The sequence below is a fragment of the Pedobacter sp. CFBP9032 genome, from assembly GCF_034045265.1.
Classification (GTDB): Bacteria; Bacteroidota; Bacteroidia; order Sphingobacteriales; family Sphingobacteriaceae; genus Pedobacter.
Genome location: NZ_JAXCWE010000013.1, coordinates 1 through 164,742, shown reverse-complemented (window position 1 = coordinate 164,742; position 164,742 = coordinate 1). Strand labels below are relative to the sequence as shown.

The following is a 164,742-nucleotide window of genomic DNA, read 5'->3' as shown; positions in this document are numbered from 1 at the left end:
ATTACATAAATTTATAAGCCCACACGAGCTTTCCCTATTATAATTACTAGCGGCTTTTTAGCACTATTGCATTGAATAGCAGACTAGAAATTTGCAGTTATATAGATCGGGATAGAAAACCCGACCAACTTAGGTATACGAGATAGTTAGTTGGGATTTATAATCCCGACTGATCTAATTACGGATTTTCAATCCGTATTACATAAATTTATAAGCCCACACGAGCTTTCCCTGTGATAATTACTAATGGCTTTTTTAGCACTATTGGATTGAACAGCAGACTAGAAATCTGCAGTTATATAGATCGGGATAGAAAACCGACCAACTTAGGGTAGAGATAGTTAGTTGGGATTTATAATCCCGACTAATCTAATTACGGATTTTTAATCCGTGTTAGATAACTTTATAAACCTCAGACGAGCTTTCCTATTATAATTACTAATGGCTTTTTTAGCACTATTGGATTGATAGCAGATTAGAAATCTGCAGTTATGTAGATCGGGATAAAAAATCCCGACCAACTTAAGGATAGTTAGTTGGGATTTATAATCCCGACTGATCTAATTACGGATTTTCAATCCGTGTTATATACATTTATACGCCCCACACGATCTTTCCCTATTATAATTACTAGCGGCTTTTTTAGTACTATTGGATTGAATAGCAGATTAGAAAACTGCAGTATGTAGATCGGGATAAAAAATCCCGACCAACTTAGGAGATAAAAACAGCAGCAATCAATTAATAGTTTATTGCTGTACAATGTTTAAATAGAGCAAAAAAAAGGGCGACACGTCAATACATACCGCCCTTTATACTTTTTATCAGCTTTTTTAGCTCACTCCGTGAAGTTTCACCTTCAAGCCATCCATGTTATTATTTAATTGTAACTGACAAGCCAATCTCGAATTTGGCAATAAATCTGGTAACGTATCCAGCATTGCATATTCATCGTCGGTCATTTCATTAAGCTTTTCTTCACCTTCCAAAACATCTACGCAGCAGGTAGCACACAAAGCCATTCCGCCACAAGTTGCCAGAATATCATATTCTGAAGCTTTTAAAAATTCCATCAAACTTAAGCCCATATCAGTTGGCGCTTCATGTTCAGTTACGGAGCCATCCGGCTCTTGCATATATAATGTAATGTTGTTTTCCATTTTGCTCGCTTATCAACGCAAACTTAATTAAAACTGGAGAGCATTTAAGAACACAAATAAAAAAATCTGTAAAAATTTTTAAAACGTGCTCTGCTAAACGTGATCAACAAAAAATTAGAATTCTGATACGCCGTTTACAGTGGTATATTTCATTGTGTATTTCACACCTGGGTTCATGTAAGAATAAGCACTATGGCTCATTAATGCAGCCTCATGGAAACCACTCAAAATTAACTTTAATTTATTGGTATAAGTGTTGATGTCGCCAATGGCATAAATACCTGGAATGTTAGTTGAGTAATCATCAACATTTACTTCAATTGCGCTTTTGCTGATGTTTAAATTCCATCCTTCTATCGGACCTAATTTAGGGCTTAAACCAAACAATGGAATCAGGTGATCAGCTTCAACAACTGTTTTTTCCATCGTACGGTTCTGCACAATTTCAACTTGTTCCAATTTGTCAGATCCCTGAACGGCTTGTAAGTTGCTATTTAGGATCAAGTTAATCTTTCCACTTTCAGCTAACGACATTACCTTAGCCACCGAATCTGGTGCTCCACGGAAACTTTCACTTCTGTGAACCAAAGTCAATTCAGAACAAACTTCAGCCAGGTAAATGGTCCAATCTAAGGCAGAGTCGCCACCACCAGCTATCACCATTTTCTGATCGCGGTATTTCTCCGGATCAAGAATCATATAATTCACACCTTTACCATTCTCGAAGTTTGAAAGATTTTCAACAGCAGGTTTACGCGGTTCGAAACAACCTAAGCCGCCAGCAATCACCACTACTTTAGCTTCGATAATGGTGCCCATATTCGTGGTTAAAACGAAATCAGCTTCTCCACGTTTTTCTAAACCCTCAATCCGTTCGCCCAATGTAAACGTGGGATGAAAAGGTTTAGCCTGCTCCATTAAATTATCAACCAACTCCTGTGCTAAAACGGATGGATAACCCGGAATATCGTAAATTGGTTTTTTAGGGTAAATTTCAGAAAGTTGACCACCAACTTGCGGTAAGTAATCAATTAAGTGGCAACGCATTTTTAATAAACCGGCTTCAAAAATGGCAAATAAACCAACCGGACCAGCGCCTATTATGGCTATATCAGTAGTGATCATTCAAAAAAAATTTAAGCAAAGTTACAAAATAAACTTTTATGTATCTCTCTATTTAGAAATATTCTAGATAATTCTGTAATGCTATTGTATTCAGTATTTTATATGCTTTATGTTAACTTAAAACAAAAGTTAAAGGTTTTTGATTGTTTAAAGCAAATTATAATTGGTCTATGGATATAGTAGGAAATCGTTATAAAAGCCTACTCGTGTTAATTTAGATGATCTCGGTGCTATTGCCAAATTTAAGATTTGCGCTAAATATTTTATACAATAAGCAAGTTCTATAGCAATTTAAATTATTGAAATAAATGATAACTTTCCTGAAATTCTAATTGACGATGTTGGACTATTTTTTTGTCATTTTGCCATTAGGAGCGATTTGGTTTCTTCTTTTTATTTTTTACTGTCGAAGCTGGCAATTGCCTGCAACTTTTGCTCCTTTATGTATCTATGGTCTTTATTCTGGAAATAGTCCCTGGAGATGGCTCTTGCTGATACCATTATTGTCTCTTTTAGTGGTAGATCTGCATATTATAGTAAAAGAATCTAATTTCAGTAAGAGAATCAATATCCTGACTTACCTATTAACCATCCCAATTTTAATTATCTATTTCTATTACGACCTGGGATTTCCTGAGCAGCGAAATTTAGCAGTTACGATCTGGGCTTATTTCTGCCAGATTATTATTTTAACTATTGTATTAAAATTCTGGTTCTTTGATGTCTTATTGCTAGTTGTAAATCGCTTATGGATAAGAGAAAAGTACTATCTAGAAACACATATTGTAGAAAAGTCAAGAAAAATTGTAGGAAGATCGATCAGCTATTTAGTAATATTTGATAACCTGGGTAAAAAGGAAGTCTCTGGCTTTTTTTATTTGTACCTTAAGTTTAAACGTGTCACACCCAAAGATAAGATAAGTATAATCATTAAAAAAGGGTTTTTGGGAGTTGAATATATAACAGGCTTCCCAAAGGTATTGTCTTAATAATCATATTGCCACAGCAGCAAACTTACGGCAGAATTTGAATGCGCTTTGTGCTGCTGTGGCAATTAAGCTACCAACTCATTCCCAAATTCTGGAAAACAAAGCTCCAGATGTCTGCTGCTTCTTCAATCATTTTAGTAGTGGGTTTGCCTGCTCCATGACCAGCCTTGGTTTCAATCCGGATTAACATTGGGTTTTCTCCTTTGTATTTCTCCTGCAGGGTGGCTGCGAATTTAAATGAATGTGCAGGTACAACACGATCATCATGATCAGCAGTGGTAATCAAGGTAGCCGGATAATTCACTTCAGCTTTAACATTGTGGAGAGGCGAATATTTAATCAGGTAATTGAAATCTTCTTTTTTATCACTGGTGCCATATTCAACCGCCCAGCCCCAGCCAACTGTAAATTTATGATAGCGAAGCATATCTAAAACGCCAACAGCTGGTAAAGCAACCTTAAAAAGTTCTGGTCTTTGTGTCATGCAGGCCCCAACCAACAATCCGCCATTAGAACCGCCTGAAATTGCTATTTTAGATGGATTGGTGTATTTCTCTTTAACCAGGTATTCTGCAGCAGCAATAAAATCATCAAAAACATTTTGCTTGTTAGCCAACATCCCACCTTTGTGCCAGGCTTCACCATATTCACTTCCGCCACGTAAACTCGGCTGCACGTAAATGCCTCCTCTTTCTAAAAATAACATCCTTGACAGGCTAAAGGCTGGTGTCAAACTAATCTGAAACCCGCCATAAGCATACAGGTAAACCGGATTGTTTCCGTCTAGTTTAATACCCTTCTTATGTACAATAAACATTGGTACTTTCGTGCCATCTTTCGAAGGATAAAAAACCTGTTTGGTTTCATAATTCTCTGTGTTAAACTTTAGTCCGGATTTTTTATAGAGTTCAGATTTTGCCTGGCTAATGTCATATCTGTAAATGGCGCCCGGCGTGGTGAAATTAGTGAAAGTATAAAAAAATTCTTTATCATTTTTATAGCCTCCGAAACCGCTGGCGGTGCCAATTGCCGGAAGTTTAACCTCGCCGATCTGCTTTCCTGTTAATTCGAATTGAACAATATTGGTGCTGGCATCCTTCAGGTAAGAAGCCCATAAAAAGCCACCACCACTGCCAACCCCTTCCAATGGAAGTTTAGATTCAGGAATAATTTTTTGCCAGTTTTTAGCATCAGGATTTTTGGGGTCTACTAAAACAACCTGCTTGTTTTCAGCACCTAAATCAGTGTTTAATAGAAGCTTGCCGTCAATATTATCAATAACATTATGGTTATGATCGTAACCTTTTACCAATGATGATATTTTACTATTGGTTTCATTAAGGTCCTGATAGTAAAGTGCATTTCCGGATGTCCCTGCACTGGCATAAATAATGAGAAAGCGATCATCTTCCGTAACGCTTGCGCCGAAATAAAGGTTTGGATTGGTTTTATCTTCAAAAATCAGTTGATCATTCTGCTGAGGATCACCCAGTTTGTGGTAGTAGATTTTTTGAAATTTGTTTGCTGCAGATAGATCCATTCCTTTTGCAGGTGCATCAAATTTGCTGTAATAGAAACCGTCATTTTTCCAGGCGGCACCAGAAAATTTAGTCCATTTTAATTCATCTGGTAGTTTAGTTTTAGTGGCAATATCCATGACATAAATACTGCTCCAGTCTGAGCCCGCCTGTGCAACTGAATAAGCTACATATTTTTTATCGTGAGAAAATCCAAGTAATGAAATAGCTGCGGTTCCATCGGCGGTAAGTTTATTCGGATCAAGAAAAGTTTCTTCTTTCCCATCTAGGCCTTTTTTGATAAACCAAACACCTTGGTTTTGTAAACCATCATTTTTGGTGAAGAAATAATATTCCCCCACTTTAAATGGCGCACTTTCTTTAGGATAATTCCAGATTTCGGTCAGTCGCTTTTTAATGTCTTCCCGGTATGGAATCTGACTTAAATAGTTTTGGGTAACTTTGTTTTGAGCAACCACCCAGGCTTTGGTTTCGGCTGAGGTATCATTTTCTAACCATCGATACGGATCAGCAATCGCTTTGCCAAAATAATTATCTGTTGTGCTGTCTTTCTTAGTTTCAGGATATTTCATTAACGTAATTTTTTCTGCAGATTTTTTGCCCTGGTTACAGGCAAAAAGACTTAGTGCAAATAAGCCTAATAAAAGTTTCTTATTCATAGTTGAAGCAATTTATTTACTAAGATATGTTTTTACCTGCGGATTGATTGCACCGATTGCCTTCGGGTTGATTACACAGATTGATGGATTACACAGATTTCCTTCGGGTTGATTACACAGATTGCCTTCGGGTTGATTTCACAGATTAATGGATTACACAGATTGCTTGTCTTTTGAAGCCAAGGTCCCCAAATAACTTTTTCTGATTTAGTCTCTAAGTTTTTTTCAACACTTCAACTTTTAAATTTTGCTCTTTGCTCTTTCCTCCTTGCTCTTTAATCTTTGCTCCTTACTCTTTGCTCTTTCATCCTTACTCTTTCCTCCTCCATCCTTGCTCTTTCCTCCTATAACTTTCAACTCTTTTCCCTTACCTTTGGATAACACATGGATAAAAATATTTATTTTGCTTCTGATTTTCATTTAGGTACGCCAAATTATGCTGAAAGCCGAAAGCGCGAGGATTTGATTGTTCGGTGGCTGGATTTTATCGAGCCAAATTGCAGTGAACTGTTTTTAATGGGCGATATCTTTGATTTCTGGTTTGAATATGCCAAGGTGATTCCGAAAGGGTTTATTCGTTTGCAGGGTAAATTGGCTACAATGGCCGATGCTGGCATCAAAATCTATTTCTTTAAGGGAAATCATGATATGTGGGTACGTGATTATTTTACCCGGGAAATTGGGATGCAAATCATTAGTGATGAAATGATTATGGAACGAAATGGTAAAAAATTCTACCTGCATCACGGCGATGGATTAGGCCCGGGAGATGCGAAATATAAATTCCTGAGGAAAATTTTTAGAAGCAAATTGTGTCAATGGCTATTTGCTCGTTTGCATCCAAATTTTGGAATTGGTATTGCCAATGGATGGAGCAGGGGAAGCAGAGCTGCGCAAACAGAAAAGGAGATTTTCTTAGGCGAGGACAAAGAATGGTTAGCCATTTATGCCAGGGAGCAGTTGCAAAAAGCGCATTTCGACTATTTTATTTTTGGTCACAGACATTTGCCTTTAGATTTAAATTTAGGCAACGGGAGTCGTTACGTTAATATTGGTGAGTGGCTTGAATCTAATTCGTATGGCGTTTTCGATGGGGTAGACCTGAAACTGGAATATTTTATCTAAAATAGCATTAATCGTCCGGGCTTTAATAAACTGTAGCATTTTCAGTTTCAAACTAATTCAGCTTTTTTCCTTATTTTTGTTTTTCCGAAATTTTGGCCTCGGCCGATTGTTGGAGAATTCAATACGAATAATCATATGTTAGATAAATTAGAAGCTATAAAGCTGCGTTGGGAAGATGTAGAAGAATCGTTAAGTAATCCGGATGTAATTCAGGATATGAAACGTTTTGCGGCTTTAAATAAAGAATATAAAGACTTGGGCAAAATTGTAGATGAGTATAAAATCTACAAAAATGTGATGAGCAACATTGATGCAAACAAGGAAATCTTATCGGTTGAAAAGGATGCTGAAATGCGTGAAATGGCAAAAGAAGAGTTGGATATGTTGTTAAAGCAGCAGGAAGAAATGGAAAGCAATATCCGTTTGATGCTGATTCCTAAAGATCCTGAAGATGCCAAAAATGCTGTTTTCGAGATTCGTGGTGGTACTGGCGGTGATGAAGCTGCACTTTTTGCAGGTGATTTATATCGCATGTATACCCGTTACTTTGAAACTAAAGGCTGGAAAGTAGAAACCGTTGATGTAACGGAAGGTACAGCTGGTGGTTATAAAGAGGTGATCTTGAAAGTGAATGGAGATGATGTATATGGCCAGTTAAAATATGAAAGTGGTGTACACCGTGTTCAAAGGGTTCCTGATACAGAAACTCAGGGGCGTGTACATACCTCTGCCGCATCTGTTGCCGTTTTACCAGAAGCAGAAGAAATCGATTTATACATTAACCCGGCAGACATCGAGTTGCAAACCTCTCGTTCTGGTGGTGCTGGTGGGCAAAATGTAAATAAGGTGGAAACGAAGGTTCAGCTCACGCACAAGCCATCAGGCCTTGTTGTGGTTTGTCAGCAGGAACGTTCTCAATTGGGTAATCGTGTAATTGCAATGGAAATGTTGCGGAGTAAGTTATATGATATCGAGTTGCAGAAAAAGAATGGTGATATTGCTGCAAAACGTAAAACAATGGTTTCTACTGGTGACCGTTCTGCCAAGATTAGAACCTACAATTATCCTCAAGGACGTGTTACCGAACATCGCATTGGTTTAACGATGTATAACCTGCCTTCCATTATGGATGGAGATATTCAGGAAATTATTGATGCCCTTCAGTTTGCAGAGAATGCAGAGAAGATGCAGGAAGGTGCTGTAGGCTAGTTGGTTATAATTATTTTGAAAAAAAATTTGCAATTAGAGATTTTGTCCCTATATTTGCAACCTCGAAAGGGGAAAGAGGTTTAAACTTTTAAAAAGTAAACAAAAGGAGTGGTAGTTCAGCTGGTTAGAATGCCTGCCTGTCACGCAGGAGGTCGCGGGTTCGAGTCCCGTCCATTCCGCAACAAAAGCCTTAACTTGAAAAAGTTGAGGCTTTTTTGTTTTAACCCACTGGTTGTTGTCCTCACCAACCAGCCGACGTTTTTCTAAATACTCACCATCACTTCCTTAAATGGTTTTTTAATTAACGCAATTTCTGAAGCATATTGTGTATTTTTTCTGGTGCCGAAATAAAGGATGTTTTTCAACTTTTCTCTTCCTTCCCAAATCACTTTAATTTTCCCTTCCTCCACCTCTTTTTTACAAAGAAAATCCGGAATAATAGCCAGACCTTTTCCACCAGATAAACACCGCACAATGGAATTTAAGTTCGGAACGATATAATTGGGTCTGAAGTCTGCATGTTTTCCAAAGTTTAATTGCCAGAAGCGCAATAAATGTTCCATGTCGCCGGCAGTACCATACCATTTTTGTTTTTTTAGCCAGGTTTCCATTTCAGCTAAATCCTTCTTTTTTACCAGCGATTTAAATTGATTATCGTCGGTGTCAATACCGCCAACCAATACAATTGTCTCCGAAGAGAATGCTTCGTGTTCAATATTAGGCGAACTTCCTTTTTGTGGTGTGATGATGAGATCAAGGATACCCTTATCTAACTGGTCGAGCATTTCAGGGTAATCGCCAAAGCGGATAATTACATTAAAAGGTAGTGTAGCAATATATTGTTCCAAAGTAATTTGAAAGGTTTCAAAACACATTCCAACGCTTATAGTTGGCGTATGTTTTTCTGTGCTTTTTTGAAAGTGCTTTTCGGCATCTTCTAATTTGACCAAAGGTTCAACAATAAAATTGTACAAAACTTTTCCTTTTTCTGTTGGAACCATTTTTCTCCCTGTTCGTTCAAACAACTTATAGCCAACATAACTTTCCAGCGAACCGAGGTGCAGACTTACCCCTGGCTGAGAAATAAATAAACTTTCTGCAGCGCCAGTTAATGTTCCGGTTTTATAAATTGCCTTAAAGCTTCTATACCATTCAAGATTAACCATAGTATTATAATTCTGATACAAAGCTATGAATTAACTTGTTTTAATAATAGCATAGCGAATGGTAATTTTGAAACATAAAATAAAGAAAATTGGAAATGACAAAAATATTCATCATCAATGGTGGTCAGAAATTTGGCCATTCAGGAGGTAGATTCAATGAAACCATCGCGACGACTACGGCTAATTTCTTTTCAGCATTATCTGAATTTGAAGTTAAAACCACTAATATTAATGATAATTACGATCCAAAGGAAGAAGTAGCTAAGTACGTTTGGGCTGATGTTGTAATTTATCACACCCCTATCTGGTGGTTTCAATTGCCTCACGGTTTTAAAAAATATATCGATGTCGTTTTTACAGCAGGGCATAAAAATGGAATTTACATCAACGACGGACGTAAAGCCGATAACCCGGCCAGAAACTATGGTACGGGAGGGATGTTGCAGGGAAGAAAATATATGGTAACTTCATCATGGAATGCACCAAAAGAAGCTTTTACTTTGCCAAATGAGTTTTTTATGGAAACCAGTGTAGATAACGGACCGTTATTCGGTTTTCATCGAATGAATGCCTTTATAGGAATGGAGCGTATGAAAGGAATGCATTTTCATGATATTGAAAAAAATGCAAACGTGGTGAGAGATTTGGAACTTTACCAATCACATTTACAAAATACATTTTTAAAAGAAAACATATATGAGCATTTATCTAACAGCAATCATTAAAATTAAACCTGAAACCAAGGCAGAACTGCAAACACTTCTACTTAACATGGTTGTGCAGTCGAGAAAGGAAGATGCCTGCATCCAATACGATTTACATGAGTGTAAAGAGGAAGATCTTTTTATTTTTTGGGAAGAATGGAAAGATCAAGCAGGATTAGATCTTCACAATAAGCGGGAATATATATTAGATTTCGTTAGCAAATCAAGTCAGTTAACAAATGGAATTGTGATCCATAAAACGGATAAAATTGCATAAGCGATTTATAAAGGATTTCCAAAGACTGCTACCCAATAGTTTCGATTGAAGCCAACACCAGCTTCTTTTGAATTGGGATCCATCATCACTTTGCAATGACTTGTGCTGTTTTTCCAGGCGCTGATTACCTGGTCTGAATTTACATATCCTTTACCTAAATTCTCTGCTTTTACATTGCCTGTATAGCCGGCCAGCTTTGCCCTTTCTTCTGGCGTATTGCCGTCAGGAGAAACATGGTCGAAATAACTTCGTTGCACCATATCTATCGCATGTGCTGTTGCTGCATTATCCAATAATGTATTTGAAGATAGCGGTGCCACAGGAGGCATAAATTCTGTGCCGCAGTTGCATCCAGACTGCCTTAATGAATTGATTTTCTGAAGCAGAAGATTCAGATCATTTTGCGGCGGCGTAATTTCAGACTTTTTGCAGCCTGTAAATAGTAAACAAACTAGTATATACGGGTATATTGATCTCATTTAAAAGTTTTATTGATATTGGAGATAGCAAGCGCTACCTCCAATATTTTTTACACTACTGTATTAATAAGCCCTTTCTCTACCCATATAAACATTTTTAATATTATATGTTGTATTGCCAGATGGACCTGGCGAGCCACTATCGCCCTCCATTTGCATATTAACGATGAGCCACATTGGTTTGCCAACCGAATTACTCATCACATGTCTCGCTACCCAATTATTGTCAATATAGTAATGACATTCTACATCAGTAGCATTTATCTTATTGTACCAGCATTTGTAATTATGGTAAGAACCAGCATTAGAAACATTTGTTAATTTATTTTCCCAGCCACCATCGTAAGTGTTTTGCCAATTGGTAGAACTTCCCTTAAATTCCATGATGTCGCTTTCGGGTGGCCACGAATTTACCCCGGTAATCCAAAAAGCTGGCCAGGTACCTCTATTAGTCGGTACTGCAAAATCTCCAGAAATGGTATAACTCGGAAACTGATCATTAATCAGTACCTGCTGTTTAGCATAACACGCGCCAGAATTATACCAAATGGCAACGTTTGTAAAGCCATTAGCCGTACTATTGCCTGGTGAACTGGATAATCTGGTTGCAGTGATGGTCATTTCTCCGCCACTTAGTGAAATCTGATTGTGATTCGTGGAGCTTCCTACCATACGAGCAGACCCATTATGGTCCGTGCCCCATGGATAATTATAATTCCACTTGGCCTCAAAGTTTCCATAGCTGGCGAAAGATTCACCATCTATTAGCGTTTCCCAGGCTTTTACACTGCCGGCTTCCGCCTCAGTTTCCTTGTCTTTTTTGCATGATAAGAATGCTATCGATAAGCAAGCCAATAGCGCAATCGATTTGAATGTTTTGTGATTCCTCATTTCTTTTGTTTTAGGTTTATATTTGGTTAATTATTAAGATACTGCTGTTTTGTGTATTCCTCTTTCACTAAGCTTAAATGTTAATTGATAATGAATAATCATTTAGTGATTGACAGGAAGCAAGGACAATCATATAATAAAAATGCTATGCAATGTACAGTTGAGGTTGCCTTGATAAATCGTTGTTGCGATGCTCATAATAAATTGGTTAGATCATAACATTCAATAGATTATTACAAGTAATGAATTTGTAATGAGTCTATATTGTAACCAAATATACTTACAAAATCATCTATGAAATAGGGGGGTAAATAGTAAAAAAGGAGGGGTAAAATAATTTATTTTTAGAAAACACACTCGTTTTCATTAAGACTGGCCATGATGATACGTATCGAAAATTTAAGATAGGTATCATTTTTAAAATGGAAGCAAAGGTTAAACAATAAAATGATCTGAAACCAAAAAACCGATCGATACTTATCGTTTCAGATGAATTTAACCACCAGGCCAATTTCTCTTCGATAAATAATGATCGGTATAATGTTTTAAGTGTGGAAGCTTAATCTAAAAGTGTCCAGGTTTTTCTGGCCTGCACTTGTTGTACAACTTGTTGCTCGGCAACAACTATATTTTCTTTACGTTGACCAATGTATTCTAATCCGCTCAACTTATTCCAAAGCGCAACCAATACACTTAAGAAATCATTCACGGTAACCATAGATAGATTAATTTGTTTATGATCGTAAACCAATTCTATCGTTTTCGCTAAAAGCTCCTCAAAGTTTCCTGGCGTTACATCTTTCCATTCGTAAAAATATTTAAGCAACTCTTCTCGCTCCTTAGGATCAATCAGTTTAACCGCAGTAAAAAAGATGTGGGCTAAACTAGAGAAATATCCTACTAATACCGTCGGCGATTCCCTATATGCAACGTTTCTGTATTCATAAAAAATCCCTGCAACGAAATCAACAATTTTTTCAGAAATTAACCTGATGTTTTTACCTAATGGGGTAATGTTATCTCTGCCGCTGGTTTTATCAATGATTTTGAATGAAGCCAGTTGCAAATCGTTCAATAAGGAATTAAATGTTTCATAATACCTGATTAATGCCGGGTGACTGGTAATCGTCGAGCTTGGCGGAATGTAGTTTTTATTAATCGTTAGTCTTCCATTCTCATGGTAAACCTGGCCTATAGTTAAGAAATAATTATCAGGCATCTGGCTGACAATTTCATTTTCGGGGAGCACTATGATGCTATATGCTTTGGCCAGTTCCGGGTAACGCAACGGGCTTTCTTCAGGATCAGGGATGCCGGCTGGGATCCTGTTGAAAGGATTTACAACCAAAAGAATAAAGTAATTACGAGGTTCTGATTGACCAAAATAATGGCTATGCGTTAAATTATCCATCGCATCACTCTGCAAAATATCTATATGAACACCTTCTGGCGTAAGTGCATTACAATATTTCACTCTTATTTCAATGTGATTGGTAGCCTTCTCTACAATTTCAATATCGTGAGAACTATTATAGCCAACAATTGGTGGCAAAAATCCATAATTGCTGTTATGAATATTTAGTGATATAGCATCCCTTACAAAATCCTGTAAATAAAGGTCGTTCGCAGTAAAGTGACTACTGGATAATTTCATTCCATTAATCCAGTTGATCGACTTATGTTTTAGCGGCTTAATCATAATAAAATTTTTTAGAGGTTAAATAAAGATAGCACTTTCTCCTACTTCGTTGGGTTTGTTAACGTTTTCAGTTACACGTTTCGCATAAATGGTCATTTTTTCTGAAATGCCGTTTTCAGTGATATCTAAATCCGGATCTATAAAAATATTTCTTTTAAAGAATGATGTTTTAATAAAGAATATCCACCTGTAGCCATCCTGATCTTCATCTCTGAATTCAACAGGATTTTTACCAAATTTAAGGTTGTAGTCGTCAATAAATTTATGAAACCAGATCCCAAAATTCATATTTTCTGGCGCTTTAACCTTAACTTTTAAAGGCTCAGGATCACTACTTCTTTTATAAAGCTCTAACTCCAAAACCAGTAACTTGTTAAAATCTACATGGTCCATATTAATATCCAAAGGTGTTGAAGGATATTTCCAGATTTTATAAATTTCTGAAGGAATACTGAGCAATGAAACATAAGCCCACCAGAACATTAGTGGTACAAAGAACCAGGCAATACTACCAGCGCCCCACCAACCGAAACGAACATTGCTGAGCCAATTAAAGGCCAGTTGATATAAGTACACGGACAATATAGCTGAAACCAAAGTGGCAAAAAAGATAAATACCTTACGCTCCAGTACATCTTTTGGATAATATTTTGTTAATAGATATACAAAGATAGTGCCTGTAAGAATATAGAAAATACAGCAAATGATATAACCCCAGGGCATAAAACTAAAGTTTAAAAAGCCAAGAAAACCAGGGATTGCTAAAATAATACCGATAACGAGAACACTTACTATGAGTCTTTTGTTATTGAGGAATTGGTTTTTCTTGTTAATAATAGAGAGTACAGCCGTTGAAACTATAAAAATCAGCGGAAATAGTAGAAAGCGAATAAAAAAAGATTGAACGTCCATTAATGTTTTTAGATGTGATGTGTTACAAATATAGTATCTTTAGTATTTGATTGTAATGCTAATTTGTTCTATAATATTAATTTAACCCTTAACAAACAAGCGGGCTGAAAGTTTAGATGAAAAAAGAAACTTTAATTCATAATGAACTCTTTACAGATTATAAAGCGGTAGCGCATGCCGCCGACTTAATTGAGCGTGAAGTAATAGATGCCGATCGAATAGAAATTATCCCTATTGGTGCAGATAAACGGGCATTTACTAAAGATATAGAAGATAGTACTGCTTATTATTCTGAAAAAAGGCGGCAAGATCGTATCCGCATTAGTACCAACCGGGAAAGTTTATACGACATGTTGCCTGAAGGCCTTTTCCACAGACCGCCAACGGGCAGTGCCGGGATGGACGAAGAATCGATGATTAAGGATATCAGAGACAGAAGAGAGGAAGAGAAACACGCCAGATTATTTTTTACCCCGTTTGATGCAGAGATTAATCATGTAAGGATCATGACCGAGCTTTACGAAAATAAGCTCGATAAAAAAACCACCTATTCTGATTTAAGCCGGATTTTTGAATTTGGCTGGGATGAATTTCAACTGCTAAATAAAGAACAAAGCATCATCTGGATGCACTTATTGCCCGAAATTCAACAAAAAAGAAACGATATCAGTTTTGTGTCTAAGGTACTAACGGCTTTATTTAACCTCCCAATTCTTTTAGTTGATGCAACTTCAAATGTATCCCCGGTAAAAATTGCAGATGATCTCCAGATGCAACTTGGAGGGAGCGCCCTTGGTATTGATACCATTATAGGAGACAGTTTTATACCAGATAATGAAGCCTATCATATTAATATCGGGCCAACTACACCCCAAGAACTTGTTAAATTTATTCCAGGCCAGCAGAACAGGGCTATTTTGGATATGGCCATCAGTTACCTCATGCCTATTGATGCAGAAGTAACTGTAGAACTGCTCACTGCAATCGAATTGCAGGAAACCATGCTCACCACCGATGGGGAAAGTGCTTACCTGGGTTACACGGTTTATATCTAAAATGTTTTATAAACAGACGGTTTTAACAACATGCGGTAATGTATATTCATTGTACTTCTAAGTTTTAATTTAGACAGGGTTAAACTCAATAATTCTTCCCAGTCCTGAGTAGTAAGTTTTTGATTTTCTGCAGGCTCAATAATGATGTCTGTTGTTTTTATGAAACCAGCATTTGGTTTATTATCCATCATAATTCCTTTAGCCAAGGTAATTCCGTTAAGTTTTTGCCCTAGCTCGTAACGGCAAAAATTAATCACATCGGCTTTGGTAATAATTCTGTCGGCTGTTGTTAAACCATATTTGTAAGCTTGTACCCTGTTGCTCGCATTCAATTTTGTACGTCCGCCTTTCGTTTGGCTTAAAAAAAAGATACTCTCCGCATTCACTTTATTATTTTCGTAAACAACCAATCGGCTGCCGGCGTTGATATGGTTGGCCTCTTCTGCCTGAGTTACCCAAATGTCTACAAATAAAATGTCGGCGTCGTCAATAGGTTTCAGGAGGATATAGCTTGGCAATTCTTTAATGTCTTTAAGGGCAGAACGGCTTTTCTGTTCAATCAGTGCAATGTTCTGTTCTAAGTTTTTAAGAATGGTGCTCAAGAAATCGGGCCCATAAGCAGAGAAAGCCGCTTTTTCATCTCTTAAAAGCTCAAAAAGATAATCAACCAATTCCTTTGCATTTCTGGTATCAAAGCGCTCTGTTCCACCATACCTGATCGAAAATGAGCCATCGCCTTTTTCATTTTCATTGGTATATGGAATTTCGTTGTAGCTGTTGCCATGATTATCCTTCAGGTTCTCTATTGCCAGCATTTGATCTGTTTCTACAGTCTTTATCGGGATAATGTTATTCATGATTTTTAGCCGGTGTTTAATCTGGCTTAATCTTTTATTCACTACAGGAAAAGCGTTGATATAAATATGAAGTTCATTCAGCATTTCCTGGTTAATAGCTGCAGGAAAAACTACTTTTAGCCACCTTACTTTCTTATCAATCTGATTGATGCCGGCAGGCTGAAAAATATTAGCCAAAGCAACTGGGAACTCTGGTTCATTATCAATGTTAAAGTCGTTCAGATCACCCAGGGTGATGAAACGGTTGCTGTAAAACTGTAAAATATCGGCCTTAATTAAATTCAGCAATTGTTTATGATGGAAAGGAGCCTCAATTTTGCCTGTTAAAGGCTCGTCCATAAAACGTTCGGTATACGCACCGAGCTCATTATCTTTATAAAACCATTTTCCTAAAGATAAAAGATCGTAAGTATTTTCTGGTACCGAGTAATTTTTCCAGTCGAAGAAGAAGTTGAGCTTATTGAAATCCATCCAATTTTTTATGCCACTTAAACCAATGTAAATGGTGTTTTTTTCAACAGAAAAACCGGGAAGTGTATTTAATAACGGTTGTTTGTTTGATTGTTCTAAGTTGAAAAGCGTATTTCCGGTGGCTAGGTATTTTATGGAAGCATTATGAACTTTAACGGTATGTAGGGGTCCAAAGAAAATATCTGCTTTTTTAGCTTTATCATTTTCCTGCGGGATGTTTTTCTTAAATGCAAACTGGGTATATGGTGAAAGATAATCTTCCTCCTCAATAGGTCTGGCATGTATAATGGCATGCGCTGGTAATGAAGAGGTGAGGTGATCAGGTGCTAAGATTCTGCTAATTTTATCAAAGATTCGATTCTCTAAGTTTTTAACGTCATTGGCAACATTAAAAAGCTCATTGCTCAATGCCTCAATAATTAATTTTACCAGCGGATCGAAATCATTTGTATCCTTAATATTCCAGAAATCTTCTGCATTTTTTAAAATTCTATTTCGGATTTCATCTTTTGATGAATAAAAAACTGGTTTCATGTGTAGAATAATTGATGCGTTTTTAACTTAAGTTGATAGTGGGCTAAGGAATAAAGCTGTATTAAAAAAATATTTTTCTCCTGTGGTTTTTATTAGTGCTCTTACAGTAATATCAACTTTCTTTTTTATCTCTGTTATCTTACGTAACGGATATACATTTTCTACCTCTGTGATCCTGACTTCCACCGCAATGTTGTCGATTCTGAATTCATAGTCTGAGATGGATTTGAGCAGAGATTTGCGGAATTTTTCCTCCCAGAGGCTTTCGCTGACAATTAACTCAAAATCCAGTTCCCAAATTTCACAGCCGAAATCATATCTATAGCGATGTTCACCATAGCGGGTAAAAATGATTAATTCTATATGGTTAGAAATCGATTTTCCGAGGTCAGTTGGCTGAAGCCCAGTGCCTGAAAATACGGAGTTAAATCTGAACGGTTTATTGAAAAAATTTTCAGACATAGAAATTTGGCTTAAAGTTTGTTAAAAGTAAAATAAATTAATTCTCTTTTATAACCAAACACAAAATATAAAAAATTGTTATTGCAAAGTTAATTTGAATGTTTTTGTGTGATATTGAAGGGTGTTGATTGTCAGATTAATTATTGTACCATTGCTATGTGAAACATTAAAAGTCTATGAAACCCATTAACGCCGTCGAAATCAAGAGCTCCTATACCAAGTTTATTCTTAACTTTTTATTCCTTACTCTTTTTTCCATCTTTTGTATTTATCTCTTTTTTGCCGCTTCTGATTATGAATATGCCTTACTTGATAAAAAAGTAAAGGAAGCAGAAAAATTATCTTATCTAAGAAAAGACATTAATACCAATTTCGATTTAATCCTGGTTCGATTTAAAGAACTTACTCAGTATAGAGATTACAACGCAAATGAAATGAGCAAGCAAGGCATTTTGCTTGGCGATATTCAAACTGCAAACAACCGTATTAAAGATCTCATCTCCAGAAAAACTGAGGACAGTCCAAGTTTTGAATTGTATGGAAAACTAAACAACAATGTTGGTGCAATGGCCGATTTGCAGGATTCGTTAATCAAATCAAGAGGTGACATACAACGCTACAAAGAACAAATAAACGATTGTCAGCGGGCTAATCAGTCTGCAGCAAATAGAATCAGAAACGGTAGATACGGCAGATAATATTTATTATGATTAAATTAAGCATAAAAGAAAGACGTGAACAATTCTTGTTTTTCACGGCGCTGTTTATTTTCACTGTCGGGCTGTTAAGCTTCGGTATATTTTACAGCAATAAATCGAGATATGAAATCTCGAAGGAAGAGCTTGAAGTAAAAATTAATGAAAATGAAGTATTCGAAAACATGGTAAAAGAAACCATGCCTACGGTAGATACTACTTTCAAACAAATTACCCGTTATAATCCCAATGTCCAGGCTGTATTTTTAAAAAACGACATCCAGCTGTCGTTGGGGTCGATTAAAGCCGCATTTGATCGCAAAGCATCAGATTCCCGGTACAAGATTTTTGTTCAGACATCTCAACTGTATGACAGGCTTTTCTACGACAGGCAAGAACAAAATAGAAATATCAGCGACATTGAATTACACAAAAGACAATTAGACGACTGCATTACCAACAGGCGACAATTGCAACAAACCATCTCTTCCCGATAAACCTCTAAACAAAATATAAAAAACGCTACCTATGTCCGACTCAAACACCAAGCAAGTTAATTCCAATTCGCAGGGCTATGTTATTTTATACATCCTATTAGCTGTACTTCTATTAACAGGCCTCATCTTTTTATTTAAAAGTTCCTTATTCGAAAAAAGAGCAATTGAAGCAAGAATTTTAAAAGACGAAATCTATTTAAACGAAGATTTGGTCTTTACAGATAATACCCCAAAGGCTACTAAATGGCTCTGGGAATTTGGTAATGGTGAAAGAGCCACCACCAAAACCGGATCTTACCACTATACCAAACCAGATACTTACATTGTACGCCTCACAGTTGATGGTGAGTTACGGCAGGAGTTTCCAATAACCGTAAGAGACACGGTAAGGGCTGTAGCGGTAGACAGTGTACTCACCATTAGCGGGCCAACAGCTGGTTTAGTTAATGAAGAGATACGGTTAGAAGGAGATGGAGAAGGCAAGGATTTCGAATGGTCTTTCGGTGAAACCGGACGGGTAGATGTTAAAGGAAAGACAGCCTTATACACTTACCGCGCGCCAGGAAAATATGTAGTCCGCCTTCGCTCAGATAAAGCGCGTAAACCTGCGTACTTAACTATACTCATTACCGATCCTAATGCAGAAATTGTAGAAGATTTTGTAGCACCAGGAGATGGTGAGCGTAAAACAATCGATGATATCAGGGCCAGATTACAGGCAATTGCTAATGGTGCAGACTTCAACTCCAATTACTATTACCTCGTTAACAAATACATGTGTAATAACGAAAAGGTAACTGTAAATGTAGAAATGAACGGGAAAAAAAAGCAGACAGATATTTATTCGTATTGCATGGGGCTAACCTTTGGTGGCGAAATTGCAGTAGATGAAGCCCAGTTAACCATCAAGCCAAATTCTACCTGCGCCAGTTTATTGAATATTAAACAACACTCGGGAACTGCACAGCCGGCAACAACAGCAACAACTGACGCACCAGCACCAGCTAAAACAAAATAGATTAACCTCATTCTAAAGCTCATCTACAACCATTATGAAAAAATATTATGCCTTAACCATCCTGTTTCTGGGAATATCCTTTGCCTATGCACAATCACCGGCATCGTTTGGCAAAAAAGTAAAATATATGCCTAAAGCCTATGAAAGGCCAGCAGAAACCATCAATGTAAATGACAATACCAGCAATAGTAGTTTGCCCTGGATTGTTTTTTCTGATCGTGAAGACAATTATACCACCACTGCTCCGGGCGGTAGTCTCATCATGAAAAAAATTGGTTTCATGGAACCCTTTTACGTATCCAAAGAAGAAAATGGCTATCTGAAACTGATCAAATACAAAGCAGGAATGATCAGAGGGAGAAAGATTACCGATAAAAAAAGTGCCATCAGTTATGGATGGATTGCAAAGTCAAAATTACTTTTATGGCAGCGCGGATTCTCTAACCAGAAAACAGGATATGCAGAAAAATCTATAGGTATTATCAACGGAAAAAATGCATTAACGGAACCAAAATTTTATTTCGATACTACAGATTCTATCCTGGTATATAATACTCCCGAACTTAAAGACAGACGCACGAAAGTAAGGTTGCATGAAATTTCTTACATCTATAAAAAATCAGAAGATGGAAAAAAATACTTAATTGGTTCTGATGATCAGTTGGTTGCGGATACTGCTTTAAAAAGTATTTATGGTTGGGTATCATCAGAAGTGGTGCACAACTGGGGAGATCGTTTGTACATCACATCAGCTAAACCAAGCAGCGATAATAGTGATGATTCTACCGCGGCCGCCATTAAAAGTGGTATTGATAAAGGAACAGCATTCGTAGTGGATCCTTTATTGCCAGCAGAAAACTTGATATTAAAAAGTGTTCCAATAGTTTCTGAAGATGCAGGTTCATATGGAATTGGGATTGCAGCAGACGTTTATAATAAAAAGGATAATAAAATCTTAACCATCAATGGGTCGTCACTTTCTTATCAGGATTATTTAAAACTTCGTAAGAATAAAAATAAAATTAACGTACTTTTTGTGGTAGATGGCGGAAGTTCAATGACCAAATATCTATCTGGAATGACCAACACCATATCCTCATTTGAAAATATAATGGGCGATTTTGGAAAAGGAACAACCGTAAATTATGGTGGCGTGGTATACCGTGGTGAAGCCGGATGTGCTTTGCAGGGAATTTTTGTGAGTCCAATCCAGAATGACTACAGGAAGCTGATGTCATTTTTATCTAACCAGGCAAAAAACACGCTAAGGTGTAACGGTGAAATTGCTGAAGGCCCTGTTTTCGAAGCTTTAAAAGCTGGCTTAAATCTCTTTAAAGCTAAGAAAAATGAAACTAATTTAATTGTATTGGTGGGAAGTACAGGAAACATAGGCGGAACAAATAACTACCTGATTAACGAACTGGGCGAACAGGTTGCCCAGGCAGATGCCAGAATTTTGGCACTTCAGGTATATAGCGATTTTAACCAATCATTTAATGATTTTGTTATTCAGTCGCGCAAACTAGTTTCAGAATCAGCTATTCGTGCAGCAGAATATAGAAAAAATACTATGGTTAAAGGTGAAGGCTTAAAGAGTTTTCAGCCTTATAACACCAGTTTACAAGATTCGATTTCATACTATTTAGATTACCCTAAAAACAGCTTGATTCAAGGTGGCGTGGTTTTCCCAACCAAAGGATCGGTAAATTCAAACCAAAGTATGACCATCGCCCTGCGCCGTTTTGTAAAAGAAACCAATATGGATATTTACAATCAAATCAGTTCTTTAGATAGCGCATTTCGCTTAACGGGGATTTCGCGTAAAAATCTTTCTTCGGAAGTAGAAGGTTTGTTACCCACGCCAGTTGGCGCAGAAGTAGCAGATCGCATGCCGCATAATGCCTTCAAATATTATAGCACTGCCAATTTATCTGCAGAGGTGGTGAAAAATCATCCATCAACCTTGCAATATGCCATTGTACTTAACAATATGGAGTACAAACAAATTGTAGATGTTTTCTCGATTATGTTAGGCCAAAATCTTCAGGCAGATCAATCTTCTTTCAGAAGCAAACTGGTAAAAAATTATGTTAAAATGCCGAAACAGTTGCTAGGAATTAAAACCTCTTCTGGCGATATAAAATCCATGACTTTGGCTAACTACATCAAACTGGTAACAGGGTTACCTTTAAACAACGAATTTTTAGCCAGGTATAAGGTTGGTGATTTAAAAAGCACGTCAAAAATGCCGCTTGATCAATTTGAAAACTACATTAAATTGTTAAACCAATCTGTTGAGCAAATTAAAAGAGCTACCCAGATTGAGCAGCAATTTCTATCAAATGGCAAAATATATTATTACATCACTGAAAATAATTTTAACCCGGCAGTATTGCCAAAAACCAACTAAGGGATATGGCAATTACAAATCTAAGTGAATCAGTAAAAACAGCATTGCACATTGCGCAATCATTGGCTAAAGAATATAGAAATGAAGTTTTTACTGCTGCGCATCTGCTGAAGGGCCTGATGCATAAAGACGTTGGTTTAAGGTCTTTTATTACTTCCATCGGAAAAGATGAGGAGTATATCAGTGAGTGGGCAGAAGTTCGGATTGAAGAACAGGCAAAATCTGCAAGCTTAAGCGATACTGTTAGTGGTGCACCGGAAATTGCAGTAATTTTCGAAGAAGCAGACAATGTACGCATTAAGTTGGGCCTCGATTTAATCACACCTATTTGTGTGCTTACCGCATTGGCAAAGCCTGGAATAGGTTTTCAGCCAGATCAGTTAAAGTCTTTCCCTATTAAAGAGCGCGAAATTTTAGACCTTTATGTAAAGGATGAAGAAATTTCGAGAGTCGTATCGCCGGATAAAACAGCGACCGGTACCCAAAACAAAAGTACAGGGAATGCATTACACAAGTACTGCATAGATCGTTTGCAGATGGTTCGCGATGAGAAGACGGATCCGATTATTGGCCGTGATAAAGAAACCCGGATGATGATGGAAATCCTTTGCCGCAGAACCAAACCAAATGTAATCCTCACAGGCGATGCCGGGGTGGGTAAAACAGCTTTGGTAGATGGCTTCGCCATTGATATTGTAAACCAGAATGTGCCAGATAGTTTAAAGGCTGTTCAGCTTTTTGAGCTTGATCTGGGATCGCTCATTGCTGGCGCATCTTACAAAGGTGAAATTGAAGACCGTTTAAAAAACATCATCAAAGAAGTGAAGCAGTTTGAGAAAGCAGTGCTTTTTATTGATGAAATTCATACGTTGTTAGATAGTAAGGGCCCACTTGGCGCAGGTATCGGCAATTTGCTAAAACCAGAATTAGCCCGGGGAGAAATAACGGTAATCGGTGCGACCACAATTGATGAGTACCGCAAAATTATTGAGCCAGAACAGGCCTTCAGCAGGCGTTTTGAAGTACTTCAGGTAAATGAACCCAATGAAGAAAGTACCATAAAAATGTTGCAAAAACTGGCAGTGAAGTATGAAGAACACCATACTTTGAGCATTGAGCCGGATGCTTTAGGCGAATGTGTTCGCCTGGCTAAACGCTACATGAAAGACAGAAGGCTCCCTGATTCTGCATTTGATTTGTTAGACAGGACGATGGCGGCCATGAAAATGATGAACGATACCTCTAACCAGGTAATAGATAGTTTAGAAGCAGATCTGGAAGCATTAAATACCGGTGAAGGGCAATCAGAAGCAGATCAGTTTGCAGATTATAAATGGTTGTTTTCCCTACTACAAGCCAAATTAAGTCCGGTTTTATTGGGCCGTTTAACTGATGAAACACAAACAGATGCATTTGAAACGGCCGATGAATACAAAGGATATATTAACAGTAGCCTCCAGGAATTGAAGAAATATGCTGCGGAAAAAAGTGACAAAATTACCAAGCAGGATATTGCCTCAATCGTTGCTTATAAAACAGGTATTCCGATGGGTAAGTTACAGGCAGGAGAGAAGGAAAAGTTGCTTAACATGGAGCAATACCTCAAAAAACGTGTTGTTGGGCAAGATCAGGCGCTTAAAGCTGTTTCAGATGCAATCTTAGAATCGCGGAGCGGATTAAATAAAAAAGGCCAACCTATCGGATCATTCTTTTTATTAGGACCAACGGGAACGGGTAAAACCGAATTGGCCAAATCTATAGCCGAATTCTTGTTTAATGATGAAAAGGCAATGATTAGGTTCGATATGTCTGAATTTAAAGAAGAACATAGCGCCGCTTTACTTTATGGAGCGCCTCCGGGATATGTTGGTTATGAAGAAGGAGGTTTGTTGGTGAACAAAATCAGGCAGCAACCTTATTCTGTGCTGTTATTCGATGAAATTGAAAAAGCACATCCGTCGGTTTTTGATACGTTTCTACAAATTTTAGACGAAGGTCACATGCACGATCGCTTAGGGAAGGAAGGAGATTTCAGTAACTCCCTTATTCTTTTCACATCTAATATTGGCAGCGAATGGATTGCAGAACAAATAGGAAAAGGTGTTATCCCGGCTTCAAACCAGTTAATGGAAGTAATGGCAGGCCATTTCCGCCCGGAGTTTTTAGCCAGAATTTCTGAAATAGTTCCTTTTGCACCAATAAATGAGAGCAATGTGGTACGCATTTTTGAAATCCAGTTAAGCAGTTTGGTTCAGTCACTAAACAAAATGGGCATCGAATTTGAAATTGCAGAAGATGCCAAGAAAATGATCGCTTTGGATGGTTTCACACCTAAATATGGTGCAAGACAATTATCTGCAGTGATTAGAAATCTTTTACGCCGCCCGATCTCGAAATACATAATTTCTGGCGAGCTAAAAAAAGGATCGAAAATTCATGTAAGCAAACATCCTGAAGAGGATAAATTAGAATGGAATATTATTCATCCGGAAGCGGCAACATTGGAACAAAAATTGAGTTAAAACGTTAACTATTATATTATTAGAAAAATTTAACCTTAAACCTAAAACTACATACTATGTTTAATTATGAAATTGGTGGAAACGAGCGAAAAATAGATACCTCGGAAGCTTTTGCAGAAATTGCCCACAACAAAACGCTTTTTGTACAAAAGTTAACAGATAACGAACCCATTAAACCAGAAAAGGTTGAAGGGTTGAAAACAGTTAAGGAAGTTTTTGAACACTATAAACCAAATGTAAAGGTAGCTTTCGAAAAACAAGATGGTTCTGCCGTTGGCGAAACAATCAACTTTAACGATTTAAGTGATTTCGGTGTGAAAAATATTATCAGCCAAAGCAATTACTTAACCAATGTGAACATTGAAAGGGAAATGTCTCTTAATGTAATCAAACAATTAAAATCGAATAAAACACTAAAAGCTACGCTTGATGATGAAGAAACTAAAAGTGCTTTTATTAGCGCTTTGAAGAACTTTGTGGATGAATTGGAGCAAAATAAATAATCTAAACGCTAAGAAAACATGTCAAATCCTCAAGAATTAAACGCAGACCAAAATATATCTCAGGCAGGTTTCAAATCTGCTGAAGGAAAAACCGTAGAAAAAACATCACTTAAAGATAATTTAGAAAAATTAGCAAGAGTTGGTGGTTTCGATTTATTAGAAACTACCGTTGATGGACTTCAAAATCTAAACCCTGAAAGAAAAGCCAGAAAGCAAATCTTTTTAACAGGTGATGAAAAAAGAAAAGAACGCGAAGAACTGAAGAAGAAAATTCAGCTCTGGATCGATGTACTGGAATCTTCATCATCCGTAGCGGATATGGTAGAAAAAAGCACTGAAAAGCTTAATGCTGCCGAAGAGAACCTGAATAAAAACATCGGAACAGCACTTGAGAGTTCAAGAGAACTGGAACAAGCTTACAGATCTGTTCATTTATTCTATAAAAATACTGAATCTGATAAGCTAAAAAATGTAGTGCTTTTAAATGCATCGATGGATCAGATCAAAGATTTGGATAACCCACGTTTTATTGATTACGTTGATGATGAGCTTAAGCAAAATTATGATCGTTTAGATTTGCGTAAAAACTATTCATTAATGGTTGTTCCCGGTTACATGGGATCGAACAAAGTTTTGGAGCGTTGGGGTAAAATTGCACATAGCAATAAAGCCATGCTGGTAACCGATTTTGCCGATTTGGATCAGCCAGATGATGTTCTGGACTTATTTACTGCAGCCAACTTTACAGGTGCAGATGCATTTCGTTCTAATGTAATTATGACTTGTAACTGGCTGGTTGGCAGAGGTAAAGTTGCCGAAGTAGGAGAGGAAGACGATTTAACTGTTCCTGGATCGGCGGCATTAGCTGGAAAAATGTATTATACCTTAATGTCTCAGGTTACTGCGGGTAAAAAACATGGTGCTATAAATGAAGTGGATGGTGTTAAATTTGACTTAAAGAAAAGTGAAATTTCACACCTGGAAAGAGTTGGTTTAGTACCCATGGTAAATGAATATGGAAAAGTAATGGCTTTCTCTGCGAAAACATTATTCAACGGCGATAACATCGGCTTGCAGACTTATTCGGTTGTACGGGTATTTGATTATATCACCAAAGTATTATTCGATTTCTTAAACAGAAGAGCTTTTGAAAACTGGACTTCTAAAACAGAACAGGATTTAAGAGGTCAGATTGTGAAGTTTTTAGATGGAATTCAGGGGGCAGATCGTTTAATAGAAAGGTTTAAAATTATGCGTTTTGAACGTGATGAACAGCAAAAGGATAGAATCCATTTAGATATTCACATTACACCATACTTCCCTGCAAAAAGTTTCGTAGTGAAATTAGATGGGCACAAAGGTGAAGACGAAAATACAACCTGGGCATCCGAATACAATCAACAATAACCAGAAAATTGACTGGTATTTGCTTCGAATTTAATGGCTTTTAAAGCGATTAAAAGACTATTCTGCAAGCATAATTTGAATTTGGTAACTGAAATACGTTGAGAGTTGCCTGTATATGAAAAATGAAAACCTGATCCTTGCGATCAGGTTTTTTTATTTTTGATGCATTAGGTTAACAAAAACTTTATAGTTTTGTAACATCTACCGCCTCACAAGCTAAATACCAATTATAAATGAAGCAAGTACTTATCCTGAATGGGGATATAGAAAAGACGGTATCCACAGATTTTTTGATCAATGCCTATAAAAATGGTGCAGAAAGCGCTGGCGCTACGATTAGGGAAATTGCCATTATCGACCTTATTTTTAATTCTAACAAGCTCTTTAATAACAGGCAGATCGCCGAACTTGAACCTGATTTGCAGAAAGCTTTAAGTGCCATCAGGCAGAGCAATCATGTTGTTTTATTTTGTCCGGTTTATGTAGATCATATCCCTGCAAAAATCAAAGGATTTTTTGATCGACTTTTTATGCCGGATCAAATCTTCACGACTCAAAATCAAAACATCAATAATAACTTCAGTGGCCGTTCTGCAAGAATTGTTTCCATTTTAGATGAAGCAACTTTCAAAGAATGGAAAGCGAATAAAAAAACCACTTACCTGGCTATAAAAAAAGCTGTATTTGAGAAGTGTAAAATGAATCCAGTATTGACCAATACCATTGGCGAATTACATTCCTTAGAAAATCACTATAGTCAAAAATGGGTAGCCAAAATGGAGAAATTTGGTGTTCAACTCATTTAAAATTCAAATTCTGGTTATTTGTGATGCCCTAAAGTGCTACATATTGTGGACAATTACTACAGTTATATGCGGTTATCTTTTTTCGAGTGTCTGTCTACGTAGAAAATATTTATAGAATTTTTCCACATATTTCTTTCATAATAATTCGTGCTTGAAGCTATATCAAAGGGATATTTTTGAATATATCAACTAAATTAAGATATTTTTGCTTTGCATATCAGTTATTTAATTAACTGCTGGCTTGATATTTGGGTGAGGTTTATTACGGTAGCTTGGCTACATAACCAAATTTTTCACCTTTAAATTTAGACACTATGGCTTTCAAAGCTAGATTGAATTTTTCGGGCAAGGAGTACGATGTGCTTCATTGCGCCTACGCATTAAATCGCGATGTAGATGCTAAAGGAAGACCTTCTTCCGGAGTTTACGGCGGTACCATTGATATTGAGATCGAATCAACTGAAGACACCTCAATTATCGAAGCGATGGTAAATAATCAATACAAACCTATTACAGGAACACTTCTGATTAAGAAAACTGAAGAAGATGCTAAAATGAAAGAAGTAGATTTCGAAGACGGCTACATTGTAAAATATTCCGAAGGAATTAACATTGTAGGTGATCATCCGATGACACTGAAATTCCAGATCTCGGCCAGAAAGCTGAAACTTGGTAATGCAGAGCATCTAAACGACTGGCCTAAAGCATAAAAGAGGTAGAGGGTAAAAGGTTGAAGGTATAAGGTAATTAAACACCGAATGCCTATTGCCATGCTCTTCGCTCCACGCCAGCCGCTAACCACAATTCATTTTTTCAAAAACATTTAAAAAACTTACAACAATGGCATTTAAAACCAGATTAACATTAGGTTCAAAGGAATTTGACGTATTACAGTGCAGCTTTTCATTAAATAGAGATGTAGACGCTAAAGGTCGTCCTTCATCAGGTGTATATGGTGGAACCATTAATATTGAAATTGAATCTACAGAAGATACTTCAGTAATTGAATCAATGGTAAATAACCAATATAAACCACAATCAGGAACAATCACTTTCAAAAAGGGTGAGGAAGATTCTAAAATGAAAGAACTTACTTTCGAAGATGGTTACATTGTTCAATATAGCGAAGGTATTGCCGTAAATGACAATACACCAATGACGCTTACTTTTGTAGTGTCAGCTAGAAAACTCAAATTGGGTAATGCAGAACATGAGAACGACTGGCCTAAAGCCTAGTCAGATTTAACAATATAAAATCTATTAAAGCGATTGGTTCTGCCAGTCGCTTTTTTCTATCAGATTTTATTTCAAATAAACCGCTCATCTGAATTATTCGTTTACTATATTGATGTTTCAATTGATTATATCCTAAAGCGCTATCTGCATTTAGCTTTCTGATATACGCAGCAAAAGTTATTAATTTTAAACGGTTACAGGTTGGGTAACACTGGCATAAACCAACATTATTTAAACCAAGCACGGTACCTGAATTGATTTGTTCTTAAATGAACGCCGTTTGCCATTCTGAATAAAGTTTTCAAGTAATTGTTGAGCCACTGATTTTTATCATCAATATGGAAAAGAAACTCATTACAGAAATCAACATAGAAGATAAGGAAATTACTCATTTCGCTTCCTTTACGCTTAAACAAGCTTTTAATGAACATCATTATTTTGAGCTTCGTTTTAATCATGACCAAATGGGAGCGCCAGGACTGATCAGTTTAGATGATAGTCGTGATTTTGTAGGTAAAACCCTGACCGCTTCCTTCGGTCATTCACAAGAAGGGATGCAAAATTTCATTGGCCTGGTTTCTAAAGTAGAACTTTCGCAAAGCCACGGTTACCATGGAATTATCATTGTAAGTGGTTATAGCCCCACTATTTTAATCGATCGCGGACCAGATTTAGGCTCATATTTAGATAAAGATCTAAATGAGATCGTAAAGTTAGCTACCAAAGATACGCCAGCGAATGATTTAAGTGTAGCCGTTAATGCAGCCAGAAGATCATCAATAGATTACATCATTCAATATAAGGAAAGTGATTTTGCATTTTTAAACCGCCTTTCGGCAGAATATCATGAATGGTTTTTCTACGATGGCAGGCGGCTCAATTTCGGTAAGCCTGATGTTAAGAATGAAATCTCGTTGTTTTACGGCAGAGATGTGCAGGAGATGCAGTATGCCATGGAAATTGCCCCCATTAAAAATAAGCGTTTCGCCTATAGTCCAAAACAAGATGAAATGCTTCAGAGTGAAAGCAGTGGAAAAGTGAATGGTACGCCAGATTTATCGCACGCCATTAAAGCATCAAATCTTACTTATAGCAAAACCTTTAATCAGCCTTCCCTAATTCGGGTAGATAATGGGAACGATATCAAAAACCTGGTCGATAACGAAGAAAAAGCCAATACCAGTGAACTTTTAAAAGTTACTGCCAAAGGTGATAATGCCGAACTCAGTATTGGAAGCATTGCAGAGATTACCATGAGTCTGCGTAAAGACCTGGCCTTCACTTCTGAGAGTTTAGGCAAATTTCTAATCATCGGTATAAATCATCACATTAACGAAAACGGGAAGTATAGCAATACTTTCGAAGGTAAAATAGCCACTACAGAACGCATCCTGGTTAAAAATTTTGAAAGACCACAACCAGATATGCAACTGGCAGATGTGATTGATAATAACGATCCGCAAGGTCAGGGGCGTATTAAGGTGAAGTTTAAATGGGAATGTTTAACTAATGATGTTACTGAATGGTTGCGTGTGGTTACCCCAAGCGCAGGTGTTGGCGAACGTGGAAATAACCGCGGTTACTTTGCTATTCCTGAAATTGATGATCAGGTAATGATTGCCTTTGAAGAAGGAAATATTGCACGTCCGGTGGTTATGGGGAGCGTTTATCATAGCGCTAGTGTAGACAGCAGTCCGCTGATTAAAAATCACTTAAAGAGTATTATCACCAGAAGCGGGCATTTACTGGAATTTGATGATAGCGAGGGTACACAAGGGATCAAACTGACCGATATGCACCAGAATATCATCTACATTGATACCAAGGGCAATAACATTACAATAACCGCCCTGGAAAACATGACGCTGAATTGCAAGAATATGCAGATTAATGTAGGGGAGAATATGGATGTGCAGGTGGGGCAAAACCAATCTACCAATGCGGGCAAGGATATTGCCACTACAGCGGGTAATAATTATTCGTTAAGTGCCGTTGGCGATGTTTCAGAAACATCCAATAACCGTACAGAACTGGCAACAAAAGATTTTAAAAGAACGGCTGATACTTCAAACGAAATTGCTTCAGAAATAAGCATGTTCAGTGCAAAAGAGAACATGACGATGCAGAGTGGCAAAATTGTGGAGCTTAATAGCGCCGAAAAATCTAACCTTTTCTAAAGATGGCGATTATAAAACAAGCTAAAAATATCAGTATCGAGGTAATCCAAAAATACGAGCTCCGTGTTGGCGTTAAATTGGAAAAAGTTGCCCAGGTAATGAATGTTGAAGCTACTTCACAGAACCTATCATTGGCCAGTAGCAAAAAAATTGTATCAAGCGGTAACAAATCATGAGTTTTAGAAAAAACAGGTATGTATTGCTGGCGTTCATTTTACTGGCGATAACAAGTTGCAAAGGACAAAAAATGGAAGAAAAATTTGAGTGGACAGGTACGGTTTCGGCTCCCGAAGAATATCCGATGGAAGTATACAAGGGTGCATTAATTGCTAACGATTTTACCTACAGTTTTGATGCCATCTGGGGAACGCAGAATACTGGATGGGGAAACGACGGCGGCGTGATGAGCGTTACAACCAAACAGGTGGAAGCACCGGATTCGTTAAGTTTTACCTGGCTCTCGTTAATGGAAAAGAAATTTTATACCGGAAAATGGAAATTAGATAAGGCCCGCATTGCCCAGTTATTCCATGACGGATTTAAGGATAACCTGACCAATAAAAAAGATAACTACACGTTGATCAAAATCGGTCTTGCGCCAAAAGGTAAGGTAGTGGTCTGGCTTAGCGGCCCAGGTTTCCAGACGGAAGTGGGTGCTTTTGATGCCAATGAAACAACTATTTCAAAGGAAAAGGCTTATCCCAATGCAAAGTACATGCTGGAGCCGAATTTTATCACACTTACACTGGAAGATAAAATGATTATGAAGCCGGAAATTTTGGAACGCATTAAAGTTGAAGGCATGTCAGATCCAGCTGTTTATGAACTTTACCGCAAAAAATATCCTTGGCATCCAGAAGTTCGTTTACCCGTTGGAGATCAGTTGATATTATGCTATTACAACTTCCTTAACGGTGAAGAAGAAAATCGATTTGGAGAAGATCTTATAGCTAATCCATACGTTTCCAGGGCCGTACCGAAATACATCACTTTGGTTTGGAAAAAGGAAAACGGAACTAAATATGGGCTTGAAATAAAACCTTTTGATGAAAAGGAAACAATGGCTGCTTTTGAGAAGCTGGGGAACTCTAGTGAGATAGACCTGGTTGTATCGCTGAATGCAGACGGAAAAGGAGCAAAAATATCGCTAAAAAATAGTACAGAAGAAATTCAGCTCAACAGGGTGAAAATCGATATCAGTAAAGTGGATTAGTATGACGAGCGTTAAATTGGGCAGTTATGTACCGCCAAACGATAAAGTAGAGTATTTAGATCTTTTTGTAGGAGTGTTTTTTGATGGAACAAAAAACAATATGAATAACTCTGAAGAGCGTAGAGCCAGTACACCTACCTACCAGCGTAACGGAACAGATAGCGATAGCAGTTACCAGAATGATTGGTCGAACGTTGCCAGACTTTGGGATATTTACGATAAGAGTAAAAGTATTTATTTAGAGGGTATTGGTACTGAAGATGGGCAAAAAGATAGTCAAATGGGTTATGCCTTCGGTACTGGAAGCACAGGAATAAGAGGAAAAGTGAGAAAGGCATGTGAAAAAATTTTTACAGATAAACTGAAAAGTGCGATAAAAAGCAGCGGAAAAAAGAAATTAAGAAGCATTACTTTCGACGTATTTGGTTTTAGCCGGGGGGCTGCGGCAGCAAGAAATTTTGTTTATGAGATCGGTAAAAATGAATACCGGTCTAGGATGACTGCAGACCCACATACTGGAATCGTATCGAGATATGATTCGGATGGGGAAGCAACAAGTTTAGAAGTAATGCCAGCCTGCGGCCGTTTAGGCGAAATGTTTAGTGCTGCCGGACTTAAAATAACACCTAACCAAATTAAGGTAAGGTTTTTGGGCATTTTTGATACCGTATCGTCGTACTCAAAATATTTTAGTGCATCTCCTAATTTCAACGATGTTGAAGAATTACACCTCAACCAGATTGGTCGTGCGCAAAATGTTGTCCATTTTGTAGCTGAAAATGAGCACCGTAAGAATTTTTCTTTAACACATACAAATGTTGGGAGGGAACGGGTTTTTCCGGGTGTGCACAGTGATATTGGAGGAAGTTACGAAACAGTTACGGAAATAGTATCCGAATTGGCTACCTCGTGGACGCTTAAAGGCAATCTGGACGCCTTTAAAGCTAAACTTATAAAAGAGGCCTGGTATGAGGAAAATCAATTGAAAGTTACCGGCGGTAATATGTACTGGGCTCTTGAGGGCACGAGGTTTATTTACAAAGAGTACAGTTATATTCCCTTACAGTATATGGCAGAGCATAGTCAGAACCATAATTTGCCACTCGTTAAAAGTAAAACCGAAACAAAATATACCATTAATGGCAATCCCCTGTTGCTTAGAGTCAAAGCTACGCTTAGAGATTATGTAATGGCTAACGGAACACCATATATTTTTTCATCAGAATTACCCAAGGATCCTGTACGGAGGCAACAGCAGGAAGACCTTCACAAATTGCGAAACCAGTATTTGCACTGGTCGGCAGATAGAAAAAGTGCTTACGGTGTCGTACAGCCTATGGCCCCCAATGCCGATGGTAATAGGGTTACTTATTAATACGCTCGGTTATGGAAAAAGTAAATAGCCTTTCAAATTCTGCAGCTCAGGGCAAAATTAAGCTCAATATCGATCATGCTATTGATTTTGCCCCCAAACCACGTTCTACCAGAAGTTATGGCATAACTATTAAATATTATGGCGAAGGCAATCTAGAGGCGACAAAAAGGTTAGATTATCAGATCCATCTGAAGGTGAACCAATTTAGAGATGAAAATAAAGTTTGGCAGTTATGCTTTGATAAAACGGACCTTTTTATAGACAGACATGAGCCTGATTTCGTTGGGGAACAACTTGCCAATATGAGCATGGGTGCAATATATCCCCTAAAGGTTGATGTAAATTCCAGAAACGAAATATTTAGAGGGATTGTTAATCATGGAGAAATTCTAAACCGCTGGAAACAGGTAGCCGAAAAAATCTCTGATAAATATGAAGGCAGATATGCGGAGCTATATTTAGAAAAGATGGAGAAAAAGATATCGGATAGGTTTGAGCTTGAATATGCATTGAGAGCAGATATGTTCTGGAATGTGTTTTTTCATCCCCTTTACTTAAACTACGATGGTAGCTTATCTCATCCAGGTACATTGTTTTTTCCCGTTATCGCTTATAAAAATGTTTCTTTTGAAGGAATTCAGTCTGTTGAGCCTAACTATACCAATTATGGTACATTCAAAGTGAATTTTGCCTCAGAAAGTGAGCTTACTGAAGAGCAAAAAATACAGATGGGACAAAAAGGGTCTTTAAAAATGAAATTAAATGCCGACTTTGATTTAGATCAGGATGGAGGTTTGCTTAAACATGCGCGTGTAGATTGGAATTTATCTAAAAAGGAAAAGGGAGAGGAAATAAGCATTAAACGCATTGTATTCTCTGCTTATGAAATTGAAAGTAGCATTCCGCCAACAGATCAGCATTTGTTAATTCAAGAGGGAAATAACGGTTTTCCTGTTGAAAAGAAAAAGGGATTTTGGGCAAGGGTATTGGGTTAAATAAAGGAGAAGAGAAATGTCACAGAAAGAAATCATTGTACAAGGTGCCACCTGCCAATGCAAGTTTGGTACCACAACCGATAAATTGAAGGTACTTACCCAGCAAAAGCATTATGTGAACGATAAAGATGGCATGCAAAAATTAATTGCCTCGCACGTAGATATCGGGATGACTTTTGAAAAAAATACCTTCGGACAATGTAAGCTACAACCCACGCCAGGCGGTTTTAAGCCCTGTATGCCCGCCCTAACCGAATGGAAAGGCATGTACAAGGATATGGTTTTGATCAACAACGGGCAGGTTTTAGTAGAAGATAGCAAAGGTGTTTGCACCATTAGCGGTTCGCCCTGTATATTTTTCGCCAAAACAGGGCAAAAAGGACAGCCTTCACAGCAGAATATTGATAATGCTGATGAGGAACAACAATCGCAGATTAATCCATTGGTGAATATGAAGGAATTGAATGTTACATCGCCTTATGATAACCTAAATGCAAAATAATATGAGTGAAAAGGTTAAACTACCAAGTGGTATAGTATCGTGTCAATATTCTGTAGATGGAATAGATAAGGGAACGATTAAAAACGGGGAGAATATTCTGTTAAAAACAGGACAGACACACCGCTTTTATCTGGATCCTGAAAAAGGAAATTTGGGTGACGGTACCAAAGATAAAACTGCTACTTCAAATCAAGGTAAGTGGGCATATATTCTATCATATCTGTGGTCAAAAGCTAAAGATATGAAGGGTAAAGAAGTTTTCCCATCATGGGGTAGGATAGGAAATGTGGAAAATACTAGCTTTGTTGAATATTGTGGTATCGGTCAACAATATAAATTAGGGTCATATATTGAATTCACTCCTGGCGGAAATGATTTTTGGTTAGGAAACTCATACCGGATGGAGGTTTTTAATAATATTCCAAACAAGGGTTTCAATTTTAATTTCTTCCCTGTAAACAAGCCTGATATTCGTTTTGCTTATTTCGATGAACAAAAAATTGAAACTGATGTAACTGCTCTCGGAATTAATGATGGATTGTATCATTACGGTCAAACTATTGATATTCATGTATTTACTCACTTATTGCCAGCAAAACTAGAAGATAAATATAATGTTGCAACAGAAAGAAATTTCGAAGATCTTGTTTTGGAAATTATCTTAACTGACATGGATGGTAGTCCTTTGCTGCCAGATCCTATAATAAAAGGCAGTTTATCAAAATATTATGTGCAGGAAAATGGAACTTCAGCCAACGCCGAATTTAAAGTCCCCTTTTTTATCGATCCAAACTGGAAAGGAAAAATACACTTTAAGGGAGATTTAAAGAAGGATTATTCAGTAATTATAAAGATTAATAACGCCAAAACAAAGGCTGAATACAAGCATCAGTTAAATGCTGAAAAAGTACTCAATATAAATCCGACAACTAAGGACGTTGAGGAGACAAAGGTGTCTCGATATATCTTAGTTAAGTATGAAACTGCAGCTACTATTTTAAAAAACTTTGAGATCAGTAAAAACAACCAAATTCAGTTTATTGGCGATGTTCAGTATCAAAGAAAAGAATTTGATCCCTGTGGATATTCAAAAATAAGTGTTACTGAAGACGATGGAAAGCGAAAGCCATTTGATTTATTTGATGAAGATGCAGCAGTAATTGATCGCACTACCCTTTATTATGATGTAATTAGGGGAGACAAAAGGAAAGGCCTGAAAATAGATTTGGTAAATCTAAAAAACAAAGGGGTTATGTGTACAGGCGTGCTTTTGGAAAAAGGACAACATCACAGCGACATACACAATGTTTTTCAAATGAAGAACGTGGTATTGCCTTTTAAAAACGAACAGAACAAATATATAGTAGAAGAAGACAATACTCATAAAAAGCAATTAAAAGCTGCAGGAATACCAATAACAGAGGAGAATAAAAAAGATTATGATTATAAGGCCGATCCCTCTCAGAGATCCAAAAATGTTTCTGTTGTCCAGAATTTAAAAGAAAATATAGATTATCAATATGCTGGAGATAGTTTGAAATTTCTCCCTCATTATATTTACAATAAAACAGTAGGTGAAGATATCATGGGTTATGACATCAGTAATTCAGCTTTGGATAAGTTATGGCCGCTGCGGTACCTTTTTTTAGGGGAAAGTAATGCGCAAACATATTTTATACCTGTTGGAAGCTGCCGTTATCCAAACCAGTTAGCAAGAATCCGTGTATTTCCAGATGTAAAGTGGAAGGTTTCATTTCTTTTTAGCGATAAAAAAACTCCTCAGAGTTTTGCCTCTACAGGAATGCCATCAGATGGACAAAGAACTACCGGTGATGATACGCCCTATCATCCTGAGGAGAAGAGGAAAAGTATCTATGAAGAAAATGTACAAAAGGCAAAGGATGCAACTGCTAAAAGAAAGGCAGGAGGAAAAACCTATGATTTCGATTTAACAGTATCCTGTAATATAAATGGAGAATCGCACGAATTTGCTAAAAATATCGCTGAAAAGATAGACAGATTTGCATCTATCTTTGCTAAAGTAAAACAAACGGTTGATACGTTGTGCCATAATGATGAAAAGCATGCCCTGAACACAATGAAAAAAATTCCTAAACCGAAGGGAATGCCGCTTTATATAAAATTCGATTACCCCAGTATTAAGATAGATGGCTCATGGGAATATGCCGTACAGCCAGATCCAACGCCAAATACTGTAGAATCCAGTGGTAAAATAACCATGGGCTTTGAGCCCTTGATCAAGGGTGAAGGAGGGATAGATTTAATAGCGCTTGCGCTTTTGCTGGCTAAAGGGGTACCGGTTGTAAGCCAAGTTTTATGGGCATTGGAATTATTGGAAGATGGAGTTGAATTAATTGCTAATTGGAGGGGATATGAGGTTAGTAAAAAACTAGAGTTTAATGTATATGCTTTTTCACAGATTGATGCCCGTGTAGAAATTCCATTTAATACTAAAGATTATGTTAGCTTACAAGTTGATGGCCGGCTTGGCATTGGTGCTCAACTCAAGATGGAAGCGGGAGTTGTGAAAAAGGGAGTGAATTTAGAGGCCGATAAAGTAAAATCAGGCTTTGGTATAGCAGTAGATGCAAAAGGCGAAAGTTTTATTGAACTGCTTGGGTCAGCAGGTATTGAAAAAGGAAATAATAAGGGATTATTTCTTGAACCCAAAATAAATTTTGGAGGAGTAAAGCTTACTATAATTGTTAAAAGCCTTGGTAAATCTGATGGTAGCTCTAAAACAAAAGAACGGATTAATAAACCTATCTGGATTGTAGAGAAAAAGTCGGATATTATTGAGTTGAAGAGATTCCATCCGTTTGCAGACTAGAATTATGAAAATAAAAATACTAATTAGCGTAATAAGTTTATTTGTTCTAAATAGTTGCGCACAAAACAAATCGAAAATAAACATGAATACAATGATTAACGAGGCATATGAAACCACCCCAAAACATAATAAGCAGCCTATGTATGGGCTACAGGTAGATAAAATGGGCTGCCGTGTATCAATTTCGATAAATGATGAAACGTTGGGTAACTATTTTGATATAGGAGGGTTCTCTACCACAGAAACGATTAATGGTCATATTGTAAGATCTGGAAATCAGACATTAAAAGTAATGGTATATCCCCGGAATGGAGCTCAGTTTATTGATGACTTGGCCCACATTAAATTGGAACTATTTTTTGTTGCGCAGAAGGGAGATCCAATGGATAGCTATAAAAATTTGAAAACAATTGAATTACCTAAAGGACTTAAAGATAAAAAGTTACCTTATTTTGAAATCAATGTTCCATTTGAAGCAAATGTACCTTGGGATTATTCTTCATTTTATGACAACTTGGTTGATCTCAGAAAAGTTCCGGATATAGAAAAAAAGGTGGTTAGTGAGTATGAAAAAATAAAGAATATGATCGTGGCTAACGACCAAAATAGTTACGTTAATTTGAGGGTTAAAAATAAGAAAATGGAATACGAAACATTTTATATGACTAAGGATGAAATTAAGGAATATATAGAGTCGATAGCAAAGGATGCAACTCCTTTGGAAAATAAGGAGGTTTTACCAATCAAAAATTATGAATTGGTCTTTGAAAAGGGAGGAAAGAAAGTTTTATTAAGAGACAAAAACACGAGAGACGGGATAATCAGAGTGGAATATGGAAGTATTAATACCGAAGGCGATTATAAAGGGCAGAAAAGCAAAGAAATGTACCTCAGTCCAAATTTGATACTAGCGAAGGGCAAAACAGAATTTGAATCTTTGTAAGGTATTAATTAAAAATAACATTGGAAAGAACAGACCATGGATATTTAGAGAATGAGTTGAAGATCAAAATCTCTCCAAATTTTCCGAGAATAAATCCGAGTGATCAATTGGAGATTTTTGAAGCACATAACGACTTTAAATATCTAAGCATTCTTTCCCTTTTACTTACAGCGCTTTTATATTTTGTAGACCCGGCCTTATTGCTTGTATTTTTTTCTAACATTATTTTTATTGGCATACGCTACCTGTGGAATTTTAAGTACACATTTAAGAAGAAACCTTTAATAGTTATAAATAGTATAGGCATTACAGAAAAAGATCATTTATATATTTGGCCAGAAATATCTGATCTTTCTTGTTCAGAAGAATTTAATAACGAGCGGGGTATGTTTACTAGTACGCATTTTAGGTTTATCTATCATGGTGATGTGAAAAAAATTTATATTGGTGGGTATAATAAATCCATTGAAGAAATTATTCATTATGCAGCAGTGTTTAGGAATAGATAAACTTATATATAACCGAAAAGAATTACTTTAAAGTAGTTCTTTTTTCAGTGCTATGAGTATAAGCATTTGAAAAGTGAAGGTGATAACCGAATTTTGGCAGGAAGGAAGCAATTAACCTTACAAAGTCGATTTCAAAAGCTAAGTCTGAATAATTTCTTTCCTATCGAAAATTATCAAATAATATTTTTAGGTGGAGGAAAGTTAGTTGCAATTAGAATTCCAAATGAACCAATTGGATTAAAATTTATTTCTGATGATGAAACGGAAAGTGTAGTCTACGAACAGGCAATCTTTCATAGAAAAAATAAAGGGGAAGCACTTTCTTTAATAAGATAAGTTTACATTAATAATAGGAAAGCGTATCGATGGAGCAGTTGTATATCAATGGTATTTAAATGATATCGTTGTACAGTTAGATAGAGATCTGAAACAAGAAAAAGAAAGCTCAAATATTGGAGGTAAATGGGTAGAAAAAAAAACCTGCCATGTAAAATTAGCCATTTATAATAAAGCATTATTAGATGATAAAATAAAAAAAGCATTAAGTAGAAATATTCCTTTTTTATTATACCAAAAAGAACATTTTGTAAAGGAAATCAAATAAATTCGAGTAAAATTAAAAGAAAAGAAGATTAGTTCTATATAATGAATTCTAGGAAGAACCGATTACGGTCATCTGATTAAAAAAAATATATGTTGGCTAAATATCTTAATCATGGCAAGTAAACACCTAAACTAATAGAAGACAATTCAAGAGTAGGAATTTAAATCATCTTCTGAAAATTCTGTAGCCAAAAGTAACAACTTGTCCAAAAATGCTACAATTTTTTGATCTATACACTGTAGTAAAAATCAGACTTCAGTTATTTTCAAAAAAAACACATTGATCACCACATAGAAAATCTTCGTTCTAGAAGCTCCCAATTAATTATTATTAACTAAACACATTTGTTAGCCATTCTGTATGAGTCAGATACATTGAATTTGGCCTGATATTTGGGCAAACGAATTTGAGCAGCGGAGGCTGCAATAACCTATTTATTTAACCTTTAAATTTAGAAACTATGGCTTTCAAAGCTAGATTGAATTTTTCAGGCAAGGAGTACGATGTACTTCATTGTGCCTATGCATTAAACCGCGATGTAGATGCTAAAGGAAGACCTTCTTCCGGAGTTTACGGCGGCACCATTGATATTGAGATCGAGTCAACCGAAGACACATCAATAATCGAAGCAATGGTAAATAACCAGTACAAACCCATTACCGGAACCCTTTTGATTAAGAAATCTGAAGAAGATGCCAAAATGAAGGAAGTTGATTTTGAAGATGGCTACATTGTAAAGTATTCCGAAGGAATTAACATTGTGGGCGATCACCCGATGACACTTAAATTCCAGATCTCGGCCAGAAAGCTGAAACTCGGAAATGCGGAGCATTTAAACGATTGGCCTAAAGCGTAGAAGGGAAAAGGTTAGGATTGGTTAGGGTTGAGGATTGTTTAGATAAATACTTCTAATACGCTAATCACTTAAAAGTTTAGTATTAGTTAGGGTTTAGGATAGGTTAGAAATTCATCTAAACTGCTAACCCATCCAACCTGCTAACCACTTGATGGTATTGAATAAGGTTTAGGATTTTTAGATAAATCCTTTTAACCTACTAATCCATCTAACCAAAATTCATTTTTCAAAAACATTTAAAACTTACCACAATGGCATTTAAAACCAGATTAACATTAGGTTCAAAGGAATTTGATGTATTACAGTGCAGCTTTTCATTAAACAGAGATGTAGATGCTAAAGGGCGTCCATCTTCAGGTGTATATGGTGGAACCATCAACATCGAAATCGAATCTACAGAAGATACTTCGGTAATCGAATCGATGGTAAATAACCAGTATAAGCCCCAATCAGGAACGATTATTTTCAAAAAGGGAGAAGAAGACGCTAAAATGAAAGAGTTAACTTTTGAAGATGGTTACATTATTCAATATAGTGAAGGTATTGCGGTAAACGACAATACACCAATGACACTTACTTTTGTGGTATCTGCCCGTAAACTCAAACTGGGTAATGCAGAACACGAAAACGATTGGCCAAAGGCTTAAATTGATTTACTTTAGACAGTGGGGCCACCTGCTGTCTAAAGTATAATATTGCTTAAATGCATTGCAATTATTGTAAATGGTTTAGCTATGAAAAAAACGAAGACAATAAAAATAGTAAAGCCATCTCAGCCAACAGATCTCGAATACATTAAAATGTTTGATGACTGTGTAATCGACCCTACAAAAATAGGAACAATTGATAAGGTAATAGATGATCACATCAGCTCTAGTAGAAATCGATATACAGATATCTCCGATCAGGTAGCTGGAAATTCATCAGTAAAACCGATATCATCAGCTTTTGGATCTAGTCCAATGTTTCAGCCTGCAGTTTTTTCTGATCAGCTTAATCCAGTGAATACATTTTTCACCAGTGTTCAAGCTAACGCTTTTGAAAACTCATTTAATAATGTTTTAGCTGGATCGTCCAAAATTCCATGGTATTTCATCGCATGTGCACATTATTTGGAATGTAGTTTCGATTTTAAAAAACATCTACATAATGGAGATCCACTGTCAGGCTACACCATAAGGGTACCGGCGAACAGGCCAAAGGTTGGTCATGGGCCACCATTTACTTTTGAAGAAAGTGCAGTTGATGCCCTAAAGCTGATGAAATTAAATGAAATATCGAACTGGAATTTACCAACTGTACTACGTAAACTGGAAGCCTATAATGGATTTGGCTATTTTAAATACCACAGTGTAAATTCGCCTTACCTTTGGAGTTACTCTAATCAATATCAAAAGGGGAAATATGTTGCCGATGGAAAGTTCGATGCTGAAGCCGTATCAAAACAAATGGGCGCTGCGGTAATTTTGAAAAGGATGGAGCAGCGTACATTAATCTACATACCAAGGCACTAACGATATGAAAGTGATTAAAAACCTAACCATATTAATTGTTTTGCCTTTTCTAATCTGTTGTACAACGGAAAATGGGCAGGTACAAGGTAAGGAACAGATAGAGCAGGATCAGGCATTAAATGATACAGCAACAAAACAATTTTCTAAACACCTTACTGATGAACAAGAATTTAGAACGCTTTTTGAAAACTTAAAAAATAGCCTCAAAAAGAAGAAATTAAATAATGTGGTTTCACTATTGAATTTTCCTTTTTACACTAGTCACAAAGAAGTATCTAATGGTGTGGGTATCCCCGTTGATCCCATTAGCTTAGCAGAATTTAATACTTATAAGTCTTCAATTTTTAATGCAGACGTTTTAAGAGTTTTACCTTTGTGTAAGGAAGATAATCTATCAGAAATTGATGAGAAAACGGATGAGGTCTATTATCAGTCCCTTAAAAAATTAACAGACTCGGGCAGTAAAATGTACGAGGTTTATATGCAGTATCCAGAAACGAGTACACAAGCCGAAAGTTATTTTAGCTTTATTTTTGGTAGAGTAAATGGCAAATTTAAAATACTTTCTACCTACGCTAAATGGCCTGTTAAATAATCATTTCAGATCAAAAGAAGTGATGTTCAAGCCAGTGGCAAAATTTAAATTTTATTCCTTTTTGCGGTAAAGGATGAACCTGCTGATGCAACGACTACGCAACCCACAGCAATACATTCAGTAACCGAAAGGTATTCTTGTAAAAAGGCAAAAGCTGCCAATGATGCCATTGCAGGCTCCAAACTCATTAATATACTAAACGTTCTTGCAGGTAATTGTTTTAAAGCACCAATTTCCAAAGTGAAGGGGATTGCACTGGAAAGTAATGCAAGCGCTGCACCAAGACCTAATAATTTAGGACTTAAATGGGATAAGCCACCACTCAAAAAACCAAATGGTAAAATAATAATAGTGGCCACTAACATTCCTAGTGATACAGCTTCACCACCTTTCATAATTTTTGATATTCTACCCCCAAGGATAATGTATGTAGCCCAGAATACACCGGCAAGTAATGCCAATAAAACTCCAGAAATAGCTAAGCCATTGCTGGTCCAGGGTGCTATCAAAGCAATGCCAATGATAGATAATGCTACCCAGATAAAATCTATAATACGCCTGGAACCAAAAATTGCCAGGATCAATGGCCCTACAAATTCAAGAGTTACACCTAAGCCAACAGGAATACGCGCTATCGCGAGATAAAAAACCATGTTCATCATGCCCAGGGAAGCTCCGTAAAGAATTACGTATTTCCATTGTTTAGGATTAAGCTTAAAAAGGTTAGGACGGAAAGCAATCAGAAGAATTGCTGCTGATAGCCCAATTCTGAGTGATGCTGTAGCTGCTGCACCTATTTCCGGAAAAAGCCCTTTAGCAATCGCTGCTCCGCATTGTACGCTTATAATAGCAATTACAACTGCCGTAATGGGTGGAATATTAAATTTGAGTTTCATTAAACTGGAAAACGAGCGACGAAATTACATATTTCCAGTAGTAGAAACACTTTCTATTTTTTTTATTGCCTTTCTGTTATAAACCAAAAAGGCACGGAATAAATCCGTGCCCTTTGAAATAAATCGTGTTTTTATTAGCAGAAAAGCTCCTGCTCATCCCGGTTCTCAGTTGGGATTTTTTTTAGGAAATCATCAAATCCAGAACCAATATTGTCCGAATAGATACCATAAGCATCTAACATATATCCGATATTCTTATCTGAATCTTCAACCAGATACAAAACTGAATTATCTGCAGGATCTGAATCTCCCTCAAAACGGTAAGTTTTAACAATTGTTAAATCTTCCGGCTTATAGATTTTATCCAGAGATTTACTCTGCATCTTCCCGTGATCGGTCATTTTTAATTCATTATCTCTTCCTTTCAGCCTCAATTTCTCTAAAATTTGACTCAAAGTATTCATTGCAATTGGCTGTTCCATAGTTTATATGATTTTACGTATCTATTAAACACCTGGCGTTTAAAATGGTTTTGTGTCTTTTATTTAATATCAAACCAAATGATTATCAATCTGTTTCATACTTAACTAAATTTAAATTGTATGAAAAAATATTTTCTTGGCCTGGCCATAGCCAGCATTGCGTTCATAAGCGCATGCTCACAAAAAGAAACAGAACTTGCATCGGCAAACCTTTCTGAAACTGCAGATCCGTCAAAAAGTATTGGAACGGTTAAGTTTTATGGATTAAGCGATGGCAAAATCAAAATGGATTTAAAATTAAAATTCGCAGCCAGAGCAGATAGCAATGTAGCCGTTCATTTTCATGAACATGGCGATTGCGGGGATATGGGCGAAAATACCCACGGACACTGGAATCCGACAAAAGAAGACCATGGAAAGTGGGATTCCGGCGCTTATCACAGTGGTGATATCGGTAACATTAAGCTAGATTCGAAAGGCGAGGGTGAAGTTTCAATCACTACAGATAGGTGGAGTGTGCAGGATGGTGATGTAAAAAATATAATAGGAAGAGGAATTATTGTGCATGGTGGAACTGATGATTATAAAACACAGCCAACAGGGAATTCTGGTCCTAGAGTAGGTTGCGGCGTGATAGAATCCGCAAAATAAAATTTTAAAAATCATTTTAAGGCGGTTAAAATTTAATCGCCTTTTTTTATGCAATTTGATTAAAGTTGTCATCCTGTTTTAAAACCTAAAAACATGGCAACACTAAACGAAACTTCAAGCGGCAAGGTCGTAAAAGGTAGAACAAGAAGAACAGCACCAAGAGTATATCTTACTGCTATGGTTGATCTGATGTTCTTACTCACAACATTCTTCATGCTCACTACATCACTCAGCAACCTAAATGCTGCAGATATAGCCAAGCCAGATCCATGTGAAAATTGTAACATGGAGTATCCTGCATCCAGAACAATGACCGTTCTGCTTGGGAAAGATCATCAGGTAGTTGGGTATTTGGGAACAGCAGAAGAGGCAAAAATGAAAATCACTCCTCTCAAAAGTATTCAAAAAGCGATTGGTGACAATGAAGCCCGAGTGGCCAAAGCCAATCACAACGATGTTTCTAAGTATATGTTGGTGATCATCAAACCCACAGCTACTGCTAAATTTCAGGATTTCGTAGATCTGATCGATGAAATGAAAATAGCTGGAATTAAATCATACACAATTGATGATGGCAATATTTTGCCAGAGGAGATCAGTTTTTTGAAGACTAATAAATTGTAATGATTTGGAAATAGAAAAGGCTTTGCAGTTTGCAAAGCCTTTTCTATAAATTCCAAAAGCTATTAGATTTGAAAAGCAGACTTTACTTGATCTACGAAATCCAATTTCTCCCAGGTAAACAACTCTACAGTAACGGTTTTTTCTTCACCGTTTGGTGTTCTGAAGGTTTTAGTAACGGTTTCTGGCGTTCTGCCCATATGGCCATAGGCAGCCGTTTCACTATAAATTGGGTTTCTTAATTTCAAACGTTGTTCGATAAAATAAGGACGCATGTCGAAAATTGATTCCACAATCTTCGCAATCTCCCCATCAGTTTTACCAACTTTACCAGTGCCATACGTGTTAATGTAAATTCCCATTGGTTTTGCAACACCAATAGCATAAGATACTTGTACTAAAATCTCATCAGCAATACCAGCAGCGACTAAATTTTTTGCAATATGGCGTGTAGCGTAAGCAGCACTTCTATCTACCTTACTCGGATCTTTACCAGAAAAAGCACCACCACCATGGGCACCTTTTCCACCATAAGTATCAACAATAATCTTTCTGCCAGTTAAACCAGTGTCGCCATGTGGTCCACCGATAACGAATTTACCAGTTGGATTAATGTGGTATTCAATTTTATCATTAAACAAATGAGCGTATTGAGGATTACTTTTAATGATTCTTGGAATTAAAATCTCTACTAAATCTGTTTTGATTTTGGCAAGCATTGTTGCTTCTTCATCAAAATCATCATGTTGAGTTGAAATTACAATCGCATCAATGCGTACAGGTTTATTGTGATCATCATATTCTAAAGTAACCTGACTTTTCGCGTCTGGACGTAAATATTTTATTTCATCGTTTTCGCGTCTTAAAACAGCTAGTTCCTGTAATAATTTATGAGAAAGATTTAAGGCCAATGGCATATAATCTTCTGTTTCGTTGGTAGCATAACCAAACATCATCCCTTGGTCGCCAGCACCTTGTTCCTCTTTATTGCTTCTGTCTACACCCTGATTAATGTCTTGAGACTGCTCATGTATGGCGGATAAAATACCACAAGAATTAGCTTCAAACATATATTCACTTTTGGTGTAACCAATTTTCTTAATTACATCACGTGCAATTTGCTGTACGTCTAAATAAGTTTTAGATTTTACTTCACCAGCTAAAATTACCTGCCCGGTAGTAACTAAAGTTTCGCAGGCTACTTTTGATTCAGGATCAAAAGCTAAAAAATTATCAATTAACGCATCCGAAATTTGATCGGCAATTTTGTCTGGGTGGCCTTCAGATACAGATTCTGATGTAAATAAATACGACATCTATTAAATTTTAATGATAAATAAACATTTATAAAAGCGCCAACGACCCCTGGAAACAGGTTGTAAATGATTGGAGGAGGTATTAGCACTTTTTTTTAAGTGGTTGCAATCCGTTCCGAACGTGTTCGGAATAGCAAATCGGTCCACTATATAATGCGACAAAATTAGCATATTTTCTTTATTTCAAAAATTATAGATTATTTTGTACCCTCATTCTTTACGTTTTGCACACAAAGCACAATATACTTTTTATCATCAACCCTATTTCCGGTGGGAAAGGGAAATTACGTATTCCGGATTTTATCGATAAATACCTCGATAAGGAGAAGTTTAATGCAAATTTTGTATTTACGGAATATGTTGGTCATGCCTCAGAGTTGGCCGATGAAGCCGCAACTAAAAATTTCGATATTATTATTGCAGCCGGTGGCGATGGAACCATCAATGAGGTAGCCACAAAAGTGCTCCAGCATAATAAAATTTTGGGAATCTTACCTTTAGGGTCAGGGAATGGCCTTGCCAGGTTTCTTCAGATTCCCCGAAATCTTCGCTATGCAATTTTAGCCATCAACCGTTTAAAAACGGAGAAAATAGATACGGCTACCTTTAATAATAAGCATTTTTTTAACTTAGCAGGAATGGGTTTCGACGCTCATTTAAGCGCGGTTTTTTCCAGCGACAAGAAAAGAGGATTGTCAGGATATGTAAAGTTGGGGCTAAAGGAAGTATTTGGTTACCGAGCCCAAAAATACAGCATCAATATTGATGGAAAAGAAATTTCCAGAGCAGCATTTGCCGTTACCGTAGCCAATTCTTCGCAATACGGCAATGATGTATTTATTGCGCCAGGGGCATCTGTTAAGGATGGTTTGCTGGATGTTTGTATCATCAAACCGTTTAGTTTATTGAAACTGCCCATGCTTGGTTACGTGATGTTGAAAGGAACGGCAGAAACATCAGAAATGATCGAAATTATTAAAGGAAGAAATATTCAAATTACGCGTGAAAAAGCAGGTGCTGTTCATGTAGACGGAGAGCCTTTGCAAATGGGTACAACAATAGAAGCTTCCATTAATCCGCTATCATTATCTGTTATTGTACCATAGCTTATTTTCACATTCATAATTTCCTTTACCTTTGCAATATGAAACCTAAAAAGAATAGCTTGAGTGATCTGGGCGGAATAATGTTTTCAACCAATCCTGATTTTGAATACCAGGAAGAGGTAGATGATACGGTCACCTCACCAAATAATCACCAGGATTTGAGGGTTATGCTGGATAAGAAGAACAGGGGAGGGAAAGCTGTCACATTAATTACGGGCTTTAAAGGGCGTTCAGAAGACCTAGATATACTGGGAAAGATGCTCAAAACTAAATGTGGTGTTGGTGGTTCAGTAAAGGATGGAGAAATTATGATTCAGGGAGATGTTCGGGATAAGGTAATGTCTATCCTTCAAAAAGACGGTTATAAGGTTAAAAAAGCTGGGGGTTAATCGTTTCGCTTCAAATTCTTGATATGGCATAGCAGAAGAGTTTAAAAGAAACTTAAAATTATCATTCTCTTTCCTGCAGTAAAGCACGCTTGCAAGTTTCTCTTCTTTAGGGATTAAATTATACTTAATTCTTCTTATTGGTTTTGCTAATCTTATTTATAACTACTGCCAGGTAATTATTTTTTAGTAAAATATTTCCTCATTTTATCAACTAGCTTAGTGTATTTTTTTTGATTTTTATTAAGCCTAAATAAGTACGTAAGCTACTGATTTTCAATTTATTAATTAATAGTGTATTTGCTACAATATGTAAATATTTATGTTTAAATGCTGGTTTTTGTGGTGGATAACTCATTAACTTTGCGTTACTAACCAAATATTATTTATGAGCAAAAAGAAATTACAGTCTCCAGATTTAGGCTATTTAAATCTGGCAACAAACGTTACTGTAAAGTATCAATTATCTCCAATGGAATTAATTGATGAAGCACTATTAAACAGGGAAGGCGTACTGTCTTTATCAGGTGCTTTAGCAGTTGATACCGGAAATTTTACTGGTCGGTCGCCAAAAGACAGGTTCATTGTTTGCGATAGGGTTACCGAAGATACCGTTTGGTGGAGTGATGTTAATATTAAAATCAGCCCTGATAAGTTCGATCATTTGTTTCGTAAATTAACTACTTACCTTGCAGATAAAAAAATCTATGTACGGGATTCATCAGCTTGCGCTAATCCTGCCGATACCATTTCGATTAGGGTAATTACTGAAACTGCTTATCAGAATCTTTTTGCAAATAATCTTTTTCTTCGTCCTGATCGCGATAGCTTAGGCCAGCAGCCAGAATGGACGGTTATCGCAGCACCAGGTTTTCTTGCAGATCCAAATACAGATGGCACACGACAAGAAAATTTTTCTGTAATTAATTTTTCAAAAAAAATGATCCTGATAGGGGGAACGGGCTATACCGGTGAAATTAAAAAAGGAATTTTCTCCGTATTAAATTTTATTCTTCCACTATACAAAAATATCTTACCCATGCATTGTTCGGCTAACGTTGGCCGAAATGGAGATACGGCTATCTTTTTTGGTTTATCAGGTACTGGTAAAACAACTTTATCTGCAGATTCTGAGCGGAATTTAGTAGGAGATGATGAACATGGCTGGGGAGATACATCAGTTTTTAATTTTGAAGGAGGATGTTATGCGAAGTGTGCAGACTTAACAGAAGAAAAAGAACCCCAGATTTTCAAAGCAATCAAATTTGGTGCGTTACTAGAAAACATTAATTTTCTGCCAGGAACACAACAGGTAGATTATTCCAATGTTGATAAAACTGAAAATACAAGAGTAGCTTACCCGATTGATTTTGTAGATCATGCAGTTCTACCTTCAATTGCAGCAATTCCGAAAAACATTTTCTTCTTAACTGCTGATGCCTTTGGTGTACTGCCACCCATTTCAAAACTAGATGTGGAACAGGCAATGTTTCATTTTCTAAGTGGTTACACCGCCAAAGTTGCGGGTACTGAAGCTGGAATTACGGAGCCTCAACTTACTTTCTCTGCATGCTTTGGTAAAGCGTTCTTACCATTGCATCCATCAATCTACGCAGAAATGTTAGGAGAAAAAATGAAAAAGCACGAGGTAAATGTATGGCTGGTAAATACAGGCTGGAGTGGCGGGCCTTATGGAGTAGGTAAACGAATGAAGTTGAGCTTTACCAGGGCAATGATTAGCGCAGCTTTAGCCGGAGGGCTGGATCATCAGCATTACAAAAAGCACCATGTTTTTAAATTGATGATTCCTTTACATTGCCCTAACGTGCCGGATGAAATATTAGACCCTTCAAAAATGTGGAGTAACCGCGAGGAGTATTTTATAAAAGCTTATGAACTCGCAAAAGCGTTTGAACAAAATTTTAAACAATATGAGCAACCCAAAGTGTCAAAAGTACACCAGCAACCGTTAAAATTGTGTTAAATGAGGCTTAAAATGCTTTTTTTGGCCAAAAAATTTGCAATTAGATTTTATTTTAGTTTTCATTGTGAAAGAATTGCCTCCGGCTGAGGCAATTTTTTGTTATACACACAGTATATTTACCGGAAACTAAATCTTAAGTAACGATTTAATTGTTTATTGATTTATTAATTTGTAATTTAAAATCAATTTATAAATTTGTTTTTCGCAACAAAATCAGGTCACATTCGTTGTGTGTAGTACAAAAGTTAAAAAGCTAAAAATTAAAAACAAGAACTAAAACTAAAAATTAAAAAAAAATGGCAAACGCACCAAAACCAACAACTGTTAAAAAAGAGAGCTCTTCAAGTGCATCAAATGTTTTCGCAACTTTGGTTATTCCTATTTGTATCGTAATTGGCTTTATTATCTGGAGATTCGTATTAGGTGATCCTTCAAACTTTATTGACAATAACAACGAAAATTTACCATTACCAAACAACTATCCAGGTACAGCGTACAAAGGTGGTCCAATTGTGGCAATCTTAATTGGATTATTATTAACCGTAATCGTCTTCTCTATCGAACGTTTAATCGTAATTGGTAAAGCAAGCGGAAAATCTAGCTTAGATACTTTCATTATCAAAGTAAAAGGTTTATTAAATTCAGGAAATATCGAAGCTGCTAAAGCGGAATGCGACAAACAACAAGGATCTGTTGCTAACGTAATTAAATCAGGTTTGAAAAAATACAGCGAAGTTGAAGCTGATACTAATTTAGATGTTGAGCAATCAATCGTTGCCATTCAAAAAGAAGTAGAAGAAGCTACTGCATTAGAAATGCCAATGCTAGAACAAAACTTAACCATTATTGCTACATTGGTATCTATCGGTACATTGATTGGTTTATTAGGTACAGTATCAGGTATGATCCGTGCATTCGCCGGTTTAGCAAACTCCGGTGCTCCAGATCAATCAGCATTAGCAGTAGGTATCTCTGAGGCGTTAATTAACACAATGACTGGTATTGCGGTTTCTACATTAGCGATTATTATGTATAACGTGTTAACTTCGAAAATTGATAAGTTAACTTACGCAATTGATGAGGCTGGATTTAGCATCGTTCAAACTTACGCTAGCTCGCATAAATAATATTTTGAAAAAATTTTTACCGGCTTTATGGAAAACCGGGAAAAAGATCATCATTATTAAAAGTAAAAAATATTATGCCTAGAATTAAAGTTAAAAGAACCAGTACCGTAACAGATATGACAGCCATGTGCGATGTTGCAGCTCTGTTACTTACGTTCTTCATATTAACTGCTACGGCGAAACAACCAGAACCACTAGCGGTATCCACGCCTTCATCTACGTATGAATTTAAGGTGCCGGCAGAGAACAATGCAATATTAACCATTGGGCAGGGTAAGGTTTTCTTCGAGGTGGCAGGTCCAAAAGTTAGGGCTAGAACATTAGAGCTTATTGGAGACCAATATAAGATCAAATTTACCCCAGAAGAGATTAAAAAATTCTCTTTGGTTTCAAGTTTTGGTGTTCCTGTTGCTAGCCTTAAGTCTTTCCTAGCTATGGATGGTGGAGATCGTATGAAACCAGGTGTTCAAACCGGTATTCCTACTGATTCAACAGATAATCAGTTGAATCAATGGGTTCTACAAGCTCGTACAGCAACCGCTGAAGTTAATCAACAGCCAATGCGTGTGAGTATCAAAGGAGATTCAAAAGAAGAATATCCGGTAGTTAAAAAAATCATTGATGTATTGCAGAAGCAAAAAGTAAACAAATTTTTATTGGTTACTAATTCTGAAGCTAGAAAAAAATAAGAAATGGCAGAATTAAACACAGGCGGGAAGAAAGCCACGCCAAGAGTCGATATGACGCCGATGGTAGATTTGATGTTCCTTTTGGTAACGTTCTTTATCTTAACAACATCAATTTCTACGCCACAGGCAATGGATATTGTGAAACCTGATAAAGATGATAACAATCAGGAAAACAGATTGGAACTGAAAGCTTCTAAAACCATGACTATTTTATTAGGTAAAAACGATAAGGTAGCCTGGTATATGGGAGAAGCTGGTGCAACAGCTCCAACGTTTGAGAATTTATCTCAGGTTGAAAAAGCGATTATCGATAACAGAAAAGTTGCTGACGCGTCAGGAGTGAAAGGTGATTTCGTTGTGTTGGTTAAGCCAACTACCGGATCTAATTTCAAAAACTTTGTAGATATTATGGATGAATTGGAAATATTAAAGGTTAAAGTTCGTCAGATTGATGATGATAATATCCTTGATAATGAAAAAGAAGCCATGAAAGCTCAGGGTATTTTATAATTTGTTAAATCAGTAATCATGTCAAAATTAGATATTTTAAGAAAGGAGTGGATTGAAGTAGTTTTTGCTGAAAAGAACAAAAGCTACGGAGCCTACCAATTGCGTAAAACCAATGGGGCCAATACCACACGGGCATTAATTATTGGTTCGATATTATTTTTAGCGTTTTTCTTTGCTCCAAAAATTTACGGCCTTATTAAAGGCTCAATGGATGAAACAGAAGTAGTAGAAAAAGCAAAGGAAGTAATTATTGCACCACCGCCACCAGTAAACCCAGAAACACCACCACCACCACCAGTAGAGCCACCACCACCAAAAGTGGATCAGGTGAAAATGCCACCTCCAATCGTAAAGCCAGATGAGCAGGTACGTGATGAGGAACCACCAACAGTTGAAAAACTGAAGGAAGCAGATCCTGGTCAAAGGGATATTAAAGGTGATCCTACTGCTGATATTGTAATCGCTGAACCAGTTGGTGAAGGTCCGAAAAGAGAAGCTGCAGTTGCTGTAGATGATAATAAAGTTTATGACTTTGTTAGTATCGAAAAGCAACCAGAATACCCGGGAGGTATCGCTAAGTTCTACAAGTATTTAGGTGGAGCGATTAAATACCCGCCAATGGCACAAGAAAACAACGTACAGGGTAAAGTATTTTTATCTTTCGTTGTGGAGAAAGATGGTAAACTAACAGATATCCAGGTTACCCGTGGTTTGGGTAGTGGAACTGATGAAGAAGCTATCCGTGTATTGAAAGCTAGTCCGCGTTGGAACCCAGGTATCCAAAATGGTAAGCCAGTAAGGGTAAAATATAACATCAACGTTAACTTTACATTGAACTAATAGTGAATGTTAAATTTTGATATTTTTAAGCAAAAATCGCCTAAACAGCGGTTTTTGCTCATTTTAGGCCTAGTCACCTTTGTTTTGTATTTAGTAATGGGACTAGCCTTTATATTTTGGTCACCCCTGGCAATACGATTCAATTTTATACCAGCATGGGGCCGTATTGCTATAGGCGTATTTTTAATTTTTTACGCTTTTATCAGGCTGCTGAGTCTGGGCAGAAGGGATTAACATTTAAAATGAAAAACATACTATTTATATTTATCGTTTTGGCTTTCGTTTCTTGCAAAAGAAAAGAGAAGACGGCGCAGGTTGAAGAAACCCGAACTAGTGGTGTGTTGAAAATGCTTGTTGATGAAAGTGTAAGCCCAATCGTTCAAGAGCAGATGGATATTTTTAGCTTGGATTATCCTGAAGCGAAATTTCAACTCACTATTAAGCCTGAAGAGAAAATCATTCCTGCTTTTTTAAACGATAGTGTAAGAGTGATTGTAATGCCGAGATTACTTACTAAAGCGGAAGAAAAGTATTATACCCAACGGGGAATCAGGATTAACTCCACTAGGTTTGCAGTTGATGGTATTGCATTAATAACAAATAAAGACAATATTGATAGCACAATCACCGTTAAAGAAGTTATTGATATTTTACAGGGAAAAGGATCAGGTAGAAAATTAATTTTTGATAACGCTTACTCAAGTACCTTTCAATACTTTAAGCAATTGGCCAATATTACCCAGTTTCCTGCCCAAGGTGTTTATTCAAAAAATTCAAGCGCAGAAGTTATTAAACTAATTGCAGAAGATAAAAACTTTATAGGTATTTTAGGCGTGGATTGGGTTTCAGATAGAAATACAAAATATGCTAATTACCTCACAAAGATCAAAACACTTGGAGTTAAAAACCTGAAAGGAAAACCAGGTGATGATCAATTTTACAAACCAACACAAGATAATTTGATTAATGGAATCTATCCTTTTTTAAGAAACGTAAATATAATAGATTGCGAAGGGAGAGATGGTTTAGGCACAGGATTTGCAACATGGTTAAGAAGTCAGAGAGGCCAGCTTATTGTACTTAAATCTGGACTTGGTCCACATAAGCTAATGCCGAGAGAAATCAACCTGACAAAAGGGAAATAAATAACAAATTATAATTGAACCACGAAGTTATCTCAACAGACACTTCATTTTTATTAAAAAAACAGAATATCCGATGAAAATTTCAAAGAAAGCAATAACCTTAAATGTAGGTTTGGTGTTGATGGGTTCTGCAGTTTTTGCTCAAAATTTAAATGACGCGAAAAAAGCCATTGACGCTGAACAGTATCAGAAAGCAACATCAATGCTAAAATCATTGGTAAGCTCACAAGCATCAAACGGTGATAATTATTATAATCTTGGTTTAGTTTATTTAAAAACCGGTTATATTGATTCAGCCCGTGCTGTTTTCACAAAAGGTGTAACAGCTGATGCTAAAAATAACTTAAACCTAATTGGTTTAGGTGAAGCAGATATGTTATCCAACAATCCAACTTCTGCTAAAACCAATTTCGATAAAGCAATCGAATTGGATAAGAAAAATTACAAAACATATTTAGAGATTGGTAAAGCTTATTTAGCTCAGGATAAATTAAGTGATGACGTATCTAAACCAGATTTCACTAATGCCTTAGCGAATATCACTAAAGCTGATGAGTTAGATTCGAAAGATAAAGATGCTGAGGTTTTCTTAGCATTAGGTGATGCTTATGCATTACAAAAGAAAAATTCAGAAGCGTTAGGCCCATACATGCGTGTTGGTGATGTAGATCCAAACAATCGCAGAGCTAAAACGCAGATTGGTAAAATGTATAAGGAATCAAGAGCTTTCCCTGAAGGAGAAAAAGAATTACAAGAGGTAATTGCTGCTGATCCTAATTATGGTCCTGCTTACCGTGAACTAGGCGAGCTTTACTTACAGTGGAGTAGCTTTGGTACTGATCAGGAAAAAGCTAAAAAAGGAATTGAGAACTATAAAAAATATATGGATTTAACTGATAAATCCTTAGAGTCTCAATTACGTTATGCACAGTTCTTGTTTTATGCAAAAGACTTCCAAACGTTAGAACAGGTTGCTTCTGCAATTCAAGTGCCTGCTAATGATTCTAAATCTTCAGTTGTATCCAGGATGAAAGGTTGGGCGGCTTACGAGAATAAAAACTATCCTCAAGCCTTAACGAGTATGAACGATTTCTTTGCTAAAGAAAAAGATCCAAATAAAATTTTGGGTTTTGATTATTTGTATTTAGGTAAAGCACAATTAAAATCAGGTCAAGATAGTTTAGCATTAATTAATATTACTAAAGCAGTTGAAAAAGATACAACTAACGTTGACGCTTTAGCTGAGGTTGCGAAAACTTTCTTCGATGCCAAAAAATATGCTAAGTCAGCACAGATTTATGACAAAGTTATTGCTGCAAGTCCAAATGGCAAAGGTGTTTTATATAGCTATTTTTATGATGGTTTAGCTTATTATTTCGATTATGCAACTCAGTATTCAGCTAAGAAAAATCCATCGAAGGATCTATTAGTTAAAGCAGATTCTTCTATTGCAAAAGTAGCTCAACTTGCTCCAGAAACTACTGATGCATATTTATATCGTGCAAGGGTTAATAGCTTATTAGATGATGAAAAAGCGCCAAAGGGATTAATGGTACCTCATTTCGAAATGTTTATTAAAAAAGTAAATGAGAAACCAGAATTAGTTACGCCTAACGCTAAAAAATTATCAGAAGCATATGATAACCTTGGTGGATATTATTTCAATACAGATAAAGCAAAAGCAAAGGAGTATTTTGAAAAAAGTGTAGCCGTTTACCCTACAGGTACTTTCGCTACCGCGAAGTTGAAAGAACTATCTGCTCCAGCAGCTAAAGGAAAAGGTAAATAAATTTCAAGTTAAAATAAATTAGAAAAGGCAGAGTTTGGTTACTCTGCCTTTTTCTTTTACTTTTGCATCAGAAGATATTAATTATGCAAGCACAAAGTACCTCAATCGATTTTTTACCAATTATATTTCAAGTAGTTGTTGCTTTAGGTTTCGTTGTAACTACTCTAGTGGCTACACACTTTTTAGGCCCAAAACGTAAAACAAGTGATAAGCTTGAAATTTTCGAGGCAGGTGTTAAAAGCGTAGGTAATGCCCGTCAGCCTTTCTCCATTAAATATTTTGTAGTAGCCATCCTTTTTGTATTGTTCGATATTGAAGTGATTTTTATGTACCCTTGGGCCGTAAATTTCAGGGCTTTGAAAATGGATGGAATGATAGAAATGTTCATTTTTATGGGAACATTGCTACTAGGCTTCATCTATGTGATTAAGAAAAAAGTACTGGATTGGAATTAATTCTTATCATTGCTTAAATTTCTCAGTAATGATTGTAACAGGCGTGCACTCCCGAATTGCTGCTGATTAGCTTTAGGAAAGCAAGGTGTAACAATCACACAAACAAGCCAAGAAATCATTTATTTAGAAAGGTTCTAAATCAAGGCAAGCTAGTTCAATTGCCTTTAAAATATTGTAAATTTGTTGCTCATTCTGCAAAGGGATGAGCATTTTTTGTTTATAAACATGAGTGAAATTAATATAGTTGATGCGCCTCCAGGAACCGAAGGACCTGGATATTTTGCTACTTCATTAGATAAAGTGATTGGCTTAGCACGCTCAAATTCATTATGGCCATTGCCTTTCGCAACTTCATGTTGTGGAATCGAATTCATGGCTACCATGGGTTCTCATTATGATTTAGGTCGTTTTGGCGCAGAGCGCTTGAGTTTTTCTCCACGCCAGGCTGATGTTTTAATGGTAATGGGAACTATTGCAAAAAAAATGGCTCCGGTACTTAAACAGGTTTATATCCAGATGGCCGAGCCACGTTGGGTAATGGCAGTAGGTGCTTGTGCCAGTAGCGGTGGTATTTTTGATACCTATTCGGTATTGCAAGGGATTGATGAAGTGATTCCGGTAGACGTTTATGTGCCAGGTTGCCCGCCAAGACCAGAAGCAATTTTAGATGGTTTTCAACGCATTCAGGATTTGGTGAGAAATGAATCAGGAAGAAGAAGGAATTCTGATTATTATAAAGAACTTTTAGGTCAATACGGCATTAAATAATGGAAGAAACGACCCTAAATAATACGATTCATGTTAGGCTAACTGAAAAGTTTGGCGAAAAAGTAACAGCGGTTTCTGAACCTTATGGATTATTAACTTTTGTAACTTACAAGGATGTAATCATAAATGTCTTATCTTATTTAAAAGACGAATTAAAATTTAACTTCCTTACTGATATCACGGCAGTTCACTATCCTGGCAAAGACCATGGTATTGCGGTTGTATACCATTTAAACAATATGGTAGAGCGGGTAAGAATCAGAATAAAAGTTTTTATTTCTGAGCAAAATCCAACCATCCCAACCGCAACAACGGTTTGGAAAGGAGCAAACTGGATGGAACGTGAAACTTACGACTTGTTTGGCGTTAAGTTTGAAGGCCACCCTGATTTACGCCGTATTTTAAATATGGATGATCTTGGCGTACACCCAATGTTGAAACAATATCCATTGGAAGATCCAAACAGAGTAGATAAAAAAGACGAATTTTTTGGAAGGTAATTTATATGAATCATAACCATCCGGTATTTACAGATAACGATCCGCAAAGTGAGCTGGTAACCTTAAATTTAGGCCCAACCCACCCAGCAACACACGGAGTTTTTCAAAACGTTTTGCAATTAGATGGCGAACGGATTGTAAGCGGCGTTTCTACAATTGGCTACATTCACCGAGCATTCGAAAAGATTGCCGAACATCGCCCGTTCTATCAAATTACACCATTAACAGACCGTTTAAACTATTGCTCTTCGCCTATTAACAATATGGGATGGCACATGACGGTTGAAAAATTGTTAAATATCCAGATGCCAAAACGTGTAGATTATCTTCGCGTGATCATCATGGAACTTTCCCGCATTGCTGATCATATTATCTGTAATACAATTATTGGTCAGGATACCGGAGCAACAACAACTTTCCTTTACCTCTTCCAATTTCGTGAGCATATATATGAAATCTTCGAGGAGGTTTGTGGTGCCCGTTTAACCACAAATATTGGTCGTATTGGAGGGTTTGAGAGAGATTTCAATGAAATTGCCTTTACTAAAATCAATAAATTCTTAAAAGAGTTCCCAGTTGCCTTAAAGGAATTTGAGAACCTTTTAACCCGTAACCGTATTTTCATTGATAGAACAGCTGGCGTTGCGGAAGTGACAAAAGAGGCTGCTTTAGAATATAGCTGGACTGGCCCTTTGCTTCGTGCAGCTGGTGTGGATTACGATGTTCGTGTGGCAGACCCATATTCATCTTATCAGGATTTCGATTTTGAAGTTCCTGTAGGTACAAGCGGTGATATATACGATAGATATTTAGTGCGCAATGAAGAAATGTGGCAAAGTTTGCGCATTATCGAACAAGCAATAGTGAAATTGAAAACAGAACCTAAAGGTCTTTTTCATGCCGATGTTCCTGATTTTTACCTTCCTCCAAAACAAGAAGTATATAATAATATGGAGGCATTAATCTATCACTTCAAAATTGTGATGGGAGAAATTGATGCACCAAAGGCCGAAGTTTATCACGCTGTTGAAGGTGGGAATGGAGAGTTAGGTTTTTATCTGATTAATGATGGCGGACGTACACCTTATCGTTTACACTTCCGCAGACCTAGTTTTGTAAATTACCAGATGTTTGCACCAATGAGCGAAGGCATGTTATTGTCTGATGCCATTATCAACATGAGTAGTATGAATATTATTGCAGGAGAATTAGATGCTTAAAGTAGAAGAACAAACACCTGTAGTGTTTTCATCAGAGTTGCTTGCCAAGTTTGATGATGTTAAAAGCCGTTACCCGGAGGGTAAAGAAAAGTCAGCTTTGTTGCCATTATTACATTTGGTACAGGCAGAATATCTTTGGGTTAGTACTCCGGCGATGGATAAGGTTGCTGAATATTTGAACATTCAGCCAATTGAAGTTTATGAGGTAGCAACTTTTTATACCATGTACTTCTTAAAACCACAAGGTAAATATGCTTTGGAGGTTTGCCGTACAGGACCTTGTTGCCTGGTTGGTGCAGAAAATATATTAACACATTTAGAAGATAAGTTAGGCGTAAAAGAAGGTGAAGTTACTGCAGATGGATTATTTAGCTTTAGAGGAGTTGAATGTTTAGCTGCCTGTGGTTTTGGTCCGGTATTGCAAATAAGCCCGGAATATACTTTTTATGAGAACCTGACTACCCAGAGTGTAGATAAATTGATTGAAGATTTGAAAAATAAGTCCTAAGTCAGGAATCTTAAGTCATGAGTCGTTTGATTCAAGACTTTAGACTAAAGACTGGAGACTATAGACTAATTATAAATGTCTCGAAAACTGTTACTTGAGCATATAAACGTACCAGGCATCAATACACTTGAGGTCTATCGCCAGAAAGGTGGGTACCGTGCTGTGGAAAAAGCCCTTAAAACTTTAACACCTGAAGAGATTGTTGAAGAAGTTAAGAAATCGGGTTTACGCGGTCGTGGTGGTGCGGGTTTCCCAACAGGGATGAAATGGAGCTTTTTGGCAAAACCAGAAGGTGTTGCGCGTTATTTAGTTTGCAATGCTGATGAATCAGAGCCAGGGACTTTCAAAGACCGTTACCTGATGACATACATTCCTCATGCTTTAATTGAAGGAATGATTGTTGCCAGTTTTGCATTGGGTGCAAAAGTTTCATACATCTACGTTCGTGGAGAGATGATGCCTCAAATCCGTATTCTAGAGAAAGCCATTGCAGAAGCGAAAGCCGCAGGATGGTTGGGTAAAAATATTTTAGGTACGGGTTACGATTTAGAACTTTATGTTCAGCCAGGTGGTGGCGCTTACATTTGTGGGGAAGAAACTGCGTTGTTAGAGTCGCTTGAAGGTAAAAGAGGGAATCCGAGAATAAAGCCGCCATTCCCTGCTATTGCAGGATTATATGGTTGCCCAACAGTAGTGAACAACGTAGAGTCTATTGCTGCTGTGGTGCCAATTATCAATGATGGTGGTGATGAATATGCAAAAATTGGTATCGGTAGAAGTACAGGTACAAAATTAATATCGGCATCTGGCAATTTAGTTAAGCCAGGTGTATATGAAATTGAATTGGGTTTACCAGTTGAAGAATTTATCTATTCTGATGAATATTGTGGCGGTATTGCCAATGGTAAACGCTTAAAGGCAACCGTTGCAGGTGGGTCATCTGTGCCAATTTTGCCAGCTAACTTAACTTTAAAGTATGCAAATGGCGAACCTCGTTTAATGAGTTACGAATCTTTATCAGAAGGTGGATTTGCAACAGGAACCATGATGGGTTCTGGTGGCTTTATTGCTTTTGATGAAGACCAATGTATTGTTCGCAATACCTGGAATTTCTCCCGTTTTTATCATCACGAAAGTTGTGGACAATGTTCGCCTTGCCGTGAAGGTACCGGATGGATGGAAAAAGTATTACACAAAATTGAGCATGGCCATGGTACAATGGATGATGTGGATTTGCTTTGGGATATTCAACGTAAAATTGAAGGAAATACCATTTGCCCGTTAGGTGATGCAGCCGCCTGGCCAGTGGCAAGTGCGATTCGTCATTTCAGGGATGAGTTTGAATGGCACATTAAAGAGCCTGTAAAGAGTCAGCAACAAAATTACGGCATTGCTAATTACGCAACTCCGATAGAAAAAGCTCCGGTAACGGAAGAGAAATAAATTCTAAGACCCATTTTGCAACCCAAGAAAGTTAAACTTAACAATGAAGTATATGTAAATGAAAGAAGAAATATCACCAGCAATTATCCCCAACGAAGTAATAATTAAAAAATATATCTTTTTAGAGGAGTTAAGGTGATGTTGGATGCTGATTTAGCAGAACTTTTTGGCGTTGATACTAAAAGATTAAAATAGCAGGTCAGAAGAAATATAGAGCGGTTCCCCGAACACTTTATGTTTGAATTGACAAAAGAAGAGAATGATGTCTTAAGGTCGCAATTTGCGACCTTAAGACATGGCCGACACTCAAAATACCTTCCGTTCGCATTTAGTGAACATGGCATTTTGAAAGTGGATAACCAGGATAAAAATATTGAAGTCATTTTCAGGTATTGCACTACTGGAACAGAAGGCACAACCAAGAAAAGAAATTGGTTACAAAATCTCGAAAGAGAAATAATATAAAATAGAATTGGTTTGTGGGTATACAAACCATGGCGAGATAAAGAAATAAAAGAATATCATTAACCATGAGTGAAAAAGTTAAGGTTACGATAGATGGAATAACAGTAGAGGTTGATAACGGAACCACTATCCTGAATGCTGCAAGGCAAATTGGAGGTGAAATTGTTCCGCCAGCCATGTGCTATTATTCTAAATTAGAAGGCAGTGGTGGTAAATGCCGTACCTGTATTGTTAAGGTAACAAAAGGTTCGGAAAAAGATCCACGCCCAATGCCAAAATTGGTTGCATCTTGCCGTACAACTGTAATGGATGGCATGGAAGTGTTAAACATTACTTCTCCAGAGGTTTTAGAAGCACGCGCTGGTGTAGTAGAGATTTTGTTGATTAATCACCCGCTAGATTGCCCGGTTTGTGACCAGGCTGGAGAATGCGATTTACAAAATTTAGGTTACGAACACGGTTTGCAGAAAACACGATATGAGTTTGAGCGCCGCACTTTCGACCGTATTGATATTGGTGATAAAATTCAGTTGCACATGAATCGTTGCATTCTGTGTTATCGTTGTGTTTTTACTGCTGATCAAATCACTAACAAACGCGTTCATGGGATTTTAAACCGTGGTGACCATTCGGAGATCTCTACTTATATTCAACAAGCTGTTGATAACGATTTCTCTGGCAACGTGATTGATGTTTGTCCCGTTGGTGCCTTAACTGATAGAACTTTCCGTTTCAAAAACCGTGTATGGTTTACTAAACCTGTTGATGCACATCGTAATTGCGATCATGAAAAGTGCAATGGTAAAGTAACGCTATGGTATAAAGGAGAAGACGTTTTACGTGTTACGGCTCGCAAAGATCAGTTTGGTGAAGTAGAAGAATTTATCTGCAATACTTGTCGTTTCGATAAAAAAGCAACTTCAGACTGGACAATCGAACACCCAACACATATTGATGATACTTCAGTAATTGCATCTAATCATTACGAAACATTAAGGCCACTTCCGGTAATTAAGCCAAATGCGGCATTACAGGCGGCGAATGAAATTGAATTACATAAAACAGTAAAATACTAATGGATACAGGTTTTATAATTGAAAAGTTTATTCTGGTTGCCGTTATCTTCGGGATTAGTTTAGTCGTAGCCATGTATTCTACTTATGCAGAACGTAAGGTTGCCGCTTATCTTCAAGATCGTTTAGGTCCGGATAGAGCAGGCCCCTTTGGGATCTTGCAGCCTTTAGCCGATGGCGTTAAAATGTTTATGAAAGAGGAAATTATTCCTGCCTCATCAAGCAAATGGTTATTCATCGTTGGGCCAGGTTTGGCCTTGCTTTGTGCCTGTATTGGTACTGCGGTTATTCCTTGGGGAAGCCCAATGCTAATTGGCGACAAAATGGTTCCATTACAGGTTGCAGATATTAATGTAGGTGTTTTATACATTTTTGGCGTAGTTTCTTTAGGTGTTTATGGTGTAATGATTGGGGGTTGGGCATCAAATAATAAATACTCATTATTAAGTGCTATACGTGCAGCATCACAAAATATCAGTTATGAAATTGCAATGGGTTTATCAATTATCGCATTGCTTTTAATGACCAATACCTTAAGTTTAAAAACCATTGTAGAACAGCAACATGGCTTAAACTGGAATGTATGGTATCAACCATTAGGATTTCTAATCTTTATGGTGTGCTCATTTGCAGAAACGAACCGTGCGCCTTTCGATTTACCTGAATGTGAAACGGAATTAATTGGTGGTTACCATACCGAGTATTCGTCAATGAAACTGGGCTTCTACCTGTTTGCGGAATACATTAACATGTTTGTTTCATCAGCAGTGATGGCAACATTATACTTTGGTGGCTATAACTATCCGGGTATGGATTCGATGGCTGTTTGGTTAGGTCCAACTTGGGCACCACTTTTCGGTACAGCCGTTTTCTTTGGTAAAATAGTATTCTTTATCTTTTTCTTCATGTGGGTACGTTGGACAATCCCTCGTTTCCGTTATGATCAATTGATGAATTTGGGTTGGAAAGGTTTAATACCTTTGGCCATTGCCAACATTATAATAACTGGAGTTGTGATTGCGATTATAGAGAAGTTTTAATTATGGAATCATTAAGTAACAAGAAAAAAGTACTGGAACAAAAGCCCCTAAGCTTTATGGAGCGTATGTACCTCCCTGCTATTGCAAAAGGTATGGGCATTACGATTAGTCACTTATTTAAAAAAGAGGCTACAGTAAGATATCCAGAAGTAGAACGCGAGTTTTCTGCAAACTTCAGAGGCATGCACTCGCTTAAGCGTGATGAAAACGGAAAAGAACGTTGTACCGCTTGCGGGCTTTGTGCATTATCCTGCCCAGCTGAAGCAATTACTATGATTGCTGCAGAACGCAAAAACGACGAAAAGCATTTATATCGCGAGGAAAAATATGCAGCAACTTATGAAATAAACATGTTGCGTTGCATTTTCTGTGGATTATGCGAAGAAGCTTGTCCGAAAGAGGCAATTTACTTAGATGGACCAATCGTACCTGCTGATTATTTACGTAAAGATTTCATTTACGGGAAAGATAAATTAGTAGAGGCTCCTTTGGAGATGAAAAAATAAACAAAATCGTCATGCTGAACTTATTTCAGCATCTATTAATCAAGACTCTGAAATAAATTCAGGGTGACACCATTAAAAATTGCTTCGTGGCTCGCAATGACGAACGAAGAAACAGATAAAACAAATAACAAATTAATGAGTACACAAGTATTCTATTTCGTAGCCACATTAAGTATCATCTTTTCACTGATGGTGATTTTTGCAAAAAATCCGATCCACAGTGTATTATACTTAATCCTCACTTTTTTCACGTTCACGGTACATTACGTATTGCTGAATGCCCAGTTCCTGGCCGTTGTAAACTTCATTGTTTATATGGGTGCCATCATGGTATTATTTCTCTTCGTACTGATGCTCCTCAACCTGAACAATGAAACTGAACCCGTAAAATCTCCATTGATTAAAATTGTGGGTGTAATTGCAGGATGTTGTTTAGTGGTAACTTTGGTCGGTTCATTTAAAGCGGCAAGCATTAACAGTCCGCTGATTTTGAAAAACCAAGGATTGGGTTTGGTAGAAAACTTAGGTAAAGAGCTTTTCGGACCATTCTTATTGCCATTTGAATTATCATCTCTGTTACTATTGGCCGCAATGGTTGGAGCTGTTTTATTATCTAAAAAAGATGAGGTAGAGGCATAATGGAAAATTTAACAACTCAAATGGCAGGCGTTCCACTAAATCACTACATCTATTTATGTGCAATAATTTTCACAATAGGTGTAATAGGCGTATTAACGCGCAGAAATGCAATCGTAATCTTTATGTCGGTAGAGCTGATGTTAAACGCAGTAAACTTGCTTTTAACTGCTTTTTCGGTTCATAGTAACGACCCATCCGGACAGGTTTTCGTATTCTTCATTATGGCGCTTGCTGCTGCAGAGGTTGCAGTTGGTTTGGCGATTATTGTAATGGTTTACAGAAATACGAAATCAATAGATATTAATGTTTTAAATCGCCTTAAGTGGTAAATATATATTAAGAATGACAATAGAACAATTGATTTGGTTGGTTCCTTTACTTCCTTTTTTAGGGTTTGTAATTAATGGACTGGGCAGAAACACGTTATCTAAAGGACTAGTTGGAATCATTGGAAGCGGCGTAATCTTAGCTTCATTCATCATCAGCGTAGTTATTTTCTTTAGTTTACAAGGCGACACACAAAAATCTCACGAGGTATTTTTATTCGATTGGATTAGCGCAGGAACATTGCATATTCCGCTATCATTCCTTGTTGATCCATTGAGTTCGATTATGCTTTTGATTATTACTGGAATTGGTTTCTTGATTCACTTATATTCTACCAGCTACATGCACGATGATGAAGGGTTCGGCAAGTTCTTTTCTTACCTGAATCTGTTTGTATTCTTTATGCTCTTATTAGTATTGGGTTCGAATTATATTGTCATGTTCATCGGCTGGGAAGGCGTTGGTTTATGTTCGTATCTGTTAATCGGTTTCTGGTACACCAATAGTGCTTATGCATCGGCAGCTAAAAAAGCCTTTGTAATGAACAGAATCGGAGATTTAGGTTTTTTGCTGGGTGTATTTTTAATGTTCAATTTCTTCGGAAGTGTGGAGTTTTCTAAAATATTTCCTCAGGCCGCTAATATGTTGCCTGGCAATAATACACTGATCTTAATTACCATTCTTTTATTTATTGGTGCATGTGGTAAATCTGCACAATTGCCACTATTTACATGGTTACCAGATGCAATGGCCGGACCAACGCCAGTTTCTGCATTAATCCACGCTGCAACCATGGTAACGGCAGGAATTTATATGATCGCCCGTTCAAGCGTTTTATTTGATCTTGCACCTTTCACGCAACATATCATTGCAATTGTTGGCGCCGCAACTGCATTAGTAGCCGCAATTATTGCATTAACCCAAACTGATATTAAAAAAGTATTGGCTTATTCAACAGTGTCTCAATTGGGATATATGTTTTTGGGCTTAGGCGTTGGTGCATACACAGGTTCATTCTTCCATGTATTAACTCATGCATTCTTTAAAGCATTATTGTTTCTGGGCGCAGGTTCGGTAATTCATGCCATGCACCACGAACAAGATATGCGGCACATGGGTGGCTTAAGAAAGAAACTTCCGGTTACCTTCTTAACCATGATGATCGGTACCATCGCTATTGCAGGTCTACCTCCATTTTCGGGCTTCTTCTCGAAAGATGAAATTTTAGCCCATGCATTTCAATATAGCCCGGTGCTTTGGGGTGTTGGTGTAGTCACCGCATTCTTAACCGCATTTTACATGTTTAGAATGATGTTCCTTACCTTTTCCGGGAAATACAGAGGAACACACCATGAAGAAAGTCATGTTCATGAATCACCAGCGGCAATGACAACGCCACTAATTATTTTAGCTGTTTTAGCAGCCATTGGAGGAGCAATCAATATTCCTCATGTTTTTGGTGGAAATGAATGGTTAGCACATTGGTTAGCTGGCGCAGGTGTTGCACAACATGAATTAGATTTAAGTCATTCTACTGAATACGCATTAATGGGTACATCGGTAGTTGCGGCCATTATTGCTTTACTGTATGCTTACGCCAGATATGTAAAAGGTGCACGCGTTCCTGTGGCCGATGAGGCACCACGTTCTGCACTCGCTAAACTATCTTACAATAAATTTTACCTGGATGAAATTTACGATTTCATTATCACTAAGCCATTGGATGCGTTTTCAAGATTTTTTTATCGAGTGGTCGATACCAAATTTATTGATGGTATTGTAAATGGATTAGGCTGGAGTACAAACGAAGCCAGCAAAGGCATTCGTTTACTGCAAAGTGGAAACGTAGGTTTCTATATTTTTATGATGGTATTTGGTATCGTCGCATTATTGTTATATACATTTTTATACATATAAAAAGGGTTCAAAATTAAATAATGGAACAACTTTTACTACTTATATTTCTTCCGCTTGCAGGCGCGATCATAACAGCCTTTGCTGGCAAGTCGGCTAAAATAGTTTCAACCGTAATTTCGGTTGCCTCTTTGTTATTAGCTTTGTTCATCGCCGCTAACTTTATTCCGGATGCAAGCACGCAGTTTGAAGCAAATTTACCGTGGATTGCTGATTTAGGCATTCGCTTTCACGCAGGTATCGATGGAATTAGCATGCTCGTGGTATTACTAACTAACTTGCTGATACCAATTATCATTTTATCAAGCTATAAACACGATTATAAAAACCCTGGTGCCTTCTATGCATTAATTCTATTTATGCAAACCGGATTGCTTTTGGTATTTACCGCCATGGATGCTTTCTTGTTCTATATCGGATGGGAAGCCGCTTTGATTCCGATTTATTTTATCTGTGCATTCTGGGGAGGGCAAGACAGGATTCGCATTAACATGAAGTTCTTTGTGTATACCATTGCTGGTTCCCTGTTCATGTTGATGGGTATTATCTACCTGTACTTACAAAACCCGGCCGATAATTTCGATATTCAAGCTTTTTATGCTTTGAACTTAGATAGTGCACAGCAAGGATGGATTTTCTGGGCTTTCTTTATTGCTTTTGCCATTAAAATGCCGATTTTTCCATTCCATACCTGGCAACCAGATACCTATACGGCCGCTCCAACTCAAGGAACAATGTTATTATCTGGTATCATGTTGAAGATGGGGATTTACGGTGTAATCAGATGGCTGTTGCCAATCGTTCCAACTGGTGTACAGGACTGGTCTACCCTGGCTATGGTACTTTCAATTATTGGAATTGTTTATGCCTCGCTAATTGCTTTTACGCAGAAAGATGCAAAGCGTTTAGTTGCTTATTCTTCTATTGCCCACGTTGGATTAATTTCTGCAGGAATCTTCGCACTAAACCAACAAGGGATGCAAGGCGCTATGGTGCAAATGTTAAGTCACGGGATTAATGTAGTTGGATTATTCTTCGTTTTAGATATTATTTTCTCCAGAACAAAAACCAATAAGATAGAAGAGCTTGGCGGTATTGCAAAAGCAGCCCCTCAACTGGCAATTGTTTTCTTAATTATTGTTTTAGGAACGGTAGCACTACCAGGAACAAATGGCTTTATCGGAGAATTCTTATTGTTAATGGGCGTTTACAATTATGGCATTTGGGCGGCCGCCATTGCGGGTTTGACTATTATTTTCGGAGCTGTTTACATGTTACGCATGTATCAGAATGTTATGTTAGGAAAAACCAATACCTTAACCGTTACCTTCGCTGATATTCAGGGAACTGAAAAATTGGTACTTTATATTATTTGTGCTTTGATTATTATTTTAGGAGTATATCCTAAGCCGTTATTGCACATCACAGAGGCATCTGTACAACATTTATTAGAACAGGTAAATCAAAAATTAACATCAGTAAAATAAGCAATGAACATTATCATAACTATTAGTATAACCGCTTTTATTGTACTTTACGCAGGTTTGTTTAAAGCGAAAAAAGCATTATTGCCGATTACCGTTGTTGGGCTACTTACTGCGCTGGGCTTTACCATTGCAGCATGGAATGGTAATGCTGTACACTTTGGCATGATGCAGACAGATAACTTTGCATTGGCATTTTCTGGTATTTGCATTGTTGGAACGCTATTAATATTCTTATTAACGCAAAATTATTTTCATGCTAAAAGCGATAATGTAGCTGAATATTTTACCCTAATCCTGTTTGCCCTGGCGGGGATGATTATGATGGTATCTTATAAAAACATGGCGATGTTATTTGTGGGATTGGAAATCATGTCAGTAAGTTTATATATCCTTGCGGGAATACGTAAAAAAGATTTTGCATCAAACGAAGCTTCATTGAAATATTTTCTGATGGGTGCTTTTTCTACTGGTTTCTTATTATTTGGGATTACGTTAATTTATGGGGCTACAGGATCATTTGATTTAGATAAAATCCAAGCTTACCTGGTAGATAACAGCAAAGCCATTTCACCAATCTTTTATCCGGGAGTAATCCTGATGATGATTGGTTTATGCTTTAAAGTTGGTGCTGCACCATTTCACTTCTGGACTCCGGATGTATATGAAGGTTCTCCAACACTAATCACTACCTTCATGAGTACAGTAGTTAAAACTGCTGGCTTTGCAGCCTTCTTAAGGTTGTTTGCGGGTTCACTTGCACCGCTTCATGATTTTTGGGTCGCTCCGCTAATCGTTATCGTATGTTTAACTTTATTTATCGGTAATGTTACCGCATTGTTTCAAAAGAACTTCAAGCGGATGTTAGCCTATTCAAGTATATCTCACGCAGGTTATCTTTTATTTTCACTTATCGTTTTAAGTGCGAAGTCTGAAAATAATGTTTTGGTTTATGCAGCTGCTTATACTTTCGCGTCAATCATCGCTTTTGCCGTACTAATTTTAGTAAAACAAAAAACAGGTAGCGATAGCTTCGATAGCTTTAACGGCCTGGGTAAGAAAAATCCTTTAGTTGCGCTGTCTCTTACCATTGCGATGTTATCGTTGGCCGGTATCCCCTTAACGGCTGGCTTTATAGGGAAATACTTAATGTTCCTGAATGTAATGGGAGAATACCAAACACTTTTGGTGGCTTTCGCAATCCTGAATGCTTTAGTAGGTTTCTATTACTATTTCAAAGTTATTGTAGCCATGTGGTTTAAAGATGGTGCAGAAATAGAACTTAGCACACCAGGCCAATACAAGGTTGTTTTATTAGTTTCAGTAGCGATTACTCTTATTTTGGGTATTTATCCTGGAATTATTTTAAACCTCATATAGGTATACAGTTGTTAGATAATTATTTGTAGTTTTACGAATAATTCAATATGCACGATTTTTGGAATAACCTGCATCACCTGATTGATCCCGAGAAATTATTGAGGGAAGGCGGTTTCTATCTCGTTGTATTTGTAATTTATGCAGAAACCGGTCTCTTCTTTGGTTTCTTTCTCCCGGGTGATTATTTATTGTTTCTGGCGGGCATGTTTGTAGCCACAGGAAAGTTAGATGTAAATATTGCATTGTTATTGGCTGGTCTCTGCGTTGCAGCCGTTTCCGGGAACTTCACTGGTTATTGGTTTGGACGAAAAACTGGTCCGGTGCTGTACACCAGAAAAGACAGTTTCTTTTTTAAGAAGAAATATCTTAAGGCTGCAGAGCGATATTATAACAAACAAGGGGCTTTTGCATTAATTATGGGCAGGTTTGTGCCAATCGTTCGAACTTTTGCACCGATTTTTGCAGGGGTGGTGAGATTAGACTTTAAAAGGTTTGCACTTTACAACGTGGTTGGTGGTGTATTGTGGATTTGCTCTCTTACATTATTAGGGTATTTCCTAGGGAAAAGGTTTGAAAAAGAAATTAACGATTACTTATTATATATTATTATTGGCTTCATCTTTATTACAACTATCCCTTTATTGATTACATTTGTAAAAAGTAAAGTAACAAGTTCTGACGAGGAAAAGACAGATTCAAATTAAAATGGCAAAAGAAGAAACTCACGCTTGGCATAGCGTATCACCAGGTAAAAACGTACCGGAAATTGTAAATGCGATTATTGAAATCCCAAAAGGCTCAAAAGCAAAATATGAAATAGATAAAGAATCTGGTTTGATTAAATTAGACAGGGTTCTTTTCTCATCAGTAATGTATCCTGCTAACTATGGCTTTATTCCTCAAACTTATTGTGATGATAAAGATCCATTAGATATTTTGGTGCTATGTTCTGTAGATGTGTATCCTATGACTTTAATAGAAGCAAAAGTTGTTGGTGTAATGCATATGGTAGATAATGGCGAGCAGGATGATAAAATTATTGCAGTAGCCGCTCATGATATGTCAGTTAATTACATTAACGATTTAGATGAATTGCCTCCACACCAAATGAAAGAAATTGTTCGTTTCTTCCAGGATTATAAAGCATTAGAAGATAAAAATGTTACAATCGAACATTTGTTAGGTGTTCGCTATGCTCATAAAGTAATTAAAGAGAGCATGGAACTTTATAACACTACCTTTAGAGAATTAGTTTAATGGATTTACCCACGGTTTGCTTGTTTTTAAATTTTAAACTAAGCGCTATCCTTCCATCAACAGACCTGGCAATGGTTGCGCTGGCAGAAACAGATACAACTTCTGTTGGATGGCGACTATTTTTTGCGTTATTTTTGGTGTTGTTGAATGGATTTTTTGTAGCAGCAGAGTTCGCTATTGTTAAAGTTCGGGCCTCCCAAATTGAAATCAAGGCAAAAACAGGCAGTAGAGTGGGTAAAATGGCCAAAACAATTATCCATAACCTGGATGGTTACCTGGCCGCCACACAGCTAGGCATAACGCTTGCATCACTAGGCTTAGGTTGGGTTGGTGAAGGCGTTATGCATACTATTTTTAAAAACCTTTTTGATAGCCTTCAGTGGGGCTTAAGTGATGCTTCTATTCATACTGCATCTACTATAGTGGCATTCTCGCTAATTACCGTAATGCACATTGTGTTCGGTGAACTGGCGCCTAAATCTTTTGCCATTCAGCGTCCTGTAGCTACCACTTTATTTGTTTCGGTACCCCTGCAAATCTTTTATGTTGTTTTCAGGCCATTCATCTGGACTTTAAATAGTCTTGCTGCAATTATTTTAAAGCCGTTCGGTATTGATACCTCAGCTGGGCACGAATCGCTTCACAGCACAGAAGAATTACAGTATTTATTAGAGCAAGGTAAAGAAAGCGGTGCGCTTGATAATAACGAGCACGAACTGATTAAAAATGTTTTCGATTTTAATGAGCGTGTTGTTAAAAACATTATGGTGCCCAGAACGAAAATTTCAGGTATTGAATTAAGTTCTCCGAAAGAAGAAGTGATCGACAAGATTATCAAAGAAGGATATTCCCGCTTACCTGTTTATGATGAAATTATGGACAAAATTGTTGGAATTATTCACGCAAAGGATATTCTGCCTTTAGTTGCAGCAGGAAACCAACATTGGACATTAAAAGACATTATCCGTAAACCCTATTTAGTTACTGAAACTAAAAAAATTAATGATCTGATGAGTGAGTTGCAAAGCAACCGCATTCAAATTGCTATTGTTTTAGACGAGTTTGGTGGAACAGCAGGAATGGTTACACTGGAAGATATTGTGGAAGAACTAGTGGGCGAAATTCAGGATGAATATGATGAAGAAAAACCACTGGTTGAGAAAGTATCTGATAATGAATTTATCGTAAATGCTTTCGCAACGGTTTACGACGTTAATGAGCACTTGCCACATGATTTGCCAGAGGATGAAGATTTCGACACCATTGGTGGTCTGGTATCTCACGTGTTTGAACGTATTCCTGAAGTCGGCGAAAGCAACGAATCATACGGCTACTTGTTTACGATCCTGAAGAAAACTGAGCAGAACATTGAAACAATAAAGTTAGAGTTGGTTATCAGTAAAGAAGATATGGTTGATAATCACTAATTTCAACTCATGCATATTTTTTATACGCCAGATATTACCCAAAATACTTACACCTTAAACGAAGAAGAAAGTAAACACTGTGTTCGTGTTCTTCGCCTTTCGAAGGGGGCAATTATTAATCTGGTTGATGGCGTAGGAGGTTTTTACACTGCAGAAATCGTTTCTGATCATCCTAAAAAAGTAGTCTTGGCTGTTTTGAATGTTGAAAAGGGGTTTCATAAGCGTAATCACTATTTACATATCGCAGTAGCGCCAACGAAAAATATCGACCGTTTAGAGTGGTTTCTCGAAAAAGCCACTGAACTAGGTATTGATGAAGTTACTCCAATCATTACCGATCGCTCAGAACGAAGGGTCATTAAAGATGATCGGTTGAATAAGGTAATCACTTCCGCTGTAAAACAGTCTATTAAAGCGTATCATCCCAAGTTAAATGAGGCCACTTCATTTGATGATTTTCTAAAACAACCATTCGATGGTGAGCGATTAATTGCCCATTGTATCGATAATGCAGAAAAGAAATTTATTAGTGAACAAATAGCACCATATCAAAAATATTTAATTCTTATTGGTCCAGAAGGAGATTTCACACCAGAAGAAGTTGATTTAGCTTTGAATAAAGGCTTTAAACCGCTAACTTTAGGTGAGAACAGGTTACGCACAGAAACTGCTGCACTATCTGTTTGTTTTGAAATTAATTACCTTAACCGATAGTCAGTTTGAAGTTTTCAGTTATCAGTTTCCAGTTTTCTAAAATAAGGATTTTGTTGTCAGGCTTTTGTCTTTTGACTTTAGTCTTTGGACTTTATGCTTTCAGCCCGGTTCCCTCTTACCGAATGGGAAAATTAAAGTACAATGGAGGTGGCGATTGGTATGCTGACAGAACAGCACTTCCGAATCTTATCGCCTTTTGTAATTCAAATCTCAAAACCAATTTTTATGAAGAAGAAAGCATTGTTGAAGTTGGCGGTAAAGAAATTTTTGGTTATCCCTTTATTTATATGACCGGGCATGGAAATGTTCAGTTTAGCGATCTTGAAGCTAAAAATTTACGACAATATCTAATTGGTGGTGGTTTTCTTCATATTGATGATAATTATGGCTTAGACAAATTTATAAGGCCACAGATGAAGAAGGTATTTCCAGAACTCAGTTTTGTAGAGCTACCCGCTAATCATGCCATTTACAATCAGAAATTTAAGTTTTCAGGCGGCTTACCAAAAATTCACGAACATGACAACAAGCGTCCGCAGGGATTTGCATTGATTTATAAAGGAAGAGTTGTTTGTTATTATACTTTCGAATGCGATTTGGGAAATGGCTGGGAAGATCTGGGGACTTATCCTGAAGATACCCAGGAAACACGCTTAAAAGCACTCAAAATGGGCGCTAACCTGGTGCAATATGCCTTAACACAATAATGCCATGTATAAGATTGCTGTAAATGAAAATATTCTTTATAATGTTGAAGAGCGGGATGGAAAAACTTTTGTGAATGATAAAGAGATAGAACTGAATGTAAGCAAAATTTCACCTTCACAAACTCATATTTTATACCAGCATAGATCATATAACGTCGAGATTATTGATGCCAATCTACAAGATAAAACCTGCAAAATAAAAATCAATGGAACCATTTATGAAACTAAAGTAGAAGACCAGTTTGATCAATTACTAAAACAATTGGGGATGGATACTTTAGCTTCTGGTAAGATTGCTGAAATTAAGGCACCAATGCCCGGCTTGGTATTAAAAGTATTGGTGGAAGAAAACACAGAAGTGAAAAAAGGAGACAACCTTCTAGTGCTCGAAGCCATGAAAATGGAGAATATTTTGAAATCTACTACCGATGGTATAGTGAGTAAAGTTGCCGTTAAGCAAGGAGATAAAGTGGATAAGAATCAAATCTTAGTCCAATTTAAATAGCGGTTTTCTAGCCTTGAAACATAAGACCTTTCTCTATAATAAATTTGCTTGCAGGTTAATTGTTTTTCACCACCTTAGTCACCTAAGAATTCACCAATGTACTTTACAATACCTGAAAACTTGGACTATATCTATGCAAGATCATTTGCTTCTGCATCTATTAGGTGGAAAACATCTTACGCTCTTTACCCAGCTTAGGTGTCTTAGGTCGTAAAACACCTCGATGATAAATTTATTGCAGTTAGTTAGTTTTTTCACCACCTTAGTCACCTAAGAATTCACCCAGATACCTTACAACACCTAAAAAATCAGACATAATTTTTTAAAGATAATTTGCTTCTGCAATTATTAGGTGAAAACATCTTAGGCTCCTTACCCAGCTTAGATGTCTTAGGTGGTAAAACACCTCGATGATAACTTTATTGCATTTAATAGTTTTTTAACCACCTTAGTCACCTAAGAACTTACCGAAGTACTTTATAATGCCTAAAAGCTCAGAATTTATTTATTCAAGATAATTTGCTTCTGCAATTATTAGGTGAAAACATCTTAGGCACCTTACCCAGCTTAGATGTCTTAGGTGGTAAAAATACTTAGATGATAAGTTTATGTGCAGTTAATAGTTTTTTAACCACCTCAGTCACCTAAGAATTCATCTAAGTCCTTTACAATACGTGAAAAATGGACTTTATCTATTTAAGATAATTTGCTTCTGCACTATAAGGTGAAAAACATCTTAGGCCCTTACCCAGCTTAGATGTCTTAGGTGGTAAAATACCCATAGAATTTACGGACATCCCGCAAAAAAAAGTCCTGATTTTTAAACCAGGACTTTTAAATCTATTTACTCCTACCTACACGGTAAGGTTTTGGAGGAGGAGTTTTAAAACTTCTTTTGCCAACGGTGCTAATTTCAGGTGCTCCAAGCATAGTCATTGCACAACGGAAACCGACTTCTGCAGATGACTCATCCTGTTGCATAAAGCGGCGGGTAGCTGGGTTTAACCAGTAGGCCATATCGTTCCATGATCCACCTTTATAAACTCTGGATTTATCGTTTACAAGTGTAACACCTTCTTCATTTAAAATGGTATTCTGTCTGTCGCGATAACCCCTTTGATCCGCCTGATAGGCATTAGTCGTTCCAATCGTTTGTGGATCTGTAGATTTTGAAATAGAATCCACACGTTTTGCTTGCGCTTGTTTCTCCGCCCAGGTTTGTTTTCTGCCTGAATAAGCATTTTCCTTAATTGGATTGCCATATTTATCAAGTGCAATTTTACCGTTCTGGGTATCTTCTAATTTTTTATTCGTAAAGTAGTTACCACGATAAGGATTAAATGCATCAGCATCTGTAAAAGTTCCAGTTCTATAAACATCGTTCACCCACTCGTTTACGTTTCCAGCCATATTATACAAGCCGAAATCATTTGCACCGTATTGGATCACTGGAACCGTTAAATCACCTTTATCATTTAATGATCCACCAACCCCCATATAATCTCCAGGCGCTCTTTTAAAATTGGCCTGAATCATACCTCTGGTTTTTTTACTTGCAGAACTTACGCCTAATCCGTTCCATGGATAGATCTTGTTCTGGTTAATGTTTTCATATTCAGTGTTACCGATAAGTCCGAGGGCAGCATATTCCCATTCGGCCTCTGTAGGTAAACGATAAGGTTGCATAATTACACCATCTTCCAGGGTTGCAGTTCTGCGTGGTTGTGTATTTCCCTTTCCTGAGCCAGCAGTAGTTGTAGCCGCTCCTGCTTTGGTATTGTAATCAACCGGGGCATTTTTCCCCTTATCATCATATTGGCCATTAAGGTAAGCATCGGTATTGAAAGGCTTATCTGGTTTTGGTGTTGCAGCGGCTGTTGCATTGTTGCCTTTACCTGTATTTCCTGCGTTTAGTGTTTTATAATCTGTTAAGATGCCTTTTTCGCGCAAAATAAACTCATTTGCCCTTGATGTTCTCCATTCGCAATAGCGTGATGCTTGTTCCCATGATACACCAACAACAGGATAATCACGATAAGCCGGATGTCTTAAATAATTATCAACGTACGGTTCGTTATAAGATAAAGCACTACGCCAAACAAGTGTGTCTGGTAATTCATTGTAATAGAACTCACGATCTTCAGGATAATTATATCTGATCCAGTGTAGGTATTCTAACCAATCGGTGTTAGAAACTTCCGTTTCATCCATATAAAACGAAGGAACTGTCACCTGCCTTTTATAATTGTAAATATTTGGTTCTATGCCCGGTACTTCAATTGCACTTCCACCAACAACTAAAACACCACCTTCTATAGGAATTAATCCCGGACCCGGTGCACGTCTGTATTGTGTAGCTACGGCAAAGGCACCTGATGCATTAGTTTTGCTCTTTCGATTTGCATATGGAATGCCTGTTTTGCTAGAACTGTTTCCTCCTTTGGAGCTACAGCCAGATAGCAAAGCCGCCAATGACAAACAAGTAAAAGAATATAGTAATAGTTTTTTCATATGTTACTTTAAAAAAGTATCGCCCAACAACGTTTCAACTGATAAAATTAAACAAATTTAAGTGAATATATAAATATAATAACAATTTCTTGAGATATATTTTTAAGGCATAAGGTATCAGTTTCTTTCCTGATTTGTCTACTTAATTTGAAATACAATTTTTTGCTAAAATATTGTATATAAGTCAACTAAAAACCAGGGTACACTAATATCTAAAGTTTGCATCCAAGCGAATGATTTTAAAACTGAATCTCATCTTCCTTCTTTCAAACGGAAGTGATACCAACTTGAAGCAGGCACCATAAAGGACCATACTGTACAAGCATCAAATTAATCTAATGGCGTATTTTAGTTTTAAATGTTCGGGAACGATGTAAAGCAATAACGAATAAAGGTATCATTGATCAAATAAATAGTAAAGTACTGAACAATGCAATGGGCGAGAATATAAGTCATCATTTAAAATATTATAACCCGCTGATTAGGTTTATGTTGTCTTTTTTGTAGTTGCAGCAATATGTAAAAAAATGTAGTTTAGTTAGTAAATTATGAGTTAATTCGTATTTTGGTAAAATATACTTTTTGGTTTTACGTTAAAGGAACATATTCTTCTAGTTTTTTCAAATACCAAAATCTAAAATTACGTACCTTTAAAGGATGAATCTCAAGTACATTAGTAAACTTGCTTTTTCTGCATTCTCATTGGCTTTGATGTTTGGTAAAACAAACGCTCAAGTAGTTGTCGGCAATACTTTAACCAGTGGGAGTGAGTCTAACAATATTGTAACCGCCGTTCCATTTTTATTGATAACACCTGATGCCCGGGCTGGAGCAATGGGAGATGCAGGTGTAGCGGTGCCAGGTGATGTGAATTCAGCCAGCATAAATCCTTCGAAATTAGCTTTTATTGATAAGCCCTATGGCTTTGCTGTTTCTTATAGTCCATGGTTAAAAAACCTGGTTCCTGATATTAGCCTCGCTTATCTTAGTGGGTTCTATAAATTAGACGATAGAAATACAATAGGTGCATCATTGAGGTATTTTTCATTAGGTTCGATTCAATTAACAGATATTAATCAACAAGAGCTGGGGATTGCCAATCCCAATGAATTGGCTTTTGATGTTAGTTTTGCAAGAAATTTTGGTGAAGAATTCTCATTAGGAAGCTCTTTGCGATATATTTATTCCAATCTGGCTTCTGGTCAGTTTGCTTCTGGTCAGGTTCGCGGTGGCAATGCAATTGCTGTTGATGTTTCCGGTTTATATAAAACATCTAGTACGTTGTTTGGTAAGCCCACTACTTTTTCTGCTGGTGCGAATATCTCCAACATTGGTACAAAGATGAGTTATTCTGATGTTGGCCAAGCGTTTTTTCTGCCTACAAATTTTAAATTAGGCGGCGCATCAACAATTACGCTAGATGATTACAGTACTTTCACTTTCGCACTTGATTTTAATAAGTTACTGGTGCCAACGCAACCTATTTACGACGGCAATAATAATATTGTGAGTGGAAAAGATCCAAACCGATCAGTTCCTGCCGGAATATTTGGTTCTTTTAGTGATGCCCCCGGGGGCTTTAGCGAAGAACTTAAAGAAGTGGGCATTTCAACGGGAATAGAATATTGGTATAATCAGCAGTTTGCCATAAGGGCAGGTTATAATCACCAAAGTCCAATGAAAGGTGATAGCCGCTATTTTACAATGGGACTGGGGCTAAAATATAATGTTTTCAATATAGATTTTTCTTATTTGCTGGCTAATGCGCAAACAAGCCCACTTGCAAATACCCTTCGTTTTGGTCTTTTGTTTAACTTTGGCGATAAGAAAATCGTAAAGTAATCTCAATCTAACGTCTTAACAATTGATTCTTCCAGTTAGATTATAAATCCAATTAAATGAAAATTAGAGTAGGCTTCGGCTTCGATGTACACCAGTTAAAAGACCAGCATCCCTTCGTGGTTGGTGGCGTAACTTTAGACCACCATAAAGGTGCTTTTGGGCATTCTGATGCTGATGTTTTACTTCATGCCATTTGCGATGCACTTCTTGGAGCTGCAAACCTGCGAGATATTGGCTTCCATTTCAAAAATACAGACGACCGTTGGAAGGGAATTAGTAGTATTATCTTACTAAAAGAAACGGTGAAATTGTTAACAGATAAAGGATGGCAGGTAGGAAACATTGATGCGATGCTTTGTTTGGAAGCACCTAAAATTAATCCGCATATTCCTGCCATGCAAGAGAATATTGCAGCTGCTATTGGTATCTCCACTGAAGAGATCTCGATCAAGGCTACTACAAATGAGTTGATGGGTTTTGTTGGTCGTGAGGAAGGTGTTGTGGCTTATGCGGTTTGCTTAATTGAGAAGGTATAACAAATTTGTAATTATAAAAGGAAAGCTGGACTGATTAATTTCATCCGGCTTTTTTAGTTTAATTTATTCATCCAGATAGCCAAATTTTCCTTGATTATAATCTGCTATGGCCTGGTTAATTTCTGCTTCTGTGTTCATTAAAAAAGGACCGTAATGCGCAATAGGCTCATTGATAGGTTCGCCGCTTAATACCAGCACTATACTATTATCTAAAGCCTCAATTTCAATTGCTGTTCCGGTGTTTTCGAAATAAACGAAGTGGTTTACATCAGCTTTTTCAGATCCGTTTACTTTTATGGCTCCTTCAATAACCATAAAGCCTGTATTGAAGTTTTCCGGGAAACTAAAATGCGCTTTTCCACCTTTATTTAACCTAGCATGATATACATGTATTGGCGAAAAAGTGTTCGCATTCGCTTTAACTCCTTGATAATTTCCCGCAATCAGCTCGATTTTTCCGGCTTGGTTGGGTAAATCAATATAAGCCATTTCCGAATGCTTTATTGCCTGGTATTTAGGCTTACTCATTTTATCCTTTGCAGGTAAGTTAACCCAAAGCTGAACCATCTGGAAAGGGCCGCCTTGAAGACTATATTGTGTTTCGTGATATTCTTTATGTAAAACGCCGCTTGCAGCAGTCATCCATTGAACGTCTCCAGGATAGATAACACCGCAATTCCCCGCACTATCATGATGTGCAACGGCTCCACTATAGGCTATAGTAACGGTTTCAAAACCGCGATGTGGATGCATTCCAACTCCTCGCGGATTTTTACGTGCGGAAAAATTAATCTTCGAGCCATAATCCATCAGAAAAAAAGGATTCATATCGATATGGTACCCACCAGGAAAAAAGTTATGTACCCGAAAACCATCACCAACCATGTGTGGTGCTGGCGGAGTAAATATCTTTGCTATTTTCTTTATTTCCATAAGATTGTGTATTGAATGTTTCGCGTTGCGAATGAAAATGGAGCGCTGAAAATGGCTTATACTTGTTTTACAAACTGAAGTTCGCCTAATAAACGTACTTCTTCGCTCACCATTACGCCGCCACCTTCAATAGCAGTATTCCAGGTTAAACCGAAATCTGTGCGGTTAATTGTTCCGCTAAGGGTAAAACCAGCTTTTGTATTGCCCCATGGATCTGTCGCTATTCCTCCGAATTCAGCAGTTAACAGGATTGGTTTGGTTTGACCTTTGATCGTCAAGTCACCTTTGACCAGGTATTTCTCGCCATCTTTTTCTACAGATTTTGATTCAAATGCGATATGCGGGAATTGTTCGCCATCAAAAAAGTCTTCACTTTTCAAGTGGTTATCACGATCTGTGTTTCCTGTATCAAGTGAATTTATATCGCCTTTAAAGGTAATTTCCGAAGAATTGAAATCATCGCCATCAGCAGCTAAGGTCGCCGAAAAAGATTTCATACTACCGGTGATGGTGGTGATCATTAAGTGCTTAACCTTAAACTGAAGTTCGCTATGTGTTGGATCTAAGATCCATTTAGTCGTTGCCATATATTTTGTTTTGATGCATTTAATATTACACCACAAAAATAGGTTATGGGCTTAGGATCAGGGTTGATGTATGGTAATAAATAAATTATTGAATTAGAGAAGGAGTGAACTCGCTTTCCCATTCAAATTCAATCATTCAAAAATATTTAAGGTCGAAAGTGTTTATGAGCAAGTTCTTTTCTAACTCTACTTAGCGATTCTGGTGTAATGCCTAAATAGGAAGCAATCATCCATTGTGGAACGCGAAGGGTAAGGTTTGGGTAGAGTTTAATAAAGTCGAGGTAACGTTCTTCTGCAGTTGCACTCAACAGCATATTAATTCTTTTCTGCATAAAACGAATTGAATTGTTAAGCAACTTAACTTGCATCGGCTGCAAGCAGGGTACTTTAATAGCTGCCTGCTCCAAAAAATCATGTGGCATTAGTACGGTTTCCGAAGTTTCAATGGCATCAATAAAAAAAACAGAAGCTTCATTGTTCAGGTTATTTCTATCGGCAATAAGCCAATTTTCGGGTGCAAACTGTATAATATGTTCTTTCCCTTTTGAATCTATTGAGTACGCTCGCAAAAGACCTTTACCAACAAAAAAACCATGTTTAAAGGTTTCTCCAGTATATTGTACCATTTCTCCTTTGGCAAACTTTTTTACTTTTAACCCAGCAGAAACGCTTGCAAATTGCTCATCAGTTATGGCTATTTTTTCTTTGAGATAGTTTTTAAACTGATCAATCATGAAGCTGAGATTTTACTTTTTAGATGGTTTGATGTCTGAAAAATCTACGCCGCATTTGCAGTTGCCTCCACAGCCATCTTTCTTCACCTGAAGGGATTTGTAAACCAAACGGCCAACATATACCAATGCTACCGCAAAAAGTAAAAAGACTAAAATGGTTTGAATATTCATAAAACAAATATAATGAGCTTTTCTAATTTTTGTATTCAGGGGAATGTAAATTATTGAGCAGGCAGGGGTTAATTTTTTTTGCCACGGAATTACAGAATACACGGATGATTGTATTTTCATAGTTAACAAGAAATAGGGGTTGTTACTCCGTAAATGTTGGCACTAAATTTTGCCACGGAATCACAGCATACACGGAAGATTGTGTTTTCATAGTCAACAAGAAATGGGGAGTATTACTCCGTAAATGTTGGTATTAATTTTGCCACGGAATCACAGAATACACGGAAGATTGTAATTTCATAGTTAACAAGAAATAAGGGGTATTACTCCGTAACTGTTGGTATTAAATTTTGCCACGGAATCACAGAATACACGGAGGATTATGTTTTCATAGTTAATAAGAAAAAGGGCTTACTACTTCGTAAATATTGGTGTTAAATTTTGCCACGGAATCACAGAATACACGGAAGATTGTATTTTCATAGTTAACAAAAAATAGGGAGTATTACTCCATAAATGATAGTGTTAAATTTTTCCACGGAATCACAGAATACACGGAAGATTGTATTTTCATAGTTAACCAGAAATAGGGGTTGTTACTCCGTAAATGTTGGTGTTAAATTTTGCCACGGAATCACAGAATAAACGGAGGATTACATATTTGTGTAATTAAAAAAGAAGCCATGCTTTGCTTTCTTCGCGGCTTTTCTTTGCGATCTTTGCGGTTAAACTTTTACCCCGAAGTACCCAAATCAAAAGTGGATCATTCCTCCATAAAGCAGACCGTGCCGCCAACCCAGTCAAAATCTGCGTTATATCTTACACCAATCATTTTACCACGACTTAACCTGGCTAAATTGATGCAAAGTTGAGGTTCACCGCCATCTGGCCACAAATACATCATCCTGATTTCTGCTTTTACGCCACCAGTTGGAGATTGTACGGCCGGTTCATAATTAACTTTTTGTTGTAAAATCCAGTTTTCCGGATCTGGAATAGTATTAATATCGTCTTCCGTTACATCAATAATTACACCCATCCCTGCGAAAGAAAATAAAGGTTTCAATACATAATTTTCAAGATCTGTTGGAATACTATCAATTTGATTCAGGAATCGGGTTTCCGGAACAAATTCGCTATCCAGAAATGGCATCGTGTATTTGCTGATTCTATAAAACCAGTTTGGGTGTGTAACCCACTCAATATCTAACGCTTCCCGAGGATCGAAGCTGGTTTTAAAGACCTCTGAATTATTCGCTACTTCATCAAAAATTAAACGGTTATAAATTCTCTTTAATTGGATTTGTTCGCCATTTTCTTCGTAGAAAAGCTGGCTGCCTACCTTTTTTATATCTGTTAATGCCAGAACTTTGATCCCAAGTAACTTTTGAGTAATGAAGAAATCTATGGCAGTTTTCTGATTTGGGGCATCTACATCCATCAGCGCTACCTCATGCGGTTGGTGTTTTCCAATAATCACCTCCTTTAGTAATTGGACATACTGTGCTTCATTAAATCCATTTAAAAAATAATCGAGTCCTGGATCAATCTCGAATTGCGTAGAAAAAGTTTTTCCAAGGTGATGCTGAAAGCCATAAAGCGAAGGGAAGCCCTGCAGTTCTATTAACATGGGCGTTAATTCTCCAGCTTCGTTTTTACAAATGCCGAAGTCGAATGTTAAAAAATGAGGCTGTTCGTTTTCATTAGGCACCTTCCACTCTGGCGGTATAGACGGCGCTGTAAAATCTTTGAAGTTCGGTTGCTTAATCAGATTAATGATTTCTTTTCCGGCAGCGATTAATTTTTCTTTTAACGCTTTAGGAATGAAAACCGGAGTTTCTGCTACGCGAAAAGGAATTTTAGGATATCCGTTTTCCAGTTCTTTAATGAATGAATGATACTTATCATCATTTAATTGTTCATTGTATTTTTCGCGTTGGGCAGGTATCATAGTTTTTATTTCATTAATACTTACAAAGTAATGCGTCTTGATTTAAATCGGCCAGATCCAAAGCGTGGTCTGCTATGAAAGTACCTTGAATAACCTTGATGACTTCATGTTTATTTACTGTATTTGGATTTCTTCGGATTTGTATATAATGCTCTCTAGCTATTTTTGCAGCCAGGTCTCCGATAGAAATAAAGTCAATTTCATTTTGAAATTTAGTCGCTACCCAATTAAAAACTAAACAAATCAGAATTCCTGTTAAAGCGAATTTCCAGCTAAAGAAGAAAGTGGCAAGAGAGATAACGAGGCCCGCAATAATGGATAATAATAGCCATGTTTTCATTGTTAATAGAATAACAGGTATAGCTAGTTCATTTTTAAATTCTTTTATTCTCTTTCTACGCTCATTTCTAGGGAAAATTTCATCCAATTTAGTGCATGGTCTAATATGCTCTCTATTTATATTTTGTGAAACAACAATCGAATTACGAATCTTATAGAATGCCTGTTGTGTAGTACAGCTTTCCTCATTCTTGTAAGGCATGTTTTTTTCGAAAATCTGGCAGATATCTCCAAATGTTTTTACGTTCTCGAAAGCGTTTGATGGCAAATAAAAGCCAAATGATTTATGTAATTTACCTAAAGTATACTCAATGTCTTCTAATTCGATACTTTCAAGATTATAGATTAGCTCCACTTTCATAAATGTAAATTTTAAACTTCCTGCAATTTCCCAACTGCTTTATACAAAAAATTGGGTAAAATTACGCTTTGCGTCAGCACAATCCTTGCCGGATCGTCCAGGCTATTCAGCATATCCAAATATTTTTGTTCACCATGCATCCCGATAATTGCTTCCTTCTTTTCCTCTTGCAGTAAATACATTTTCATACCTAGGGGATCTGCTTCCGGATGAAACTGCGTACCAATAATTTCATTTGAAAACCGAATAGACATCATACAACGTTCCAGGTCTACATGTTTACGCTCCTTTTCTATTGCCAGTAATCTCGCTCCTTTTTTTTCAAAAGCTTCAAAATCTGGTTCTATTACCTGCCAGTCTCTACTATCTACAGAAAAGAAAGGATTGGTAATGCCATCAAAAATTTCATCCTGCTCACCTTCTTCCGTAAGTGTAATTGGGAAAATTCCGAAAGCATTAGATCGCCGTTCGGTTACATTTCCCAGTTTATATTTGCGGCAAGCCAACTGAAAGGAATGGCAAATTAAAAAAGCATACTTTTTTTCCGTTTCACTGCCTTTATTAAAGGCTTCAATCTGATCGAGCAAGTTGTAAAAATCATTTTCCCATTTTTCGCCTTCACTCTCCAACGGGCTTCCAGGTCCGCCACTAGATATGTATGCATCATATTCCAGCCCGGGGATTTCGCCATCCTGCCTTAAATCATACAAGTCAAAAGAAAGGTTAATTTTATTCTCTTTTCCAAAGCGCAGCAGAATTTCCTGAATTCCCCGCATACCTTGATTAGGTGCACCGTTATTCATATCAATAACGGCCACCTTTAAATCTTTTTTATTCATTGTGAAATTACTTTGCACCAATCAGGGTTTGGGTAGTAATGTAATCTACTACCGATTCAAAACTGCCGGTTTGTTGGTAAACTGCCAATTGCCTGTCTGCACCAGTGCCATGTTCTAAAATTTTATGAACGTAATTAATATCATCTCTGCAACCTAATTCATCCACTACATCATCAACAAAATCCAATAGTTCAAGGATCAGGTTACGGCAATTTACCTCCATTTCCTTTCCAAAATCAATCAGGTTTCCATCTATTCCATAACGGGCAGCACGCCATTTATTTTCATTGATGAGTGCTCTCGAATAGCTGATAAATTCCATATTCTGCAACCGCAGCTTATATAGTTTTGCGCAAAGTGCCTGAAACAGGGCGGTAAAAGCCATCGTCTCATCAATCAGCATGGGGCAATCGCAAATCCGGAATTCTACCGTATCAAAAAATGGGTGTACACGAATGTCCCACCAGATTTTCTTGGCATTATCCATGCAATTGGTTTTAATCAGCAGCTTTACATAGCTATCGTAATCTTCTATACTGTTAAAAATATCTGGAATTCCGGTTCTTGGAAACTTATCAAAGATTTTAGTTCTGAACGATTTATATCCAGTGTTTCTCGATTCCCAGAAGGGAGAGTTAGTAGACAACGCAAACACATGTGGTAAAAAATACCTTACCTGGTTAGCGATATGTATGGCCAACTCACGCGATTGAAAACCAACATGAACATGAAGGCCGAAGATCAGATTAGATCTTGCAGCCTCCTGTAATTCGTTTACAATTTCGTTATAGCGCGGATGTTCTGTAATTAATTGCTTTTCCCAGTGCGAAAACGGATGTGTTCCGGCAGCGCCGATCCGTAAACCTTGCTCACCAGCCAGTTGTGATACGGTGTAGCGAAGCTGAGAAATCTCTTTCCGGGCTTCGGTAGTCGATTTACAAATTCCGGTTCCCACCTCTACTACAGCCTGATGCATTTCTGCCTTTACCTGGTCTTTATGGATCTTTTGTGCCGCTTCAACAATTTTTTGATCATGCGAGGTAAGCTCCCTGGTAACGGGATCAATTACCATGTATTCTTCCTCTACTCCCAGTGTAAATTCATTCATCCTGATTGGTATTTATAAAATCCAATTTATTTTTTAGGGGCTGCTTTTTTAGGCTTTGGAGCTGCTTTTTCTGGAGCAGATTTCGCAGCTACCGGTTTTGTAGCCGATACTTTTTTGGCCGCAACTTTTGTAGCTGCTTTAGCAACCAGTGGTTTTCCAGCAACAGAAGCCTTAATGTATTCGCCCCAGGTTAAATTATCCTGACCATCTATTTGTGCTTTAGCTCTTTCGATAGCGTAATTGGCGGTGGTTTCCACTACCCAGTCGAAATTTTCCTGTCCCACACTTTTAATGTCAGCATCTGGTGCAGGGTTGCAAAAATCAATGGCGATAGGCACACCATCTCTAACGGCAAATTCTACAGTATTAAAATCGTAACCTAAGTATTGACAAAGTTTAAGCGTGTATTCTTCTACGGTTTTTAGCAGTTTTGGGTCTGGCGCTTTACCATCTGCTGCGTAGCGCAAGTGGTGCGGATTACGGGGGTCATATTGCATAATGTGAACATGTTTTCCGCCAATGCAATAACACCTGAAATATTCTTCAAAAATAATTTCCTCCTGCAAAAGCATTACCAGCTGTTCGGTACCGCTATGTTTATCGAAGAAATCTTCCTTATCATGCAGTTTATAAACATCTCTCCATCCACCGCCATCATAAGGTTTCATGTAAGCAGGGAAGCCAGTATATTCAAAAATAGCATCCCAATCTAAAGGCATAGTTAAGTTAGAAAAAGATTCTCCTGTTGTACCTGTTGGGTGTTGCCTTGACGGAATTAAGGCTGTTTTTGGAACAGGAACACCAATCTGTTCTGCAAGGGCATTGTTAAAAAACTTCTCATCAGCGCTCCACCAGAATGGATTATTAATTACGGCTGTACCAGTGGTGGCTGCATTTTTTAAAGATGCACGATAGAATGGAACATCCTGAGAAATGCGATCGATAATCACCGAATAACCAAGCGGCACATTCTGAAATATTTTATCGATTTTAACCGCTTCTGCAGTAATACCTTCTTCGGCTTTTTGATTAATCCTTTCAATAACGGCTTCCGGAAAAGAACGCTCCTGGCCGAATAGAATCCCTATTTTTTTCATTTGTATTTGTTTTAGTTTGTTACTCGTTTTTCGTTGTCCGTTTCAAGCAATTCGAAAAACGATAAACAAATAACAATTATCATTTAAATTTGTGCTATATAATTAGGAAACATTTCCCGCCAGATTGGCCAGTCGTGATCTGCATTTTGCCTGATATCCAGCCAATGATCTATTCCCTTTTTTGCCAGAATTCCGGATAAGTTTTCATTATCTGCACGGCACATATCGCGATCGGTGGTTCCCAGAACGATTTTCATATGGTGTAATTCCGGGTTACTGTTGTTCATCAGGTTATCCACCGGGTTATTAAAATAAACATCATCATTATAAAAACCATCTAACTGGCCTTTAATATCGAAAGCACCACTCATGCTAAACATGTGGCTAACCAACCAGGGATGGCGAAATGCAAAGTTAGCGGCATGGTAACCGCCGAAGCTACATCCAGCGGTGATGATTTTGCTGCTTCCGGTTTCATTTCTGGCTAATGGTGCAACTTCTTCCAGCAAATATTTGTCATACCAGATGTGGTTCTTTACCCTATCTGCCGGATGAATATTTTTATTGTACCAGCTAAATTTATCAATGCTATCAGGACAATAAACTTTTATTTTCCCCTCATTAATAAAGCCTTCTACAGAATCAATTAATTTGAAATCTTTGTTTTCATAATAGCGGCCCATACTTGTTGGAAACAGCAAAACAGGGATGCCCGCATGACCAAAGATGAGCATATCTATATCAGCACTTAAATTCGGGCTATACCATTTCTTATGTTCTTCTCTCATATCAAAAATTGAATGTTTTAAGATAGAAATTTAATCTTAGAAAAGAATGTCTTTACTTTAAATAAAAGCATAGTGTAAAAATTGAATACTGATAATTAATAGTTTAGCGAGATTTGTACCTTTGCCAAATTATACGGCGGGATGCCAGGGTTAGGGGAGATTAAAGATATGTACAGTACAATTTTATCAGTAAAAGTTAATATTAATAGTTTTAAAATTCCTTCTGCTTATTTAAAGCACGAGGTTGAAATAGATATGTATGTGCCTGAAGGTATTTTAGGCAATGAAAAAATAGAACTGCTTTTGATTAATGATGGTCAGGATGTAGCGAAAATGGATTTCGCTAAAATTCTGGAAGATGCACATCATAATAAGCGCAACCATAGGTTAATTGTGGTTGCGATAAAAGCTTCTGCAGATCGTTTAATGGAATATGGCGTGGCGGGCAAGCCTGATTTTAAAGGAAGAGGGGCAAATGCAGGCCTATATAACGACTTTATTATTAAAGAACTTTTGCCCGTTGTGAAAAAGAAAATAGCCATGCCAGTTATGGGTAAGGTTGCATTTGCAGGCTTTTCACTTGGCGGTTTATCTGCTTTTGATGTGGCCTGGAATAATCCTTCGGTTTTTGATGTGGTTGGTGTTTTTTCAGGTGCTTTTTGGTGGCGTAAAAAAGATCTAACAGATGGTTATACTGATGCAGATCGGATTATCCATGAGTTAATTGATTCTACAGCAAGTAAACCTGATATGAAATTCTGGTTGATGACGGGAACTGAAGATGAAAAGGCCGATCGAAACAGAAACCTGATTATTGATTCTATTGACGACACCATTGATGTGGTAAAATGCCTTTTACAGAAAGGTTATAAGCGCCCGGATAATATTTTTTATTATGAAAAAGTGGGTGGAAAGCATGATGTGCCAACTTGGGAAAGTGCAATGCCAGCCTTTTTAAATTGGGCTTTTGAGGTTTAGGCTAATCATATTTAAGTAGAATGCCCGTGTCGAAAATGGTCCACAGGCAACTCCGCTGTCCACAAGCTTTTAATGCAGCGTTCGTCCAGGTGTTACAAGTTTTAAAAATGCTGTAGCTTCCTTTAGCTTCATAAAAAGCATCGCCAGTATCATAGCGGATATTGGTTTTTATTTTAATAAAATTTCCTTTAGCATCTGGTGTAAAACTATCGCTCACATATCGAATCAGTTTTTGATATTGCATGTTGCTAATCATTACTTTTTTGCATTGATTATTTTCTTCCATATATTGATAGTAGGTGGCATGCATGGCAGAAGTGCTTAAGCCAGAAATGGCTTTTACAGCAGTAGTGAGTTTTAAATCTGCGAATTCTGGCGTTTCCAGGTAGAACTCTTTATCACCCCAACCAATTGCGAGGTACTGATAGGTGCTATCAGCTTTAAGGGTGTTGGCATAGGGAATTTTCTTTGTCCAGTTTATTGCTGGAGTTGCTGCGGGCATTACAACATCGGTATGAATTCCGTTAGTTATAATATAGATAGCCACCTCCTGTTTATTTATAGGATGAGCATTTATGGTGATTCGCGATAGACCGAACGCCATCAGAAAGTAAAATCCAATCAGCGAGATGAAGATAACCGTAAACCTGCCTGCGTATTTTAAAAACCGTTTATTCATATTAAAATTGAGTTGGGGTTGTTATTAATACAAAACGAAGCAGCTGGGTAACCCAAAATAGCTTAGTTTAATCGTAATATCAATTCTGTAGATGCGCTTATCGATAAAGGTGATTTCTTGCAGGTGTTGATAATGCCTACTTTCATTGCATGATAAAAGGACTATTTGAAACACATATTGATGTTGAAGACTTAGAAAAATCTATAGATTTTTATAAAAATGTGATGGGCTTAACCCAGTGTTATTATGAAGAAGCAAGGAGAATTGCTTTCTTTTGGGTTGGTGAGCCAAAGGGAGCCATGTTAGGGCTTTGGGAAAAATCGAAAGGCGAAATAAATGTGCGGCACTTTGCTTTTAGATGCGATGTGGATGATGTGCTGAACAAATCTGTAGGCTTTTTACAGGAGAATAATCTAAAGCCTTATAATTTTTTAAAGAGTGATGCCCTAGCACCTATGGTTTTTGCCTGGATGCCGGCTATTGCTATATATTTTAATGATCCTGATGGAAATGCCCTGGAATTTATTGCTATGCTGGAAGGTGAGGCCAAGCCTGAGTTAGGTGTTATTTCATACCAGGAGTGGGAGCAATCTTTTTGATACGATCACAATTTTCCCCTTTGCTGGTGAGGTGACTGTAAGGCGTGGTGGTTGATCAGTGATCTTTTTTCTTAATCAATCTGTCATTGCGAGAACGGCTTTTTCAGCCGACGAAGCAATCCTCCAGTTTGCATCTCACTTTTTATGAAAGCTGCACATAATTATTGTGGAATAAAAGCCTGTTAAAAATTTCGCATAATCAAATTAACTTCCGACTATTGTAATGCGAAAACATAGTTAATAATTAATTGGTGCCAATTGGATTCTAGATGATTTATCAAGCCTGTAAGGGCTTAGATATTTTATTGTAAAGATATCCCAGGGGAGCCGTTTTAGGACGGTATTCTTTTTACCGATTAATTTCGTTAATTATTGTTTTCGCAGCCCCTGGGCTTTTATTTGATTTTTTACGAAATGCGAAAACAAGTACAAAAATCAACAACCTTCATCATGATATGTGGTGAGTTATTGACGTATGATCTACGAAACAGATTCATCTTCAAAATTGACAAAAACGTTATTTCACAACTAGCAAATGGGAGGGCAGTTTTATGTTAGTCCTTACGCAAGAGCAAGTAGAAAAAATAGGTGAATATTTTCAGCATTACAACGTTGATGATACTGAAGATAATCTTTTCTTTATGTTGGATAGATTAATTGTTAGTGACAAGGAGCGGATTATACGTAATGATACAACATCAGATTTACTGAATATGATCAGGCAACTCACAAAAATGTTGAGAGATTGTAAGCCATCAGACGATCGTCAGAATTAAATAACTAATCGATCGGGCTTACTTCAATATACGTGTTTGAGTGAGCCTGATCTTTTTATTGGTCCTTGTAGAAGCGAGAAGTATTAATCTACCTTTTTATCTTCTATCATAATGCCGCCACCTTCGCAATGAATTAATACCGTACATTCATCACGGCGGTCTTTAACTAAAACTTTTGTATTGATTTTACACAGTTTATCGGCCAATGCATCTTGAATCTCACCCCATTCCTGGCTGAGTGTTTCTAATTCTTTTTCCCGGCGTTCTCTTTCTACGCAGGCAATCAGGTGTTCATCTGCCTGTTCTGCACTGATATATTCTTCTTTTGACAAGTCTGGAACCTCTGCCTGGTCCATTACTTTTTTCGCTGCTTCTACCTCCAGCGACTTTTCTTCATACTCATCAAATAATTCTTGTATTGATTTTTCCATTTAACTAAGACCGTTTAAATTCTTCAATTGTTTTGTTCATTTAATTAACTGGATTTGATGGCCAGTTTTTTAGGGTTATATCACCTAGAGGAGGTCTCTTCATCACTATTTTGAATAGTTACTGAATGCATTATCGCCTATACTTAAACGCTGGATTAATTAATGGTTGTTCTGTAGTATTGGATACCTTCCAGGATGTGCGATACATCCATTCCGTCATTTTGCGCAATTTTTGATAATTAATGTGTTCAGGGTCATCCTTTGGAGTATGATAATCAGGATGCAATAAGCTCGTGTAGAAAACGGCTGGAATTCCCAGTTTCAGAAACGGTGCATGATCACTTCGGTATAAAAAGCCTTCTTTGTGATTGGGATTATCCCAAACGGTATCCAGTTTAAATTTTGGGCCTTCAGTATTAGCTTCTAATGCCATTTTTGTTAAAATCACAGAAGTATTATTCGCTCCTTGCGTACCTAAAATCGCCGCACTATCAATTGCGTTTCTTCCGATTAAATCGGCATTTAGAACAGCAACAATATCTTCTTTCTTAATTGTTGGATGCTGCGTATAATAGGTTGATCCAAACAAGTAAGGCTCTTCTGATCCAAAAGAAATAAACAACTGTGATCTTTTAGCTGGTTTTTGGTTGTAAGCCCTGGCAATAGCCAGCATGGCCACGACGGCACTTCCATTATCGTCAGCGCCGTTATAAATAGAATCGCCATTTTGAGGCTCTCTAACGCCCATATGATCGATGTGACTGGTAATTAAAACATTTTCATTTTTAAGTTTTAAATCCGTTCCCTCAATTTTGCCAATTACATTAACAGATGGGTATAAATATGAATCGGTTGTTAAGTTAGCGGTAAAACGAATCTTTTCATTTTTTAGCAGTTCCGTGTCTTTATCCAGCATCCAAAAGGCTGGGATGTTAAGGTTGTTTTGCGCTGAAGTATTTAATCCATTATCAAGTCTGTAATAACCCCTTTCGAAACGAACACGAACATGCTCATTCCAGCCAGTTTTTGTAAATTCATCACTTGCCAGAAAGATGATCCCCTTAACTTTTTTTTCTGCCAATAAACTTCGGTATTTAAGCGAAGCCAATCTTTGCATAAATCTCACTTTCGGAAAAGCAACATTTAAATCCAGGTCATCATAAGTTGGAATTAATGCAACTACTTTGCCTGTTAAATCTGCTGAGTTAATGGCCTCCCTCGTGCCTTTTCCAATGTAAATGATATCAGCATCAATATTAGAGGGGAGGGGTTCTATTGCCAGAATATCTTTCCAAAGAGTTAGGTTTCTATCGCCGATTTTAATGATGCTCGAAGCCGATAGCTGATCTCTTCGTACATTAAAAAACTGAAAAAATGTTCCGTCAATACCGGCAGGTTTCATTCCTGTAGCCCGCATTTTGTCTGCAAGCCAAACTGCTGCCCGGAGTTCATCTGGTGAACAAAATTCTCTTCCTCTAAATCCATCACCAGCAAAAGTATATAAATCGGTTTTTAAGTCTGTTTCTTTTATGGCTGCCAAGCCTTCTTTTGGTGCTAACTGAGCGTTAGCAGATAAATAAGCAGCTAATGTTAAGCAAATAACGAAAAGGGGTTTGGATAGGCGCTTTACCATAATTTTGATTGAAAATAAAACAATTAACAATGGTACGAAAAAACCTGATCGAAACATTTTTTAAGGGAAAGAACGCATCATCTTAAAAAACTTAACCACTTTAAGCAAAACAAGTGGTGCAAAAGTTGGGCTGGCGTTCCTTTCGGCTTTTCTAATTAAAAATGAGCCTATTACAAGATTATTATAGCATTAAATAGTGAGTGATATAGTAGAAAATTCATTTCTAAACACTATCTTTGCGCCAAATTTGAGGCGCATTTTATGCAAAAGATTAGAAATATAGCTATTATAGCACACGTTGACCACGGTAAAACCACGTTGGTTGATAAGATTTTACACTCTTGTTCTATTTTTCGTGACAACGAACAAACAGGAGATTTGATATTGGATAATAACGATTTAGAGCGCGAGCGTGGTATCACTATCGTATCTAAAAACGTATCTGTTCAGTACAAAGACGTAAAAATTAACATTATTGACACTCCTGGTCACGCGGATTTTGGCGGTGAGGTAGAGCGTGTTTTGAAAATGGCAGATGGTGTACTTTTACTTTGCGATGCTTTTGAAGGTGCAATGCCTCAAACGCGTTTCGTAACGCAAAAAGCTTTAGCCCTTGGTTTAAAACCGATTGTGGTGGTAAATAAAGTGGATAAAGAAAACTGTCGCCCGGAAGAGGTTTATGAGCAAATTTTCGAATTGTTCTTTAACCTTGAAGCTACTGAAGAGCAATTGGATTTCCCGGTTATTTACGGTTCATCTAAACAAGGGTGGATGAGTACAGACTGGAAAGTTCCAACTACTGATATTTTCGCTTTATTGGATGCCGTTGTAGCAAACATTCCACCTGCGCCAATTAACGATGGTACTTTACAAATGCAAATTACTTCGTTAGATTATTCTTCTTTCGTAGGTCGTATTGCAATTGGCCGTGTTCACCGTGGTACAATTAAAGAAAACCAACCGGTAACTTTAATTAAACGCGATGGTAAGGTTGTTAAAACCAGAGTAAAAGAACTTTATACTTTCGAAGGTTTAGGAAAAATCCGTACCACTGAAGTAAGTTCTGGAGATATTTGTGCCGTTGTAGGTATTGATGGTTTTGATATTGGTGATACCATTTCTGACTTTGATGCACCGGAACAATTGCCGGTAATTAGCATTGATGAGCCAACAATGAACATGTTGTTTACGATTAACAACTCTCCATTTTTTGGTAAAGAAGGTAAATTGGTTACTTCTCAACGTATTAAAGAACGTTTGATTAAAGAAACTGAGAAAAATTTGGCTTTAAAAGTTGTTGAAACAGCTTCTCCTGATTCATGGTTGGTTTACGGTCGTGGTATTCTCCACTTATCTGTATTAATCGAAACTATGCGTCGTGAAGGTTATGAGATTCAGGTTGGTCAGCCACAGGTTATCGTTAAGGAAATCGATGGTAAAAAACATGAGCCAATTGAAACTTTAATTGTAGATGTACCGGGTGAAGTTTCTGGTAAAGTAATTGAATTGGTAACTCAGCGTAAAGGTGAGTTGTTAATTATGGAGCCAAAAGGCGATTTACAACACTTAGAATTCGAAATCCCATCCCGTGGTATTATCGGTTTACGTAACAACGTATTAACTGCTACTGCTGGTGAGGCGATTATGGCACACCGTTTCAAAGCTTACGAGCCTTGGAAAGGTACTATTCCTGGTCGTTTAAATGGTGTTTTGGTTTCTATGGAAAAAGGACAAACTACTGCTTATTCAATTGATAAGTTACAGGATAGAGGTCGTTTCTTCGTTGATCCGGGAGTTGATGTTTATGAAGGTCAGATTATGGGTGAGCACATCCGTGATAACGATTTAGTAGTAAACGTTGTTAAAGGAAAAGCATTAACGAACATGCGTGCATCTGGTACAGATGATAATACCCGTATTGCACCTGCAATTAAATTCTCTTTAGAAGAGGCTATGGAATACATCCAGGCTGACGAGTATATCGAGGTTACACCTGCAAGTATGCGTTTACGTAAAATCTTCTTAACAGAGCAAGAACGTAAGGTTAAAGGGAAGCAATTCGCTTAAACGTTAAATCCCCAAAAGGGACTTAAAAATATCAAAGCCTCGATGTGAATCGGGGCTTTTTGCGTTTGAAGGGTTGTAAACAGCTTAGATAGGAGGTTTTTTGTTTAATTTTTACCACCTAAGACACCTTAGCTGTGGTAAGAATGTTTTTCTAAGGTTAGTAACCTGCTTTTCTATGTTTTGAAATGTTATTCTTAGGTGTCTTAGATGTCTTAGGTGGTTATTTAAAAGGTATAGAACAAGTTGATTTTATTCTTAAAATATTTCGCGAGAAAGGTGCTTAATTTTTACCACCTAAGACACCTTAGCTATAGTAGGAGATTATTTTTCTAAGGTTAGTAACCTGTTTTTCTTTCTTTTGAAACTTTATCCTTAGGTGTCTTAGGTGGTTATTTAAAAGGTATACAACAACTTGAATTTATTCTCAAAATATTTCGCGAGAAAGGTGTTTAATTTGAGGGTCATCACCTAAGACACCTTAGAAACACCTTAGCTCTAGTAAGATTGTTTTTCTAAGGTCAGTAACCTGCTTTTCTATCTTTTGAAAGTTTATCCTTAGGTGTCTTAGGTGGTTATAACTTTCAGATAGGTTTAAAAGTTATTTAGTGAGAAAGTCATCAACAGCTGCAATTGCATTTGCTAACCGCAGATCACCTACGCCACTAATTACTTCATATTTCGCATCTAAAGCCTTGAGCTCCTTATGCCAGACTTCCATAAAATATTCCCTCTGATTTGGAAAATCACGCAGCGGGTCATCTTGCCATGGCAGATCAATATCCATTAGTAAATATAAATCATAAGGTCGTTTGGGCAGTGCATCTAAAACCAGTTGTGGTGTTTCACCGAGCATTTCATCGCTCCAAATTTTTACCGTAACAAATGTGGTGTCGCAGATAATGAAATCACTTTCAGTAGTTACCAAAATGGCATCTTCCAAAGCGACTTGTCCATAAAACATGTTTACCTCATCTTGCAAGGTGTAAGGCGCAGTTAAGTTTTCGCAATAATAGCGTGCATATTCCGGCACCCATGAAACTTTGTAATGCTTTGCTAACAGTTGAGATATGGTCGACTTGCCAGTGCTCTCAGGCCCTACGATGGCTATTTTTTTAATTGATTTGTTCACGATAGGTTTTTTTCCAATCTAAATAACCCTTAAAGGCAATAATGACTAATACCACATATAACAGGGCACTTAGGTTTAAGTTTTTGTAGATAAATAAGGGGACATAGCAGATGTTAACGAACACCCAAAGTAACCAGTTTTCCAATATTTTCCTGGTTAGCAGAAACTGTGCAACAAAGCTGACAGATGTACAGAATCCATCCGCATAAGGAACAGTGCTATTGGTATAGCTTGCCATAAACCAGCCTAAAAATATGCTGAGTAACAAAACAAAAATGATGACCAATAGCCAGTTTTTTGTAGGAAGTTTAGTAACGGGTTTATGATGTGTTACTTTTTTAGTAAACCAAAAGTACCAACCATAAAATGCCGTAAACAGAAAATAAATCTGAAGCGTCATATCACCATACATAGCCTCTCTAAAAAATAGAAAGCCGTAAGAAACCACACTGATGATAGATATTGGCCAGTTCCAGATACTTTCTTTAGCAGCAAGATAGATGCAAATAAAGCCAGTAATTACCGCAACCCATTCTAAAGCAGTGGTTTGATGGAGTTGTTTTAACAAAAATTGAAAGAAAGACGCTTCTAATACGACCATATAGATCAAATGTAATAGAAATAGCTGTAAAAGAAAAAATCCGGCTGAGGAGGGCTCCTCAAGCCGGATAATAAACCAAACAAACTATTTATGAAGAAATCCTCATTTGCGGTTAACTACTCCGCGAGGAAGCTTTAGATCTTTTTCTAAAGTATATACAAAACGCATATATGTTCTGCTTATTACAAGATTTTTGCCAATTATGTTTAATTATATCTTTCATGACTTAAACATGACTTCGTGTAAGTTTAACACTATATTAATGTTACGTTTTAACATAATTTTAACGATTGTTTACTAATTTAGCGGTCGCTTTACAGAGAATACATCAAGCGCGAAGCAAAAAGGTACATCTGTTATTTCTTAAAAATGCTACAGTGTTCTATTTATGCGACAAACAAATTAGTTGTAAAGCGGGTTTAATATTGGATCCATGAAAATGGTATTTGAAACTAAAATAAATTATATGAAAAAGCTGAGTGTTTTTTGCGTCGCCTTAATCTTGTCGTCTATTTTATTTGTGGCTTTCACATTTGTAAGAGCAGGTGGTATTGTGGGTAGAGTTAGTCCACAAGATGCTGTTACTAGTGTTTCACTTGTTACAGGTTCCGATACCGTTAAAGTACAAATTAATCAGGGGGCCTTCTCCTTCACGAATTTGAAAGAAGGTGTTTATACCATTTTAGTCAAAGCGAATCCGCCATATAAAGATTCGATTATTGAAAATGTAGCCGTAAAAGATAGTACCACTACAGATTTAGGAGAAATTAAATTATTGCAATAATTAAATCATTACAAAAAGGAGCCAACGGCTCCTTTTTAAGTTTTAGTAATTTATGATCATCATTACTTATAGCATCCGGTTAATCGAATCTTAATGATTTCACACTTAGTTAACCCTTTCAAAACATAAATTTAATACACTTCTTACCTGTTAAAATTGCGGTGTTGAAATGATTTTTAAACACACTTTTTAATTTTAAAAAATTAAAGTAAAAAACGCTTCAAAAAACCTATCTTTGCATCCCGACAGAACAGTTGGGATTTTTCTTCTTACAAGCACAAAATCTCGTTGCTTTCATGGTTTCAAAATGGAGCCAAATTACTTTAGAATTTTAATCATTGTTTAAGCTTTATCATGCCTAAAGACACTTCCATACGCTCAGTACTAATTATCGGATCAGGCCCAATTATTATTGGCCAAGCCTGCGAATTTGATTATGCCGGTTCGCAAGCGGCACTTTCTTTAAAAGAAGAAGGGATTACCGTTTCCATTATCAACTCTAATCCGGCAACAATTATGACGGATAAAGTTATTGGTGATCATGTTTATCTTCACCCTTTAACTGTTGATTCAATTGAAGCTATTCTTCAAGAGCATATAAATTCTACAGATCTACCTAGAATTGACGCTGTTTTGCCAACTATGGGCGGTCAAACGGCGCTAAATCTTTGTGTAGAAGCTTCCGAGCGTGGCGTTTGGGAAAAATATGGTGTTAAAGTTATCGGTGTTGATGTAGCGGCTATCGAAAAAACGGAAAACCGTGAATCTTTCCGCCAGTTAATGGTTGATATAGGTGTAGGTGTAGCGCCTTCTAAAATTGCCAACTCATTCTTAGAAGGTAAAGAAGCTGCTCAGGAAATCGGTTTTCCATTGGTAATTCGCCCATCGTATACTTTGGGTGGTTCTGGTGGTGGTTTTGTACATAAAAAGGAAGAATTTGACGCTGCACTTAAACGTGGTTTAGAAGCTTCGCCAACACATGAGGTTTTAGTAGAACAAGCTGTTTTAGGCTGGAAAGAATATGAATTGGAGTTATTGAGAGATAGCAATGATAACGTAATCATTATCTGCTCAATCGAAAACTTCGATCCAATGGGTATTCATACCGGAGACTCAATTACAGTTGCACCTGCTATGACATTATCTGACCGTTGTTATCAGGAAATGCGTAATCAGGCCATTAAAATGATGCGTGCTATCGGTACTTTTGCTGGTGGATGTAACGTTCAGTTCTCGGTAAACCCTGTTGATGATGCCATTATCGCCATCGAAATTAATCCTCGTGTATCTCGCTCATCGGCATTAGCCAGTAAGGCAACGGGTTATCCAATCGCTAAAATTGCGGCGAAGCTGGCCATCGGTTACAATCTTGATGAGATCGAAAATCAAATTACCAAAACCACTTCAGCATACTTTGAACCTACATTAGATTACGTAATTGTTAAAATTCCTCGCTGGAATTTCGACAAATTTAAAGGTGCTAATAAAGAACTTGGTTTACAGATGAAATCTGTTGGTGAGGTAATGGCTATTGGCCGTACCTTTATCGAAGCCTTGCAAAAAGCTTGTCAGAGTTTAGAAATCAACCGTGCAGGTTTAGGTGCAGATGGCAGACAAGTGCGCAACATAGAAGAAATTATGGATGGCCTGGAGCATGCTTCATGGAACCGTGTTTTCTTAATTAAAGATGCCATGACAATGGGCGTGCCTCTGGAATCTATCCGTAAGGTAACCAAAATTGATAAGTGGTTCTTAAACCAAATCCAGGATCTTGTTCTTTTAGAAACTGAATTAAAAAGATATTCATTAAATAACATCCCTCAGGATTTCTTCTTCACCCTTAAACAAAAAGGTTTCTCTGATATTCAGATTGCCTGGTTGTTAGGAAACGTTACTGAAGATGAGGTGTATGACCGACGTAAAGCTTTAGGTATTAACCGAGTATATAAAATGGTAGATACTTGTGCTGCGGAATTCCCTGCACAAACGCCATATTACTATTCTTCTTTTGATGAGGAGAATGAATCTATCCCTTCAGAAAACAAAAAAGTAATTGTTTTAGGCTCAGGGCCGAACCGTATTGGTCAGGGTATTGAGTTCGATTACTCTTGTGTACATGGTCTGCTAGCGGCAAAAGAATCAGGTTTTGAAGCCATCATGGTAAACTGTAATCCAGAAACGGTTTCTACAGATTTTAACATGGCCGATAAATTATACTTCGAGCCGGTTTTCTGGGAACATGTTCGTGAAATTATCGAACTGGAAAAACCAGTAGGTGTGATTGTTCAGTTGGGCGGTCAAACGGCTTTGAAAATGGCTGAGAAATTAACGGCACTAGGCGTTAAAATTATCGGAACATCTTTCGAAAACATGGATATCGCTGAAGATCGTGGTCGCTTCTCAGATTTATTAAAAGAATTAAACATTCCATATCCTAAATATGGTGTAGCAGAAAATGCTGAAGAAGCCATTGTGGTGGCCAATGAAGTAGGTTATCCAGTTCTGGTTCGCCCTAGTTATGTATTAGGCGGACAAGGAATGAGCATCGTGATTAATGATGAAGACCTGGAGAAAGCGGTAGTAAAATTATTAGGCGATTTACCAGGTAACCGGGTATTGATTGATCACTTTTTAGATAGGGCAGAAGAAGCAGAGTCTGATTCGATATCTGATGGAGATGATGTTCACATTGTTGGAATGATGGAACACATAGAGCCAGCAGGAATCCACTCAGGCGATTCGTTCGCAGTATTGCCTACTTTCAGCTTACCAGAATCGGTAACTAAAGCAATGGAAGAGTATTCGATTAAGATTGCTAAAGCTTTAGATGTGCGTGGTTTATTGAATATTCAGTTTGCCATCAAAGACGAAAAGGTTTATGTAATTGAGGCCAATCCAAGAGCATCACGTACAGTTCCTTTCATTGCTAAAGCTTATGATGTGCCATACATTAACATCGCAGCAAAAATTATGTTGGGCGTAGCGAAGCTGAAAGATTTTACCATCGAGCGCAAGCTAAAAGGCTACGCGATTAAAGAACCGGTTTTCTCTTACGAGAAATTCCCTGAGGTAACGAAAGAGTTAGGTCCGGAAATGAAATCTACAGGTGAGGCCATTCGCTTCATTAAAGATTTGGAAGATCCATACTTCCGTAAACTTTACAAGGATAAATCAATGTATTTGAGTAAATAAAAAAGCAAAGGGCGATGATTTAAACATCGCCCTTTTTTATTGCCTCCTCATTTAAGGGGCAACATTAAAACTAATTTTTCATCCTGTTTTGCTCATCTTCAGAACCTGTAGAGCGGCGGCGGGCAGGTTTAATTTCCTTACCGAAGCGGTAGGTAAAACTTATCCGCCCAATCTGGCTTTCATTTTTCTGGCGTACCTCGTATGCCAAGCCCGGGAATGCACTCGAGATATCGTTTCTGTAAGTATTAAATACATCTGATAAAGCTAATTTCAAACTTGCTTTCTTTTCAAAAAGCGATTTGCTTAAGCCCGCATCAATAGAATAACGCGGTTTGATGCTCAACGTACCATAATCCAATGCCGATTCATAACTGCCATTTAACTCAGCCGTAAGACCGCTAACGATAGTAAAGTTTTGCTGAGATTTAAACTGAAAAGATGTTTTGCCTGTTTTTAACGCTACTCCTGCTAAATCGGGTGCTTCAAAGCTCAGGTAAAATACATTTAAGTTATTATTCATCGACCACCATTTTGCCACTTGAAGGGGTATATTTAAATTGGCGTTGTAACTGATGTTTTTTGCAAGATTTTCATTGGTTTGAAACAAGGCTTTTTGAGCAGGATCTGGTAATAAAACGTCTGTAATTACATCTGTGGTTCTACTATAGCCAACAGAAAGCATATATTTCTGCATCAAGGTATAACTCAACTCTACATTGTTGGTATACTGTGGCTTTAAAAATGGATTACCTTTGTTATAAGTGTATTGATCCAGGTAATAAATAAACGGATTCAATGCGTCGTAACTTGGTCGGTCTATTCTGCGACTGTATGAAAAACCTAGTTGGTGGTTTTTTGAAAGCGTTTGCTGCACAAATAAAGTAGGGAAGAAATCGAAATAATCCCGTTCAACTATGGTGTTAGTGGTAACCAGATTCCCTTTAGAATTGGTTTGCTCAACTCTTAAACCAAGTTGTACACTGGTGTTTTTAAACTTTTTATTGATGTTTGTGTAAGCCGCATTTACATTCTCATCATAAATAAACCGATTGCTTCTGCGAACATCATTTTGCCAAACGTTATTAATCAATTCCTCTGCCTGTAAATCGTTATCCGTTTTAACCCAGCTACTTTTTAACCCAGCCTCGAGATTGATGGTTTTGCTTAAGGAAACCTTATAGTCAATTTTAAAAGTTTTAATGTCAATTTTTGATGGCGTACCATTTCTGGTGTAGTTAACCGGGCGGATTCTGTTTCCATTGGCAAACATATAATCATTTTCATATTCAGAACCATCATTACCATTGTATTTTGAATAATCGAAATCTGCAGAAATTTCAGAACCTGCGGTATCTAAGACAGATTTGTAATTAAGGTTATAAGAAATGTTATTGTACTTGTTGGTTTGTAGACTATTGGATGCTAAGGTTGAATCTACTTGTTGGAAAGATGGGCCGATTAAAGTATTACTTCCTGAAACCTCTGTTCCCCGATTAAAATAGCCGTTTACCAACACGCCAATGGTATTATTCTTATCAATAAAGTAATCTACACCCGCCTTAAAGTTGTTGTTTTGCTGATCTCTTAAACTTGATCCAGATTGCATAAAATAGGTATCGGGCGTACCGTTTGAGATACGATCAATTGCGATGGAGTTTGCACGTTTAGTTTTTCCATAGTTATAGTTACCAAAAAGGTTCAGTTTTTTTGTTCTGTGGTTTAAGGTCAAGCCTGTATTACCTCTGAAGTTTTTTCCATATCCAGCTGTTGCGTTAATGCTTCCGTTGGTGCCCCCGGCTTTATTTTTCTTAGTGGTAATATTGATAATTCCGGAATTTCCTGCTGCGTCATATTTAGATGATGGATTGGTAATGAGTTCTATCGTTTCAATCTCCGAGCTTTGCATGTTCCGCAGTAGGTTGGCAACATCAGCACTGCTCATATAAGTTTGTTTCCCATCAAGTTGAATCAATACACCTTGTTTACCCTGCATGGAGATATTATCATTCTGATCTACCGAAACGCCGGGTGCTTTTTGCAAAACTTCGAGGGCGGTTGATCCAGTCATAATGGCGCTCGAAGAAACATTCATCACAACCTTATCCATTTTTCTTTCGATTAATGGTTTGGTTACCGCAATACTTACCTCTTTCAGATTTTGTGTACTGGAAACAAGCTGTGCTGAACCAAAATCCACTTTTTGATTTTCATCTGTTAGTGTAATGGTTTTACTTTTAAACGTGTTATAGCCCATGTTGCTGGCTTTGTAGAAATAAGTGCCTTTTGTGTTAACGTTGAAACCGAAAACTCCGTTCTGGTCTGTAAAACTGGTTCTTACGATGCTCGAATCGGCAGCTTTGTAAAGCACAACCGTTGCATAATCTATTGGTTTTCTATTTTCATCGAGAATGGTGCCGGTTAGATTGGTCTTTGGTGTCGTTTGGGCAAATAAATTCACTGAAGCGCAAATAATGATAATGGCGAGCGATAATTTGTAAAGAATTTTCATTTGTTTAGGTTTTAAATCTTAAAAATTCGGGCAAAATGATTTTTATTAAGCATTTACATGCACTTCAGTTTTTACCTTCTTGTTTAAAGTTTAGCTCGGAAACGAATAGTTTCCTTTTTTTAGTTATTAGTAAGACGATAGGATTTTTAAAAGGTTACGTCATTTCTTAAAAAAAAGAAACCTCCTGACTGAAAGATGTGTAGGTATCTTTCAGTCAGGAGGTTATGGGGTATTTCTAAAAAGTGTTAAGTATTCTTATAATTATTTTACGCCTAATACATCTACACCTTGTTCAAAAACAACGTCAACAGGAATGTTTTTTCTGGTCAGGCGATCGAGATCTTGCTGAAGTGTAGCCGGAATCACTGCTTTTTCTTTCTGTGTTTTCTCTACCGCAACCTTATCTCCATTTCCCTGCAGGGTGATGATAAATGCACTTAAGTCATTCATAGCTGTGCCGAATTTTTCAAAATTTACTTTATATGTTCCTTTGGTGGTGCGCTCAAAGGCCCCTTTTTCTGCAAAGTAATTGAAGCATTGCATATTTGCTTTACCATGTGCTTCTGAAACACCAAAACGAACGGATCTTAAAATACCTGCCATAAACGTGGTGTAATAATCCTTAATGTCGCCTTGCAGTTCACCTTTTTTCAGTAAGCCGGTAACCATGTATAAACCTAAGATATCGGCTTTGCCTTCTTCTAACCAGCTATATTGCTCTTTTAAAGCTTCACGAACAAAACCTTTTCCTGTGATGGTTTTCTTAATTCCCAAACCATGGGCAACCTCATGAAACATTACATTAGCAAAAAAGGCATCGAATTTAATGTATCGCTGCTGATCTGCATCTATTAATTCCTTTGAAATTGGGAGAAGAATTTTATCAAATTTTGCTTGCATCGCATTTTTTAGCTGCGATCGGCGGGTTCCTTTTTCCTGTTGAATTTTTTCGTCATTCGGGAGGTTAACGGCAATGGTTTTCGATCCTGCGTTACAGTCTCCCGCATAATATACTACATCGTAGGCATTAAGCTCTGAATCTGTGCCAGGTGTTTCATTTTTATACCTGGCCGGTACCGGAAGGTTTTTTTGCAACTCTGGTAAAAGCTTTACATACTTAGCCAGGCGTTTACTCCATTCTTTATCTTTGATTAAAACATAGGCTTCATAACTGGTACGGGCATTGAAAAGTTTATCTTCATAATTTTCAATCGGACCGATGATGATATCAAGGCCATTTGTTTTCATATCCAGCCAGGCATAATCACTGGCGGTAAATTTGTCTGTCACGAGGGCATCTGCACGAAGGTTTAAATATTTTTTCAAACCCGTGTCTTCTGCAATTAGTGCAGCTTGTTTTAATAGAGAACTGGCTCTTTGTAATTCTGAAGCAAATAATACGTGGTAAGGTATGGTGGTCAACTTTCCTGTGCTATCCTTTTTTATAACAGAATAAGCACCATATTTATCAGCCAGATCTGCCTTTTCAATTTCTTCTTTCTTAACGCCTATTGGATAGAATGAAGCACCTTCAGGTTTATTTCCTACACCTGCAACAAAAGGCTTTTCATTATTTAATCTGTCCCAGGGGCCATAATTTATATTTACGAATTCACGGGTTTTTTCATCTTTAATGGTGGCCATCAAACTATCCCTTTGCGGATAAGCTTGTTTCCAATAAAGTTCATCCATAATCTCAGCAGCCTGAATCAGCAGTGGTAAAATCTTCCTGTCGTTAACGCTCAGCTGGTTGAGGTTGGTCGTCAGCTTTACCCTTTCATATATAGGAAGTCTGCTGGCTACATAATCCGTTAAACTATCTTTTTGTACAACCGTTGCTTTTTCTTCGTCGGGTTTGCCCGTATTGGTACAAGCAGAAAATAAACTGGCGGCGCAGGCAATCGCAGACAGAAAGAGTATAGGTGTGTATCGTTTCTTCATTATTAAAAAATATCGCTGCTAAATTACTAAAATTTGAAAGCTTTGTATAAAGTTTGATGTATTGGGTGAAGTTTAGCCTAACTTTGTAACTTCATATTCTATTAAAGTATTACCATGTTTTCAGTAAAATCTCCTTCTTTCCGCGGCGCATCTATCTTAACATTAGCCTTACTTATTTCTGCTTGCAGCACGAATAAGTATGCAGCAACTGAGAAAATTTATAAGCAAAAGACAAAAGATTTTGCCACCATCATTTCTGCCACTCCACCTGTTGGGCAGTTGTATGATGTAGCAAATCCAACAAATCAAACCTGGGTTGGTTCTGTAAACTTTGGCATTCGCAAACCTAATTTTGTAATCCTTCATCACACCGCGCAAGATAGTTTGGCACAAACCATTAAAACATTTCACTCTACCAAAGCAGCTACGAGTGCCCATTATGTAATTAGCAGGGATGGCAAAGTAGTGCACATGGTGAATGATTATCTGCGCTCTAACCACGCTGGTGTAGGTAAATGGGGAAAAGATACGGATTTGAACTCTTCCTCAATTGGGATAGAGTTAGATAATAACGGAACAACAGATGCATGGCCAGATGTACAAATAAACAGCCTGGTTAAATTACTGGAAACCTTGAAGAAGACTTATAATATCCCGACCGCCAACTTTATTGGTCACTCTGATATTGCGCCAAAACGTAAACCAGATCCCAATAAGTTTCCATGGAAAAAACTGGCGTTAAAGGGTTTTGGCTATTGGTATGATGATGTGTTACAAAACCCACCAGCAGATTTTGATGGGCCAAATGCATTAAAGCTAATGGGTTATGATACCAGCGATCTGAATGCCGCAATTGTTGGCTTTAAGCGCCATTTTATACAAAGCGATATCAGCCCAAAGTTAACCCCGGTAGATTTGTTGGTGCTGTATAATGTTTATACGAAATACTAACAGAGGTTGAAGGTAGAAGGCGTGTGGGTGGAAGGTATGGCTAATAGCTTAATAATTCCACGCCAGCTGTCTTAGATAGGTTTCCGTGATCTCTGAGTTTCCGTGGCGATTATAATGTGTTTAGAGTAAACCGTAAAGCTACTGAGTTAGATTTTTCTATACCAGCTTTTTTAGGTAGTTTTCCGTGATCTCTGAGTTTCCGTGGCAATTATCCTACTTTTAGCCAAATAGTAAGGATACTAGTCTGGATATATTCCATACCAGGTGTTTTAGATAGGTTTCCGTGGTCTCTGAGTTTCCGTGGCGATATCCTATATATGATTTTCAATGACCTTCATTAATTCAAATTTTGTAAATGAAGAGAATCTATTGTTGCAGATTCTAACCCGAGGCAAAAAAAAACACGGATAAACCTAAGTTCATCCGTGTTTATATATTGTTATCCTTAAACTATTTTGGCTTCTTAAAAGTATCTTTCAAAGTTACTGTCCGATTAAAAACTAATTTTTCTGCGGTAGAATCTTTATCCAGGCAGAAATACCCTTTTCTAATGAACTGATAGCGGCTATCTAAATCAGCATCGGCCAAAGCTGGTTCGATATAAGCATTTGGAAGAACCGTTAAGCTTTCCGGATTTAAGTAGTCTTTAAAATCTCCTTCTTCAGCATCTGGCGTTTCAGAAGTGAACAAGCGATCATATAACCTGATTTCTGCTGTTTTAGCATGTTGAACACTTACCCAATGAATCGTTCCTTTAACATTGATGCCACTGGTATCATTTCCACTTTTAGATTCTGGAATGTATGTACAGTGAATTTCGGTTACGTTTCCATTTTCATCCTTTACAAAATCTTCGCACTTCACAATGTATGCGAATTTTAAACGGACCATTGCACCTGGAGCCAAACGGAACCATTTTTTTGCAGGTACCTCCATGAAATCTTCACGTTCAATCCAAAGCTCATTGCTGAAAGGGATAATACGGGTACCGCCGCCATCTTCTGCTTCCGGATTATTTTCGCCGATTAAATCTTCTGTTCCTTTTTCATAATTGGTAATTACCAATTTAATCGGATCCAAAACTGCCATAACTCGATTGGCTGATTTATTTAGGTCTTCGCGAATACAAAATTCCAGTAAGCTCAGTTCGATCAGGTTTTCGCGTTTAGCAATCCCAATCCGCTCGCAAAATTCGCGAACACTTTTTGGCGTAAACCCCCTTCTGCGCAAACCAGAAATAGTTGGCATGCGTGGATCATCCCAGCCGTTAACTAAATTTTCATTTACCAGTTGCAATAATTTACGTTTACTCATTACTGTTGAAGTAAGGTTTAAACGTGCAAATTCATATTGTTTAGAAGGGAAAATCTCTAGTTTTTCGATAAACCAATCATATAATTCACGGTGAGAAACGTACTCTAAAGTACAAATAGAGTGTGTGATGTTTTCGATACTATCGCTTTGGCCGTGTGCAAAATCATACATTGGATAAATGCACCATTTGTTGCCAGTACGGTGATGTACCGCATGTTTAATGCGATAAATAATTGGATCCCGCATCAACATATTCGGACTAGCCATATCTATTTTTGCACGCAAAATATAAGCACCATCAGCAAATTCGCCATTCTTCATTCTAGTGAAGATCTCTAAATTCTCCTCAATGCTGCGGTTACGGTATTGACTATCCTTGCCGGGTTCAGTTGGGGTGCCCTTTAAAGCCGCAATTTCATCAGCAGAACTTTCATCAACGTAGGCTAAGCCCTTCTCAATCAGTTTAACTGCGAAAGAATATAATTCGTCGAAATAATCTGAGGCATATAATTCATTCTTCCAGTTAAAGCCTAACCATTTAATATCTTCCTGTTGACTATTTACATATTCGGTTTTTTCGGTAACCGGGTTGGTATCATCAAAACGCAAGTTGGTGTAACCACCATACTTTTGTGTTAATCCAAAGTTTAAGCATATTGCTTTCGCATGGCCAATGTGTAAGTAACCATTAGGCTCTGGCGGAAAACGTGTAACCAAAGTTTCGTACTTACCACTATTTAAGTCGTTCTCAATAATTTCTTCAATAAAGTTCAATGACTTTTCTTCACTCATAAAAACCTGTAAATTAGGATTGCAAAGGTAAAAAGATTGCGCGTATATTACGTAAGGAATAGCAAATAGATAATTTGATGGAATGGGCAATTGAAATAGGGGAATAGGCTATGAGTTTGAATAGATAATAGCGAAGAATAAGGAGTAAGGAATAGAGAGCAAGGAGTAAGGAGCAAAGAATAAGGAACAAAGAGTAAAGACCAGGGAGCGAAAGCAGAGAGTTTATAGCGAAGCGTAATGAATAGAGGGCAGTGGGTAAGGAAAAAAGAATAAAGAGCAAGGAACAAAGACCAAAGACCAAAGAGCAAAGAGCAAAAAATAAGGAGAAAAGTGATGAACAAAGAGAAAGAGTTTGGAGCAAAAAAGAAGGATGGCGGCATATGCGGCGGAAAATGAAAAAAAACTAAACAATCTGACAAACGCTTTGTTTTGCCGTTAGTTTATTCCACTATTATGATTACTCCAATCGAAATCCTAGGCATTGCTGCTGTAGTTTTTTCAAATATAGTAGCGTATTTTTCCTTAAAGCGTTTAAAAGACAACGAAAAACGCAGAGATCGTAACCGTAACAATCAACAGAACTCCTTTAGTTAGTCTGCCAAAGTCAATATTATTGCTTTCTACCTAATATGAAAGGTGGTAATGAATCTGTATGTTCTGTGGTTTCCTAAAACCTAAAGTGTTTTTGCCAATCAAATAAATTATTCAGTATGTTTGCAATTCAAAATTTAAAATAGTTTATGAAAGTTGCTTTAATTACAGGCGTAACTGGACAGGATGGTGCATACTTAGCTGAATTTTTACTTAAAAAAGGCTACTTTGTACACGGGTTGAAAAGGCGTTCCTCTTCTTTCAATACCGATCGGATTGATCATTTGTATCAGGATCAGCATGAAAGCAATGTTCGCTTTAAGTTACATTATGGTGATTTAACAGATTCAACTAATTTAATCAGAATTGTTCAGGAGGTGCAGCCCGATGAGATCTATAATCTTGCTGCTATGAGCCATGTTCAGGTGAGTTTTGAAATGCCTGAATATACCGCAAATGCTGACGGAATCGGGACTTTACGTTTACTGGAAGCTGTTCGGATATTAGGATTAACTGAGAAAACGAGGATCTATCAGGCTTCTACATCAGAGTTATATGGTTTGGTACAAGCAGTTCCACAAAGTGAAACCACGCCATTTTACCCCCGCTCGCCTTATGCGGCAGCAAAAATGTATGCTTACTGGATCACCGTAAATTATCGTGAGGCTTATAAGATGTTTGCCTGCAATGGCATTCTATTTAACCATGAAAGTCCATTACGTGGCGAAACTTTTGTGACCAGGAAAATTACGCGGGCATCGTGTAAAATCGCTTTAGGTTTACAGAGCTGTTTATACCTGGGTAATCTTTCCGCACAGAGAGACTGGGGGCATGCAAAAGATTATATCGAAGCCATGTGGCTAATTCTTCAGCAGGAACGTGCAGAAGATTTTGTCATTGCAACGGGTGTTACCACTACTGTTCGTGATTTTGTAAGAATGAGTTTTGCTGAACTGGGGATTGACATCGAATTTTCTGGGAAGGATGAACATGAAAAAGGCGTAATTATCGATATCGATGAACAGGTAATTAGTAAACTTGGTTTAAAAGGTGAAAATTTGAAACCAGGGCAAACGGTGGTTCGTGTTGATCCAAAATATTTCAGGCCAACCGAAGTAGATTTATTGTTAGGTGATCCGACAAAATCGAAAACACAATTGGGGTGGGTGCCTAAGTACGACCTACCTTTGCTGGTTCAAGATATGATCGCCTCTGATCTTAATCTGATGAAAAAAGATGAATACCTAAAACAAGGAGGTTATAAAACGCTTAACTATTTTGAGTAATTGTTAGGTGTACTGCCTGATTTGGAATACTGAATTCAGGCAAGTATTTTTTTGCTTTACGGGAATTAAATACTTTTTTCGTAATTTTAAAAAGTGCATTTTAAAAGTGACAAAAATACTAACCATTATTTTTTGATAACAAGAATTGATGGTTAATTCATTAATTAAAATTGCCGCCTCTCAAACTATATTCAATATTCTGATAAGATGTTTAGCTTCTTCACTAAAAAAAATAAAATAACAGACATTTCATGGTTAGGTATAGATATGCACTCGCATATTTTACCTGGAATAGATGATGGATCTCCGGATGTTGCTACCTCACTCAGGTTTGTAAAGTCTTTGGCAGATCTAGGTTTTAGTCAGCTGATCGCCACGCCACATATTTTTAAAGAATTATACCCAAATACAAAGATCACGATTGATCAGGCGAGGTTTGCTTTACAACTGGCCATGGATCAGGCGCAGGTTTCTTTGAAATTAGATTCGGGAGCGGAATATATGATTGACCAGGATTTCGACCTGGAAGCCGAGATGTGCCCTATACAGGAAAAATTTCTTTTGATCGAGATGTCTTATCTTAATGAAAGCCCGAATATTAGTCAAAGGGTATTTGATGTAGAAATTAAAGGCTATAGACCTATTTTAGCACATCCGGAACGGTATACTTTTTATTTTAAAGACAGAACACGCCTCAATCGCTTTAAAGAAAAAGGTTGTTTGCTCCAGCTTAATCTCTTATCGATTGTGGGTTATTATGGTAAAGAAGTAAAGCAGTTTGCAGAATACCTGTTAAAGGAAAATATGTATGACCTGGCTGGAACGGATTTACACCATGATAAACACCTTAATACCTTAACTGATGCCGTTCAAAGTGGAAAGTTATATGATCTAATTGGTCAATACCCTTTTAAAAACAAGGAGTTATTTGGTCAAAGTGTTAACGAAACCCTGTAATTTTCTTAATCCATCAGCACCTTAACTTCGACGAGGCAAAACAGGTGTTAATGTTTTTGCATTTCCCCAAGCAATGAAATAATTTTGTATTTTTGGGGCAACATAGCATATAAATAAAATGATATTGTTTGTGGCAATGGTTTGATAAGGGCCTGTCTATACAATTTCATAAACTACCTACACATGAAGTTTAAACATTTACTTAAGGCCATTTTAATTTTTTGCGCCTTTATCCTTTCCCAACCTCTATATGCTCAAACCAATTATGCCGATGTAAAGGTTGATGAACTGAGTGATGCCAAAATCAGGGAATTGATGCAGCGTGCAGAATCTATTGGTTACAATGATGCCCAACTGGAGCAGCTTGCGCTGGCACAGGGGATGCCACAAACAGAAATAGAAAAACTTCGCGTACGGGTAGAGAAAATCAGGCAGCAGGATGGAACAGAAAATACTGGTGCTAACGATCCAACTTTAAGTAAACCCTTTACTGATATCAATCGTACCAGAGTAAATACATCACAAACAAAAATTGATTCCCTTAAACGAATTAACTCGGCGTTATCAAGCAAAGCATTGGCGAATACGATAGTTCCTAATAAAATAAAAATCTTTGGCGAAGAACTTTTTGGTATGAGTACGCAAACATTTGAGCCTAATTTAAGGATGGCTACACCTAAAAGCTATGTAATTGGCCCGGATGATGAGTTATTGATAGATATTACGGGAGATAATGAGGTAAGCTACAAGTCTAAGGTTAGTCCGGATGGTACCATCCGAGTGCAGTATGTTGGACTCATTTCTGTAGGTGGTTTAACGATTGAACAGGCGACATCAAAAATAAAAGCATCTCTCTCAGGAACCTATCCAGCGTTACGATCCGGACGAACATCTGTATCAGTAACACTTGGTAATATTAAAAGCATCACTATTACTGTTGTAGGCGAGGCGGTAAAACCAGGATCATATACAGTATCTTCTCTTTCTTCTTTGTTCAATGTTCTAAGTACTTCAGGCGGACCAAATAGTAACGGAACTTACCGGAATATCCAGGTGATCAGGAATAATAAGGTGATTTATACTGTGGATATTTATGACTTTTTATTAAATGGAATTCAAAAGGGTAATATTCGCCTGCAAGATCAGGATGTGATCAATATTCCAGTATATCAAACGCGAATAGAGTTATCAGGAGAGGTTAAAAGACCTGCTTTTTTCGAAATTAAAGACGGTGAAACATTGGCTGATGCTTTACGTTTTGCTGGTGGCTTTGCCAATGATGCTTATTCCGCACAGATTAAAGTATTGCAAAATACCAATAGGGAACGTAAAATTACAGATGTTCCGGAATCAGAATTTGGCACTTACAAACCCAAAAATGGGGATAAATATGTTGTGGATCGGATTCTAGACCGCTTTGCTAATCGCGTTGAGATTGAAGGAGCTGTTTTCCGTCCGGGTCAATATGAGCTGGATAATCAGTTAACGCTTAAAAGCCTGATTGAAAAGGCCGATGGTGTGAAGGAAGATGCTTTCTTAAATCGGGGCTATATTTCCAGGTTAAATGCAGATAACAGTTTAGCACTGGTTTCTTTCGATTTGGGTAAAATATTAGCAGGTACAGAACCAGATATCAAATTACAGCGGGAGGACAAAGTTAGTATTAAATCGATATTCGACTTGCGTGAAGAGTTCAGGGTAACTATTCAAGGTGAGGTAAGGCAGCCAGGAACATTTGTATATGCAGATGGGATGAATCTGGAATCATTGATTCAGATGTCTGGTGGTTTTAAAGAGGGTGCAACTCCAAACCGGATTGAAATTTCCAGAAGGATTAAGAATAGTGACGCAATGTCTGCATCTGCACAAACAGCAGAGGTTTTTACTGTAAATGTAGACGCAGATTTGAAACTACAAGATCAAGGCTTTATGTTGAAACCGTTTGATATTGTTTCGATCAGAACTTCAGAAAGCTATCATGTACAGCGTCAAATCAAAATAGAAGGAGAGGTTTTATACCCCGGGGTATATACGATTACCAAAAAAGATGAAAGAATTTCAGATATTATTAAAAGAGCAGGTGGATTAAGTCCATTAGCCTATGTAGAAGGAGCATCTTTGCGAAGAAGCGGTAAAGGAGATCTGAGAATGGATAGTTTAGAGGCTAGAAGAGAAGAAAGGGAAAAATTATTGAATCTTCAACGCTTAAAACAATCTGGTGCCAGAGATACCACCAGCCTGGATAAAGATCTGGAGATTTTAAGAAGCGATCTGGTAGGGATTGACCTTAAAAAAATAATGAATAAGCCTTTATCACGTTATGATTTAATTGTAGAAAATGAAGATGTAATCCGGGTACCAAAAGAACTTCAAACTGTTCGGGTTACCGGCGAAGTGTTGAAACCAAATAGCATCGTGTATACAAAAGGAAAGAGCTTTACCGGTTACATTAGTGGCTCTGGTGGTTTTAGTTACAATGCTTATAAAAAAGGGGCGTTTATTGTTTATTCAAACGGATCAGTTGCAGCAAACCGGAAATTTTTATTCTTTAATAACTTCCCACAAGTAAAACCAGGTTCTGAAATTTTTGTGCCTAAAAGAGCGGAAAGAGAAAAGCTTAATGCAGCCACTTTTATTGGGGTATCAACAGGTATCGCCTCATTGGCAGCCATTATTGTAAGTTTATTACGTTAAGCCATGTCTGAAACCAATCATAAAGAAATTACGCTGAAAGAACTGGCCATTAAAACAACTGAATGGTTATCTTATTTGAAGTCGAAATGGCTTATTATCATTTTAGGTTGTTTATTTGGTGTGGCATTAGGTTATGTTTATGCTACCTATAAAAAACCTAAGTATGTAGCGGTAAGTACATTTGCATTAGAGGATGCTAATGGAGCAGGTGGTTTAGGGCAGATGGCAGGTTTGGCTTCGATGGTTGGAATTGAAATTGGTACCAGCGGTAATGGTGGTGTGTTTCAGGGAGATAATTTAGTTGAACTATACAAATCCCGACGAATGATTCAACAAGCCTTGCTAACTTCATCTGATTTTGATGGCAAAAAGCAGTTACTTATTGAACGATATCTACAGTTTAATCATCAAAAGGATTTATGGGATAAGGAGTTGCTTTTAAATAAAACTGATTTTTCAAATTCTAATCGTTTAAAATTAACAAGAGTTCAGGATAGTATTGTTGGCGAAGTCGTAAAAACCATTAACAATAATTATTTAACTGTTACCAAGCCTGATAAGAAATTAAGTATCCTAAAGGTTCAGGTTACTACTAAAGATGAACAATTTTCAAAAGTCTTCAATGACGAGATTGTAAAAAACGTAAATGAATTCTATGTCTTAACTAAAACGAAAAAATCAGCTCAAAATGTTGCGGTATTACAACATCAAACGGATTCAGTGAAAAGAGAATTAAATGGTGCTTTGGCTGGTATGGCTTCGTCTACAGATGCTAACCCAAATGCCAATCCTTCGCGGCAGATTTTAAAAGTACCCTCACAGAGAAGGCAGGTAGATGCACAGGCCAATACGGCAATTTTAACTGAATTAGTTAAAAACCTGGAAATGTCTAAACTTTCACAGCAAAAAGAAATGCCCCTGATTCAAATTATAGATGAACCTGTTTTTCCGTTAACTAAGATTGCCACTACAAAAACTCAAGGGATGGTTGTTGGATTTTTTCTAGGCGGCTTTCTATTTTCTCTGGCTTTATTAGTGAGAAGGGGATTTTTATTGATGATCAAATAATTCATGTCTGTATTAAGGAAAAATATTGCCTTTAACACGCTCTTATCTATTTCTCAAATATTATTTCCGCTGATCACTTTTCCCTATGCATCCAGGATATTGGGGCCAGCGGGTATGGGGGCCATCAATTTTGCAGATAACATTATTACTTACTTTCTAATCTTCTCTGCCCTGGGCATTCCCATGTATGGGGTAAGAGAAATTGCTAAAGTGAAAGGCGATCCAATTGCATTGGGTAAGGTCTTTTCTGAACTCATTCTTATTCATTTGATTACCTCTTTATTATCAGTAGTAGCGTTGCTGGTCCTGAGTTTGTCTACACAACGGTTACTTGCAAATTTTCAGCTCTATCAGATTGGAATGGCTATTTTACTTGGAAATGTGTTCATAGCAGAATGGTTTTTTCAAGGGATTGAAAAATTCAAATACATTGCACTCAGAACAGTATTAATTCGTTTGTTTACGATTGTACTGCTTTTTGTTCTCGTTCATTCTGTTAAAGATCTAAATACGTATTACGCGCTCAATCTGGTGGCTACTGTGTTTGCCGCGGTAACTAATATGTATTCTATCAGCAAGATTATTAAAGTTTCGTTTAGGAATCTAGCATTTAAACATCATCTGAAACCGCTGTTGGTTATATTTTCAAATAGTATTATCACCACCATTTACCTGGTTTTTGATAGCATCATTTTAGGCTTTTTAACCAGTAACATCCATGTAGGTTATTATGCTTCGGCTATGCGAATCAGCAAGTTGAGTATGGTTGTTATTGGTGTTTTATCAGCGGTATTACTCCCCAGACTTACCATTGCATTTAAAGAGAAAAACTGGGAAGAGGCGAAGATGCTGCTGCATAAATCAATTAACTTTGTAATGTTTTTAAGTATTCCCATTGCTATTGGTACTTTCTGCCTTTCAGAAGAAATTATCAGATTATTTGCTGGCGATCAATACCTCCCGGCTGTGGGTGCCCTACAAATTCTGAGTTTCATTGTTATTTTTGTCGGGATGGCACAAGTATTTGCAAATGAGATTTTACTGCCCTTACATCATGAAAGGAAGATTCTTTACGCTTCGCTTTTTGGCATGGTGGTTAGTTTAGGCCTAAATTTTTTATTAATTCCGCATTTTAAAGAAAGCGGTGCTGCTATTACTTCTTTAACTACAGAATTTACCGTATCCATGGTATTATTTTATTTTTCATTTAAATTATTTAAGTTAAACTTTCCTTGGTTGGAAAGTATTCAGGCTATATGTACTTCCTTAACTTTTTTTATAGTGAAAATGCTCGTATTAAAAGTTACCACAGTACCTGTTCTGGTCATTATCATTACTGTATTGTTGTCTGCTTGCATTTATTTAGTTTCCCAATTGTATTTATGGAAGAATAAGCATGTGCTAGAGGTATTGTCAGGCTTTAAAATATTTAATTTTTCGGGAGGCAGTAGATAGTGGAAAAAAAAGCATGTGTGGTAATTCCGATGTATACCCTTGAGCTAAATGCTTTCGAACGTATCTCCCTGGAGCAATGTTTTAAAATTTTGACAGCGCATGATATTTTTTTTGCAATACCTGAGCATTTGCAAGATACCTTTGACCATTTTGAATATGTTGCAGATCAGCGTGCAAGATGTATAACATTTGACAGCACTTTTTTTGAAAACATAGACGGTTACAACCGTTTGCTTAAATATCCTGGTTTTTACAAATCATTTTTTAATTATGAATTCATGCTGATTCATCAGTTGGATGCTTTTGTGTTTAAAGATGAATTAGTGAAGTGGTGCGAAAAAGGATATGCTCATATCGGTGCTCCACTTTTTGAAGGGCACGATAAAGCGGCAGGCTCCGCTAAATTAGTAGGGCAAGGCAATGGAGGATTTTGCCTCAAAGACATTAAGGCTTGTTATCAGATTGTTTCTAAGTTTAAAAAGCTTCGTTTTAAAAGATCGTTCAATGTTGGCACAGCTAACATTGTTATCAAAATTTTTAGGTATTTAAAACATCAGATAATTTATATTTATTCGGGATATCCTTTTCAACCTATTATTAATGAAGATTTATTTTGGGCAGAGGTGGTACCTAATAACTTTCCTGATTTTAAGGTCCCATCACCGCAGGAAGCTATAAAGTTTAGTTTCGAAGTCAATCCGGGATTGTTACTGGCATGGAATAATAATGAATTGCCTTTCGGCTGTCATGCATGGTGGAAGTATGATTTAGTGTTCTGGAAAACTTATATTAATAACTTCGGATATAATATTTAGCATTATGAATCTTAAGGAGTCTAAAAAACCAAAACTAAAATTGCTAAAGACCGATGAGCATGAGTTCAGTAGAGATTGTATCGATGAATTTTATACTTGTATTGCTGGAATTGAAGGTGAGCGTGCTGTTATTACAAAGGTTGGGAACTTACGTATAAAAGTGTTTTTTATTGGCTTGTTCAGGAGGGTGGTTTCGTTTATCCAACCCAAAATCAGTATTAGCTTCAGTAAAGATATCAATTTTAGCGCTCAAATGGGGCCAGATCTAAAGATGTGCCTTCCCTATTTTCTCTATTCGACCAAAAATTTTATTTATATGTTTGATGGCTGGCCAAGGTTTCATCATGAACTAGGAAAGTTATTTGATCTTCTGAGCGTTAAAGCTATTTTCTTTTCATCAAGAGACGTTGTAGCTAAATTTCGGGCAAATGTTCATTCAAAGTGTAAAGCTTATTGGATCCCGGAGGGGATTAATGCAATCGAATATACTTTTGAAGATTATCAAAACAAAGATATTGATGTATTAGAATTTGGAAGGGCTTACAAGCCTTATCATGATCAGATTTTTGAAAGTCTAGCCGTTCGGTGTAAAAAACATCTCTTTTCAACTACAGATCAACCTATTCTTTTTAAAACCAAGTTAGCATTTAAGGTTGCTTTAGCCCAAACGAAGATTTCTATCTGTATACCATCTAACATCACACATCCAGCACGAGCGGAAGATATCTCAACCATGACCCTCAGGTATTTGCAATGCATGGCCAGCAAATGCCTGATTTTAGGTATTATGCCTGATGAAATGAATGAGTTATTTGATTATAAGCCAATAATTGAAATAGATATGCAAAATCCGGGAGAACAACTTCTAACAATTCTTGATAATTATGCTAATTACCATGATCTGATAGAGCGCAATTACCTTGTAGTTCGGGAAAAACATCAATGGCAAAACAGATGGCAACAAATAGAATACATTATTAGCACAAGTATATAATTATGGATGTATCAATAATTATTGTCAACTATAATACAACATCGTTAACTAAACAGAGTATCCAATCTGTTATTTCGCATACTATTGGTATTAAATATGAAATCATTGTTGTTGATAATGCATCGGATGATCGAAGTATAGAAGCTATTATTTATCAGTTCGAAAATGTAAAACTGATTTTGAATCAAAAAAATGAAGGTTTTGGCAGGGCTAATAATAAAGGAATAAAGATTGCCAAGGGTGAATTTATTTTTTTATTAAATTCAGATGCCTTTCTTATTTCTAATGCTGTACAATACTTTTTAGATTTTATGAGAGCGGTATCAAATCATCAATATGCGGTTTGTGGCGGGGAATTGGTTACAGGTGACTCACGGAAAACCGTATCATTTGGCAATTTCCCTAGTTTAATAAGTTTATTATCCATGTTTGGGCCATACATTTTTTTTAAGAAGGAATATAAACGGAAGTACTTGCTTGGCGTAGTGAACTATAATAATGAAATAAAGGAAGTTGATTTTATCTCTGGAGCTGCTATGTTTATCCGCAAAAGTGTGGTTGATGCGGTGGGCGTTTTCGACAATGATTTTTTTCTATATTTCGAGGAAACTGAGCTCTCTTTTAGAATTAAAAAAGCAGGATTTAAAAGTGTAATTTTGCCAGAAGTTAAGATTATTCATCTGGAAGGTGGTTCTCAGGTAAGCGATAAATTTAATTATTTCAGGTATGAGAACTTTGCAACAGGCAGACAACTATTTTATAAAAAGTGTCATGGTACCTGGTATGCAAGGCTTGCAAAAAGCCTTTATTTTTTACATACCTTTCTATTGTCAATACTTAGATTAGAAGATGGCAATATTTTTAGAAAGCTGAAGATTATTTTGAAATCCTAAATGAAAGTGTCAACAAATAGCGAGGTTTTGGTTAGCATTATTATACCCTCTTATAATTATGCGCATCTTATTACTGAAACATTGGAAAGCATTATCCAACAAAGCTTTCGAAATTGGGAATGTATCATTGTAGATGATGGTTCTACAGATGATACAGAAAGAATAGTAAAGGAATTCATAGGCAGATATCCAACTTACCGTATTACTTTCCATCCGGTAAAAAACGGAGGTACCTCGGCAGCTAAAAATATTGGAATATCACTATCTAGAGGTAAATATTTCCAGTTTTTAGATGCTGATGATTTATTAAGTAAAGAGAAGCTAAGTATTCAGGTGGCGCTAGGGGAAGCTACAGGTGCTGGTCTTATATTTTCTACCGCCGTTTTCTTCACCGATGATCCATCCGGGCGTAAGTTTTTACAAAAATACCCTATAGGCTTTTTAGCACAACACAGCCTTCATGATTTTGAGCTATTGAGGCGTCTTGTAGTGAATAATGTATTAACCATCAACAGTCCATTGGTTAAAAAAGAACTGATTTTAGCTGCAGGACAATTTGATTCTACCTTAAAAAACAACGAAGACTGGTTAGTGTGGTTTAAAGTTGCACTTCTTCAACCCCATTTTATTTTTGATAACAATGACCGATCCATTGCTTTGATCAGGGTGCATGGAAATAGTGCTATGAATAATAAAATGAACATGTTTTTAGGCGAAGTTGTGGTAAGATCAAATATGGATCTATTACTTTCAGAATCGAAGACCGCAGATGAAATTACATTGTTAAAGAAATTAAATTTAGACTTACTTGCGCTCCATGAGGTTCGGTCTCTACAAATTTCAAAAGGTCTCCATTATATTTTCAGTAGTTTTGCAAAAAATCCGACTGCAAATTGGCGCTTGTTAAAAGACGGAATTTTAAAACTAGGCACCAGATTGTATAGAAATATCAAATAAATGGGCATCAAACCTTATGTATTCATCCTAATTATAGGAGCATTTCTTTCTTTAGATGTTTACCTTGTATTACGGTATGCCTCTTGGGGATGTTCTGTTGAAGAACTTATCCCTTACGCTGTGTTTCTAGTTACGGCAGAAGCGCTTTCTATATTTTCTATTATTCGTTTTGGCCAGATCATCAACCCTTTCACGATATATAGTGTATTCATCTACATTGCCGGCTTTTCGTTCTTATTCGTCTCGGATCGGCAACTTGGTTATGATTTTCAGTTTAGCCTGATTATGATTCTCAGTGTTGCATTCTTTATTCTCGGCGGGCTGATATCCATGAAAACTTATTCATTTAGTTTTAAGAACTATATTCCTCCTTTAAGTAGTAGGTTAAGTTTAGCTTTCTTATTACTTATTTTTATAGCTGGTATTGGCGTATTCATTATGGAAGTACGCCAGCTGGGTTATTTGCCCGTATTAAATTTAGGTAATGCAGCCGTATACCAGGATATCAATGAAAATGATGTAACACCCCTGCACAATTTCATCGTATTAAATTCGGTATTGCCAGCTATGTTTTACATTCTTTTCAAAAAGAAAACGCTTCGTTTCTGGCAATTTATTGCGCTGAGCCTGGTATGTGTTTTTATTATTCTTAATTTCTTTAGCAGGCAGATTATTGTACTCTTTTTCTTCTCTATGCTTATTGCCTATAGCTATTATAAAACCATACCCCTCTTAAAATTATTTTCTATTGGTGCAGCGTGTATTGTGTTGTTTATCATTTTAGGGCAACTTCGGGGCAGTTCATCTGATGAAGGGAATGAAATGACGGTGAATGAGTTTTTAAGGGATTATGGAGATATCACTAAGCCGACCAGCATTATTGAGAGTTACCTTTCTTTATACGGTGCGGTTAATTTTACTGTAGGTAATGATATCGTGACTAAGGCTTTACGAGATGAATATATGAGCTATGGAGTGTATTCAGCCAGACCAATCATTACCGTTTTGCCCATTGATAAAAATGCAATCTACCCCCCACTTTACAGCTCCTATACTAAAATTGCAACTTATGTTGTAGACCCATTCCTGGATTTCAGGTGGTTTGGGGTTGTGGTTTTGAATTTTCTTTATGGATTTTTATCTATGAATTCTTTCAAAAACTATATTGCTAAAAATGGCGAATACTATATTGTGGAGTGGTCTTTATTCATTTTCTGCATCTTTATGAGTTCTTTCACGAATTTCTACCATATGTTTTTCGTGGCTTTCTTTTTTATCGTTAACCGGATTGCCATTAAGTAAGATGAGTGAAGCGCCTGTTTTAACCCTCCTCATGGCCACTTATAATGGTGGTGCCTACCTGGAAAGGCAGCTGGAAAGTATTCTGGCACAATCTTATCCAACCTGGGAGCTGATTATCCGGGATGATCAATCCAGTGATGACACGCTAAAGATTATAGCAAGCTACCTTGAAAAAGACTCCAGAATTAAGCTCCTTAATTACGGAACGGCACATGGATCGGCCTGCCGAAATTTTTCTGCACTTTTCGACTGGGCGTATGCACATGATAAGGGTTATATTTTATTTGCCGACCAGGATGACATCTGGCTACCGCATAAACTAGAACGGTCTTTAGCAGGAATAATAAAGTGTGAAAATGCGTATCCGGCAGATTTTCCTTTACTCTGCTATTCCAATCTCCGTTTTATTGATGATCAAGATCAGCCGATAGCGGCCAGGTTACCACTGCCTTCCGAATTGAAGCTGGAAGTGCTGATGAATGAAAATTATGCATGGGGTTGTACGCTGATTTTAAACCGGGCTGCTGTCCGGAAGATCAAACATATTCCGGTTGATGCGGTTAACCATGATTATTACGTGGCCCTTGTGGTCTCTGCCTTTGGCAAAAATATTTTAATTAATGAGGAGCTGATTCTTTACCGCCAGCATCAAAAAAATGTGAGTGGTAATGTAGGTAAGATGACCTTCGCGAGTCGTTTTAACCGATATTTCAGGGATACGGAATATATGTTGAAGCCCCTGATTGATAACTACCGGTTGGTTCAGTCATTTTTTAACCGTTATCATACCGAAATTAATGATCAGCAAAGGGCCATGATCAGTGATTTTCTGAATACTTATCAAAAAAGCTTTCCTGCCCTGTTTGCAACCCTGTGGAAGCATAAGATTTTTAAAATAGGATTGGGTAAAAATGTGGTGTATTTTTACACTTTATATCTATTGCGAAAAAAGGTAATGGCGCATGTTAAAGCGGGAAGTACCTCATGAAAATACATTTTGATAATATTATTTACAGCCTGCAAAGGGCTGGTGGAATTTCTACCTACTGGACGGAGCTCATCTCGAGGTTACTGCGTGATGCGCATGAGGTCTCTTTTACAGAGTTGCCCCACCAAAATATTTCCCGCCAGGCTTTGGCTATTCCAACAGAATATTTATCTTCAAACAAGGGTAAGCGGGTTTTGCTCAACCGCTTCAAAACTTTGCCACTGGCCCAAGAAAAGGCTCCGTTTATCTTTCATTCCAGCTATAACCGCATTACGAGAAATCCAAATGCCCGGCAGGTGATTACCATTCATGATTTTGTGCATGAAAAATTTTATCGCGGGCTGCGAAGATACCTTCATCTTCATCAAAAAAACAGGGCGATCCTTGCTGCAGAAAAAATTATTGTTGTTTCGGAACATACCAAGCAGGATTTACTGCATTTTCATCCTTATTTAAAAGCAGAACAAATTTCGGTTATTTATAACGGGGTTTCTGATGACTTTTACCCATTGGAAACCCTGTCACCTTCCTCGTCAAAACCTTACCTTCTGTTTATTGGATCGAGGGCGTATTATAAAAATTTCCATTTTGCTATTGAACTGCTGCAGCGGCTGAGTAATTTTGATTTTTACATTGTAGGTTCGGCGCTTACTGACCAGGAAATCCGCTTGTTGAATCAAAAAATTAAAGGGCGATGGAAAATGTTCACCCATATAGATAACCAGCAGCTGAATCAGGTATACAATAACGCCTATGCTTTAATTTATCCCTCTTCTTACGAAGGCTTTGGCATCCCATTGCTGGAAGTAATGAAAACCGGAACTCCTTTTGTGGCGTTGAATAAATCTTCCATACCAGAGGTGGCTGGAAATGCGGGCATTTTGGTAGATGCACTTGATCTTGATGCTTTTGAAGCGGCAATACGCCGTATTGAGGGAAACGAAGCGACACTCCGGGCAATCGGGCAACAACAAGCCAGTCAATTTTCGTGGGAGAAATGTTACCAGGAAACGTTGCAGGTATACCATGAATTAGGACAATGAAGATTTCAATTATAACCGTCGTTTACAATAACCATAAAACCATTGAAACGGCTATTCAGTCTGTATTGGGCCAGCGTTATGCAAACGTTGAATATATTATTATTGATGGCCAATCGACTGATGGAACCCTTGATTTGATTCATCGCTATGGCCATTCTATCAGCAAGGTGATTTCTGAACCCGACCTGGGTATTTATGATGCCATGAATAAGGGGATACAACAGTGCACCGGGGAGGTCATCGGCATTTTAAATTCGGATGATGTTTATGCTGATGATCACGTTTTAAGTGCGGTAATGCATGCCTTTGGGGAAGACCAAGAGCTGGATCTGCTGTATGGTGATCTTGTTTATGTTAAAAACAATGATCTTAACCAGGTGGTGCGAAAATGGACTTCAAAATCTTATTACCCCCGGTTCTTTGAAGACGGGCATGTACCACCTCACCCTTCGTTATTTATTAAAAAAGCTGTTTATGACCAGGTGGGTTTATTTAACCTGGAGATGCGCCTAGCTGCCGATTATGAATTTATGCTGCGGCTGTTTAAGCTTCATCCCTATAAAAGCAAATATTTAAACCGCCTGTTTGTGAAAATGCGTTTAGGCGGTGCCACTAATGCGAGTATTAAAAATATTATTAACGGTAACCTGGAGATATTAAGGGCCTGGAAAATCAATCATTTGAAGGCGCCTTTTCTGCTGATGCCCAAGAGAATTGCCAAGAGATTAATTCAGTTTGCGAAATGAGGATCATATTAACGGGTGCAAATGGTTTTTTAGGGAAAGCGATTTACCGCCATTTTGCGGAAGAGACTGTATTCAGGTTAGGCAGAACCGAAGGTGAGGTGATTGGTGACCTGGCATATGATCTGCCTGAATTCCCCGTTGCTGAGCTGGTGATTCATGCTGCCGGGAAAGCACATTCTGTGCCGCAAACAGCGGAGGAGAAGGAAGCTTTTTACCAGGTCAATGTAGCCGGTACTAAACGTTTGCTTAGTGCTTTAAGCAACTTAGCTACCTTACCCAAATATTTTGTGTTCATTAGCTCTGTTGCTGTTTATGGGTTAGCAAAAGGGGCATTGATAGATGAGGATCAACCTTTAGCGGCTACTGATCCCTATGGGAAGAGTAAAATTGATGCGGAAGCCCTGGTGACCACCTGGTGCAAAGAAAATGATGTGGTTTGCAGTATCTTGCGCTTACCGCTACTGGCCGGGCCAAATCCGCCGGGCAACCTTCAATCTATGATTAAAGCCATTCAAAAAGGATACTACTTCGACGTAAATGTGCCTGATGTTAAAAAAAGCATGGTGCTCATCGATGATGTGGCCACTTTTATCGGACAGGTTTACCAATTAGGGGGGATTTTTAACTTAACTGATGGTTATCATCCTAGCTTCAGGGAAATTTCGAACCTGATTTCTAAACAGCTCCATCGAAAAAATGCGGTGGTGATGCCTTATGCTTTAATTAAAGCGGTTGCATTTGTGGGTGATTTTTTAGGCCCCCGTTTTCCTTTAAATAGCAATAAGCTTGATAAGATAACGAATACTTTAACTTTTTCAGATCAAAAAGCAAGGGCAATTGCAGGCTGGCAACCTCAGGCAGTGCTTGCAAAGTTTACTATATGATTGATTTTACGCTGATTTTCTTTATTGTTTTTCTGTTTGCGGTGATGTTATTGTACCTCCGCCTGGCCGAAAAAAATAACATTATCGACCGGCCCAATGCGCGGAGTTCACATTCCATTCATACCATCAGGGGCGGGGGCATTATTTTTCCGCTGGCCATGGTTTTTGAATATGCCTTTTCCGGCTTTCATTATGGCTGGTTTATATCGGGCCTGGTATTAATTAGTGGCATCAGTTTCCTCGACGACCTTAAACCCCGGGATGCTAAATTGCGGTTCAGCGTACACCTTATTGCTGTGGCGTTGCTGTTTTATCAGCTCAACCTCTTTCATTTCCCCTGGTATCTGGTTGCGGTGGCCTTATTTTTCGTTATCGGGAGTATTAATGCGGTGAATTTTATGGATGGTATTAACGGAATTACTGGTGGCTATGCCTTATGCACCTTGCTTACCCTGTTGTACCTTAACCAAAACGAAACCCTGTTTGTTGATCAAATGACGTTGCTGGTTGCTACCCTTGCGGTGCTGGTTTTTAACTTTTTTAATTTCCGGAAAACAGCGAGGTGTTTTGCCGGAGATGTAGGCAGCGTAAGCATTGCGTTTATTCTGCTTTTTTTTATTTTAAAATTGATTATCGCTACTGATGACCTGAGCTATATTTTACTCCTACTGGTTTATGGGCTGGATGTGGTGAGTACTATCTTCTTTCGGTTGATCAGAAAAGAAAATATCAGTGAAGCGCACCGGACACATTTCTATCAATTTCTGGCCAATGAGAAAAAAATACCTCATTTAACTGTGGCTGCGGGGTATTGCCTGGTGCAGTTGGGGGTGAACATTTGGTTAATTTGCTATTCCCTAAACAATTTATCTTATCTTGCGCTGATTTTAATTATAACAGGTACGTTTATTGTGGTGCTGCGGTTGATCATTCAAGGCAAAGGCCAGTTGATTTACCGCAATCATGCAGATAATAGTTAAGAAAACCCGGTGTTTAGCAAAGTTAATATAGTACCCCGCTGGCTCATTTTCATCATAGATTTGATGATTTGCCTGATCTCCCTCGGAGTGGCCTATTTTATTAGGTATAATTTTGACCTCACCGATTTAGATGTGATCTATTTTAGCCGCAGTGCTTTAGTGACCATTGCCATCAATATTATTGTTTTTCTTTCTGTAAAATCCTATAGCGGGATTATCCGGTATACCAGTGCCCAGGATACCTTGCGCATTTTGTTTGCGGTGGTTCTGAGTAGTGCCGTTTTATTTGTTTTAAATGTAACCATTCTTGCTTTTACCACTAAGATGCTCATCTCCAATATTATTGTAGTGGTATATGGTTTGGTGAGTTTTGTGTTGCTTATTACTTACAGAATCCTGATTAAGTACTTTTTTACCTACGTCAAAAACCTGAACCTTGATAAAATGCGGGTGGTGATTTATGGTGCCGGTGAAGCGGGAGTAGCTACTAAAAGAACATTCGATCATGATAACCGTGTAAATAAAAATATTGTTGCCTTCGTAGATGATGATGTGCGGAAAGTGGGTAAGACCATTGATGGCGTAAAGATTTTAGATGCAAAGGAATTAAAATTATTGATATCCAACAGGGAGATAGACGAACTTATTTTTGCTTCTTTCAGTATCCCGATCGAGGCTAAAAATGAAATTGTTGATACTTGTCTTGCTTACGATGTGGTGGTGTTAAATATTCCACCATCTAATGTCTGGATAGATGGTAAGTTGCAGACTTCGCAGATTCAAAATTTAAATATAGAGGATTTACTCAACCGCAAAACCATCGAAATTGATGTGGAAGGCATCCGCAGTCAGATTAAAAACAAAAGGATTTTAATCACCGGTGCTGCGGGCTCTATCGGAAGCGAAATTGTACGCCAGTTGCTGAAGTTTGAGCCGAGCCTGATTATCTTAAATGACCAGTCTGAAACTGCGTTGCACGATCTTTACCTGGAGCTGGAAGAGTCTAATCAGCAGTCTAATTATCATGCCGCTGTAGGTGACGCCAGAGATATTAAAAGGATGGAACATTTGTTTCAAACCTATAAGCCACACTTTGTTTATCATGCGGCTGCTTATAAACATGTGCCTTTAATGGAAGATAACCCTTGCGAAGCCATTAAAACCAATGTGCTGGGCACGAAGATCGTGGCCGACCTTTCTGTAAAATACGGCGTACGCAAGTTTGTGATGATTTCTACTGATAAGGCGGTTAACCCCACCAACATTATGGGTGCCTCTAAAAGAATTGCAGAGATTTATGTACAATCTTTAAACAATACCTTAATTAATCACACTCATATTTTTAGTAACGGATTAAGCTATATCAATGAGCTGAATGTTAAGCCGATTACCAAGTTTATCACCACGCGGTTTGGTAATGTGCTGGGCTCCAACGGTTCGGTGATTCCCCGATTTAAACAGCAGATTGAAAAAGGGGGACCGGTTACGGTTACGCACCCGGAAATTACCCGTTATTTTATGACCATTCCTGAGGCCTGCCGTTTGGTTTTAGAGGCAGGAAATATGGGTGTAGGTGGTGAAATTTTCATCTTCGATATGGGTAAATCGGTTAAAATTGTGGAGCTGGCTAAAAAAATGATCCGCCTGGCCGGACTAATACCGAACCAGGATATCAAGATTCAGTATACTGGTCTTCGCCCGGGAGAAAAACTATTTGAAGAACTTTTAAATGATAATGAAAATACCATGCCTACCCACCACCATAAAATTATGATCGGGAAGGTGAGGGAATATATATTTAATGATGTAGAACAACATATTTACAAATTAATTAACTGTGCTAAAGTGAATGATAACAGGCAAGTGGTGGTGATGATGAAACAACTGGTGCAGGAATACAAAAGCAATAATTCCATTTACGAAGAACTAGACCATACGGATGAAAAAAACTAATACCCCACTTATAATCTTATTGTTTGCTATCCTTGCCTTATTCGCGTTGAATAATGTTGCAGTCGCACAAACACCAAACCAAAATATTCCTTATTCTTATCAGTTCTACCAGAAGTTAAATTCTTCGGTTTACGATATTAATTCTAGTTTCCACAGTTCTATCAGGGGTTTTTATGCTGATGACAGTGTGTTGGTAGGACAATATCAATCCTTAATGAAATTGGGGGTAGATAGCCTGAACAAAAGAAGCTGGATCAGAAGAAAACTGACGGATGAACACCTGGTTAATTTTAAAGGTGATGATTATAATGTTTATCTTGATTTCTTGCCCGATTTTCAAATCGGAAGGGAGTTTAAAGAAAGTAAAACGACCTGGTTAAATACCAGGGGGTTCCAGATTGGTGGCGATATTGGCAAGCAATTTTCTTTTTATGCCAGTGCTTATGAGAATCAGGGTGTTTTTGCCAATTACGTAACTGATTTCATTAATACGAACCAGGTTGTACCGAGTGAGATGACCGGAAAACTGGATGGCAAAACCAAAGACTGGTCGTATGCTACGGCTTTGCTTTCCTTCACGGCTAACAAACACCTGAACCTTGCCCTGGGTTATGATAAAAATTTTATTGGAGATGGTTACCGTTCGATGTTGCTTTCTGATGTGGCTGCAAATTACTCTTTTTTAAGGATGAGGGCTACGTTAGGGAATGTGCAGTATCAAACCATCTTTGCTTATATGTTAGACCCGGGCGCGGAGCGGTTTACAACAGACCGGAGGTTGGGTGATCGTGGGAAGTGGATGGCTGCTCATTACCTGGACTGGAACATTACCAAACGTTTCTCTGCAGGCTTTTTCCAGGCTGTAACCTGGGCGGATGCGGAGAAAGAAGGGAAGAGAGGGTTCGATTTTAATTACGCTCACCCCTTTATTTTCCTGCGTTCTGTAGAAAGTGCCAATACCACCTCTCCGGATAAAATGCGTTTAGGTGTTAACTTAAAATACGAGATCCTGGATAAGACTACTGTTTATGGTCAGTTTATGTTTGATGAATTTACAGCTAAAGAAATTTTTTCCAGCAATGGCTACTGGGCCAATAAACATGCCATCCAGGTGGGTTTCAGGGGTTCTGATTTGTTTAAGGTGCCCCGTTTAAATTACCTTGCAGAATTTAACACAGCTAAACCTTATACCTATGCACACTTTGACCGGGTATCTAACTACGCGGCCATGAACCAGCCCCTGGCACATCCTTTTGGTGCTAATTTCAGGGAGTTTTTGGGCTTGTTGAATTATAGCTACAAGCGGTTTGATTTTCAGGGCCAAATGATTTATGCTAATTATGGTGCTGATCCGGCAGGTTTAAATTACGGGAAGAATATCTTTTTAAGTTATGAAACGCGGGTTCAGGATTATGGGGTAAGTACCGGGCAGGGCATTAAAACGAATTTATTCTTTACAGAAGCCAAGGTTTCTTATCTGATCAATCCAAAGTATAATCTTCGTGCTGAAATAGGTGGAATTATCAGAAGGGAATCGTCTTCACTCAGTAATCAGAATACTGGCTTGGTTACCTTTGGTTTAAGAAGTACGTTTAGGAATTTATACAGGGACTTTTAATTGCTACCTGAGTTTTTGAAGCGTTTTTTCATTGGTCGTTTGCCGTTGTTCTTGTTTTGTTTGATGGGATACTAGGATCAAAAAATCTTCAGTGGGAAGAAGCATGATAGCCTGCCCCGATCTTTCGGGGAAGCAATCTGATTTGCAAGGGTTACGGGTGGGTGTTCATATTTATTATTTTAAAAGGTATTTTTTGTCTTGGCCAGAGGGGCTTTTTTCTTTTTCTTGATAAAAAGAAACAAAAATCAAGGCTTGCATCCTTTCTTGAATAGCAGCATCGAAATCCGGATGGCGGCAATATGAGGCTTAGTCCTTGCTGCAGTCCGGCCCTCGCTGCATATTTCCTTGGCTATTCGAAACCTAAAAGTTTGTACAAGCATTTCAATGTGCTTTTCTGCGAAATCCTGCCAGGCCGGATGGCGTGCTTAGGAGCGGGTAATGGTGGGTTTGATCGTTTGTTTAGCATGAGGACTGCTATCTGCCTATCAATACTTTTGTCTGGTTGGGAAAGGGCGAGATAATCTCTCAGAATGACAAATTACTGTACATCTGAAATCAAAAATCTTCATTGCAAGGAGGTATGATAGCCTGCCCCGACCTTTCGCGGAAGCAATCTGATTTGCAAGGGTTACGGGTGTGTGTTCATATTTATTATTTTAAAAGGTATTTTTTGTCTTGGCCAGACGGGCTTTTTTCTTTTTCTTGATAAAAAGAAACAAAAATCAAGGCTTGCATCCTTTCTTGAATAGCAGCATCGAAATCCTGATGGCGGCAATATGAGGCTTAGTCCTTGCTGCAGTCCTGCCCTCGCTGCATATTTCCTTGGCTATTCGAAACCTGAAAGTTTGTACAAGCATTTCAATTTGCTTTTCTGCGAAATTCTGCCAGGCCGGATGGCGTGCTTAGGAGCGGGTAGTGGTGGGGTTTGATCGTTTGTTTAGCGTGAGGACTGCTATCTGCCTATCAATACTTTTGTCTGGTTGGGAAAGGGCGAGATAATCTCTCAGAATGACAAATTACTGTATATCTGAAATCAAAAAATCTTCATTGCAAGGAGGTATGATAGCCTGCCCCGACCTTTCGGGGAAGCAATCTGATTTGCAAGGGTTACGGGTGTGTGTTCATATTTATTATTTTAAAAGGTATTTTTTATTAAAGGTTTCTGTAATTGGGGCGTATTCATAAATGGACGAACTTATTAAACCATTATTTGAACCTCCACCGATATATGCCTTACCATTTAGCTCAAAAGCAAAAGCGTTATAAGCATTAATATAAGTAGTCAAGTTTTAATTTGTTTCCAGGTTTCTGGTGATAAATTGAATTCCCAATAATCTGACCAGCCTGAAAGTATTTAGAATCAACTTTTAAAAGCATTTAACATATTAAATACTGCCTCTTGTTAAATATACTTTCATTGTATTATTATAACTTGTATTTATTGCTATCTAGATTGCAGTATTGTATTTGTGACAATGTAATTTTTTGATGGGTATTTAGAATGTGACCTTACCTTTTCAAACTGATGCCATAGCTTTGTAGCTTTCCAATTGTTAATCAGTTCACTTAATTTTGTTGGGATTGCAGTTCGGTAATTTTTACAATTTGAGGAAGTTTTTGCCTCAGATTATTGATGTGATTATAACTATTCGTTTATGCGTTATTTACAGTTTTTGCTTTTTATTTCCTTATTTGCACTGCCTGTGCTTTCATCGGCTCAGCTTACCGGCTGTTACAGCCAGCCTTCGGGAGGAGGAGCGGGAAGGTTTTATTATCGAAGAATATCTGGTAACAACTTTAATGCCTCTCCTTTTGCAACTTCGGGCGCAGCAAACAGTTGCACATCATTCGCTGGTATTTCTGTAAGTTCAACACCCTGCCAGGTTGGTGGTACGAGTACTACTTTCCTGTTTCTAGCAACAACTAACGTGCCAGCGACTTGTTTACCAATAGATGATTATGCCTGGCTATTCTTGCCCTTCGCCTTAGGCTGTGTATTCGTTTTAAGGTCTCGGAAGCCAATGATAGCGGAAGATTAAGTTCTTAATAACTCATCCAATTTATCGCGCAGCCCAGGCTCTTTATAAAATTCTTCTTTAACGCGTGTTATTACCTGTGTAGAATAATCAAGGTAATAGGTTTCGAACTTAGCAAGGGTTTTAAAGCGTCGTGATAAACCACTTATAAGTATAAATAAATTTATACGATCGCCTTCCTCACCTGTGAGGAGTATTTTACAGAGCAGATCATTTACTTTAATAAAGCATAAGGTTTGATAATGATTTAACAGCACGTAGCCCTGATTCAGTTGCGTTTTCAAATCTTCTGAGAAACCATCCGACGAAATAGTTAAGGGATCCGAAGATACCCTCCGGCACGGATCTGTTTGGTGTTTCTCTTGAATAATTTGCTTATTGCTTCCATGTATTGGTGTTGTTGGAACCAGTAATTTGTTTAGATCTAAATGCTGTAATCCAATTACTTTCATTACCTAAGTAGGTAGCGGCGGTACCTACTTTTAAATTTTCCTCGAGAGAAAATAGTAACGGTGTACCATTATTCATTTGGTTCAAATCATCATCAACAGACTATTATAAGGAAATGCTATCTGGGGAATATTTTTAACCCAGGACAGGAGGGGTAGAAACGGGAATCATACAGTTTGCTCCCTCTGTCGCCAAAACATTCAGTGCATTATAAGGCAAAACCTGTATTGTTTTAGTTTACAGGGGCTTAATGATAGATGTAAAATAGGTTGTTCCCAGCTGTGCCATTTAATATTTTCAGGTAGATGCTGTTGCGCTCAACATTTCTAATACAAAATCGCCACAAACCAAGCCGTTGGCAATAATCAAGTGTTTGTCCTTCAGTTCCATCGTGTTGATGGCAATGTGGTGTAATTGCCCATTATACCTCCCTAAAATAATAGATTCAATATTTTCAGGCTGACCATCTGCTGCGAGTAGCAGGTCGCTATTTGGCACCAATTGATCAGCTCTTTTCAGCGTTTGATCAGCTAAGCACATCCATTGAGCTGGTGAGGTGATGAGTGTAAAATTTTCTGTTCTAATATAGATGACAAATATTTCTGTATGTGAATCTGAACCTTGGCTAAAGAAAATAGGTTGATTTGTAATCCCATCGATTGACCAGGCTGATGCAAACCCACCAACATTTAATTTAGAAATTTGAGATGTGCCACCAGGAACGGTGATCAATGTATCTGCTGCTAAGGACATTAATTAGAATTTTTACGAAAATAAATAATATTTCTACATATCGGCTATGATATCTGGTTTGGATTTTAAATGTTTTATCAAAATACTTTTTACCTGAATCTGAGCTTATCAATATATGATAATTACTTTGTTTCAAACCGATTCCTCAGCAATAAAATCGGATCGTAGATCAACCGCATCAGGCGATAGCGCTTCCCTAATTTCATATCGATGATTTTTTGATCGTCGGTTTCATTAATGGCGAACCGGCGGAGGTTATACTTGCTTTCGAAAGGGGTGTAAATGGCTAATCCAAATTGATAACCTGCCTTTGCTAACATTTGCTGGTGTTTAGCAGGGATTTTGCCATAAGGGTAGGCGAAAGAGTAAACGGTATGGTTGAGTAAACCTTCCAGTGATTTTTTTGATTCTGCAATATCTGTATAGGCGGCGGCATGGGTTACCTTATTGAGTTTGATATGTTTCTCCCCATGACTGCCTACTTCCATCCCTAATTCTAACAAATGCTGGAGCTGATTGCGATTCATTAATTTTACACTTGCCATATTATATTCTTCGATGTCCCATATATTCTCTCCATCTACGTGATCAGAAGGCATATAAAAAACGGCTTTCATGTCCCTTTTTACTAATTCAGGAATTGCAAACTCGAATAACTCGGCTGCACAATCATCGAAAGTGATTATAATTTTGTGCTGTAAATCTTTGGAAGATAATTTTAGGGTAATAATTTCTTCGAAGGTGGTGGTTTGGAGTCCTTTTTCTTCGATCCTGTTGAGAAATTCTAAAAATTTATGATGACTGATAGACCATCGCTGCAAACTCGGGTGAGGCTGCTCGGCTACATGGTGCAGCATGGCAATTGGAATATTCAATTTGTTAAGCTTAAGCGTAATTTTATACTACCTCAAATAAACGCATTAAAATCAATTAAAACAGCATCATTTCGCTAAATAATTACAACTATAGTTTTTTACAATATCATTAGGATCTTTAAACCAGAGACAAATAAGCATGCAATTTTTAGTTCCAAAGATTTAGAAGCCCTCATTTTTCTTTTTTTAATTAAAAGTGTATCATGTGCATTATATGTGAGATTTAATGTGCAAAAATGGATTTTAAAGCAGGTGTTCAACCAAAAAAGTTTCACATCGGGAGAAAGTTTGTATACCTTTGCGAGCATTTTAGCGTTCATACCACAAAACATATCTTAAATATATGAGAATTTTCTATCTCTCCTTAATGCTGTTCTTTGTAAGTGCAGTGGCTTTCGCCCAGACTTTACCAGTTGGTTTATTGGAAAATGTTGAAGATGCTTACCGAAGGCAACAACTATTGGGAAAAGATAGTTCTAATAGTTCTTATATGATCAGGCCGATGTTTATGTCTGATGGAAACAACCTGGCTCTGGATTCTGATACTAGTTATTCATTACACCATTTCAGGAAGTTACTATATAGTAATCCTAAACTCAAAACCCAAATTTATGCCTTGCCTGTTGCCTGGCAGCAACAGTTCAATTCTCATCATCCTTATGGCATGAATGATGGCTCGATGGTGCAGGCTAAGGGTTATCAGACCCAAATTTCGGCAGGAATTTATGCGAAGATTGGTCCTTTAAGTATTCAATTAAGACCAGAATATGTTTTTGCAGAAAACAAAGGGTTTCAACGTTTAGCAGATGCGCCAAATGGCGTTTATTGGAATACTCCGGTAACTACAACTTTTTATAATAAAATAGATCTTCCTGATCGTTTTAAAGATGGAGCATACAATAAATTAAGTTTAGGGCAAAGTAGTATACGTTTAAATGTAGGACCAGTATCTGCAGGTTTCTCGAATGAAAATCTATGGTGGGGGCCAGGCGTACGTAATTCATTATTGATGACAAATAACGCTTCAGGTTTTAGACATTTAACCTTAAATACTACCCGTCCCATTAAAACGTATATTGGCTCATTTGAGGCGCAAATTATTGGTGGTCGATTGGAGCAATCTGGTGTGAGTTTAAATCAGGATCCAACAGTGCCTCAGGCTATTCGAAATGAATTGGTTCAGAAACCATATGATTGGCGCTATATATCCGGAATAACAGCCACGTACCAGCCAAAATGGGTACCACAGTTATTTTTAGGTTTAGCGCGGACTTTCATTGTTAACAGGTCTACTATGGGACGAGGCTTTGGAGACTATTTCCCAATTTTTGGTGCAGTAGAAAAAGCTGCCTTTAATGAAGCAGATGGGAACAATGCTGCCGACGCAGCGGAAAAAGATCAATATATTTCTTTCTTTGCGAGATATGTACTTCCTGAAAGTAAAGCCGAGGTTTATTTTGAGTATGGTAGAAACGATCATTCAAATGATTTACGTGATGCTATTATAGAGCCGGAACACACCCGGGCTTATGTAGTTGGTTTTAGAAAACTAATACCTGTTAGAAGTGCTGACGAGTTTATCCAGATAGGCGTTGAATTAACGCAGCTGGAGAAACCAACAACTAGAGAAACCCGGGCAAGTGAAACCTGGTACAGCCATTATCAGGTATTGGATGGTTACACCAACAACGGCCAGGTACTAGGTGCAGGTATTGGACCAGGGAGCAATTTACAAACGTTAGATGTAAGTTGGGTAAAGGGTTTAAAGCGAATTGGAATTCAATTTGAAAGACAGGTAAATAACAATGATCTTTTTTATCGATTTGCATATGCTTCGGCTGATAAAAATCAATATATTAATAGACACTGGGTGGATCTTTCTGTTGGGGGCAATGTAAGCTGGAATTATAAAAATTTCATATTAAACGGCCAATTAACTTATATACGCTCCTTAAATTATCAATATCAATGGCAAGGAAAGCCAGATGGTAGTTTTTGGGATTGGAATAAACAAGATGTAAATAACTTTCATGCAAAGGTTGGATTAGTATACTTGTTTAATTAGCTAATACTTATTTGATCTGAAAGTTCACACAAAAGCGAGTGAAACAAGTAGGCTCTTTCGTTATTACATTTAAATGATTAAGTTTGCAAACTGTTAAAGTGTTCCAGAGAGAACCTAAAATTATTTATGAATAAAATTATTTTGTTTAAGAAAAATAGGATTAGTGCCTTGTTATTTCTACTATCCTTTTCTATGTTATCATCTTGTGTGAGTAATAAAAAGATCGCTTATTTTCAAGACATTCAGTCTGTTAATCAAGCTCAATTAGAGAATGCTACTAAATTTACTGAACCCATTATTCAGCCCGATGATATTTTAAGTATCAATATATTTACCTTGAATCCACAAAGTGGTGCGATTGTAAATCAAGCTGCATCAAATACAGTATTGGGAGGTGGGGCAAGTACAGCTGTTGCAGCGCAGCAGGTGTCAGGCTTTTTGGTAGATAGAAATGGCGATGTCGAACTTTCGCTAATCGGTAAGGTAAAATTAGCTGGTTTGACTACATATGAAGCTAGAGAACTAATACGTGAAAAGGCAGCAATTGTTTATAAGGAACCGAATGTACAATTGCGATTTGCCAATTTTAAAGTTAGTGTTCTTGGGGAAGTTAATGCCCCATCTGCTTACACGCTTCCTAATGAGAAAGTGTCAGTTTTAGATGCGCTTAGTTTAGCGGGTGATTTAACTATTTATGGCAGAAGAGAAAATGTTCTAATAGTAAGAGACAATAATGGGAAAAAAGAATTTGCCAGATTAGATCTAAATTCTTCTAAAATATTTGATAGCCCTTACTATTATTTAAGACAAAATGATGTTGTCTACGTTGAGCCTAATAAACGAAAGGTATCCGCCTCAAATTCTGCGCAAGTCCAAACTATTAGCGTAATTGCATCTGTGTTGTCTGTTATTGTAGTTGCAATAACTAGCTTTAGATAGTATCATTTCTACAATTTTATACATGAATAGTAATAGCCCAAATAAAGGTATTGATAATAAAGAAGAACAAATTGATATTAAATCAATTTTAATAAAGTTTTTAGATAAATGGCACTGGTTTATTATTAGTATTTGCATCTGCCTAATAGGTGCTTTTCTTTATATAAAATTTACCACTCCGATGTATCAAATAGGTGCTCGTGTGTTGGTTAATAGTAATGAGGACTCTGGAATGGGGAAGCAAAGTGGTGCACTCATGGACTTAAGCAGTATTATTGGAGGAAAAAATTCCGTAGATAACGAAGCGGAGATACTTAAGACTAGGTTTTTAATGGAACAAGTTGTGAGAAAATTGCAACTAAATATTGTTTATTCTAGGGAGGATGGTTTTGTAAATAAAGAATTGTATACATCACCATTTAAATTGATTATTTTAAATAGTGTTGATACCATTAAAGCGACTGACTTAACCTTAGCCAGGCTGTCAACAAATAAGTTTAAGATATCCGGTAAGAAATTTGAAAAAGTAGGAGAATGGAATAAAAAATTACATATTCCAGGAGTTGGAGAGGTGATGATGTCACCAACCGAAGTGCCATTTAGCCCGGGAGATTTTAATTATTTTGTTACGATTAAATCAATAGATGAGAGAGTAAACGAACTAAGTAGGCAACTTGTTGTAGAATTCACTAATAAAAAATCGACAATTATTGATTTGAATTTATCTTATGCTTTACCGAAAAAGGGCGAGGATATTTTAAACACTTTAATAAATCAATACATATCTACGAATCTCGAAGATAAAAATACTATAGCAGATAGTACAACGCAATTTATCAGAAAAAGATTGAATGTAATAGCCACAGAGTTAGGTGATGTTGAGGATAAGGTTCAGAATTTCAAAAAAGGCAATAAGCTAGCTGATATGACTGAACAAGGTAAATTATTGGTTCAAAGTTCGAGCGAATTTAGTGCTGAATTAGCCAAAGCTGAAACTCAAGTTTCAATTTTATCGGATTTGGAAATTTACTTAAAAGATGAAAGTAAAAATAAAAGAGTATTCCCTGCTTCTCTTTTGCCGCAAGATATGGTTTTCTCTGGACTAATGAATCAATACAATGCACTATTAATAGAGAGAGATAAACAGTTATTAAGTGTAACGGAAACCAGTCCTTTTGTGCGTAATATTGACGAGCAAATTGCTAGTTTACGTCAGGGTATCTTGGCTAATATACAAAGTACAAAAAATACATTCGTTATAACACGTGATAAGCTAAGAAATCAATTAGCGCAGGCAAGTTCTCAGATCTCTGGTGTTCCTGAAATTGAAAAAGACTATCTGAAATTGGCTCGAAACCAGCAGATTAAGCAGGAGTTATATATATTTTTAATGCAGAAAGCGGAGGAAACAGCAATTTCAAAAACATCAAATATATCTATTGCTAAAACTATAGATCCTCCTAAATCAGCTGTAAATCCAATAAGCCCAAAAAAGAGACTAGTTTATATTGCTGGAATTATTTTAGGATTGATAATACCAATGGGTTTACTTTTTATAATTGAAATGTTAAGCACTTCGGTCTCTTCTAAAGAAGATATCATGGAGAGAACGTCTGTTCCAATAATTGGAGAGATAAGTCATAATAGTAGTAATGATAATTTGATCGTAGCTACAAGTGGCCGTTCTGCAATCTCAGAACAATTTAGGGCGCTAAGAACAAATTTATCATTCTTTTTGAAAGGGCAAAATGAGAAAGTAATTCTTTTGACATCAAGTATGTCTGGTGAGGGGAAATCTTTTACTGCAATTAATTTGGCAAATATACTTGCCTTATCAGGAAAGAAAGTCTTATTAATGGAACTTGACTTAAGAAAACCAGGTTTATCCTCAAAATTGGGCGTTTCTAATAATGTTGGATTCAGCAATTACTCTATAGACCCTAGTATTAGTATCAGCAGCATTATCAAACCGCTTACTATGAATGAGAATATGTTTATTATTTCATCGGGTCCATTACCTCCTAATCCGGCGGAAACTTTAATAGCTGGCCATGTACCTGACCTTATTAAGAATTTGAAGGAAAAGTTTGACTATATCCTAATGGATGCTCCGCCAATAGGTATTATAACTGACGCGCAATTATTAGCTGACTATTCTGATGCGGTGATATATTTGGTAAGGCAAGGTGTTACTAAGAAAGATCAAATACAGATTGTTGACGAATTATACAATACAGGCAAATTGAAAAATATGGGTATTGTAGTCAATGATATTATCCATAAATACTATGGCTATGGCTATGGTTATGGATCATATGGCGAAGAAGTTAAATCCAATTGGTTTAAAAGAATTTTTAATAAGGCTTAGTATGAATTATACTTTAAAGGTTGCTGAGATACGAAAGGAAACTGAAGACACGGTAACCTTATGCTTTAAGCAACCTGGTTTGAAGAAGATTAAATATTTAGCAGGGCAATATTTAACATTAATTTTTAGAATTAATGGACGACGATACATCCGGCCATATTCTTTTTCATCTTGTCCAGGTGTAGATCCCTATCTAGAAGTAACAATAAAGCGTGTTGAAAATGGTTTAGTTTCAAACCACATCAATGACATGGTCAATGTGGGCGATTCAATAGAGGCAATGCCGCCCATGGGAGACTTTGTTTTTGAAGTCAAAGATAACCTGACGGATGTTTATTTTTGGGGAGTAGGCAGTGGCATTACGCCATTAATTTCTATTATTAAGTACATTCTTAAATCAACGGACAATGTAAAAGTCCATTTAAATTATGGAAATAGAAATCATGAGACTACTATCTTTAAAGATCAGATTGAAGCATTAAAAATTCAATATTCAGAGAGATTAATAATAAGGCATTTTCATACAAAACTTGTGTTGGATGAAAGCAATCCATATCTGATTCAAGGTAGAATTGATCAAGTAAAAGCACTTTCCATCCTCGAGGCACAACTTTCCCCGGAAAATTGTGCGCATTACATTTGTGGTCCAGCTGGATTGAAAGAGTCAGTTAAGAATGCTATATATAGCAAATTTGGTGCGTTAATTAATGTTTTTTCAGAAGATTTTGAACTGATTAAAGACCCAAAGGATTTTGAAGACGTGCACACTCAAAGAATTTCATTAACTTTTGAAGGCACTGCTCACACATTAGAAGTAGTGAAAGGGAAAAGTATTTTGGAAGCAGCCTTGAATGCAGATTTAGAATTACCTTATTCCTGTCAAACTGGAAACTGCAGTACCTGTAAAGGTAAAATAGTTAGCGGCAGTGCAAAAATGATCGGATTAAGTAAAGAAAGAGAAGATCTTGCAGCTGGTGAATTTTTGCTTTGCTGTACGCATCCATTAACAGAAAATGTACATATAGAAATATAACATAAAAATATGAAAGTTGTAATACTTGCTGGTGGTTTAGGTACCAGGCTTATGGAAGAAACGGAAGCCCGTCCGAAACCAATGGTTGAAATCGGTGGTAAGCCTATTTTATGGCATATTATGAAAATTTATGAGGCTTATGGCTACAATGATTTTGTATTATGTCTCGGTTACAAAGCACAGAGTATCAAAGAGTATTTTCTTAATTATTATTTGTATAACTCTGATGTATCCATAGATATTGAAAAGAATAAGGTCGACGTACATTTTTCCAACTCTGAATCTTTTAAAGTTACCTTAGTTGATACCGGATTAACGACCAATACCGCAGGCAGGATTAAAAAAATTCAGAAATATGTAGATGGCGAAACTTTCATGCTGACCTATGGGGATGGTGTTGCGGATATTAACATCAATGATTTAGTAGCATTCCATAATAGCCATGATAAATTAGCTACACTGACGAGTATCCAGACCCCCGGGCGTTTCGGTAATATTGAAATGGATGAAAATGGTTCTGTTAAACATTTCGTAGAAAAGCCTCAAGGTGATGGCATGTGGATTAACGGTGGATTCTTTGTCTTGGATTCAGGGATTTTCAAGTACCTGGAAGGTGATGTGGAGGATGTACAATGGGAGAACAAACCTTTAAAGGAAATCGCTAACGACGGGCAACTGGCAGCTTTTAAACATTCTGGTTTCTGGAAGCCAATGGATGCCTTAAGAGATCGGATTGAATTGGAACAACTTTGGTCAACAGGCCAGGCTAAATGGAAAATCTGGTAGTATGAGTTTTCAGAATATATATCAAGGAAAGAAAGTGCTTGTTACCGGCCATACTGGTTTCAAAGGTTCGTGGTTATCCATCTGGTTAAAGGAACTTGGTGCTGATGTGTATGGTTATGCACTGGCACCTTATTCACCTATGGACAATTTTGTTACTACAAATCTTACAAATAAGGTTCATCATCAAGAAGGAGATGTACGAGATGGTGAAAAACTGAAAAGGTATTTCCACGAAGTACAACCAGACTTTGCCTTCCATCTTGCTGCACAGCCTTTAGTTTTATTATCCTATCAAGATCCTGTTGGTACTTTTGATACTAACCTGATGGGAACCATCAATTTTTTTGAAGCGGTAAGAGCTACACCATCTGTTAAAGCTGCTGTAAATGTAACGACTGACAAATGTTACGATAATAGAGAGTGGGTATGGGGATATAGAGAAAACGACCCTATGGGAGGGAAAGACCCATACAGTGCATCGAAGGGATGTTCTGAACTCATTACAAATTCCTATTTAGAGTCCTTTTTTAAAAATGATGGAACCTGTAACATTGCTTCAGGACGAGCTGGTAATGTGATTGGTGGAGGAGATTGGGCAGCCGATCGTATAGTTCCAGACTATTTTAGAGCTGTTAAAGAAAATCAAAAATTAGAAATTAGAAATCCTTATGCTACCCGGCCCTGGCAACATGTTTTAGAGCCACTAAGTGGTTACTTGATCCTTGGCGCAGAGTTGTTCTCAAAAGGAAAAAGCTTTAGTGGTGGATGGAATTTTGGACCTGAAGATACCTCCAACTATTCTGTAAAGGATTTAATTGACGAAACATTACTAATTGAATCTAAAGGCGGCTATATTATACCGGAAGGAACTCCAAAGTTGCATGAGGCGGTTTTACTCAAATTAGACATCTCAAAGGCTGCGAATTACTTAAAGTGGAAGCCTGTATTAAATTTTAAAGAAACAGTTAAATTTACTGTTGATGGATATCTAATTGATATTGCTGAAGGGGAAGACATTTTCGAATCCCGGTTGCAGCAAATTAAACAATATACTAAGAAGGCGCAAGAAAAGGCGATAAACTGGTCTTTATAATGGAAATTATTTCTACAGAATTTGAAAATTTATTTATAATGGACTATGGTTCTTATAAAGACAATAGAGGAGAGTTTGTTAAAACAATCCATAAACAAACTTTTGATCAGGTTGGGCTTGAATCAGTATTCACTGAAAGTTTTTATTCTGTATCTTCTAAAAATGTTATCAGAGGCATGCATTATCAAAATCCTCCAGAAGATCATGCAAAACTTGTTTATGTACTAACTGGTGCAATAATTGACGTGATTCTTGATATCAGAAAGAATTCTAAGACCTATGGGAAGTATTTGTCTGTTGAGCTATCTGAAAATAACAGAAAAGGAATTTACATAGGTAAAGGATTTGCCCATGGATTTCTTGCTCTAGAAGATAATACAACTGTTGAGTATCATACTACAACTTCGCAACACAAAGAGTCTGAAGCGGGAATCAGATATGATTCTTTTGGTTTTGATTGGAATGTTGTTAATCCGGTTATGTCAGATAGAGATTTAGCATTTCAAAAATTTTCAGAAACAACTAGTCTTTTTTAATATGAATATATTTGTAGTAGGAGCATCGGGTTTAGTTGGTTCACATTGTATGCGGGTATTTCATAATAACGATTGGCTGACGCTAGGTACGCACTTGAATTATTCCACATCGGGTACGGTACACTTCGATCCTTTAGTTGACGATTTGCAAGATTTCTTTTCTGCTCAGAATTTTTTTCCTGACGCCATTGTTCACTGTGCAGCCCTTACAAATGTTGATTTCTGTGAACATAACGTTGATGATAGTTACAACGCGACAGTTCTCTCTACAGCTAAAATTGTTGAATTTTGCAAAGCGGCAGATATACCTTTGGCTTATATATCTACTGACTATGTTTTTGATGGAAAACAGGGCCCATATTCAGAGCGCGCATCTGTAAACCCAGTGAACGTTTATGGCAGTCATAAATTGGAAGCAGAAGAACTTGTATCCTTATTAGAAAAAAAACTAATTCTACGTATCACTAATGTATATGGTGAAGAACTTAGGTCTAAAAATTTCATCGCCAGATTAATGGACGACCTGGTTCAGCAACCTGAAAAAGTATTAAATTTACCATATGATCAATTTGCAACACCTATTTATGCTGGCGATATTGCAGAAATGATATTTTTACTGCTAAGAGATCGAAAAAATGGGTTGTACCATTTAGGTTCATCCGACTACTACAGCAGGTATCATTTAGCAGTTAAAGTTAGTTCCTATTTTGAAAAAAATAAGTCTGTAAAACTTAATCCTGTACAGACAATTAATGCGAATCAAGCGGCAGTTAGGCCATTAAATGGAGGTTTGCTAAACCATAAATTTATCAACGAGTACCCAAAGTTCCAACTTACTAACGTAGACTCCTATATTTTAAAAAGTTTAAAAAATGAATTATAAAAATTTTAGCGGTGACTTGCAAGAACAACTTGCTGTTATTGCAGCAAAAAATGCAAAGAGAGAAATTATTCCTGGAACAGACTATATAGCTGTTACAGGAAAGGTGATGAATGAGGACGACTTACTGTTAGGAGTTGATTCTATGCTTGACGGATGGTTAACTGCAGGAAGGTTCGCTACAGAGTTTGAGTCGGAATTTGCAAAGTATTTTGGTGCTTCTAAAGCATTATTAGTTAATTCAGGCTCATCTGCTAATTTAGTAGCCTTTTATACGCTTACCTCTCCTAAGTTGGGTGACCGTGCGATAAAGGCTGGAGATGAAGTTATAACAGTTGCGGCAGGATTTCCTACTACTGTTAATCCAATTGTGCAAGCTGGTGCAATCCCTGTATTTATAGATGTAGATGTTGCTACACATAATGTAAAGGCAGATATGATTGAGGCTGCTGTCTCGCCAAAAACCAAAGCGATCATGATTGCCCACTCCTTGGGGAATCCTTTTGAATTGGATGAAGTGATGAGGGTAGCTAAGAAATACAACTTATGGGTAATTGAAGATGATTGCGATTCGTTAGGCGCGACTTATAAGGGCAAAAAAACTGGAACTTTTGGAGATTTATCTACATTTTCATTCTATCCGGCACACCACATCACCATGGGTGAAGGGGGTGCCGTAGTTGTAAATAATCCCGAATTGGCTAAGATAGCGGAGAGTTTTAGAGATTGGGGAAGGGATTGCTATTGCCTTCCAGGTAAAGATGATACCTGTGGCTGTCGTTTTGGACAACAATTAGGTTCTTTGCCATATGGCTATGACCATAAGTATACGTATTCTCATGTCGGCTTTAACCTGAAAGTGACTGATATGCAAGCAGCCTTAGGCGTTTCACAACTTAAGAAATTGGATGGCTTCATTCAAAAGAGAAGAGAAAATTTTGCTCTTCTTTATTCTCGAATGAAAGAATTTGAAGATATTTTCATTTTACCTGAGCCGACAGCAGATTCTGATCCTTCTTGGTTTGGATTTTTACTCACGCTTAGAGAAGGTGATGCGAACGACAGACACATGTTAGTTCAACATTTAGAGGAACATAAAATTGGAACAAGGTTATTATTTGCAGGAAATTTGCTTAGACAACCTGCTTATGCAAATGTGGAACATCGCGTTGTAGGGGATCTTACTAATACTGATATCATTATGAATCAATCATTTTGGTTAGGTGTTTGGCCAGGGTTGGAAGCTAATCATTATGATTACATTGCAAACGTTATAAGGGAGTACGTAAGCGAATAACGTTGCGTTCAATACTTATATATGATAATAAAGAAAATAAAGATTCTTTCAAATCCTAGCGTAACGGGATGGATATATAATTTAATACAGATCAGTTCTGTTGTATTTATCCTGCCTCTGATTTTAAAGCAATTTTCTGTTGTTGAAGTTTCCTTTTGGTTATTACTTTCAACAATAGCTGGTTTTGCTTTAATAACTGATATGGGCTTCAGCAATACTTTGATAAGATGTGTCAGCTTATTTAGGGCAGGGGTGAAGGAATTACCTGAAGATGTTTCGGGAGAAGAGTTAGCGAATATAGAATCTCCGATTATAAATGTTAGAGGCTTATATACCCTATTAAAAACTATAAAGAAAGTTTATTTATACATTAATACAGGGTGTTTTGTTTTAATAATAATATTTGGTTTTTTCCTTTGCTATAATTTGTTCACAATGTCTAATAATAGCAGTAACTTATTTTTAGCTTTCGGGATTACTTGCATTTATTCAACAATCAATGTCGCTACGTCCATGTGGTCATCTTATGCTCAAGGGCTTGGATTAATTCATAAAACGAATTATATTAAGGTTGTTACTGGAAGTATAAAGTTATTAACATTAATAATATTACTTCTTTTAGGTTCTAAATTATGGTTATTAACTGTAGTTCTATTGTTTGAAGCTTTTGTAAATTATTTTGTCGCAAAGCAAATAGTAAGTAAATTTTTATCATCATTACCGAACGATTTAAATAGCACTATCGAATTCGACAAAGGGATATTCAAAATTTTATGGAAACCTACTTGGCGAATGGCTGGAATTAAATTGGGGGGTTATCTCATAAATCAGGGAAATGCTATAATTGTCGCTCAAATTCCAAATCCAGCTATAATAGCGTCATTCATGTTTACAAAAAGAATGTTAGATTTTTTAGGGGCCATATCCTTAGTACCATTTAGTGTGAACATAAATAATGTTTATTCGAATTTTGTTTCTAAAAATAATCAAGATTTCCGAAGAGAAATTTCGGTTCTGTTATTTTTAGGTGTAGGTATTTTTACTATTGGCTCAATAGGTATTGGCTTATTTGGCAATCCTTTATTGAAATTTGCTCATATTGACTCATATATTTTAACAGGTTCCGCATTTGTAATTCTTGCTTTAACTTCACTATTAGAGATTCACCACTCAATGCATGCTGGCATTTATATGGCTAGTAATAAGGTGCCATTTTTAATTCCTGCTTTAGCTTCTGGTATTTTGATCCTTACTTTAGGCTTTTTATTTGTGTCAGAGATAGGTGTAATTGGTTTAATATTAATTCAATTTTTTGTTCAATTAGCCTTAAATAACTGGTATCCTGTCTACCTTTCATTGCGCTTAACTAAGTGGCCTGTGAGAAAATACATCTATGAGATGCCATTATACGGTTTCGGTGGACTTAAAAATTTCATCAAAAGATAATGGAATCATCTGACTTAACAATTGCGATACCAGTTTATGAACGAGTCGACTATTTTGAAGACGCACTAAGGAGCGCGCTTGATCAAACTATAATGTGTCAGATAATTGTTGTTGACAACAATTCTTCGCATGAAACTTTTAAACTAATTATAGATGAGATCGGCAACGGGCGTGTGAAATACTATAAGAATGAAGAAAATCTTGGAATGATTGGAAACTGGAATAGATGTATTGAATTGTGTCAAACTGAGTATATTACTATCTTACATGACGATGATCTGTTAGCTAGTACTTTCGTTGAGATTGTAATTAGTATTCCACAATCCTGGGATGTTTTATTTACAAGGAGCATTGTAGGTGAAAAGGTACCAAAAAGGTATAAGCAAGCTATCATTCCTTCGAAAAAGTTATCTCCCGTAAGTTTGAATTGCTTCGTATTTGGTAATTTCAACCAAGTTCCAGGAACGATTTTTAAGAAAAAATGTGCAATCGCTGTCGGGTTATTTGAAAATACTTACGGATTCATCTTAGATTTTCATTTCTGGTTGAAGCTTGTTAGCAATTCAAAGGCATATTATTTAAATCGGAAACTTTCTTTTTATAGAATATCTTCTGCACAGGGTACTAATAGCTTATATAAAAATATGATTGCTAATACCTACGCAATAATGGATTTAGTCCCCCTTTATGTAACCAATAACTTCTTAAGGTTTTGGTCATCATTTAGAATATATTCTGATGGGATGGATGTATATGAAAAAGATAGTAGTAGAACAAAAGTCTCTATTGATTTTAGAGATAACGATACCTTTATTAAAGATCACTTCAGATTTAGAAAAATTTATCAAATTGTTCTGTTAAAAAAAACAATTATTTTCATTATAAATAAGTTTGTTAAATTTAACTTAAGATATACTATCCTCAAAAGCCCAACACAATAGAAAATGAAATTAACCGTAACTATTGTATTATTTTGCCCGGATTTGGTTGTTTTAAAGCGGAACATTCTTTCTATAATTGAAGATGTAGACTTTATTGCGTTATTCCTCAATAGCCCTATTCCCGAAAAATGGGTTGAAGAAGTTTTGCCACCTATATTAACAAATAAAATTGTCATTTTAGGAACTGGTGTAAATTTGGGTATTGCTACAGCTTTGAATACTTCAGCAAAATGGGCATTATCTAATGAAAGTGACTATTTATTAAGTCTTGATCAGGATAGTTATTTTAGACCTGGAGAGTTATCAAAGTATAAAGACTTGGTTGAGAATTATAAAAGTAAAATCGGAATAGGAATTTTTGGCCCTAATATAAATAATCGTGGTAGTCTACTATACGATTCAAAAAACGATTATTTACAGGTAGCTGAAACGATTACATCAGGTTGTATATATCCAATAGAAATATTTTCAGAAGGCCATTATTTCGAAGATGCACTATTTATTGATGCCGTAGACTATGAATTTTGTTACAGGCTTGAAGCAAAGTATGGTATTAATACAATAGTTTTTCCTCAGGCATGCCTGCAGCACGAAGTAGGAGAGGCTCTTAAAAGCTTATGGGGATTTAAAACAGATAATTATTCCGCTTTTAGAACATATTTTATCCTAAGGAACCAATTAATAATTTGGAAGAGATATCCTAAACATTTTTCTAGGTCATATAAAATAACCTACATACATAGCCATTTAATAGGGAGAATAATTAAAATTCTTCTTGCTGAAAAAGATAAGTATTCAAAGCTTAAAGCAATAATTGTAGGAATAATCCATGGTTTTCAGGGTAGAACCGGCTTTTACAAGATTAAATAATAGCAATTATCATTAAAATTTGAGACAAAGCATGCACAATAATATCATTTTTACGATTGTAGCAAAGAACTATCTTGCTCTTGCTAAAACCTTAATAGAATCAGTAAAATCAAGTAATCCGTCATGGGAACAAAATACCCAGTTTTATGTTTTTGTAGCTGACGAATTTGAAGAGGGACAGCACTTTGAGATCGACAAATGTGTTCTAATGGAATGCAAAGATTTAGGATTAAAAGACTATTCAAGTTTGTCATATAAATATGACATTACCGAATTCTGTACGGCATTAAAACCTTTTTGTTTAGATTATCTTTTCGGTATTAATCAAAATGCAAAGATCATTTATTTTGATCCGGATATATGTGTGTTTTCCTCATTGGCGCCTATATTTAAATCATTAGATGATAAATTATGTGTATTAACTCCACACTATATTACGCCTGAAGTTAACTATTCAGGTGTTGTGCCGGAAGAAATGATCCTTTGGGTTGGCATATTTAACTTAGGATTTATTGCTGTAAATACTCAGAATCCTAATTATAAAATCTTTATCGAATGGTGGAAAAATCGGCTTTTTGATAAATGTTATGCAGACAAGCAGGACGGGCTACATACGGATCAAAAGTGGATTGATTATATTCCTTCATATTTTCCTAATGATGTACATATATCGCACAATATGGGCTATAATGTCTCTATATGGAATTTACATGAGAGGAAGATTATTACTGATGGTGATCAAAAATTCTATATTAATTCAACTGATCAGAAGACTGGTTACGAGTTAACTTTTTTCCATTTCTCGGGATTCGATATAGATAATAAAAATGTGATTCATAAACACCACCCTGTTCTAAATATATCTAATAGGCCTGATATGATTCCCTTATTAGAACTCTATAGGTCATCACTCATTAGTAACGGAATTAATACTACCATAAAATGGAAATATAGCTATGGGACATATGATAACGGGTACCCTATAACACAATTCCATCGTAGGTTATTTAGACGTATGTTACAGATGCAAATCAAACTTGGAGATCCTTTTTCTATTGCTGAAGGAACAATGTATCGATTACTTGAGACTAATAACCTATTGACAAAAATAAATCAGACTGATAAATTAAAAGCGACAAGTATAACTAAATATTCTGGAAAGATTAAAATAGTTCTTTATATAATGAAGCTTTTAAAGAGCACGATAGGGATAGATAAGTACTCGCTATTACTAAAGTTCTTATTAAAGTATTCACGTACAGAAAATCAAATTTTCTTAATTAATGAGCTTAAGAATCAATATACTTTCTATAATGAAAATCGAATTGATTCTATTAACTTAAAGTAAGAAATTTAATCAAGCTAATGCTTTATATAAAAAACAATATACTTTCTGTAATCATAATTATTGGGATTATACAAGCTATTATTACTAATATTTTAAGTATAGGTATTCCCTTATTGCCGTTATTTAATGTATTTTTTTTACTTTTCTATTACGCAACCTCTTTGTTCGGAGCTCATAAGATCAAGTTTAATGCTGAATTTTATGTGTTATTTCTCAGTTTATCGTTTTTATTCTTAATTGGTGTTGCTAAAAATTCAACCAATATTAAGGAAATAATATTTCACCTAAATGTAATAATAGCGTTAATAGTTGGGAAAACAGTAGCTAAAGATTATGATTTTCAATTCAAAATTCCAGTAAAATTTTTGATTGCTTATCTCATAATTTCTATTGTCATTCATGTTTTTTTCTGGGAATTAGTTGCTGGAAAAATTTACTCGGATGATGGTTACTTAGGACTCAAAACAAATGGCTTCAACAGACTTTATGGCCTACTCTTTAATCCACTAGCGAATGCATATTTTCTATTACTGATGCTCTTTTTTACATATAGTCTTCACCGAAAAGGTTTTTTCCTTTTGAAGGTTTTATTGGTTGCCTGTATTGCTCTGGCAATCACTAGGGGAGCAATCGTGTCTTTAGGTTTATTCCTAGTTTTTTATTTAATCTATGAGCGAAAATGGGTCTATATCGCCTTGATCATTGGAATGATATATCTAGCTTATTTATTAGTTGAGCCTGTGACAATTATAATTGATTCTATTATAAAGATGGAAGACTCACAAGGGTCTGCTCAGGCACATAATGAATCTATGTCAAATGCAATTGATTATATATTAAATACTCCGTTTGGAGGGGGATTTTCGGATAAGTTTGTAGAGAGTTGGATTTTGAATTATGGGTTATTCTACGGTTATGCTGGAATAGCAGTTCTAATTCTTTTTATGGCATACATTGGTATTAACTTATTAAGAAAAGGGAAGATTTACTTTGCAATGCTTTTTGTTTCGTTTTTGCCAGTAACGCTTATAATCCCCTTTCATACGTTTAATTTACCGATAGTTCTTTTTTTTATTTTTACCTATTACCTTTACTATAGAAAAATACCAGTATGAGAGTTGGATTTGATGCGACATTGCTTAGAAATGGCTTTTTCACAGGGATTGAAAAATACATTATTAATTTCTTAAAGACATTAAATAATACCAAAATAGATTTTAAGTTAGTTATTTTTATCCAAAATGGCTTTCCAAAATTACTTAAAAGCGAGTTAACTAGCTTAGATTTTGTACATTTAAATAGCGCAAACAGAATAGTGTTGGATCAAGTTTTGATTCCATTATATGCTAAGAAGTTAAATATTGATTTAATACATTTCCCTGCATTCGCTCCAAGCCCATTTTACCGAAGGAAGGCTGTTGTTACAATTCACGATGCCACATTTTGGAAGTATCCCGATACGGTATCAAAAGGAGGAAAGTACTACTACCGTCCCTTGCTAAGTCATTCTATAGGCAAAATAAATCATTTCATAACCGTTTCTGAAAGTTCAAAATCAGATTTGATAAATTATCTTAAAATACCTCAGAATTCAATTACCGTGACATATGAAGCATTAGATCTTGATTTTCAGGAGCTTAATGGTAGGTGTGTAGGAAATGAAGAAAAATATAGTCATGAAAAATATATTTTAAGTGTAGGTACGTTAGAACCTAGGAAAAACATTCAGACCTTAATAAGCGCTTTTAGTATTCTTAAGAGAAAGTATAATATTGATCACAAATTGATTTTGACAGGAAGAAATGGTTGGAAAGATAAACTCGAAATCCCTCCCGATGTCTTAAATAATATAATTTTCACAGGTTATGTCTCAGATGAAGAGTTGTCAAATTTATATAAATCAGCCTCAGTTTATGTATTTCCCTCTATATATGAAGGTTTCGGATTTCCATTATTGGAAGCAATGTCTTCAGGCACTCCTATTGTCGCATCTTTAACCTCTTCTCTACCGGAGATTGGAGGAGATACATGCGAATATGTAAAAGATTCATATAATCCGGAAGAGTATGCAAAAGTCATTTTTAATGTTTTGAATAATAAACTTAAAAGGGAAAGGATGGTCGCATCTGGGTATAAAAGAGTCAAAGAATTTAGTTGGGCCAATTGCGTTAAAGAAACTATAGATATATATAAGTCATTATGCTAAATAGGATAAATTTTCTCGATTATGATTTCATTTCTGAAGAAAGTAATACATCGGTTGTGGAAGATATATTGTCAAACGTTTCTTTTGATGAATCTAATAAATTGCCCTTCTTAATAACACCAAATGTTGATTACTTAGTTAAATTAAATAGAACAGAAAATTACTGGCTAAAGCAGATACTTATTCAATCAAGATATATCTTACCAGACGGGATGCCGATTGTTTTAGGCTCACGATTTTTTAATAAAAATCTATCTTCCAGACTTACTGGTAGCGATCTATTTCCTTCGCTATGGAAAAAATTAATCTATTTATCAAAAAATATTTTGGTTCTGTCAAGTTCTGCAGAAATATCAGAAAAATTAGAAATGGAATCACCTACAGTTAAATGCATGACGATGCCGTTTTTTTCAACAGATGATAATTCTTTAATTGATAAAATTGTTACGGATTGTGTTGATATTATTATAAGGAAAAAAATTTACATAGTTTTTATTGGGTTAGGTTTTCCAAAACAAGACATTCTTGCATTAAAACTGTATGAGGCTTTAAAAGGAAAGCCCAATCAACCAATGCCTTTATTTTGTATGCTTGGCGCGTCATTTGAATTTTATTTGAATATAAAAAAAAGAGCACCAATCTTCTGGCAAAAGCTTGGTGCTGAATGGTTTTTTAGGTTTGTAAATGAACCGACAAGATTATTTAGAAGGTATTTCATTGATAGTTGGGCTTTTATTCAAATTTTATTCAGAGAATCAAAATAATATTTTTTAATAACAAATTTGTGAAATTTAATACATACACTTTAATCATGGCTGGTGGTGTCGGCTCCCGGTTCTGGCCAAAAAGCCGCAACCACTTCCCAAAACAATTTATTGATATCTTGGGAACAGGGGAATCGCTTCTGCAATTAACCTATCAACGGTTTCTAAAAGTTTGCCCTAATGAAAACATTCTGATTCTTACCAATGCTGGTTATGCCGATTTAGTAAAGGCACAATTGCCAGCTGTATTGGTGGATAATATTTTATTAGAACCCAGCCGGAATAATACTGCACCGTGTATCGCCTATGCTACCTATAAGATTCTACAAAAGAACCCAGAAGCCAATATTGTGGTAGCGCCATCGGATCATTTGATTTTGAAGGAGGATGTATTTATTGAAAAGATTAACCAGGCTTTGGCATTTGCAGAAACGAACGATGCCTTGCTTACGTTGGGGATTAGCCCGACCCGGCCAGATACAGGATATGGGTATATCGAGTATTTGGAGGATAAAGGAGCAAGAACTAAGGAACAAGGAATAAGGAGCAATGATCAAGGAGCAGAGAGCAGGGGGCAAGGATCGGAGACAGAGATTAAAAAAGTGGCTGCTTTTAAAGAAAAACCTGTGTTGGAAAAAGCAGAGGAATATGTAAGCAGTGGCAATTACCTTTGGAACGCGGGGATTTTTATCTGGAAGGCGGCTAACCTTCAAAAAGCTTTTGAAAAGTATGCTCCTGAAATTGATGCCTTGTTTAAATCTGGAAATGACGTGTATAACACACCTGCCGAGGCACAGTTTATTCTAGATCAATACCCCGGTAGTCCGGATATATCCATTGATTATGCGATTTTAGAAAAGGCAGATAATATTTATACTATTCCTGCAGATATTGGTTGGTCTGACCTGGGTACCTGGGCATCTTTACATGCTATTGCAGAAAAAGATGAAAACCAAAATGTATACAATTCGAGACACATTCATTTGAATGATACCCGTAATTGCATGATTAATCTGCCAAATGATAAGGCGGCAGTGATTAGGGGGTTAGAAAATTATATTGTAGTGGATGATGAAAAGGTTTTGATGATTTACCCAAAATCGGAAGAGCAGGAAATTAAAGGGGTATCTAAAGAAATGGTTACCCGATTCGGATCTCAATATTCTTAATACCAGCCAGGGCTTACCAATTGGGGATAAGCCCTTTCTTCTACTGGTTATAGTTGTTCATCTACTTATTGCATAAAGCGCACATTTGCTTCATTCATGCCAATTGAAAAGTGTAACTTTGCTGTGAAATAAATGTGTGCAACTGGTATACATAATCACCACAGTTGATATCAACTTTATATAAGAGGCATTATTTTTGTTAATTTTGCAAAACATTTATTACACTTAGTTGTTAGCGCTCGATAAATTTTATGCAAACACGTTACCTATACATCTTAAAATACATCCTGCCCATAACAGACCTTTTAATGGTTCTGGCAGTTTACTTTTTCTCTTATCAGTTTACTAGTTATTTAGGCAAAAGTGTTGATGCAGAATTGCAGTGGCATTATGTGGTGGTTTGTAGCTTATTGTGGATCGTTTCCACCACTTCATTCGGCTTGTATACGGAATATGGCTCCAGGAGAATTGAACGCATTTACAGGGGAACCTGGCGGAGTGTACTATTACATGCGATTTTGTTTTCTGTTTATTTGTTTTTTTCTAAGCAGAACGATTTCTCCAGATCATTTTTAGTCGTGTTTTATGGTGCGTTAGGGGTGCTTTTCCTGCTAAACCGCTTTATTGGTACTTCTTTTCAGTTTTTATTGTTTAACCATTTGCGCGGTGTAAAATCTGTTGCCATTATGGGCAATAATGCTACCGGTACGCAACTGGCAAGTTATTTTGAAAAACAAAAATATATCGAATTTCATGGCTTTATCCCGGATGTGCCAGATCATTACCTGGAGCGCGACGGGCGGTTAAGCAGTGCCGTAGGGAAACAGTTTGAACTAGCGGTTGAAAAAGGCATTAAGGATATTTATGTTACCATTGCGCCAGAACGCATGAGTGATATGTTGATTTTAACTGAAGAAGCAGAGCGCCAGTGTGTGCGCCTGAAGTTTATTCCGGATATTAGCGGGGCATTATTGTCGCCTTATACCGTGAGTTACCTGGGGAATGAATTTCCGGTGATTTCTCTCCGTACAGAGCCGCTGGAAAAAATCCATAACCGCTTTAAAAAACGCCTGATTGACGTCGTGTTTAGCGGATTGATTATCTTATTTGTATTAAGCTGGTTGTATCCAATTATTGCCTTGCTTATTAAGTTACAGAGTAAAGGCCCTGTATTGTTTAAGCAATTGAGAAGTGGCCGTGATGATGAACCCTTTTATTGTTTTAAATTTCGCAGTATGCGGATGAATGCGGATAGCGATAAGAGACAAGCGAGTAAAAATGATGACCGCATTACCCCGATTGGGAAGTTCTTGAGGAAATCTAGCTTAGATGAATTACCACAGTTTTTTAACGTATTTATGGGGCATATGAGTGTAGTTGGCCCAAGGCCGCATATGCTAAGTCACACGGAACAATACAAAGGGATTGTAGATCAATTTATGGTTCGCCACTTTTTAAAACCAGGGATTACGGGTTGGGCGCAGGTGAATGGTTATCGTGGAGAAACTAAAGAAGATTATAAAATGGTTAAGCGTGTAGAGCATGATATCTGGTACCTGGAAAATTGGACCGCCGCATTAGATGTTAGAATCATTTTTATGACTGCTATTAATATGGCTAAGGGTGAAGAGAATGCTTTTTAAGGCGTAATATTCCATTTCACAATAAGCTCGGTCTGTTTCAGTCCGAGCTTTCTTTTTTTATTCATAAAGATTTTTTTCCGCTCTATGCCGCGGGGGCATGGTACTTTGACGCGCCAAAGTACCCAAAGCGCTTCGTCAATCCGGCTATGGGCCTTTTACACTATCCACTACAGATCAAAAAAACAGCGGCACTGCGTTTTGTGTTCCATTCCTCTATAATTTGAACTATTCTTCAGAACACAAAACCACTGCGTTTAAGGTTTGTTAGTGCTATTTGTTCTCTTGTACAACTGTTTTTTTGATTTCTCCGGCCCCTGGGATTGACGGCGTTCTTCGGTAAAGCTTGTGCTTTTATTAAAGTTGGTTTAGCATAGTGCATAGGAATCATGCCAAGAGATTGACATTATTTTTGGCAAGGCTTGGGCTTTTATTAAAGTTGGTTAGCGAAACGCCAAAAAAAACACATCTAAGAAATGTATCTAAAGGGTGGAAAGGTAATAACAGATTTGTGTAAATGTGATTGTCAAAATAGGCTATTCCTTTAGAAGGATCTTCTATCCGCTCTATGCCGCGGGGGCATGGTACTTTGACGCGCCAAAGTACCCAAAGCGCTTCGTCAATCCAGCTATGGGCCTTTTGCACTATCCACTACACATCAAAAAAACAGCGGCACTGCGTTTTGTGTTCCATTCTTCTATAATTTGAACTATTCTTAAGAACACAAAACCACTGCGTTTAAGGTTTGTTAGTGCTATTTTTTCTCTTGTACAACTGTTTTTTTGATTTCTCCGGCCCCTGGGATTGACGGCGTTCTTCGGTAAAGCTTGTGCTTTTATTAAAGTTGGTTTAGCATAGCGCATAGAACTTCCTATAGGAGGTGATAAAAGGTTGGGTAAGGTGTACTTGTGGAATTCAGGTTGTCTTTTGGAAGGATCTTTTATCCGCTCTATGCCGCGGTGGCATGGTACTTTGGAGCGCCAAAGTACCCAAAGCGCTTCGTCAATCCAGCTATGGGCCTTTTGCGCTATCCCACGCGCATCAAAAAAACAGCGGCACTGCGTTTTGTGTTCCATTCTTCTATAACTTAAATTATTATTAAGAACACAAAACCACTGCGTTTAAGGTTTGTTAGTGCTATTTGTTCTACTGTACAACTGTTTTTTTGATTTCTCCCTCCCCTGGGATTGACGGCGTTCTTCGGTAAGGCTTGTGCTTTTATTAAAGTTGGTTTAGTATAGTGCATAGGAATCATGCCAAGAGATTGACATTGTTTTTGGCAAGGCTTGTGCTTTTATTAAAGTTGGTTTAGTATAGTGCATAGGAATCATGCCAAGAGATTGACATCGTTTTTGATAAGGCTTGTGCTTTTATTGAAAATGGTTTAGCATGATGTATAAGAAACTACACTTAAAAGATGTATGCTAAGCGATAGTCCGAAAGGAGGGAAACAGCGATTGTGATTCTTTCCGAGGCCATCGGAGGGGATATCAAACTGAGATTTAAAAGGCAGTAAATAATAAAACAATCGAACTTATAAAAGACCTGAATTTAATAAACGAAGGTCAACTTGCTAAGTTTTGGTGGCTTTTGTTGGGGGAAATACGTCGGAAGTTTGTGGCATTATCATCAAAACTGACGAAATTCTTCAGCGCGCAGGCCTTGGGAATTTCGTCAGTTGATAAAATATAATTTTTAGATAGCCTCTTCAGCTGTGAAGATTTTCAATACTAAAATGGAGTTAGGATTTAATCTTAATTTATCCCACCATGGTATTAGTCGTTCTTTTTACGCCTACTTTCCTTACGGCCTGAACAATGGCGTCTTTATCATAACCACATTCTGCCCATAACTCTGGTTGTTCGCCATGATCGATGAACTGATCGGGGATTCCTAAGCGGATTACATTTGCATTGTACTGGTGATCTGCCATAAATTCCAAAATGGCAGAACCTACGCCGCCTGGCAATGACCCATCTTCTACCGTGATGATATGTTTATATTTAGAAAAAACCTCGTGAAGCATTTGCTCATCTAAAGGTTTTACAAAGCGTAAATCGTAATGTGCCGGATAAAGGCCCTCACTGTTTAATTCTGAACGGGCTTCAACAGCGAAATTGCCCACATGGCCAATGGTTAACAAGGCTACTTCTTCGCCATCACAAATTTTCCGGCCTTTGCCAATTTCTAATGCTTTGAAAGGTCTTTTCCAATCGGGCATTACGCCATTTCCACGTGGGTAACGAATAACGAAAGGGCCTGCATTTTCTTGTTGTGCAGTAAACATGAGGTTGCGTAGTTCTTCTTCATTCATTGGAGAAGAAATAACGAGATTCGGGATGCAACGCATATAGGCAATATCATAAGCGCCATGGTGGGTTGCTCCATCTGCGCCTGCCAAACCAGCTCTATCTAAACAGAAAACAACATTAAGCTTCTGGATAGCCACATCGTGGATTACCTGATCATATGCCCGCTGCATAAAACTCGAATAGATATTACAGAAAGGAACCAACCCTTGTGTAGCCAAGCCTGCAGAAAATGTAACTGCATGCTGTTCTGCAATGCCCACATCGAAAGCGCGGGTTGGCATGGCCTTCATCATAATGTTTAATGAAGATCCTGATGGCATGGCCGGGGTGATGCCCACAATCTTATCATTCGCGACAGCTAATTCTACCATGGTATGCCCAAACACATCCTGGTATTTTGGTGGCTGTGGTTTATCCGGAATACTTTTCTTAATTTCTCCGGTAATTTTATCGAAGAGACCCGGCGCATGCCAGATGGTCTGATCTTTTTCTGCCAGGGCAAAGCCTTTGCCTTTTACGGTAATGCAATGCAGTAATTTTGGGCCTGGAATAGCGGATAAATCTTTTATGGTTTGCGCTAAACGGGTTACATCATGTCCATCTACCGGACCAAAATACCGGAAGTTAAGTGCTTCAAATAAATTACTTTGTTTAAGCAGCGTTCCTTTAATGCTTTTCTCAATTTTCTTTACATACTTATGTGCGTTGGGGCCTAATTTAGACAGGCCTGCCAGTACACTAGAAATGTCATCACGAAAGCGGTTATACGACTTCGAAATGGTAATGCTGGTTAGATATTCTTTTAAAGCGCCAACATTAGGGTCGATAGACATGCAGTTATCATTTAAGATGACCAACACGTTACTGTTCTCTATTCCGGCATGGTTTAAACCTTCAAATGCCAGGCCTGCCGTCATTGCGCCATCGCCAATTACAGCCACATGTTGCCTGTTGGTTTCGCCTTTTAATTGCGAAGCTACAGCCATGCCAAGTGCAGCAGAAATAGAAGTTGAGGAATGGCCTACGCCAAAGGTATCGTATTCACTTTCTGCAATTTTTGGGAAGCCGCTAATGCCCTTATAGATCCGGTTGGTATGAAACAATTCTCTGCGGCCGGTGAGGATTTTATGTCCGTAAGCCTGGTGTCCAACATCCCAAACGAGCTTATCGTAAGGGGTATTTAATGCATAATGCAAAGCAACTGTTAATTCAACAACACCTAAACTGGAGCCAAAGTGACCGCCGTTTACACTTACTACGTCTATAATATACTGACGTAACTCCTGGCTTATTTGTTCTAAGTCAGACTCGCTATACTGCTTTAAATCAGCAGGATAGTTAATTTTAGATAATAGGGGGCCAGCTTTAACTTGCATTCAAATTTTTAGGTAAAAACAAGATACAAAGTAAGGTAATTTTGTTCTAATATTCATGTAAAAAAACAATCAATCCGCTGAATGTCAGTTCAGCTTGCTGGTTTAAACCTTTCTGGAATATCTAAACCTTTAGTATAAAATTCGTTATGTTTGTTTTTACAAATGCAATCAGAGATTTTTGAGATCAAACTTCCGGTGTTCGAAGGTCCATTCGATCTTTTGTTATTTTTCATCGAACGTGATGAATTAAACATTCAGGATGTGGAAATTGCAAAAATTACCAACGATTTCCTGGCTTATATTCACCAGTTGCTTTCCGTTAACGTAGAGGTTGCGAGTGAGTTTATATTGGTTGCCGCTACATTAATGCGCATTAAATCAAAAATGCTGCTTCCCAGAATTGAAGTTGATGAATCTGGTCTTGAAATAAATCCTGAACAAGACCTGATTGCCCGCCTGATTGCTTATAAACAGTTTAAGTCTGCCGCGGAGGAAATGAAGGTTTTTGAAGAAGCCCGGATGAAACAGGAGCGTAGGGGAAATATAGAATATGACCTTAGCCAAGCGGCAGAAAGTTCTACTCACCAGGATGAATTGTTATCGCTCGATCTTTATAAACTGTTAATGGTTTACCAACGAACGATGCAGAAATATGAGTTGCGAAGCGAAGAGGTTAAACATACCGTGGTACAATATCCTTATACCATTGAGCAGCAAAAACATTTTATTGCCAATTTATTAAATATAAACAAGGAAATTAATTTTGTGCTGGTATTGAAAAACTCTGATAATAAGGTTCATTTCGTTTATAATTTCCTGGCGATTCTTGAAATGCTGCAGCAACAGGTTGTAGAAATTACGATTGGGAGTGGTTATAATAATTTTAGTATCAGGTAGGTGTAGGGGAGTAGGGGGTGTTGGGTAGCAGGTAGTGAGTATCAAGTATCAGGTAGCAAGTAGTGAGTATCGAGTATCAGGTAGCGAGTATTGAGTATCAGGTATTGGGTAGCAAGTATTTAGTATCAAGTATTGAGTATCAGGTATTGAGTATCAGGATGGGGTGCTGAGCAGGGTGATTTTTGAAGATTGTCCCAGTTTTCATTTTGGCTTAAGTGTGCAGTATTAATGATTAAACAGATAGGCTTCACTACAAACACTGTGTTTAAACTTTCCTTCGTTTATATTACCGATAAGAAATAAGCTTTATTATAGCACACTTGCTTTTTATCACTAAACATTTATCCTTTAATTGACGCATATTCATCTGTATGTTAAGGATTAATTTTCTTACTTTTGCCAAAAAAACACAAACCTATATAGGATGATACGTGATACCAAAATCTTTGAACTTATTGATAAGGAATTAAACCGCCAGGAACATGGTTTAGAACTTATTGCATCAGAAAACTTCGTAAGCAAGCAAGTGATGGAAGCTGCTGGTTCAGTTTTAACTAACAAATATGCTGAAGGCTTACCAGGAAAACGCTATTATGGCGGTTGTCAGGTGGTTGATGTGGTGGAGCAAATTGCCATCGATAGGGCAAAAGAATTATTTGGTGCAGCATGGGTTAATGTTCAGCCGCATTCGGGTGCACAGGCAAACGCAGCGGTAATGCTTGCCGTTTTACAGGCCGGAGATAAAATTTTAGGATTCGACCTTTCTCATGGTGGTCATTTAACCCACGGTTCGCCCGTAAATTTCTCTGGTAAACTTTATCAGCCATTATTTTATGGTGTAGAAAAAGAGACCGGATTAATTGATTATAAAAAACTGGAAGAAGTTGCTTTGGCAGAAAAGCCAAAATTAATCATCTGTGGTGCTTCCGCTTACTCACGCGAGTGGGATTATGCTTTTATTCGTTCTGTAGCGGATCAAATTGGCGCTTTGGTTTTGGCTGATATTTCTCACCCTGCAGGGTTAATTGCAAAAGGTTTATTGGCAAACCCGCTTCCGCATTGCCACATTGTAACCACTACCACCCACAAAACTTTACGTGGTCCACGTGGTGGAATGATTATGATGGGTAAGGATTTCGAAAACCCATGGGGCTTGAAAACCCCGAAAGGCGAAACGCGCATGATGAGCAATTTGCTGGATATGGCTGTTTTTCCGGGTACGCAAGGTGGGCCATTAGAGCACATTATTGCCGCTAAAGCAATTGCTTTCGGCGAAGCCTTAACGGAAGAGTATGGTACCTATATTAAACAAGTAGCGGCAAATGCGCAGGCAATGGCAAAGGCTTTTGTGGCTAAGGGTTATGGCATTATTTCTGGAGGTACTGATAATCACCTCATGTTAATCGACTTAAGAAATAAAAACATCACAGGAAAAGTTGCAGAGCATGCTTTGGAAAAAGCTGAAATTACGGTGAATAAAAACATGGTTCCTTTTGATGATAAATCTCCATTTGTTACCTCCGGAATTCGTGTAGGTACAGCGGCGATTACTACTCGTGGTTTAAAAGAAACCGAAATGGAAAAGATTGTTGATTTAATCGATCAGGTTTTAACTAACCCGGAGGATGAAGCTAATCTAAATGCCGTAAAAGAAGAAGTGATCAAATTGGTAAGTGCCTTTCCATTGTATAAGTAATTACCGAATACCTTTAAATATAAAAAATACGGAGCTTTGCATTAATTTGTAAAGCTCTTTTTTTTTAAAACAAAATTCTGAATGGTTAGATAATTATTGAATGACAGAATTAGTGGGGGGATTGAATTAGAGAATGATTGAATTAAAGAATGATTGAATTAGAGAAGGAAGAAATTAGAGAATGAAGAAATTAGAACATGATCGAATTTTGAACGAATAATGATCCGATTTAATTTATACTGGGTTTATAAAGTAAAGGGCCGATATCTTAAAAAAGAATATCGACCCTTACCATCTAAATTAACGCTCTCGATATAAGAACACGATGAGCGGTTAATAGTTTTCAGAAAGTTAAGAAAATGTTAATTTCTTTCGTAACAGCCTAATGCAGAGGGGAAAGTTCTCTTTTGATCTTTCAGGTCTTTTTGTAGATAGTTGCTGAAGTTTGTATCGGTAGTTAAGTTTATTCCTTTTTTTAGGGCAATACTATTGTCTGCCAACTCAAAATTTTCTGATTCTTTAGCTATAAAGCCCGGATCTACGTTGAGGATGTTATGATTTAGGGTAAAGGCATTTCCTGCTGACCTGATCAAATTATTCCAAACACTTATTTGTGAGGGCGCATTGGTTTTCTGTTGGATTTCCAATTCGCTATTCAGGCTCCCCCAAATAATATTGTTCGTGAGATTCAAATTAAGGGAATTGTAATTTCCAGCTGATAAATAATCAGAGAAGGTTAAGGCTGCGGTTTTTCTTGGGAAATTATAGTTATATCCTGCAAAGGTATTTTGTTTTAAGTTATAGTTTCCGCCGCCAACGGCATAGATAAGATAATTTCCGCAATTGTAAATTAAGTTATTAAAGGCAAATAATTCTGAGTGATGACCAATATAGGCCGCTACCTGCATATTTTTAATAATGGTATTGCTGAGTAGTAGCTTGGGTTTGCTGTTAAGCGATAAGGAATCGGAAGTAATGCCTACAGATGCATTTTTAATAATCGCATTTTGAATTGCAGCATTCCCATTTTTAGCCAGGTATAAACCCTTCCACTGACCAGGTTCATTGGTGTATGAGTTTTCCAACCTATCGCTACAAAGCATTACGGGCTGATGGAGTGAGCCTTTGATTGTTAAGTTTCCTTCAACATTCAGTTTAGCATCTTTATGGAAGTAAACTTTCGTGCCAGGGAGAATATTTAGAGATGAACCATTTTTCACCGTCAATGTACCATTTATAATATAGGGGAGATCACTATTCCAGGTGGTATTTTGAGTAATCGTTTGATTAATCATAAACAGGGCATTTTGTCCGTAGGCTGATAATTGAATAACCTGCCTGTTGCCATTAGTATTTAAGATGATCGAATCCTGAACGAGAAAGGGAAGGCTCTTCAGATTTGGGTTAATGGTTACTTTAACAAAGATATTAAGGGAGTCTTTACCTCCAATCGGAATGTTAGTGGCATTATTTGTATTGATGCCGTTGATATTAATAGTATAGGGTGAATCGCTAGCGCCAGCTAGTTTAATTTCTGAAATAGTTAAGGCGTGGCGGTGATCATTTTTGATTTTTATGCGTTTTGTGATCGAGCCCTGGGTTGTAAAAATGGTATCAAATAAGACGCTGTTTTTGTCAAAAACCAGTTTAACAGTAGGATCTGCTGTTACTTGTTCGTGCTTACTGCAAGCGGAAATGATTAAACATAGCAGGAAACCCCATTTGATACTTAGGCGCATGATGTAAATATGAGAAAATTATTCTGCGAAAGCGACAGCCGCAATACTAACTTTTTGGGCGCCGTGAGCTAATAAAACGTTGGTGCAAGATTCTAAGGTAGCGCCAGTGGTAATCACATCATCCACTAATAAGATATGTTTGCCTACCATTTGATCATTATTTGCGATATTGAAAACAGCCTTCATATTTTCATACCTGCTAAATCGCGTTTTTTTTGTCTGGCTTTCTGTAGAAACCGAGCGCATTAAAATATCTTCATCAGATGGAAGACTCATTTGCGCTGCGATACCAGCTGCAATAAAGCTACTTTGATTATAACCCCTCGATCGCAATTTCCGTTTGTGCAAGGGTACAGGGATGATAATATCGATGTCTGCATATTGTGGGCTTGCGCTTAATCGCTCTCCGATCATTGTTCCCAATAGGATGCCTACATCTGTTCTCCCATTATATTTTAAACTATGGATGAGTTTTTGAGCCTTTGCGCCTTTTCTAAAATAGAGCATAGCCATAGCAGCATTTAATGGCACTCTTCCCCATAGCTGTTTAACTACCCTATTCTCTTGGTATAGATGATAATCTGTAAAAGGAAGATCAAATAAACATTTCGTGCAAATGAGATTTTCGCTATGGAATAAACTCGTTCCGCAGGCATTACAAAGGTTTGGAAATAACAGGCCTAATAAATCATTTCCCCAACGAGATATCTTTAGCATTTAACTAAGCTAATGAATATAGCTTTAAGTTGTGTGAGGTTGGTAGTTTTTTAATTGTTTTTCGTTCTGATAGATATTTTAAAACTAACCGGAAAAACTCATGGGGATTTATTGGTGCAAAGGGAAGGATTACTGAATCTTTTTGGATGCGATAAGTTGATTCATTACGATTGGCTAAACCATCCTATATAAAAGTAAGTCATGATTATTGCTGTTTTTCTTCCGAGGGGATGGGCGACATGATAAGCGACCAGGTTCCTCGCCGTCCTTACTAACCCCTCTGCTAAACTACTAACCCACTAACCTTCTGGCCAGAATAACTTTATTAAACACGCTTCTTTTGAAAAAGTTTTAATCAGGCTATTTTTTTTTGGTCATGATTTACAGTCTTTTACAAATATCCCCTCACTTTTTCTTCAAAGCGATTTGCAGATTACTATTGTTTTGTTACCTTTGCATCCCGCTTCGGAAGGAATGGGCCGCTGGTTGAGAGATCAGCAAATTGAAAAGCAGGAGAGAAAAAGAACGATGAAAAAATAAAATTTATTTTATTTGGAAGTTGGGAAAAGATTTCTACCTTTGCACTCCCAACCGAAAGGAAGGGGAAAAAAAGATCAGGTGGCGGATGTCATTACGATTATAAAAACAAGATTGAAACAGACGAAAAACAAGCTAAGACGAATACGACTTAAGCGAACT

At 37.1% G+C, this 164,742-nt stretch carries 147 protein-coding genes, 1 tRNA gene and 1 pseudogene; 110 read left to right on the top strand and 39 right to left on the bottom strand.

From position 1 onward, the window contains the following. Positions 1 to 833 precede the first annotated feature (833 nt). Both SOM16_RS20330 and SOM16_RS20325 read right to left on the bottom strand, forming a co-directional pair. Positions 834 to 1,160, bottom strand: a complete 327-nt coding sequence (locus SOM16_RS20330) for a 2Fe-2S iron-sulfur cluster-binding protein (RefSeq protein WP_320465825.1) — start codon at positions 1,158 to 1,160, stop codon at positions 834 to 836. Between the two features lie 114 nt (positions 1,161 to 1,274). Continuing rightward, on the bottom strand, positions 1,275 to 2,285 hold the full coding sequence (locus SOM16_RS20325) for an NAD(P)/FAD-dependent oxidoreductase (protein ID WP_320465824.1): 1,011 nt from the start codon (positions 2,283 to 2,285) through the stop codon (positions 1,275 to 1,277). Positions 2,286 to 2,623: 338 nt separating this feature from the next. On the opposite strand from SOM16_RS20325, the gene SOM16_RS20320 reads away from it, so the two are divergent. Continuing rightward, on the top strand, positions 2,624 to 3,274 hold the full coding sequence (locus tag SOM16_RS20320) for a hypothetical protein (RefSeq protein WP_320465823.1): 651 nt from the start codon (positions 2,624 to 2,626) through the stop codon (positions 3,272 to 3,274). Positions 3,275 to 3,344: 70 nt separating this feature from the next. Here the strand turns inward: SOM16_RS20320 and SOM16_RS20315 are convergent, their stop codons facing one another. Then, complete coding sequence (locus SOM16_RS20315) at positions 3,345 to 5,471, bottom strand: prolyl oligopeptidase family serine peptidase (protein ID WP_320465822.1); 2,127 nt, start codon at positions 5,469 to 5,471, stop codon at positions 3,345 to 3,347. A gap of 384 nt (positions 5,472 to 5,855) precedes the next feature. Here SOM16_RS20315 and SOM16_RS20310 point away from each other — a divergent pair, with 384 nt between their 5' ends. The 3 genes from SOM16_RS20310 (at position 5,856) to SOM16_RS20300 (ending at position 7,984) form a co-directional block, all read left to right on the top strand. Further along, positions 5,856 to 6,596 (top strand): UDP-2,3-diacylglucosamine diphosphatase, encoded by a 741-nt coding sequence (locus tag SOM16_RS20310; RefSeq protein WP_320465821.1) that lies wholly within the window; start codon positions 5,856 to 5,858, stop codon positions 6,594 to 6,596. A 135-nt stretch (positions 6,597 to 6,731) separates the two neighbouring features. Continuing rightward, positions 6,732 to 7,805: a peptide chain release factor 1 gene (gene prfA / locus SOM16_RS20305; RefSeq protein ID WP_029281893.1), complete on the top strand. Its 1,074-nt coding sequence runs from the start codon at positions 6,732 to 6,734 to the stop codon at positions 7,803 to 7,805. A 105-nt stretch (positions 7,806 to 7,910) separates the two neighbouring features. Then, a tRNA-Asp gene (locus SOM16_RS20300) sits at positions 7,911 to 7,984 on the top strand. A gap of 84 nt (positions 7,985 to 8,068) precedes the next feature. Here the strand turns inward: SOM16_RS20300 and SOM16_RS20295 are convergent. Next, positions 8,069 to 8,971, bottom strand: a complete 903-nt coding sequence (locus SOM16_RS20295) for a LysR family transcriptional regulator (RefSeq protein WP_320465820.1) — start codon at positions 8,969 to 8,971, stop codon at positions 8,069 to 8,071. A gap of 95 nt (positions 8,972 to 9,066) precedes the next feature. Between SOM16_RS20295 and SOM16_RS20290 the strand changes: the two genes are divergently transcribed. Further along, on the top strand, positions 9,067 to 9,696 hold the full coding sequence (locus tag SOM16_RS20290; RefSeq protein WP_320465819.1) for an NAD(P)H-dependent oxidoreductase: 630 nt from the start codon (positions 9,067 to 9,069) through the stop codon (positions 9,694 to 9,696). Further along, a complete protein-coding gene (locus SOM16_RS20285) occupies positions 9,668 to 9,952 on the top strand; it encodes a putative quinol monooxygenase (protein ID WP_320465818.1) in 285 nt (94 codons plus the stop codon). The genes SOM16_RS20290 and SOM16_RS20285 overlap by 29 nt, the downstream gene beginning before the upstream one ends. 5 nt (positions 9,953 to 9,957) lie before the next feature. Here SOM16_RS20285 and SOM16_RS20280 read toward each other — a convergent pair whose 3' ends face one another. From SOM16_RS20280 to SOM16_RS20265, 4 genes are all read right to left on the bottom strand, one after another. Continuing rightward, complete coding sequence (locus SOM16_RS20280) at positions 9,958 to 10,431, bottom strand: CAP domain-containing protein (protein WP_320465817.1); 474 nt, start codon at positions 10,429 to 10,431, stop codon at positions 9,958 to 9,960. A 63-nt stretch (positions 10,432 to 10,494) separates the two neighbouring features. Beyond that, complete coding sequence (locus tag SOM16_RS20275; protein WP_320465816.1) at positions 10,495 to 11,322, bottom strand: glycoside hydrolase; 828 nt, start codon at positions 11,320 to 11,322, stop codon at positions 10,495 to 10,497. Positions 11,323 to 11,881: 559 nt separating this feature from the next. Then, complete coding sequence (locus SOM16_RS20270; RefSeq protein WP_320465815.1) at positions 11,882 to 13,021, bottom strand: hypothetical protein; 1,140 nt, start codon at positions 13,019 to 13,021, stop codon at positions 11,882 to 11,884. An 18-nt stretch (positions 13,022 to 13,039) separates the two neighbouring features. Then, positions 13,040 to 13,933: a TssN family type VI secretion system protein gene (locus tag SOM16_RS20265; RefSeq protein ID WP_320465814.1), complete on the bottom strand. Its 894-nt coding sequence runs from the start codon at positions 13,931 to 13,933 to the stop codon at positions 13,040 to 13,042. 116 nt (positions 13,934 to 14,049) lie between these two features. Between SOM16_RS20265 and SOM16_RS20260 the strand changes: the two genes are divergently transcribed. Continuing rightward, on the top strand, positions 14,050 to 14,988 hold the full coding sequence (locus SOM16_RS20260) for a type VI secretion system baseplate subunit TssG (protein WP_320465813.1): 939 nt from the start codon (positions 14,050 to 14,052) through the stop codon (positions 14,986 to 14,988). On the opposite strand, the gene SOM16_RS20255 is transcribed toward SOM16_RS20260, so the two are convergent. Both SOM16_RS20255 and SOM16_RS20250 read right to left on the bottom strand, forming a co-directional pair. Next, positions 14,985 to 16,850: a hypothetical protein gene (locus tag SOM16_RS20255; RefSeq protein WP_320465812.1), complete on the bottom strand. Its 1,866-nt coding sequence runs from the start codon at positions 16,848 to 16,850 to the stop codon at positions 14,985 to 14,987. The two genes, SOM16_RS20260 and SOM16_RS20255, sit on opposite strands and share 4 nt — an antisense overlap. 27 nt (positions 16,851 to 16,877) lie before the next feature. Further along, positions 16,878 to 17,312, bottom strand: coding sequence for a GPW/gp25 family protein (locus tag SOM16_RS20250; protein ID WP_320465811.1), 435 nt, complete (start codon positions 17,310 to 17,312; stop codon positions 16,878 to 16,880). A gap of 176 nt (positions 17,313 to 17,488) precedes the next feature. Between SOM16_RS20250 and tssO the strand changes: the two genes are divergently transcribed. The 24 genes from tssO to SOM16_RS20130 all read left to right on the top strand — a co-directional run bounded on the left by tssO (position 17,489) and on the right by SOM16_RS20130 (position 42,540). After that, a complete protein-coding gene (gene tssO, locus SOM16_RS20245) occupies positions 17,489 to 18,010 on the top strand; it encodes a type VI secretion system TssO (protein WP_320465810.1) in 522 nt (173 codons plus the stop codon). Between the two features lie 8 nt (positions 18,011 to 18,018). Next, entirely contained in the window at positions 18,019 to 18,504 is a 486-nt protein-coding gene (locus tag SOM16_RS20240; RefSeq protein ID WP_320465809.1) for a type VI secretion system transmembrane protein TssO, read from the top strand. Between the two features lie 31 nt (positions 18,505 to 18,535). Then, complete coding sequence (locus tag SOM16_RS20235) at positions 18,536 to 19,522, top strand: PKD domain-containing protein (protein WP_320465808.1); 987 nt, start codon at positions 18,536 to 18,538, stop codon at positions 19,520 to 19,522. A 34-nt stretch (positions 19,523 to 19,556) separates the two neighbouring features. Then, entirely contained in the window at positions 19,557 to 21,932 is a 2,376-nt protein-coding gene (gene tssR, locus SOM16_RS20230; protein WP_320465807.1) for a type VI secretion system protein TssR domain-containing protein, read from the top strand. A gap of 5 nt (positions 21,933 to 21,937) precedes the next feature. Then, on the top strand, positions 21,938 to 24,454 hold the full coding sequence (locus SOM16_RS20225; RefSeq protein WP_320465806.1) for an ATP-dependent Clp protease ATP-binding subunit: 2,517 nt from the start codon (positions 21,938 to 21,940) through the stop codon (positions 24,452 to 24,454). 56 nt (positions 24,455 to 24,510) lie between these two features. Then, positions 24,511 to 24,957 (top strand): hypothetical protein, encoded by a 447-nt coding sequence (locus SOM16_RS20220; protein WP_320465805.1) that lies wholly within the window; start codon positions 24,511 to 24,513, stop codon positions 24,955 to 24,957. A gap of 18 nt (positions 24,958 to 24,975) precedes the next feature. Next, entirely contained in the window at positions 24,976 to 26,364 is a 1,389-nt protein-coding gene (locus SOM16_RS20215) for a DUF5458 family protein (RefSeq protein WP_320465804.1), read from the top strand. Between the two features lie 233 nt (positions 26,365 to 26,597). Further along, on the top strand, positions 26,598 to 27,170 hold the full coding sequence (locus tag SOM16_RS20210; protein ID WP_320465803.1) for an NAD(P)H-dependent oxidoreductase: 573 nt from the start codon (positions 26,598 to 26,600) through the stop codon (positions 27,168 to 27,170). Positions 27,171 to 27,484: 314 nt separating this feature from the next. Further along, the gene (gene tssD / locus SOM16_RS20205; RefSeq protein ID WP_029281978.1) at positions 27,485 to 27,880 is read left to right on the top strand and encodes a type VI secretion system tube protein TssD; all 396 of its coding nucleotides are present in this window, start codon (positions 27,485 to 27,487) and stop codon (positions 27,878 to 27,880) included. Between the two features lie 130 nt (positions 27,881 to 28,010). Continuing rightward, a complete protein-coding gene (gene tssD / locus SOM16_RS20200; RefSeq protein WP_154279629.1) occupies positions 28,011 to 28,406 on the top strand; it encodes a type VI secretion system tube protein TssD in 396 nt (131 codons plus the stop codon). A gap of 338 nt (positions 28,407 to 28,744) precedes the next feature. Beyond that, entirely contained in the window at positions 28,745 to 30,583 is a 1,839-nt protein-coding gene (locus SOM16_RS20195; RefSeq protein WP_320465802.1) for a type VI secretion system Vgr family protein, read from the top strand. Between the two features lie 2 nt (positions 30,584 to 30,585). Then, entirely contained in the window at positions 30,586 to 30,759 is a 174-nt protein-coding gene (locus SOM16_RS20190; protein ID WP_187592523.1) for a hypothetical protein, read from the top strand. Then, the gene (locus SOM16_RS20185) at positions 30,756 to 31,796 is read left to right on the top strand and encodes a DUF2931 family protein (RefSeq protein ID WP_320465801.1); all 1,041 of its coding nucleotides are present in this window, start codon (positions 30,756 to 30,758) and stop codon (positions 31,794 to 31,796) included. The genes SOM16_RS20190 and SOM16_RS20185 overlap by 4 nt, the downstream gene beginning before the upstream one ends. A gap of 1 nt (position 31,797) precedes the next feature. Then, a complete protein-coding gene (locus tag SOM16_RS20180) occupies positions 31,798 to 33,171 on the top strand; it encodes a DUF2235 domain-containing protein (protein ID WP_320465800.1) in 1,374 nt (457 codons plus the stop codon). 11 nt (positions 33,172 to 33,182) lie between these two features. Then, positions 33,183 to 34,166, top strand: a complete 984-nt coding sequence (locus tag SOM16_RS20175) for a hypothetical protein (protein WP_320465799.1) — start codon at positions 33,183 to 33,185, stop codon at positions 34,164 to 34,166. Between the two features lie 16 nt (positions 34,167 to 34,182). Continuing rightward, the gene (locus SOM16_RS20170) at positions 34,183 to 34,668 is read left to right on the top strand and encodes a DUF4280 domain-containing protein (RefSeq protein ID WP_320465798.1); all 486 of its coding nucleotides are present in this window, start codon (positions 34,183 to 34,185) and stop codon (positions 34,666 to 34,668) included. Between the two features lies 1 nt (position 34,669). Continuing rightward, positions 34,670 to 37,519: a hypothetical protein gene (locus SOM16_RS20165; RefSeq protein WP_320465797.1), complete on the top strand. Its 2,850-nt coding sequence runs from the start codon at positions 34,670 to 34,672 to the stop codon at positions 37,517 to 37,519. A gap of 82 nt (positions 37,520 to 37,601) precedes the next feature. After that, positions 37,602 to 38,462 carry a hypothetical protein gene (locus tag SOM16_RS20160; protein ID WP_320465796.1) on the top strand — a complete coding sequence of 287 codons (861 nt, stop codon included), beginning with the start codon at positions 37,602 to 37,604 and terminating at the stop codon, positions 38,460 to 38,462. 20 nt (positions 38,463 to 38,482) lie between these two features. Next, positions 38,483 to 38,971: a hypothetical protein gene (locus SOM16_RS20155; protein WP_320465795.1), complete on the top strand. Its 489-nt coding sequence runs from the start codon at positions 38,483 to 38,485 to the stop codon at positions 38,969 to 38,971. A 66-nt stretch (positions 38,972 to 39,037) separates the two neighbouring features. Beyond that, entirely contained in the window at positions 39,038 to 39,307 is a 270-nt protein-coding gene (locus SOM16_RS20150; RefSeq protein WP_320465794.1) for a hypothetical protein, read from the top strand. A 728-nt stretch (positions 39,308 to 40,035) separates the two neighbouring features. Beyond that, positions 40,036 to 40,431, top strand: a complete 396-nt coding sequence (gene tssD / locus SOM16_RS20145; protein ID WP_029288480.1) for a type VI secretion system tube protein TssD — start codon at positions 40,036 to 40,038, stop codon at positions 40,429 to 40,431. A 251-nt stretch (positions 40,432 to 40,682) separates the two neighbouring features. Further along, positions 40,683 to 41,078 carry a type VI secretion system tube protein TssD gene (gene tssD, locus SOM16_RS20140; protein WP_029288482.1) on the top strand — a complete coding sequence of 132 codons (396 nt, stop codon included), beginning with the start codon at positions 40,683 to 40,685 and terminating at the stop codon, positions 41,076 to 41,078. Between the two features lie 87 nt (positions 41,079 to 41,165). Beyond that, positions 41,166 to 41,945 carry a hypothetical protein gene (locus SOM16_RS20135; protein WP_320465793.1) on the top strand — a complete coding sequence of 260 codons (780 nt, stop codon included), beginning with the start codon at positions 41,166 to 41,168 and terminating at the stop codon, positions 41,943 to 41,945. Between the two features lie 4 nt (positions 41,946 to 41,949). Beyond that, complete coding sequence (locus SOM16_RS20130) at positions 41,950 to 42,540, top strand: hypothetical protein (RefSeq protein ID WP_320465792.1); 591 nt, start codon at positions 41,950 to 41,952, stop codon at positions 42,538 to 42,540. Between the two features lie 44 nt (positions 42,541 to 42,584). On the opposite strand, the gene SOM16_RS20125 is transcribed toward SOM16_RS20130, so the two are convergent. After that, positions 42,585 to 43,436: a DMT family transporter gene (locus SOM16_RS20125; RefSeq protein ID WP_320465791.1), complete on the bottom strand. Its 852-nt coding sequence runs from the start codon at positions 43,434 to 43,436 to the stop codon at positions 42,585 to 42,587. A gap of 134 nt (positions 43,437 to 43,570) precedes the next feature. Beyond that, the gene (locus tag SOM16_RS20120) at positions 43,571 to 43,918 is read right to left on the bottom strand and encodes a hypothetical protein (RefSeq protein WP_320465790.1); all 348 of its coding nucleotides are present in this window, start codon (positions 43,916 to 43,918) and stop codon (positions 43,571 to 43,573) included. Between the two features lie 120 nt (positions 43,919 to 44,038). Between SOM16_RS20120 and SOM16_RS20115 the strand changes: the two genes are divergently transcribed. Further along, positions 44,039 to 44,569 (top strand): superoxide dismutase family protein, encoded by a 531-nt coding sequence (locus tag SOM16_RS20115; RefSeq protein WP_320465789.1) that lies wholly within the window; start codon positions 44,039 to 44,041, stop codon positions 44,567 to 44,569. Positions 44,570 to 44,662: 93 nt separating this feature from the next. Further along, complete coding sequence (locus SOM16_RS20110) at positions 44,663 to 45,193, top strand: biopolymer transporter ExbD (protein ID WP_320465788.1); 531 nt, start codon at positions 44,663 to 44,665, stop codon at positions 45,191 to 45,193. A gap of 62 nt (positions 45,194 to 45,255) precedes the next feature. Here the strand turns inward: SOM16_RS20110 and metK are convergent, their stop codons facing one another. After that, positions 45,256 to 46,506: a methionine adenosyltransferase gene (metK, locus tag SOM16_RS20105; protein ID WP_320465787.1), complete on the bottom strand. Its 1,251-nt coding sequence runs from the start codon at positions 46,504 to 46,506 to the stop codon at positions 45,256 to 45,258. A gap of 224 nt (positions 46,507 to 46,730) precedes the next feature. On the opposite strand from metK, the gene SOM16_RS20100 reads away from it, so the two are divergent. From SOM16_RS20100 to SOM16_RS19955, 30 genes and pseudogenes are all read left to right on the top strand, one after another. Next, complete coding sequence (locus tag SOM16_RS20100) at positions 46,731 to 47,612, top strand: diacylglycerol kinase family protein (protein ID WP_320465786.1); 882 nt, start codon at positions 46,731 to 46,733, stop codon at positions 47,610 to 47,612. 38 nt (positions 47,613 to 47,650) lie between these two features. Next, entirely contained in the window at positions 47,651 to 48,001 is a 351-nt protein-coding gene (locus SOM16_RS20095) for a translation initiation factor (RefSeq protein WP_320465785.1), read from the top strand. Between the two features lie 385 nt (positions 48,002 to 48,386). Beyond that, positions 48,387 to 49,982 (top strand): phosphoenolpyruvate carboxykinase (ATP), encoded by a 1,596-nt coding sequence (gene pckA / locus SOM16_RS20090; RefSeq protein ID WP_320465784.1) that lies wholly within the window; start codon positions 48,387 to 48,389, stop codon positions 49,980 to 49,982. 296 nt (positions 49,983 to 50,278) lie between these two features. After that, positions 50,279 to 51,109, top strand: coding sequence for a MotA/TolQ/ExbB proton channel family protein (locus SOM16_RS20085; RefSeq protein ID WP_320465783.1), 831 nt, complete (start codon positions 50,279 to 50,281; stop codon positions 51,107 to 51,109). A 74-nt stretch (positions 51,110 to 51,183) separates the two neighbouring features. Further along, positions 51,184 to 51,798, top strand: a complete 615-nt coding sequence (locus SOM16_RS20080; RefSeq protein ID WP_320465782.1) for a biopolymer transporter ExbD — start codon at positions 51,184 to 51,186, stop codon at positions 51,796 to 51,798. Positions 51,799 to 51,801: 3 nt separating this feature from the next. Beyond that, a complete protein-coding gene (locus SOM16_RS20075) occupies positions 51,802 to 52,308 on the top strand; it encodes a biopolymer transporter ExbD (RefSeq protein ID WP_320465781.1) in 507 nt (168 codons plus the stop codon). 18 nt (positions 52,309 to 52,326) lie between these two features. Beyond that, entirely contained in the window at positions 52,327 to 53,148 is an 822-nt protein-coding gene (locus SOM16_RS20070; RefSeq protein ID WP_320465780.1) for a TonB family protein, read from the top strand. 242 nt (positions 53,149 to 53,390) lie between these two features. Next, positions 53,391 to 54,293: a substrate-binding domain-containing protein gene (locus SOM16_RS20065; protein ID WP_320465779.1), complete on the top strand. Its 903-nt coding sequence runs from the start codon at positions 53,391 to 53,393 to the stop codon at positions 54,291 to 54,293. A 73-nt stretch (positions 54,294 to 54,366) separates the two neighbouring features. Continuing rightward, positions 54,367 to 56,082 carry a hypothetical protein gene (locus SOM16_RS20060; protein WP_320465778.1) on the top strand — a complete coding sequence of 572 codons (1,716 nt, stop codon included), beginning with the start codon at positions 54,367 to 54,369 and terminating at the stop codon, positions 56,080 to 56,082. Between the two features lie 83 nt (positions 56,083 to 56,165). Further along, positions 56,166 to 56,537, top strand: a complete 372-nt coding sequence (locus SOM16_RS20055; RefSeq protein ID WP_154279603.1) for an NADH-quinone oxidoreductase subunit A — start codon at positions 56,166 to 56,168, stop codon at positions 56,535 to 56,537. 225 nt (positions 56,538 to 56,762) lie between these two features. Then, the gene (locus SOM16_RS20050) at positions 56,763 to 57,305 is read left to right on the top strand and encodes an NADH-quinone oxidoreductase subunit B (RefSeq protein WP_025146324.1); all 543 of its coding nucleotides are present in this window, start codon (positions 56,763 to 56,765) and stop codon (positions 57,303 to 57,305) included. Beyond that, positions 57,305 to 57,805, top strand: coding sequence for an NADH-quinone oxidoreductase subunit C (locus SOM16_RS20045; protein WP_320465777.1), 501 nt, complete (start codon positions 57,305 to 57,307; stop codon positions 57,803 to 57,805). Before SOM16_RS20050 ends, SOM16_RS20045 begins: the two co-directional genes overlap by 1 nt. Positions 57,806 to 57,810: 5 nt before the next feature. Next, positions 57,811 to 59,025 carry an NADH-quinone oxidoreductase subunit D gene (locus SOM16_RS20040; protein ID WP_320465776.1) on the top strand — a complete coding sequence of 405 codons (1,215 nt, stop codon included), beginning with the start codon at positions 57,811 to 57,813 and terminating at the stop codon, positions 59,023 to 59,025. After that, entirely contained in the window at positions 59,018 to 59,533 is a 516-nt protein-coding gene (locus SOM16_RS20035; RefSeq protein ID WP_320465775.1) for an NAD(P)H-dependent oxidoreductase subunit E, read from the top strand. Before SOM16_RS20040 ends, SOM16_RS20035 begins: the two co-directional genes overlap by 8 nt. A 75-nt stretch (positions 59,534 to 59,608) precedes the next feature. After that, the gene (gene nuoF / locus SOM16_RS20030; RefSeq protein WP_320465774.1) at positions 59,609 to 60,976 is read left to right on the top strand and encodes an NADH-quinone oxidoreductase subunit NuoF; all 1,368 of its coding nucleotides are present in this window, start codon (positions 59,609 to 59,611) and stop codon (positions 60,974 to 60,976) included. Between the two features lie 138 nt (positions 60,977 to 61,114). Then, positions 61,115 to 61,441, top strand: a pseudogene (locus SOM16_RS20025) (ORF6N domain-containing protein). Between the two features lie 65 nt (positions 61,442 to 61,506). After that, complete coding sequence (locus SOM16_RS20020) at positions 61,507 to 62,517, top strand: 2Fe-2S iron-sulfur cluster-binding protein (protein WP_320465773.1); 1,011 nt, start codon at positions 61,507 to 61,509, stop codon at positions 62,515 to 62,517. Beyond that, positions 62,517 to 63,554: an NADH-quinone oxidoreductase subunit NuoH gene (gene nuoH, locus SOM16_RS20015; RefSeq protein WP_320465772.1), complete on the top strand. Its 1,038-nt coding sequence runs from the start codon at positions 62,517 to 62,519 to the stop codon at positions 63,552 to 63,554. Before SOM16_RS20020 ends, nuoH begins: the two co-directional genes overlap by 1 nt. Positions 63,555 to 63,556: 2 nt before the next feature. After that, positions 63,557 to 64,060: a NuoI/complex I 23 kDa subunit family protein gene (locus tag SOM16_RS20010; protein ID WP_154279595.1), complete on the top strand. Its 504-nt coding sequence runs from the start codon at positions 63,557 to 63,559 to the stop codon at positions 64,058 to 64,060. Between the two features lie 135 nt (positions 64,061 to 64,195). Then, on the top strand, positions 64,196 to 64,699 hold the full coding sequence (locus SOM16_RS20005) for an NADH-quinone oxidoreductase subunit J (RefSeq protein WP_320465771.1): 504 nt from the start codon (positions 64,196 to 64,198) through the stop codon (positions 64,697 to 64,699). Next, positions 64,699 to 65,028 (top strand): NADH-quinone oxidoreductase subunit NuoK, encoded by a 330-nt coding sequence (nuoK, locus tag SOM16_RS20000; protein WP_010601897.1) that lies wholly within the window; start codon positions 64,699 to 64,701, stop codon positions 65,026 to 65,028. The genes SOM16_RS20005 and nuoK overlap by 1 nt, the downstream gene beginning before the upstream one ends. A 13-nt stretch (positions 65,029 to 65,041) precedes the next feature. Continuing rightward, positions 65,042 to 66,943 (top strand): NADH-quinone oxidoreductase subunit L, encoded by a 1,902-nt coding sequence (nuoL, locus tag SOM16_RS19995; protein WP_414692280.1) that lies wholly within the window; start codon positions 65,042 to 65,044, stop codon positions 66,941 to 66,943. 20 nt (positions 66,944 to 66,963) lie between these two features. Further along, entirely contained in the window at positions 66,964 to 68,427 is a 1,464-nt protein-coding gene (locus SOM16_RS19990) for an NADH-quinone oxidoreductase subunit M (protein ID WP_320465770.1), read from the top strand. A gap of 3 nt (positions 68,428 to 68,430) precedes the next feature. Then, positions 68,431 to 69,804, top strand: coding sequence for an NADH-quinone oxidoreductase subunit N (locus tag SOM16_RS19985; RefSeq protein ID WP_320465769.1), 1,374 nt, complete (start codon positions 68,431 to 68,433; stop codon positions 69,802 to 69,804). A 47-nt stretch (positions 69,805 to 69,851) separates the two neighbouring features. Next, complete coding sequence (locus SOM16_RS19980) at positions 69,852 to 70,508, top strand: DedA family protein (protein ID WP_320465768.1); 657 nt, start codon at positions 69,852 to 69,854, stop codon at positions 70,506 to 70,508. Between the two features lies 1 nt (position 70,509). Beyond that, on the top strand, positions 70,510 to 71,061 hold the full coding sequence (locus SOM16_RS19975; protein ID WP_320465767.1) for an inorganic diphosphatase: 552 nt from the start codon (positions 70,510 to 70,512) through the stop codon (positions 71,059 to 71,061). 71 nt (positions 71,062 to 71,132) lie between these two features. Further along, complete coding sequence (locus SOM16_RS19970) at positions 71,133 to 72,488, top strand: hemolysin family protein (RefSeq protein ID WP_414692282.1); 1,356 nt, start codon at positions 71,133 to 71,135, stop codon at positions 72,486 to 72,488. Between the two features lie 9 nt (positions 72,489 to 72,497). Continuing rightward, entirely contained in the window at positions 72,498 to 73,202 is a 705-nt protein-coding gene (locus tag SOM16_RS19965) for a 16S rRNA (uracil(1498)-N(3))-methyltransferase (RefSeq protein ID WP_320465765.1), read from the top strand. A gap of 122 nt (positions 73,203 to 73,324) precedes the next feature. Beyond that, on the top strand, positions 73,325 to 73,909 hold the full coding sequence (locus SOM16_RS19960) for a DUF4159 domain-containing protein (RefSeq protein WP_320465764.1): 585 nt from the start codon (positions 73,325 to 73,327) through the stop codon (positions 73,907 to 73,909). A 4-nt stretch (positions 73,910 to 73,913) separates the two neighbouring features. Beyond that, a complete protein-coding gene (locus SOM16_RS19955; RefSeq protein ID WP_320465763.1) occupies positions 73,914 to 74,414 on the top strand; it encodes a biotin/lipoyl-containing protein in 501 nt (166 codons plus the stop codon). Between the two features lie 840 nt (positions 74,415 to 75,254). Here SOM16_RS19955 and SOM16_RS19950 read toward each other — a convergent pair. Next, positions 75,255 to 76,925, bottom strand: coding sequence for an SUMF1/EgtB/PvdO family nonheme iron enzyme (locus SOM16_RS19950; RefSeq protein WP_320465762.1), 1,671 nt, complete (start codon positions 76,923 to 76,925; stop codon positions 75,255 to 75,257). 657 nt (positions 76,926 to 77,582) lie between these two features. On the opposite strand from SOM16_RS19950, the gene porV reads away from it, so the two are divergent. Both porV and ispF read left to right on the top strand, forming a co-directional pair. Continuing rightward, the gene (gene porV, locus SOM16_RS19945; protein ID WP_320465761.1) at positions 77,583 to 78,767 is read left to right on the top strand and encodes a type IX secretion system outer membrane channel protein PorV; all 1,185 of its coding nucleotides are present in this window, start codon (positions 77,583 to 77,585) and stop codon (positions 78,765 to 78,767) included. A gap of 56 nt (positions 78,768 to 78,823) precedes the next feature. Next, positions 78,824 to 79,303, top strand: a complete 480-nt coding sequence (ispF, locus tag SOM16_RS19940; RefSeq protein WP_320465760.1) for a 2-C-methyl-D-erythritol 2,4-cyclodiphosphate synthase — start codon at positions 78,824 to 78,826, stop codon at positions 79,301 to 79,303. 63 nt (positions 79,304 to 79,366) lie between these two features. On the opposite strand, the gene SOM16_RS19935 is transcribed toward ispF, so the two are convergent. From SOM16_RS19935 to SOM16_RS19890, 10 genes are all read right to left on the bottom strand, one after another. Next, complete coding sequence (locus SOM16_RS19935) at positions 79,367 to 80,236, bottom strand: pirin family protein (RefSeq protein ID WP_320465759.1); 870 nt, start codon at positions 80,234 to 80,236, stop codon at positions 79,367 to 79,369. 56 nt (positions 80,237 to 80,292) lie between these two features. Continuing rightward, positions 80,293 to 80,823, bottom strand: a complete 531-nt coding sequence (locus SOM16_RS19930; RefSeq protein ID WP_320465758.1) for a YceI family protein — start codon at positions 80,821 to 80,823, stop codon at positions 80,293 to 80,295. A gap of 146 nt (positions 80,824 to 80,969) precedes the next feature. Continuing rightward, positions 80,970 to 81,557: a Crp/Fnr family transcriptional regulator gene (locus SOM16_RS19925; protein ID WP_320465757.1), complete on the bottom strand. Its 588-nt coding sequence runs from the start codon at positions 81,555 to 81,557 to the stop codon at positions 80,970 to 80,972. A 12-nt stretch (positions 81,558 to 81,569) separates the two neighbouring features. After that, positions 81,570 to 81,728, bottom strand: coding sequence for a FeoB-associated Cys-rich membrane protein (locus SOM16_RS19920; protein WP_238414987.1), 159 nt, complete (start codon positions 81,726 to 81,728; stop codon positions 81,570 to 81,572). A gap of 763 nt (positions 81,729 to 82,491) precedes the next feature. Then, positions 82,492 to 83,679 (bottom strand): hypothetical protein, encoded by a 1,188-nt coding sequence (locus SOM16_RS19915; protein ID WP_320465756.1) that lies wholly within the window; start codon positions 83,677 to 83,679, stop codon positions 82,492 to 82,494. Between the two features lie 13 nt (positions 83,680 to 83,692). Further along, positions 83,693 to 84,379 (bottom strand): hypothetical protein, encoded by a 687-nt coding sequence (locus SOM16_RS19910; RefSeq protein WP_320465755.1) that lies wholly within the window; start codon positions 84,377 to 84,379, stop codon positions 83,693 to 83,695. Between the two features lie 11 nt (positions 84,380 to 84,390). Then, positions 84,391 to 85,218, bottom strand: a complete 828-nt coding sequence (locus SOM16_RS19905) for a type 1 glutamine amidotransferase (protein WP_320465754.1) — start codon at positions 85,216 to 85,218, stop codon at positions 84,391 to 84,393. Between the two features lie 7 nt (positions 85,219 to 85,225). Continuing rightward, on the bottom strand, positions 85,226 to 86,326 hold the full coding sequence (locus SOM16_RS19900; protein WP_320465753.1) for a carboxylate-amine ligase: 1,101 nt from the start codon (positions 86,324 to 86,326) through the stop codon (positions 85,226 to 85,228). A gap of 26 nt (positions 86,327 to 86,352) precedes the next feature. Beyond that, a complete protein-coding gene (locus SOM16_RS19895) occupies positions 86,353 to 87,423 on the bottom strand; it encodes a hypothetical protein (protein ID WP_320465752.1) in 1,071 nt (356 codons plus the stop codon). Positions 87,424 to 87,506: 83 nt separating this feature from the next. Next, the gene (locus SOM16_RS19890; protein WP_320465751.1) at positions 87,507 to 88,211 is read right to left on the bottom strand and encodes an esterase family protein; all 705 of its coding nucleotides are present in this window, start codon (positions 88,209 to 88,211) and stop codon (positions 87,507 to 87,509) included. 141 nt (positions 88,212 to 88,352) lie between these two features. Here SOM16_RS19890 and SOM16_RS19885 point away from each other — a divergent pair, with 141 nt between their 5' ends. Then, positions 88,353 to 89,189: an alpha/beta hydrolase gene (locus tag SOM16_RS19885; protein WP_320465750.1), complete on the top strand. Its 837-nt coding sequence runs from the start codon at positions 88,353 to 88,355 to the stop codon at positions 89,187 to 89,189. A 1-nt stretch (position 89,190) separates the two neighbouring features. On the opposite strand, the gene SOM16_RS19880 is transcribed toward SOM16_RS19885, so the two are convergent. Then, positions 89,191 to 89,868: a TIGR02117 family protein gene (locus SOM16_RS19880; protein ID WP_320465749.1), complete on the bottom strand. Its 678-nt coding sequence runs from the start codon at positions 89,866 to 89,868 to the stop codon at positions 89,191 to 89,193. A gap of 149 nt (positions 89,869 to 90,017) precedes the next feature. On the opposite strand from SOM16_RS19880, the gene SOM16_RS19875 reads away from it, so the two are divergent. Together SOM16_RS19875 and SOM16_RS19870 are read left to right on the top strand one after the other, a co-directional pair. Continuing rightward, entirely contained in the window at positions 90,018 to 90,467 is a 450-nt protein-coding gene (locus SOM16_RS19875) for a VOC family protein (RefSeq protein WP_320465748.1), read from the top strand. A gap of 551 nt (positions 90,468 to 91,018) precedes the next feature. Then, positions 91,019 to 91,243, top strand: coding sequence for a hypothetical protein (locus SOM16_RS19870; RefSeq protein WP_320465747.1), 225 nt, complete (start codon positions 91,019 to 91,021; stop codon positions 91,241 to 91,243). A gap of 83 nt (positions 91,244 to 91,326) precedes the next feature. Here the strand turns inward: SOM16_RS19870 and SOM16_RS19865 are convergent, their stop codons facing one another. Beyond that, positions 91,327 to 91,674, bottom strand: a complete 348-nt coding sequence (locus SOM16_RS19865; protein WP_320465746.1) for a hypothetical protein — start codon at positions 91,672 to 91,674, stop codon at positions 91,327 to 91,329. A gap of 130 nt (positions 91,675 to 91,804) precedes the next feature. Beyond that, positions 91,805 to 93,307, bottom strand: a complete 1,503-nt coding sequence (locus tag SOM16_RS19860; RefSeq protein WP_320465745.1) for a M28 family metallopeptidase — start codon at positions 93,305 to 93,307, stop codon at positions 91,805 to 91,807. A gap of 261 nt (positions 93,308 to 93,568) precedes the next feature. On the opposite strand from SOM16_RS19860, the gene typA reads away from it, so the two are divergent. Then, on the top strand, positions 93,569 to 95,374 hold the full coding sequence (gene typA / locus SOM16_RS19855; protein WP_320465744.1) for a translational GTPase TypA: 1,806 nt from the start codon (positions 93,569 to 93,571) through the stop codon (positions 95,372 to 95,374). Between the two features lie 598 nt (positions 95,375 to 95,972). Here typA and SOM16_RS19850 read toward each other — a convergent pair. Together SOM16_RS19850 and pnuC are read right to left on the bottom strand one after the other, a co-directional pair. Then, complete coding sequence (locus SOM16_RS19850) at positions 95,973 to 96,503, bottom strand: ATP-binding protein (RefSeq protein WP_320465743.1); 531 nt, start codon at positions 96,501 to 96,503, stop codon at positions 95,973 to 95,975. Further along, positions 96,487 to 97,104: a nicotinamide riboside transporter PnuC gene (gene pnuC / locus SOM16_RS19845; protein WP_320465742.1), complete on the bottom strand. Its 618-nt coding sequence runs from the start codon at positions 97,102 to 97,104 to the stop codon at positions 96,487 to 96,489. Before pnuC ends, SOM16_RS19850 begins: the two co-directional genes overlap by 17 nt. Before the next feature lie 466 nt (positions 97,105 to 97,570). Here pnuC and SOM16_RS19840 point away from each other — a divergent pair, with 466 nt between their 5' ends. Together SOM16_RS19840 and carB are read left to right on the top strand one after the other, a co-directional pair. Then, complete coding sequence (locus SOM16_RS19840) at positions 97,571 to 97,888, top strand: carboxypeptidase regulatory-like domain-containing protein (protein WP_320465741.1); 318 nt, start codon at positions 97,571 to 97,573, stop codon at positions 97,886 to 97,888. Between the two features lie 354 nt (positions 97,889 to 98,242). Further along, a complete protein-coding gene (gene carB / locus SOM16_RS19835) occupies positions 98,243 to 101,080 on the top strand; it encodes a carbamoyl-phosphate synthase large subunit (protein WP_320465740.1) in 2,838 nt (945 codons plus the stop codon). A 70-nt stretch (positions 101,081 to 101,150) separates the two neighbouring features. Here the strand turns inward: carB and SOM16_RS19830 are convergent, their stop codons facing one another. Together SOM16_RS19830 and SOM16_RS19825 are read right to left on the bottom strand one after the other, a co-directional pair. Then, the gene (locus tag SOM16_RS19830) at positions 101,151 to 103,589 is read right to left on the bottom strand and encodes a TonB-dependent receptor domain-containing protein (protein ID WP_320465739.1); all 2,439 of its coding nucleotides are present in this window, start codon (positions 103,587 to 103,589) and stop codon (positions 101,151 to 101,153) included. Between the two features lie 261 nt (positions 103,590 to 103,850). Further along, a complete protein-coding gene (locus tag SOM16_RS19825; RefSeq protein WP_320465738.1) occupies positions 103,851 to 105,530 on the bottom strand; it encodes a dipeptidyl-peptidase 3 family protein in 1,680 nt (559 codons plus the stop codon). 114 nt (positions 105,531 to 105,644) lie between these two features. Here SOM16_RS19825 and SOM16_RS19820 point away from each other — a divergent pair, with 114 nt between their 5' ends. Beyond that, positions 105,645 to 106,481, top strand: coding sequence for an N-acetylmuramoyl-L-alanine amidase (locus SOM16_RS19820; protein ID WP_320465737.1), 837 nt, complete (start codon positions 105,645 to 105,647; stop codon positions 106,479 to 106,481). Positions 106,482 to 106,931: 450 nt separating this feature from the next. On the opposite strand, the gene SOM16_RS19815 is transcribed toward SOM16_RS19820, so the two are convergent. Then, on the bottom strand, positions 106,932 to 108,587 hold the full coding sequence (locus SOM16_RS19815) for a glutamine--tRNA ligase/YqeY domain fusion protein (RefSeq protein ID WP_320465736.1): 1,656 nt from the start codon (positions 108,585 to 108,587) through the stop codon (positions 106,932 to 106,934). Positions 108,588 to 109,327: 740 nt separating this feature from the next. Here SOM16_RS19815 and gmd point away from each other — a divergent pair. From gmd to SOM16_RS19725, 18 genes are all read left to right on the top strand, one after another. Continuing rightward, positions 109,328 to 110,464 carry a GDP-mannose 4,6-dehydratase gene (gene gmd, locus SOM16_RS19810; RefSeq protein ID WP_320465735.1) on the top strand — a complete coding sequence of 379 codons (1,137 nt, stop codon included), beginning with the start codon at positions 109,328 to 109,330 and terminating at the stop codon, positions 110,462 to 110,464. Between the two features lie 207 nt (positions 110,465 to 110,671). Further along, positions 110,672 to 111,421 carry a tyrosine-protein phosphatase gene (locus SOM16_RS19805; protein WP_320465734.1) on the top strand — a complete coding sequence of 250 codons (750 nt, stop codon included), beginning with the start codon at positions 110,672 to 110,674 and terminating at the stop codon, positions 111,419 to 111,421. A gap of 183 nt (positions 111,422 to 111,604) precedes the next feature. Further along, the gene (locus SOM16_RS19800; RefSeq protein WP_320465733.1) at positions 111,605 to 114,115 is read left to right on the top strand and encodes an SLBB domain-containing protein; all 2,511 of its coding nucleotides are present in this window, start codon (positions 111,605 to 111,607) and stop codon (positions 114,113 to 114,115) included. Positions 114,116 to 114,118: 3 nt separating this feature from the next. Continuing rightward, entirely contained in the window at positions 114,119 to 115,183 is a 1,065-nt protein-coding gene (locus tag SOM16_RS19795) for a lipopolysaccharide biosynthesis protein (protein ID WP_320465732.1), read from the top strand. A gap of 3 nt (positions 115,184 to 115,186) precedes the next feature. Beyond that, positions 115,187 to 116,638, top strand: a complete 1,452-nt coding sequence (locus tag SOM16_RS19790) for a flippase (RefSeq protein ID WP_320465731.1) — start codon at positions 115,187 to 115,189, stop codon at positions 116,636 to 116,638. Then, positions 116,638 to 117,453, top strand: a complete 816-nt coding sequence (locus tag SOM16_RS19785; protein WP_320465730.1) for a DUF5672 family protein — start codon at positions 116,638 to 116,640, stop codon at positions 117,451 to 117,453. The genes SOM16_RS19790 and SOM16_RS19785 overlap by 1 nt, the downstream gene beginning before the upstream one ends. A gap of 4 nt (positions 117,454 to 117,457) precedes the next feature. After that, complete coding sequence (locus tag SOM16_RS19780; protein WP_320465729.1) at positions 117,458 to 118,447, top strand: hypothetical protein; 990 nt, start codon at positions 117,458 to 117,460, stop codon at positions 118,445 to 118,447. 2 nt (positions 118,448 to 118,449) lie between these two features. Continuing rightward, the gene (locus SOM16_RS19775; RefSeq protein WP_320465728.1) at positions 118,450 to 119,340 is read left to right on the top strand and encodes a glycosyltransferase family 2 protein; all 891 of its coding nucleotides are present in this window, start codon (positions 118,450 to 118,452) and stop codon (positions 119,338 to 119,340) included. Further along, a complete protein-coding gene (locus tag SOM16_RS19770; protein ID WP_320465727.1) occupies positions 119,341 to 120,297 on the top strand; it encodes a glycosyltransferase family A protein in 957 nt (318 codons plus the stop codon). Further along, entirely contained in the window at positions 120,298 to 121,599 is a 1,302-nt protein-coding gene (locus SOM16_RS19765) for an O-antigen polymerase (protein ID WP_320465726.1), read from the top strand. 1 nt (position 121,600) lies between these two features. Further along, positions 121,601 to 122,587, top strand: a complete 987-nt coding sequence (locus SOM16_RS19760; RefSeq protein ID WP_320465725.1) for a glycosyltransferase — start codon at positions 121,601 to 121,603, stop codon at positions 122,585 to 122,587. After that, entirely contained in the window at positions 122,584 to 123,630 is a 1,047-nt protein-coding gene (locus SOM16_RS19755; protein WP_320465724.1) for a glycosyltransferase family 1 protein, read from the top strand. The genes SOM16_RS19760 and SOM16_RS19755 overlap by 4 nt, the downstream gene beginning before the upstream one ends. Then, positions 123,627 to 124,376, top strand: a complete 750-nt coding sequence (locus SOM16_RS19750) for a glycosyltransferase family 2 protein (RefSeq protein ID WP_320465723.1) — start codon at positions 123,627 to 123,629, stop codon at positions 124,374 to 124,376. Before SOM16_RS19755 ends, SOM16_RS19750 begins: the two co-directional genes overlap by 4 nt. Further along, the gene (locus tag SOM16_RS19745) at positions 124,373 to 125,260 is read left to right on the top strand and encodes an NAD-dependent epimerase/dehydratase family protein (RefSeq protein ID WP_320465722.1); all 888 of its coding nucleotides are present in this window, start codon (positions 124,373 to 124,375) and stop codon (positions 125,258 to 125,260) included. Before SOM16_RS19750 ends, SOM16_RS19745 begins: the two co-directional genes overlap by 4 nt. After that, on the top strand, positions 125,257 to 126,240 hold the full coding sequence (locus tag SOM16_RS19740; RefSeq protein ID WP_320465721.1) for a glycosyltransferase family 4 protein: 984 nt from the start codon (positions 125,257 to 125,259) through the stop codon (positions 126,238 to 126,240). The genes SOM16_RS19745 and SOM16_RS19740 overlap by 4 nt, the downstream gene beginning before the upstream one ends. A gap of 63 nt (positions 126,241 to 126,303) precedes the next feature. Further along, positions 126,304 to 128,193 (top strand): polysaccharide biosynthesis protein, encoded by a 1,890-nt coding sequence (locus tag SOM16_RS19735; RefSeq protein ID WP_414692281.1) that lies wholly within the window; start codon positions 126,304 to 126,306, stop codon positions 128,191 to 128,193. Then, positions 128,180 to 129,811 carry a gliding motility protein RemB gene (locus SOM16_RS19730; protein ID WP_320465719.1) on the top strand — a complete coding sequence of 544 codons (1,632 nt, stop codon included), beginning with the start codon at positions 128,180 to 128,182 and terminating at the stop codon, positions 129,809 to 129,811. The genes SOM16_RS19735 and SOM16_RS19730 overlap by 14 nt, the downstream gene beginning before the upstream one ends. Positions 129,812 to 131,466: 1,655 nt before the next feature. Then, the gene (locus tag SOM16_RS19725) at positions 131,467 to 131,850 is read left to right on the top strand and encodes a hypothetical protein (protein WP_320465718.1); all 384 of its coding nucleotides are present in this window, start codon (positions 131,467 to 131,469) and stop codon (positions 131,848 to 131,850) included. On the opposite strand, the gene SOM16_RS19720 is transcribed toward SOM16_RS19725, so the two are convergent. The 3 genes from SOM16_RS19720 to SOM16_RS19710 all read right to left on the bottom strand — a co-directional run bounded on the left by SOM16_RS19720 (position 131,847) and on the right by SOM16_RS19710 (position 133,925). Continuing rightward, the gene (locus tag SOM16_RS19720) at positions 131,847 to 132,299 is read right to left on the bottom strand and encodes a hypothetical protein (RefSeq protein ID WP_320465717.1); all 453 of its coding nucleotides are present in this window, start codon (positions 132,297 to 132,299) and stop codon (positions 131,847 to 131,849) included. The two genes, SOM16_RS19725 and SOM16_RS19720, sit on opposite strands and share 4 nt — an antisense overlap. 295 nt (positions 132,300 to 132,594) lie before the next feature. Continuing rightward, complete coding sequence (locus tag SOM16_RS19715; RefSeq protein WP_320465716.1) at positions 132,595 to 133,050, bottom strand: hypothetical protein; 456 nt, start codon at positions 133,048 to 133,050, stop codon at positions 132,595 to 132,597. 122 nt (positions 133,051 to 133,172) lie between these two features. Continuing rightward, positions 133,173 to 133,925 (bottom strand): polysaccharide deacetylase family protein, encoded by a 753-nt coding sequence (locus SOM16_RS19710; protein ID WP_320465715.1) that lies wholly within the window; start codon positions 133,923 to 133,925, stop codon positions 133,173 to 133,175. A 343-nt stretch (positions 133,926 to 134,268) separates the two neighbouring features. On the opposite strand from SOM16_RS19710, the gene SOM16_RS19705 reads away from it, so the two are divergent. From SOM16_RS19705 to SOM16_RS19620, 18 genes are all read left to right on the top strand, one after another. Beyond that, a complete protein-coding gene (locus SOM16_RS19705) occupies positions 134,269 to 135,990 on the top strand; it encodes a capsule assembly Wzi family protein (protein WP_320465714.1) in 1,722 nt (573 codons plus the stop codon). Positions 135,991 to 136,116: 126 nt separating this feature from the next. Beyond that, the gene (locus SOM16_RS19700; protein ID WP_320465713.1) at positions 136,117 to 136,929 is read left to right on the top strand and encodes a polysaccharide biosynthesis/export family protein; all 813 of its coding nucleotides are present in this window, start codon (positions 136,117 to 136,119) and stop codon (positions 136,927 to 136,929) included. A gap of 22 nt (positions 136,930 to 136,951) precedes the next feature. Further along, positions 136,952 to 139,297, top strand: a complete 2,346-nt coding sequence (locus tag SOM16_RS19695; protein WP_320465712.1) for a GumC family protein — start codon at positions 136,952 to 136,954, stop codon at positions 139,295 to 139,297. Then, positions 139,224 to 140,330, top strand: a complete 1,107-nt coding sequence (locus SOM16_RS19690) for a ferredoxin--NADP reductase (protein WP_320465711.1) — start codon at positions 139,224 to 139,226, stop codon at positions 140,328 to 140,330. Before SOM16_RS19695 ends, SOM16_RS19690 begins: the two co-directional genes overlap by 74 nt. Positions 140,331 to 140,339: 9 nt before the next feature. Then, the gene (gene rfbF / locus SOM16_RS19685) at positions 140,340 to 141,116 is read left to right on the top strand and encodes a glucose-1-phosphate cytidylyltransferase (RefSeq protein ID WP_320465710.1); all 777 of its coding nucleotides are present in this window, start codon (positions 140,340 to 140,342) and stop codon (positions 141,114 to 141,116) included. 1 nt (position 141,117) lies between these two features. Beyond that, positions 141,118 to 142,209 (top strand): CDP-glucose 4,6-dehydratase, encoded by a 1,092-nt coding sequence (rfbG, locus tag SOM16_RS19680; RefSeq protein ID WP_320465709.1) that lies wholly within the window; start codon positions 141,118 to 141,120, stop codon positions 142,207 to 142,209. Continuing rightward, positions 142,209 to 142,745, top strand: a complete 537-nt coding sequence (gene rfbC / locus SOM16_RS19675; protein WP_320465708.1) for a dTDP-4-dehydrorhamnose 3,5-epimerase — start codon at positions 142,209 to 142,211, stop codon at positions 142,743 to 142,745. The genes rfbG and rfbC overlap by 1 nt, the downstream gene beginning before the upstream one ends. 1 nt (position 142,746) lies before the next feature. Continuing rightward, positions 142,747 to 143,628: an SDR family oxidoreductase gene (locus SOM16_RS19670; protein WP_320465707.1), complete on the top strand. Its 882-nt coding sequence runs from the start codon at positions 142,747 to 142,749 to the stop codon at positions 143,626 to 143,628. Beyond that, positions 143,618 to 144,922, top strand: a complete 1,305-nt coding sequence (gene rfbH / locus SOM16_RS19665; protein WP_320465706.1) for a lipopolysaccharide biosynthesis protein RfbH — start codon at positions 143,618 to 143,620, stop codon at positions 144,920 to 144,922. The genes SOM16_RS19670 and rfbH overlap by 11 nt, the downstream gene beginning before the upstream one ends. A 21-nt stretch (positions 144,923 to 144,943) precedes the next feature. Next, positions 144,944 to 146,368, top strand: a complete 1,425-nt coding sequence (locus SOM16_RS19660; RefSeq protein WP_320465705.1) for a hypothetical protein — start codon at positions 144,944 to 144,946, stop codon at positions 146,366 to 146,368. After that, positions 146,368 to 147,309, top strand: a complete 942-nt coding sequence (locus SOM16_RS19655) for a glycosyltransferase family 2 protein (RefSeq protein WP_320465704.1) — start codon at positions 146,368 to 146,370, stop codon at positions 147,307 to 147,309. The genes SOM16_RS19660 and SOM16_RS19655 overlap by 1 nt, the downstream gene beginning before the upstream one ends. A gap of 3 nt (positions 147,310 to 147,312) precedes the next feature. Next, a complete protein-coding gene (locus tag SOM16_RS19650) occupies positions 147,313 to 148,179 on the top strand; it encodes a hypothetical protein (protein ID WP_320465703.1) in 867 nt (288 codons plus the stop codon). Positions 148,180 to 148,210: 31 nt separating this feature from the next. Then, on the top strand, positions 148,211 to 149,527 hold the full coding sequence (locus SOM16_RS19645) for a glycosyltransferase (RefSeq protein WP_320465702.1): 1,317 nt from the start codon (positions 148,211 to 148,213) through the stop codon (positions 149,525 to 149,527). A 17-nt stretch (positions 149,528 to 149,544) separates the two neighbouring features. Next, positions 149,545 to 150,642, top strand: a complete 1,098-nt coding sequence (locus tag SOM16_RS19640; protein WP_320465701.1) for a hypothetical protein — start codon at positions 149,545 to 149,547, stop codon at positions 150,640 to 150,642. Then, a complete protein-coding gene (locus tag SOM16_RS19635; RefSeq protein WP_320465700.1) occupies positions 150,639 to 151,733 on the top strand; it encodes a glycosyltransferase family 1 protein in 1,095 nt (364 codons plus the stop codon). Before SOM16_RS19640 ends, SOM16_RS19635 begins: the two co-directional genes overlap by 4 nt. Further along, a complete protein-coding gene (locus SOM16_RS19630; protein WP_320465699.1) occupies positions 151,727 to 152,497 on the top strand; it encodes a WecB/TagA/CpsF family glycosyltransferase in 771 nt (256 codons plus the stop codon). Before SOM16_RS19635 ends, SOM16_RS19630 begins: the two co-directional genes overlap by 7 nt. Positions 152,498 to 152,517: 20 nt before the next feature. Beyond that, positions 152,518 to 153,666 carry a mannose-1-phosphate guanylyltransferase gene (locus SOM16_RS19625; RefSeq protein ID WP_320465698.1) on the top strand — a complete coding sequence of 383 codons (1,149 nt, stop codon included), beginning with the start codon at positions 152,518 to 152,520 and terminating at the stop codon, positions 153,664 to 153,666. Between the two features lie 251 nt (positions 153,667 to 153,917). After that, complete coding sequence (locus tag SOM16_RS19620; protein WP_320465697.1) at positions 153,918 to 155,309, top strand: undecaprenyl-phosphate glucose phosphotransferase; 1,392 nt, start codon at positions 153,918 to 153,920, stop codon at positions 155,307 to 155,309. Positions 155,310 to 155,950: 641 nt separating this feature from the next. Here the strand turns inward: SOM16_RS19620 and SOM16_RS19615 are convergent. Together SOM16_RS19615 and dxs are read right to left on the bottom strand one after the other, a co-directional pair. Then, positions 155,951 to 156,382, bottom strand: a complete 432-nt coding sequence (locus tag SOM16_RS19615) for a hypothetical protein (RefSeq protein WP_320465696.1) — start codon at positions 156,380 to 156,382, stop codon at positions 155,951 to 155,953. A gap of 683 nt (positions 156,383 to 157,065) precedes the next feature. Further along, positions 157,066 to 158,994 carry a 1-deoxy-D-xylulose-5-phosphate synthase gene (dxs, locus tag SOM16_RS19610; RefSeq protein WP_320465695.1) on the bottom strand — a complete coding sequence of 643 codons (1,929 nt, stop codon included), beginning with the start codon at positions 158,992 to 158,994 and terminating at the stop codon, positions 157,066 to 157,068. 162 nt (positions 158,995 to 159,156) lie between these two features. Between dxs and SOM16_RS19605 the strand changes: the two genes are divergently transcribed. Beyond that, entirely contained in the window at positions 159,157 to 159,891 is a 735-nt protein-coding gene (locus SOM16_RS19605) for a segregation and condensation protein A (protein WP_320465694.1), read from the top strand. 424 nt (positions 159,892 to 160,315) lie between these two features. Continuing rightward, positions 160,316 to 161,587, top strand: a complete 1,272-nt coding sequence (gene glyA, locus SOM16_RS19600) for a serine hydroxymethyltransferase (protein WP_320465693.1) — start codon at positions 160,316 to 160,318, stop codon at positions 161,585 to 161,587. A 362-nt stretch (positions 161,588 to 161,949) separates the two neighbouring features. On the opposite strand, the gene SOM16_RS19595 is transcribed toward glyA, so the two are convergent. Together SOM16_RS19595 and SOM16_RS19590 are read right to left on the bottom strand one after the other, a co-directional pair. Further along, positions 161,950 to 163,326, bottom strand: a complete 1,377-nt coding sequence (locus SOM16_RS19595; protein ID WP_320465692.1) for a hypothetical protein — start codon at positions 163,324 to 163,326, stop codon at positions 161,950 to 161,952. 18 nt (positions 163,327 to 163,344) lie between these two features. After that, a complete protein-coding gene (locus SOM16_RS19590) occupies positions 163,345 to 164,043 on the bottom strand; it encodes a ComF family protein (protein ID WP_320465691.1) in 699 nt (232 codons plus the stop codon). Between the last annotated feature and the right edge of the window lie 699 nt (positions 164,044 to 164,742).

Bases quoted from the DNA above. Each gene is read 5' to 3' on its own strand.
- tssD (WP_029281978.1), top strand. From the start codon at position 27,485: ATGGCTTTCAAAGCTAGATTGAATTTTTCGGGCAAGGAGTACGATGTG.
- SOM16_RS20055 (WP_154279603.1), top strand. From the start codon at position 56,166: ATGCAAGCACAAAGTACCTCAATCGATTTTTTACCAATTATATTTCAA.
- SOM16_RS20050 (WP_025146324.1), top strand. From the start codon at position 56,763: ATGAGTGAAATTAATATAGTTGATGCGCCTCCAGGAACCGAAGGACCT.
- SOM16_RS19840 (WP_320465741.1), top strand. From the start codon at position 97,571: ATGAAAAAGCTGAGTGTTTTTTGCGTCGCCTTAATCTTGTCGTCTATT.
- SOM16_RS19620 (WP_320465697.1), top strand. From the start codon at position 153,918: ATGCAAACACGTTACCTATACATCTTAAAATACATCCTGCCCATAACA.
- SOM16_RS19720 (WP_320465717.1), bottom strand. From the start codon at position 132,299: ATGAAAGTAATTGGATTACAGCATTTAGATCTAAACAAATTACTGGTT.
- SOM16_RS19870 (WP_320465747.1), top strand. From the start codon at position 91,019: ATGTTAGTCCTTACGCAAGAGCAAGTAGAAAAAATAGGTGAATATTTT.
- SOM16_RS19745 (WP_320465722.1), top strand. From the start codon at position 124,373: ATGAGGATCATATTAACGGGTGCAAATGGTTTTTTAGGGAAAGCGATT.
- SOM16_RS19920 (WP_238414987.1), bottom strand. From the start codon at position 81,728: ATGAATATTCAAACCATTTTAGTCTTTTTACTTTTTGCGGTAGCATTG.
- SOM16_RS20225 (WP_320465806.1), top strand. From the start codon at position 21,938: ATGGCAATTACAAATCTAAGTGAATCAGTAAAAACAGCATTGCACATT.
- SOM16_RS19740 (WP_320465721.1), top strand. From the start codon at position 125,257: ATGATTGATTTTACGCTGATTTTCTTTATTGTTTTTCTGTTTGCGGTG.
- tssR (WP_320465807.1), top strand. From the start codon at position 19,557: ATGAAAAAATATTATGCCTTAACCATCCTGTTTCTGGGAATATCCTTT.
- SOM16_RS19825 (WP_320465738.1), bottom strand. From the start codon at position 105,530: ATGAAGAAACGATACACACCTATACTCTTTCTGTCTGCGATTGCCTGC.
- SOM16_RS20310 (WP_320465821.1), top strand. From the start codon at position 5,856: ATGGATAAAAATATTTATTTTGCTTCTGATTTTCATTTAGGTACGCCA.
- SOM16_RS19715 (WP_320465716.1), bottom strand. From the start codon at position 133,050: ATGTCCTTAGCAGCAGATACATTGATCACCGTTCCTGGTGGCACATCT.
- nuoK (WP_010601897.1), top strand. From the start codon at position 64,699: ATGGAAAATTTAACAACTCAAATGGCAGGCGTTCCACTAAATCACTAC.
- SOM16_RS20075 (WP_320465781.1), top strand. From the start codon at position 51,802: ATGGCAGAATTAAACACAGGCGGGAAGAAAGCCACGCCAAGAGTCGAT.
- carB (WP_320465740.1), top strand. From the start codon at position 98,243: ATGCCTAAAGACACTTCCATACGCTCAGTACTAATTATCGGATCAGGC.
- rfbC (WP_320465708.1), top strand. From the start codon at position 142,209: ATGGAAATTATTTCTACAGAATTTGAAAATTTATTTATAATGGACTAT.
- SOM16_RS19805 (WP_320465734.1), top strand. From the start codon at position 110,672: ATGTTTAGCTTCTTCACTAAAAAAAATAAAATAACAGACATTTCATGG.
- SOM16_RS19970 (WP_414692282.1), top strand. From the start codon at position 71,133: ATGGTTGCGCTGGCAGAAACAGATACAACTTCTGTTGGATGGCGACTA.
- SOM16_RS19935 (WP_320465759.1), bottom strand. From the start codon at position 80,236: ATGGAAATAAAGAAAATAGCAAAGATATTTACTCCGCCAGCACCACAC.
- prfA (WP_029281893.1), top strand. From the start codon at position 6,732: ATGTTAGATAAATTAGAAGCTATAAAGCTGCGTTGGGAAGATGTAGAA.
- SOM16_RS20260 (WP_320465813.1), top strand. From the start codon at position 14,050: ATGAAAAAAGAAACTTTAATTCATAATGAACTCTTTACAGATTATAAA.
- SOM16_RS20265 (WP_320465814.1), bottom strand. From the start codon at position 13,933: ATGGACGTTCAATCTTTTTTTATTCGCTTTCTACTATTTCCGCTGATT.
- SOM16_RS19880 (WP_320465749.1), bottom strand. From the start codon at position 89,868: ATGAATAAACGGTTTTTAAAATACGCAGGCAGGTTTACGGTTATCTTC.
- SOM16_RS20185 (WP_320465801.1), top strand. From the start codon at position 30,756: ATGAGTTTTAGAAAAAACAGGTATGTATTGCTGGCGTTCATTTTACTG.
- SOM16_RS19830 (WP_320465739.1), bottom strand. From the start codon at position 103,589: ATGAAAATTCTTTACAAATTATCGCTCGCCATTATCATTATTTGCGCT.
- SOM16_RS20255 (WP_320465812.1), bottom strand. From the start codon at position 16,850: ATGAAACCAGTTTTTTATTCATCAAAAGATGAAATCCGAAATAGAATT.
- SOM16_RS19790 (WP_320465731.1), top strand. From the start codon at position 115,187: ATGTCTGTATTAAGGAAAAATATTGCCTTTAACACGCTCTTATCTATT.
- SOM16_RS20060 (WP_320465778.1), top strand. From the start codon at position 54,367: ATGAAAATTTCAAAGAAAGCAATAACCTTAAATGTAGGTTTGGTGTTG.
- SOM16_RS19700 (WP_320465713.1), top strand. From the start codon at position 136,117: ATGAATAAAATTATTTTGTTTAAGAAAAATAGGATTAGTGCCTTGTTA.
- SOM16_RS19885 (WP_320465750.1), top strand. From the start codon at position 88,353: ATGCCAGGGTTAGGGGAGATTAAAGATATGTACAGTACAATTTTATCA.
- SOM16_RS20285 (WP_320465818.1), top strand. From the start codon at position 9,668: ATGAGCATTTATCTAACAGCAATCATTAAAATTAAACCTGAAACCAAG.
- SOM16_RS19890 (WP_320465751.1), bottom strand. From the start codon at position 88,211: ATGAGAGAAGAACATAAGAAATGGTATAGCCCGAATTTAAGTGCTGAT.
- SOM16_RS19915 (WP_320465756.1), bottom strand. From the start codon at position 83,679: ATGATACCTGCCCAACGCGAAAAATACAATGAACAATTAAATGATGAT.
- SOM16_RS19910 (WP_320465755.1), bottom strand. From the start codon at position 84,379: ATGAAAGTGGAGCTAATCTATAATCTTGAAAGTATCGAATTAGAAGAC.
- SOM16_RS19820 (WP_320465737.1), top strand. From the start codon at position 105,645: ATGTTTTCAGTAAAATCTCCTTCTTTCCGCGGCGCATCTATCTTAACA.
- SOM16_RS20175 (WP_320465799.1), top strand. From the start codon at position 33,183: ATGGAAAAAGTAAATAGCCTTTCAAATTCTGCAGCTCAGGGCAAAATT.
- SOM16_RS19765 (WP_320465726.1), top strand. From the start codon at position 120,298: ATGGGCATCAAACCTTATGTATTCATCCTAATTATAGGAGCATTTCTT.
- metK (WP_320465787.1), bottom strand. From the start codon at position 46,506: ATGTCGTATTTATTTACATCAGAATCTGTATCTGAAGGCCACCCAGAC.
- SOM16_RS19595 (WP_320465692.1), bottom strand. From the start codon at position 163,326: ATGCGCCTAAGTATCAAATGGGGTTTCCTGCTATGTTTAATCATTTCC.
- tssD (WP_029288480.1), top strand. From the start codon at position 40,036: ATGGCTTTCAAAGCTAGATTGAATTTTTCAGGCAAGGAGTACGATGTA.
- SOM16_RS20195 (WP_320465802.1), top strand. From the start codon at position 28,745: ATGGAAAAGAAACTCATTACAGAAATCAACATAGAAGATAAGGAAATT.
- SOM16_RS20020 (WP_320465773.1), top strand. From the start codon at position 61,507: ATGAGTGAAAAAGTTAAGGTTACGATAGATGGAATAACAGTAGAGGTT.
- SOM16_RS19795 (WP_320465732.1), top strand. From the start codon at position 114,119: ATGTCTGAAACCAATCATAAAGAAATTACGCTGAAAGAACTGGCCATT.
- SOM16_RS19760 (WP_320465725.1), top strand. From the start codon at position 121,601: ATGAGTGAAGCGCCTGTTTTAACCCTCCTCATGGCCACTTATAATGGT.
- SOM16_RS19980 (WP_320465768.1), top strand. From the start codon at position 69,852: ATGCACGATTTTTGGAATAACCTGCATCACCTGATTGATCCCGAGAAA.
- SOM16_RS20040 (WP_320465776.1), top strand. From the start codon at position 57,811: ATGAATCATAACCATCCGGTATTTACAGATAACGATCCGCAAAGTGAG.
- SOM16_RS19725 (WP_320465718.1), top strand. From the start codon at position 131,467: ATGCGTTATTTACAGTTTTTGCTTTTTATTTCCTTATTTGCACTGCCT.
- gmd (WP_320465735.1), top strand. From the start codon at position 109,328: ATGAAAGTTGCTTTAATTACAGGCGTAACTGGACAGGATGGTGCATAC.
- SOM16_RS20315 (WP_320465822.1), bottom strand. From the start codon at position 5,471: ATGAATAAGAAACTTTTATTAGGCTTATTTGCACTAAGTCTTTTTGCC.
- SOM16_RS20070 (WP_320465780.1), top strand. From the start codon at position 52,327: ATGTCAAAATTAGATATTTTAAGAAAGGAGTGGATTGAAGTAGTTTTT.
- tssD (WP_154279629.1), top strand. From the start codon at position 28,011: ATGGCATTTAAAACCAGATTAACATTAGGTTCAAAGGAATTTGACGTA.
- SOM16_RS20250 (WP_320465811.1), bottom strand. From the start codon at position 17,312: ATGTCTGAAAATTTTTTCAATAAACCGTTCAGATTTAACTCCGTATTT.
- SOM16_RS19875 (WP_320465748.1), top strand. From the start codon at position 90,018: ATGATAAAAGGACTATTTGAAACACATATTGATGTTGAAGACTTAGAA.
- SOM16_RS20115 (WP_320465789.1), top strand. From the start codon at position 44,039: ATGAAAAAATATTTTCTTGGCCTGGCCATAGCCAGCATTGCGTTCATA.
- SOM16_RS19865 (WP_320465746.1), bottom strand. From the start codon at position 91,674: ATGGAAAAATCAATACAAGAATTATTTGATGAGTATGAAGAAAAGTCG.
- SOM16_RS19775 (WP_320465728.1), top strand. From the start codon at position 118,450: ATGGATGTATCAATAATTATTGTCAACTATAATACAACATCGTTAACT.
- pckA (WP_320465784.1), top strand. From the start codon at position 48,387: ATGAGCAAAAAGAAATTACAGTCTCCAGATTTAGGCTATTTAAATCTG.
- SOM16_RS19990 (WP_320465770.1), top strand. From the start codon at position 66,964: ATGGAACAACTTTTACTACTTATATTTCTTCCGCTTGCAGGCGCGATC.
- dxs (WP_320465695.1), bottom strand. From the start codon at position 158,994: ATGCAAGTTAAAGCTGGCCCCCTATTATCTAAAATTAACTATCCTGCT.
- ispF (WP_320465760.1), top strand. From the start codon at position 78,824: ATGAAAATTAGAGTAGGCTTCGGCTTCGATGTACACCAGTTAAAAGAC.
- SOM16_RS20320 (WP_320465823.1), top strand. From the start codon at position 2,624: ATGTTGGACTATTTTTTTGTCATTTTGCCATTAGGAGCGATTTGGTTT.
- tssD (WP_029288482.1), top strand. From the start codon at position 40,683: ATGGCATTTAAAACCAGATTAACATTAGGTTCAAAGGAATTTGATGTA.
- SOM16_RS20095 (WP_320465785.1), top strand. From the start codon at position 47,651: ATGAAACCTAAAAAGAATAGCTTGAGTGATCTGGGCGGAATAATGTTT.
- SOM16_RS19815 (WP_320465736.1), bottom strand. From the start codon at position 108,587: ATGAGTGAAGAAAAGTCATTGAACTTTATTGAAGAAATTATTGAGAAC.
- SOM16_RS20240 (WP_320465809.1), top strand. From the start codon at position 18,019: ATGATTAAATTAAGCATAAAAGAAAGACGTGAACAATTCTTGTTTTTC.
- rfbH (WP_320465706.1), top strand. From the start codon at position 143,618: ATGAATTATAAAAATTTTAGCGGTGACTTGCAAGAACAACTTGCTGTT.
- SOM16_RS19690 (WP_320465711.1), top strand. From the start codon at position 139,224: ATGGCTATGGTTATGGATCATATGGCGAAGAAGTTAAATCCAATTGGT.
- rfbF (WP_320465710.1), top strand. From the start codon at position 140,340: ATGAAAGTTGTAATACTTGCTGGTGGTTTAGGTACCAGGCTTATGGAA.
- SOM16_RS20165 (WP_320465797.1), top strand. From the start codon at position 34,670: ATGAGTGAAAAGGTTAAACTACCAAGTGGTATAGTATCGTGTCAATAT.
- SOM16_RS19630 (WP_320465699.1), top strand. From the start codon at position 151,727: ATGCTAAATAGGATAAATTTTCTCGATTATGATTTCATTTCTGAAGAA.
- SOM16_RS20215 (WP_320465804.1), top strand. From the start codon at position 24,976: ATGTCAAATCCTCAAGAATTAAACGCAGACCAAAATATATCTCAGGCA.
- SOM16_RS20065 (WP_320465779.1), top strand. From the start codon at position 53,391: ATGAAAAACATACTATTTATATTTATCGTTTTGGCTTTCGTTTCTTGC.
- tssO (WP_320465810.1), top strand. From the start codon at position 17,489: ATGAAACCCATTAACGCCGTCGAAATCAAGAGCTCCTATACCAAGTTT.
- SOM16_RS20125 (WP_320465791.1), bottom strand. From the start codon at position 43,436: ATGAAACTCAAATTTAATATTCCACCCATTACGGCAGTTGTAATTGCT.
- SOM16_RS20330 (WP_320465825.1), bottom strand. From the start codon at position 1,160: ATGGAAAACAACATTACATTATATATGCAAGAGCCGGATGGCTCCGTA.
- SOM16_RS19960 (WP_320465764.1), top strand. From the start codon at position 73,325: ATGGGAAAATTAAAGTACAATGGAGGTGGCGATTGGTATGCTGACAGA.
- SOM16_RS19730 (WP_320465719.1), top strand. From the start codon at position 128,180: ATGAAAAAAACTAATACCCCACTTATAATCTTATTGTTTGCTATCCTT.
- SOM16_RS19905 (WP_320465754.1), bottom strand. From the start codon at position 85,218: ATGAATAAAAAAGATTTAAAGGTGGCCGTTATTGATATGAATAACGGT.
- typA (WP_320465744.1), top strand. From the start codon at position 93,569: ATGCAAAAGATTAGAAATATAGCTATTATAGCACACGTTGACCACGGT.
- SOM16_RS19645 (WP_320465702.1), top strand. From the start codon at position 148,211: ATGCACAATAATATCATTTTTACGATTGTAGCAAAGAACTATCTTGCT.
- SOM16_RS19655 (WP_320465704.1), top strand. From the start codon at position 146,368: ATGGAATCATCTGACTTAACAATTGCGATACCAGTTTATGAACGAGTC.
- SOM16_RS20270 (WP_320465815.1), bottom strand. From the start codon at position 13,021: ATGATTAAGCCGCTAAAACATAAGTCGATCAACTGGATTAATGGAATG.
- SOM16_RS20110 (WP_320465788.1), top strand. From the start codon at position 44,663: ATGGCAACACTAAACGAAACTTCAAGCGGCAAGGTCGTAAAAGGTAGA.
- SOM16_RS20275 (WP_320465816.1), bottom strand. From the start codon at position 11,322: ATGAGGAATCACAAAACATTCAAATCGATTGCGCTATTGGCTTGCTTA.
- SOM16_RS19955 (WP_320465763.1), top strand. From the start codon at position 73,914: ATGTATAAGATTGCTGTAAATGAAAATATTCTTTATAATGTTGAAGAG.
- SOM16_RS20120 (WP_320465790.1), bottom strand. From the start codon at position 43,918: ATGGAACAGCCAATTGCAATGAATACTTTGAGTCAAATTTTAGAGAAA.
- porV (WP_320465761.1), top strand. From the start codon at position 77,583: ATGAATCTCAAGTACATTAGTAAACTTGCTTTTTCTGCATTCTCATTG.
- SOM16_RS20235 (WP_320465808.1), top strand. From the start codon at position 18,536: ATGTCCGACTCAAACACCAAGCAAGTTAATTCCAATTCGCAGGGCTAT.
- SOM16_RS20080 (WP_320465782.1), top strand. From the start codon at position 51,184: ATGCCTAGAATTAAAGTTAAAAGAACCAGTACCGTAACAGATATGACA.
- SOM16_RS19635 (WP_320465700.1), top strand. From the start codon at position 150,639: ATGAGAGTTGGATTTGATGCGACATTGCTTAGAAATGGCTTTTTCACA.
- nuoF (WP_320465774.1), top strand. From the start codon at position 59,609: ATGTCTCGAAAACTGTTACTTGAGCATATAAACGTACCAGGCATCAAT.
- SOM16_RS20010 (WP_154279595.1), top strand. From the start codon at position 63,557: ATGGAATCATTAAGTAACAAGAAAAAAGTACTGGAACAAAAGCCCCTA.
- SOM16_RS19735 (WP_414692281.1), top strand. From the start codon at position 126,304: ATGATTTGCCTGATCTCCCTCGGAGTGGCCTATTTTATTAGGTATAAT.
- SOM16_RS19860 (WP_320465745.1), bottom strand. From the start codon at position 93,307: ATGGTAAAGCGCCTATCCAAACCCCTTTTCGTTATTTGCTTAACATTA.
- SOM16_RS20170 (WP_320465798.1), top strand. From the start codon at position 34,183: ATGTCACAGAAAGAAATCATTGTACAAGGTGCCACCTGCCAATGCAAG.
- SOM16_RS19640 (WP_320465701.1), top strand. From the start codon at position 149,545: ATGCTTTATATAAAAAACAATATACTTTCTGTAATCATAATTATTGGG.
- SOM16_RS19590 (WP_320465691.1), bottom strand. From the start codon at position 164,043: ATGCTAAAGATATCTCGTTGGGGAAATGATTTATTAGGCCTGTTATTT.
- SOM16_RS20220 (WP_320465805.1), top strand. From the start codon at position 24,511: ATGTTTAATTATGAAATTGGTGGAAACGAGCGAAAAATAGATACCTCG.
- SOM16_RS19670 (WP_320465707.1), top strand. From the start codon at position 142,747: ATGAATATATTTGTAGTAGGAGCATCGGGTTTAGTTGGTTCACATTGT.
- SOM16_RS19985 (WP_320465769.1), top strand. From the start codon at position 68,431: ATGAACATTATCATAACTATTAGTATAACCGCTTTTATTGTACTTTAC.
- SOM16_RS20210 (WP_320465803.1), top strand. From the start codon at position 26,598: ATGAAGCAAGTACTTATCCTGAATGGGGATATAGAAAAGACGGTATCC.
- SOM16_RS19780 (WP_320465729.1), top strand. From the start codon at position 117,458: ATGAATCTTAAGGAGTCTAAAAAACCAAAACTAAAATTGCTAAAGACC.
- SOM16_RS20190 (WP_187592523.1), top strand. From the start codon at position 30,586: ATGGCGATTATAAAACAAGCTAAAAATATCAGTATCGAGGTAATCCAA.
- SOM16_RS20295 (WP_320465820.1), bottom strand. From the start codon at position 8,971: ATGGTTAATCTTGAATGGTATAGAAGCTTTAAGGCAATTTATAAAACC.
- SOM16_RS20045 (WP_320465777.1), top strand. From the start codon at position 57,305: ATGGAAGAAACGACCCTAAATAATACGATTCATGTTAGGCTAACTGAA.
- SOM16_RS19925 (WP_320465757.1), bottom strand. From the start codon at position 81,557: ATGATTGATCAGTTTAAAAACTATCTCAAAGAAAAAATAGCCATAACT.
- SOM16_RS20160 (WP_320465796.1), top strand. From the start codon at position 37,602: ATGAATACAATGATTAACGAGGCATATGAAACCACCCCAAAACATAAT.
- SOM16_RS19650 (WP_320465703.1), top strand. From the start codon at position 147,313: ATGAAATTAACCGTAACTATTGTATTATTTTGCCCGGATTTGGTTGTT.
- SOM16_RS19755 (WP_320465724.1), top strand. From the start codon at position 122,584: ATGAAAATACATTTTGATAATATTATTTACAGCCTGCAAAGGGCTGGT.
- SOM16_RS19965 (WP_320465765.1), top strand. From the start codon at position 72,498: ATGCATATTTTTTATACGCCAGATATTACCCAAAATACTTACACCTTA.
- glyA (WP_320465693.1), top strand. From the start codon at position 160,316: ATGATACGTGATACCAAAATCTTTGAACTTATTGATAAGGAATTAAAC.
- rfbG (WP_320465709.1), top strand. From the start codon at position 141,118: ATGAGTTTTCAGAATATATATCAAGGAAAGAAAGTGCTTGTTACCGGC.
- SOM16_RS19895 (WP_320465752.1), bottom strand. From the start codon at position 87,423: ATGAAAAAAATAGGGATTCTATTCGGCCAGGAGCGTTCTTTTCCGGAA.
- SOM16_RS19770 (WP_320465727.1), top strand. From the start codon at position 119,341: ATGAAAGTGTCAACAAATAGCGAGGTTTTGGTTAGCATTATTATACCC.
- SOM16_RS19900 (WP_320465753.1), bottom strand. From the start codon at position 86,326: ATGAATGAATTTACACTGGGAGTAGAGGAAGAATACATGGTAATTGAT.
- SOM16_RS20035 (WP_320465775.1), top strand. From the start codon at position 59,018: ATGCTTAAAGTAGAAGAACAAACACCTGTAGTGTTTTCATCAGAGTTG.
- SOM16_RS19930 (WP_320465758.1), bottom strand. From the start codon at position 80,823: ATGGCAACGACTAAATGGATCTTAGATCCAACACATAGCGAACTTCAG.
- SOM16_RS19950 (WP_320465762.1), bottom strand. From the start codon at position 76,925: ATGAAAAAACTATTACTATATTCTTTTACTTGTTTGTCATTGGCGGCT.
- SOM16_RS19800 (WP_320465733.1), top strand. From the start codon at position 111,605: ATGAAGTTTAAACATTTACTTAAGGCCATTTTAATTTTTTGCGCCTTT.
- SOM16_RS20130 (WP_320465792.1), top strand. From the start codon at position 41,950: ATGAAAGTGATTAAAAACCTAACCATATTAATTGTTTTGCCTTTTCTA.
- nuoL (WP_414692280.1), top strand. From the start codon at position 65,042: ATGACAATAGAACAATTGATTTGGTTGGTTCCTTTACTTCCTTTTTTA.
- SOM16_RS19975 (WP_320465767.1), top strand. From the start codon at position 70,510: ATGGCAAAAGAAGAAACTCACGCTTGGCATAGCGTATCACCAGGTAAA.
- SOM16_RS19605 (WP_320465694.1), top strand. From the start codon at position 159,157: ATGCAATCAGAGATTTTTGAGATCAAACTTCCGGTGTTCGAAGGTCCA.
- SOM16_RS19750 (WP_320465723.1), top strand. From the start codon at position 123,627: ATGAAGATTTCAATTATAACCGTCGTTTACAATAACCATAAAACCATT.
- SOM16_RS20135 (WP_320465793.1), top strand. From the start codon at position 41,166: ATGAAAAAAACGAAGACAATAAAAATAGTAAAGCCATCTCAGCCAACA.
- SOM16_RS19695 (WP_320465712.1), top strand. From the start codon at position 136,952: ATGAATAGTAATAGCCCAAATAAAGGTATTGATAATAAAGAAGAACAA.
- SOM16_RS20180 (WP_320465800.1), top strand. From the start codon at position 31,798: ATGACGAGCGTTAAATTGGGCAGTTATGTACCGCCAAACGATAAAGTA.
- SOM16_RS20005 (WP_320465771.1), top strand. From the start codon at position 64,196: ATGAGTACACAAGTATTCTATTTCGTAGCCACATTAAGTATCATCTTT.
- pnuC (WP_320465742.1), bottom strand. From the start codon at position 97,104: ATGGTCGTATTAGAAGCGTCTTTCTTTCAATTTTTGTTAAAACAACTC.
- SOM16_RS20290 (WP_320465819.1), top strand. From the start codon at position 9,067: ATGACAAAAATATTCATCATCAATGGTGGTCAGAAATTTGGCCATTCA.
- SOM16_RS19660 (WP_320465705.1), top strand. From the start codon at position 144,944: ATGATAATAAAGAAAATAAAGATTCTTTCAAATCCTAGCGTAACGGGA.
- SOM16_RS20325 (WP_320465824.1), bottom strand. From the start codon at position 2,285: ATGATCACTACTGATATAGCCATAATAGGCGCTGGTCCGGTTGGTTTA.
- SOM16_RS19615 (WP_320465696.1), bottom strand. From the start codon at position 156,382: ATGGAACACAAAACGCAGTGCCGCTGTTTTTTTGATGCGCGTGGGATA.
- nuoH (WP_320465772.1), top strand. From the start codon at position 62,517: ATGGATACAGGTTTTATAATTGAAAAGTTTATTCTGGTTGCCGTTATC.
- SOM16_RS20280 (WP_320465817.1), bottom strand. From the start codon at position 10,431: ATGAGATCAATATACCCGTATATACTAGTTTGTTTACTATTTACAGGC.
- SOM16_RS19705 (WP_320465714.1), top strand. From the start codon at position 134,269: ATGAGAATTTTCTATCTCTCCTTAATGCTGTTCTTTGTAAGTGCAGTG.
- SOM16_RS20085 (WP_320465783.1), top strand. From the start codon at position 50,279: ATGGCAAACGCACCAAAACCAACAACTGTTAAAAAAGAGAGCTCTTCA.